This window comes from Marinicella meishanensis, assembly GCF_019931145.1.
GTDB classification, from domain to species: Bacteria; Pseudomonadota; Gammaproteobacteria; order Xanthomonadales; family Marinicellaceae; genus Marinicella; species Marinicella meishanensis.
In genome coordinates, this window is record NZ_JAIOUV010000002.1 from 57,672 (window position 1) to 288,357 (window position 230,686).

General features: G+C 52.2%; 214 protein-coding genes, 2 tRNA genes, 4 pseudogenes and 1 riboswitch (2 of these 221 only partly in view). Of the genes and pseudogenes, 106 read left to right on the plus strand and 114 right to left on the minus strand.

The annotated features are described in order from the left end of the window. The 28 genes from K7G70_RS02695 to K7G70_RS02830 form a co-directional block, all read right to left on the minus strand. A protein-coding gene (locus K7G70_RS02695; protein WP_223787059.1) for a glycosyltransferase family 2 protein crosses the window boundary here: on the minus strand, positions 1–154 show its start. 647 nt of this gene lie to the left of the window's left edge; the window shows 154 of its 801 coding nt (coding positions 1–154); the start codon lies at positions 152–154; its stop codon lies beyond the left edge, outside the window. 1 nt (position 155) lies between these two features. Then, the gene (locus K7G70_RS02700) at positions 156–1,316 is read right to left on the minus strand and encodes an ABC transporter ATP-binding protein (RefSeq protein ID WP_223787060.1); all 1,161 of its coding nucleotides are present in this window, start codon (positions 1,314–1,316) and stop codon (positions 156–158) included. A gap of 12 nt (positions 1,317–1,328) precedes the next feature. Then, positions 1,329–2,084 (minus strand): ABC transporter permease, encoded by a 756-nt coding sequence (locus K7G70_RS02705; RefSeq protein ID WP_223787061.1) that lies wholly within the window; start codon positions 2,082–2,084, stop codon positions 1,329–1,331. After that, positions 2,085–3,020: a peptidylprolyl isomerase gene (locus tag K7G70_RS02710; protein ID WP_223787062.1), complete on the minus strand. Its 936-nt coding sequence runs from the start codon at positions 3,018–3,020 to the stop codon at positions 2,085–2,087. 3 nt (positions 3,021–3,023) lie between these two features. Beyond that, positions 3,024–4,229 carry a hypothetical protein gene (locus K7G70_RS02715; RefSeq protein ID WP_223787063.1) on the minus strand — a complete coding sequence of 402 codons (1,206 nt, stop codon included), beginning with the start codon at positions 4,227–4,229 and terminating at the stop codon, positions 3,024–3,026. Positions 4,230–4,345: 116 nt separating this feature from the next. Beyond that, positions 4,346–5,764: a hypothetical protein gene (locus K7G70_RS02720; protein WP_223787064.1), complete on the minus strand. Its 1,419-nt coding sequence runs from the start codon at positions 5,762–5,764 to the stop codon at positions 4,346–4,348. A gap of 168 nt (positions 5,765–5,932) precedes the next feature. After that, a complete protein-coding gene (locus tag K7G70_RS02725) occupies positions 5,933–6,343 on the minus strand; it encodes a hypothetical protein (RefSeq protein ID WP_223787065.1) in 411 nt (136 codons plus the stop codon). Beyond that, a complete protein-coding gene (gene gspD / locus K7G70_RS02730; protein ID WP_223787066.1) occupies positions 6,333–8,486 on the minus strand; it encodes a type II secretion system secretin GspD in 2,154 nt (717 codons plus the stop codon). The genes K7G70_RS02725 and gspD overlap by 11 nt, the downstream gene beginning before the upstream one ends. A gap of 32 nt (positions 8,487–8,518) precedes the next feature. Continuing rightward, positions 8,519–9,232: a hypothetical protein gene (locus tag K7G70_RS02735; RefSeq protein ID WP_223787067.1), complete on the minus strand. Its 714-nt coding sequence runs from the start codon at positions 9,230–9,232 to the stop codon at positions 8,519–8,521. After that, positions 9,222–9,836 (minus strand): type II secretion system protein GspM, encoded by a 615-nt coding sequence (gene gspM / locus K7G70_RS02740; protein ID WP_223787068.1) that lies wholly within the window; start codon positions 9,834–9,836, stop codon positions 9,222–9,224. Before gspM ends, K7G70_RS02735 begins: the two co-directional genes overlap by 11 nt. Further along, on the minus strand, positions 9,826–10,977 hold the full coding sequence (locus tag K7G70_RS02745) for a PilN domain-containing protein (protein WP_223787069.1): 1,152 nt from the start codon (positions 10,975–10,977) through the stop codon (positions 9,826–9,828). The genes gspM and K7G70_RS02745 overlap by 11 nt, the downstream gene beginning before the upstream one ends. Next, positions 10,974–11,858, minus strand: a complete 885-nt coding sequence (locus K7G70_RS02750; protein WP_223787070.1) for a type II secretion system minor pseudopilin — start codon at positions 11,856–11,858, stop codon at positions 10,974–10,976. The genes K7G70_RS02745 and K7G70_RS02750 overlap by 4 nt, the downstream gene beginning before the upstream one ends. Beyond that, a complete protein-coding gene (locus K7G70_RS02755; protein ID WP_223787071.1) occupies positions 11,855–12,556 on the minus strand; it encodes a prepilin-type N-terminal cleavage/methylation domain-containing protein in 702 nt (233 codons plus the stop codon). The genes K7G70_RS02750 and K7G70_RS02755 overlap by 4 nt, the downstream gene beginning before the upstream one ends. Beyond that, complete coding sequence (locus K7G70_RS02760; RefSeq protein ID WP_223787072.1) at positions 12,553–12,990, minus strand: type IV pilus modification PilV family protein; 438 nt, start codon at positions 12,988–12,990, stop codon at positions 12,553–12,555. The genes K7G70_RS02755 and K7G70_RS02760 overlap by 4 nt, the downstream gene beginning before the upstream one ends. 11 nt (positions 12,991–13,001) lie before the next feature. Beyond that, complete coding sequence (locus K7G70_RS02765; RefSeq protein ID WP_223787073.1) at positions 13,002–13,448, minus strand: GspH/FimT family protein; 447 nt, start codon at positions 13,446–13,448, stop codon at positions 13,002–13,004. Positions 13,449–13,463: 15 nt separating this feature from the next. Further along, positions 13,464–13,877 (minus strand): type II secretion system major pseudopilin GspG, encoded by a 414-nt coding sequence (gspG, locus tag K7G70_RS02770; protein WP_223787074.1) that lies wholly within the window; start codon positions 13,875–13,877, stop codon positions 13,464–13,466. A 5-nt stretch (positions 13,878–13,882) separates the two neighbouring features. Beyond that, positions 13,883–15,094, minus strand: a complete 1,212-nt coding sequence (locus K7G70_RS02775; protein ID WP_223787075.1) for a type II secretion system F family protein — start codon at positions 15,092–15,094, stop codon at positions 13,883–13,885. Then, positions 15,094–16,836 carry a type II secretion system ATPase GspE gene (gspE, locus tag K7G70_RS02780; RefSeq protein ID WP_223787076.1) on the minus strand — a complete coding sequence of 581 codons (1,743 nt, stop codon included), beginning with the start codon at positions 16,834–16,836 and terminating at the stop codon, positions 15,094–15,096. The genes K7G70_RS02775 and gspE overlap by 1 nt, the downstream gene beginning before the upstream one ends. A gap of 87 nt (positions 16,837–16,923) precedes the next feature. Next, entirely contained in the window at positions 16,924–17,532 is a 609-nt protein-coding gene (locus K7G70_RS02785) for an exosortase H-associated membrane protein (protein ID WP_223787077.1), read from the minus strand. Positions 17,533–17,541: 9 nt separating this feature from the next. Further along, a complete protein-coding gene (purL, locus tag K7G70_RS02790) occupies positions 17,542–21,387 on the minus strand; it encodes a phosphoribosylformylglycinamidine synthase (protein WP_223787078.1) in 3,846 nt (1,281 codons plus the stop codon). Between the two features lie 155 nt (positions 21,388–21,542). Beyond that, positions 21,543–22,271 carry a thioredoxin fold domain-containing protein gene (locus tag K7G70_RS02795; RefSeq protein WP_223787079.1) on the minus strand — a complete coding sequence of 243 codons (729 nt, stop codon included), beginning with the start codon at positions 22,269–22,271 and terminating at the stop codon, positions 21,543–21,545. 133 nt (positions 22,272–22,404) lie between these two features. Beyond that, entirely contained in the window at positions 22,405–23,298 is an 894-nt protein-coding gene (xerD, locus tag K7G70_RS02800) for a site-specific tyrosine recombinase XerD (RefSeq protein ID WP_223787080.1), read from the minus strand. Continuing rightward, positions 23,298–24,560: a tetratricopeptide repeat protein gene (locus K7G70_RS02805; RefSeq protein WP_223787081.1), complete on the minus strand. Its 1,263-nt coding sequence runs from the start codon at positions 24,558–24,560 to the stop codon at positions 23,298–23,300. Before K7G70_RS02805 ends, xerD begins: the two co-directional genes overlap by 1 nt. Before the next feature lie 15 nt (positions 24,561–24,575). Then, positions 24,576–25,208 carry an energy transducer TonB gene (locus K7G70_RS02810; protein WP_223787082.1) on the minus strand — a complete coding sequence of 211 codons (633 nt, stop codon included), beginning with the start codon at positions 25,206–25,208 and terminating at the stop codon, positions 24,576–24,578. Between the two features lie 5 nt (positions 25,209–25,213). Continuing rightward, complete coding sequence (locus K7G70_RS02815; RefSeq protein ID WP_223787083.1) at positions 25,214–25,618, minus strand: ExbD/TolR family protein; 405 nt, start codon at positions 25,616–25,618, stop codon at positions 25,214–25,216. Between the two features lie 55 nt (positions 25,619–25,673). Continuing rightward, positions 25,674–26,198: a MotA/TolQ/ExbB proton channel family protein gene (locus K7G70_RS02820; RefSeq protein ID WP_223787084.1), complete on the minus strand. Its 525-nt coding sequence runs from the start codon at positions 26,196–26,198 to the stop codon at positions 25,674–25,676. 2 nt (positions 26,199–26,200) lie between these two features. Continuing rightward, positions 26,201–27,568, minus strand: coding sequence for a MotA/TolQ/ExbB proton channel family protein (locus K7G70_RS02825; RefSeq protein WP_223787085.1), 1,368 nt, complete (start codon positions 27,566–27,568; stop codon positions 26,201–26,203). A 3-nt stretch (positions 27,569–27,571) separates the two neighbouring features. Further along, positions 27,572–28,414, minus strand: a complete 843-nt coding sequence (locus tag K7G70_RS02830; RefSeq protein WP_348525068.1) for a DUF3450 domain-containing protein — start codon at positions 28,412–28,414, stop codon at positions 27,572–27,574. Positions 28,415–28,585: 171 nt separating this feature from the next. Between K7G70_RS02830 and K7G70_RS02835 the strand changes: the two genes are divergently transcribed. Then, positions 28,586–28,993, plus strand: coding sequence for an RDD family protein (locus K7G70_RS02835; RefSeq protein ID WP_223787087.1), 408 nt, complete (start codon positions 28,586–28,588; stop codon positions 28,991–28,993). 32 nt (positions 28,994–29,025) lie between these two features. Here the strand turns inward: K7G70_RS02835 and lptG are convergent, their stop codons facing one another. Continuing rightward, on the minus strand, positions 29,026–30,102 hold the full coding sequence (lptG, locus tag K7G70_RS02840) for an LPS export ABC transporter permease LptG (RefSeq protein ID WP_223787088.1): 1,077 nt from the start codon (positions 30,100–30,102) through the stop codon (positions 29,026–29,028). Beyond that, entirely contained in the window at positions 30,102–31,190 is a 1,089-nt protein-coding gene (lptF, locus tag K7G70_RS02845) for an LPS export ABC transporter permease LptF (protein ID WP_223787089.1), read from the minus strand. Before lptF ends, lptG begins: the two co-directional genes overlap by 1 nt. Before the next feature lie 237 nt (positions 31,191–31,427). On the opposite strand from lptF, the gene K7G70_RS02850 reads away from it, so the two are divergent. From K7G70_RS02850 to K7G70_RS02900, 11 genes are all read left to right on the plus strand, one after another. Beyond that, positions 31,428–32,894, plus strand: a complete 1,467-nt coding sequence (locus K7G70_RS02850; RefSeq protein ID WP_223787090.1) for a leucyl aminopeptidase — start codon at positions 31,428–31,430, stop codon at positions 32,892–32,894. A 38-nt stretch (positions 32,895–32,932) separates the two neighbouring features. Next, positions 32,933–35,704, plus strand: coding sequence for a valine--tRNA ligase (locus tag K7G70_RS02855; RefSeq protein WP_223787091.1), 2,772 nt, complete (start codon positions 32,933–32,935; stop codon positions 35,702–35,704). Positions 35,705–35,836: 132 nt separating this feature from the next. After that, the gene (locus K7G70_RS02860) at positions 35,837–36,436 is read left to right on the plus strand and encodes a peptidylprolyl isomerase (protein ID WP_223787092.1); all 600 of its coding nucleotides are present in this window, start codon (positions 35,837–35,839) and stop codon (positions 36,434–36,436) included. Next, entirely contained in the window at positions 36,433–36,741 is a 309-nt protein-coding gene (locus K7G70_RS02865) for an STAS domain-containing protein (RefSeq protein ID WP_223787093.1), read from the plus strand. The genes K7G70_RS02860 and K7G70_RS02865 overlap by 4 nt, the downstream gene beginning before the upstream one ends. Position 36,742: 1 nt before the next feature. Further along, positions 36,743–37,534, plus strand: coding sequence for an MlaE family ABC transporter permease (locus K7G70_RS02870; RefSeq protein WP_223787470.1), 792 nt, complete (start codon positions 36,743–36,745; stop codon positions 37,532–37,534). Between the two features lie 4 nt (positions 37,535–37,538). Then, positions 37,539–38,360, plus strand: coding sequence for an ABC transporter ATP-binding protein (locus tag K7G70_RS02875; RefSeq protein ID WP_223787094.1), 822 nt, complete (start codon positions 37,539–37,541; stop codon positions 38,358–38,360). Next, positions 38,357–39,301 (plus strand): MlaD family protein, encoded by a 945-nt coding sequence (locus K7G70_RS02880; RefSeq protein WP_223787095.1) that lies wholly within the window; start codon positions 38,357–38,359, stop codon positions 39,299–39,301. The genes K7G70_RS02875 and K7G70_RS02880 overlap by 4 nt, the downstream gene beginning before the upstream one ends. Beyond that, complete coding sequence (locus K7G70_RS02885) at positions 39,298–39,864, plus strand: ABC-type transport auxiliary lipoprotein family protein (protein ID WP_223787096.1); 567 nt, start codon at positions 39,298–39,300, stop codon at positions 39,862–39,864. The genes K7G70_RS02880 and K7G70_RS02885 overlap by 4 nt, the downstream gene beginning before the upstream one ends. Continuing rightward, positions 39,854–40,246 carry a hypothetical protein gene (locus tag K7G70_RS02890; RefSeq protein WP_223787097.1) on the plus strand — a complete coding sequence of 131 codons (393 nt, stop codon included), beginning with the start codon at positions 39,854–39,856 and terminating at the stop codon, positions 40,244–40,246. Before K7G70_RS02885 ends, K7G70_RS02890 begins: the two co-directional genes overlap by 11 nt. A gap of 48 nt (positions 40,247–40,294) precedes the next feature. Continuing rightward, positions 40,295–41,002 (plus strand): DUF1211 domain-containing protein, encoded by a 708-nt coding sequence (locus K7G70_RS02895; RefSeq protein WP_223787098.1) that lies wholly within the window; start codon positions 40,295–40,297, stop codon positions 41,000–41,002. A 58-nt stretch (positions 41,003–41,060) separates the two neighbouring features. Further along, positions 41,061–41,624, plus strand: coding sequence for an outer membrane beta-barrel protein (locus K7G70_RS02900; protein ID WP_223787099.1), 564 nt, complete (start codon positions 41,061–41,063; stop codon positions 41,622–41,624). A 7-nt stretch (positions 41,625–41,631) separates the two neighbouring features. Here the strand turns inward: K7G70_RS02900 and K7G70_RS02905 are convergent, their stop codons facing one another. Genes K7G70_RS02905 through K7G70_RS02915 form a run of 3 tightly spaced genes read right to left on the minus strand, consistent with a single transcriptional unit; the run spans position 41,632 to position 43,997 of the window. Next, complete coding sequence (locus K7G70_RS02905; RefSeq protein WP_223787100.1) at positions 41,632–42,327, minus strand: methyltransferase family protein; 696 nt, start codon at positions 42,325–42,327, stop codon at positions 41,632–41,634. Between the two features lie 18 nt (positions 42,328–42,345). After that, positions 42,346–43,455 carry an NADH:flavin oxidoreductase gene (locus K7G70_RS02910; protein ID WP_223787101.1) on the minus strand — a complete coding sequence of 370 codons (1,110 nt, stop codon included), beginning with the start codon at positions 43,453–43,455 and terminating at the stop codon, positions 42,346–42,348. Continuing rightward, on the minus strand, positions 43,452–43,997 hold the full coding sequence (locus K7G70_RS02915) for an NADPH-dependent FMN reductase (RefSeq protein ID WP_223787102.1): 546 nt from the start codon (positions 43,995–43,997) through the stop codon (positions 43,452–43,454). The genes K7G70_RS02910 and K7G70_RS02915 overlap by 4 nt, the downstream gene beginning before the upstream one ends. A 131-nt stretch (positions 43,998–44,128) precedes the next feature. Between K7G70_RS02915 and K7G70_RS02920 the strand changes: the two genes are divergently transcribed. From K7G70_RS02920 to K7G70_RS02935, 4 genes are read left to right on the plus strand one after another with little or no spacing between them, the layout of a single operon-like run. Further along, on the plus strand, positions 44,129–44,524 hold the full coding sequence (locus K7G70_RS02920; RefSeq protein WP_223787103.1) for a hypothetical protein: 396 nt from the start codon (positions 44,129–44,131) through the stop codon (positions 44,522–44,524). Then, entirely contained in the window at positions 44,484–45,152 is a 669-nt protein-coding gene (locus K7G70_RS02925) for a hypothetical protein (protein ID WP_223787104.1), read from the plus strand. Before K7G70_RS02920 ends, K7G70_RS02925 begins: the two co-directional genes overlap by 41 nt. A gap of 39 nt (positions 45,153–45,191) precedes the next feature. Continuing rightward, a complete protein-coding gene (locus K7G70_RS02930; protein WP_223787105.1) occupies positions 45,192–45,857 on the plus strand; it encodes a tetratricopeptide repeat protein in 666 nt (221 codons plus the stop codon). Then, positions 45,844–47,199: a purple acid phosphatase family protein gene (locus K7G70_RS02935; protein WP_223787106.1), complete on the plus strand. Its 1,356-nt coding sequence runs from the start codon at positions 45,844–45,846 to the stop codon at positions 47,197–47,199. Before K7G70_RS02930 ends, K7G70_RS02935 begins: the two co-directional genes overlap by 14 nt. Before the next feature lie 66 nt (positions 47,200–47,265). Here the strand turns inward: K7G70_RS02935 and K7G70_RS02940 are convergent, their stop codons facing one another. Beyond that, the gene (locus K7G70_RS02940; protein ID WP_223787107.1) at positions 47,266–47,748 is read right to left on the minus strand and encodes a hypothetical protein; all 483 of its coding nucleotides are present in this window, start codon (positions 47,746–47,748) and stop codon (positions 47,266–47,268) included. Positions 47,749–47,924: 176 nt separating this feature from the next. Between K7G70_RS02940 and K7G70_RS02945 the strand changes: the two genes are divergently transcribed. Genes K7G70_RS02945 through K7G70_RS02960 form a run of 4 tightly spaced genes read left to right on the plus strand, consistent with a single transcriptional unit; the run spans position 47,925 to position 49,611 of the window. Then, a complete protein-coding gene (locus K7G70_RS02945; RefSeq protein WP_223787108.1) occupies positions 47,925–48,527 on the plus strand; it encodes a sigma-70 family RNA polymerase sigma factor in 603 nt (200 codons plus the stop codon). Further along, positions 48,520–48,873, plus strand: a complete 354-nt coding sequence (locus K7G70_RS02950) for a hypothetical protein (RefSeq protein ID WP_223787109.1) — start codon at positions 48,520–48,522, stop codon at positions 48,871–48,873. The genes K7G70_RS02945 and K7G70_RS02950 overlap by 8 nt, the downstream gene beginning before the upstream one ends. Beyond that, positions 48,870–49,184: a hypothetical protein gene (locus tag K7G70_RS02955; protein WP_223787110.1), complete on the plus strand. Its 315-nt coding sequence runs from the start codon at positions 48,870–48,872 to the stop codon at positions 49,182–49,184. The genes K7G70_RS02950 and K7G70_RS02955 overlap by 4 nt, the downstream gene beginning before the upstream one ends. Continuing rightward, positions 49,159–49,611 carry a DUF3106 domain-containing protein gene (locus K7G70_RS02960; RefSeq protein ID WP_223787111.1) on the plus strand — a complete coding sequence of 151 codons (453 nt, stop codon included), beginning with the start codon at positions 49,159–49,161 and terminating at the stop codon, positions 49,609–49,611. The genes K7G70_RS02955 and K7G70_RS02960 overlap by 26 nt, the downstream gene beginning before the upstream one ends. Positions 49,612–49,618: 7 nt before the next feature. Here K7G70_RS02960 and K7G70_RS02965 read toward each other — a convergent pair whose 3' ends face one another. The 4 genes from K7G70_RS02965 to ylqF form a co-directional block, all read right to left on the minus strand. Beyond that, a complete protein-coding gene (locus tag K7G70_RS02965; protein WP_223787112.1) occupies positions 49,619–49,909 on the minus strand; it encodes a hypothetical protein in 291 nt (96 codons plus the stop codon). A gap of 16 nt (positions 49,910–49,925) precedes the next feature. After that, positions 49,926–50,144 carry a hypothetical protein gene (locus tag K7G70_RS02970; protein ID WP_223787113.1) on the minus strand — a complete coding sequence of 73 codons (219 nt, stop codon included), beginning with the start codon at positions 50,142–50,144 and terminating at the stop codon, positions 49,926–49,928. A 78-nt stretch (positions 50,145–50,222) separates the two neighbouring features. Next, positions 50,223–50,873, minus strand: a complete 651-nt coding sequence (locus tag K7G70_RS02975; RefSeq protein WP_223787114.1) for an RluA family pseudouridine synthase — start codon at positions 50,871–50,873, stop codon at positions 50,223–50,225. Between the two features lie 3 nt (positions 50,874–50,876). Then, positions 50,877–51,800: a ribosome biogenesis GTPase YlqF gene (ylqF, locus tag K7G70_RS02980; RefSeq protein WP_223787115.1), complete on the minus strand. Its 924-nt coding sequence runs from the start codon at positions 51,798–51,800 to the stop codon at positions 50,877–50,879. A 115-nt stretch (positions 51,801–51,915) separates the two neighbouring features. On the opposite strand from ylqF, the gene htpG reads away from it, so the two are divergent. Then, positions 51,916–53,802 (plus strand): molecular chaperone HtpG, encoded by a 1,887-nt coding sequence (htpG, locus tag K7G70_RS02985; protein WP_488801370.1) that lies wholly within the window; start codon positions 51,916–51,918, stop codon positions 53,800–53,802. Positions 53,803–53,887: 85 nt separating this feature from the next. Here the strand turns inward: htpG and K7G70_RS02990 are convergent, their stop codons facing one another. From K7G70_RS02990 to K7G70_RS03000, 3 genes are read right to left on the minus strand one after another with little or no spacing between them, the layout of a single operon-like run. Then, a complete protein-coding gene (locus K7G70_RS02990) occupies positions 53,888–54,088 on the minus strand; it encodes a DUF3185 family protein (RefSeq protein WP_223787117.1) in 201 nt (66 codons plus the stop codon). A gap of 59 nt (positions 54,089–54,147) precedes the next feature. Continuing rightward, on the minus strand, positions 54,148–54,630 hold the full coding sequence (locus K7G70_RS02995; RefSeq protein ID WP_223787118.1) for an MgtC/SapB family protein: 483 nt from the start codon (positions 54,628–54,630) through the stop codon (positions 54,148–54,150). Between the two features lie 55 nt (positions 54,631–54,685). Beyond that, on the minus strand, positions 54,686–55,126 hold the full coding sequence (locus tag K7G70_RS03000) for a hemerythrin domain-containing protein (RefSeq protein WP_223787119.1): 441 nt from the start codon (positions 55,124–55,126) through the stop codon (positions 54,686–54,688). 158 nt (positions 55,127–55,284) lie between these two features. Here K7G70_RS03000 and K7G70_RS03005 point away from each other — a divergent pair, with 158 nt between their 5' ends. After that, positions 55,285–56,070 (plus strand): delta-class carbonic anhydrase, encoded by a 786-nt coding sequence (locus K7G70_RS03005; RefSeq protein ID WP_223787120.1) that lies wholly within the window; start codon positions 55,285–55,287, stop codon positions 56,068–56,070. 70 nt (positions 56,071–56,140) lie between these two features. Here the strand turns inward: K7G70_RS03005 and K7G70_RS03010 are convergent, their stop codons facing one another. After that, complete coding sequence (locus K7G70_RS03010; RefSeq protein WP_223787121.1) at positions 56,141–56,551, minus strand: MAPEG family protein; 411 nt, start codon at positions 56,549–56,551, stop codon at positions 56,141–56,143. Between the two features lie 14 nt (positions 56,552–56,565). Beyond that, entirely contained in the window at positions 56,566–58,029 is a 1,464-nt protein-coding gene (cls, locus tag K7G70_RS03015) for a cardiolipin synthase (RefSeq protein WP_223787122.1), read from the minus strand. 113 nt (positions 58,030–58,142) lie between these two features. Between cls and K7G70_RS03020 the strand changes: the two genes are divergently transcribed. Then, on the plus strand, positions 58,143–59,120 hold the full coding sequence (locus tag K7G70_RS03020; RefSeq protein ID WP_223787123.1) for a serine/threonine protein kinase: 978 nt from the start codon (positions 58,143–58,145) through the stop codon (positions 59,118–59,120). On the opposite strand, the gene K7G70_RS03025 is transcribed toward K7G70_RS03020, so the two are convergent. Further along, a complete protein-coding gene (locus tag K7G70_RS03025; RefSeq protein ID WP_223787124.1) occupies positions 59,102–59,662 on the minus strand; it encodes a hypothetical protein in 561 nt (186 codons plus the stop codon). The two genes, K7G70_RS03020 and K7G70_RS03025, sit on opposite strands and share 19 nt — an antisense overlap. Before the next feature lie 146 nt (positions 59,663–59,808). On the opposite strand from K7G70_RS03025, the gene K7G70_RS03030 reads away from it, so the two are divergent. After that, the gene (locus K7G70_RS03030) at positions 59,809–60,420 is read left to right on the plus strand and encodes a DUF2306 domain-containing protein (RefSeq protein WP_223787125.1); all 612 of its coding nucleotides are present in this window, start codon (positions 59,809–59,811) and stop codon (positions 60,418–60,420) included. On the opposite strand, the gene K7G70_RS03035 is transcribed toward K7G70_RS03030, so the two are convergent. Both K7G70_RS03035 and K7G70_RS03040 read right to left on the minus strand, forming a co-directional pair. Continuing rightward, the gene (locus tag K7G70_RS03035) at positions 60,389–61,477 is read right to left on the minus strand and encodes a helix-turn-helix transcriptional regulator (RefSeq protein WP_223787471.1); all 1,089 of its coding nucleotides are present in this window, start codon (positions 61,475–61,477) and stop codon (positions 60,389–60,391) included. The genes K7G70_RS03030 and K7G70_RS03035 overlap by 32 nt on opposite strands. Before the next feature lie 15 nt (positions 61,478–61,492). After that, a complete protein-coding gene (locus tag K7G70_RS03040; RefSeq protein ID WP_223787126.1) occupies positions 61,493–62,110 on the minus strand; it encodes a 2OG-Fe(II) oxygenase in 618 nt (205 codons plus the stop codon). A gap of 270 nt (positions 62,111–62,380) precedes the next feature. Between K7G70_RS03040 and K7G70_RS03045 the strand changes: the two genes are divergently transcribed. Together K7G70_RS03045 and K7G70_RS03050 are read left to right on the plus strand one after the other, a co-directional pair. Further along, positions 62,381–62,659 (plus strand): hypothetical protein, encoded by a 279-nt coding sequence (locus K7G70_RS03045; RefSeq protein ID WP_223787127.1) that lies wholly within the window; start codon positions 62,381–62,383, stop codon positions 62,657–62,659. A gap of 70 nt (positions 62,660–62,729) precedes the next feature. Continuing rightward, a complete protein-coding gene (locus K7G70_RS03050) occupies positions 62,730–64,538 on the plus strand; it encodes a M61 family metallopeptidase (protein ID WP_223787128.1) in 1,809 nt (602 codons plus the stop codon). A 21-nt stretch (positions 64,539–64,559) separates the two neighbouring features. Here the strand turns inward: K7G70_RS03050 and K7G70_RS03055 are convergent, their stop codons facing one another. Then, entirely contained in the window at positions 64,560–65,138 is a 579-nt protein-coding gene (locus K7G70_RS03055; RefSeq protein WP_223787129.1) for an SRPBCC family protein, read from the minus strand. Between the two features lie 61 nt (positions 65,139–65,199). On the opposite strand from K7G70_RS03055, the gene K7G70_RS03060 reads away from it, so the two are divergent. From K7G70_RS03060 to sbcB, 3 genes are read left to right on the plus strand one after another with little or no spacing between them, the layout of a single operon-like run. After that, complete coding sequence (locus K7G70_RS03060; RefSeq protein WP_223787130.1) at positions 65,200–65,838, plus strand: deoxynucleoside kinase; 639 nt, start codon at positions 65,200–65,202, stop codon at positions 65,836–65,838. A gap of 4 nt (positions 65,839–65,842) precedes the next feature. Then, positions 65,843–66,697: a DUF368 domain-containing protein gene (locus K7G70_RS03065; RefSeq protein ID WP_223787131.1), complete on the plus strand. Its 855-nt coding sequence runs from the start codon at positions 65,843–65,845 to the stop codon at positions 66,695–66,697. Then, the gene (gene sbcB / locus K7G70_RS03070) at positions 66,694–68,121 is read left to right on the plus strand and encodes an exodeoxyribonuclease I (RefSeq protein WP_223787132.1); all 1,428 of its coding nucleotides are present in this window, start codon (positions 66,694–66,696) and stop codon (positions 68,119–68,121) included. Before K7G70_RS03065 ends, sbcB begins: the two co-directional genes overlap by 4 nt. Here the strand turns inward: sbcB and K7G70_RS03075 are convergent. Beyond that, complete coding sequence (locus tag K7G70_RS03075; RefSeq protein ID WP_223787133.1) at positions 68,107–68,481, minus strand: zinc ribbon domain-containing protein; 375 nt, start codon at positions 68,479–68,481, stop codon at positions 68,107–68,109. The two genes, sbcB and K7G70_RS03075, sit on opposite strands and share 15 nt — an antisense overlap. Before the next feature lie 114 nt (positions 68,482–68,595). On the opposite strand from K7G70_RS03075, the gene pyk reads away from it, so the two are divergent. The 6 genes from pyk to K7G70_RS03105 all read left to right on the plus strand — a co-directional run bounded on the left by pyk (position 68,596) and on the right by K7G70_RS03105 (position 74,927). Beyond that, entirely contained in the window at positions 68,596–70,017 is a 1,422-nt protein-coding gene (gene pyk, locus K7G70_RS03080; protein WP_223787134.1) for a pyruvate kinase, read from the plus strand. Positions 70,018–70,252: 235 nt separating this feature from the next. After that, entirely contained in the window at positions 70,253–71,209 is a 957-nt protein-coding gene (locus K7G70_RS03085; protein ID WP_223787135.1) for an AAA family ATPase, read from the plus strand. Next, on the plus strand, positions 71,190–72,137 hold the full coding sequence (locus K7G70_RS03090) for a DUF58 domain-containing protein (protein WP_223787136.1): 948 nt from the start codon (positions 71,190–71,192) through the stop codon (positions 72,135–72,137). The genes K7G70_RS03085 and K7G70_RS03090 overlap by 20 nt, the downstream gene beginning before the upstream one ends. Then, the gene (locus tag K7G70_RS03095; protein ID WP_223787137.1) at positions 72,137–74,125 is read left to right on the plus strand and encodes a transglutaminase TgpA family protein; all 1,989 of its coding nucleotides are present in this window, start codon (positions 72,137–72,139) and stop codon (positions 74,123–74,125) included. Before K7G70_RS03090 ends, K7G70_RS03095 begins: the two co-directional genes overlap by 1 nt. A 256-nt stretch (positions 74,126–74,381) precedes the next feature. Further along, the gene (locus tag K7G70_RS03100; RefSeq protein WP_223787138.1) at positions 74,382–74,570 is read left to right on the plus strand and encodes a hypothetical protein; all 189 of its coding nucleotides are present in this window, start codon (positions 74,382–74,384) and stop codon (positions 74,568–74,570) included. 6 nt (positions 74,571–74,576) lie between these two features. After that, on the plus strand, positions 74,577–74,927 hold the full coding sequence (locus K7G70_RS03105; protein ID WP_223787139.1) for a hypothetical protein: 351 nt from the start codon (positions 74,577–74,579) through the stop codon (positions 74,925–74,927). A 56-nt stretch (positions 74,928–74,983) separates the two neighbouring features. On the opposite strand, the gene K7G70_RS03110 is transcribed toward K7G70_RS03105, so the two are convergent. After that, entirely contained in the window at positions 74,984–75,949 is a 966-nt protein-coding gene (locus K7G70_RS03110; protein ID WP_223787140.1) for a carbon-nitrogen hydrolase family protein, read from the minus strand. Between the two features lie 153 nt (positions 75,950–76,102). On the opposite strand from K7G70_RS03110, the gene K7G70_RS03115 reads away from it, so the two are divergent. The 6 genes from K7G70_RS03115 (at position 76,103) to K7G70_RS03140 (ending at position 84,886) form a co-directional block, all read left to right on the plus strand. Next, complete coding sequence (locus tag K7G70_RS03115) at positions 76,103–76,675, plus strand: ECF-type sigma factor (protein WP_223787141.1); 573 nt, start codon at positions 76,103–76,105, stop codon at positions 76,673–76,675. Positions 76,676–76,705: 30 nt separating this feature from the next. Further along, positions 76,706–79,027 carry a serine/threonine protein kinase gene (locus tag K7G70_RS03120; protein WP_223787142.1) on the plus strand — a complete coding sequence of 774 codons (2,322 nt, stop codon included), beginning with the start codon at positions 76,706–76,708 and terminating at the stop codon, positions 79,025–79,027. Between the two features lie 78 nt (positions 79,028–79,105). Beyond that, on the plus strand, positions 79,106–80,689 hold the full coding sequence (locus K7G70_RS03125) for an integrin alpha (protein ID WP_223787143.1): 1,584 nt from the start codon (positions 79,106–79,108) through the stop codon (positions 80,687–80,689). A 303-nt stretch (positions 80,690–80,992) separates the two neighbouring features. Further along, positions 80,993–82,579 carry an integrin alpha gene (locus K7G70_RS03130; RefSeq protein WP_223787144.1) on the plus strand — a complete coding sequence of 529 codons (1,587 nt, stop codon included), beginning with the start codon at positions 80,993–80,995 and terminating at the stop codon, positions 82,577–82,579. Between the two features lie 74 nt (positions 82,580–82,653). Next, complete coding sequence (locus tag K7G70_RS03135; RefSeq protein WP_223787145.1) at positions 82,654–83,943, plus strand: metal-dependent hydrolase family protein; 1,290 nt, start codon at positions 82,654–82,656, stop codon at positions 83,941–83,943. Positions 83,944–84,124: 181 nt separating this feature from the next. Next, positions 84,125–84,886: a hypothetical protein gene (locus tag K7G70_RS03140; RefSeq protein WP_223787146.1), complete on the plus strand. Its 762-nt coding sequence runs from the start codon at positions 84,125–84,127 to the stop codon at positions 84,884–84,886. 11 nt (positions 84,887–84,897) lie between these two features. Here K7G70_RS03140 and K7G70_RS03145 read toward each other — a convergent pair whose 3' ends face one another. The 3 genes and pseudogenes from K7G70_RS03145 to K7G70_RS03155 all read right to left on the minus strand — a co-directional run. Next, the gene (locus K7G70_RS03145; protein ID WP_223787147.1) at positions 84,898–86,031 is read right to left on the minus strand and encodes a leucine-rich repeat domain-containing protein; all 1,134 of its coding nucleotides are present in this window, start codon (positions 86,029–86,031) and stop codon (positions 84,898–84,900) included. 59 nt (positions 86,032–86,090) lie between these two features. Beyond that, the gene (locus K7G70_RS03150; protein WP_223787148.1) at positions 86,091–86,975 is read right to left on the minus strand and encodes an NAD(P)-dependent oxidoreductase; all 885 of its coding nucleotides are present in this window, start codon (positions 86,973–86,975) and stop codon (positions 86,091–86,093) included. Between the two features lie 2 nt (positions 86,976–86,977). Beyond that, positions 86,978–87,445, minus strand: a pseudogene (locus tag K7G70_RS03155) (RNA pyrophosphohydrolase); the annotation flags it as partial. Between the two features lie 214 nt (positions 87,446–87,659). Here K7G70_RS03155 and K7G70_RS03160 point away from each other — a divergent pair. The 3 genes from K7G70_RS03160 to K7G70_RS03170 all read left to right on the plus strand — a co-directional run bounded on the left by K7G70_RS03160 (position 87,660) and on the right by K7G70_RS03170 (position 90,496). Then, positions 87,660–88,325 carry a hypothetical protein gene (locus tag K7G70_RS03160; protein ID WP_223787150.1) on the plus strand — a complete coding sequence of 222 codons (666 nt, stop codon included), beginning with the start codon at positions 87,660–87,662 and terminating at the stop codon, positions 88,323–88,325. Beyond that, complete coding sequence (locus K7G70_RS03165) at positions 88,322–89,215, plus strand: hypothetical protein (protein WP_223787151.1); 894 nt, start codon at positions 88,322–88,324, stop codon at positions 89,213–89,215. The genes K7G70_RS03160 and K7G70_RS03165 overlap by 4 nt, the downstream gene beginning before the upstream one ends. 141 nt (positions 89,216–89,356) lie before the next feature. Next, a complete protein-coding gene (locus K7G70_RS03170) occupies positions 89,357–90,496 on the plus strand; it encodes a GGDEF domain-containing protein (RefSeq protein WP_223787152.1) in 1,140 nt (379 codons plus the stop codon). 57 nt (positions 90,497–90,553) lie between these two features. Here K7G70_RS03170 and K7G70_RS03175 read toward each other — a convergent pair whose 3' ends face one another. From K7G70_RS03175 to gatC, 4 genes are read right to left on the minus strand one after another with little or no spacing between them, the layout of a single operon-like run. Further along, positions 90,554–91,489 carry a carbohydrate kinase family protein gene (locus tag K7G70_RS03175; RefSeq protein ID WP_223787153.1) on the minus strand — a complete coding sequence of 312 codons (936 nt, stop codon included), beginning with the start codon at positions 91,487–91,489 and terminating at the stop codon, positions 90,554–90,556. Next, positions 91,486–92,922, minus strand: coding sequence for an Asp-tRNA(Asn)/Glu-tRNA(Gln) amidotransferase subunit GatB (gatB, locus tag K7G70_RS03180; RefSeq protein WP_223787154.1), 1,437 nt, complete (start codon positions 92,920–92,922; stop codon positions 91,486–91,488). The genes K7G70_RS03175 and gatB overlap by 4 nt, the downstream gene beginning before the upstream one ends. Next, positions 92,919–94,367, minus strand: coding sequence for an Asp-tRNA(Asn)/Glu-tRNA(Gln) amidotransferase subunit GatA (gatA, locus tag K7G70_RS03185; RefSeq protein WP_223787155.1), 1,449 nt, complete (start codon positions 94,365–94,367; stop codon positions 92,919–92,921). The genes gatB and gatA overlap by 4 nt, the downstream gene beginning before the upstream one ends. Next, complete coding sequence (gene gatC, locus K7G70_RS03190) at positions 94,364–94,651, minus strand: Asp-tRNA(Asn)/Glu-tRNA(Gln) amidotransferase subunit GatC (RefSeq protein WP_223787156.1); 288 nt, start codon at positions 94,649–94,651, stop codon at positions 94,364–94,366. The genes gatA and gatC overlap by 4 nt, the downstream gene beginning before the upstream one ends. A 508-nt stretch (positions 94,652–95,159) precedes the next feature. On the opposite strand from gatC, the gene K7G70_RS03195 reads away from it, so the two are divergent. From K7G70_RS03195 to K7G70_RS03260, 14 genes and pseudogenes are all read left to right on the plus strand, one after another. After that, positions 95,160–96,209 (plus strand): rod shape-determining protein, encoded by a 1,050-nt coding sequence (locus K7G70_RS03195; protein ID WP_223787157.1) that lies wholly within the window; start codon positions 95,160–95,162, stop codon positions 96,207–96,209. An 81-nt stretch (positions 96,210–96,290) separates the two neighbouring features. Beyond that, on the plus strand, positions 96,291–97,079 hold the full coding sequence (gene mreC, locus K7G70_RS03200; RefSeq protein WP_223787158.1) for a rod shape-determining protein MreC: 789 nt from the start codon (positions 96,291–96,293) through the stop codon (positions 97,077–97,079). Next, positions 97,072–97,560 (plus strand): rod shape-determining protein MreD, encoded by a 489-nt coding sequence (mreD, locus tag K7G70_RS03205; protein WP_223787159.1) that lies wholly within the window; start codon positions 97,072–97,074, stop codon positions 97,558–97,560. Before mreC ends, mreD begins: the two co-directional genes overlap by 8 nt. A gap of 4 nt (positions 97,561–97,564) precedes the next feature. Beyond that, positions 97,565–99,385, plus strand: a complete 1,821-nt coding sequence (gene mrdA / locus K7G70_RS03210) for a penicillin-binding protein 2 (protein WP_223787160.1) — start codon at positions 97,565–97,567, stop codon at positions 99,383–99,385. Next, positions 99,382–100,458, plus strand: coding sequence for a rod shape-determining protein RodA (gene rodA, locus K7G70_RS03215; RefSeq protein WP_223787161.1), 1,077 nt, complete (start codon positions 99,382–99,384; stop codon positions 100,456–100,458). Before mrdA ends, rodA begins: the two co-directional genes overlap by 4 nt. Further along, positions 100,455–101,420, plus strand: coding sequence for a lytic murein transglycosylase B (gene mltB / locus K7G70_RS03220; protein WP_223787162.1), 966 nt, complete (start codon positions 100,455–100,457; stop codon positions 101,418–101,420). Before rodA ends, mltB begins: the two co-directional genes overlap by 4 nt. Next, a complete protein-coding gene (locus K7G70_RS03225; protein WP_223787163.1) occupies positions 101,417–102,172 on the plus strand; it encodes a septal ring lytic transglycosylase RlpA family protein in 756 nt (251 codons plus the stop codon). The genes mltB and K7G70_RS03225 overlap by 4 nt, the downstream gene beginning before the upstream one ends. A 5-nt stretch (positions 102,173–102,177) precedes the next feature. Beyond that, a complete protein-coding gene (locus tag K7G70_RS03230; RefSeq protein ID WP_223787164.1) occupies positions 102,178–103,347 on the plus strand; it encodes a D-alanyl-D-alanine carboxypeptidase family protein in 1,170 nt (389 codons plus the stop codon). Continuing rightward, the gene (locus K7G70_RS03235; RefSeq protein ID WP_223787165.1) at positions 103,347–103,625 is read left to right on the plus strand and encodes a YbeD family protein; all 279 of its coding nucleotides are present in this window, start codon (positions 103,347–103,349) and stop codon (positions 103,623–103,625) included. The genes K7G70_RS03230 and K7G70_RS03235 overlap by 1 nt, the downstream gene beginning before the upstream one ends. After that, on the plus strand, positions 103,622–104,260 hold the full coding sequence (gene lipB / locus K7G70_RS03240) for a lipoyl(octanoyl) transferase LipB (protein WP_223787166.1): 639 nt from the start codon (positions 103,622–103,624) through the stop codon (positions 104,258–104,260). The genes K7G70_RS03235 and lipB overlap by 4 nt, the downstream gene beginning before the upstream one ends. A 14-nt stretch (positions 104,261–104,274) precedes the next feature. Then, positions 104,275–105,267, plus strand: a complete 993-nt coding sequence (gene lipA, locus K7G70_RS03245; RefSeq protein ID WP_223787167.1) for a lipoyl synthase — start codon at positions 104,275–104,277, stop codon at positions 105,265–105,267. An 88-nt stretch (positions 105,268–105,355) separates the two neighbouring features. Continuing rightward, positions 105,356–105,754, plus strand: coding sequence for a hypothetical protein (locus K7G70_RS03250; protein ID WP_223787168.1), 399 nt, complete (start codon positions 105,356–105,358; stop codon positions 105,752–105,754). A 45-nt stretch (positions 105,755–105,799) separates the two neighbouring features. After that, positions 105,800–107,152: pseudogene (locus tag K7G70_RS03255) on the plus strand (IS3 family transposase). A 413-nt stretch (positions 107,153–107,565) separates the two neighbouring features. Further along, on the plus strand, positions 107,566–108,594 hold the full coding sequence (locus K7G70_RS03260; RefSeq protein WP_223787169.1) for a serine hydrolase domain-containing protein: 1,029 nt from the start codon (positions 107,566–107,568) through the stop codon (positions 108,592–108,594). Between the two features lie 397 nt (positions 108,595–108,991). On the opposite strand, the pseudogene K7G70_RS18090 reads toward K7G70_RS03260, so the two are convergent. After that, positions 108,992–109,144, minus strand: a pseudogene (locus K7G70_RS18090) (IS3 family transposase); the annotation flags it as partial. A 117-nt stretch (positions 109,145–109,261) separates the two neighbouring features. On the opposite strand from K7G70_RS18090, the gene K7G70_RS03265 reads away from it, so the two are divergent. After that, entirely contained in the window at positions 109,262–110,467 is a 1,206-nt protein-coding gene (locus K7G70_RS03265) for an IS256 family transposase (RefSeq protein WP_223787170.1), read from the plus strand. Between the two features lie 314 nt (positions 110,468–110,781). On the opposite strand, the gene K7G70_RS03270 is transcribed toward K7G70_RS03265, so the two are convergent. The 3 genes from K7G70_RS03270 to K7G70_RS03280 are packed head-to-tail and all read right to left on the minus strand — an operon-like array spanning position 110,782 to position 114,787. Next, positions 110,782–111,774 carry a serine hydrolase domain-containing protein gene (locus K7G70_RS03270; protein ID WP_223787171.1) on the minus strand — a complete coding sequence of 331 codons (993 nt, stop codon included), beginning with the start codon at positions 111,772–111,774 and terminating at the stop codon, positions 110,782–110,784. Beyond that, positions 111,771–113,039 (minus strand): serine hydrolase domain-containing protein, encoded by a 1,269-nt coding sequence (locus K7G70_RS03275; RefSeq protein ID WP_223787172.1) that lies wholly within the window; start codon positions 113,037–113,039, stop codon positions 111,771–111,773. The genes K7G70_RS03270 and K7G70_RS03275 overlap by 4 nt, the downstream gene beginning before the upstream one ends. Further along, positions 113,036–114,787 (minus strand): serine hydrolase domain-containing protein, encoded by a 1,752-nt coding sequence (locus tag K7G70_RS03280; RefSeq protein ID WP_223787173.1) that lies wholly within the window; start codon positions 114,785–114,787, stop codon positions 113,036–113,038. Before K7G70_RS03280 ends, K7G70_RS03275 begins: the two co-directional genes overlap by 4 nt. Before the next feature lie 111 nt (positions 114,788–114,898). Here K7G70_RS03280 and K7G70_RS03285 point away from each other — a divergent pair, with 111 nt between their 5' ends. Beyond that, complete coding sequence (locus tag K7G70_RS03285; RefSeq protein WP_223787174.1) at positions 114,899–115,384, plus strand: winged helix-turn-helix domain-containing protein; 486 nt, start codon at positions 114,899–114,901, stop codon at positions 115,382–115,384. A 24-nt stretch (positions 115,385–115,408) separates the two neighbouring features. Here the strand turns inward: K7G70_RS03285 and K7G70_RS03290 are convergent, their stop codons facing one another. Together K7G70_RS03290 and K7G70_RS03295 are read right to left on the minus strand one after the other, a co-directional pair. Beyond that, a complete protein-coding gene (locus K7G70_RS03290) occupies positions 115,409–115,822 on the minus strand; it encodes a hypothetical protein (RefSeq protein ID WP_223787175.1) in 414 nt (137 codons plus the stop codon). A gap of 696 nt (positions 115,823–116,518) precedes the next feature. Continuing rightward, positions 116,519–117,985 carry a hypothetical protein gene (locus K7G70_RS03295; protein WP_223787176.1) on the minus strand — a complete coding sequence of 489 codons (1,467 nt, stop codon included), beginning with the start codon at positions 117,983–117,985 and terminating at the stop codon, positions 116,519–116,521. Positions 117,986–118,542: 557 nt separating this feature from the next. Here K7G70_RS03295 and K7G70_RS03300 point away from each other — a divergent pair. Beyond that, entirely contained in the window at positions 118,543–120,564 is a 2,022-nt protein-coding gene (locus K7G70_RS03300) for a TIGR03032 family protein (protein WP_223787177.1), read from the plus strand. A gap of 76 nt (positions 120,565–120,640) precedes the next feature. On the opposite strand, the gene K7G70_RS17995 is transcribed toward K7G70_RS03300, so the two are convergent. The 6 genes from K7G70_RS17995 to K7G70_RS03335 form a co-directional block, all read right to left on the minus strand. After that, the gene (locus tag K7G70_RS17995) at positions 120,641–125,497 is read right to left on the minus strand and encodes a choice-of-anchor Q domain-containing protein (RefSeq protein ID WP_305067283.1); all 4,857 of its coding nucleotides are present in this window, start codon (positions 125,495–125,497) and stop codon (positions 120,641–120,643) included. A gap of 171 nt (positions 125,498–125,668) precedes the next feature. Continuing rightward, entirely contained in the window at positions 125,669–126,157 is a 489-nt protein-coding gene (gene rraA / locus K7G70_RS03315; protein WP_223787178.1) for a ribonuclease E activity regulator RraA, read from the minus strand. A gap of 67 nt (positions 126,158–126,224) precedes the next feature. After that, entirely contained in the window at positions 126,225–127,433 is a 1,209-nt protein-coding gene (locus K7G70_RS03320) for a DUF1501 domain-containing protein (protein ID WP_223787179.1), read from the minus strand. A gap of 34 nt (positions 127,434–127,467) precedes the next feature. Further along, positions 127,468–129,084, minus strand: a complete 1,617-nt coding sequence (locus K7G70_RS03325) for a DUF1800 domain-containing protein (RefSeq protein WP_223787180.1) — start codon at positions 129,082–129,084, stop codon at positions 127,468–127,470. After that, the gene (locus tag K7G70_RS03330) at positions 129,081–129,794 is read right to left on the minus strand and encodes a cupredoxin domain-containing protein (RefSeq protein ID WP_223787181.1); all 714 of its coding nucleotides are present in this window, start codon (positions 129,792–129,794) and stop codon (positions 129,081–129,083) included. The genes K7G70_RS03325 and K7G70_RS03330 overlap by 4 nt, the downstream gene beginning before the upstream one ends. A gap of 1 nt (position 129,795) precedes the next feature. Further along, positions 129,796–130,227: a hypothetical protein gene (locus tag K7G70_RS03335; RefSeq protein WP_223787182.1), complete on the minus strand. Its 432-nt coding sequence runs from the start codon at positions 130,225–130,227 to the stop codon at positions 129,796–129,798. A 282-nt stretch (positions 130,228–130,509) separates the two neighbouring features. Between K7G70_RS03335 and K7G70_RS03340 the strand changes: the two genes are divergently transcribed. From K7G70_RS03340 to K7G70_RS03385, 10 genes are all read left to right on the plus strand, one after another. Continuing rightward, positions 130,510–131,733: a urate hydroxylase PuuD gene (locus K7G70_RS03340; protein WP_223787183.1), complete on the plus strand. Its 1,224-nt coding sequence runs from the start codon at positions 130,510–130,512 to the stop codon at positions 131,731–131,733. Then, complete coding sequence (allB, locus tag K7G70_RS03345) at positions 131,685–133,070, plus strand: allantoinase AllB (RefSeq protein ID WP_223787184.1); 1,386 nt, start codon at positions 131,685–131,687, stop codon at positions 133,068–133,070. Before K7G70_RS03340 ends, allB begins: the two co-directional genes overlap by 49 nt. Then, positions 133,067–134,050 carry an allantoicase gene (alc, locus tag K7G70_RS03350; RefSeq protein ID WP_223787185.1) on the plus strand — a complete coding sequence of 328 codons (984 nt, stop codon included), beginning with the start codon at positions 133,067–133,069 and terminating at the stop codon, positions 134,048–134,050. The genes allB and alc overlap by 4 nt, the downstream gene beginning before the upstream one ends. Further along, on the plus strand, positions 134,047–134,577 hold the full coding sequence (gene uraD / locus K7G70_RS03355; RefSeq protein ID WP_223787186.1) for a 2-oxo-4-hydroxy-4-carboxy-5-ureidoimidazoline decarboxylase: 531 nt from the start codon (positions 134,047–134,049) through the stop codon (positions 134,575–134,577). Before alc ends, uraD begins: the two co-directional genes overlap by 4 nt. A 27-nt stretch (positions 134,578–134,604) precedes the next feature. Beyond that, complete coding sequence (uraH, locus tag K7G70_RS03360; RefSeq protein WP_223787187.1) at positions 134,605–134,943, plus strand: hydroxyisourate hydrolase; 339 nt, start codon at positions 134,605–134,607, stop codon at positions 134,941–134,943. Continuing rightward, complete coding sequence (locus K7G70_RS03365) at positions 134,943–136,253, plus strand: DUF6986 family protein (protein ID WP_223787188.1); 1,311 nt, start codon at positions 134,943–134,945, stop codon at positions 136,251–136,253. The genes uraH and K7G70_RS03365 overlap by 1 nt, the downstream gene beginning before the upstream one ends. A gap of 16 nt (positions 136,254–136,269) precedes the next feature. Then, the gene (locus K7G70_RS03370) at positions 136,270–137,760 is read left to right on the plus strand and encodes an FAD binding domain-containing protein (RefSeq protein WP_223787189.1); all 1,491 of its coding nucleotides are present in this window, start codon (positions 136,270–136,272) and stop codon (positions 137,758–137,760) included. After that, complete coding sequence (gene xdhB / locus K7G70_RS03375; RefSeq protein WP_223787190.1) at positions 137,750–140,080, plus strand: xanthine dehydrogenase molybdopterin binding subunit; 2,331 nt, start codon at positions 137,750–137,752, stop codon at positions 140,078–140,080. The genes K7G70_RS03370 and xdhB overlap by 11 nt, the downstream gene beginning before the upstream one ends. Further along, positions 140,077–140,871 (plus strand): xanthine dehydrogenase accessory protein XdhC, encoded by a 795-nt coding sequence (gene xdhC, locus K7G70_RS03380; protein WP_223787191.1) that lies wholly within the window; start codon positions 140,077–140,079, stop codon positions 140,869–140,871. The genes xdhB and xdhC overlap by 4 nt, the downstream gene beginning before the upstream one ends. A gap of 64 nt (positions 140,872–140,935) precedes the next feature. Then, entirely contained in the window at positions 140,936–142,054 is a 1,119-nt protein-coding gene (locus K7G70_RS03385; protein WP_223787192.1) for an acyltransferase family protein, read from the plus strand. Here the strand turns inward: K7G70_RS03385 and K7G70_RS03390 are convergent. From K7G70_RS03390 to K7G70_RS03400, 3 genes are all read right to left on the minus strand, one after another. Further along, positions 142,051–143,844 carry a hypothetical protein gene (locus K7G70_RS03390; protein WP_223787193.1) on the minus strand — a complete coding sequence of 598 codons (1,794 nt, stop codon included), beginning with the start codon at positions 143,842–143,844 and terminating at the stop codon, positions 142,051–142,053. The genes K7G70_RS03385 and K7G70_RS03390 overlap by 4 nt on opposite strands. A gap of 27 nt (positions 143,845–143,871) precedes the next feature. Further along, positions 143,872–145,539 carry a bicarbonate transporter BicA gene (bicA, locus tag K7G70_RS03395; RefSeq protein WP_223787194.1) on the minus strand — a complete coding sequence of 556 codons (1,668 nt, stop codon included), beginning with the start codon at positions 145,537–145,539 and terminating at the stop codon, positions 143,872–143,874. 133 nt (positions 145,540–145,672) lie between these two features. Next, positions 145,673–146,233, minus strand: coding sequence for a hypothetical protein (locus tag K7G70_RS03400; RefSeq protein WP_223787195.1), 561 nt, complete (start codon positions 146,231–146,233; stop codon positions 145,673–145,675). A gap of 81 nt (positions 146,234–146,314) precedes the next feature. Continuing rightward, positions 146,315–146,415, plus strand: a riboswitch (TPP riboswitch). A 47-nt stretch (positions 146,416–146,462) separates the two neighbouring features. Between K7G70_RS03400 and K7G70_RS03405 the strand changes: the two genes are divergently transcribed. The 5 genes from K7G70_RS03405 to K7G70_RS03425 all read left to right on the plus strand — a co-directional run bounded on the left by K7G70_RS03405 (position 146,463) and on the right by K7G70_RS03425 (position 150,337). Continuing rightward, the gene (locus K7G70_RS03405; RefSeq protein WP_223787196.1) at positions 146,463–148,565 is read left to right on the plus strand and encodes a TonB-dependent receptor; all 2,103 of its coding nucleotides are present in this window, start codon (positions 146,463–146,465) and stop codon (positions 148,563–148,565) included. A 10-nt stretch (positions 148,566–148,575) separates the two neighbouring features. Further along, positions 148,576–148,830, plus strand: coding sequence for a YkoF family thiamine/hydroxymethylpyrimidine-binding protein (locus K7G70_RS03410; protein ID WP_223787197.1), 255 nt, complete (start codon positions 148,576–148,578; stop codon positions 148,828–148,830). Beyond that, a complete protein-coding gene (gene pnuC / locus K7G70_RS03415; RefSeq protein ID WP_223787198.1) occupies positions 148,823–149,431 on the plus strand; it encodes a nicotinamide riboside transporter PnuC in 609 nt (202 codons plus the stop codon). The genes K7G70_RS03410 and pnuC overlap by 8 nt, the downstream gene beginning before the upstream one ends. Then, a complete protein-coding gene (locus K7G70_RS03420; RefSeq protein ID WP_223787199.1) occupies positions 149,406–150,155 on the plus strand; it encodes a choline/ethanolamine kinase family protein in 750 nt (249 codons plus the stop codon). Before pnuC ends, K7G70_RS03420 begins: the two co-directional genes overlap by 26 nt. A 95-nt stretch (positions 150,156–150,250) precedes the next feature. Further along, positions 150,251–150,337 (plus strand) — tRNA-Leu (locus K7G70_RS03425). 153 nt (positions 150,338–150,490) lie between these two features. On the opposite strand, the gene K7G70_RS03430 is transcribed toward K7G70_RS03425, so the two are convergent. After that, a complete protein-coding gene (locus K7G70_RS03430) occupies positions 150,491–150,697 on the minus strand; it encodes a hypothetical protein (RefSeq protein WP_223787200.1) in 207 nt (68 codons plus the stop codon). Between the two features lie 159 nt (positions 150,698–150,856). Here K7G70_RS03430 and K7G70_RS03435 point away from each other — a divergent pair, with 159 nt between their 5' ends. After that, on the plus strand, positions 150,857–151,780 hold the full coding sequence (locus tag K7G70_RS03435; RefSeq protein ID WP_223787201.1) for a peptidoglycan DD-metalloendopeptidase family protein: 924 nt from the start codon (positions 150,857–150,859) through the stop codon (positions 151,778–151,780). 9 nt (positions 151,781–151,789) lie between these two features. Here the strand turns inward: K7G70_RS03435 and K7G70_RS03440 are convergent, their stop codons facing one another. Next, the gene (locus K7G70_RS03440) at positions 151,790–152,734 is read right to left on the minus strand and encodes a hypothetical protein (protein WP_223787202.1); all 945 of its coding nucleotides are present in this window, start codon (positions 152,732–152,734) and stop codon (positions 151,790–151,792) included. Positions 152,735–153,065: 331 nt separating this feature from the next. Then, positions 153,066–153,524 carry an Lrp/AsnC family transcriptional regulator gene (locus K7G70_RS03445; protein ID WP_223787203.1) on the minus strand — a complete coding sequence of 153 codons (459 nt, stop codon included), beginning with the start codon at positions 153,522–153,524 and terminating at the stop codon, positions 153,066–153,068. Between the two features lie 134 nt (positions 153,525–153,658). On the opposite strand from K7G70_RS03445, the gene K7G70_RS03450 reads away from it, so the two are divergent. After that, complete coding sequence (locus K7G70_RS03450) at positions 153,659–155,770, plus strand: alpha-ketoacid dehydrogenase subunit alpha/beta (protein ID WP_223787204.1); 2,112 nt, start codon at positions 153,659–153,661, stop codon at positions 155,768–155,770. After that, positions 155,767–157,011, plus strand: coding sequence for a dihydrolipoamide acetyltransferase family protein (locus tag K7G70_RS03455; protein ID WP_223787205.1), 1,245 nt, complete (start codon positions 155,767–155,769; stop codon positions 157,009–157,011). Before K7G70_RS03450 ends, K7G70_RS03455 begins: the two co-directional genes overlap by 4 nt. Before the next feature lie 137 nt (positions 157,012–157,148). Here K7G70_RS03455 and K7G70_RS03460 read toward each other — a convergent pair whose 3' ends face one another. Next, positions 157,149–157,748, minus strand: coding sequence for a tetratricopeptide repeat protein (locus tag K7G70_RS03460; protein ID WP_223787206.1), 600 nt, complete (start codon positions 157,746–157,748; stop codon positions 157,149–157,151). 136 nt (positions 157,749–157,884) lie between these two features. Then, a complete protein-coding gene (locus tag K7G70_RS03465) occupies positions 157,885–158,316 on the minus strand; it encodes a hypothetical protein (protein ID WP_223787207.1) in 432 nt (143 codons plus the stop codon). A 208-nt stretch (positions 158,317–158,524) separates the two neighbouring features. Here K7G70_RS03465 and rph point away from each other — a divergent pair, with 208 nt between their 5' ends. The 6 genes from rph to K7G70_RS03495 all read left to right on the plus strand — a co-directional run bounded on the left by rph (position 158,525) and on the right by K7G70_RS03495 (position 164,196). Next, positions 158,525–159,244: a ribonuclease PH gene (gene rph, locus K7G70_RS03470; protein WP_223787208.1), complete on the plus strand. Its 720-nt coding sequence runs from the start codon at positions 158,525–158,527 to the stop codon at positions 159,242–159,244. Then, the gene (rdgB, locus tag K7G70_RS03475; RefSeq protein WP_223787209.1) at positions 159,241–159,846 is read left to right on the plus strand and encodes an RdgB/HAM1 family non-canonical purine NTP pyrophosphatase; all 606 of its coding nucleotides are present in this window, start codon (positions 159,241–159,243) and stop codon (positions 159,844–159,846) included. Before rph ends, rdgB begins: the two co-directional genes overlap by 4 nt. A 37-nt stretch (positions 159,847–159,883) precedes the next feature. Then, positions 159,884–161,032: a radical SAM family heme chaperone HemW gene (gene hemW / locus K7G70_RS03480; RefSeq protein WP_223787210.1), complete on the plus strand. Its 1,149-nt coding sequence runs from the start codon at positions 159,884–159,886 to the stop codon at positions 161,030–161,032. Positions 161,033–161,102: 70 nt separating this feature from the next. Beyond that, positions 161,103–162,290 carry an alkaline phosphatase PhoX gene (locus tag K7G70_RS03485; protein WP_223787211.1) on the plus strand — a complete coding sequence of 396 codons (1,188 nt, stop codon included), beginning with the start codon at positions 161,103–161,105 and terminating at the stop codon, positions 162,288–162,290. Positions 162,291–163,176: 886 nt separating this feature from the next. Then, entirely contained in the window at positions 163,177–163,515 is a 339-nt protein-coding gene (locus tag K7G70_RS03490; RefSeq protein WP_223787212.1) for a hypothetical protein, read from the plus strand. Between the two features lie 21 nt (positions 163,516–163,536). Further along, complete coding sequence (locus K7G70_RS03495) at positions 163,537–164,196, plus strand: hypothetical protein (RefSeq protein ID WP_223787213.1); 660 nt, start codon at positions 163,537–163,539, stop codon at positions 164,194–164,196. 27 nt (positions 164,197–164,223) lie between these two features. Here the strand turns inward: K7G70_RS03495 and K7G70_RS03500 are convergent, their stop codons facing one another. Further along, the gene (locus K7G70_RS03500) at positions 164,224–164,670 is read right to left on the minus strand and encodes a GNAT family N-acetyltransferase (RefSeq protein WP_223787214.1); all 447 of its coding nucleotides are present in this window, start codon (positions 164,668–164,670) and stop codon (positions 164,224–164,226) included. A 68-nt stretch (positions 164,671–164,738) separates the two neighbouring features. Between K7G70_RS03500 and K7G70_RS03505 the strand changes: the two genes are divergently transcribed. Both K7G70_RS03505 and K7G70_RS03510 read left to right on the plus strand, forming a co-directional pair. Further along, positions 164,739–165,674, plus strand: a complete 936-nt coding sequence (locus tag K7G70_RS03505) for an MBL fold metallo-hydrolase (protein WP_223787215.1) — start codon at positions 164,739–164,741, stop codon at positions 165,672–165,674. Between the two features lie 120 nt (positions 165,675–165,794). Continuing rightward, positions 165,795–166,589, plus strand: coding sequence for an ion transporter (locus tag K7G70_RS03510; RefSeq protein ID WP_223787216.1), 795 nt, complete (start codon positions 165,795–165,797; stop codon positions 166,587–166,589). Positions 166,590–166,614: 25 nt separating this feature from the next. Here the strand turns inward: K7G70_RS03510 and moaB are convergent, their stop codons facing one another. The 4 genes from moaB to K7G70_RS03530 all read right to left on the minus strand — a co-directional run bounded on the left by moaB (position 166,615) and on the right by K7G70_RS03530 (position 170,020). Then, on the minus strand, positions 166,615–167,124 hold the full coding sequence (gene moaB / locus K7G70_RS03515) for a molybdenum cofactor biosynthesis protein B (RefSeq protein WP_223787217.1): 510 nt from the start codon (positions 167,122–167,124) through the stop codon (positions 166,615–166,617). Positions 167,125–167,185: 61 nt separating this feature from the next. Then, positions 167,186–168,361 carry a vWA domain-containing protein gene (locus K7G70_RS03520; RefSeq protein ID WP_223787218.1) on the minus strand — a complete coding sequence of 392 codons (1,176 nt, stop codon included), beginning with the start codon at positions 168,359–168,361 and terminating at the stop codon, positions 167,186–167,188. Between the two features lie 15 nt (positions 168,362–168,376). Next, the gene (locus K7G70_RS03525) at positions 168,377–169,222 is read right to left on the minus strand and encodes an AAA family ATPase (RefSeq protein WP_223787219.1); all 846 of its coding nucleotides are present in this window, start codon (positions 169,220–169,222) and stop codon (positions 168,377–168,379) included. 75 nt (positions 169,223–169,297) lie between these two features. Next, entirely contained in the window at positions 169,298–170,020 is a 723-nt protein-coding gene (locus K7G70_RS03530) for a cupredoxin domain-containing protein (protein ID WP_223787220.1), read from the minus strand. A gap of 157 nt (positions 170,021–170,177) precedes the next feature. Between K7G70_RS03530 and K7G70_RS03535 the strand changes: the two genes are divergently transcribed. Together K7G70_RS03535 and K7G70_RS03540 are read left to right on the plus strand one after the other, a co-directional pair. Beyond that, complete coding sequence (locus K7G70_RS03535) at positions 170,178–171,977, plus strand: DUF1800 domain-containing protein (protein ID WP_223787221.1); 1,800 nt, start codon at positions 170,178–170,180, stop codon at positions 171,975–171,977. A gap of 10 nt (positions 171,978–171,987) precedes the next feature. Beyond that, the gene (locus K7G70_RS03540) at positions 171,988–173,313 is read left to right on the plus strand and encodes a DUF1501 domain-containing protein (protein WP_223787222.1); all 1,326 of its coding nucleotides are present in this window, start codon (positions 171,988–171,990) and stop codon (positions 173,311–173,313) included. A gap of 4 nt (positions 173,314–173,317) precedes the next feature. Here K7G70_RS03540 and K7G70_RS03545 read toward each other — a convergent pair whose 3' ends face one another. Together K7G70_RS03545 and K7G70_RS03550 are read right to left on the minus strand one after the other, a co-directional pair. After that, positions 173,318–174,184, minus strand: coding sequence for a hypothetical protein (locus tag K7G70_RS03545; RefSeq protein WP_223787223.1), 867 nt, complete (start codon positions 174,182–174,184; stop codon positions 173,318–173,320). A gap of 44 nt (positions 174,185–174,228) precedes the next feature. Further along, the gene (locus K7G70_RS03550) at positions 174,229–174,432 is read right to left on the minus strand and encodes a DUF465 domain-containing protein (protein ID WP_223787224.1); all 204 of its coding nucleotides are present in this window, start codon (positions 174,430–174,432) and stop codon (positions 174,229–174,231) included. A gap of 97 nt (positions 174,433–174,529) precedes the next feature. Here K7G70_RS03550 and ttcA point away from each other — a divergent pair, with 97 nt between their 5' ends. The 3 genes from ttcA to K7G70_RS03565 all read left to right on the plus strand — a co-directional run bounded on the left by ttcA (position 174,530) and on the right by K7G70_RS03565 (position 178,028). Next, positions 174,530–175,324, plus strand: a complete 795-nt coding sequence (gene ttcA, locus K7G70_RS03555; RefSeq protein WP_223787225.1) for a tRNA 2-thiocytidine(32) synthetase TtcA — start codon at positions 174,530–174,532, stop codon at positions 175,322–175,324. 115 nt (positions 175,325–175,439) lie between these two features. Then, positions 175,440–177,095, plus strand: a complete 1,656-nt coding sequence (locus K7G70_RS03560) for a M28 family metallopeptidase (protein ID WP_223787226.1) — start codon at positions 175,440–175,442, stop codon at positions 177,093–177,095. Between the two features lie 45 nt (positions 177,096–177,140). After that, a complete protein-coding gene (locus K7G70_RS03565) occupies positions 177,141–178,028 on the plus strand; it encodes a LytR/AlgR family response regulator transcription factor (RefSeq protein ID WP_223787227.1) in 888 nt (295 codons plus the stop codon). Positions 178,029–178,075: 47 nt separating this feature from the next. Here K7G70_RS03565 and K7G70_RS03570 read toward each other — a convergent pair whose 3' ends face one another. Next, complete coding sequence (locus K7G70_RS03570) at positions 178,076–179,386, minus strand: NHL repeat-containing protein (RefSeq protein ID WP_223787228.1); 1,311 nt, start codon at positions 179,384–179,386, stop codon at positions 178,076–178,078. A 373-nt stretch (positions 179,387–179,759) separates the two neighbouring features. Between K7G70_RS03570 and K7G70_RS03575 the strand changes: the two genes are divergently transcribed. After that, entirely contained in the window at positions 179,760–180,887 is a 1,128-nt protein-coding gene (locus K7G70_RS03575) for a prenyltransferase/squalene oxidase repeat-containing protein (RefSeq protein WP_223787229.1), read from the plus strand. Positions 180,888–180,972: 85 nt separating this feature from the next. Here K7G70_RS03575 and mtgA read toward each other — a convergent pair whose 3' ends face one another. After that, entirely contained in the window at positions 180,973–181,683 is a 711-nt protein-coding gene (gene mtgA, locus K7G70_RS03580) for a monofunctional biosynthetic peptidoglycan transglycosylase (RefSeq protein ID WP_223787230.1), read from the minus strand. Positions 181,684–181,724: 41 nt separating this feature from the next. Beyond that, on the minus strand, positions 181,725–182,540 hold the full coding sequence (locus tag K7G70_RS03585) for a M23 family metallopeptidase (RefSeq protein WP_223787231.1): 816 nt from the start codon (positions 182,538–182,540) through the stop codon (positions 181,725–181,727). A 56-nt stretch (positions 182,541–182,596) separates the two neighbouring features. On the opposite strand from K7G70_RS03585, the gene tsaB reads away from it, so the two are divergent. Continuing rightward, the gene (gene tsaB, locus K7G70_RS03590; RefSeq protein WP_223787232.1) at positions 182,597–183,247 is read left to right on the plus strand and encodes a tRNA (adenosine(37)-N6)-threonylcarbamoyltransferase complex dimerization subunit type 1 TsaB; all 651 of its coding nucleotides are present in this window, start codon (positions 182,597–182,599) and stop codon (positions 183,245–183,247) included. Positions 183,248–183,264: 17 nt separating this feature from the next. Here the strand turns inward: tsaB and mgtE are convergent, their stop codons facing one another. Next, positions 183,265–184,626, minus strand: a complete 1,362-nt coding sequence (gene mgtE / locus K7G70_RS03595; protein WP_223787233.1) for a magnesium transporter — start codon at positions 184,624–184,626, stop codon at positions 183,265–183,267. Between the two features lie 125 nt (positions 184,627–184,751). Here mgtE and rimI point away from each other — a divergent pair, with 125 nt between their 5' ends. After that, positions 184,752–185,261: a ribosomal protein S18-alanine N-acetyltransferase gene (rimI, locus tag K7G70_RS03600; RefSeq protein WP_223787234.1), complete on the plus strand. Its 510-nt coding sequence runs from the start codon at positions 184,752–184,754 to the stop codon at positions 185,259–185,261. Between the two features lie 67 nt (positions 185,262–185,328). On the opposite strand, the gene K7G70_RS03605 is transcribed toward rimI, so the two are convergent. The 5 genes from K7G70_RS03605 to rsmG form a co-directional block, all read right to left on the minus strand. Next, on the minus strand, positions 185,329–188,397 hold the full coding sequence (locus K7G70_RS03605) for an Ig-like domain-containing protein (RefSeq protein WP_223787473.1): 3,069 nt from the start codon (positions 188,395–188,397) through the stop codon (positions 185,329–185,331). Positions 188,398–188,692: 295 nt separating this feature from the next. Next, positions 188,693–190,441: a phosphoenolpyruvate carboxykinase (GTP) gene (locus tag K7G70_RS03610; RefSeq protein ID WP_223787235.1), complete on the minus strand. Its 1,749-nt coding sequence runs from the start codon at positions 190,439–190,441 to the stop codon at positions 188,693–188,695. Positions 190,442–190,550: 109 nt separating this feature from the next. Next, a complete protein-coding gene (locus tag K7G70_RS03615; RefSeq protein ID WP_223787236.1) occupies positions 190,551–191,450 on the minus strand; it encodes a ParB/RepB/Spo0J family partition protein in 900 nt (299 codons plus the stop codon). Next, a complete protein-coding gene (locus K7G70_RS03620; RefSeq protein WP_223787237.1) occupies positions 191,443–192,216 on the minus strand; it encodes a ParA family protein in 774 nt (257 codons plus the stop codon). Before K7G70_RS03620 ends, K7G70_RS03615 begins: the two co-directional genes overlap by 8 nt. A 24-nt stretch (positions 192,217–192,240) precedes the next feature. Next, complete coding sequence (gene rsmG, locus K7G70_RS03625) at positions 192,241–192,822, minus strand: 16S rRNA (guanine(527)-N(7))-methyltransferase RsmG (protein WP_223787238.1); 582 nt, start codon at positions 192,820–192,822, stop codon at positions 192,241–192,243. A gap of 187 nt (positions 192,823–193,009) precedes the next feature. Here rsmG and K7G70_RS03630 point away from each other — a divergent pair, with 187 nt between their 5' ends. Together K7G70_RS03630 and K7G70_RS03635 are read left to right on the plus strand one after the other, a co-directional pair. Next, positions 193,010–193,648 (plus strand): protein-L-isoaspartate O-methyltransferase family protein, encoded by a 639-nt coding sequence (locus K7G70_RS03630; RefSeq protein WP_223787239.1) that lies wholly within the window; start codon positions 193,010–193,012, stop codon positions 193,646–193,648. A 7-nt stretch (positions 193,649–193,655) separates the two neighbouring features. Next, positions 193,656–195,008: a TolC family outer membrane protein gene (locus K7G70_RS03635; RefSeq protein ID WP_223787240.1), complete on the plus strand. Its 1,353-nt coding sequence runs from the start codon at positions 193,656–193,658 to the stop codon at positions 195,006–195,008. On the opposite strand, the gene K7G70_RS03640 is transcribed toward K7G70_RS03635, so the two are convergent. From K7G70_RS03640 to K7G70_RS03655, 4 genes are all read right to left on the minus strand, one after another. Then, positions 194,983–195,315, minus strand: a complete 333-nt coding sequence (locus K7G70_RS03640) for a PilZ domain-containing protein (RefSeq protein ID WP_223787241.1) — start codon at positions 195,313–195,315, stop codon at positions 194,983–194,985. The two genes, K7G70_RS03635 and K7G70_RS03640, sit on opposite strands and share 26 nt — an antisense overlap. A 17-nt stretch (positions 195,316–195,332) precedes the next feature. After that, on the minus strand, positions 195,333–197,609 hold the full coding sequence (locus K7G70_RS03645) for a DUF1631 family protein (RefSeq protein ID WP_223787242.1): 2,277 nt from the start codon (positions 197,607–197,609) through the stop codon (positions 195,333–195,335). A 197-nt stretch (positions 197,610–197,806) separates the two neighbouring features. After that, positions 197,807–198,406, minus strand: coding sequence for a DUF937 domain-containing protein (locus tag K7G70_RS03650; RefSeq protein ID WP_223787243.1), 600 nt, complete (start codon positions 198,404–198,406; stop codon positions 197,807–197,809). A 230-nt stretch (positions 198,407–198,636) separates the two neighbouring features. Beyond that, positions 198,637–200,109, minus strand: coding sequence for a glyceraldehyde-3-phosphate dehydrogenase (locus K7G70_RS03655; RefSeq protein ID WP_223787244.1), 1,473 nt, complete (start codon positions 200,107–200,109; stop codon positions 198,637–198,639). 304 nt (positions 200,110–200,413) lie between these two features. Between K7G70_RS03655 and K7G70_RS03660 the strand changes: the two genes are divergently transcribed. The 7 genes from K7G70_RS03660 to K7G70_RS03690 all read left to right on the plus strand — a co-directional run bounded on the left by K7G70_RS03660 (position 200,414) and on the right by K7G70_RS03690 (position 207,253). Beyond that, a tRNA-Asp gene (locus K7G70_RS03660) sits at positions 200,414–200,490 on the plus strand. Positions 200,491–200,586: 96 nt separating this feature from the next. Further along, entirely contained in the window at positions 200,587–202,488 is a 1,902-nt protein-coding gene (locus tag K7G70_RS03665) for a M1 family metallopeptidase (RefSeq protein WP_223787245.1), read from the plus strand. A gap of 74 nt (positions 202,489–202,562) precedes the next feature. After that, the gene (locus K7G70_RS03670) at positions 202,563–202,847 is read left to right on the plus strand and encodes a flavin reductase (protein ID WP_223787246.1); all 285 of its coding nucleotides are present in this window, start codon (positions 202,563–202,565) and stop codon (positions 202,845–202,847) included. A gap of 314 nt (positions 202,848–203,161) precedes the next feature. Then, positions 203,162–203,440, plus strand: coding sequence for a hypothetical protein (locus K7G70_RS03675; RefSeq protein ID WP_223787247.1), 279 nt, complete (start codon positions 203,162–203,164; stop codon positions 203,438–203,440). Between the two features lie 133 nt (positions 203,441–203,573). Then, entirely contained in the window at positions 203,574–204,542 is a 969-nt protein-coding gene (locus K7G70_RS03680; protein ID WP_223787248.1) for an XdhC family protein, read from the plus strand. Next, positions 204,539–205,105, plus strand: a complete 567-nt coding sequence (locus tag K7G70_RS03685) for a nucleotidyltransferase family protein (RefSeq protein ID WP_223787249.1) — start codon at positions 204,539–204,541, stop codon at positions 205,103–205,105. The genes K7G70_RS03680 and K7G70_RS03685 overlap by 4 nt, the downstream gene beginning before the upstream one ends. Positions 205,106–205,216: 111 nt before the next feature. After that, complete coding sequence (locus K7G70_RS03690) at positions 205,217–207,253, plus strand: putative bifunctional diguanylate cyclase/phosphodiesterase (protein ID WP_223787250.1); 2,037 nt, start codon at positions 205,217–205,219, stop codon at positions 207,251–207,253. 2 nt (positions 207,254–207,255) lie between these two features. Here the strand turns inward: K7G70_RS03690 and K7G70_RS03695 are convergent, their stop codons facing one another. The 10 genes from K7G70_RS03695 to K7G70_RS03740 all read right to left on the minus strand — a co-directional run bounded on the left by K7G70_RS03695 (position 207,256) and on the right by K7G70_RS03740 (position 219,838). Further along, positions 207,256–208,470, minus strand: coding sequence for a multidrug effflux MFS transporter (locus K7G70_RS03695; protein WP_223787251.1), 1,215 nt, complete (start codon positions 208,468–208,470; stop codon positions 207,256–207,258). A gap of 14 nt (positions 208,471–208,484) precedes the next feature. Further along, on the minus strand, positions 208,485–210,251 hold the full coding sequence (locus K7G70_RS03700; RefSeq protein ID WP_223787252.1) for a tetratricopeptide repeat-containing diguanylate cyclase: 1,767 nt from the start codon (positions 210,249–210,251) through the stop codon (positions 208,485–208,487). Between the two features lie 123 nt (positions 210,252–210,374). Beyond that, positions 210,375–210,860, minus strand: a complete 486-nt coding sequence (locus K7G70_RS03705; protein WP_223787253.1) for a YybH family protein — start codon at positions 210,858–210,860, stop codon at positions 210,375–210,377. Positions 210,861–210,888: 28 nt separating this feature from the next. Then, positions 210,889–211,950 (minus strand): SO_0444 family Cu/Zn efflux transporter, encoded by a 1,062-nt coding sequence (locus K7G70_RS03710; protein WP_223787254.1) that lies wholly within the window; start codon positions 211,948–211,950, stop codon positions 210,889–210,891. A 7-nt stretch (positions 211,951–211,957) separates the two neighbouring features. Continuing rightward, a complete protein-coding gene (locus K7G70_RS03715) occupies positions 211,958–212,476 on the minus strand; it encodes a Pycsar system effector family protein (RefSeq protein ID WP_223787255.1) in 519 nt (172 codons plus the stop codon). Positions 212,477–212,612: 136 nt separating this feature from the next. After that, positions 212,613–215,036, minus strand: coding sequence for a TonB-dependent receptor plug domain-containing protein (locus K7G70_RS03720; RefSeq protein WP_223787256.1), 2,424 nt, complete (start codon positions 215,034–215,036; stop codon positions 212,613–212,615). A 264-nt stretch (positions 215,037–215,300) separates the two neighbouring features. Then, positions 215,301–215,678, minus strand: a complete 378-nt coding sequence (locus K7G70_RS03725) for a hypothetical protein (RefSeq protein ID WP_223787257.1) — start codon at positions 215,676–215,678, stop codon at positions 215,301–215,303. A gap of 79 nt (positions 215,679–215,757) precedes the next feature. Then, the gene (locus K7G70_RS03730) at positions 215,758–216,189 is read right to left on the minus strand and encodes a hypothetical protein (protein ID WP_223787258.1); all 432 of its coding nucleotides are present in this window, start codon (positions 216,187–216,189) and stop codon (positions 215,758–215,760) included. Between the two features lie 11 nt (positions 216,190–216,200). Then, positions 216,201–217,634, minus strand: coding sequence for an aldehyde dehydrogenase family protein (locus K7G70_RS03735; protein ID WP_223787259.1), 1,434 nt, complete (start codon positions 217,632–217,634; stop codon positions 216,201–216,203). Further along, positions 217,631–219,838, minus strand: a complete 2,208-nt coding sequence (locus K7G70_RS03740) for a S9 family peptidase (protein WP_223787260.1) — start codon at positions 219,836–219,838, stop codon at positions 217,631–217,633. Before K7G70_RS03740 ends, K7G70_RS03735 begins: the two co-directional genes overlap by 4 nt. Before the next feature lie 97 nt (positions 219,839–219,935). On the opposite strand from K7G70_RS03740, the gene K7G70_RS03745 reads away from it, so the two are divergent. Next, positions 219,936–220,712 (plus strand): fructosamine kinase family protein, encoded by a 777-nt coding sequence (locus K7G70_RS03745; protein WP_223787474.1) that lies wholly within the window; start codon positions 219,936–219,938, stop codon positions 220,710–220,712. A 175-nt stretch (positions 220,713–220,887) separates the two neighbouring features. Here K7G70_RS03745 and K7G70_RS03750 read toward each other — a convergent pair whose 3' ends face one another. Both K7G70_RS03750 and mnmG read right to left on the minus strand, forming a co-directional pair. Next, positions 220,888–221,220: a cupin domain-containing protein gene (locus K7G70_RS03750; protein ID WP_223787261.1), complete on the minus strand. Its 333-nt coding sequence runs from the start codon at positions 221,218–221,220 to the stop codon at positions 220,888–220,890. A 277-nt stretch (positions 221,221–221,497) separates the two neighbouring features. Next, the gene (gene mnmG / locus K7G70_RS03755) at positions 221,498–223,369 is read right to left on the minus strand and encodes a tRNA uridine-5-carboxymethylaminomethyl(34) synthesis enzyme MnmG (protein ID WP_223787262.1); all 1,872 of its coding nucleotides are present in this window, start codon (positions 223,367–223,369) and stop codon (positions 221,498–221,500) included. A gap of 195 nt (positions 223,370–223,564) precedes the next feature. On the opposite strand from mnmG, the gene K7G70_RS03760 reads away from it, so the two are divergent. Further along, complete coding sequence (locus K7G70_RS03760) at positions 223,565–225,754, plus strand: amidohydrolase family protein (protein ID WP_223787263.1); 2,190 nt, start codon at positions 223,565–223,567, stop codon at positions 225,752–225,754. 170 nt (positions 225,755–225,924) lie between these two features. On the opposite strand, the gene K7G70_RS03765 is transcribed toward K7G70_RS03760, so the two are convergent. The 6 genes and pseudogenes from K7G70_RS03765 to K7G70_RS03790 all read right to left on the minus strand — a co-directional run. Then, positions 225,925–228,690, minus strand: coding sequence for a TonB-dependent receptor plug domain-containing protein (locus K7G70_RS03765; protein WP_223787264.1), 2,766 nt, complete (start codon positions 228,688–228,690; stop codon positions 225,925–225,927). Positions 228,691–229,107: 417 nt separating this feature from the next. Then, positions 229,108–229,731 (minus strand): hypothetical protein, encoded by a 624-nt coding sequence (locus K7G70_RS03770; protein ID WP_223787265.1) that lies wholly within the window; start codon positions 229,729–229,731, stop codon positions 229,108–229,110. After that, entirely contained in the window at positions 229,652–229,942 is a 291-nt protein-coding gene (locus tag K7G70_RS03775) for a hypothetical protein (RefSeq protein ID WP_223787266.1), read from the minus strand. Before K7G70_RS03775 ends, K7G70_RS03770 begins: the two co-directional genes overlap by 80 nt. Before the next feature lie 36 nt (positions 229,943–229,978). Next, a complete protein-coding gene (locus tag K7G70_RS03780; protein WP_223787267.1) occupies positions 229,979–230,377 on the minus strand; it encodes a DoxX family protein in 399 nt (132 codons plus the stop codon). A gap of 23 nt (positions 230,378–230,400) precedes the next feature. Next, positions 230,401–230,523 (minus strand): annotated as a pseudogene (locus tag K7G70_RS03785) (diguanylate cyclase domain-containing protein); the annotation flags it as partial. Positions 230,524–230,624: 101 nt separating this feature from the next. Then, positions 230,625–230,686, minus strand: partial view of a GNAT family N-acetyltransferase gene (locus K7G70_RS03790; RefSeq protein WP_223787268.1) — the final stretch only. The gene runs 475 nt beyond the window's last position; the window shows 62 of its 537 coding nt (coding positions 476–537); the start codon falls outside the window, past its right edge; it ends in the stop codon at positions 230,625–230,627.

Genomic DNA, 230,686 nt, shown 5'->3' on the forward strand with positions numbered 1-230,686 from the left:
GGACCTGGCGCAACAAATCGGCAATTCTGGGGTCGGTGGAGGCGTCATTGATCAACAGCACCCGATCATTCTGGTTATGCTGCTGCAAGGCCTGCAGTGCCCGACGGGTCACGTCATGCGCGTTGTAAATGGGAACCACGATTTCGATGTTCAATTCAACGCCACTCGGTTGTGATTTGATAGGTGCCCATTTCGCGGGATTGGCCGGTGATTTTCAAGGGTTGTTCAAACGTATCGATCATTTGGATGTTTTCCGGTGTCATGGTGTGAAAACGGAATTGATAGGATCCTGGCAGCAATTTCAAACCTGGCAAGCCGATTTCATACACCACAAAGCCCTGTTCATCACGAACTGGCTGACAATCATGCAACTCGGAATAGGTACCATACACCGGCACCCCTTGGTTGGTCACGATGCCAATGCAGATCCCTGGCACCTGTTGATCCGGGGTGAACACCTGTACACGCAGCAGCAGATCACTGTTGAATGCCACGGCTTCGCAGGTTTCACCTTGGTGCATGATCTGCGCGTCATGGATGTGGTAAGTCGAGCGGTTGACTTGCTCACCCGAAGGCATGGCATGCGGATCGGCAATGGCGTCTTGATAGGCTTGGGTGACGCTGAACACGTCGCCATAAGCCCGCACCGCCCCTTGCTCCAACCAAACGGCTTTTTGGCACAGTTTTTGAACATGGTAGGTGCTGTGAGACACCAACAACAAGGTGCCGCCTTGTTGCATGTATTCATCGATCCAGCGCAGGCATTTGAGTTGAAAACTCTCATCCCCCACGGCCAGCACTTCATCGGTGATTAACAAGTCAGGCTTGGTTTGGGTGATCACCGCAAAACCCAGTCGCACCACCATGCCTGATGAATAATTTTTCACCGGCTCGTGGATGTAATCACCAATGGCCGCAAATTCAATCATGCGGGCTATTTTCTGCTCCACATCATCGCCATCCAATCCGGCCATGGCCGCTGCCATGTGCAAATTATCAATGCCCGAATACTCCGGATCAAAACCGGAGCCCAGTTCCAACAACGCCCCGATCGTGCCGTTGACTTGAAACTGGCCTGAAGTGGGTTGAATCACCCCAGACAGGATTTTCAGCAAGGTGCTTTTACCGGCGCCGTTTTTACCGATGATGGCCAATGATTCACCGGCTTCGACGGTTAGACTGATGTCTTTGAGGACATGCGCGCCGTCACTGTGTTGCCGATTGAACAGGATGTTCAACATGCCCTTGATGCGTTGCTTGTTGTTCACCACATGCGGATAAAATTTGTTCAATTGGTTGATTTCTATCAGACTCATGACAGGCAACGATCAGGCAAAATCATCGAACCGTGGGGCCAACTTTTGGAAGAAACGGTTGCTGAGAAACAACAAGACCAAACTGGCAATCAGCACATACATCAAGGACACCCAATTCAATGGATTCAAGTCAAATACCGCATCATGAATGAAATTGATCACTGGCAACAAGGGATTCAACATCAAATAGGGTTTGGCAAATTCAGGAATGATGCTCCAAGAATAGATGATTGGGGTACAGAAAAACAACAAGGGCAACAGGGCCGAGATGATTTGTTTTAAATCACGGTAAAACACATAGAAAGCAGCAAACAACAAACTCAAAGCGGATGCCAAAATGAACAGCAACAACAAGGGCACCAGCAACAGCAATAAATTCCAGGAGGGATCCAAACGACCCAACACCATTAACAAGATAATGATGGCGACAAAGCCCAAACCATGCAGTAAGAAATTGGCGGTGGTGCCGGCCATCACCACCTGGCGTAAATCCAGTTTCACTTTACCCAACAAATCTTTGCGGTTGATCACCGCGGTGATGGATTGCAACACCGACTCAGAAAACGCCATCCAGGGCCACAAACCCATGGCCAAATAAGTCACAAAGGCGTTATCAGGTAAGTTGGGGACCCTGGCTTTGAAGATCATGCCAAACACAAAGGCATAAATCAGTAAAGAAATCAGCGGATGAACAATGATCCACAACAGCGCCGATGAATTGCCAAGATACCTGTCTTTGATCTCTTTCTGCAAAAAGAATCTAAACATTTATTCTTCAATGAATACTTTGTATCTCTCAAAGATGTGGGCTGTGGACTCTGGGTTGATTTCGATTTCGTAACGTGCTTGGGTGTTGATGATGCTTTGAATTTTGCGTTTGATGGTGTTGTCTTTCAATTCACGATAGATTTGATCTTTGGCTTGTTCAAAAGACATCGGCTGGGCTGCATTGATGGCATTCACCCGGACAATGAGGTATTCACCGTTGTGGAAATACACATCATCCATCACGCCCACTGGGGCATTGAACACATGATTAACAAAGTGGTAACGAAAATCAGATTCTCTGAAATCACCCCAATTGCCTGCATTCAACTCCACGCTGGGATCGGTGGAATGTGTTTTGGCCATGGCATGAAATTGCGCCAAGTCTTGTCCTTTTAATTGGGCTTGTAAGGCTTTGGCTTGATCCTTGTCCACCACTGAGATCACCGACAAATCGCGTGATTCGGGATCTACATATTTGGCTTTGTGCACCAGATAGTATTCATTGATCAAATCTGCCATGCTCTCGGGGGTGACACTTTCTTTGACGTGCTGCAACATGGCCCTGAAGTATTCTTTTTTGATCATGAATTGTTTGATCGAAGCCAATGTGGCATCTTTCTGTAAATCCAGTTTAGCAAAAAACTCATCATCGATGGTGAGCTCCACCGCTGCCACTTGAGCTGGAATCTGACTGAATGGTTCAGTGTCCATCAGCTCAGAATCCATCAAATACCGGTGGACGATGTTCATGTTCAAAATGGTGTAGATGTTTTTTTCAATTTGTGCCGTTTGTTCAGCGAATCCGCCACGCGATTCACTGGGCAACAAATATACATAGGCATCGACATCACTGATCTTCACTTCTGTGCTGCCTTGCTTGATCACAAAGGAACTGTGATCAAGCAAGGAAGTGATCAACAAAAATATGAACTTCATTGTTTAGAACGACGTTTCGGTATAGAAGATCGCGCAAACTTCATGTACCGGGTTGTTACACTCGGGCGTCACATTGTAGGGGTCGTTAGACAACACAATGTTGAAGTAGTAAACAGTGTCTTTGTCCATCAAACAATACAAGGCAGGGTTGTCTGCTGGATTGGTTGAGAAGAACATGTTACTGAAGTTGTTCACGGCTTTCACACATTGTGCGGTTTCACTGAAATCACCCGGACATTCAGCCACCGAAATGGTCGCATTTTCCATCAAGCGGTGATTGGTCGGGGCTTGCTCAAACACGATGCGTCGTCTGAAATTGGTCTGGTTCAATGAGAAGCCAGAGACCGACAGGAATTGACCGATACCAATGTCTTCCAACACATCGGTGTTGGTAGACACCCCGAACGGCTGGCCGTCATTGATTTCTGTGTAAACTTTTTCAACCCGCTCCAAGCCTGCTGGATAAACCGTTGGGCTACAACTTGAGTTGGCGTTGAAAGTCACGTTAACATTAGCCACCTGACTGCCACAAGTTAAGGTGATGGTGCCCGATTGGGTGAAATTCACGCTTTGATTACCGGTCAAGGCTTTGCTGCCGGCCCATCCAGCCACTGCTGGACTGGCACTGGCTGTACAACTTGAAACGTTGCTTGCAGCCCAACTGACCGAAGCGGTGCCATTGACCGTGGCATTGGGAGATTGTGAGTTAACCCGGAAAAAAGTGATTGCTGGGTTACCACCGCCACCACCTCCGCCAGTTTGCTCGGTGATGGTGAATTGTTTGACGGTTGAGGTGCCCGCCGCATTTTGACAATCTAAAGTCAAAATGGCTGGCAGCGCCGAGACCGTGATGCCTGATTGCGACCAACTGCCGTTGTTGGCATTTTTCACACCATTCCAGGTGGAAGTGCCGGCCGTGGTGCTCGCCGCACAACTGGTGGCATAGGCCACACTCCAGTTGACTGTGATGCTGCTGCCCAAAGTGATGTCATAATCACTGGGATAGAAACCCAAAATAACGGGGGTGTCATCATTGCTGTCGACGATCAGATGTTCACCAACAGTGGTCACAGAAATGTCGCCGGTTTCGAAGTCAATTTGAGCTTCACCAGTGATTTCCACTTCTTCGTTGTTGTTGTTGAAAATCAATTTTTCAGCGTGGGTGGACTGAAAAAACATGACCAAAGTTAATAAAAGAACGTTGCGCATTGGTACTCTCATTTCACGTATAAAATTGGATTATACAAGATATTGTGTTAATTTTTTATTCATAAAAAAAGGACAAGATAAAATCTTGTCCTTTTCTCGTATACCGACAAAAAGTCTTACAGTGAAACCACTCGACCTTTGTGTACGAACAGACCAGCGTATTGTGCCAACAAGCCAGGACCGGCTGCACCGTTGGTGAACTGTTGAGCAGCGAAACCAGCAACTGGCAAACCAGCGTAGTCAGCACCCAACAGAGCGTTGGTCACGTAAGGGATACCTGAGTCTTCGATGAAGGCCATGTCAGCCCAACCGTTTTGAGTAACCGCAGTAGTCGGAGTGGTTACAGTAACCAGGTTGTCAGAACCCATGATTGAAGATTCAGCACCAGCTACACCACCAGGCAGGATGAACTCAACAACGTTAACCTCTTTACACAGAGCTGGGTTGGTACCAACTGGAGGACGTGGAGAGATCGAACCGTTGTTAACAACTTGGCTTTGCTCTTCACGGTCAAACATGATCAAAGTGAAGTCATGACAAGAGTTAACACCGTCCCATGGGTTTACGAAAGGAGCCACAACAGGAACTTGGTTCACGTGGAAACGTTTGGTTGGGAAAGTAACAACCCACTCAGACTTACCAGCAATGAACTCGTCCAAAGCGTACTCATTGTAAACGTTTTGACGGGTGAACAAACCAGATACGGCTTCAGCACCAGTACCGAAAGTAGAAGGAGCAGCGAAGCCTTCGTTGAAGACCACGATGTCAATGTCACCTTCGTTCAAAGAAGGCAGCAAAGAACCTGGCTCTGTGTGAGAACCAGCAGCGTTTCTCCAGAAACGATCGATGGCGATCGCGTCATAAGTCATGGCCAAACCTTCGCTTACGTTAACGATAGAAGCAGAACCAAACAGACCACCAGTTACCACGTCTTCGTCAGCGGTGTTGTAGATGGTGTTGTCGTCCCAATCAGCTTCGATGGCAGCACAGTTACCTGGTGTGCCAGTGTTACCGTGGTCAGCCCAACCGATGGTAGGACCATTGAAGGTAGCCATTTCTAAAATCTCAAAGTGACCGTCAGTCGCACGACGCATGCTGGTGTTACCGGCGATTACCGCAGGAACGTCAGCATCGATGGTGAATGACAAGAACTCTTGACCGGCTTTGTTCAAGAAAGGAGCACAAGAAGTGTCACCAGTAGAGTGAGACGCAGAAGGCTCACCAACGTGACCAGCCAAAGTAGAAGTGGTCGGGGTCAAAGCACCTACCCATACGTCGTATGCAGACAGGTAAACGTTAAAGTCAAGTACCTCTAAGGTGTTTTCACCTTCCAAGAAACGAACTTTAACCGCTTTGGTCTCGGCAGTGGTGTTAACCACTGAGTACAAGGTGTTCAGATCGTTATTAACAGAATAATAAGGATAGATCAACACTTGACCAGTACCTTCCGGGTTGATGTACTGTTGCGCATTTGCCATGCCCGCGACACCCGCGATACCAGCAGCAACAGCCATAGTTAGTTTATTTTTTTTCATTTCTAACTCCAAATTTAATAAAAATATCAGGGCTATTTTAAAATATCCCCGCTCATATGAACGAAGCTATACAAGATAGCAAAGTGAATGATAATTTATCTGTGCGGCAGAAACAAGCACTTTTTCTGATTTTTTGGTCATTCAAAGCCCCAGTTTTCGGGCCTCAAATCATTGGCTCTTGGGCACAAAACGCCAACCGTCGTCCTGCTTAATCCAATTTTCCAAAACTTCGGTTTGCACCTCCATTCCACCCAATGATCGTTGCGTGAAATTGTAGCTGTAATCGATTTTCACCTTGACCTCACAAACGTTTTCATCGGCACATTCTGAGCCGATGAATGCGGCCTGGGTCCAGCGCAAATTGATTTTGGCGGTCAAGATTCTGAGTTTGAACGCCTCGATGCTTTCGGTTTCTTGGTAACCGGGTGAAAAATAGGCATAAGCCGTGTCAAAATCGTCTTCGATGATGGCGGCCCAACGCTTGTTGACACTGGTGGCCAAATCTTCGCTTTGCTGACAGCCGGTCAAGGCCAAGAAAGCCACCGCAGACAGCAGGGCTAGACGGAATTTATTCTTCATGGTCTGTGTTTTCCTTGTTATTGGTTTGTTCTGATGCGTCATCGCGGTCCTCTTGGTTGATCCGAATGGGTTGTAGGCCACGGAATTTCTTGGCGTATTCTTTGGTCACCCGTCTGGCTTGTTCTGGGTTTTCCACCACTGTGGGGGTGATCAACAACATCAACTCGGTGCGTTTGGACAGTTTGCTTTTGGAGCCAAAAGCATTGCCAATCACCGGGATGCGGCTCAACAAAGGAAAACCGGAACGGGAATAGGTGTCTGTTTCACTGATCAATCCGCCCATGACAATGGTGTTGCCACTTTGGACCGCAATTTCTGTGACCAAAGCACGGGTTGAAATGGGTGGTGTACCCCCTTCTGTACTGGGATCACCGGGTGCACTGACGTCTTGACTGACTTCCATATAAACCAGCCCGCCCGGATTAACCCGTGGGGTGATGTCTACCTGCACACCGGTTTGGATGAAGCGGGTGCTGGAAATGGTGCCGTTGTTGACGGTGCCACCGTTGTTGATGGAGCCCACATTGGTGATGGGGATCTGATCGCCCACATTGATGGTGGCGTTTTTGTTGTTCAGCACCAGCATGGATGGGCTGGACAACAAGGCCACCCGGCCTTCTTTCTCCAAAGCCGTCAACCGGGCTTGGGCATTGGTCCCCAAAAAACTGTAGGCGATGCCACCGCTGTTGATGCGCGCACCTTCGGTTTGAAAATTGTATGGGACGCTGCTTTTCGGTTCAGGCAACACCGTGCTGCCGTCTCCATCAATGGGGTCCGAACCATCACCGAACAACAGATCCATGCCATACGAGATGGAGTCATCCAGAGTCACTTCAATGATTTTGAGTTCCACCAACACTTGCAGGGGCTCAATGTCCAGACGCTGGATGGCCGACAGAATTTTTTCATAATCCACCACCCCGGCTTTGATCAACAGTTGGTTGGATTCTTCAATCGCCGAAATGAAAATGTCATTGATGCCAGAACCAGAACTGTTGTTGGTGGTGCGGCGCCGATTGGTGTTGGCGTTGTTCGCCCCGCTGGAACTGACTTCTTTGCCTTGGGCGCCGGGAGCCACGTTGCCGGCACTGGCTTTGCGCGAAGAGGCGCTGCCGCCACTGCCGCCAAACACGTCATTCAAATAGGCCGCCAAATCATCGGCCTTGATGTTTTTCACACTGTAAACATACAGGTTAGAGGCGCCATCGGCATCGGCCCGATCCAAACGTTCGATCCAAGTCTTGGCTTGGCGCAAATATTCTTGTTGAGGGGTGATGACCATCACGGCATTCAACCGCTCCAAAGGCAAAAATCGAAACATGCCGGCCAATGGATTATCTGCCCCTTCACCAAACAAGGCTTCCAGCTCAGCCAGAATGTCGGTGGATTCAACCTGCTTCAGGTAAAAAATACCGGTGGACATACCGGACAACCAATCCACGTCAAAAATTTCGATGGTCTCCAGGTAATTACTCAACTCGCTGTTATTACCCGACAAAAAGAGGATGTTGCGCGCGTTATCGGCTTTAACCACGGCCCCGTCTTTGGCATAGGGTTCCAGGATTTTCTCCATTTCAGTCGGCGACACATAGGTCAATGGCACCGCCAACACCTGATAGCCACCCCCTTGCTTGACCCGGTTTAACTTGGGCGTTAACAAACCCTTGATCGCCTGATTCTCTGGCAACACATGGTAGCGGTCTTCCACCATCACCAAGGCGGCGTTGTTCCAACTCAACATCATTTCCAGAATCGGAATGATTTGTTGTTTGGACACCGGTTTGGCGGTGGCAAAGGTCACTTTGCCGCTGACACCGGGCGCTATCACGTAGTTTTCTTTCAGCACTTCACCCAAAATGAAATGCACCACGGCCTGTAATGACTCCCCTTCAAAATTGAAAGTCACCTCACCTTGGGCCGAAACCACCGCGCGGTCTCGAGAAGCGGCCTCATAATTGATGAATTCGCCGGTGCCGGGATACAGGTCCTCAGTCAATCTGCTGCGATCCACGTCTTCGCCGGTTTTGAACACCTCACCTGAATAGACGGTAGACTCCACCCCCCGCAGGTAATCTGAATTGTCCAATTCCTGACTCAGGTCTTTGGGCTGCGTCACACAACCGTTCAACAGTAAGGCAAACACGCCTGCAATTCCTGTGATATTAATTATTCTCTTCATTCTTTCTTTCCTTTGGCAGCATTGGCCCTCATTTGCGCCCGACGTTCAGCAATTTTTCGTCGGATTTCTTCGGCACTGTTTTTCTGTGCTTCTTTGTCATCGGCACCATCTTTGTTTTTGTTTCTGTTGTTCTTATTGCGGTTGTTTCGTTTCCGATCACGGGTGATGGCTTTGTTGCCACCTCCGGCCAATTGACCACTGAACACTTCCAACTCCAACTCGACCGGCTCTTCGCCATCGGCCACAAAAGTCACAGCCCGCGGTTTGATCTGATTAACCACCCACAAACCCTGGTCACCAGGCAAAGGCATGCCTTGTTTCAGGGTCACCCGTTCGCGACTGAGTTCATCGTAGACCATGGCATAACTGTTTTCATCGGTGATGATGATGCTGGTCACTTTGGCTTTCAGGGGTTCAGCTTCGACCGGATCAGTGGTTGGGTCTACAACCGGATCTTCAGGTGGTGGTACAAAAGGGGTTCGGTCATCACTGAACAAAGGGGCATCGGTGATTTGCACCACCATTTTGTCACTGACTTTGACCAGATTGTCTTCCTCAGCCACCTCCAATTGGGTCAAGGTAGACGGATCAAACGGTTCCGGCTCCATCGAATCGGTGCCACGGCCCCAGCCGAACAGCTGCAGTGCCGCCAACAACATCAGCACACCTATGAAGACCAGCAGGCCATTGGCAAACACGTTATTTTTCATCGTCTTTTTCGATCGGATTCTTTAAAAACGCAAACAAATCAAAGCGGATTTCCAGGTTTTCCGGCGCTGAGGGTTGATTGGCATTTTTTCTGTAGCGGTTCACATTACGTGACTCAACACGCAAATCAGTGACAAACAATGAAGGGGTGTTTTCTTCAATCAATTCAAGTATTTTGACAAAGATTTCGTATTGGCAGCGCATTCTAACACGCAATATTATTTTTTCAAATTGCTCGGGTTCGCGGTCCTGAGTGGGCGACTGGCTGATGATTTGACAGGCAGCGGTTTCATCGGTTTGTTGATTGACGATGTTTTTAAAGATCGAAGTGATCTCGGCATTGCCCAGGTTTTTTGAATCGGCCTGTAGAAATTCATTGTTGGAACCCACCGCCGCTTTAACGTCTTGCAACAATTTTCGCAATTCCGGCGTTTTGGCCGCTTCATTGATGTACTGCTGTCGGGAATCATTGAGCATCACAATTTCTTCGTTTTTTTCCGCATGGGCCACAAAGAACCAGTGGAAAAACAAAAAGTAAATGGTGGTCAACATCAGCAACAGCACCAGCAGGGCCGCCCAGCGACTGACGCGTGGATCAAGATTCATTGCCAGCCTCCTCGGCATCGGCCGGTTTGAAGTCCGAACGGATGGTGAATTTTTCTTTGCCGGTGCGGGGGTTTTGCGTCACATTACCTATGATCGCCGGCTCATACCACAGCGCCGATTGGTTCAAAATGGGGATCAAGGCATTGGCATTGACCGACTCACCGACCACTTCCAATCGTTCGTTGTCAATCATCACCCGGGTCAAAAAGGTATTCATCGGGACTTTTTGGGTCAACTCACTGAACATCAACAACCGGGATGGGGTGTTCTTTTTCAGGTTGCCCAGAAAGTTGGCCGCCTGGATGGATTCATTCAGTTGGTTCTCAATCAGCTTGGCGCGGCGGGCATCTTTGCGCAACTCTGTCACTTGGGCTTCCAAAGATTCGATTTTGGCTTGTTTGTTTTCCAGTGATGAAAACATCACAAACCACAACAAAGCAATGGCCACAGCCGACAAGCCAGCATTCCATTTGATCTGGGTCCAGTCTTTTTTCTTGCGCACTTCTTTGGGCAACAAGTTTACACCCATGGCTTGGGGTTGCTGGGCATCACCGCAGTTGACATCGATGCCAGACAATTGCACGCCTTTGGCTTCAAACAAGGACACCAAAGTATTCAGCTCGTCTTGTTTGATGGCGGTTAAGGTCACGGGGAATTTTTCACTGCCCTCAACCACTTCGCCTTTGTCGCAAGAAAACACCACTTCATCGGCTTTGAATGGGATGTACTTATCCAATTCGAATTGCAGCACCGACTCCACCTCGTTGTACACCGCCACGGGCAAGGCCACTTCCCGAATCAGCACTTTGGCTTCGGGCAACAAACAGGTGACTTCTGTGGTTTGCTCGGCGGTGCCCAAATAGTGATTCAACTGATGCCACCATTCTTTGTCGGCCACCGTGTCGTCGCAGGTCAAGGTCGACATTTCATGGCCTTCTTGTTGCCACAGTTGGACCGCGTCATCACCGGCCTCGGCATCGGTCACAAACACCGACAAAGAACGGGGAAACAACTTGGCTTGATACTGGCTGGGTACCATGGCTTTCATTTCGGTGGTCCACCATACCATGAAGGCATGGATGCTGGACTGTTGGTACCACTGCGATAAGGGTTCGGTTATTTTTTCAATGTATGTTGTCATTTGTGTTCGTTATCTCTCCAACGCACCACCCGAAACGGGCGTCCTTGTAAATTACCACCCATCCTGATGGTGGCATCGATTTCAGCATATTGTTTGTTGGGCAAGGTGGCCTTACTGATGATGCTGAAAGTGGTTCCGCCGCCGCGAAACTGCCCATTATAGCCTTCGGCCAGGATCGGCAGCTGTCCATTGACATCTTCGATGCCATGACGTTCGGCAATGAACGCATCGGCCATTTCACCGGTGATGCCATCGATTGACATCAGCACTTCTTTGGGGGCAAAAGCCAAATTGATGTTTTTGCGGCCTGAATAGACCGTCAATGCCGGTTGGATTTTTTGGTAGACCTCATAATCAATACCCATCACCTGGATCAGTTCTGGCACCGTGTCAAACGGAGCGTCTTTGGCCCCATGGGGGTATCCGGCAGCGAAATAATCCGCGTCTTCGGCACCGGCCAGTCTGATTTCTTCATCGGCATCTTTCCAATCCATGATTTTGTCCACCAGTCCAATGGCTTCATCGTATTCAATGCCCACTGAGGCAAACAATCCCACCAAAAGTTCCTCGCCGGCCTGATTCAAATCAATTTTGCCTGATTCATCGGTGATCTTGATTTCAATGGAGGCACCGTCCAATTGAAACCGATGCACCCGACCATCGGCAATCCAACGGGTTTCGGGGTCGGGGTTGCGCAATTCATAGACCGCTCGATTGAGACCAGCCTCGGCCAAAAACCGGGCTTGCGCCTCATTGAACAGGATGCGCGATTGCAAACTTTCGGTGCGCGCTGACAAGGCAAAGCTGCCAGCAATGACGCTCATCAACAGCGTCACCCAAAGCACCAAGACCAAGGCAATTCCTTGTTGCCGCTTCATCATTTGGTCTCACCGTTGTTGTCGCGGTTTTGCAACATGTTCAAGGTGCTGTTGCGCCTGCGCATGTTGGCACTGGAGCCATCCACTTGGATCGCCACTTGTAACAAGGGCCAGTCTTCTTTGGCTTCGGCCTGCATTTCCAGGTCCAACTGCACCAGCAGGGGCATGGCCACCGGGTTTTCCAATTCATTGACCCAATCGGTGGGCAAGCCTTCTTCATCCACTTCAATGAAGGCAAAGGCGCCATCCCGGATGTTTTCCAGCAGCACAATGGGTTCGGCTGAATCAAAGGCCGATTGCTCATCCTCGTCGTCGTAATTGCTCATCAATCCATGGGTGAATTGCAACAGCATGCCACCATCGGCGTTGACCAATTCCAGTTTTTGGATGTGGGGACCACCCGAGCCGAGGTAGCCAGGCATTTGTCCTACATAGGTGATCGAACTGGCATCGCCCATGAATTTCAGAATTTGCCCATCATTTGATTCGGCCACCCCAATGCCCATGGCTCGGGACACCTGGTGTCGGATGATGCCTTGGATCACCCTCATTTCATTGATGGCGGTGATGCGTTTTTCACCTTTTTCAGCCGTGCGACGCCCGGCATCGATGCCCGAAAAAATCATCGCCATGATCATCGCCAACAAGGTGAACACCACGATGACCTCGATCAAGGTAAAACCCTGCTGTTGCCGCCTCATCGGCCCACCTCTCTGGACTGGCTGTAATCCGCGGTCATCGCCCGCAAGGTCACAAAATCGGCACTGCGCCGTTGTCCGCGACCATCCAACCAACTCAAGGTCAGATTGACTTTGTACAGGTCAACCGGGGCAAAATCCATTTGCACATTGCCATCATAAGGCACCTCATAAGGCACTATCGACACGTTCCAATCAACCTCATCATCAAAGCTGCCTGACTCAGAACCTTCTTCAATGGGGATGATCAGGCCGACTTCATCCATTTTGCTCTGTGCCAACAGCGCAATCTTCGACCGCTCAGAAGATTTGATGGTGTTGGTGCTGGAATTCGACAAGACTTCCAAAATCACCATAAAGGTCATGGCCAAAATGGTGAAGGACGCAATCACTTCAATCAGGGTGAAACCCTGGTGACGCCTGCGGTTGTTTGGCATCGAGCGCCGGCTCATACCTCGGTGTCCTTGAACAGCCTGATTTCGCCGGTCAGCCAAGCCACATTGATGCGCCAAAAGCGTTCATCGTAAATCAAGGTCACCCGACCACCGGTGGAGGAGCCGTCTGAAAAGAACCGAAAACCGGCCTGCTCTTCACTCGGCACTTCAGAAGCCGCGGCATACACCTTCAACTCCATGCCCTCGGGCAACACCACTTTGGGTCGGCCTGGGGCCTGGTATGATTTTTCCCGCACGTTGATGATCAAGCGTTGTTCTTGGTGTTTCACCACCGCTTGTGACCGGGTGTAGCGCAATGCCGCCACCAAGTCTTTACTGGCACCCCGGATCTTGCTGGCTTTCAGGGAACCAGACATGTTGAAGGCCACGGTGCCTGCCAGCACGGCCAGCATCACCAGCACCACCAGCACTTCGATCAATGTGAAACCAGAACGGCGCATCAAACAAGGGTTGGCTTATTGCCAGTTACCAATGTCGGCCGACAACTTGTCACCACCGGGGCTTTTGTCTTTGGCATACGAATAAATGTCAAAAGACTGGCCATGTTGGCTGTTGGCGGAAAACAGATAGGGTTCACCCCAGGGGTCTTTGAGTTCTTTCTCACTGGCATACGGTCCCATCCACATGGAGTCGCCGTTGTCGCTGGCCAGTTCACTCAAACTGTCAGGCAAATTGCCGGTATCGAGGTAAAACTCACTGACGGCTTGGGTCAGTTTTTTCACTTCAATTTGGGCTTGTTTGTATTTGGCTTTGTCCTGGCCACCAGTGACATTGGTCACCACCAAGCCAAAGATCACGGCCAAAATGGTCATCACCACCAGCACCTCAATCAAACTGAAGCCTTGTTGTTTTCTTTTGTTGTTCTTCATCAATTTCATCCTACAAATTCGCTCATGTTCATCATCGGCATCAGGATGGCAAACACAATGGTAAAAATAAAACCTGCCAGAATCAGCACCAACACAGGTACCAACACCGACAGCATTCGCTCGATGGTGTTTTTCACTTCACCATCATAAGTGTCTGATGCCCGCACGAGCATCTCGTCTAAATTGCCGGTTTCCTCACCGACACTCAACAGCTGCTGAGCCAGTTTTGGAAAGGCCTCTTCTTTGGCCAGCGCCTCTGACAACGGCGCCCCGTGTTTGACCTTTTCTGAGGCCTCACTGATGGCCTTGAGGATCACCGTGTTGTTGATCACTTTTTTGGCCACCGACAAACCGGTCAGCAGGGGCACCCCGCTGTCTGCCAGGGTCCCCAGGGTGCGGGTGAATTTGGCGGTTTCCACCCGGGTGATCAATTCACCAAACAAGGGTAAGCGCAACATCCGCTGATCCCAGTTGTAGCGGAACTCGGGTTCTTTGAGTTTTTGCTTGAACAGCAACACCAGCACCACGATCAGAATCAAAAACACCCACCACAGGCTTTGCACCAAAGCCGCTGCCGCGAACACCACTTGGGTGATCAAGGGCAGCTCGATGTTGGCCTCCTCAAACAGGGGCTTGAATTTGGGCACCACTTTGGCCAACAGAATGAACAAAGAGCCCACTGCCAGCACCATCAAGATGGCCGGGTAGATCATGGCGGAAACCACCGAGTCCTTCAGCTCTTTCGAGCTTTTTAAATAATCACTGAGGCGTTGCAGTGAAGTCTCCAAGGTGCCGCCCATTTCACCGGCGCGGACCATGTTGGTGTACATGGTGGAAAACACCCCGTGTTGTTCTTCCAGGGCATCGGACAAAGAGCCCCCTCCGCGCACTTTGTCGCGGACCTGTTCGACCATGGTGCGGATGCGTTCGTCTTCAGACAAGTCGATCATCACCGACAGTGAGCGATCCAGTGGCATGCCTGAGTTCAGCAAGGTCGCTAACTGTTCGGTGAAAAAACCCACTTGCTTGGCGGTGACTTTGTTGCGCTTGGCCAACAGGTTTTCCAACGAAAACCCAGGCTTGAGTTCTTTGGCCGACACCGGCATGTTACCGGCCTCTTGGATTTTGGCAATCACTTCGGCTTGCGAAGCGGCTTCCAAATGCCCTTCCAGTTGCTCCCCAGTGGGGGTGATTGCTTTGTAGATAAACTGTGCCATTATTCGTGTGATACCCTGATGACTTCTTCAAAACTGGTGTCGCCAGCCAAACATTTCAACAAGCCATCTTCATACATGGTGAGCATGCCTTCGGTCTGGGCTTGTCGTTGCAGATCACCGGCAGTGGCCCCTTGCATCACCATGCGGCGCAATTCTTCGGTCATGCTCAAACATTCCAGAATCGACATCCGACCGGCATAGCCGGTGGGATTCTCTTCTGAGGGCCTGGGCCGATAAAAATGCCACTCCGTGTCATTGGTGAGGCGACTCAAGTTCAATTCTTTGGCCATTTCCGGCATCACCCGGTAACGCTCCATGCTGCTTTTGTCCAAGCGCCGCACCAGCCGCTGGGCCAACAAGCCATTAACGGTTGAGGTCAACAGGTAATCTTCCACCCCCATGTCAATCATCCGGGTGATGCCACCGGCGGCTGAGTTGGTATGGATGGTGGACAACACCAAGTGACCGGTGAGGGCCGACTGGATGGCGATTTTGGCGGTTTCTAAATCCCGCATCTCACCGATCATGATGATGTCCGGATCTTGCCGCACGATGGCGCGCAAGGCGGTGGAAAAATCCAGGCCAATGGAGGCCTTGGCTTGAATTTGGTTGATGCCGGTCAGTTGGTACTCCACCGGATCTTCAACCGTGATGATTTTGCGGTCTTCGGTGTTCAACCGTTGCAAAGCGGTGTACAAGGTGGTGGTTTTACCACTACCGGTGGGACCAGTCACCAACAGAATGCCGTGAGGCATTTCCAGCACTTTGAGGAATGGCTTTAAGGTGTGATCACGGAAACCCAACTGATTGAAGTCAAACACAATGCTTTCGCGGTCCAATATCCGCATCACCACACTTTCACCATAGGACGTGGGCACGGTGGATACCCGCAAATCCAATTCTTTGCCTTGAACCCGCAGCATGATGCGGCCGTCTTGCGGCAAGCGCCGCTCGGCGATGTTCAGTTTGGCCATGATTTTGATCCGCGAGATCACCGCAGCGGTGGAGCGGGCAGGTGGCGATTCCACTTCATGCAACACCCCATCCAGGCGGTAACGCACTTTCAAACGGTTTTCAAACGGTTCGATGTGGATGTCCGAGGCCCGGGATTCAACCGCCCGTTGCATGATCATGTTAACCAAACGGATCACCGGCGCTTCACTGGCCAAATCTTTCAGGTGTTCAACGTCTTCAACCTCGCCGCCTTCATTGGACAAGCCTTCGACCAATTGGCCCATGGCAGATTTGCCACCGCCATAATAACGTTCTATGGCATTTTCCACATCGGAAGGCAGGCCGATTTTGATTTCCAGTTCTTTGTCGGCCACCATTTTGATGGCTTTGGTCAGGTATTTTTCGTAAGGATAAACCATGACCACTGTTAATGTGTCTTCGGTTTCAGCCAAAGGCACAAACTGGTTTTCACGCATGTAGCGGATGGGGAATTCGACATCAACTGAAGTGGTTTCAGGCAAATCTTTGTCGCTGATGATGGGCAGTTCCATCAGTTCGTTGATGGAAGCGGCCACATCCCGCTCAGAGGCCAACCCCAGGCGCACCAACAGTGGCACCAGAGACACCCCAAAACTCTCCTTGTTCAAACGCAAACCCCGTTGCAAATCCTCTTCTTTCAGCCGCCCTTGCTCAACCAAATATTGGCTCAGCTTGGCTTCGAAGCTCAGCGGCGCAGGGGCTTCAGTTGCTTGTTCTTCTGTCACTTGTTCAGTCACTTTATCAGTCATGTTTTGACCCATTCACTCTCTGTTGCTTGAAGGGCTTTTCAAGCATGTTTCTCTCTGACAGTCCCGATGCATCAAAGTTTCTCAGGATTACGCATTGCCCTGTTCTCCATTGTACTGAGTTATGGCCTCAATAAAACGTCTATTCAATAAAACCCACAGCAAGATGGGCACCACCGCCGGCACAATCAAGTACGACAGTTGATACATGGCCGCCACCAGGTTGTGGCTGATGCCGGTGGCATCAATCGCCGCGAAGGCCTCGCCGCCACCAGAAAACAGCAACGACTTGCAGGTGTCCCAAAACACCCCGTTGGCTTGCACCAAACACATCACCACATACCCCAGCAACAGTTGCAGCGCCCGATGCTTGGTACCAATGTCAGGGACCGACAAGACCAAGCCAGCAAACAATGGCAGCCCATACCCATACTTCATGGGATTGGCCGTGACTTCCAACACCGCCAGTTGTTGACTTGCGTTAGCCAGATTTTCAGGAAACACCAAAGTTTGTACCTGAAACATAAACTGCTGCTGGATGATGCCATTGAACAAGTCCGGTTGCCACCATTGCATGACGCCAGCAGCCAGCCATTTGACCGGCAACACCAGCACCGATGCGGCAAAAAACCACAAAAAAAAGCACAGCGGTAAAAACAAAACCGCACTGATGAACAAGTTTTTGATTGGTGATTTCATGTCCGGGTATTAACCAACAAACAACCTGGCATTATAAAACATTCGCATCCACGGTGAGTTTTCACCCCAGCTGGCAGGCGCACAGGACATCTGCACCGTGCGGAACACCCGCTCTGGATGGGGCATCATGGCCAGCACCCGACCGCCGGCGCCACTGACCGCCGCCACTGCCTGATCCGAGCCATTGGGATTGAATGGATACTGTTGGGTCAATTGGCCGTGGTTGTCCACATATTGGGCAGCCATTTGGGCCGGATCGGCCGTGGCAGAACCGTAGCTGGCCCGACCTTCACCATGGGCGATGGCCACCGGAATTTGCGCCCCGGCCATGCCAGCAAAAAACACATTGTCGGTGTCATTGATCAGCAATTGCGAGAACCGGGCTTCAAATTGTTCGCTGTCATTGCGCAAGAAATCAGGCCAGTGGTCGGTGTCTGGAATGATGGCGCGCAAACCTGACAGCATTTGGCAACCGTTACAAACACCCAAAGTAAATTTGCTTTCATCGGCAAAGAACGCGCTGAATTGCGCCCGCAGCATGGGGTTGAACAAAATGGTCTTGGCCCAACCCAGGCCGGCACCCAACACGTCACCATAAGAAAAACCACCACAGGCGACCAGACCGGTAAAATCGCCCAACTGCACGGTTTGATCGATCAAATCCTGCATGTGCACATCGACACAATCAAAACCCGCACGCATGAAAGCCGCAGCCATTTCATTATGGCCATTGACCCCCTGCTCGCGCAGCACCGCCAACTTGGGTCGTGGCTGGTCCACCAAATGGGCGATCAAATCGGCTTCAAATTCAAAGTTCACCAGCGGTTGGATGCCCGGGTTATCGGCTTGGATGAGGTCATGTTCTTGTTGAGCAGCCTCAGGGTTGTCACGGTGAGCGGCCATGCGATGGCTGACTTGAGACCAAATCGCCTCCAATTCGGACAAAGCCCAGCGGCTTTCGCCTTGTTGATGATGCACCACAAAGTCAGGGTCTTGTTGTACCTGACCAACGCGGTGGGCCATGCCTGCCAAGTCATGCTGTGCCAGCAAATCCTGCCACTGTTGTTGTTGGTCAGTTGGCACCTCAACCACCACCCCGGGCTCTTCAGCAAACAACCAGCCCAAGTCATCACCGGGCAGCGACGCCACATCCAACTGCACCCCACAATGCCCGGCAAAGGCCATTTCCGCCAACGCGGCCAACAAGCCACCATCTGAGCGGTCATGGCAAGCCACAATGTGCCGTTGCTGCACCGCGGTGTTCATCAAAGCAAACAAGCGGGCCAAGGCTTGGGGGTCATCCAGGTCTGGGGCTTCTTGGCCCATCTGACCCAGGGTTTGGTACAGCACCGAGCCACCCAGACGATGCTTGCCAGCAGACAAATCCAGCAACCACAACTCATGACCGGCGGTACCGGACAATTGTGGGGTGAGGTGACGGCTCACATCAGTCACCGGGGCAAACGCCGAAACCACTAATGACATGGGGGCGGTGACGGTTTTCTTAAAGTCACCGTCTTGCCAACTGGTTTGCATGGACATCGAGTCCTTACCCACTGGGATGCCGATGTCCAAGGCCGGGCATAATTCCATGCCGACGGCTTTGACCGCTTCGAACAAGGCCTGGAATTCACCGGGCGCGGCGCTGGCCGCCATCCAATTGGCGGACAATTTGATGTCAGACAACCGCTCAATGCCCACGCCCAGGAGGTTGGTGATGGCTTCACTCACGGCCATGCGTGCCGAAGCGGCAGGATTGATCAAAGCCAAGGGGGTGCGTTCGCCCACGGCCATGGCTTCTCCGGCCAGAGACTCATAATCTCTGAGGGTGATGCCACAATCGGCCACCGGCACTTGCCAAGGCCCCACCATCTGGTCACGGTGGATCAAACCAGAAACGGTGCGGTCACCGATGGTGATGAGGTACTTTTTACTGGCCACGGTGGGGAAGGACAGCACCGCCTGCACCTGCTGCTCAAGACTTTGGGTGCCCAAATCCACGGCTTTGGTTGGGGGTGTTTGGCGCTCGATATTGATCTGTGTTTTGGGGGTGTTACCAAACAGCAATGACATGGGAATGTCCACCGGGCTGTTGTTAAAATGGGCGTCATTGACTTGCAGTGTTTGTCTGGCCGTCGCTTGACCCATGACGGCATAAGGACAACGTTCCCGCTGACACAAGGCTTCAAATTCAGCCAATTTTTCTGGTTTGATGGACAACACATAACGCTCTTGTGACTCATTACACCAGACCTCCATGGGCGACATGGACACGTGATCAATTTGCAGTCGGCGCAATTCAATTTCACCACCCAAAGCGGCATCGTCCAAGATTTCCGGGATGGCATTCGACAAGCCACCGGCCCCCACATCATGGATGGAACGTATGGGGCTGTCAGTCTGTTGATACCAACAGCGATCAATCACTTCCTGACAGCGGCGTTGCATTTCTGGGTTGCCGCGTTGGACCGAAGCAAAATCCAAAGCTTCCTGGCCATCGGCGCTGGAAATGGAACTGGCCGCGCCACCACCGAGCCCGATGAGCATGGCCGGTCCACCCAAGACCACGATGTGATCACCGGCCTGGGTGTCTTGTTTGAGGCCATGGATGCGATTGACATTACCCAAACCACCGGCCAACATGATGGGTTTGTGGTATCCCCGCCAACTGTGGTCGGTGCCACCGGCCACCGTGAAGTTCCTGAAATAACCACAAATGTTCGGGCGGCCAAACTCATTGTTGAATGCCGCCGCACCAATCGGGCCCTTCTGCATGATTTCAAAGGCCGTGGCCATGCGGCTTGGGGTGCCTGGGGCCCCTTGTTCCCAAGCTTCGGGGTGGCCGGGGATGTGCAAGTGGCTGACCGAAAAACCACACAGGCCGGCTTTGGGTCTGGCCCCTTGACCGGTGGCCGCTTCATCGCGGATCTCACCACCGGAACCGGTGGCCGCTCCTGCAAAGGGCTCGATACCAGTCGGGTGGTTGTGGGTCTCTACTTTGATCAACACATCGATGTCCTGTGGCACCTGACGGTACTGGTGGTCGGCATCGGTGGTCATGCGCAAGCCTTGGCCGCCGGCAAACACCGCCGCGTTGTCCTTGTAAGCCGAGGTGGCGGGAGCCGAAGTTTTGGCTTCGGTGTTTTTGATCATTTTGAACAAAGACAGCGGCTGGTCCTCACCATTGATTTGCCAATCGGCGTTGAAAATTTTGTGCCGACAATGCTCCGAATTGGCCTGGGCAAACATCATCAGTTCAACGTCGGTGGGCATTTTGCCCGCCGCCATGTAACTGTCATACAAATAGTCGATCTCTTCGGCAGACAAGGCCAGTCCCAAAGACTGGTTCAATTCCACCAGGGCTGCTTTACCGCCACTGTGCAGGTCAATTTGTTGCACGGGTTTGGGCGCGTGGTGATCAAACAAGCCACGCAACTCGGACCGCTGTGCATACAAACCTTCGGTCATGCGGTCATGCATCAAGCGGTCGACCCGTTCACTGCGCGCACTGACGGTCATCAAACGACCGGCTTCAACCCGAGTAACGGCATCCAAACCGCAATGTTTGAAGATGTCGGTGGCTTTGGTGGACCAGGGAGAAATGGTACCGGGTCGCGGCATCACCAACACCTGGTTGGGTGCCACTTCGGCGGTGCTCAATTGGGCCGTCAGCAATTGACCCACTTGTTCAATGGCCGCTTCATCCAAGGTGCCATCGACTTCCACCACGTAGTAGTGTTGAGCCTGTTCCAAGGCCTGCTGGCTGGACTGGTCTTGCAATTCTTGATTGATTTTTTTCAGCCGAAATGGCGAATACACATCGGCACCAACAAAGGTCAGCAATTGGTAGGTCATGGTGGCGGTCAATAAAAAAACGTGTATTTTACATGATCAGGTCAAGTGATGCGCTTGACAAGTTCAGAAAAACCCTGACCAAACACAAAAAAAGCCGATGGCATGGTCAGACCATGACACCGGCTGTTCGATCGGGACCGTTAACGGCCCAGCAATCAGGGTTTGTTGATGGCATCCAAACGTTGTTTGAGCTGTGCTGGTGGCAAGTAGCCCGGCATCATCATGCCATTGTCCAACACCAATGCTGGGGTGCCAGAAACACCGGCTGACAAACCGGCATTGTAATGATCGGCGATGGGGTTGTCACATTGTTTTGGGTCCACCGGCTCACCGGCTTTGGCCATGGTCATGGCCTGTTGTTGGTCAGCGGCACACCACACATTGACGGCCTTATCAAAGGAGCCGGATTGTAAGCCAGCACGGGGGAAAAACAAGTATGAAATACCAATACCCATGGCATTGTATTGCTCCATTTCTGCGTGCAGCTTGCGGCAATAGCCGCAGTCAATGTCGGTGAATACCGTGACGTGGTAATCCATTTTTTCCGGATAAAAATTGATCCGTTGCGAATCGCCCATTTTGCCCATCAAATCTTTGCGCAACAAAGATTTCTTTTGGTCGGTCAAATCAACCCGATTCTCAATATCAAACAAACTGCCATTGACAATGTATTTACCATCGGCGCTGAGGTACAAAATTTCACTGCCTCGGCCACCATCAATCATCACTTCTTTGATGCCGGCAATGGGGGTGTCATCCACCGCCACGACTTTGACATTGCCTTTGGTGACTTTGTTCAATGCGGCTTGGTATGTCTCCAGATCATTGTCAGCGAAAGCCACGCCAGCCAACAGGATCAGGATCAGGGTAATGATGTTATTCATGTGTTTTCCTTCATAAGTTTGATCAGGTATGACAACAATCTGTGGCGATTGTTCATCAAAAGATGACCCATTCTATCCAACTGCCGTGAAAAATCCATTGATATTTGTGCTATTCACCCGAATCACCCACGGGTCAACCCCGCGGATGATGACTGGCATGCAATTGCTTGAGCTTTTCTTTGGCCACCAAAGTGTAGATTTGGGTGGTTGATAAATCGCTGTGACCCAGCAGCATTTGCACCACCCGCAAATCAGCCGAATGGTTCAACAAATGGGTGGCGAATGAATGGCGCAACACATGGGGTGATGGCGCCGGTTGAATCATGGCTGTTTGGGCATGCTTCTTGACCCGATACCAAAAAGCCTGACGGCTCATCACCGTGCCTTTTTGATTGAAAAACAGATACCCTCGGTTGTGTTGTATTTGTTGTTTTTGGGTCTTGATGTACCGTTCCAGCCAGGCCATGCAGTCTTCACCAAATGGAATCAACCGTTCTTTGCCACCTTTGCCTTGAATCCGCACCACACCTTGATTCAAATTCACTTGGTTGATTTGTAAGGTCACCAACTCCGACACCCGCATGCCGGTGGCATACATCAGCTCCAGCATGGCCCGGTCACGCAAGCCCAACCAAGTTTGGGTGTCTGGCACCTCAAGCAACTGCTCCACTTGCTGCTCGGTCATTGGCTTGGGCACCGAGCGATGCAATTTGGGTTGCACCACTTCGGCAAAGGGGTTATCGGTGACTTGTCCGGTGCGCTGTAGATACAGATAGAATTGTCTGAGGGCAGAAATCTTGCGCGCAATGGTGCGGCCATTCAGTTGCTGCAGATTGAGTTGTTTGATGTGTGTTAAGGCCTCAGTGGGAGTGGCCGACAACACCACATCGGCTTGGTCATTGAGGTGCTTGAAGAATTGTTGAACGTCGGTCCGGTAACTGTTCAAAGAATGCCTGGAAAATCCTTTTTCCAGTTGTAGGTGACTCAAAAATTGATCCATCAAAGAATCAATTTTGGCATCAGGCATCAGCCGCTTTCGCTTTCTCGGGCGGCTTTTTCTTCCAGGGTGGTTAAGTGCGACAACCACTGTTGGGCATTGTCCCTGGCTTTGTCATATTTAACGGCATTGTTGAATGCGGTGCGCGCTCTTGAATAGTTCTTCAAGCTGGCTTGGCTCATGCCCAACATCAACCAGGCGTTGCCGGTTTTGTTGTCGTCCAATCCGCCTTTTTGCAACGCTGAAGTGATGGACTCAACGGCTTTCGACCAGTCTTCCAAATCCAGATACAAATAGGATCGGGTCAGGTCCATGTCGCCATCGGAGGCAAACTCACTGGCGTTTTCATAGGCCACCAGAGCTTTCTCCAATTCACGGGCTTCATACCAGACGGCACCACACTGCTTCCAATTTTTGAAGTTGGACTCCACGTTGCCCCCATCCAGAGCGGCTTGCAAGGTTTGCGCGGCTTTGAACGGAATGTCGTTATAAGAGTACATTTTGAACAACTGCAGATAATCGCTTTCTTTGTCCAACAAATTCTTGGTTTTGGCCAATTCCAGTACCGCCAGTGATTTCTTGTCTTCTTTCAGGGTGAAATACACCGAAGACAATTGCATCCAATAAGTTTTCTTATCGGGTGCCATGGCAATCAGAATTTGCAGCACGTCGGCCATTTCGCGGTACTCTGACAAGGACGAGTGGAACGCCAACAACAATTGGTACCAAGATTCTTTGGGTTTGTCAGCCAACTGAATCGCTTGTTTGATCGCGGCTTTGCCTTCTCTGAATTCTTCCAATTGTGCGTGGGCATTGGCTTTGATGGCAAACGCCGAGTCGGGAATCTCATCCACCACGGCGAAGTACTTGTCCAGCATGGCCAAGCCACCGCGGTGATCGCCTTCCAGCATCTTGAACTGCGCAATTTGCAGCATCATCTGAAAATGCGTGGTGTTGGGCATGGCGTCAATGTCCACTGATTTTTGGAAGTTTCTGGCCGCCGAATCATAGTTGCCCTGTGAGGCGTCGATGTGACCCAACAATTGATAAATCACGGCTTGAACGTATTCACTGACACCGGACTTCTGTAACATCACAGTCAAACCACCTTTGGCTTCCTCGTATTTCTCATCAGCCAAAAACTCACTGAAGCGGGTGATTTTCTTCGATTGCGCTTCGGTCATTACACCCACTTGACCAGAAGGTTTGCGGATGGGGTTATCGGTTTTCAACGAACCGGCGCTGGCAACAAAGGCAGCCAAACAAAGTAATAAAGCACTCAGTTTTTTCATCGGTAAGCTCCTCTTTTATTCGTCAGGCAAATCAAATTCGATGGTTTGGGTGGCCACTTGTTCCACACCGACGCCATCCACAATCTTGGGCTTGAACTTGAATTTCAAAATGGCCCTAATGGCTTCGCGATCAAAGATTCGACGCGGTTTGGCGTCCACCACTTCAGGGTTGGCCACCGTACCGGTTGGGGTGATGGTGAATTTCACTTTCACCCAGCCTTCGATTTTTGCCATCAATGCTTTGCGAGGGTACTGTGGCGCAATCCGCACAATCGGAATCACCCCACCCTCTTCACTCATGTTGACCTGGCCCACCGCACCCAAGTATGGCCCAGCACCGCCGACACCCAAGTCCAAATTCGGGATGTTGGGGGTGGGCATGTTATTCACCACCTGCTGATTTTGCTGCACATTCATTTTCGGCGGCGGTGGTGGCTCTTTCGGTGGTGGCGGCTTCTTAGGAATCCGTCTTGAACGCTCCCTGACTTCTTCATCCAATTTAACTTTGGTGAAGTCAATGGGTGGCAGTTCATCATCCAAGCGGTTGTTGTTGGCTGACTGACTGACCAGCGTGTGCATGATCAGGTACAGCACCACAGTGATCACTGCAGCAACAAAAGCAACCATCAAGTAACGTGGCAAACTCATACTAATTACCCCTGACCTTTTTCAGCAGCGATCGAAATACTCTCAACACCTGCTGATTTGATTTGGTCCATCACTTCAACCAAATCCCCGGTTCTGGAACCACGGTCGGCGATGATCACCGCACTGGCTTCAGGGTTTTCAGCATGCATCTTTTCCACACGAGAACGAACGGCCCGCAGGTCAACTTCTTGTTTGTTGATCCAAATAACGCCATCTTCTTTGATGGCAACCAAAATGTTACCTTTCTTCACTTGTTTGGCTTGAGAACTGCTGGGACGCGAAATGTCGACACCAGTCTCTTTCACAAACGAAGTGGTCACAATGAAGAAAATCAACATGATGAATACCACGTCCAACATGGGCGTGATGTTGATTTCTGCTTCGTCTTCATGAAAATGTCTTTTTTTCATAGTTATTCTCTTCTGTTGACTCTGACTCTAATTCAATTCAATTAGTTCAAAATCTTTAATGGGATTGCATGCGGTCTTCGAGTTTCTCAGATTCCACGATGGCTTTGTGCTTGAAATAAGTGGTGAAAAACACCCCTGATAAGGCCGCCACCATACCCGCCATGGTGGGGATGGTCGCTTTGGACACACCGCCGGCCATGGCCCTGGCGTTACTGGTACCCGCAATCGCCATGATGTCGAACACCTGCAACATACCATACACCGTACCAAACAGACCAAACAAAGGACTGATGGCCACCAGCGCTTCAAGGAAACCGAGGCCTGAACGCAACTCAATGGATGCTTCAGACACTTTGGCTTGCTTGATTCTCTTGGCATACCAAGTGGTGGTGTCATCCCGTTGATCCCACTCTCGGATGATGCGGTTTCTCAGTTTGGGGTAGGTGACAAAATAAAACCAGGAGCGCTCAAGAATCATCAACCACATGACAAACAGCAAGACCATGATGGCCCAGAGGACTGGGCCACCCATCTCGACAAAACTCAGTATGTCATACCATCGCTCTTTGAGCCAAAACATGCTTATTTCTCCGCCATCTTGGCCACGATACCAGCACTTTGCTCTTCAAGCACTTGTGTCTGTTTACGCGCCATGGATTGCAAGATTGAGTGCAGTACGGTCAACGGAATGGCCACGACCAGACCCAATACGGTGGTCACCAGGGCCATCGAGATACCGCCAGCCATTGATTTTGGATCGCCGGTACCCATCAGGGTGATCATCTGGAAGGTTTGAATCATACCCACAACGGTACCCAACAGACCCATCAACGGGGCAATCACATACAGCACTTTGATGAAGGACAGACCCGACTCCAATGGCGCAGTTTCACGCAAAATGGCTTCGTCGAGTTTCAACTCCATGGTCTCAATGTCAGAATCTGGGTTCTCGGTGTAGACCGACATGATGCGACCCAGGGCGTTGTTTTGGTTGGGTTGCTTCTTCTTCAGCTGGCTCTTGATCTTGCTGCCAGAAGACAACAACATGAAGAACTTGATCAAAGCAATGATCAAACCAAAAGCACCCAATGACAAGATCACGTAACCCACCGGGCCACCTTGCTTGATTTTGTCTTGCACACTGGGGGTTTGTACCACCAGCTGCAGAATCGTACCGCGGGTGTAATCAACCGGCACCTGGGACAGTTCACCTTGGGCGGTGCCAACAAAAGATTTCGCCATGTTGGCGTATTGGGCAGAAGGTTGTTTTTGCAAGCGTTGCAATTCGCCGCGACCGGTACCGGTACCGGCATCAGCCGCTGAACGCCAAACCAGGAAGTTACCGTTTGAATCAAACGCGTTGAAGGTACCCAGGCGCGTCACTTGTACATTTTCCTCAATCTCACCACGCTCATCACGGATGTTGGCGGTGAAGCGAGAAATTTTACCTTCTTCAATGATTTCACGTTGCATTTCAACCCACAGTTGACGCAACTCTTGGATGTTTGGCAATTTGGCTTGTGAAGCCAATTGGGTCAAGAACTCAACCCGGCCATCAATCTCGGCCGAAGTCATGGATTCTTCAATCGCACTGCGCAAGTCGCCAGCCAACACTTTAACGGTACCTTGCATTTCGCCCAAGTTACCAGAACGTTCAGCCAAGGTGGTTTCCAAATCGGCCAAGGTCAGCTCATTTTCATCAAAGGCGGTTTTCAGCTCTTCGGTGCGTCGCTCCAATGCGGCCAACTGGGCCCGCGCTTCAGACAACAAACGCGACTGTTGATCACGTTGGCGTTTGAATTCCGCTTCTCGTTGTTGGTTGGCTTGTGAGCTCTCAGTGGCAGCCCGTTGCACCACATTCAGCAGTTGGTCCAATGACATGTCCTGCGCTTGTGTGGCACCTGTGGTCAACAACCCAAGAGCCAATAATTTAATGATTTGCTTTCTCATGTCTTATTCTCCTGAAGTTTTGAATAGAATGGGCAAGCCAACCAGGTTAGGCGCAGCTTGTTTGGCGGCAATGCGAATGCCCTCTTTGATCGATGAGTTGAAACGATCAGGCAATTCTTCAAAACGTTTGGTTTGGGTGTTGTACCAACCAGATTTTTTCTCATCCAAAGTTTGGTACAGCAACGCGGTGCGTCCAATTTGCAAGAAATTGACATTCACGCCACCATCGATGTTGGCTTGGTAAGTCGATACCGATCGACCATAATCCAATTCGATTTGATAGGCTTCTGTCACTTTGCGGTATTTTTCTGAAGTGGTCACATTGGAAGCATTCAACATGTTTTCCAATTGGGTGACGCGGTTGATTCTTTCGTCCAGTCTGAAAGGCACATCAGCCTCAACGATTTTTCTCAACATATCAACCATTTCAATCACCATGGGTACCACGGCGCGGTTGGTTGATTCCAATTCAGTCATTTGTGCGTTCATCGACTGAATTTGCGAATTCTGGTCATTCACCACAGCTTCGAGCTGTTGGTTGTAAACGGTCAAACTTTCGATTTCAGAGAGAACGGTCCGGTATTGAACCAATAATTCTTCAGTTTGATCACTCATGCGATCAATGTTTCGTTGTGAACTTTCTGCGGCATTGTTGGTGTTGGTCACCACTTGCACAGCCGTTTGTAACTGGGCAAAACCTGCCATTGAAGTTACCATTAAAACCAAAACCACCAAAGACTTGGTGAACTTGGCCTTAGAAATTTGAGATATCAACATACCTTCCCTTCCAATTTTGTGTTTAAGAAAATGTGAGAACCCGGTAATTTTGCCAATTATTTCATGCATGAAGAGGCCAAAATTAAGTCCACACTCGACTTAGTGGTGAACAAGAATAACTGCCTTTTTTGAAAAATTAAAGTAATAATTACACAAAATTAAGATTTTTTTTGTTACCAATCAGAGGGCATTTTCTTTAAAATCCATGCACCACAAGGCTTTAGGGATCAATTGGCAAAAATGAAACAAAGTAAACTTTGGAAACATGTGGCAGCACTGCTCTACGACATTTTTCCTATTTTGGGCATTTTCCTCATCACGTCACTGTTTTTGGTTTTGCTCAGAGGGGGTGACGAAGTACAACCCGGTACCATCTGGTTGCAGCTGTTGTTGTTGATTGAAGTGTACTTATATTTCACTTACTCTTGGCTCAAAGGCGGACAAACTTTGGGCATGCGCGCCTGGAAACTGGGCATCCAAAATCACCACACCATGACTTGGGCCCAAGGCACCGCCCGTTTTTTGGTTGGCTTGTTATCCACCGCCTTGCTGGGAGCCGGCTTGTGGGCCCGGCGTTTTGATGTCGCTGGCCTGACTTGGATGGATCGGGTCTGTCAACGTCCGGTGATCAGTCTAGAGACCGAATGAATCCTGCGGAGATGGCTGGCGGTCACCACGCGTCAGCGACGCCAGCGACCCGATAAGCTGAACAGCAAGACGCTGATCAAGATCAAGGCCGGCACAGTGGTAATCAAGATCGGATTGACGTGGTACACCTCACCGAAGTTGAGCAGGGTTTTGTTGATCAGATAGACCACGATGCCAATCACCATGCCCACCACCAAGCGCTGAGCAAAGCCGCCAGACCTGATTTGCCCGAACAACACCATCACCCCACACAAGGCCGTGGCCATGACCAACAAGGGAAAGGCCATCTTTGACCAGCGGGCAATTTGATAGGAAGACTGCAACTGACCGGTACTGGCATTGAACTGTTCGAACTTTTTGATGTCTCTGATACTGAGGTACTTAGGCCGGGTGGTGCTGATGTTCAGTATTTCTGGCTGAATGCGGGAATCCCATCGTTGCTGCTCAATTTGTTGGGTGGTGACCCCGTGTTCGGCAAACACCGAAACCTGGAGACCACTGAGTGTCCATTGCTGATCGGCGAACACCGCCGTTTCGGCCTCAGACACCTGCACCAGTTTTTTGTCCTGCAACTCAAACACAGTGACATCAATCAATTCATAAGCACCGCTGGCTGAGCGGCGCATTTGGTTGGTGCGGAAGATCACGTCACCATCGCGCAACCAAATGGCATTGGCAGCCGAAGTGGCTTTGCCCTGCGAAATCTGCTCGTTGCGAAATTGTTGGGCCATTTGATCGCCCGCAGGACTGACATACTCCCCCATCAACACCACCAACACCAACCAGCAAGCCACGCTGAGCAGCACCGTACCGGCAATTCTCAATTTACTGACCCCCGTGGTCATCATCACCACCAGCTCAGAACCATTGGCCAGGGCTCCCAGTGAAACCACCACCGCCACCACCACACTGACTGGAAACAATTCATACACTTTGCTGGGAATGGTCAGCATCACATAAAAGAACACATCGCCCAAGGTATACACCGCAGTGATGTCGTTGAGCTCTTTGATCAAGTTGAACAACACATCGATGGCCAGCAACAACAACACCGCTAACAGCAGGCCGGCAGAAAAGGTTTTGAATATGTAACGGGACAGGATCGACATCAGGCTTTGGACCCCACCGTTTTGAGGGACAATTTGGGTCCATCATTTTTCAGCAAACGCCACAAACCATAACCGCCCAAGATCCCATATACCCACCACAAGCCCAATGACATGGGCAACTCGCCTTGCTCCAACAAGGAATGGCCAATGGTCAACAAATTGACCATGAAGGCGTAAGCCAAGATGCCAACCACTAAATTGATGAATTTGGCTTCGCGGTGAGAGGTTTTCGACAAGCCCACCGCCAACACAAACAAGGCCAACAACGAAAAGGCCGGACTCAAGCGCCAATGCAACTGCGCCTGATCAGTCACTGCATCGGATTGCAACAACTCAACGGTGGGCTTGGATTTTTCATCCAAGGCGGCAATTTGTTGATCCAGGTCGGGCAACTTGATGTCGTTGCGCTCAAACTGCATCATTTGATAGGCGTTGGTTCCCGGCACCCCTTCGTTGCGGTAGCCATTGAATAAGGCCACATATTTTTGGTCATTCTCTTCAAACTGATATCCGTATTCTGCGGTCAAGGTATCGATGCGGTCAGGGTGGTGGATGTTGGCAAAGACATTTTCCACCCGCTGTTGTTCGACATCCACTTTTTCGACAAAGATCACCCCTTCATCAGAAAAGAATTTCTGGAACTTGCCTTCGGTCAGACCCATCAATGAAATCTTTTCATTGGCTTGGGTGGTCAACTCTTTGGACAACCTGGCGGCTTCGGGCGCGATCACCAAGGACACCACCAGCATCAAACCAAACACCAACCACATCAGCGGTTGCAAGGCACGAAACAAATCTTTGCTGGACCAACCAACCGCATGCATCATCACCGCTTCTTGGTTGCGGTAGAGCTGACTCAGTGATACCAACACCCCCAGGTAAAACGACAAAGGAATCAAGATGGTCAACACATCCACCGAACGCAAACTCAATTCAATGAACAACAGCTCTGGTGGCAAGATGCCGCGGGCAATGGCCCGCAAGGTGGAGGTGAACAAAGTACCAATCATCAACAAGAACAACAACGACAACACCACCAGCGAAGTTCTGATGGTTTGTTTTCGTAAATAATTGGCCAGGATTTTCATGCAAGTTCCCAAAACAGTCGGCGCGTATTTTAACAGACTGCGGTGACACTTATCTGGGCATTTTTTCTTGTCCTTATATATAAGGTGTCTTTACCCCCATTCACAGACTTGACCAGCATGGCCCATGACCGCTGATTTTTCTCGGGTTTTTTTATGCCCACCGATGCCTTGCGGGCATTGTGTCTGCATCTGATAATGATTAAAATGGCCAGTTCGTCTAATTCTGGAGTTTCCTCAATGAAAATCAAAGCCACCCACCAAGCGATCCATGAATCAAAAGCCGACCATTTGCTCATCGGTCACTTTGAAAAAGCACCCACCAATGCCTTGATTGATCAATTGGGTGGCAACGCAGCGACTGATTTTGCAGCCAGAATCAAACAACAGGACTTCACCGGCAAGAGCGGCCAGTCCATCACATTGTATGTCGACAATGGCCCAGTGGTGGTGGTCGTGGGCTTGGGTAAAGCCGACAAACTCAGCCCCACCGGTTTGTATGAAGCGACCCACAAAGCCGTGGCCGCCTTGGCCAAATCACGGGCCGAAAAAGTCGGCAACTACCTGGCCTGTGTCGAATACGCACAAATTGATGCGGCCCAAGCAGTGAAGCTGGTGACCCTGGCTGCCGCTCATGCCGAATACCGATATGAAGACACCAAGGCCTTCAAAAAAGGCAACAAACACCACCTGAAAACCATGGAAGTCGCCATTGCAGAAAACCAGACTGAGTACTTGCAGCAAGCCGCTGCCATGGCTTCAGGCATCCAAGCCGCCAGACATTTGGGCAACAACCCGCCCAATATCTGCAACCCCAAATACATTGCCAAGTATGCCACCCGCATTGCCGAAGGCCACAAAAAATGCGAGATCAATGTGTTGAATCACAAACAAATGGAAAAAATGGGCATGGGCGCCTTGTTGGCTGTGGGCCAAGGCAGTCACAACAAATCCAAACTGGTGGTGTTGAAATACAATGGGGCTGATGCTGATCAAGCTCCCATCGCTTTGGTCGGCAAAGGCATCACCTTTGACACCGGCGGCATCTCTTTGAAACCGGGTCCCAACATGGATGAGATGAAGTATGACATGTGTGGTGCGGCCACCGTCATCGGCGCTTTTGTGGCGGCGGTTGAGTTGGGCTTGCCGATCAACTTGATGACCTTTGTACCGGCCGTTGAAAACATGCCAGACGGCAAATCCTACCGCCCCGGTGATGTCATCACTTCGTATTCCGGCAAAACCATTGAGGTATTGAACACCGATGCCGAAGGTCGCATGATTTTGTGTGACACCTTAACTTATGCCCAAGAATTCAAACCTTCGGTGTTGTTGGATTTCGCCACCCTGACCGGCGCTTGCGTGGTGGCTTTGGGTCACCAAGCCTCGGCGGTGATGACCAAAACCGACGGCTTGTTTGAAGACTTGAAAACCGCTGGTCTGCAAACCCATGACCGCGTGTGGGAGTTGCCGTTGTGGGATGAATACCAGAAACAACTGGACACCACCTTTGCCGACATGCAAAACATCGGTGGCTTCCCAGCCGGTACCATCACCGCAGGTTGTTTCCTGTCGCGCTTCACTGAAGGCCAAAACTGGGCCCATGTGGACATCGCCGGAACGGCCTGGAACAGCAAAAAAACAGGTGCCACCGGCCGACCGGTGGCGATGTTGGTGCAATACCTGATCAACGAAAGCAAAAAATAACCCGCCCGGCACACAGGGCCCGCATTGCAGAGAGTGAAATGATTGAGAAGTACGATCCGTCGCTGATTGAGTCCAAGTGGTATCAGCATTGGGAACAACAAGGATATTTCAAAGCCAACCAACAAGGAACTGGATCCTATTGCATCATGATCCCGCCACCCAATGTGACCGGTACTCTGCACATGGGTCACGCCTTTCAGGACACCATCATGGACACCCTGATTCGCTATCACCGCATGCAAGGCAAAAACACCTTGTGGCAACCCGGCACCGACCACGCCGGCATCGCCACCCAAATGGTGGTCGAACGCCAGCTGAATGCCCAAGGCACCTCGCGGGTTGAATTGGGTCGCGAAGCCTTTGTCGACAAAGTCTGGGAATGGAAAGAACAGTCTGGCAACACCATCACCCAACAGCTGCGGCGCATGGGCGCATCCCCAGATTGGTCACGCCAACGCTTCACCATGGACGACGGCTTGTCGGCCGCCGTGCTCAAAGTGTTTGTTGACTTGTACGAAGAAGGTCTGATTTACCGCGGCCAACGTCTGGTCAACTGGGACCCGACCTTGAACACCGCTTTGAGTGACCTGGAAGTCGAGTCAATTGAAGAAAATGGCTCCATGTGGCATTTCAAATACCCGGTGGCAGATGCCCAGGGACAAGCCACCAATGAACACCTCATCATCGCCACCACCCGTCCTGAAACCCTGTTGGGTGACACCGCCGTGGCGGTCAACCCAGCCGATGAGCGTTTCCAACACCTGATCGGTCAACAGGTGCTGTTGCCCTTGTGTGACCGTTTGATTCCCATCGTCGGTGATGAACACGCCGATCCGGAAAAAGGCACGGGTTGTGTGAAAATCACCCCGGCCCATGATTTCAATGACTACGAAGTGGGCCAACGACATGACTTGCCCATGATCAACGTCATGAACTTTGATGCCACCATCAACCACAACGCTCCTGAGCCATTCTGGGACATGCCCCGTTATGAGGCCCGCCAAGCCGTGGTCAAGGCCATGGAAGATCTGGGCCTGTTGGATGAGATCAAACCCCATGTATTGATGGTGCCGCGCGGCGATCGGTCGGGTGATGTGATCGAACCGATGTTGACCAACCAGTGGTACGTGGACGCCAAAACCCTGGCCGGCCCCGCCATCAAAGCGGTGGACAACGGTGACATCAAATTTGTCCCGGACAATTGGAAAAACACCTATTACGCCTGGATGAATGACATCCAGGATTGGTGCATCTCTCGCCAATTGTGGTGGGGGCACCGCATCCCGGCCTGGTATGACGAACAAGACAATTATTACGTGGGCCTGTCAGAAGCCGACGTGCGACACAAACACGGTTTGGATGAGACCGTCAAGCTGCGCCAGGACAACGATGTGTTGGACACCTGGTTCTCATCGGCCCTGTGGCCATTTGCCACCTTGGACTGGCCCGAGAACACTCAGGAGCTGCAAACTTATTACCCCACCAATGTGTTGGTAACCGGCTTTGACATCATCTTTTTCTGGGTGGCACGCATGATCATGATGGGTCTGAAATTCATGGGTGACGTGCCCTTCAAGGAGGTCTTCATCACTGGCTTGGTGCGTGATTCACATGGCCAGAAGATGTCCAAGTCCAAAGGCAATGTGTTGGATCCCATTGATCTGATCGATGGCATCACCCTGGAAGACTTGTTGGCCAAACGCACCCAAGGTTTGATGCAAGACCACACCAAAAAAGTGGATCACATCATCCAACTCACCAAAGAAGACTATCCCGATGGCATCAAAGCCTACGGTTGTGACGCCATGCGCTTCACCTTTGCCTCATTGGCCAGCACCGGCCGGGACATCAACTTCGACATGGGTCGGGTGGAAGGCTACCGCAATTTCTGTAACAAGATCTTCAATGCTTCGCGCTTCGTGTTCATGAACACCGAAGACCACCCGGCCCAAGCGTGGACCATGGACCAAGCCTCAACGGTGGAACAATGGATCGTTTCTCGCCTGCAACACACCATCGTCGAGTACCGCAAGCACATGGACCGCTATCGCCTGGATTTGGCCAGCCAAACGATTTATGACTTTTTCTGGAATGAGTACTGTGATTGGTTTTTGGAGCTGTCCAAGCCCTTGTTAAAAACCGCCATGAAGGCGCAAGTCCAAGGCACCTTGTTGTATGTGTTGGATCAGGCTTTGCGTTTGTTGCACCCGATCATGCCTTATGTGACCGAAGAAATCTGGCAAGCCGTCAAACCGCGTTTGAACTTGTCCGCTGAATCGATCATGATCAGCGAATTTCCAACGGCTGATGAGGCCTTGCGCAACCCATCAGCAGAAGCGGCCATTGAATGGATCAAAGGCTTCACTTTGGGGGTGCGACAAATCCGCGGTGAAATGAACATCCCACCCGCCAAAGCCCTGCCCGTGGTGGTGTCTCAAGTCAATCAGCAGGATCAAGACATGCTGGCTGCGCATGGTGAGTTGATTCAGAACATGGCCCGCCTGGAAGCGGTCACGGTGCTGTCTGCTGGGGCCGAAGAGCCAGCGGCAGCCACGGCTTTGTTGGGCGAAATGAAAATCTTGATTCCGTTGGCTGGTTTGATCGATGTGAACGAAGAAACCCAGCGCATTGAAAAACAGATGGGTAAAATTGAGCAAGAAATCAAACGCGCTCAAGGCAAGCTCAACAACGATAAATTCGTCAGCAAAGCACCGCCCCATTTGGTCGATGCCGAACGCGACAAATTACAGACCAACCAACAAGCTTTGTCCGAACTGCAAGAGCAGCTGGAAAAACTGCAGTCACTTTGAGGCCCATGCGGCCATGTATACCGGCCGGCCATGCTGGCCCAACGAACCCATGACCAGGCCCTCTGCGTGGAGGGCCTGTTAAAAAGCCATCACCTTGAGTACAATGTTTGACAGCGTACATTGGCGAACACCATGAAATTCATCTGCACAATCCTGTGGTCAGCAGCACTGACCCTCAGCACTTGGCAGGCCCGGGCGGCTTGTGCCGATGAGGTGCCCTATCCCCATGCCTCCTACCCAGAATTGACCATCAAAACCAGCCTGGGAGAGGTGGTGATAGAACTGGATCGCCAGCGGGCGCCACTGACTGTCAATCAATTCCTACACCATGTGCAAGACCAACGCTATGATGACAACCTGGTGCACCGGGTGGTCAAGGAGTATGTGGTGCAAACCGGTGCGTTCAACAGCGATTTGACCGCGGTGACCGGTTGCGGTCAACTGTTCAATGAGTCGGGCAACGGTTTGCCCAATGACCGCGGCACCCTGGCCATGGCCCGCTATGACGATCCCCATTCGGCCAACAGCAGTTTCTTCATCAACCTCAAAGACAACGCCAATCTGAACCCCAACCGCAAGACTTGGGGTTACACCGTTTTCGGTTATGTGGTCTCTGGCATGGATGTGGTCGATCAAATGGCGCAGCAAGCCACGGCTTATCACCCAGAGCTGGATGCCCCGGATGTACCCGTTAACCCCATTAAAATCATCAGTGTGAGGCTCAACCCATGACCCCTGATTTCATTCAATTTGATAAATCCGATCAACAAACCACCTTGTTCATTAGCGGTGAAGTGGACCTGTCCAACTCGGCTGAATTACGCAAAACCATCTTGGGCGCCTTGAAGACCACCGATTCAGTGAAAGTGAATTTATCGGGCGTTGATTACATCGATTCATCTGGCATTGCGGCCATGGTGGAAGGCTTGCAGTTTGCCAACAGCAACGGCAAAAAATTCAGCCTCACGGCACCCAGCCAGCAGGTCAACAGCATCTTGCGATTGGCCCGCCTCGACCAGGTGTTTGACATTGAGTAAGGTGCTGATTGAAAAAATCGAGCTGATCGGCATGTGGTCCTATCAGGCCATTGAGCGGGTGGGTTTTGCCATTCGCTTGTTCTGGGACAGTTTTTATTGGCTGATCATCGGCCGCCGCTACCAACAAAAAATCCGACTGCGGCAAGTGGTCGAACAAGTGCGGGTCAATGGCTTTGACGCCTTACCGATTGTTATGACTTTGGCCTTTGTGGTGGGCATGATGTTGTCAATCCAACTGCTCTATGCGCTGTCCGATTTTGGCGCCGAATCTCAAGTACTGCTGGCCATTGCCAAATCGGTGACCCGCGAATTTTCACCCTTGATCACCGGGGTGATCGTGGCCGGCCGATCGGGGGCCGCCATTGCCGCGCGCATTGGCTCACAAGTGGTGTCACAAGAAGTCGATGCCTTGAAAGTGATCGGCATCGTGCCGGTCCGCTACCTGGTGCTGCCGCCCTTATTGGGATTAATGATTTCGATGCCCCTGCTGGTGGTCAGCGCCGATGTGATGGCCATCTTTGGTGGCGCCATCTTCAGTGTCAGCAAATTGGACATGAGCATCAGCGCCTACATGGTTGAATCATTCAATGTGCTGATCGTCGGTGATGTGATGCAAGGCCTGATCAAAAGCGTGGTGTTTGGGGTCATCATTGTGTTGGTTGGGGCCACCACCGGATTTCACGTCACCGGCGGCGCCGAAGGGGTGGGTAAAGCCACCACCAGCGCCGTGGTGATATCCATCTCATTCATTGTACTGGCCGACATGATCGCCAGTTACTTCCTCACCCAGTGATGTCATGACCACAGATAACCACACCCCAGAAACCGTCATCTCAGTCAAACAACTGGTGACCCACTATGGCATGCGAAAAATCCTTGATGGCGTTGATATGGATGTCAAACGCGGTGAGATCCGGGTCATCATGGGCGGCAGTGGTTCGGGCAAGTCCACCCTGTTGTGGCACATCCTGGGATTGTATGAACCGACCAAGGGTGAAATCGAATTGTTGGGCCAGAACATCCACCAAATCAATTTCAACGACAATTTGAAACTGAAACAAAACATCGGGGTTTCATTCCAAAGCGGCGCGCTGTTTTCGTCCATGACGGTGGGGGAAAACGTGGCCTTGCCATTGCGTGAATTCACCGACTTGGATGAGAACACCATCCGCATCATTTCCCGCATGAAACTGGAAGTGGTCAACCTCGGCGGTTTCCACAAACTGATGCCGGCACAATTGTCTGGCGGCATGATCAAACGAGCAGCCCTGGCCCGGGCCATCGTGATGGATCCCAAGCTGCTGTTTTTCGATGAACCTTCTGCAGGACTGGACCCGGTGGTGGCCTCGGAAATTGATGACTTGATCCTGTCTTTGCGTGATACCATGGGCATGAGCATGGTGGTGGTGACCCATGAACTTGACAGTGCCTTTAAGATTGCGGATAAAATAACCGTCTTGGACAATGGCAAAAACCTGATCACGGGAACCGTCGAGGAAATACAACAGTCCGACAACAAACGGGTCATGGACTTACTGCAACGACGATCCCGGCATGATAAATTGAACCCGTCCGAATACCTCAAACGACTCACACAGGAAAATTACACGCTCTCATGAAAAGACACATCAGCAATTACTTTTGGGTCGGTTTATTCACTTTGGTGATATCCATATTCACCTTGTGGATCCTGGTCAAAATGACCGGCAAAGAAGCCGATGCCGTGGACTACCACAGCTACTATGCCAATGTGACCGGTTTGGGCTATGGCACCCCGGTGTATTTTGAGGGTTACCGCATTGGCCAGATTGAAGCCATCACCCCGGAATACAAACAAAGCAAGCTGGATTTTAAAGTGACTTACTCGGTGTTGAAAGAATGGAAAATCCCCAACGATTCCAGCGCCCAAATCAATTCCGCTGGGTTGTTGGCTGACATGTCAATCAACATCAAAGGCGGTGAATCAACCACCCATTTCAAACCCGGTGACACGGTGCCTGGACTGCCACCGGCGGATCTGTTCGCCCAGCTGGCCGGGGTTTCCGACAACATCACCGAAATTTCTGAAGAACAAGTCAAACCCATGTTGGAAATGTTGCATGAACGGCTGGACAGCATCACCGCACAAATTGATGATGGCCTGCCTGGCATCATGGACAACATCAACACCTCTACCACCGAGTTGAATCAACTGATGCAGTCTGCCAACAAGATTTTGAGCAATGAGAACACCGACAACATCGATGAATTCATTGCCAACCTGGCCAAGCTCACCGAACAAATGCAACTGTCGATTCAAACGCTTGATGAAGGCCTGACCAACATCAACAGCCTGGTCTCGGATGCCCGCGGCTTGATCTCGGCCGATGACTCGGAAATGGCTGACATCCTCAAAACCGCATCGCGCAGTATGTTGGCTTTGTCCAACAAATTGGACAGCATCACCAATGAAATCGAATCTGCCAGCATGAACCTCAATGAAGCCACCAACCTCATCAGGAAAAACCCCTCCAGTTTGATTTTTTCCAAGGAGCCTGACGTGGAGGACGATGACTTATGAACCGCCTGATCCTGACCTTGTTGGTGTGTTGTTTGACCCTGGCAGCCTGCAGCAATCAAAAAGCCCAAAGCAAAAAATACTTCCGACTGCCGGCAACGGCCCAGGCAGCCACTGCCGAGCCCAAGCCATTGACCTTGGTGATCAAGCGCCCCAAAGCACTGAGTGTGCTGGGTGGACGTCCCATGGTGGCCACCCAAGCGGATGGCTCACTGGTTCAACTCAGCCACCATTTCTGGTTGGAATCACCCAAAGTGTTGCTCCAAGACCACCTCAAACAATGGGCCACCGGGCGTTGGCAATCGGTCTCCACCCAAGTGCCGGCTCAAGCCGAACACCAAATCTTGGATGCCCGCATCCTGGCTTTCGAAAAAAACCAACAATTGGCTCAGGTCAGTTTGGAGTTCATGCTGTACGATGCGGACAATCGAATGCTGTTCAGTCGCCAATATGTGGTGCAGCACAACATCGACGGTGAAGGTTACCGGGCATTCAGTCGCGCCATGGGCCTGGCCGTCGATCAAATCCTTTCGCAGCTGGCCATGGACTTGATCGATGTTCAGTGAACGGCTGATCAACGAGCTGGGCTTGATCTCGCTGCGCTTGAAACAGCCGGTGCCGCACAATGCCCATGATTTGTTGGACCGCTTGAGTGATGAGACCCCAACAGCATCCGAGACAGCCACCGAAACAGCTCCCAAGTTGGATAAAAATGAATTCAGACTGTTGGTGAAAATGCTGCAAGCCATCGGCCATGATTGCCAATACGACGCCATGACTTATGACGGGTCGGTGGTGACTTATCAACACCCCAAGAAAACCTTGGTGTTTGACGACATCAAACGGGCAGACGATGCCCAAATCATGAACCTCACTCGTTTGGCCGACTTGTTGCTGGATGACTCATTGAAACGCCCAGTTTGGGAAAAACTCAAGTCCTTGCGGTAGTCCCTCATGATGCGCGACCACCTGTTTCATAAACAACTGGGAGCCGACATGAATTTCCGCTGGCGGGGCGGCGACGTGTCTCGGATTGAAGCCTTTGCCGACGGCATTTTTGCCATCACCATCACGCTGTTGATTGTGGCAAGCGCCTCCACTTACGGGTTTTATGACATGTGGTTGATGGTCCGTGATTTGCCGGCCTTCTTGCTCAGCTTTGCGTTCATCATGTATGCCTGGCTGGAGCATTACTTGTTTTTCCGCCGTTATGGCATGGCCGATGGACTGACCTTGTTGTTCAACGCCCTGTTTTTGTTTTTGGTCATGTTCCTGGCTTATCCATTGAAACTGCTCAGCACCTTTTTGTGGTACCTGATCATCGGCGAACCGGTGGCGCCCTTGTTTGCCATTCCCGACCACATCGACTGGACAATGAGCAATTTGGATCAGCGCATGTACATGATGTATTTCTATGGCGCGGCCATCATTGGCGTGTTCGGCACCTTGTTGTGCATGCACTTGAATGCCCACCGCCAACGGGCACCTCTGGAGCTGGATGCCATTGAATTGACCAGCACCAAACAATCCATCACGCACCATTTGGTTTCGACCTTAATCGCAGTGGCCTCAGTCACCACTTTGGCATTGACCCAAAATCCCGGCATCTCTGGTGTGATTTATTTCCTGATGCCCACTTTGCACCCTTTGGTCAGTTATTTTTTCATCAAGCGGATCAATCATTTGAAGGATGCCCAAAGATGAAGCCAAGCCGTGCTGCACGGGTTACTGCAGCCAATCACAACATGATAGAATGCCAGCCATGAAATTCATATCTTTGTGCGCGGCTTGCTGCCTGCTTACCCTGCCGGTTTGGGCCAATGAGGACGCCGATGAACACCTGTATGATGGCATCGATTACCGCTGGTACTGGAATGCCAACCTCGGCATCGTGGTGCCAGATGATGACATCCGCTTGAATGAAGCCCAGGTGATCGATTTCCGGGTGGGTAAGCACTTCACTGAAAATTGGGCCATGGAATTTGAGGTGATGCGTGATGAGTACGATTTCGACATTGATTTTGACCTGAAACACTATGCCGCAGGATTCAATTTCATTTACACCAACCACGACCCCTTGTGGAAGCCCTATTTTCTGGTCGGTGTGGGTGGCATCTATTCGGATTCTCGTTTTCCAGACACCCAGGATGCCGACTTAATCGTCAATTTGGCGGTCGGCGGTTCCTGGTATTTCACCGGTCACGGGGTGCGCATTCGGGCCGAAGCCCGGTCTCGACTGGACACCAATGATTCAGATTTACCCGGTCAAGATGGCTTTGGTGATGGCCAGTTCACCATCGGCATCATCGTGCCCATCGGCGATTAGCCCGCCCTCACAAGAACGGCAACAACCAACCACTGCGTTTTTTGTAATCTGCCCAACCGGGATGGCGGGACAAGCTCTGCTCTTTGGCCACCATGTTCGGCACGAACACCAACAACCAGACGGCGCCCAAAATCAAAGCCGCCGCCCAATGCCAGACCAGCAAGCCAAAGGCCCCATAGATCATGATTTCACCCAAATAATTGGGGTGACGGATGTATTTGTGGATGCCATCTGCAATCAATCCGGCTTGTAAGCGCAGGGTGTGGTATTTTTGCGCATCGGCGGCAATCATAATCACACAACCCAACAAACACAAAGTGATGCAAATGGCCAACCAGATCGGCTCAGCCAAGGGGTAGGCTGGCGTTTGTGGCTGGCTGATCAACAGCCAGGCCAGCACCCAATACCAAAACAACACCCCAATAAAGGCCATCAGTCCACCACCTATGGTCACCCGCCGCTGCCAACTGGCATCCGGAAAGGCCAGGTCTTTGAGCAACCAAACCAAGCCATAACCACCATGCAACGCCAAATAAACATAAGCGACGGTGCTGTGGTTTTGGAAATAAAACATCAGGGCCAGCACCACCCACAAGGTACCGGCTTTTTGGAAGTTGATCACCCAGGCCAATTTCCAGGGTTTGGGACCACCGAGGAAATCAGTGGTCAAGTGGTCTGCCAAGCGCTTCAAAAACATCAACATGACCTTGAGTTTACCCGGTCAAAACAGAGATTTCAAAGCTGCGGCCGCATAAGGTTGCATGGTGTCGTATTGCCGTGCTTGCAGCTTTAACACCCATGCGGGGTCTTGCAACAAGCTGCGACCCACCGCCACCAGGTCAATGTGTCCATCGGCCAGCCATTGTTCCAGCAATGCGAAATGACTGGCATCCGCATTCGACTGCGCGGCCATGCCGCGTTGTTCCTCATCGACAAAACCACCGGCCAAGCCGACACTGCCGACCGTGATGGTCGGTTTACCGGTCAAGCGTTTGGTCCAGCCAGCCAGATTCAGCGCTGAACCTTCGAACTCAGGTTCCCAAAACCGCCGGGTTGAACAATGGAACACATCCACCCCGGCGTCCACCAAAGGTGCCAGAAAGCGCTCCAATTCTGCCGGGTTGGTGGCCAAACGGGCGTGGTAGTCTTGCAGCTTCCACTGTGAAAAACGCAGCACGATGGGAAAATCAGCGCCCACCGCATGGCGCATGGCTGCAATCAACTCAACGGCAAAGCGGGTGCGCCCGACCAAGTCACCACCATAATGATCGGTGCGCAGATTGGTTTTGTGCCAAAAGAATTGATCCAATAAATAACCATGTGCACCATGAATTTCAACCCCATCAAAGCCCAGAATCTGGGCCTGACGTGCACTGTCGACAAAGGCCTCAATCACCTGTTCGATGTCCTGATGGGTCATGGCCACACCATTGGGCCGATTGGGTGACAACAGGCCCGAAGGGCTGTAGGCTGGCACCGACTCATCGGGTTGCAAACAATCTTTGCGCACCCCACCCACATGCCACAATTGCGGGATGATTTTACCGCCTTCGGCGTGCACCGCTTCGACCACTTGTTGCCAGCCGGCCAAGGCCTTTTCGCCATGAAAAAAAGGCACATTGGGATAGCCATTGGCACCCGGGTGTCCGACACAGGTGCCTTCAGTGATGATCAAACCCACGGCGTTTGCTGCCCGCCTACGATAATAAGCCACGTTGCTGGCATTGGGCACATGGCCCGGTGAAAAACTGCGCGTCATGGGCGCCATCACCAAACGATTTTCGGTGGACAAAGACCCCAGTTGCCAGGGTTGGAACAAAGCCGAGCTCATTTGGCCAATTGCTGACACAACTTGATCAGCGCATCCAGGGCTTTGGCGATGTGGGCCTTGGTTATGTCATCGGTCAAATCACCCTGCTCATTGAATTTACTGCTGGCCTGGCCAATCATCACTTCGGGTTTGTTGACGATCACCGAATTCATGAACACCAAAATTTGGCGCAAATGGTATTGGCTGCGGGCTGTGCCCAGGCCAGGACTGGCCCCCATGATGGACAGGGCTTTGCCGTTGAACGCCTGGTTTTCAACCCGAGAGAACCAATCGATGGCGTTTTTCAGCACCCCGGATACGGAATAATTGTATTCAGGCGAAGCCAGCACCAAAGCATCGGCTTGGGCCAGTTGCTCGTGTGCAGTCTGTACCGCAGCGGGTATGCCTTGGTCGTTCAAATCTTGGTCATACAAGGGGAAGCCGCTGATGTCCACTTCACAAAATGTGATGTCCTTTGCCGCCAATACGGTGTTCACATGGCGTAAGATGCCGCGGTGGGTTGAGTTTTTTCTGAGACTGCCTGAGATGCCAGCAATGATCATGTGGGTTCCTGTTTGAAATGCAGCCATTATAGCTGGCCACAGTGAAAATCCCGTCACGGAAATCTGTGGTTTTGATTCAACCCGGCGCCCGTGGCTGGTAAGATAATGGTGAGTGTGTTGAGGAAAAGAACATGAACAATGGTGTGATGAATAGATGCATGGGCCTGTGGTTCATCTGCATGGTGCCGCTGGGCAGCCTGGCACAAGAATACAGTTATGTTTGGGCCAACCAATACCCGGCTTTGGCCGATCCCGAAATGGTGTGTTGCTATGATTTCGATGGCGACCAGCAGCTGGATGATTTCAACGGCGGTGTGATGCTGTCTTTACAAAGCCTGGTGTCTGAAGATTTTCAAGCCCTGGCTGATCAGCGAATCATCGACAACGCCCATGTGCGGGTGTGGCGCTGGGACCAATTGCCCGCCAGTGACGGGTCGGTGTCGTTGAGTATTCTGTTGGGGGATGTGAGCCAACCCAGGCCTGTCTTTGGCCGACCGCAGAGGTGGCCTGACCCAAGTGTTCATTGACCCGGCAGCAACCAGCCAATTCACCGGCACCATGACGGCCGGCGCCATCGATTTGTATGCTGAATCCTCGGTGTCGTTGTTTTTTGTGCCTTTGTTGGCCGCACAAATCAACACCCGCCTGCCGCAAGGCACCGTAGGCGCGGCCTTCAATGTGCCGCTGAATGAAGCCCGCATCAGGGGACAATTGGAACAAAACGAACCGGGTTGCCAAGGGGTGTGCAGTGACACTTTGATGGGCACCGATCCGGCCATTTTGGGGGCCCTGGAAATCAGTGGCTTGATCCATCATGCCGATGAGATGGATGCCTTGAACGAGGTTGCCGCCCAGTGCACCTGTGCCGGCATGGATCCCCAATTGCCGTTGATTGATTATGTGGAGGACAACCAAGGTCTGACTTTTTCCTGTAATTACACCGAGTTGGATGAAACCCTTTGTGATGACACCATTCCATTTTGTCAAACGATCGAAAGCCCCTGTGATTTCGCCGCCTTACTGGGCAGCTTTTATGATCAAGACACCAATGACAATGCCGTGACTGACAGCAAGTCGGTGGGCGGTTTGTTGGGCATTGCTGGGGCCACGGTCACGGGTGTGGAAGATTTGATATTTGCCGATGATTTCGATTGATTGCTTTGATCTATGAAGGGCTTGTTGACATGTGTTGCCTTGATTTGGACACCCACTTTGACCGCCCATCTGGATGCCGATCATCACCTCGATTATTTGAATGAGCGGATTGAGCAGCATCCCAATGATCCGAGCTTGTTTTTACAGCGCGCACAAATTCTTGCGGTGCATGGCGCCTGGCAACAAGCAGCCAGCGATTTGCACACCGCCAGCAGGGGCTTTGCCTTTGCTCCAGACATCCATTTGCACATGGGCTTGTTGTATGCCGAACAACAGCACGCGGTCTTGGCCACCCAATATTTGACCCAGTTTCTCAGCAGCGAAGGGGTGGCGCAGTTTCCCAATAAACAAGCATTGGCAGCGGTCACCTTGGCAGAATTGGCCAGCCAACAACAGCGACCTGCGGTGGCCGCTCAACATTATTTGCAGGTGTTGCAATGGCAGCGAAAGGCACCGGCTCACCTGTACTTGATCACCGCACAAACCCTGCAACAAAGCCGCGATCGCGAATCGGCCATGGCGGTGATCACGCAGGGTTTAGCAAGCTACCCAGCGCACCTGGGCTTGTTGGAATTGAACATCAAGCTGGCCCAGCAAAGTGGTAACCAGGCCCAGGCCCAAGCAGCGCTTGATCGCCTGTTGCACCGTTTTCCCAACCACCCCAAGTGGCAAACCACACCGGACGCCCCCCATGCAGCACAATAAGCACAAGCAAAGCCGGGTGTTGGCCTGGTCTTTGCTGGGCTGGCTGCTGAGCAACTGGGCACAAGCCAGTGAACTGATCAGGGGCCCGTACATCCAAAACCAATCCCCCACCAGCGTCACCTTGCGCTGGCGCACCCATGGTTTGACCGACTCGGTGGTGATGTGGGGACTGGCACCAGGCCAACTCAATGAGTCGATCACCCAAGCCACCCCCACCACCGAACATGAGGTGACCATCACCGGATTAACCCCCAACCAGCGCTACCACTATGCCGTGGGCAGCAGTGCGGAAATACTGGCCGGCAATGATGCCAACCACGCCCTGACCATGCCACCGACACACGGCACCGCTCAACCACTTCGAATTTGGGTGTTGGGTGATTCGGGCACCGCCAACGCCAACGCCGCAGCGGTGCGAGATGCTTACTTGAATTTCAATGGCAACCAGCACACCCACCTGTGGCTGATGTTGGGTGACAACGCCTACTCCTCGGGCACTGAAGAACAGTATCAAGCCGCTGTGTTCGACATGTATCCCAGCCTGCTCAGGCAGTCCAGCTTGTGGCCGGTGATCGGCAACCACGATGTCCACAACGCCAATTCACTGACCGGCACGGGGGTCTATTACGACATCTTCACCTTACCCAAGCAAGCCCGCACCACCGGTCACAGCACCGGCGTGGACTCGGGCAGTGAAGCTTATTATTCCTTCGATTATGGCAACGTGCATTTTGTGATGTTGGATTCGGTGTTTATTTCGGTGCCATTTCGCGCAGCCATGATCGATTGGTTGCAGGCCGATTTGATGATGAGCCAGGCGGATTGGACCATCGCCATGTGGCACCACCCACCCTACACCAAAGGGTCACACGATTCGGACCTTGAGTCCAGACACATTTGGACCCGGGAGACGGTGTTACCCATCTTGGAACAACATGGCGTGGACTTGATCCTGGGTGGACACAGCCACTCGTATGAACGGTCATGGCTGATCGATGGGCATTACGGCTTGTCGCAGAGTTTTGATCCCCAACAGCATGTGTTGGATGGGACCAACGGCAATCCCTTTGCCGGTGAAACCTACTTTAAGCCCACGCTGGGTGCCGCACCGCACGAAGGGTCGGTTTATGTGGTCGCTGGCAGCTCCGGCAAAGTGGGTAACATCGAACCCAACCCGCACCCGGCGATGCGCCATTTATTGGCCCTGCAAGAATTGGGCTCCTTGGTGATTGATGTCAGTGGTCATCACTTGTTGGTGCAGTTTTTGTTGGACAATGGACAAGTCCAAGATGTGTTCCGCCTGACCAAACAAGACTTGATTTTTGCGACCACATTCAATTAGGACCAGACAACACCCATCAAGGGTGCTCTGGGCACCCTTGATGGGTCTGGCATGTGTGACTTCACATCAACGGCGGGTCAACCAAAACACCCGTCGCAGCACGGCGGCCACGCCATCGGGCAACTCGGCCGCATCATAGGTGGTGTCATTGACCGTCACCGCCCCTTTCAATTCAACGCCTTGGTCATCCGCCATGATGTTCAATCCGGTGAAACTGACGTCCATGCTGCCACTGATCGACGCCAACACAAACGCCCCATCGGCGGTGGTGGAGATTTGCCCATTGCCGCGACTGGTTTGCTTGGACACCACGCCAGTCAAGCTGGCTTCTTGGTCACCATCACCTGGATGAAAATCATTGAACTCGGTCAATGAGGTGCCGGTGAATTGTCCGGCTTCCAGGCGACCACTTTTGGTCACCGTGTATGAGCCCGATTGGTCATCCACCACTGTGGTCATGCGGGTGATGTCAAATCCCGCCCATGCGCTGGATGCGAGGAACAGGCCCGATAAAATAACCAAAGTGAATTTGCTGGTCAGTATTTTCATGTTGATCTCCTGAATGGTAGTTTATAAATCAATTAACGTAGGTCTGCGGCTTGTTGCCTCAGATACCCATTCAACGCCTGCAGTGACATAGGGTTGACAGGCGAAAAAAAAGTTTTTGGGCTGTCAACCACTGCACCTCCCATCCGTTGTATGATTATCAGACTCGCCATGAAACCATGATTGCAGTAAGCACCACATACCACCAACATGAACACCCACAACGGGCCACAAATCGACTGGAACAGGGCATGTCAGAACAGGCATTGAACCGGTCGTTGGACGACTTTTTGCGGCGGCATCAAAACGAAGCCTACGCCATCGCCCTGGTCAGCGTGAAGCAACCGGCCGATGCCCTGGATGTGGTCCAAGAAGCGATGCTGTCTTTCATCAAAAGTTACCGCCTCAAGCCCAGCAGTGATTGGCGTCCGCTGTTTTTTCGCGTGCTGCAAAACAAAGTCAATGACCACCACCGCCGTCAAAAAAGTTGGCTTCGGCATTTTTTCAGTGGTCATGACCAAACCGATGTGGCGGCCGAACAAGCCAGTGAGGCGCCTTCTCCTTTGTCTGCGCTGAACATCCAGGACCAAGGCAATGAGGTGATCGCCGCCATTCAGGACTTGCCCAGCCAACAACAGCAAGTCATTTTGTACCGCCATTGGCAAGAACTGTCGGTCCAAGAAACCGCCGACGTCATGCAAATCAGCCCGGGCAGCGTCAAAACGCACCTGTTTCGGGCCACCCAAAAAATCAAATCTTTGCTCGGAAAATCCCATGCCTAAAGAACCCACCCATGACCCGATCAAACAAGCACTGGATGCCTTCAGGGACCAAGTTGATGTGGCCACTCAGGTCAAACTCAATGAGGCCCGCCATACGGCTCTGGCCCAAGCCGATCGGACGCCCAGACGACGGTGGCTGCTGCCAGCGGCCGGCGTGGCCACCATGGCAGCCGTCACCTTCACTTGGGCGCTGCTCAAACACAGCCCCAGCGAATGGCCCGAACAAGATCCTTCGATTTTTGCCGACTTGGAGTTGTTGGCCGAGGAAGCCGACACCGATTTCTATCAGGATCTTGAGTTCCTGACCTGGTTGGATGACAACGACTTGATGGAATCGGATATATGAAACGCGGCTGGCTCAACAACTTGGTGGGCATGCTGATGGTGCACTCGGCGATGGGCGGCACCGCAGCAGACAACCAACCGGCCACCCGAAGTGAGGCCCTGACTGAGCAAACGGCCGAACAAGAGGCCGATGACATCCAACCCGACAAAGCCTTGTTGCTGTTTTTGGCTGAATGGGATGAAACCCAAGACGGCCAGTGGTTGCAACCCACAGACTTTGCCGCGGATTCTTCATTCACCCAACAATTGGAATCGCCCCAACCACCTGACAACACACTGAACAACCATGAATACAATCCTGATCATCATTAATCTGCTGCTGGCCTCGGCCGTTTGGTCCCAAGACTGGGACGAGTTGAATGCCGCCCAACAACAAACCCTGGCGCCCTTTGCTGCCGAATGGTCCACCTTACCTGAGGCACAACGGCAACAATTGGTCAAAGGTGCCGACCGCTGGCATGGTTTGAACAAAGAACAAAAAAGAACGGCCCTGACACGCCTGAACAAATGGCAAGCCATGAGCCCGGAAGAGCGGCGCAAAATTCGCCAACGTTACCAAAAATTCAAGCAGTTGCCCCCGGCCCAACGGGCCCGCTTGTGGCGCTTACACCAAAAATACAAGCAATTGACCCCCAAACAACGCCAAAAGCTGCGCCAAAAATTTGAACAATTGACCCCAGAACAACGGCAAAAATTGCTCAAGCGGCAACAAAACAAAGCCAAAAAACGGCGCCAGTGAAGCGTGGCTAAGGCGCCATCTGCGGCTCAAATGAGTCGGCAAAAATCAAATCAGTGGCCCCGCCTCCCACGCCCAAGCCAATGTTGCCGGCGCCATAATCCGCGTCAATCAAGATGCCGTAGGTGCCTGCAGAATAGGCATATTGGCCATTGGCATGACCGGGGAAGTTGACATCACCGGTTTGCTCGGCGGCATCATAAGCCCCGGTCAGCACCCAGTTGGCGCCACCGGTGATGCTGAAGTTATGGTGATGACCACAGCCACCAATCCGCACTTGCCCACCGCTGTGGGTGATCACCAAGGGGTTGCTCGAATCACGCAGCGGTCAGTTGGCCAATGCGATAAAAACTGTAATGTCCAGCGGGGATGTATAAACGGTCAAGGGTGCTGAAATTCACCTGTGGGAAACTGGCCTGAATGTCAATGAAGTAAGCGCCTTCACAAGTGTCCCGCGGGGGTAAGGTGAACATGCTCAAGCCGCCAGCCAACAACGACAGTGGCCACCACAACAAAACACCCAAGCCAATTTTCATGCCAGACTCCACAGTGCAAAGAACCATCTTAACCAAAATTGACCGCCTGTTTTTCAAGCAATGCCCTCTTATTGCCGCTCAGAAAGGCAGCGGCGCCTCAAACTGCATTGGCTGCTTGGTGGCGGGGTGGCTGAAGCCCAACTGGTGGCTGTGCAAATGCAAGCGCTCGGCCCAAGCCAAGGCCGCACCGGTGGCATACAGTTGATCGCCCACAATGGGCAAGCCCAAAGCCAACATGTGCACCCGCAGCTGGTGTGAACGGCCGGTGATGGGCTTGAGCTCCAACACCGTGGTTTCAGGCTCAGTGATCAATACCCGCCAATGGGTGGTCGCCGCTTTGCCGTGGGTCTGATCCACCTTTTGTTTGGGCCGGTTGGGCCAATCACAAATCAGCGGCAACTCAACCACGCCAGCTGCCTCAGCGGGGTGCCCGTAAACCCGTGCCACGTATGATTTTTGGGTTTGTCGCTGAGCGAACTGTTGGCTTAAATGGGCCTGTGCCGGCTTGTTCATGGCCATCACCACCAGGCCAGAGGTTTCCATGTCCAAGCGGTGCACGGTTAAACTGCCAGGCAGCTGCTGTTGGGCCCGGCTTTGTAAACTGTCCTGGTATTCTGGTCGTCGGCCCGGCACCGACAACAAGCCCGATGGTTTGTTCAACACCAACACATCAGCGTCTTGGTGAACGATGTCCAGCAACGGTTCGGTGGGTGGACAATAGGGCAACATGGCTCAACGCTTGTGGTTTTTGAAACCGGCCTTTCTGGTCGCCTTTTTTTCTGTCCGCAGGCGCAGTTGTTCAGCCACTGCCAACAACTCTTGGTGCATCATGGCCGGCGTTTCCAAGGTGATCGGGCCGATTTGCCCCAAGCGCAATTCATTCAGAAACAGGTTGGCAATGCGGGTCAAGTCAACCCGACCACCGGCTTTCAGTGCACCCCGTTTTTGCCCGATGGCCAGCAACAGGTCATAGGCATCGTGGGGTAAGTTCGCTAAGGCATAACGTTGTTGCAATTGCTCTGGGTAACTGGCTAATAGGTATTCTGCCGCAAAAAAAGCTTTGTCTTCGGCTTCCACCACATGGTCTTTGATGGCGCCGGTGACGGCCAACCGGAAGGCGCTGTTTTGGTTGTCAAAACGCGGCCACAGCACGCCTGGGGTGTCATGCAAGATCACATTACCGGGTAACTTGATGCGTTGTTGGCGTTTGGTCACCGCCGCTTCATTGCCGGTTTTGGCAATGGTGCGCTCTGCCATCAGGTTGATCAGGGTGGACTTGCCCACATTGGGGATGCCCATGATCATCACCTGGATGGGCTTTTTGTTCACCGCCCGTTCGGGGAACCAGGCTTGGCACCAGCTGGGAATTTGTTTGATCAAGGCCGCATCTGCGGTGTTCACTGCATAGGCTTTGACGGTTGGGTCACTTTGCAACTCGCTGATCCAGGCTCGGGTCAGTTCGGCATCGGCCAAATCCGACTTGTTCAACAATTTGATGCAGGGGGTGTTGCCTCGCAATTTTTGCAACAAGGGATTTTGCGAACTGTAGGGCAAACGTGCATCCAGCACTTCAATCACCAAATCCACTTCAGGCAGCAGTTGTCTGATTTCTTTTTGGGCTTTGTGCATGTGCCCGGGGAACCAATTGATGTTCATGGTGCGGAAAACTTTATGATCTGCGCCATTTTAACTGAGAAATGACAGTTGCAACTTGAAATCTGGGCTGAACACCCTATTTTGCTGTCATCTTATAATCACAACCATGACAACCATGACCAATACTGCTGAAAAATTTGAATTTCAAGCGGAAGTGAATCAGGTGCTCGACCTGGTGATTCACTCGCTGTATTCCAACAAAGAAATCTTTTTGCGAGAATTGATCTCCAACGCCTCAGACGCCTGTGACAAATTGCGTTTTGAAGCGATCAAAAACCCAGAACTGTTGGGTGACGAACTGGCCATTCAGGTGGAATTTGATGCCGAGGCCAAAACCATCACCATCACCGACAACGGCATCGGCATGACCCGCGACGAGGTGATCAGCAACATCGGCACCATCGCCAATTCCGGTACCAAAAAATACCTCCAGTCGATCGCCAAAAAAGACCGCGATGAGGCCAACTTGATTGGTCAATTCGGGGTCGGTTTTTATGCCTCATTCATCGTGGCTGAACAAGTTGAATTACGCACCCGCAAAGCCGGCGAAAAAGAAGCCGTTAGCTGGAAATCAGATGGCAAAAATGACTTCACCTTGGAACCCATTGACAAGGCAGGACATGGCACCGAGATCATCTTGCACTTGCGGGAAGAAGAGGCTGAGTTCGCCGACAATTACCGCCTGCGTTCTTTGATCAAAAAGTATTCCGAGCACGTGGCCTTCCCGATCAAAATGCTGGAAGTCACCTACCCTGAAAAAGACGATGAGGGCAATGAGATCCCGGCCAAAACCCCAGAATATGAAGTGGTCAATGACGCCACTGCCTTATGGAAGAAAGCCCCTGCCGATGTCTCTGAGGATGACTACCAGGCGTTTTATAAACAAATCTCCAATGATTTCAATGAGGCCGCTTTCTGGTCACACAACCACATCGAAGGCACCCAAAGCTACAGCAATTTGTTGTATGTTCCAAGCAAGTCGCCCTTCAACATGTTCCAAAATCCCGAAGACCGCGAGGGCCTGAAATTGTTCATCAAACGGGTGTTCATCATGGATGCGGCCAAAGAGCTGTTGCCCAACTACCTGCGCTTTGTCAAAGGGGTGGTGGATTCCAATGACCTGCCATTGAACGTGTCGCGTGAACTGTTGCAAGACAACCCCTTGTTGCAAAAAATCAAGTCCGGTCTGGTCAAACGTGTGTTGGGCATGCTGAAGAAAAAATCCCTGGACAACGACGTCTATGGCAATTTTTGGCAAGAGTTTGGCGATACCTTGAAAGAAGGTGTGGTGGAAGATTTTGGCAACCGCGATGCGGTGCTGAAACTGTTGCGCTTTGCCTCAACCCAGAATGAGGACGCCACCGAAAACGTGTCGTTGGATGACTACATCAGCCGCATGCAGGACCCACAAGACAAGATATATTACATCACTGGTGAGTCCTATTCGGCGGTGAAAAACTCACCGCATTTGGAACTGTTCAAGAAAAAAGGCGTGGAAGTGCTGTTGATGCACAGCCGCATCGATGAATGGATGATGGGTCATGTGCAAGAGTATGACGGCAAAAAATTCCAGTCTGTGGCCAAAGGCAAGCTGGACCTGGGCCAAGACGAGGAAAGTGAAAAAGAACCTTCTGAAGCCGACAAATCATTCTTGGAAAAGGTTCAAAAACACCTCAAGGACCACGTCAGTGAAGTCACGGCTTCCACCCGATTGGTTGATTCTGCCAGTTGCTTGGTGATGGACGAACATGCCATGGCCATCCACATGCAAAAACTGATGGAACAAGCCGGTCAGGCCATGCCAGGTCAACTGCCCGCATTGGAACTGAATCTGGATCATCCATTGGTGCAGCACATTGAGCACATTGACAACGAAGACCAATTCAAACAGTGGTCAGAATTGCTGTTCGAACAAGCCTTGTTGGCTGAAGGCGGTCAGTTGAAAAATCCCGCCGATCATGTCAGCAAAATGAACCGCTTGATGCTGGACATCCTGAAGTAAAGCAATTCATGGATGGGATCAAAAAGGCCGGTCAACAAGACCGGCCTTTTTTGTTGGCATGCCAATTAGGGCAAATGGTGGTGGGTTACTTTTTCAACAACAACACCAAACCCAGAACCGCTGACACCCCTCCGCCAATCAAATACCACATCGTTTGGTCGCTGTAGCGGCCGGTCACGGCTTCGGTCACGGCTTCCAAAGGTGCCTCCGTGGCATTCAAGCCAAAATAGGCCAGAATGGCACCGGCAATTAATAAGATCAGTCCTAACAGTTTGTTGGTTTTCATGGTTCCTCCTGTAAAAAGTGATTGATGTAGTAATGGAACAAGTTGATGACGCAGGGTCATCAACGGTTTAAATCTTCTTCGTCTTCGCAAACCGCCTTTTTGGCTTCGAATCCCACCCGCAGAATCAAGAAATTCAAGGTGGCTATTAAGATGGCAATCTCAAACCGCTGCCAAGCCACCGCCATGCCGATGGCGCCGGTGTTCCAGATGCTGGCAGCATTGGCCAAACCCGTGACCTTCGAGTCGTCTTTGACTTTCAAAATGGCACCACCACCGATGAAACCGATGCCGGTGACAATCCCGGCCATGAATTTACCCATGCCTTCAGCGCCACCCAACACTTCCAAGGCCAGCAAGGTGCAAGAACAGGTGGCCACGGCAACCAGTGGATAGGTGCGCATGCCCGCGCCTTGAGATTTTTTTTCGCGGTTGTAAGCGATGGGCAAAGTCAGCACCATGGCCACCAAGATCAAGCCAAAATGTTTGAGGATCAATGACACATTGATGTAGTCATTGAGGTCGAATGCAGTGGCTTCAGTCATGGGTGGTTTGTCTCTGATTCAGTGTTGGTGAGGCTGTGATACGCAGTCAGGCGTCTCATTCTGTTCTGGCTTGTTGCATGGCCGCCAGATATTCATGCCCCAATTGTTTGGCGCGGTCATCACTGAGTTGATCTTTGGCCACCGGAAAACAGTCTTTTTCCTCTTCCGCCAAATGGTGTTTCACCTTGTCAGCCAGTTTCTTGGCATGATGCAACCATGCGGGAGAATCGTATTCAGTGTCATCCAGTGTCGCCACCAATTCATCGATTTCCTGGTGTTCAGCAATGCCGTGCCGGGCCGCTTTTTGTGTACTGTCCAGCTTGATCAATGGCACATAGAAATACCGCTCTTCGGCATCGGCGTGGGCCGCCAATTCTTGTTTGAGGGCGGTAAAGGCCTGACGCCGCTCGCGCGAATCACCCGAGGTTTGGACCATCTGATCGGCCAGTTTCCGCTGGATGTGATGATCATGTTCGATGGATTGATAGACTTTCATGGATACTCCTGTTGTTCATGTTAATTGGCCCTCAATCCTAAACAAGCCGCCATCAATCTGACGTGAAAAAGAAGTGAAAGGCCCGGAGCTGGGCGCTCACATTCTGTTGACCTGGTTTGAATATGATAATTATTCCTATCAGCAATTCGAAGAGAGACATGAAAAAGTTATTCCTTATTTCTGCCATGACCATCGCCACCACCACGGCCTCCGCTGCCGAAGTCTGTCAGGGCTTTGGTCCTCAGACACCACGTGACATTGACAGTCACCTGGGCACCAATGACCGCATTTTTGCCTTGGCCGATGATTACCAGAACATGAACTTGTGCAACATCCATTTTCATGTCAACGCCGAACACAAGGCCAAAGACTTTGCCATTTTGGCCAAAACCGATGACGGTCAAGCCAACGGCTATCAATGTGCCATCAGCCAAAACCTGACCAAAGCCGAATTGAAAGCGCCCGAGAAAAACATGTGTCAGGGCGTGGCACCCGGTGATACCATCGAAATGCATTGGGTCCACACTTCGTGTGACGTCGCTCCCGGCCCTGGTTTGGGTTCTTGCTTGTCAGACGCCTGTGCCAACCCCACTTTGCGCGTAGAAACCCAGGTGTTCACTTTGGTTAATGACCCCAATGCCTTGAGCTTTGATGAACTGCGATATGCCGGCGCTTTGCAAAGTGATGATTACCACCAAGCCAAAAACATCCCCAACAACACCGGCACGCCGGTGGTGTTCGCCGGGTCCACCACCGGACCTTCATTCACCGAGCAAACCTGTTCACCATTGCAAGTCACCTGGAGTGTGCGCCCACAATGCGCCAAGTTGGACATCAACAGCCTGAGCCAATGGTGTGAAAACAACCCATTTGATGAAAACAAAGCCCATGGCGTGCGTGAATTGGTGACCAATCCAGCCTTGTTGTCGGAAATCACCCCTTAATTTCTTTTCTTTTTAACCCCCAAGAAACTTGGGCCTGATTTTTCAGGCCCTTTTTTTTGGGTGCAAGCAATCAAGAAAAATAAGCCAGCATGCCAACCACCAACAACCCCAGCAGGCTGACGATGCTCAAGCTGAACATGACGGCGCGGGCGGTGGACCAAGCCAGGTAGTAACAAACCATGTGCAACACCCGGGTAACCAAATAAGCCAGCATCAAGCGGTTGACCCACAGCGGATCGGCGGCACTGAGCACCGCGAACAAAAACAGCAGGATCATCACCCCCATGGTTTCATTGGTGTTGGCATGGGCCCGTGATAAACGGAATAACAGGTTTTTATGACTGCTTTCAATCGGATAGCCCGGTGGGTGCTTGAGTTTGATGGCCATGGCATCGAACAACAGCAATTGAAACAATGACAAAGCAGCCGTCATACCCAAGACCAGCACAGCTGTCGGGTAACTCAATAAAATTTCAGACATCAACATCTCCTAGATCACAATATGGGTGAAATCAAACGGGCCAGTTTTTCGATGAACACCTTGACCACCGAGCGCTGTTCCCAGGCATCGACACTGAGCTGTTTGGCCCCATCCAGATCATGTTCAAAGGTGTCGCTCAACTTGGTCGCCATCGCCTCGTCATAGATCATCACATTCACTTCGAAGTTCAATTCAAAACTGCGTTCATCAAAATTGGCGGTACCCAAAACACTCAAGAAATCATCCACCACCATGGTTTTGGCATGCAAGAAGCCTTTGGTGTACTTATACACCGACACCCCAACCAGCATCAATTCATAATAAAAAGACTGGGCCGCGGCGTTGACCACTTTGCTGTCCGAGTGGTTGGGCACCAAAACCCTCACCGCAACACCACGCAACACCGCCATTTTCAGGGCTTTGATCAGTGCCGGGTTGGGAATGAAATAAGGGGTGGTGATCAAGATGGTCCGTTCAGCAGTGTGGATGGCGTGCAAGATCGAAAACAGAATCGATGGTTGGGGTGAATCCGGGCCACTGGCCACCACCTGCATCATGGTGTATTCGTCTTCGGATAAATTTTCAATGCCTTTGGGCAACAGCTCGTCTTCGATTTCCAGGTTTTGTCCGGCACAAAAGTTCCAATCATTCAAAAAGATGTTCTGTAAATAGGCCGCTCCTTGGCCCTCAATCCGCAAATGGGTGTCTCGCCAGTATAGAGGATCAATGCCACCGGTGTTGTTGTATTCATCACCGACGTTGATGCCACCCACATAAGCCACACAGCCATCGATCACCACGATTTTGCGGTGGTTGCGGTAATTCAAGCGCTCGGTGAAAGCAAACCATTTGATTTCCGCAAAAGGATGGGCTTCGATGCCGGCGGCCCGCATGCGTTTGAGCACCTGTCCGGGCAAACTCAAACTGCCGTAATCGTCATAGATGAACCGCACCTGGACCCCTGACTTGGCTTTCTTGATCAGCCGTTGAATCAATTCACTGCCAATGTCGTCGGCTTTGAAAATGTAGTACTCCAGATGAATGGTGCGTTCGGCTCGCTCAATGTCCTGAAACAGCTGCGGGAATTTTTCCTCACCATTTTGCAGCAAAGTCAGTTTGTTTTTGACCGTCAACCGACTGCAACCGTCGTGGTAGATCATCTGGGTCAGGCCATGAAACTGCTTCAGCTGCTGCTGGTGTTGTTGCATGACCCGCAAGGATTCGGCGCTGAAACGGGCTTGATAGGCTTCCAAAAACTTTTGGTTCTCGGTCAGCTTCACGGCATACATTTTGCGTTTGCGGCGCTTCACCCCAAAAATGAAATACAGCACCAAACCCACCACCGGAAACACGTAGACGGTGAACAGCCAGGCCGACGCCCGCGAGGAAATGGTGTATTGATGGATGATTTGTAAGGTGACGTATATCAACAGCAGCCAATAGGCATAATAGGTCAGGGTCAGCCAACTGAAATTCATGGTTGTTTGTGTGTCGGGTTAATGGTTGGGTTGTGGATAGGTTACCACAATGGCCCTGATGGCTTGGTGACAATAGCCAGTGCAAGTCGCTCGGTATTTGTTACAATGCGCCCATGCCAGCTACCGACCCACACCCGTTTGACGACCTGAACCCAGAATTGATCTTGGACGCCATCCAAAACCGGGGCTTGGCGGTGGATGGCCGGGTCAATGCCCTGAACAGTTATGAAAATCGGGTGTATCAAATCGGCATTCAGGATCAACCTCCGGTGATCGCCAAGTTTTATCGCCCCCAGCGCTGGAGCCAAGCACAGATCCAAGAAGAGCATGACTTTTGTCAGGCAATCAAACGCCACGACATCCCAGTGGTCACGCCCATGCAAGATGCGCAAGGCAGCAGCCTGTATACCCACGCCGGTTTCTGCTTCAGCCTGTTCCGGCAACAAGGTGGCCATGCGCTGGAACTGGACCAGCCACAACACCTGGCCATCATGGGCCGGACCCTGGCTCGCTTACACCGGATTGGTGCAGTCGAACCCTTCGCCCACCGCCCGCCATTGAATGCCCAGACTTTTGGCCATGACTGCATGCAATTTGTGGCAGACCAGTTCATTCCCATGGAACATCAAAAAACCTACCAACAATTGGCCACGCAGATCCTGCCACTGATCGAAACCGCCTTGAGTGGCGCCCAAACCATTCGGGTGCATGGTGATTTGCATGTAGGCAACATCTTGCTGCGTGATGAGGTGCCGCACCTGGTCGACTTTGATGACGCCCGCCAAGCGCCGGCCATCCAAGACATATGGATGTTGTTATCCGGCGAGCCCGATGAGCAGCAAGCGCAATTGGACACCATCATCGCCGCTTATCAAGAATTTCGTGATTTCCCATTCCATGAGTTACCCATGATCGAATCGCTGCGCACTTTGCGCTTGATTCATCACACCGCCTGGCTGGCCCGTCGCTGGGATGATCCGGCGTTCCCACCGGCTTTTCCTTGGTTTGACACCCCCAGTTATTGGCACCAACACCTGCAAGACCTGAACCACCAATTGGCCGCCCTGCAAAATCAATCAAAGTTGCTGTAAAACACCGTGTCCGGCAACACGAAGACGTCATCCCACAAGCCAAAAGGCACATCTGGATTGCCCGTTTCTGCGGTTTGCAAATAAATCCGCAATTCACCGGTGGCGGCATTGGCCGGGGCTTGACTCAAACCAGCCATGTCATGCCACTGATCTTTGGGGGCGCCGAACACCCCTGAGACCATGTCTGACCGGCCCACTTCAAGCTCACCGGCGTCATACCAAAAGATCTGATACCAGGCCCAAGGCACAGGGCTGGCCGCTGGAACTTTGTAACTGGCCCCAGTCAGGTACCAATGACCAGGCGTCACCACAAAGGGATCGGAGATGGCGGGAAAACTGCTGTTGTTGTTGAACACCCCGGTGTTGAGCAGACTGCCCTGACCGGAAATCGGCGCCCCTTCATCACTGGCATGGGTGATGGTGGTGAAGGCGAACCAGCCGCTCACGTCGGTGTCAAATGTGCCGTTGGCCAATAAATTTTGGGCGCTGGCCGGCGTCATCAGACCCAGCCACATCAGCCCCACATACCTCATCAGTTTCATGCTTTCACTCCTGGTGTTTATGGCAGTAATTCGAAAAATCCCATCAATTCATGACACGCAGCCCAAAAAACGTTCGGTTCGGCCGAATCAGACGATTCCAGACCCATTTCCGCGCATCCTCATGGTTTTGAGAACAGGAACTGTTGATGCGAATGATGTTGAAATCCCTGATGTGGCTGATCCTGCTGCTGTTGTGTTTGGGCGTGACTTATTATGCTTTTGCTTATTTGTTGGGTCCGGTCAACCCCAACAACGACTTCAAAATGAAAATGGCCAGCAGTGGCTGGGTGGTGCCCATGCACTTTTATGCCTCGGGTTTGGCCCTGTTGTTGGTGCCATGGCAACTCAGCTCTTGGCTGCGCCAGCGGGCGGTGCGCATGCATCGTTTGCTGGGCTTGTTGTATGTGGTGGCGGTGTTGCTTGGTGGGATAGCCGGCTTGTTGATGGCGTTGCAGGCCGATGGCGGCTGGGTGGCTCAGTTGGGCTTTTTCAGTTTGGCGGTGTTGTGGTTGTACTGCACTGGTATGGCCTATGTGTCGATCCTCAAAGGCCAGGTGTTGGCGCATCAGCAGTGGATGTACCGCAGCATGGCCCTGACCTGTGCCGGCATCACTTTGCGCCTGTTTCTGGGCCTGGGTTTGGGGGTCATGCAGTGGCCGTTTTTGACCGTTTACGTACCCACGGCCTGGCTCTGTTGGACCTTGAACCTGGCGGTTTGTGAATGGCTCATTCGGCGCCGGCGGCCGGCGGCTTGGTAGCCAGCTTTGACTTGAATTGACTGGGGGTCATGTGCAACTGTTGCTTGAAGGCGCTGTTGAAGGTGGATTTGGCGGTGAAGCCACAGGCATAAGCAATCTCCAGGATGTTCATGGCATTATTGGGATCGCGCATCATCTGTTGGGCCGTCTGGATGCGGTGGTGGTTGATGTACTCCCGAAAGGTCTGTTGCTGGGTTTGGTTGATCACTTGTGAAACCAAATAGATGGGATAGCCGGATTTCTTGGCCACTTGTGCGATGCTCAACCCCGGTTCCAGATACAACTGCTGTTGTTGCATCAATTCGGCCAATTTGGCGGTGACCGCAGGGACCCTGGGGTCTGACTCAAGCTTGGCATCCGCCGTTTCATCCGAAGGTGGTTCGATCGGCAACCACTCACTGAGGTGTCGCTGGGCCAGGGCCAAATAGCCCATGACACTGATCCAAGTGGCCACCGCCAAATAAATCATCGCCACATTCAAACCGGTCCAAGGCGCCAACCACTGCAGCACCGCGATCAACCAAATGACCACTTGAAAATAGGCCATCACCGTCAACCACAACAAATCCAAGCCTTCGGTGTTGGCCAGTTGTTGGGCCAGGCGCCGGCGATAATTCCGAATCACCCACAAGCCGGCCAGCACATAACTGACGCTGTAGGTGAACAAGGTGAGTTCAAAATAGGCAAAGCCGCGCGGGCCTTGGCGCCATGGGTCCAGAATCCAGGGGATGTTGACCCCAGCCATGTACAGGAACCCCAGCAGGTGAACCCCATCGGTCCAACGAATGGCTTGTTGCCGGCACAAGGTCCTGACATACAAATAAAAGAAACTGCCATGTAAAAACGGAAAGAACTGCACCAAGGTATGCAGCGGTAACCAGGGGGTCAGTGGGTCGTGAAATTGCACCACCCGCATGGCCAAATCCAACATCAACAACAACATCCACACCGCCAGCACGCGGTTGCTGGGACCATTGGCTGATTTGCGCCACAAGGCAAAAGCCAAGACCAGGGCCTGGGCCGCGCCAATGGCAAACAGGTGCGACAACCATGGCATCACAGCGGCTTCATGTCAGGCTTTGGTGCGGAACCAACCGGTCAGGCTGCGCCTGGCTTGGGTACTGGGCAACACTTCATGCGGAAAATCTTCACTGAGAAACACCACCAAAGTGCCCCATTCAGGCAACACCGTGGCACAAGGAGCTGCGGCATCGGGCCGATACAATTGCAGCTCACCACCGGCGGTGGCCGGCCATTGTTCATTCAGGTAAAGCAAGGTGCTGATGCGGCGGTTGTTCACTGCTTGTCCGCCCTGGCGAAAAGCGTCCAGGTGCTTTTGGTAACGCGTGCCTGCAGGATAGCGGGCAAACATGGCCTCGTATTCGAATAAGCCCAAGTAAAAGTGCCGATTCAAAGCCAAGCGCAATTGTTCACACCAGGCAAAATATTGGGCCAAACCATTGGTTTGCTCATGCACCCAGACCAGCTGATCACCGCGGATGCTGTGATCGTGGTGCTGGCTGTGCTGCCGACCCATTCCCGCGGGTTTGAAGGCCTCATCAGGCAGGGCCGCAAAGCCAGCGGCGATGGGTTGCATAAACGCCTGGTCGAAAGCGTTTTCCAACACCACATAGCCGTGTTGGCTGATGCCGGCACAAATGGCCTCGATGTTGTGAGTGGGTTCTGGCATGCGGCAACAGATGATCACAAGAAGTCCAATTTTAGCCGAATTTTACAGCCCCATGTGCAGCCCTTTGTCACAGGCCCAGTCTGGGGCCTGTTAACACCCACTGAAAGGCGACTGCTGGATCGTATTTTTCAGCCATCAAGGCATCCGTCGTGAGGTGTGGTCACTCCAATCGAGCGGAGAGCAACGCAGGGTGTGGCATTTGCAGCTTAAACAGTGGTATTTCAGTGGGTGTTAACAGGCCCTAAGGTGGCTTTGTGCTAAAATTGGGCCATGAAACCACCCCTCAGTTGTGGCGCCCAGGACTTGCTGGAAGCCGCCATCATACAACGTCGACGCCTGAACATCATTTGCCACCTGGATGGGGGTGAACAGGCATTGTATGATCGGGTGCTGCCAGTGGACATCAACACCCATGCCGGGCAAGAAATTTTGACTTTCCTGACCACCGACAACCAGGGGGGCATCCTCAAGCTGGAGATCAACACCGCTGACATTGCCTCGTTTGAAGCCAAAGATTATATGGATCCGCGCATCCATTACCGGCGTTGATCCTGGGTGAGTCAGTGTTTCACCTGGTATTGAGTACAATTGATCATCTATTTGACCGAGGCCCATGCACATGAAAACAATTTGGCTGATCATCGGGCTGCTGACTTTTGGCAGCCACGCAACAGCATCCTCCACAGCAACACCCATCAACTACCAATTCACCGTCACCGATGCCCGACAGCATTTGGGGCAGGTACAAATCACCTTCCCGCAGGTGGGCACCAAAACCCTGCTGGTGCAATTACCGGTCTGGCGTTCGGGCCGTTACGAAATTTTGAATCTGAGTAAACACATCAGCCAATTGACTGCCGAGGATGCCCACGGCCAAGCCATCGAGTGGGACAAAACCGACAAAAACAGCTGGAAACTGTGGCTCAAGCACCCAGGCGCCGTGACCATCAAGTACCAGGTCTATGCCAACATGCTGCGGCACCGGGTGGCCCACATCGATGACACCCACGCCTTTTTGGATGCCAGCGGGGTGTTCATGTTCGCCCCAAGTTTGCGGGACCAACCTTTGACCGTGCAAATGCATGTCCCCGACGGCTGGGTCAGCCGCAGCGGCATGGCAACACACGGCGATGCCCACACCTTTTATGCCCACAATTATGATCAGCTGGTGGATTCCCCGATCGAGAGTGGCCACCACCAATTCAAAGCCTTCACCGTCGGTGAACAAAACTATGAAATCGTCATTTGGGGTGAAGGCAACCACGACATCGATGATTTACAACAGCAAGTGACCCGCCTGCACCATGCCGGCGCCGCCCTTTGGGGTGACTTTCCTTACCAACGTTATGTCTACATGTATCACGTGGGTGATGGTCTCAGGGGGGCCACCGAACATGTGAACTCGACCATCATCCAACAAGACCGGTTCAACTTTCAGCCGCGGGACAAATACCTGCGGGTGTTGGCCACCACAGCGCATGAATTCGTCCACACCTGGAACGTCAAAGCCTACCGCCCAGCGGGCATTGCTCCGTATGATTACTCGCAAGAAAATTACTCCGATCTGTTTTGGATGGCCGAAGGCATCACCAGCTACTACGACGATTTGTTGTTGTTGCGTGCCGGCATCAGTGAACCCAAAGAGTACCTGAAAAAATTGGCCGAGGACGTGCACAAGCATTTGAACAACCCAGGCCGATCTTTGGAATCGGTGGCGGCCACCAGTTTCGACACCTGGCTGAAAGAAGACGGCCAACACAACCACAATGCATCGGTCAGCATTTACTTGGAAGGGGCCATGGCGGCTTGGCACCTGGACCATGAAATCCGCCGCTTGACTGACAATACATACGGCATGGATGAGTTGCAAAAAAGACTCTACCAACAACACCGCAACATCGACCAAGGCTATGACAAAAACGACGTGTTGGGCTTGTTGCAAGACATCACTGGGACCGACATGTCGGCCCACTGGCAACGCTTCATTGAAGGCACCGAAGCCATCGACTTTGACGCATTGCTGGCGTTTTATGGCTTACAACGTCTGGTTGATGAGGAAGACCAGGCAAGCCAAGGGGCCTGGTTGGGGGCGACTTTTGACACCAGCCATGACCAACCACGAATCAAAACTGTGGATCGTGACAGCCCAGCCTGGCAGGCTGGCTTGACCGCTGGTGACACGTTGTTGTCCATCAATGGCATCCAAGTCACCAGTGCCAATCTGGAACAACACCTGGCCCACCTGCAAACCGAGCAGCCACATGAGATCCATTACTTCACCGCCGGTCGCTTGCAACACCAATCAATCCGGCCGATCCAGGCGCCCCACCCCCCATTCAGCATCCAAGCCGTGGACCGGCCCAGTCGCCAACAGCGGGCCCACTTCAAGGCTTGGACGGGGCATGAATTGGCCGACTTGGCCGATTGAGTGATTGCCCACAAGTTGGGCTCAACGGTTCGGGTCTGTCAGGCGCTCGCGCATCTGTTTGAGGGTCAAGAACATCGCATCCCGGTTATATTTATTGACGCCGGATTTGAAGCCAATTTCCGGATCCATATACAGTTCATACACCACCTGCACCTGGTCCGGGCTGATTTGCCGCAACTGCCAGGAGGCGGCCATGTTTTGCATGCGCAACTGTTGTTTGCCGGGGTGCTGATGGGGCTGGTTCACCACCTCAATCAACCAGCCAGGTGGGGCGGTCAATTCAGTGGTGCGGTGGCTGAACACCACATCGCGGTCTTTGAACCACAAGGGCCCTTCGAACACCATGTGTATCAAACCACCGGCCAAGTTTTCGGCCGCTTCACAGCCATGAACCCAGCTGGGAAAATGTTCGGTTTGTCTGAGTAAATCCAACACCACTTCTCGGTCGCCAGGTACCAGCACGACGCCTCGGGTGTGCCACTGTTTGAATTGCGGGTGTTGGTGTCGTTGCCAGATGCGGATGTCGTCCTGATCAATTTTTTTTTGCCAAGCTGGTTCGGCCGCCACCGTCCAAGCCAGCACGCAACCGAAAAGCACCATTGTGTTAAAAATGCCGGGCATCACCATTCATCTTAACCTGTTTTGCGCCTACAATACCGCCATGGGCGAACAAAAAATCATCGGCATCGCCGGCAACATCGGCGCCGGCAAAACTTCCTTGGTGGAGTTCTTGACCAGCACCTACCACATCACCCCGTTTTACGAACCCAACGACAACAACCCCTACCTGGATGATTTTTACCGCGACATGAAGCGCTGGGCCTTTCATTCACAATTGTATTTTTTGAGTTCAAAGTTCAAGATCCACCAACAACTGGAACAAACGCCGGGGGTGGTGATTCAGGACCGCACCCTGTTCGAAGACGTTGAAATCTTCGCCACCGCCTTGCACCAAATGCGCAAAATCAACCAACGTGACTGGGACACGTACTACAATTTTTACCGCAGCATCCAACGCGCGATCAAGCCACCGGATTTGATGATTTATTTGCAGTGCTCGATGCGCACCACCCGCAAGCGAATCAAGCTGCGGGGTCGAAAAATGGAACAAGACATGCCCTTAAGCTACTTGAAACGGTTAGAATCCCTGTATCAAAACTGGATCGCCAACTACGACAAAAGCCGCTTGTTGGTGATCGAAACCGATCGACTGGATTACGTCAACGACCTGATTGATCAAATTGAATTGATGCAAAGCATCGAAGCGTTGCTGCCCCAAGACTTGGCCAGAAACCAATAACAACATGACTTACATATTCATTTTCCTCAAAGGCATGCTGATGGGCATCGCCGACCTGGTACCCGGGGTTTCCGGCGGCACCATGGCTTTAATCACCGGCATTTATGAGCGCCTGATTGGGGCCATCGCCGCGATCAATATCAAGGCGGCTCAACAGGTTTTCAAAGGCCAGATCAAAGCCACCTGGCAACAAATCGACGGCTGGTTTTTGCTGTCTTTGTTCAGTGGCCTGTTGACCGCGGTATTTTTGTTCGCCAGTTTGATCAAATCCCTGTTGCTCAACCAGCCGCTGCTGACCTGGTCTTTTTTCTTTGGTTTGATCGTGGCATCGGCCCTGTTGCTGTTGCACCAGCACCGTTCGAAAAACCCCATTCATTGGCTGTTTTTATTGGGCGGAGCGGCCTTGGGCTATGTACTCAGCACGCAAAGCCTGGCGCTGATTCCAGCCGGCCATGTGGGGGTGCTGTTGGCCGGCATGATTGCCGTCAGCGCGATGATTTTGCCAGGCATTTCAGGTTCACTGATATTGATCCTGTTGGGTTTTTATGAAACCATTTTGGCCGCGGTGGAACAGCGTGATTGGCTGATCCTGGCCCTGTTTGCCGCCGGCTGCGCCATCGGGCTGATGTTGTTTTCCCGCTTGCTGCGGTGGCTGTTGGCCCGTTACCACCTGGCCACTTTGTACGCCTTGGCCGGTTTGATGTTGGGTACCTTGTTCCGGGTTTGGCCTTGGAAAGCAGACAGCCATAACATATTACCCACCGCACACCCAGAGCCGAACTGGCTGCCGGCTTTGATGTTGATGGCCTTGGCCAGTGCCTTTGTTTGGACCCTGTTTCAATTGGACCGCCGCCGATGAACACCTTTTACTGGTATGACCTGGAAACTTTTGGCATCAACCCCCGCTATGACCGCATCGCCCAATTTGCCGGCATCCGCACCGATGAAGATTTGAATCCCATCGGCGATGCCGACATGTTTTATTGCCAACCGACTCCTGACTACCTGCCCGATCCCGGCAGTTGTTTGGTCACCGGAATCACCCCCCAACATTGCCAGGAACATGGCTTGCCCGAACACGCCTTTGCCGACCGGGTGCACGGCATCCTGAGTGAACCGGACACCTGTGGGGTGGGCTACAACAGCATCCGCTTTGACGACGAATGCGTGCGTTCATTGTTCTACCGTAACTTGATGGACCCGTACCAACGGGAATACATGAATGGCAATTCTCGGTGGGACTTGATTGATCTGGTACGGGCCACCTACGCCTTGCGGCCTGAGGGCATCGAATGGCCCATGCATGAACCGGGTAAACCCAGTTTTAAATTGGAAGACCTGGCCGCCGCCAATGGCTTGAGTCACCAAAGTGCCCATGATGCCTTATCTGATGTTGAGGCCACCATCCAATTGGCCCGCTTGATTCGTCAACAACAACCGCGCTTGTTTGACTATGGCCTGAAACAACGCAACAAAGACCACGTGCGCAGTCTGCTCAATTGGCAATTGCTGCAACCGGTGGTGCATGTGTCCAACAAAATCCCCGCCGAACGGGGCTGTTTGGCGGTGATGATGCCTTTGGCCATGCACCCCACCAACAAAAATGGCATCATCTGTTTTGACCTGCACCATGACCCAAGCGATTTGTTGGACCTGTCTGTGTCAGACATTCAGGACCGTTTGTACACCCCCGTGGCTGATCTGCCCGATGGGGTCGAGCGGGTGCCATTGAAAACCATTCATTTGAACAAAGCCCCGTTTGTCGCCCCACTGTCGGTGCTCAAGGGCGTGGATCTGGAGCGCATCGGTTTGGATTATGCCCGTTGTCAGCAACACTTGGCCCAGATCAAACCCATGCCAGGCATCGAAAAGAAGGTGGCCGCGGTCTTTGATCAGCCCTTTGAGGGCACCAGCGACGACGTCGATGAAATGATATATGCCGGCTTTTTCAGCTTCAAAGAACGCGCCCGCTTGGGCTCCATCCGGCAGCTGCCGGTGGAACAAATACCCTGGCAAGCCGATGACTTCGAAGACCACCGCGCCGCCACTTTGATCCAACGCTTCAAAGCCCGCAATTTCCCCGAAAGCCTGACCCCTGAGCAAACCAGCGCCTGGCAAGCCGATGTGCACCAACGCCTGAGTCAACGCTTTGGCGAAGATTTCCAATTGTGGTTTGAACACCTGCAAAACCTGCGGGAACAACACCCAGAGGCCAAAGACCAACAACTGTTGGATCAAGTGGAACAGTTTGTGATGGCACAGGGGGCGTTATTCTTTGGGTAGACTCGCCCGGTAATTGCGGCGCACCCAAATCATGCCGGCGCGGATGCCCAGATACATCAAGAAACCCAGGGCCACGGCAAACACGCCCCAATGACTCATCAACTCAATCGGCTGGGCGTTTTCCACCCCTTTGATGTAATCCCACAACATGGGAATGGCGCCAATCATGGCGATGGTCATGGCCACATAGGAAAACATCCGCAATTGATACATGCGTTGTCTGAACTGCCGTTTTTGGAACAGCTTGACTTGTTCCGGGTCGATGGTGGCCTCTTTGTCAAAACTGAAACCACAAGCTGGGCACACTTTGGCCAGGGAGGACATGCGGTTGCGACAGGCGGGACATTTGACTAGAGCCATGGTGTTTGATCGTGGGTTAAATGAATCATTATAACCATTCTGACATGAATATTTCAGCAAAAAAGTCTATCATACCCGGTGTCAATCAACATTATTCTTGGGTGTCTTTACCGCATGAAAAGAAAAACCAAAATCGTCGCCACCTTGGGTCCTGCCAGCCAATCGCCGGCGCAAATTGAGGCTTTGATCCGCGCCGGGGTCAATGTCTTTCGCCTGAACTTTTCCCACGGCACCGCCGCCGATCACCAACGCCATGTGGACAACATCCGCACCGTGGCCGCCGAGTTGGGCGTGTTGGTGGGCATTTTACAAGACCTGCAAGGACCCAAAATCCGGGTCGGCACTTTTGCCGATGGGCCGATTGATCTGCAGGAAGGCGAGGCCTTTTTGTTGCACCCGGACCCCAACCACCCGGGCGACCAATCCGGGGTGGGCATCAGTTATGCCGACTTACATGCCGACGTGGCAGTCGGTCATGACCTGCTGTTGGATGACGGCCGCCTGATTTTACAGGTGCAAGCGATCAAGGATCGGGTGATCCACACCCGCGTCAGCCGAGGTGGTCTGTTGAGCAACAACAAAGGCATCAATGTGCCAGACGCCGATTTGAGCATCGCGGCGGTGACTGACAAAGACATCGCCGACATCGCCACCGGCGCACAACTGGATGTGGATTGGGTGGCCTTGAGTTTTGTGCGCAGCCAAGAAGACCTGTTGTTGGCTCGTCAACACCTGGAAAAGAATCAATCATCGGCCAAACTGATGGCCAAAATTGAAAAACCCGGCGCCATCCGCAATTACAAAGAAATCTTGCGCACCGCCGATGGCATCATGGTGGCCCGGGGTGATTTGGGCGTGGAATTGTCCCCTGAAAAAGTACCGATGCTGCAAAAACGCCTGATTCGCAAAGCCCGGGAAAAAGGCAAGCCGGTGATCACCGCCACCCAGATGCTGGAAACCATGACAGAAAACCCCATTCCCACCCGTGCCGAGGCCAATGACGTGGCCAACGCCATCTTTGATGGCACCGATGCGGTGATGCTGTCGGCCGAGACGGCCACCGGCAAACACCCGATCAAAGCGGTGCAAACCATGGACCGCATCGCCATGACGGTGGAAGCCGACAACGACTACCGCAAACGCATGCGCGACCGCAAATTCAAAGCCGAGAAGAACACCCCCGATGCGGTGTCCTTTGCCGCCTGTCACATCGCCACCACCTTGGCGGCCGAAGTGATGTGTTGTTTCTCCAGTTCCGGTGCCACCGCCCTGCGGGTCGCCCGCAACCGCATCCACACCGATGTGATTGCCATCTCACCGTCATTCAAATCATGCAACCAGCTGACGGTGTCCTGGGGCATCAATCCGGTGTTGAACAACGACGCCACCAGCACCGATGAAATGGTGGAGATTGCCAACCAGGTCATCAAACAACAAAACATGGCCCAAGCCGGCGATCAATTCGTGATCACCGCTGGGGTGCCGTTTGGTCATTCTGGCACCACCAACCTGATCCGGGTGGAAACCTTGGATTGAGTATTTGACAGTCAAACACAGTTGATTTCGTAGGGTTGGGCAATTCAATCCAAAGGAAATCACATCCTCAAACCATATTTTGAGGCTGTCTCTGCAGCTGATCAAACAAGGATTTGGCTTGTTGCCACAGTGCTTTGTCCATAACCAACTTTCACAAGAATATGACTCATTTCAATGGTACTATATACTTAACGATGAAGTTCGTCATTCACTGTCAGCAAACTTGAGTTCACGCATGCCAAACAAACCAGTTCAGCCGGCCTCGCAGGTCGCCACCCAGCATGAAGCACACACTTTGGAATCGATCATTGCCGCAGTCGGCCAAAAAATACTGGACAAAGAAGGGGCCATCAAAACCGTCATTGCTTCCTTGATCGCCGGCGGTCATGTGTTGTTGGAAGATTTGCCCGGACTGGGCAAAACCACTTTGGCCACCGCCGTCTCGCAAGTATTTGGCATGGACTTCAAGCGCATTCAACTGACCTCAGACATGATGCCCAGTGACGTCTTGGGGGTCAGCATTTATGACGCCAAAAGCCAGACATTCAGCTACCACAAAGGGCCCATTTTCACCCAGTTTTTGCTGGCCGATGAATTGAATCGGGCCACGCCCAAAACCCAAAGTGCGTTGTTGGAGGCCATGGCTGAAAGTCAAGTCAGCATGGACGGCCAAACCCACCGCTTGGATCCGGTGTTTTTTGTGATGGCCACCCAAAACCCCATAGATGAGGCCGGCACCTATGCCCTGCCACAATCGCAACTGGATCGCTTTTTGGTCAGCCTGTCTTTGGGTTACCCCGATCAAAACAACGAACGCCAACTGTATTCGGCCGACTACCTCAGCCGCTTTGATGAGCCCATCGCAGCCTTGAGCTCACCAACCCAATTGTTGCAATGGCGCGAACAATGCCGGCAAGTCCATGCCAGTGATGAAGTGCTGGATTATTTGCAATTGTTGATTCACAAAACCCGCAACCACAGTGAAATCCACCAGGGCTTGTCGCCGCGGGCCGGATTGTCTTTGTTTCGTCTGGCACAAAGTTTTGCCTTCATGGACCGCCGTGACTTCATCACCCCAGCCGATTTGCAACAAGCCTTTTTCCCCGTGTGCCGCCACCGATTGGTCACCCACGATGGGCGGCTGGCTGCCGAGCTGATTCATAACATCCTCGATGACACCCCGGTTATTTAAAGACCGCCTGCAACGATTTTTTAACCGCCGGGGTAAAGAGCGGCTGCCGGTGGTGTTTGATTGGCGGCGCATCTACGTGCTGCCCAGCAAACCCGGACTGTTTTTTGCCTCCATTTGGTTTTTGATGATGTTGGCAGGCCTCAACTTCAACAACAACATGAGTTTGATGCTGGTGTTTTTGTTGTTTGGCCTGGCCCAAGTGGTGCTGCACAAAACTTTTTTCAACCTCAGAAACTTGCGTTTGGAGCAAGTCAAAGCCGATCCGGTGTTTTTGGGTGATGCCATCACTTTGTTTTTACAAGTCAGTGCCGATGACAAAAAATGGCAAATACGCACCGAGAATGACCTCACTGATGACACCACCAACATCACCGAGCAAAGTTCACAATTGACCACTTTAATGCCCAGTCTGCACCGCGGTTGGCAGGCCGTGGACCGCATCAAGCTGATGACCCGCTTCCCTTTGGGTTTGTTCACTTGTTGGGTGTACTGCACCCCACAAGATGCGGTGTTGGTCTACCCCAAACCAGAAGACCCCTGCCCACCTTTCCCCCACCATGGCGGTCGAGAAGGCGAACAAACCACCTGGGTCAAAGGTGAAGAAATCAGCAGCATCAGACCTTATCGACATGGCGATCCCATCCGCGACATTGCCTGGAAAAAATCAGCCCAAACGGAACAAACTTGGGTCAAAGAGTTCAAACAAACCCAAGGTCAGTATTTGAGTTTTGATTATGCCCAGATGAACCTGTCAAACACCGAACTCAAACTGTCGCGCATCACCGCTTGGGTGTTGGCCGCTGAACTCCAGCAAGCCGAATACCAAGTGTTGTTGCCGGGTTTTGACTCGGGCATGTCGGTCGGTGAAAAACACCTGCACCGTTGTCTCAAAGCCTTGGCTTTGTATCAATCCGGAGGGGCCAGCTGATGGCCAGAATCCAATCGCAATTGAGCATGAAACAGTTGTTTTGGATCACTTTTGCGGTGGTCTTGGCGGTGTTGCCACAACTGTATCGTTTGCCCATTTGGTTCTTACCCATGGCGTTGATGGTTATCAGCTATCGCTTTTATGCCCAAATCAACCACATCAAGAAAGCTTGGAACACCCTGTTGATGTTCCTGGCTCTGCTGGTCTTGGTGTTGATCATTTTCAGCCAAGGCCTGACCCTATCCAGGGAAATCAGTGTCACCATTTTGATCTCTATGGCGGTGTTGAAGTTGTTGGAAACATACACCATGCGCGACGCCTTGTTGGTGGTCATGCTGTGTTATTTCGTGACCATGACGCGTTTTTTGTATTCGCAGGATTTGTTGTTGATTTTTTACCTGCTGGGCTCGGCATTCATCACCACCCATGCCTTGTCGGTGCTGAACTATGAAAAGTCGGCGCGCTGGTTTGACCGCCAACAAATTAAATCCACTGCCGCCTCCTTGTCATTGGCGGTCCCATTTGCCATCTTGTTTTTCCTGGTGTTTCCCCGTTTGGGGTCACCGATCTGGGGCTCGCCAGACTTTTTTGGGGAAGGCAAAACCGGCATCAGCGACACCATGAGTCCGGGATCGATCATTGAGTTGTTCATGGATGACTCACCAGCTTTCCGGGTGACCTTTGATGATGGCGTGGTGCCACCCAATGCCCAGTTGTATTGGCGCGGCCCGGTGTTGTGGCATTTCGATGGCCGCACCTGGAGTCGCCAAAAGCACAATTCACTGCGCCAGACCATGCGGCAATACGGCGATGCCGAAACCATTGCTTATCAAATTGAACAGGAAAACACCGGGCAAAACTACATGTTCAGTTTGGATTATGTGACCGATTCAGCGGGTAAGGGGTTTTTGTTACCGGATTCAACTCTGTATTCAATGACCACCATCAATCAACTGCGCCACTATGAGCTGAAATCGGTGCTGCTGGAACGCTTTTATCAGGACCTCAGCGACCACAACCGGCGCCTGTTACTGACCTATCCAGCCAACCAGAATCAACGCACCTTGGCATTAATTCGTCAATGGCAAGCGGAAGACCCGAATCCTTTGGCGGTGGTCAATCGCGCCTTACAAAAATTCAATCAAGAAGACTTTTATTATTCATTCACCCCGCCCCCACTGGAAGGTGAAGTGATTGATGAGTTCTTGTTCGAGAGTCGCCGAGGCTTTTGTGAACACTACGCCTCAACTTTCACCATCATGATGCGCATGGCCGGAATCCCTGCTCGCGTGGTCACCGGCTACCAAGGTGGCATCGACAACGGTGAGTACCTGTTGGTCAAACAGTCCGATGCCCACGCCTGGTCAGAAGTCTACATTGAACCGGCACAAGGATCTGGTTATTGGATGCGCATCGATCCCACCTCCATGGTGGCACCCGAACGGGTCGAATCCGGTTCGCAAAACATCATGACCGAGAAACGCCATTGGATTGATTTTGAATGGCTGCGGGATACCAAGGAATCCCTGGACAAATACCGCTACCAATGGAACCAATGGGTGCGTGATTTCAATGTCAGCAAACAAGAAGCCTTGTTCAAGGCCATTGGCTTTGAATACCGCGACGGCAAAACCCTGGCCTTGTTGATGATGGCCATTTTGCTGTTCACTGCCTTGTTGACTTTGATTCCGATGTGGTGGCTGAAACGCCAACGACACCACACTTTGCAGCGTTTGTATCTGCAACTGGTGCGCACCATCAAACACAACCCGGCCCTGTACGATCAACACCGCAAAGGCATCGAACACTTGACCGCAGAGATCATCAAAACATATCCGGAAAGTGAACCGCGCATGCAACACTTTTTGGCCTTATACCTACAAGCCCGATACAGCAAACAAGCACCCAAAAAACAACAGCTGTTGCAACACTTGCAAAAAACCTTGAACCAAATTAAGCCCATCCTGCAGGCCAGCAAAGCCCCTTGAGCCAGTCCCAAAAAAGCAAAACTTTAACGTTGAATTAAGCCTGCATTAACAGAAGACGGGTTAATTTATGGGCCGCTGGCGATGCCCCAAAAAGACAGCCATTCAATAACAATTGATTCATCTGATGTTCATTTTTGGATTCCTATAATCGCCACCGCGGTTGCATGCAAACCGCCTTAAATCAAAACCGGGTTTTGATCCGGTTTCTTTATCTGAGGTCTGTCCACAGGCCCTTCAATTTATGGAGTAAAAAGAAATGAGAAAATGGTTACTGACGGCCTTGTTGGCCACTCAAGTCATCGCCCAAGCCAATGAAGACATCAATTACAATTACTTAGAGCTGGGGTATGGCTACTTGGACCTGTCCGGCAATGAACATGCCGATGGCCTGTACCTGGAAGGGGCGTTTGATTTGAACGAGCACTTCTATCTGGGCGGCTCATAAAATAACTTGGGCGCCAACGGTGCTGACCTCGACCGCTACGGCATCTTCGGAGGATGGCACAATGGTCTGTCAGACAGTACCGACTTTTATGCCCAACTGGAAGTGGGTCATCTTGACAGCCGCTTCAGAGACAGCACCACTTATGGGGCAGATTTTGGCACCCGCACCGCTTTCAATGAACACTTTGAGTTGATCACCCAAGTGGGTTACACCCATGTGGACAAAGCCAGCGACGGTTATTTCAATGTGGGCCTGAAAGGGTTGTTTAAGGTCACAGACAACCACGCCATCACCGCCGGTGTGGAATCATTGGATGGTGAAACAGGTGCCAGCGTCGGCTTCCGTTTTTCATTCTGATTTAAGGGGGTGGGCGCCCCAATCGAGCGGCACCCACCCACCTTACTGTCCTGGTTTTAATCCTTTTGCCTTGATACTTTTTTTAGGTTGCTTAAGCGGCTGGTATTGACCTGCAGCTGCAACACATCGGGCCGTGAATAATGGCCCACCGGATCGAAATTCTGCCGTTCTTCAAACACCCGCGCATGGTCAATGGTGGCGGTGTAAATGCCTTCTTCGCCCACCTGTGGCTCAATCACAAACGAACCGTCCGGCGCACACAAACAAGATCCACCATCGGTCAAGAAATCAGCCGGACAATCTTGCATCAAAGCCGCATAATGCGGGCTGTGTTTGGGAAAGTCTTGTGGCCGCATCAAACCACTGACCGAGATCACGAAGGACCGACCTTCTTTGGCCATCATCGGCGTGATGTCATGCGTGTTGCGGATGCTGCCCGGCCAATTGGCCACGTGTAAATCTTCACCTTGGGCATACAAGGCGGTGCGGGCCAAAGGCATCCAATTTTCCCAACAGTTCAAGCCACCCACGGTGAACGCACCCAAGCGGTGAGTTTGTAAGCCATGCCCATCGCCCGGCGACCAGGTCAACCGCTCTTCATAAGTGGGTTGCAATTTGCGGTGTACCGATTGGATGACTCCCTGTTCATCAATATAAACAATCGAACAATACAAGCTGTGCCCACCTCTGTCCACAGGACGCTCGATGATGCCCAAATAACAAGCCATCTGGTGATGGCGCAACACCGCGCAGATGTCATCCAAATCACCGCGCTCGATTTGTACCGCCTGCTGACAATAGTGGGCGTGGAATTCTTTTTGGTCCTGGGCATTGAAACGCGCCCCATGGGTCAATTCAATCCAAAATGGATACCCCGGCAACAAGCCTTCTCCCAAAGCCACCAACTGGCACCCTTGAGCCCCGGCTTGTTGCAGGTAATCGATGATTTTTTCGGTGGTTTTTGCCCGGTCCAACCAGACCGGTGCGATTTGTATCAACCCTACTTTTAACTGATTCGACACGATAAGGCTCCTGTTCAGACTGTATGGGAAATCGATATTATCACCAGTTACTCATTAATCACCAACACAAAGACCGATTTAGTTTGGATTAATGGCTTGTGTGGTTCACAATAACAACACCTTCGTTGGCACAAGGAGAACAGAACAACCAGCATGGAACAAACAGACACAACACACATCAACGCAATGATTCAAAAATGGACAGCAGGCGATCAAGAGGTTGAGCAACCTTTGTTTCAATTGCTATACCCCCTATTGCGTCGGATCACGCAAAAAGAACATCGCAAGTTAAACATTAAAGCCATGAACACAACTTTACTGGTCAATGAGATGTACCTCGAAATGAAGCAGAGCAAACAACTGATCATCAAAAACAAACAACATCTGTTGTCGCTTTCCGCCAGGATGGTGCGCTTTATTTTGATCGACTATTTAGCAAGGCAATCAACTTTGAAAAGAGGTGGCGATTTAAAACAAATCACCTGGTCAGATCATCCCCATGAGGACCCAACCTTGGACGTGGACTTTCTTCATTTGCATCAACAACTGACGGCCTTAGACAAAGTTGACCCGATGGCAGTTAAAATCATCGAATTGCGATTTTTTGCCGGCTTGAACCTCGAAGAAACTGCACAAACCTTGAACCGCAGCATCAGTCATGTATCCAGAGAATGGCGATTTGCCAAAACATGGTTGCAAGACCGTTTGGCCGATGTTAAAAATTAAAGCCAATGGAGTAACGAGGACAGTACCAACATGGATTCGAACCGCTATAAGCAACTGAAAAGCCTGTTTCATCAGGCAGCAGAGTTACCGGAAGCGCAAGTCATGAATTTCCTACAAGCACATTGTGCTGATCAGGCCATGTTCGATCAAATCATTCGCATGCTTAAGACTGAACATGAATCCATGCAAGCCACGGAACAAGTTGTGCAAGAAGCCTCAGACACGGTGATCAAAAGCGCGGTGTTTTTCCCTGATGACCGCTACATACTCATCAAGTCTTTAGGACATGGCGGTATGGGACAAGTGTTCCTGGCCAAGCGCAATGTAGACCACATTGAGCATTTGGTGGCTTTGAAAATATTGCAACTAACAGATCCGGCTGCGCAACGACGCTTCTTACGGGAAAGTGAAATATTGTCCCGAATGAGTCACCCCAACATCAGTCAATTCATAGATTCAGACATTTTGCCTGATGGCAGACCTTATGTGGTGATGGAGTACATTGAAGGACTGTCTATCACAGCATTCAGTGAAACCAGAGATTTGCGTTCCAAACTGGATTTGTTTCTGCAACTGTGTGAAGCGGTCAAACATGCCCACCGCAACTTGATCATTCATCAAGACCTCAAGCCAGACAATATTTTGGTGACCAAACAAGGGCAAGTGAAATTACTGGATTTTGGCATTGCCAAAATTTTGCAACAAAACAACCAACACACCCAAACCTTGTTGCGCGCCTTAACCCCTGGTTATGCCAGCCCTGAACAACTGTTGGGCCAACCCATCGACGTCACTTCAGACGTGTATTCACTGGGCATGGTCTTGTATCAACTGTTAAGTGGCACACTGCCTTATTCACTGGACGGATTAAAACCACTGGAGATTCATCAACTGCTACAAGATCAAATCATCGACCCACCCAGCAAGGCAAAAACAGCCTCACACACCAAAATCAAAGTGAATGCCGACTTAGACGCCATCACTTTAAAGGCATTGGCGTTTGATCCCGATGACCGTTACGGCAGTGTAGATGACTTGACCCACGACCTCCATCTGTATCAAAAAAAGGCGCCAATCTCAGCCAGAAAAATCGGTGCCTTGTACCGCAGTCAAAAATACATCCAACGACATAAGATAGACCTGTCAATTGTGGCTGCATTTTTGTTTTTTGCCTGGCTCTATTTCAACACCTTGATCAACAAAAACCAGGCCATCGAGTCGCAACTGGCCACCATTGTTCAGCAACGAGATGACTTGTTACTGGAACAAAAAAGGGCTGAATACATTGCGGATAGCTTTGCAGTTGAGCGTCATGCAGACACCAAAAATAATGGCAATCAGGCCACAGTGGTTAATGAAATGATCAATGCCGTCAATGGCAATATGTTTTATGCCTATGAATTGGATTTATTGGACAATCCGATCAAATTTGTGTTGTATTACAACACCAAAAGTGCCCAACAGACCCGAGGCTTAATACCATTGAATCAAGTTGGAAAAGGTTGGACTCACAGCTACATAAGACAATTAACTGTCCGCCGATATGCCAGCAGAGATGATTTTCATTTAATCACGGCTGACAGGCCCGATGGTGAGGCCATTGCTTTTGAAAAAATTGAAAGCCAATGGACCAATTCCAAAGGCTATGACATCGAAATCACAAAACAAAATGACCAGTGGACTTTAATCAACCAACAAAATGAGCAGGAACATTATGGATGGTTTGGTGAGCTGCTTGGCACAGCAACATCCAATCAGTACCTGACCATCGAATGGGAACACATATACCCAGAAGTTGATAAATCAGTGGGCCGCTATCAAAATGACAAGAGGATAAAATCCATCCTCGCTGATACAGGCCATGCCATCAACTTTCATTATCAACATGACAAAACCATGGTGGTTGACTTCATCAGTGATGAGAAAGGTCGCATTTGGCAGTTTGAATATGACCTGCATTACAACCTCGTTGCTGTGACCAACCCTGATGGCACTGGAAAAACTTTTCGCTATGAAGATGAATTTCGGCCTTACAACATGACCGCAGTTGGCACCCAACTGTATGATGGATTTTCTGTGATCCACAAAAGTTTTGATTACCATGACATCAGTGACAATGTGAAACAAATCGGTTACCACTCCCAAGCCTGTGAAAATGACTGGATCAATGTTGATTATTGTTGCGGTGCCACCACCCTATCCAATCAACAGGGGCAATCCAATGTATACAAAATAAACAAGCAGACCATGCCTTGGTCAATCACCACTGCTGAACTTGAGTTTGAATTCCCTCAATGTAACTTTGATTTATTTCAAACTTGGCGCAATGAATTACTGGAATTAACCCGATAAAATTTAATTCTTTTGACCAGTTTTGAGTCGAGATCCAGATACATCGATTAAGCAAACACAATTGATTAACGACTTAACATGAAAACACCAACATTCAAAACTTGTATGGCTTTGTTCTTTATGCTTCTGAATCAAGCTGGTTGGGCGCAATTCCCTTCACTGATTAAATTATCTGAGATGAACAGCCAGCAAGGCCTGGTTATCAGCAATTCCGGTGATTCGATCGGTAACCGAGTCACCGGTATTGGCGATGTCAACAACGATGGCATCGATGATTTGATCATCACACGCGGTGATGCCATCATCAATGGACAAAATGTCTCAGGCAGTTTTGTTTTGTATGGATCAGCTGCGGGTTTTCTCAGTCCATTTGAACTCAATGACATCAATGGTAACAATGGTTTTGCCATCAATTTTGACCTCCCGAACGGCGGAAACGCTTTCACAGTCAACGGCAAAGGCGACATCAACAACGATGGCATTGATGATTTGATCATTGGCGCACCCTCGGCATCCCTTACAAATACATTTGCAGGTGCCGCTTATGTGGTGTTTGGTCAATCTCAAAATTTTCCTGACATTGTCAACCTGTCAGCATTGGACGGTACCAATGGATTTGTGCTGACCGGAGTCAATACTCATGACAACAGTGGTGTAGAAATAAAGATCATGGCAGACTTCAATAACGATCAAATTGATGACCTCGTTATCGGGACACCCGGTGCCGAAGCTGATGTGTCTGAGTTTGATACCGGTGCAGTGCATGTGGTATTTGGCAGCAATCAGGTCTTTCCATCACAGTTGAATCTGGGCACCCTCAATGGGAACAATGGATTCACCATTTTTGGCGAAGAAAACTTCGATTTTCTGGGCGAAAATTTCAGTGCAGCAGACATCAACCATGACGGATTGTCTGATCTGTTGTTGTCTTCAGACAGAATCAATGACTTTTCTGAGGTGCATGGTCAAGCCTATGTGGTCTTTGGCAGCACAACTGGTTTTTCAAGCATTTTTGACTTATCGACACTGGATGGATCCAATGGATTTTCGATCAGCTCTGTGGATGTTACCTTTCCCAATACAACAATCCTTAACATTATCAACACATCAGATGCAGGTGACATCAATGGCGACGGCATGGCTGACATGCTCATTACGTACCCAACTGCCAGACATGACATGGTTGATTATGCAGGGGCGGTTTATGTCATCTATGGCAGCCAACAACCATTTCCTGCAGCATTTGATTTGAATGGCATCAATGGCACCAATGGCTTTAAAATGTTTGGGCTTTTTGAATTTGATTATCTGGGGCTTGCTGCCAATTCTGTTAAGGACATCAACAATGATGGTGTTGATGACATCACTTTGATTTCAAGGAGAAGGGTTTCACCGAATATTTGGGATCCATTCATTACTGCATTTGTGGTGTTTGGAAACAGTGCCGGCTTCCCAGCGATCTATGATCCCTCCGTTGTTGATGGCAACAATGGTTTTGCCATCGAAAGTTTTGATGGAACAGCCTCGGATCTATTATCCAACGTGTCTTCTGCAGGTGACATCAACCATGATGGTATCGGCGATTTGGTAACCAATGGTATCAATAACGGCTATGTCATTTATGGTAAAGGTGATTTGATCTATCAAAACGGCTTTGAATAAACCGGTGCAATCATTCCGTCGGACATTTAGAGTTTTGTTTGGCTGCCACCAACTCTAATGACCAGGTCAATAAACACCAAGTAGAGTTATCAGGTCGACTATGCTCCTTGACCGGAAAAACGAGCAGTATCAATGCCCAGAATGTGACAGTCAGTTACAAGGTAAGTGGCGGAAAGAGTTACTCAAACTACAGAATTCGATAAATAATGATTAATTTTGACAAGGTTTTGGGTTCAGTTTCGATATTTATTATGTGAGGCAAATTATTTTGCGATTAAATGTAAAAACCAACCAGGCAATACAATGAAAAAGAATCACTCACTTATATACTTATTTCTGATTATAAACACAAGACTGGTCTGTGCACAGTTTAACCAAGTTGTCGACTTATCACACATCAATGGTGAAAATGGCTTCATCATTAATGGGGAACAAGCTTATGATTTTGCCAAAGGGAAGTCTGCTGGTGACATCAACAATGACGGCATCGATGATTTGATCATAGGAGCATCAGGCTCTGATGTTTCTTTTACAAATGCCGGTGCAGCTTATGTGGTTTATGGCAGTCAATCCGGCTTTCCCACCAACTATAGTTTATCTGACATCAACGGAAACAATGGGTTCATCATGTATGGCAACAACCCGGGTGAATGTTTTGGCAATTCTGTATCAGGAGGAATCGATGTCAATAATGATGGTATTGATGACATGATTGTCAGTGCGTTTGAATGTGCATTTGATGGTAACAATTTTGTCGGCAGCAGTTATGTGATTTTTGGGCGTGATGGCAATTTTCCTGCTGAAGTAGATGTAAGCGCATTGAATGGCACCAATGGGTTTGTCATTCGAGGCATATCTTTTACTGATCGTGCAGGTTTTGCCGTCAAATTAATTGATGATTTCAACGGCGATGGCATCGGTGAAATTATGGTCACGACCCCTGATACTGACATCAATGGATTCAATTCTGGATCCGTTTACATGTTATTCGGTAACGACACTGGATTTCCTGCAATCTTAAATCTAGCATCATTGAATGGTACCAATGGCTTTGCTGTCCACGGTAAGTTGGTTGATGATAATTTGGGTGAATATGTCAGTGCAGGAGACATCAATAATGACGGTCTTTCAGACCTGATTATCAGTGGCAAAGAACCATACAATTTTTTAACCAACACTTTTGGAACCACATACGTCATCTATGGCAACGATCAAAACACTGCTGGCGTTTTTGACTTAAACAGCATTGACGGGCTTAACGGGTTTAGCATCATCGGAATCAATGATATCGGCAGCACTGATCGATTAGACTGGCGAATTTCCAGCGATGCAATTGACATGAATGCAGATGGTATTGACGATCTGATCATCTCTTATCCACAGGCCAGCGAGATTGAATCTAAAGCTGGTGTCACATATGTGGTATATGGATCGACACAAACCATTCCAACAGAATTTGATTTAAACAGCATAGATGGTACCAATGGATTTGTGATCAAGGGTTCTCGAGAATTCGAAAGGTTGGGTTTTCACCAAAGTCCAGCTGGTGATATTAATCATGACGGATTCGGCGACTTGTTACTAAGCAGCTATCAATTCACAGGATCAAATGAATCAATAATTACCAGTTATGTTATTTTTGCTGATCCAAGTGGATTCGCTGTGAATTTTGATCCAGAAACTCTTGATGGAAACAATGGCTTCAAAATTAAAAGCATCGATGGGTCTTTTGATTATACGATACCGGTCAACCTCAGCAATGCTGGGGACATCAATGCCGATGGAGTTGATGACTTGATGACAGCCAATTACCAAGGTGTGGCTGGCACCAGTGTTAATTATATAGTTTATGGACGTGGCGATTTGATCTATCAAAACGGCTTTGAATAAATCGGTGCAATAATTCAGTCGGACTTTCCCCATTTTGTTATGATAATCAATCCGCATTCCAAGAGGTTTGATTCATGTCCATAAAGTTACTGTTACTTACCAGTTTATTGTTGATGCTGCAAAACGCTTTAGCTGCCACCACGCTCATTCATGCCGGTGAATTATTGGCAGTGCCAGGAGAAAAAACACTGAAAGATCAAACCATCACCGTGGTGGATGGCAAAATCACCGCGGTAACCGCTGGTTTTTTACAACCTGAAGTGGGTGATGGCAGCCTAGTGATCGACTTGCGTGACTCGTTTGTGATGCCTGGGCTGATGGATATGCACGTGCACCTGCAAGGCGAGTTGGGGCCGAATAATGACCGCGATGCCTTGAAGATGTCCAATCAATTGGTCGGCATGCGCACCGTGCACCATGGCACCAAAACTTTGATGGCCGGTTTCACCACAGTGCGGGATGTGGGATCCAACTCACAATACATGTACGCCTATCGCGATGCGGTGAATCGCGGTTGGGTGGCCGGGCCTCGAGTCATTGCGGCGGGTGGTGTGGGCATCACCGGTGGGCATGCCGATGTCAGTGGCATGAAGCCTGAGTTGATGGAGTTTTACACCGACCGTTCCATTTGTGACGGACCGTATGACTGTCGTCGGGCCGCGCGTGATGCGATCAAATACGGTGCTGACCTGATCAAAATCACCTCCACCGGTGGGGTGATGACCGACCGCGCCACCGGCACCGGCCAACAAATGGAAATGGACGAACTCAAAGAAGTGGTGTTGGCGGCCAAGCGCATGGGCAAGAAAGTGGCATCCCATGCCCACCAGGAAGACGGCATCATCGCCGCCTTGCAAGCCGGGGTCCACAGCATCGAACACGGCACCTACACCGGCCCCGAAGCGATCAAATGGTTCAAAAAAACCGGCGCTTACTTGGTGCCGACTTTGTTGGCCGGAGACACGGTTTCAAAGTTGGCCAAAAACACCGACATCCTGCCGCCAGCGGTGGCCGCCAAAGCGATCAAAGTGGGTCAAGACATGCAAGGCAACTTCATCAAATCCTATGAGGCTGGGGTCAACATCGCCTTTGGCACCGACAGCGGCATTTCACCGCATGGCACCAACGCCCAAGAGGCCGTACTGATGAGTCAGGCCGGCATGCCGCATGACCAAATCCTGCTCAGTGCCACCTTGCATGCGGCGGCTTTGATTAACATGCAAGACCAACTGGGCTCCATAGAGGTTGGCAAACTGGCTGACATCATTGCCACCAAAGATTCCCCATTGGCTGACATTGAGGCCTTGTTGGCGGTACACTTTGTGATGAAAGAAGGTGCAGTACACAAGCACGAAGCACCCTGATGGCTGGTGTTGACTCTTGACTGTCTGCCAGCTGAATGGTGACCGCTTGGTTTTGTGAACAAGGAGTCAAATTCCACAATCACCGGCTTTGCCGCTTGATTTGATCTGTACTTTTCGTTCAAAACTGATACAGTTCATGGTCATGAAACACACTCGATTGCTGACAATCTGCTGGTCGTTGATGTGGCTGGTACTGACGGGCTGCCAACCCAAAGGCACCACCCTGTACCAACATGACCAACCCGAAAACCACCCAATTGAACACACCATGGTGGTGATTGATTATTTGAATCTGCGCGATGACTTGGGTCGCTATTGGGATTTTGACAGTTATTATCATGAAGACATGTTGAACCGCTTGTTGGCGGCGGTGGACATGTCCCTGCAAAAGGCCGGTTATCCAGCAGCTTCTGGATACTTGTTGACCAGTGGCTTGTTGGTTGATGAAGGTTTCGCAGTGGAACATTACATTCAGGAGACGTTACAACCTGAGCTGTTGTACGCGCCTTTCATCATGGCCAGTGACCAAATTCCCGACGATCACATCGACCAACACCGCGACGTGATGCGACTGATGATCAAATACCTGGCACCCAAGCGCCACCATGCATCGGACCCCAATTCACATCGGGGCATGCAAATGGGATATCACTTCAGCGACATTGACTTACCACCCAATACCGGCATTTTGTACCTGCATGTGGATTTGTCGGCCACCGGGGCGATCAAACAACTGGGCACCCTCATCCTCAGTGGGGCGGTGGCCAGCCAGTCTGATTATGCGTCGATGCACCTGGACCTGGGATACCGCCGACATGCCAGTGCCTTTTGGGTCCACACCGGCAGCGGTCAAATTTTGTGGAAAAACCACAGCAACCAATGGACACCGGCCCAACCCATCGGTGAATTGTTGTTGCAATTTCCGCCGAACACGGCGGATTGATACCACACCCATCAGGGCAGACAGCTGCCATCGAAATCGGCATAAAACACATCGTCGCTGAAGCCTTGTGGCACAATCTCCCGAAAGGGGATTTGTTGATACCAGCCCGCTATGGCCGGAGGAATCACCGGGTCAGACAGGTCGTTGCCATTGAGGTAGAACTCATTGATTTGGGTCATGTTGCCAAAACCTTCTGGCACCAGGCCAGTCAAGCGGTTGTTGTTCAAATACAGACCCACGATCAGGGTCATTTGCGACCACGAGTCAGGAATGAAACCACGCAGTTGGTTGTCATTGAGGCTCAAAAAATCAAAATCAGACAACCAGCCCAAGGACTCAGGTAAATTGCCATACAGCCGATTGTGGCTCAAATCCAATTGTCTCAAAGCCGACATCTGGCCAATGCATGCAGGGATCTTACCGGTCAACTCATTGCCCGGCAGAAACAAGAACTCCAATTGACTCAAAGTGGTCAGGTTGGCTGGCAAAGGGCCTAAGAAACCAACCTCATGGGCAGAAAAATATTCCAAAGCAGCCAGGCCGCTCACATCGGCGGGCAAGGCTTCGTTGAAACTGTTGTGATCCAGCCACAAATCAGTCAATGAGCCCAAATTTTGTACGGCGGTCATCACCGATCCAGTCAATTGGTTGTTTTGTAATTGCAATATTTGTAAGTCATGGAGGCTGGACAATTGACTGGGCACATCACCGCTCAAGTCATTGTTACCCAACAACAACCACTGCAAATTGGACAATGAACCCAAGCTTGTTGGCATGGGTCCGAACAGTTGATTGTCGCTCAAATTCAGGGTTCTCAAGGCGGTGAGGTCGCTGATGGTAGACGGGATGAGGCCAACCAGATTGTTGTTGCTGAGTTCCAAAAACCAGACATTTAAGGTGCCGGCACCAAAGGCCGAAACCCCAAACCAACTGTTGACATCGGCCTGTCCCCAGTTGCTGTTATTGACCCAGTTATCGCCGTCGGTGATGTTGTAAAAGTTGACCAAGGCATTGCATTCCAGGATCGGCACATTCATGCCCGGCTGAAAACAAACGGTGTTGAAATCCAAGTCAGCACGGACTGGCAGGACCCAAAAGAGCAGCACCAACAAGGTAACTTTCAATTGATTGCATGGCTCACACATGATTTCATTATCCCCCAAAAACGGCCACTCAGACAATCTTTGACTGCCAGAATAAAGCGTCAAACTGCCACCAGGCGCTGATAGAGGGCGGCAATTTCTGTCGCGGTTTGGGCCACATCTGAGCGCGAAGAGCTGTGTGGGGTCAAGGTGACTCGGGGGTGTTGCCAAAAGGGGTGGCCAGCTGGCAAAGGTTCTTCGGCAAACACGTCCAGCACCGCCCGCTTGAGGCGCCCGGCGTCCAAGGCCCGCAGCAAGGCCAACTCATCCACATGTCCCCCGCGACCGACGTTGATCAGGGTGGTCTCGGGCTGGCACCAGGCCAAAGATTGCTCGTTGATCACATGTCGGGTGTGTTCATTCAAGGGCAACAGAATCACCAGGTAGCGGCAGTTGGCACAAACCGTTTGCAAACCCTCAGGGCCATGGTGGCAAGGGTGTTGGGGATGCTGTTGGCTGGCGGTCCAAGCCAGGGTGCGAAAGCCCAGGTCAAGGCAACGATCAGCCACAAACCCGCCCAATTGTCCCAAGCCCAAAAAACCAACCACCGGCATCGGCTCGTTGCTTTCCAACACCCGCCAATCTTCGGCTTGTTGCTGCTGTAGATAAGCTTTGGCATGGCGCTGCTCTGCCAACACATGTTGCAACACATATTGGGCCATGTTTTGTTGCAACACGGGGGTCACCACCCGCCATTTGTTCACCGCCTCGGGGATGGCGGCATCGGCCTCAATGTGGTCCATGCCTGCCCCCATGGAAACCACCGCTTCAAGCTGGGGAAAATGTTGGGTGATGCCCGCAGGATGCTGCCACAGCACCGCCAACCGGACACTGTCTGGGTCTTCGATGTCAGGCCATTGTTGGATGAGAATATCGGGTAAACATTGCCGCAGATGACGGCACAATTGATCGGTGTTGCGGTCGGTGATAATGACCGCTACACTCATGCTTTGGCCAGGAATTCGAGGTGTTTCAGAGCCCTTTTGTAAACCCCTTTTTTGAAGTGTATGACGTTTTCTGCCGGGTACCAGAAATTGACCCAACGAAAATCTTCAAACTCGGGATTGGCGGTCTTGTTGAAGTCCACTTTGGATTCGTCTTCCAACAGCCTCAACAAGTAATACACTTGCTTTTGCCCCACAAATGACGGGTCAGAATCGCGTTTGTGGAATTTCTTGGGCAACTGATACTTCAACCAGCCGGGCGTTGAGCCCAACACATCCACATGGTGGGGTTTCAACCCCACTTCTTCATACAATTCCCTGAACATGGCCTCTTCCGCGGTTTCATGCTTGTTAATCCCGCCTTGTGGAAATTGCCAACCATTGCCTCTGGTTCGCTTGGCCCAAAATACCTGACCTTCATTGTCGAGCAAGATGATGCCCACATTGGGCCTGAAACCATCTTGATCAATCATGATGACATTAAATTTTTAAACTGGCTCTATTGTTTCAAAAAAATGAAATTTGGGCAAGCAATTTAAGCCCAAGGCCGCCGCATCCATAACGGATTTGTCGCCCGGATTTGACCAACTCAACCTGCCATCAGCGCGGTAAAACATGAACCACTTAATAAAATCTTTATCCAAGCCCCCCTATAATGAAACCACGAAAACCCAGTTGGTGTCATACATGATGCCGCCAACCGCTGAAATGAGAGAGACCATGGCCCAATTCAATGCCAACACCAAAACCCCTGGCAAGACCCACCCTGCCACCTCAGCCCGTGCCACTTCAGTGCCACGGCACCGCCACACCCTGAGCTGGATGTGGCTGCTGTTAACCTGTCCCTTCATGGCCATGAGTCAATGGCAATTTGATGTGCTCAACAATGACTTGATTGAACGCAGCAGTGAGTTGATCTTTCCCATCGAATACAAACATTTTGATTGCCGCTTTCGGTTTCAAGCCATCAACAATGGCATCACCGACAACATCCAAATCATCAACGGCGGTGGTTGCAATGCCAACAACCACCAATTGGTCATCGACGGATATCAGTACACCTTGCCGCAGTCTTTTGAAATGAACCTGTACAGCGATCAATGGCTGATCACCGGGGCCGTGCCATTGGGCAATTGCAGCACCGTTTCCGGCAACCCCATCAACACCGCCGCCCCGCAACTGCAGCTGAATGGCACCCAAATTCAAATCAGTGACGGCAACCACCCTGAAATTTATGTCAAAGATCAGGTGACTTACTTTGTGTTTGTCAGCACCAATGGCGACATTGTGTGCAACTTGGGCACGCCATTCACCCAGCCGCTCAACTTGATTTTTAAATGGGGGTTCCAATGAAGACCGTTGCCTTATTGATGCTGATGGTGGGTTCGGCCCAGGCGGCCAACCTGGCTTATGAATTGAATGAGGGCAAGGTCCTCAAAGCCAATCCCAACAACGCCACTTACACCTTGAACACTTCTCCGGCACTGGGCTTGATCACGGCCTTCGTTGGCCCTTGTGGCGGCTCTGAATGCACCGTACCCAAACTGAACCCTTTCACCATTTCCTACACGGTGTCAGGCGCCACTTTTTGCAGTGGCAGTGGCGGCATCGATGCTTGGCTTGGCATCAAACCCTCGGCCGATGGGACCTATGAAATTGAGGTGCCGTTCCTGGCCGCTGACACCAGTTTTGTGTTGAGTTGCAGCGCCGGTGCCCTGGAACACAGCTTGGTCATTAACATCCTGGTGGATGAGCAAAACAGCAATTGTTCAGATGTGGTATTCCCACCGGGTTTGACGGCAGTGGCCAACACCTATCGCCAAATCAACGAAGGCTTTGATTTTGGCCAGTCGACCAACTCAACCGTTGAATTGACCCTCAGCAACAATGAATTCGCCGCCATTTCAGGGTTTTTTCTGGACCAAACCAATTTTCGCCGCCGCATCGTCTTTGAACAAGCCCCCACCAATTACAACCTGATCGAAAGTGCCACCATCACTGTCAGTGAATGCCCGGGCGACTTCACCGACAATGCGGTGTGTAAAAGGACGGTGAACAACTTCTCCAACATGTTCTTTTCCACCAACCCGGCGGACAATCCAGTCTTGTATTGCATCATGGATCCGACCAAGACGTATTACATCAATTACGTCACCACCCCCGATCCCTACAATGAGGCCCCCTACTGCCAAAACGGTGGTGACACCGAGTGCACCATCTTTTATTCGGAAACCTCGTTCTGATTTGACAGCAGTCCCGCATTGGGGTCAATTGGCCGCCCTGACATGGGCGGCGCATCCCTTCAGGCTTGGGGGCTGATGAGGGTCTGATGCAGGCACCACCCTTCCTGTGCTATGATGTCAACAGTGTAGAGTGTGTGTCTTATGTTAAAAAGCGGATTTGGTTTCAAACACCATGCCCGTCAAATTCGGGAAATTCAAAAATGGGCGTTAACCTTGGCGGCCATTTATTTGACTTTGTTCATTGCCGTTGATTGTTACCGATACTCTGGGCAATCGCTGCAACAAACCTTGTTGGTGCGAAGCTTATTCATGGGCCTGCCCATTTTGTTACTGCTGCTGGTCTTCCACCACAAAAAACGTTGGGGGGTGAGCAGCCAAGTATTCGACTTGATGAGTTTGGTGGCCATCATCTGCGTGGGCATTGGTCACACCAAGATCATTGAAATTGGGGCCGCCAACGCCAACATTTATCCGCGCATCGGCTTGACCATCATTTTGTTGTATGCGGGCTTGTTACTGGCTTCACCCATCAAACACTCCATCATCGCCTCAGCCACCATCATTTTGGCAGCCATCCTGACCTATCAAAAACTGGGCACACCATCCACAGAGATCACCTCCCTGACATTTTTCTATGTGATCTTGTCCAGCTGTTGTATTTTCATGAATTACGTGTTCAATGAGGTGCTCAAAGCCAACAACAAACTGTTGCAGTTGATAGAGCAACAAGCCAACTCAGATTATTTGACCAAACTGTTCAACCGGCGGTTCTTTTATCAACAATCACAATTGCTGTATAAACAGGCCATGCGCGATCAAACCAACCTGTCGGTGCTGCTGATTGACTTGGATCACTTCAAGCACATCAACGACCAATTGGGTCACAAAGTCGGTGACTCGGTCCTGATCAAAGTCGGTAAAGTGCTCAAAGCCCAAGGCCGTCGCCCGATGGATCTGGCAGCCCGCTTGGGTGGGGATGAATTTGTGATGCTGTTGAACAACACCGATTTGGACCACGTTCACACCATTTGCCAAATTGTGTTGGACGCCATGGCGCAAATCAAACCCGATGAGCATTCAGATCACTCATTCACCCTGACAGCCTCCATCGGTGTGGCCCATCACCAACCCGGCGATCCATTGAACATCAAACAGTTGTTGGATTTGGCCGACAAAGCCTTGTATCAAGCCAAGCAAAAAGGCAAGAACCAATACCATTTGGGCGACATTCACACACTGACCGCGGCCGGCAGCACCAGCGAACAACTGCGGGCTTTGTGATGCCAAAGAGACCAACGGCTTGACCGTTGGCCCAATCAATGACGATCAAAAACCGCATCAAAAGGCGTAACCAAACTCCGCCAAGAACTTGGCCCGAAAGTTTTGCTTCGAAATGTAATGGTTTTGGGTGCCGGCGGTGGCGATTTTGATGCTGCCTAAGAGCGAGGCGATGCGACCGGTGGTTTGGTAGTCCAAACCCTGGGTCAAACCATACAACAAACCAGCCCGATAAGCATCGCCGCAACCGGTGGGATCCACCACTTTTTCGGCATCCACCACTGGAATGTGGTACATGGTGCCGTCGGCATATATTTCTGAGCCCTTTTCGCCGCGGGTGACAATCAAGGCATCCAAATGCTGTGCGATTGCTCTGGCATCCATGCCGGTGCGGTCGTGCACCAGCTCGTACTCGTAGTCATTGACCGCCATCCAGGTGGCTTGTTCGATGAATTGTTTGAGGTCATCGCCATCAAACAAAGGCATGGCCTGACCTGGATCAAAAATAAAAGGAATGCCCGAATCACAAAACTCATTGGCGTGTTGAATCATGCCATCGCGGCCATCTGGGCCGACGATGCCGATGTCAATGTCGTCGTAATCCTTGACGTGGTTTTCGTGTGAACAGTTCATGGCCCCAGGATGGAAGGCCGTGATCTGATTGTTTTTCATGTCGGTGGTGATGTAGGCCTGTGGGGTGAAGAATTCATCTTTGACTTTGATTGCCTCCAACGAGATGCCCAGCGAGCGAAGCCGTTGCGCATAGATGTCAAAGTCACCACCAACCACCCCCATGGGCACCGGATTGCCACCAATCATTTTCAGGTTGTAAGCGATGTTGCCGGCCACTCCGCCAAACACCCGGCTCAAAGTGGGCACCATGAACGAAATGTTCAGCTTGTGGATTTGATCGGCCAATATGTGGTTGGCAAATTCATCTTCAAATACCATGATGTTATCGAAGGCCAGTGACCCACAGATTAACGCTCTACTCATTTTAAATATTCCTCTAACAATTGTTTGGTTTGGACAGGATTGGCCTGGCCCTTGGTTTGTTTCATGATTTGGCCGACAAAGTAATTGAACATCTTGTCATTACCGCCGCGGTAGCTGGACACTTGATCGGGGTTGTCGGCAATCACTTGCTGGACCAACTCGGTCAAAGCCGACGCGTCTGATATTTGACCCAAGCCCTGTTCTTTGATGATGTCTGCAGCCGCTTGGCCCGTGTCCCACATGTCATCCAACACCCCTTTGGCCACCTTGCGCGAGACGCTGCCATTGGCCATTTGATCCAACAAACCGGCATAGGCTGTGGCATCAATCTGACTGGCAGCCAAAGCCACCCCTTGCGCATTGAGCAAGGCACTGAATTCACCCAACAAAAATTTGGCATTCAAATCGGCCGCTGCTTGGCTGTGTTGGTTGCTTTGTTCAAAAAATTCAGCCATCCTCAGGTCATGGGCGATGATCGCCGCATCATCTGGCTTCAAGCCCAGTTCACCCACATAGCGTTCGATTTTGGCCGCTGGAAATTCAGGCAACAACGCCCGTTGGGCGGCAATCATCTCCGGGGTGATTTGAATTGGCAGCTGATCGGGATCGGGAAAATAGCGGTAATCATTGGCATTTTCTTTGCTGCGCATGGACCGCGTTTGATCCTGCTCGGCATCGTATAAGCGGGTTTCTTGGGTGATCTGGCCACCGGCCTCCAGGATCTTGATTTGTCGTTTGGCCTCGTGATTGATGGCTTTTTCGATGAAGCGGAAAGAATTCAAGTTTTTGATTTCGGTGCGCGTGCCCAATGTTTGTTGGCCCACCGGTCGCACCGACACGTTGGCATCACAGCGGAACGAGCCTTCTTGCAAATTGCCGTCACAAATGCCCAAGTGGGTCACGCGGGTGTAAATTTCTCGCATGTAAGCCACGGCCTCTTTGGCATTCGACATTTGTGGCTCTGAAACCACCTCAATCAGGGGCGTGCCGGCGCGGTTCAAATCGATCGCTGAATATTGGTCGTATTTGTCGTGGATCGATTTACCGGCGTCCTCTTCCAGATGCGCGCGGGTGATCTCGATGGTCTTTGCCCCCGCTTCGGTTTCAATCACCACCTGCCCAGGCCCCACAATCGGGTCATCCATTTGGCTGATTTGATAGCCTTTGGGTAAATCTGGGTAGAAATAATTTTTGCGGGCGAACACCGTGAACGGTGGTATGTCGGCATCCACAGACAAGCCAAAGCGGATGGCATAGTCCAAAGCTTTTTGATTGATGACCGGCAAGGTGCCGGGCAAACCGGCATCCAGAAAACTGACCTGGCTGTTGGGGGATGCGCCATAGCTGGCCTTCATTCCTGAAAACAATTTGCTGTCGGTATCCAACCGCACATGAATTTCCAGGCCGATGACCATTTCCCATTGTTGACTCATGCGAAGGCCTCCGGTGTTTGTTGGTGGTGGTTGGTTTGTTGCTGGTACTGATCAGCCACCGCCAGGATGGTTTGCTCATCGAAATAGCGACCGATCAATTGCAAGCCCACGGGCAACCCTTGGGTGTGGCCAATCGGCATGGACAAACAAGGCAAGCCAGCCAATGACGCCGGGATGGTGAACTGATCGGCTTGGTACATGCTCACCCCGGTGGATTTTTCCCCGTGCTTGAACGCCACCTCTGGTGAGACGGGACCGGCAATCAGGTCCACTTGCTCAAAAGCCGCTTTGAAATCATCGCTGATCAAGCGGCGGACTTTTTGGGCTTTCAGGTAATAGGCGTCATAGTATCCAGAAGACAAGGCCCAAGCCCCCACCATGATGCGCTTTTGCACCTCTTCACCAAACCCCTCGGAACGGCTGCGACAGTACAACTCTTGCAGGTTACTGGCCTGGGCGGTTTGGTGCCCAAATCGCACCCCATCAAAGCGGGACAAGTTGGAAGAGCACTCCGCCGGTGCCAAAATGTAATAGGCCGACACCGCCAAATCGGCATGGGGCAAGCTCACGTCAAGCAGTTCGGCCCCTTGGGCTTGACACTGTTCGATGGCTGCCCAGGTCAATTGTTTGATGCCGTCATCAGCCAGGCCATCAATCCAGTCCCTGACCACCCCCACTTTCAAGCCGCGCATGTCAGGCGAGTCGGGTTTTTGCCACTGCCAGGGTGGCTGTTGCGCTGAAGTGGAATCCAGGGCGTCGTGACCAGACATGGCCGACAACACCAAACCACAATCATCGGCACTGGCGGCCATCACCCCGGCCTGATCCAGGGAAGAAGCAAACGCGATCATGCCGTGGCGCGAAACCCGACCATAACTGGGCTTGATGCCGGTGATGCCACACAAGGCGGCTGGTTGACGAATCGAACCACCGGTGTCGGTACCGGTGGCCACCGGCACCATGCGAGCCGCCACCGCCGCGGCTGATCCGCCTGAGGAACCTCCAGGGACCCGTTGTTCATCCCAGGGATTGGCCACGGGTCCGAAGGCCGAATGCTCATTGGAAGAGCCCATGGCAAACTCATCCATGTTGGCTTTGCCCAAAGTGACCATGCCGGCCTGTTGCAGCCGACTGACCACAGTGGCATCATAAGGTGGCACGAAATCGGCCAACATGTTGGAGGCACAAGTGGTTTTGATGCCATGGGTACAAAACAGGTCTTTGTGGACCAAAGGAATGCCGGCCAATGGCTGCTGTCCTTGATCCAGTAAGGCTTGGGCTTGTAACAATTCCTTGGGATTGAATTCTGTCAAGGTGGTGATCAAAGCCCCGGTGGTTTCATTGAATGCTTGGCAGCGGTCCCAGTAAACCCCGCACAATTCTTGGATGCTGCACTCTTTGGCGGCCAGCATGCCGGCCATCTGCCGGATGGATAAGCCAATCATTCGATCACCTTGGGCACCAGATAGTGGTCATCATCGGCATGGGCTGCCAACGCCAGCAGTGCGGCTTTGTGTGAGGTGTCAGTGACTTCATCGGCACGCACCAACTGCCAGGCATCATTGGGGTGGGCCATGGGCGCCACCGCTTCGGTGTTGGCGTCATTGATGTGCTCGATCATGGCCATCAACTGGTTCAACGATTCGGTGATGTGGCCAACCTGCTGGTCCGGTATGTTCAGCTGCGCCAAGGCAGCAATTTCTTCCAATTCTGTGCGATTGATTGACATGTTCAAGTGCTCAACATGACCAGCCCTTGGTCATTGTGGGGCCAGCCATCATCATTAACAATGTGGAGAATCATGTGTGCCCTCGGTTCCAGGCCCACCCGCCGTTGCTGGTAAGGGCGGCCCTCGCCGTGCACACAAGACAGCGTGGGGCCATTTTAAGTGGCTCATCATCACATTGCAACGATCCAGACCGTTTCCAGTTGGGCTTTTCGGCTCCTGAGGAGCAGCTGACTCTGGCCCCGTTGATCAGACCGAGAAAATCAGGCGGTCAAGCAAGTGGCCACAGTGCTTCCTTCGGCTTGCTGATTCATATATAATCCGCAGATTGGCCCAAAGGCCAGATCACGACACCCTAGACCCCATTGAGCAATCAAATGTTAAGACCATTTAACATGATGTTAATGTCCCATCCTCTAACATGGCTGGGTTCGATGATCAGCTTAATAACGACCTCGCCCATTGGCGATGTCACGATGAATGACCAACCACAAGATACCTCAAAAATCACATGTTAAAAAAATTCAGAAGCCTGTTCTCCAATGACTTGTCCATTGATCTGGGAACAGCCAACACCCTCATCTACATGCGCGATCATGGCATCGTCTTGAATGAGCCATCGGTGGTTGCGGTGCGGATGGATCAAAACCAAGGGCGACAAATCAACATCGCCTCGGTCGGTGCCGATGCCAAAATGATGTTGGGCAGAACGCCGGGCAACATCCAAACCATCCGGCCGCTGAAAGACGGGGTGATTGCTGATTTCGACATGACCTCGGCCATGCTGCAACACTTCATCCGCAAAGTGCATTCCAATCGCTGGTTGAAGCCGTCCTGTCGGGTGTTGATTTGTGTGCCTTGCGGTTCCACCCAAGTGGAACGACGGGCCATTGAAGAGTCGGCTTCTGGCGCTGGCGCGGCGGAAGTGTTTTTGATTGAAGAGCCGATGGCCGCTGCCATTGGTGCCGGCATTCCGATCCATGAAGCCCGCGGCTCCATGGTCTTGGACATCGGTGGTGGCACCTCTGAAGTGGCGGTGTTGTCGCTGAATGGCATCGTTTATTCGGCCTCGGTGAAAATCGGTGGTGACAAATTTGATGACTCCATAATTTCATATGTGCGTCGCAGTTATGGCACCTTGATTGGTGAATCCACCGCTGAACGGATCAAGCATGAAATCGGCTGCGCTTATCCAGCGGCCGAAGAAATTTCTTTGGAAGTCTCCGGTCGCAACCTGGCCGAAGGCGTGCCAAGGAAATTCACCATGACCAACAACGAAGCGCTGGAAGCACTGCATGAACCTTTGTCTGGCATCGTCGCGGCGGTGAAGACCGCCTTGGAACAAACCCCGCCTGAGTTGTGTGCCGACGTGGCTGAACAAGGCATCGTATTGACCGGTGGTGGGGCGCTGTTGAAAGACTTGGACAAGTTGCTGATGGAAGAAACGGGACTGCCGGTGTTCGTTGCCGAAGACCCGCTGACCTGTGTTGCCAGGGGTGGTGGTAAAGCTTTGGAGATCATTGATCAGGAAGGGTCTGATTTCTTCGCCCCGTTCCGGTGAGTTGAAATGGTTTGAAAGCGGTCCATGGACAACCTGAAAAGCAATCAGAGACTGACCCAATCTCCCCTGTTTAAATTTCTGATGCTGGAATTCATTTGCATCGTGCTGATGATTTCAGATAAGAACAACCAGCTGGCCCAACCCATCCGCAACACCTTGTCATTGGCCGCGGTGCCCTTGCTGAAATTGGTGGAATGGCCACAAGACTTGTATCAGGTGGCACAATTGGCCATTTCCCGCCAAGCGCAGTTGATCCAGGAAAACAACGAGCTCAAAGAACAGTTGTTGGATGCCCGCCTCAAAGCCCAACAAAACATTTCGTTGGTGGCTGAAAATGATCGCCTGCGTGACATGCTCAAGGCCACCCAAACCTCACCGCTGACCACCAGTGTGGCGTTTGTCTCCAACATCAACCAAACCCAAAAATCCCAGCATGTGGTGATTGACCAAGGCAGTGCCGATGGTCTGTTTGAAGGCCAAGCGGTGCTCAACCTCGACGGGGTCATTGGCCAAGTTGATGTGTTGGGCCAGCATTATGCCCATGTGATTTTGATCACCGATCGCTCCCACGCCATCCCCATCGAAATCTTGCGCACCGGCATGCGCACCTTGGCCTATGGCAATGGCTCAGAGGTTTTACTGTCTGAAATCCCCACCAGTGCCGACATCAGAAGCGGCGATGTATTGGTCACCTCAGGTTTTGGCAACCGCTTCCCCCGGGGGCTGCAGTTGGCTGCAATCAACGCCATTTCAGTCAGTGCCGACCGCACCTTCATCAACGCCACCGCCACCCCCTATGCCCAGTTGGACCGCTTGACCGAAGTGTTTTTGATTTGGCCCAATGAGGACGAAGCATTGGTCGATGAATAAAAACCCACAACAAACCACCCTGCTGATGCATTTGTCGCTGTTGTGCGCCTTGCTGTTGACCTTGTTACCCTGGCCCAGCCAGCTGACCATTTGGCAGCCCCATTGGCTGGCCTTGTTGATCGCTTATTGGTCCTTATACACCGACGACAGCCGGGTGATGTATGTGGCGTTTGCCTATGGCTTGTTGTTGGACGTGCTGATGGGCAGTTTGTTGGGCAAACACGGCATGTCACTGGTGGCCTTGTCTTTTTTGGTCACCAAATCGGCCAAACAATTGCGCATGACTTCGTTTTGGCAATTGTTGATCATGGTGTTGGTGTGGCTGTTCAATGACATCGTGATTCGGGCCGCCATTGACTGGATCTCGTTTCGCTACCAACCCGAGTTGTTGGACTTGTTACCACTGCTCACCGCCGCGGTGATCTGGCCCTGGCTGAAATACTTGATGGACCGTTGCCAAACCTCCTTGCGCACCAGTTGAGATGATGGGTCGAGAACTCAAGCAGCCTTTCAAAGAGCGGCGCATTTTCACCGAACGAATCGTGGTGGCGGTGGGGCTGGTGACCTTGATCTTTTTGTTGTTGCTGAGCCGCTATTTTTACCTGCAAGTGATCAAGCATGATGCTTACACCCTACAAGCCGAACAAAACCGCATCAAATACAGCCGCATCAGGCCAACCCGCGGCTTGATTTTCGATCGCAATGGGTCATTGCTGGCCGAAAACATCACCACCTATCGGTTGGTGGTGACCCCGGAAAAAACCAAAGACTTGATGACCAAGCTGCAAAGCATGCGCTCCATCATCGGTGTGGATGATGAGCAAGTAGCGCAGCTGGAAGAGCAATTGAAATTCAATCCGGTGTTCAAACCACTGGTGATCAAAGCCAAGTTGTCTGAGGTGGAAGTGGCCCAGTTTGCCGTGCAGCAACACCGTTATCCTGGGTTCAAGATGGAACCGTATTTGAATCGCAAATACCTGTACCCCATTGAGTTTTCTCATCTGCTGGGCTATGTCGGCCGCATCAGCCAAGCCGAATACAACAGACAAGACCCCGAAGTCTATGCAGCGGACGATTATTTCGGAAAATCAGGCATCGAAAAGTATTACGAACACACCCTGCACGGGACCCCAGGCAGCCTGGTGACTGAAATCAACGCCCAGGGCAAACAACTGTCACAAACCATCCATACGCCACCGAGCAATGGACAAAACCTGACTTTGACCATCGATTTGTCGCTGCAATTGGCGGCTTACCAAGCCTTTGGTGAAGAAACCGGGGCGGCCATCGCAGTCAACCCACAAAGCGGTGAGATACTGGCCATGGTCTCCAAGCCGGGATACGACACCAACCAATTCATCAACGGCATCAGCCAAAGCAATTTTAACTTGTTGGCCAACTCAGCCGACAAACCCCTGTTCGATCGCAGCATCAAGGGCGGCTATGAACCGGGCTCGACCATCAAGCCCTACATCGCCTTGGCCGGCCTGTACCACCGCTTGATCACCCCACAAACCACCATGGTTTCCAATGGCTATTACCAACTGCCCAAACAAGAGCGGCGCTATCATGACTGGAAACAAGGCGGCCACGGACAAGTGGATGTGGTTGAATCATTGGCCGAATCGGTCAATGTGTTTTTTTATGATTTGGCTTACCGCTTGGGCATCGACAAAATTCACGACTTTTTGGCCCCATTTAAGTTTGGCCACCTCACCGGCATCGACATCGCCGGAGAAAAGCGCGGCATTTTGCCATCGCGGGCCTGGAAACGCGCCAATCGCGACATGATCTGGTTTCCCGGCGAAACCGTGATCACCGGCATTGGCCAAGGTTATTTTGTGATCACCCCGGTGCAAATGGCACAAGCCGTTTCGGTTTTGGCTTCCAAAGGCCAAATCACCCCCTTACATTTGGTGCAACATGAGGTGACTTCAAACACCCTGCCATTTGCCATCAGTGACGCCCACTGGGACACCGTGCATCAAGGCATGACGAATGTGGTCAATGCCATCAATGGCACCGCCCGTTCGATCCGCTCAGAGGACTACCTGATTGCCGGCAAAAGCGGCACCTCACAGGTGTTCGGTAAAAGCGAAGAAGACATCTACAAAAAGGACGAAGAATTGCCCAAGCACCTGCGCAATCATGCCCTGTTCATCGCTTTCGCGCCGGCGGAAAACCCCCAAATCGCGGTGGTGGTGGTGGCCGAGCATGGCGCCAGTGGCACCCGCGCTGCCGCCCCGATTGCCCGCCAAATCATTGATGCGTTCATGCAAAAAAACCGCCAGGAAGGGACCTCATGAGGCGGCGATTTTTCACCCACATGCCTGACCCCTTGTTGTTGACTTTGTTGTTGATGGTGTTGGCTTATGGCCTGGTGGTGTTGTACAGTGCCGGCGGTCAGGTGTTGGTGGAACGCCAGGCAGTGCGCATTGCCCTGGGCTTGTTTGGCTTGTATTTCATCACCCAAATCAGACCCGAACGGTTTGAACAGTTCACCCCCTTGGTGTATGCCGGTACCGTGTTCTTGCTGGTGGCGGTGTTTTTCTTTGGTGTCACCATCAAAGGGGCGCAACGCTGGTTGGATCTGGGCATCAGCATCCAACCATCAGAGCTGTGCAAAATTTCTTTGCCCATGATGGTGGCTTGGATTTTTCGCCATGCCGCCCTGCCTCCCCGGTTCAAACACCTGTTCGCCGCCGCCATGGTGATTGGTTTGTGTACTGGCCTGATCTACAAACAACCCGACTTGGGCACCTCCATTCTGGTCGCCGCCAGCGGCTTGTTTGTGATTTTTCTGGCAGGCATTTCCTGGAAATTCATTTTCGGCGCCGGGCTGTTGACCGCCTTGTCCTTGCCGGTGTTGTGGCAGTTTTTGCATGACTACCAAAAACAGCGGGTGTTGATGTTCCTCAATCCCGAGGCCGACCCGCTGAACCATGGCTGGAACATCATCCAGTCCAAAATTGCCATTGGTTCCGGCGGCTTCTGGGGCAAGGGTTGGACCGCCGGCAGCCAAACCCAATTGGACTTTTTGCCCGAGCATTCCACCGACTTCATCCTCTCGGTGTTGTCAGAAGAATTTGGCTTCATCGGGGTGCTGGCCTTGTTCCTGTTGTACTTTTTGATCATCATGCGTTGTTTCTACATCGCCCAACAGGCCAAAAACACCTACAATCGACTGCTTTGTGGGGCACTAACACTGATTTTCTTTGTCTACATCACCATCAATGCCGGCATGATATCAGGTGTGTTACCGGTGGTGGGTGTGCCCCTGCCGCTGGTCAGTTACGGCGGCACTTCGGTGCTTACTTTGCTGGCCTCATTTGGTATCATAACTTCCGTTCACTCACATAAAAAATTGATTCAACAATGAAAACGACCGCTTCCTTTTGTTTGACCCTTTGCCTGGCTGTGTTGACAGCCACCCCCAGCCAAGCCGCTGTAGACCTGAAACAAGTGGATGACTTCATCCGCAACACCGCTGCAGAACACAGCCTCGACCCCCAATGGGTGCGTGGCATTCTGGCCCAAGCCAACCACCAACAAGGCATCATCGATGCGATGAACCGACCGGCCGAAAAAACCCTGCAATGGCATGAATACCGCAAAATTTTCATGACCGACAAACGCACCCGCGAAGGGGTGGCATTTTGGCAACAACACCAAGCCGTGCTGGATCAGGTATCTGCCGCCACTGGGGTGCCACCTGAAATCATTGTGGCCATCATCGGGGTGGAAACCTTTTACGGCCGCATCAAAGGCAACCACAAAGTGTTGGACGCTTTGTACACTTTGGCCTTTGACTACCCCAAACGGTCCAAATTTTTCACCAGTGAACTCAAGCACTTTTTGTTGCTGGCCCAGGAAAACCACGTGGATCCACTGGCAGCCAAAGGCTCCTATGCCGGGGCCATGGGCTATGGCCAGTTCATGCCATCCAGCTACCGCCATTATGCGGTTGACTTTGAAGCCGATGCCAAAATTGACTTGCTGAACAACCCCCAAGACGCCATCGCCAGTGTGGCCAACTACTTAGAAAAGCACAAATGGCAGCCTGGTGGCGCGGTTCTCAAAGCCATCGAACAACCCAACTTGAACATCAAGTACAACCAATTGAAACCGCATTTGGAAGACCACCAAACCAAGCAAAAATTCACCGTCTTGCAATTGGACTTGGCCGATGGCAGCCAAGCCTATTGGCAAGGATTCCATAACTTTTATGTGATTTCCAGGTACAACCATTCACACATGTATGTGAATGCGGTGTACCAGTTGTCTCAAGCCATCAAGGCCATGCGAGACGGCACCGAATTGGCCGCGGAGTTGAGCCAATGAAGACACCCATTGGGATGGCCTTGATCTTGAGCCTGCTGCTGAGCGCCTGTGGCGGCAAAGACCGTTACAAAGACATCGACGTCAACAAAATCAAGCCATGGGTGCCCAAATCTGAACCCCTGAGCAAATACGGCAACCACAGCCCCTACCGGGTGCATGGCAAGGTCTATCAGGTGAACAACAGCCCAGAGGGTTATTCGGCCACCGGCAAAGCCTCATGGTATGGCAAAAAATTCCATGGCAAACCAACCTCCAACCAAGAGGTGTTTGACATGTATAAGTTGACCGCCGCCCACAAAACCTTGCCCCTGCCCAGTTATGTTGAAGTCACCAATTTGAAAAACAACCGCAAGGTGGTGGTGCGGGTCAATGACCGCGGGCCGTTTGTCGGCGACCGCATCATCGACCTGTCTTATGCCGCAGCCAAGGCCCTGGATTTCGTCAATGACGGCATCGCCGATGTCCACATCCAGGTGGTCAAGTCACCCAAAGACCTCAAGACCAACCCCATCAAGCAAGGTTTGACCTATTTGCAATTGGGCGCTTTTTCAGACAAAAACGCCGCCTATAACCTGGCAAAAAAAGCCAGCGAACTACTTGGAATTGAAACCTTTGTCACCATATTATCAACCCAGTCCGGTGCCCTGCATCGGGTCAGGATTGGACCCATACAGTCTGAATCCACGGTCAATCAATTGATCAACAAAATTACGACCAACGGCATCCCCGATGCCAAAGTGATTACCGAGTGAAACCCATGCATAAAAAAACCACACCCCAGATTTACATGTTGTTGCTGTGTGCGCTGCTGTTCAGCGGCCAAGCCATGGCCCAAACCAACACCACCCCCCAGCCACCTCAGGTCAATGCCTCCAGTTACCTGTTGATGGACTTTCACAGCGGCCGCATTTTGGCTGCAGACAATCCAGACTTGCCAGTGGAACCGGCCAGCATCACCAAAATGATGACCGCTTATGTGGTGTTTTCTGAAATCAAGTCTGGCAATTTGGCGTTGACAGACATGATCACCGTCAGTGAAAAAGCCTGGCGCACCGGCGGCTCCAAGATGTTCATCGAAGTGGACAAACAGGTGCAGGTGGAAGACCTGATCCGCGGCATGATCATTCAGTCCGGCAACGACGCCTGTGTGGCCCTGGCCGAACACATCGCCGGCAGCGAAGAGGTGTTTGCCAACATGATGAATCAACACGCCAAACGCCTGGGCATGAACGACTCCCAGTTCAAGAACGCCACCGGCTTACCGGCCGAAGGCCATATGGTCACGGCCCGTGACGTGGCGCAGTTGGGTCGGGCCCTGATCACCGACTTTCCGGACCTGTATCATTACTACTCGGAAAAAGAATTCACTTTCAACAAGATCAAACAACACAACCGCAACACCTTGCTGTATCGGGACCCCACTGTTGATGGCTTCAAAACTGGCCACACCGAAGCCGCTGGGTATTGTTTGGCCACCTCCGCCATGCGCAACGGCATGCGCCTGATCAACGTGATCATGGGCACCGAGTCCGAAAAAGCGCGGGCCGATGAAACCCAAAAGTTGATCAATTACGGTTTCCGCTTTTTTGAAACCCACAAGTTGTACCGCGCTGGCGAACAACGGGTGACCCAGGAAATCTGGAAGGGTGAAGACGAGGACATCCCCTTGGGCCTGGCCGAAGATTTGTACATCACCATTCCCAAGGGCAGTTACGGCCAATTGTCCGCCAATGCCGACATCCCTGGCATCCTCACCGCCCCCATTCAACAGGGCACACAATTGGGCACATTGAACGTCACCCTCAATGGAGAAGCGCTGATCAACCGACCATTGGTGGCCTTGAAAACCGCCGAACAAGCTGGTTGGTGGTCGCGCAGCATGGATGGTATCGGCTTGTGGTTCAAATCTTTTGGAGACGACGACTGATGCAAAATTTGGACGAATTGGAAGGCAAAGGCTTTGAGTTTCCCTGTGAATACCCAGTCAAAGCAATGGGCCCCAACACCGAAGAATTTGTTGAAGAGATTGTGGCGACGGTGCGTGAACACGCGCCGGAGGTTTCCAGCAATTCGGTGCACTGCAAAACCAGCTCCACCGGAAAATACAAATCCGTCACGGTGCTGGTCTACGCCCAATCCAAAGACCACCTGATCAGCATCTACACCGACATCAGAAAACATGAGGATGTGCTGTGGACGTTGTGACCCAGCCCATCATTGTCAAACACCTGGGGCGTCAAGCCTACGAACCGGTGTGGCGGGCCATGCAACAATTCACCGATGAACGGGATGCCAACACCGCGGATGAACTGTGGCTGGTGGAACACCCACCGGTGTTCACCCAAGGCCTGGCTGGCAAAGCCGAACATGTGTTGGCCGCCGGGGACATCCCGGTGATCCAAGTCGATCGCGGTGGCCAAGTGACTTACCATGGCCCCGGACAAATCGTGGCCTACCCATTGATCAACCTGCGGCGCCATGGCATCGGGGTCAAATCACTGGTGCATGGCATTGAACAAGCCATCATCGACACCGTGGCGCTGTACGGTGTGCAAGCGGCGCGCAAAGACAACGCCCCCGGGGTTTATGTCGATGGCGCCAAAATCGCCTCCTTGGGCTTGCGCATCCGCAAAGCCTGCTCGTTCCATGGCCTGGCCTTCAACATCGACATGGACCTGGAACCGTTCCAAAGGATCAATCCTTGTGGCTTTTCCGGCTTGGAAGTCATACAATTGGCGGACTTGGCACAGCAGGTCGATATCAACACCGTCGAACAGCAGTTGATTGCGGCTTTTTGCCAACAATTGAACTTCACCGCAAACACACAAGACGCCGCTTGAGGCGTCCAACGACCATGACCAACAAGATTCCATTGCACATCGAAACCCCCAACAACGCCGGCTCCAAAGTGGCTGGCGCCAAAGAATTGGGGGCCAACAAAACCGGGCGCAATCGGGCCACTTTTGACACCGATGCCCCGCGTTTGCGCAAACCCGATTGGATTCGGGTGCGCATCCCCACCGGCAACGCCGTGCAAAAATTGAAAAGCAAGTTGCGCAGCAGCTCCTTGGTCACGGTCTGTGAAGAAGCGTCTTGTCCCAACATCCACGAATGTTTTGGCAAAGGCACCGCCACCTTCATGATCTTGGGCGAAGTGTGTACCCGCCGTTGTTCGTTTTGTGATGTGGCCCATGGCCGCCCCTTGCCACCGGATCCCAACGAAGCCGAAAACCTGGCCCAAACCATTGCCGACATGGGCTTGAAATACGTGGTCATCACTTCGGTGGATCGCGATGATTTGAAAGACGGTGGTGCACAACATTTCGTCGATTGCATCAGCGCCGTGCGGGAAAAAAACCCCGGCATCCAGATCGAAATTCTGACCCCTGATTTCCGCGGTAAAGGCCGCATGGACAAGGCCTTGGAGATCCTCGCGCAAAGCCCACCGGATGTGTTCAACCACAACCTGGAAACCGCCTACGCGCTGTACAAAGCGGTGCGGCCGGGCGCCGATTACCAATGGTCGCTGGATTTGCTCAAAAAATTCAAAGCCCAACACCCTGACATCCCCACCAAATCAGGCATCATGGTGGGCCTGGGAGAAACCTTTGAACAGGTGCAAGAAACCCTGCAACACCTGGCCGACCATGACGTCGAAATGATCACCATCGGCCAATACCTGCAACCCACCCAGGGCCACCACCCGGTGCTGAATTACTGGACTCCGGATGAGTTCAAAGCGATTGAAGAATATGGCTACACCCTGGGCTTCAAACACATCGCCGCCGGCCCCCTGGTGCGCTCCAGCTACCACGCCGACGTGCAAGCACACGAAGCGGGTGTGTGAGTGTCAATTCCAATGATCATTTGGACTGAACAATGCTAATTTGTACTGTACAACGCTATCCTGTACTGTACAACGTTATCTTGGACTGATGAGCGCCGAGCTGCTCAAACTCTCCTATTTCCCAGATGATGGTCGAATATGGAGGGTTGAGTGGGTTTATGACATTAGATACAACCTGGCTGTCCCTTCAGAATCAGTTTTTGTTGCTGCAATTGCTCCCCTGACCAAAGAAGCTCAACAACTATATGAGTCCGGAATTCAGGAAAATATCAAACAATTCTACAGGGCCAACCTGGTTGAAAAAGATGCTCTTAAGGAAATAGAGGTTGGGGTTGGCCAGTCTGCTCTGATTGACATCGGTTCACTATGGAAGAATGGAGTTCTTATAAATTCAAATGTAGGTGTAAAAGATACATTTGACATAGTGGTTGATGATGCACATTGTATCCCGTCAGCATCATGTGGACCAAATGGGCTAATTAACTAAGAGACACTTTCGGTTCATTGTAAACTCTAGAAACAGGAGCAAACAATGACAAAAAGTAAAGCAGAAAAAACAGTAAGAGACATCCGTCGTCGTACCCGCAAACATTATTCAGCAGAAGACAAAATCCGCATTGTGATCGAAGGCTTGCGTGGCGAGACAAGCGTTGCGGCCTTGTGCCGCCGTGAAGGCATCAATTCCAACTTTTATTACCGTTGGTCCAAAGACTTCCTTGAAGCAGGCAAGAAGCGCTTGGCTGGTGACACGGTGCGTGAAGCCAACACCGGGGAAGTCAAAGCCCTTCGCTGTGAGGCCCAATCATTGAAAGAAGCCCTGGCTGAAAGTGTGCTGGAAAATCGCCTGCTTAAAAAAAGCTTGATTGGCGATTGTGGAGACGATACGTGAGATACTCAGCGTCTGAGAAGTATGAGTTGATCCAATTGGTCCAGGATTCTGATCTTTCTGTTCGCCAAACATTGAAGCGACTGTCCATCAATCGGTCCACGTTCTATGGCTGGCTTGAGCGTTATGAGAAAGATGGTTTAGCGGGCTTGTCTGACAAGCCCGCTAAACCGGGCCATGTATGGAACAAAATCAGCGAGGAACACCAACAAGCCATGGTCCAGATGGCCCTGGATGAAACCGACCTTTCTCCCAGAGAACTGGCGGTCAAGTACACCGAAACCATGAGCTATTATGTATCAGAATCAAGCATGTACAGGCTTTTGAAGTCTTACGACCTGATCACATCCCCTGCTTACATCCTGATGCAGGCAGGTGACAAATTTGACCAACCCAGTGCCCGGGTTAATGAACTGTGGCAGACTGACTTTACGTACTTCAAAATCATTGGCTGGGGCTGGTATTACCTGTCTACCATTCTGGATGATTACTCCAGGTTCATCGTTGCCTGGCGATTGTGTACCACCATGGCTGCATCTGATGTGACCGATACACTGGACGATGCTTTGGCCTTCACAGGCTAGATCAAGTTCATGTGGACCACAAGCCTCGATTGCTCAGCGACAATGGTCCATGTTACATATCTGGACAACTGGCTGATTACCTCAAAGACCAAGGCATGAGCCACACCCGTGGCAGACCCTATCACCCACAAACCCAGGGTAAAATCGAACGCTGGCACCGATCTATGAAAACCAGATACTGCTTGATCATTATTATTTGCCCAGCGAACTGAAAAACCAAATGCAGCGATTTGTGCAGTATTACAACCATGAACGGTATCATGAATCCCTGGATAATTTAACACCGGCTGATGTCTATTACGGCAGAGGTCAGGAGGTATTGAAACAAAGAAAACTGATCAAACAAAACACCATCGCCTTGAGGCGACAATTACACCATGATAACTTAAACAAAGTGAACCAATCTGTCTCTTAAATTAACTGACTACTGGTCCAAAATGATTTGACGACGTACAATCTCTGTAGAAATGGCAGCTAGTCCAAAATAACTTTAGAATTGACACTGATGACCGCTGAACAGCTCAAACTAACCTACTTTTCAGGCGATGAACGGATTTGGCGGGTTGAATGGACTTACATCATCGGTTACAACACCACCGTTCCTTCTTAATCCCTATTTGGGTCAGTATTGCACCATTCAGTCAAGAAATTCAGCAAGAAAACGAGTCTGGCATATTTGAAAAAAATCGACATTTTTATGGCTTAAACGAGGTTGAAAAAAATAGGCTATTAGAAATTGAGACTGGTGTCGGCCAAAGCCGTTTAATTGACATTGGTTCGCTTTGGCAAAATTAAAAATTAATTAACTTAATAACGATGACTGAATTTATGAAGAAAATATTGCCCCAAATCCTAATTATTTCATTTGTTGGGTGTGCGAAACATGACAATATTGACACTTACCTGAACGCACTTCACCACCATGGAGAAATCAACGGAAATGTATTGGTAATTAAAGACGGAAAAATAATTTATGAAAATTCCTTCGGTTATGTAGACGGCTCTAAAAGCACAATGCTGACTAAAAATCATCGATTCAATATCGGTTCAATTTATAAAGAATTTCCAGCGGTTTTAATCATGCAGCTCTTTGAAAAAGGGCACCTAAAATTAGAGGATAATATCTCAAAGTATATTACTGATTTACCAGATTGGTCAGAAAAAATAACCATTGATAATCTTCTGAAATACTCCAGCGGTTTACCAACGTTTGACTGGGATTCATACTTCAGCAGGGGTATAACCATGAATGACAACGATGTTATTGAGGAAATTAAAGCTGTTAAAAACCTCGAGTTTGAGCCAGGTTCGGATTACCTATATTCAAATATGAATCCTGTTTTACTGATCAAAATTGTTGAAAACATAACTAAGACTGATTTCAGAGAGTATCTACAAGCCAATATTTTTCGGCCTCATAGAATGCACAACACCCTGTTAAAAAAACAAATTCCATACGAAGATAAACTATTGATGGCAATACCTTTCGATGGCGATTTTAAAGAAGATGACAACAGTATATCAGTAGATACTTTCTTAATGAGTTCCACAACAAATGATTTGGCGAAATGGTTTGAGGAACTGGGCGACTTTAAAGTCATCAATAAACAGTCCCTCAAAACACTCTCAGAAACAGCCATGAGAAGGGCAAACATTCAATCAGCACTTGGTTATACCGAATGGGAAAACGACAAGTTAATTGAACATTCACACCATGGCTCAATGTCAAATTATGAATCTCTGGTTCGAAGATTTAAACAAGACCGCATCACCATTGTCATTACAACAAACCAAAAACGCCAAAACTTATATGAAATAACGAATGAAATATTAGGCATTCTAAATAGAATGAAATGAAATAACCAACATTCATTTTGGTTAAATATCACCAATATCTCTTTGCCTGTGTATATCAGCGAAACGTCACCACGTAGCAATACTCTGGGACATATATGAACGCCCCATTTGATTCAAGGTAATTTGTGCGTTTTTTTTGTGTTTGGTTAATTCATGTTAGTTCCATCAACCAATTGAGTCATTGGGCAGATCAACACTGGTTTCGGACATATATCCGGCCTGTTGGTGAGGGCTTTGATGCCTCCGGCCTCGATGAGATCCGAACCTGACTTTCTTATCAGGCACTCGGCCTTGATGGCTTTGCCCCAGAACAGTTTAAAGTCAGGTCGGGTTACCTGTTGTTCATCATGCGCATCTAACTTGGTCGGTTGGTTTGATGGGTGGTTTATTTCATGGTTTGAGTTGTGGTTGTACTAGGCTTGTCACCTTGGTCGATTTCAAGTCGATCAACCCAGCTTCTCAAGGTCTCTGGTATACAGCCGATTTTGGCTGCGATTGATTTGATGGTGGCCCATCTGGAATGATGCTCATGTTCGGTTTGTAAAACCAACCGAACAGCTTGTTCTTAATAACGTAAAATATTTTTCGCACATTTGAGAAGCGGTGGTTCTCAGGTTGTAAGATTGATTTTGAAGAATTAATCAAAAACCTATAGGAGAACCACACGATGAAAGATGATACCAAAAAACTGAACAATGTGGTTAGCATTGATGAAACTCGGATCCAAGATCACCTGGGTGAGCTGGTTCGAGGTACGGTGGAAGAAACCCTCAATTCAATGCTGGATGCCGAGGCTGATCAGCTGTGTGGCGCCGGGCGCTATGAAAGGAGCGCCAGGCGCACAGACACCCGAGCAGGCCACTATGAACGCAAGCTTCACACCCGCGCGGGTGCAGTGAACATCAAGATGCCTAAACTGCGCAAACAAACTTTTGAGACGGCCATCATAGAGCGCTATCGTCGCCGGGAGAGTTCGATAGAAGAATCGTTGATTGAGATGTATTTGGCTGGTGTATCAGTGAGGCGTGTTGAGGACATCACTGAGGCCCTGTGGGGAACGCGTGTTTCATCTGGCACAGTCAGTAACCTGAACAAAAAGATTTATAAGAAGCTTGAACGATGGCGCAACCAACCAATAGAAGGTGATTTTCCGTATGTTTACCTAGATGGCATCGTTCTTAAGCGGTCATGGGCTGGGGAAATCAAAAATGTATCGGTGTTGGTGGCCATTGGTGTGCATGAATCAGGTTTCCGCCAAATCCTGGGCGTTAGTGAAGGCCACAAAGAGGATAAAAGTGGTTGGGGTGGTTTCCTATCTCATTTGAAGCAGCGTGGCCTGAAGGGCGTTAAACTGATCATATCTGATGCCTGTTTGGGCTTGTATGAATCAGCGGCAGAATACTATCCTGAAGCCGCCTGGCAGCGTTGTATGGTCCATTTCCATCGCAATGTGGCCAGTAAAGTACCATCCTCCAAGGTGAAGCAAGTGGCCAGGATGCTCAAAGCTATATATGCATCAGAATCTGCTGAAGCTGCCTGGCAAAAAGCGATCAGTGTGATCGAAGATTTAAGGACTATGAAGCTGACAACTGCTGCTGATCTACTTGAACAAAAGATTGATGAGACATTGACCTATTACCAGTTTCCACCGAGTCATTGGATCAGAATCAGGACCAACAACCCGTTGGAGAGAATCATGAAGGAAATCAGACGACGTACGCGCGTGGTGGGCGCGTTCCCTGATGGTCACTCAGCATTGATGCTCACAGCAGCCAGGCTCAGGCACATTGCAGGGACTAAGTGGGGCACCAGAAAATACTTGTGTATGGAGAAATTACAACAACTGAAAATTGACAATCAACTCACTGCTTGAGACCACCGTGAGAAAAATGTGCGAAAGATTTTTGACACTACCGACCATTGATTCACCTCAAATGATTAAGTTACTATTTTTACCATAAAAAAGTGTCTACAATTCTCAGGCCTTACCAAACATTAGAACTAACAGCATGATGTGTAACTTCGTTAATTCAGATGGCAAATTGGCATACCATTTAACGATCACTGGTTATCAGCTGATCCGATCTCTCTCAATGTCGCAATCAAGAATAGTTTTTTCAAGATGTTTTGTCCGCATCTTGATGATACTCGCCAACTTCACGAGAATCATTACAGAATTAAGCAATATTAATTTGCTTCAAACCTATTCATTAACAGTCGATTCACCCAAGTTGACCTCACTTCTTCGATTAATGCGTCATCACCATCATTGGTCAAAACAGAAATTCCAGAACCTGTATTGGGTTCATACCCAACAAATGCACGAAATGAACCATTAGAACCTGATTGCCAACTGATTAATATTTGATGCCATTCATTTGTTGTCAGAATTTTGGCCCTGCCTCCATATGCATAAAGGTTTGAACCTTGCTCAATTGTTTCCGAGTTAAATAAAACATGGGGATAGTTCTTGACTATGAACTGACTGAACCGTAATAAATCTCTAGATGAAGATATGACGCCTCCAGCGCAAGTCACGAAGTCTGGGATAGGCCTGGTAGAACCCATCGGGGAAATATAATTTTGATGGTCAACCAGACCTGAAAAAACTGTAGTCTCTTTCAGTTTTGCTGGCTTGAACAATGTATTCTCGAGGATGCTCGTAATATTATCCTTAAATTGATGCTCTAAGATCGCTTGTACCAATACCCAATTGGTTAAGTTGTAATCAAAACGAGTGCCTGGAGCAAATAATAGATCTTCATTCAGAAATCTCCCAGCCGCTTCACTCGAGCTCAGTGACATGTTTTGAAGCTCTGCGTTCTTTTTACTTTGAATAACCAATTCATCGCTGAGTCCGGAGGTATTTTGCAAGACATGCTTTAGCTTCACCACATCAAAAGCTGGAGTGACAATGTGAGGGAGCAGTTGAGACAAACTTGATTCCAATGTGATACTCTCTTCTCTTTCAAACAATTCGAAAATAGCCACAGTACACATTAATTTCGCAATTGATCCGACTTGAAATTGACTGTCTGACCTGACACCATTGGAATACTCAGCCTTTTCAATTTCATCTTTTTCCATCCATGTTATGGAAAACTCTGCGCTCACCTCTGCCTGACAACACTCCGTGTTAATCATTGAAACCAAAATCAAAAAAATCAATCTCTTCTTCATTTTTGACACCTTCTGTTACTGATTTCCGCAGACAGTTCTATCGCTGTCGGATTCACGCTGTTTTGTTTATACCAAATGACAAGAAAATCGTTAGCCAACTCATCCAGAAGACATGACTTTTGCTGAGTCAGTAACCAGATTATGGGAAGGTCGACAGTGGTATGATCGAAGGCTAAAAAAAACATCAGCAACTCTTTTTCTGATACACCTTGTTTTAAACTATCACCCATTCGTTGTTGCCTAATGTATTCATTCACTCTGACTTCTGTTTTGAAGCGCTCAACTTCTACACCTTTGATCAGGCTGTTAACAATGAATGGCCCCAGTTGTCTTCTGAATAGATTTCCAGAACCAGATATTGAGGCATCTGATAATGCTTGAGAATTTGAAGCGATGGCAATGCTCAACCCCTCCTCTGGCACCCTAACCAACAATGCTGATTCTGCCAGTCCAAATCCATATTGCCAGTACACATCAAGATCTGAAATGTGATCTACAAACTGACCCAACCCATATGGTGATGAATGACCATCATTCAACACCACCGACTCATGTAGGCGCTGACATTGCTCCTGGTCCAGGCCAGTACAGGTATTCATGTGCTGACCTAAATGTGCCAATTGCATCATCGAAATCATGACATTGGTTGCCGGATATGCTTGTTTCCATAAAGCATCTGGTTGTTCCTTGTTTCGACCGATTCCTTTATCCCATGTATAGGGGGTCACTCGCTTATCTTCTGGAACATCTTTCAATCTTGTGTAAGCTTCCACCCCTAATGCAGCAAACAGCTTTGACTGCAAAGCATCTCCAAATGGCTCAACACCACCCCAAACCGAGACTAACTCGTTGAACCGATTGCCATAGTGAAAATATTGGCCTGGCCGCTCTCCTTCTGAAGTTTGTGTCAAAAGGTGATATAGGGTAATGTCGTCGCGAAAGCCCTTTGGTAATTGATGAACAAATGAAGAAAGCAACTTGTGTAAATCAACTTGTGAAAGCAGCATCATATAAGCCGTCATTGGTTTGGTCACTGAGGCGACCCAAAACACATGATCACTGGTCATCAGCTCTTTGCGTTCTAAGTTGGCATAACCATGAGAAACATCACACCACAAAAGATTATTTTTCAGAACCACAACACTGATTCCAGGTAAATTCAATGACTGATAGGTATCGAATATCTGTTGTTCAAATTCAACAGGACAGGATTTGCTATATTCACTGAACAAGCTGATGATCAAGAACTTAATAATTAATTTCATGGTTCACACCGATTAAATTGGACACCACTGACTCTGAAGTCACCCACAGTTAACTGCTCAGAAGGCTGATCAGTGCTCCAGTCAAATTCAAACATTCCATAACCCACCCAAACAATGGAGCGACTGTTCCAATTGATCCTTGAATCTTTTGGAGATGGATAAATTTCTGTGGGTAGCCCCTTGTCATGGCGATAGAAAATTCGACCATCTTGTTGTGATATTTCTATCCAGCTTTCAAGCTCTTTACTGCAATAACGCCCAATTAAATGGTTCAAGTCCTCACTGCTTTGTGGCAGCGAATCATCATATTGATACGCCGTGTATGATTCATTATCTGCTTTGAAATTGAATTCATAGCGACCATTGACTTTGCTTATTGTGATGATTTGATCTCCTGGTGAAGCCAACCATTTATGATGATTCACCTTGATGAGATCAGCCATAAATTGATCAGAACCGTCATGTAATGCCAATTGACCGTTTTCTCGTTTACGTAAGTATTGCCTGTTGTTTTTTTCTCTTAAGAAGTAAGCACCCTGAATGCCGGGATAATCATCAGCCTGGACATAAGTGAAGTTCAGTTCATTTTCATCTTTAGGGAGTTCTTCTGTGACCTCAACGGGCGTTGTCTGTGTAAACAATGGTATGACTTGTCTGATAAAGTGCCAACCTTGAAAAGCTTTGTCATCATTCCTGTTGGCAAATACCACCACAGATATGTCGAGGTCAGGAACCCTAAAGAAGTCTGATACATAACCACCCATTCCTCCGCCATGCCACTGAACCAACTGCTTATTGATTGTGGTGTATTGAATGGCGCCCGCATAATTGACCTCTGTTCCATCAATCAAGCTTCCCTTTTGATACATTTGGTTTTTCCATTGCTCACCAAAATGCTGAGGGTCTCTCAATTCAGCATCCCATTTGGCCATATCACTGATGGTGGTAAACACACCTCCGTCACCAACCACATCAAAATGTTTTAACCACCTCCTCCAAGAAGAGGATGACTCACCGCCAGGTTGATATGAAATCACCCTGTTCTCAATCACATCACCATGATCATCATCGACGTGTGACTCTTCCATTCTCAGTGGGCCAAAAATCCGTTTTTCAACAACGGATCTGAATGATTGGTTTTCTATGGTTTCTATCATCCTGGCCAATAACACATAGCCTGAACTTGAATATCGAAATTGACTGCCTGGTTCGAAATCCAAGGTATTTTGCTGACTGATTAATTGCAGGGCATGTTGGCCACTCATTCTGTTTTGCAGTCTGGAGTCATCGCCCCTGAACAACATCAATGAAGTGTATTCTCTGACACCTGATGTATGATAAAGCAACTGGCTGATTGTGATGGACTCATAGGCTTGAGGTAGATTTGGCACATATTTTGTGATCCTGTCACTGAGTTGAACGCGACCCTCATTAACCAATTGAAAAACAATACCTGCTGTAAATTGTTTAGAAATTGATGCAATGTAAAAAAGGTCATCAGGTTTAAACTCACTTTGTTCCTCAAGATTCTTGTACCCATATGAAGCTTTGAACAGGATACGGCCTTGATGAAAGACTCCGATTGCAAATCCTGGTCCATCATCTACTAACGGCATAAAAAGCTCATCTGCAATTTGAGAAAGTTGGGTAGATAATTTATTATGTTCAGCCCCTCTCACTTCGAGGGTTAATATGAGAGCGATCAACAGAAAGCACAAGGCAATGCTGCGAAATGGGTTAATTTGCATATCTCTTAAACTCAATTGATAAAGAACTGGCATTGTTGATGATCAACACTGATTCAGGCCAGTGAAGAATCAAGAAGAAGTAAGAAGATTGAGAACGCGACGGTCAAATAAATGAAGTACAACATCAAAGACATAGAAATTGACACCACATTAAAAGTGGTTAAACACAAGCACCTGGATACAGAGCTGAAAGGATTAAACCTGAAATTTTTTCTGACCCTGGTCAAACATTACCCGAAAGCTGTTCGTGCTGACACACTGGAAAACGAAGTTTGGAAAGGCAAAGTGGTCAGCTCCGAAACAATCAATAAACGATATTCTCTACTCAGCAAAGCTTTGATTGAAGAAATGGGGCAAGCTGAATTGATAAAATCTCTTGGTGACAGAGAATACCAATTACTGGCACAACCCATAGAGATAAAAGCAGTTAATGAATTTCCACCTTTGTCGATCTTCAAAAATCGAAAAATTTTATTGTTTACTCTTGTATTAACCGCTCTATTGATTGGAGCCTACTTAATGTTTCAGCAAAAAGATGAACGTCCTGTTTTGATTGATCCGATTTCCGGTAAAAAACTCATCGCTCCGGAAGATTAAACATCCAATAGGGTGAATAAGTGTTTAAGTAGCGTGTCTTGTTTTGCGGTACAAACCGATGTCTTGATTTTTCATGAGCATGGTCTTAATGAATATATTTCTCTCTAACCATATGACTTCCAAATCATAAACGCAGAAAGAATACCGGTTAGGATCCGTTGCCCATTCGCCCTTTTCCTGAACATGCACTTGTGTGAACAGTTCATTATCATTGCCCCACCTACAGAAAATTAAATATAGATATGTAGCTCCTTCATGGAAAATGGCAAAAGAAGCTGTTGTACTCCAATCTATAGGTGTCTTTGAAATAATTCGGTTTAATTGATTTGAAAAAAGATCTTTTCGAACTTCACTCTCTGTTGCTGAAATCGTGTAAATTTTTACAACTGAATTATTAAGCCATTCTTCTTTTGATTTGATATGCCGTTGTTCAAACATAGCTCACTCATATAAATGAAAACGGATACGATAAAAAGTGAACTGAATATTTGGCCAGTGAAGAATATGGAAATTCATAGAAATTACTCATTCAATAGAGCTGTCATTTCCAATAATTTTTTCTTCAATTCATATAGGTAATGCCTGAAAATAGTAGATATTACATTCCGTACAATCTATCTCTATAAAAATAGCTGCCAGTCCAAAATAGCTTTAGAATTGACATGTGAGCTGAAACCCATCGGTCCACCGGACTGACCCATTTCCCAAAGTGTTACCTGAATATGCATGGCCAGGGCCTGTTAACACCATCTGAAAGGCGACTGCTGGATCATATTTTTCAGCCATCAAGGCATCAGTCGTGAGGTGTGGTCACACCACGTGAACGAGTGAATAACGCTGAGGGGTGGAAAATAAGACCCAGCCCTTTGGGTTCAGCCTGCAAAGACCACACCCTGCGTTGCTCAACGCTCGACTGGAATAACCAAACCACGCGATTCGCGCCTTGATTGTGACCTTTGTAGCCTGCACAGTGGTGTTTCAGATGGTGTTAACAGGCACCAGTCATGTGACGGGCGGTGTTGGTGTGGCTGAACCAGGCCCCTTCCCCCGAAGTTGGCCTTGGTATCAGCCGATGAAAAAAGCACAACAGCCCGGTCAAAATCAGACCAGGCCATTGCTCAGACCCATCAATGCTCAGGCATCGCCAGGCCAAGTGGCGGCGGCCGCCAGGACATTGGCGCGTTTTTGCGAGTCAGGAACGGTGAATTGATCGCCGTCTGGTTCGATGGTTACGGTGAAACCACTGCCGCTGGCTGCTTGCTCCACTTTGGCTTTGTAGTAGCTTTGTGAACCCTTGGCAATCGTGAACAGACCGAATAATTTTACCGACCAACTGGACTGTTGTTTGAAAATGCTTTCATAGACACTCGAATCACCACCTTGGTAGGTGATTTTGATGGTGGGTTGATCAGAAATCACAATGGTGTTCAAGTAACCAAAGTTACCATCAGCGCTCAAATCCATGGCTCCAGGTAAAGCCGGCGAAAACACATAACCCGATTGCGGTGGGGGCAATTGGTTGCCATTGGCCCTGGCTTGGGTCAGGACCGTTTGATCCATCCAGCCTTCAGCACCAGAACCGGCCAACTGCGCTGGCATCGGTTTGACCGTCACGGTGGAGACCCCGGGATAGGAGATTTCGACGGTGGCAGAAGCTTCACTGGAATTGGCGGTGTAGACGTTGTAAGACGCCGAACCACCGACCCCAAATGTCAACCAATCCAGACCAAACTCGGCACCGGCCGAACCATTGATGCTCAGTTTGGTGGTGGTGCTGTTGGATTCGCTGGCCGCAATTGACAAGGTGACTTTCTTGTTCTTGTTTTGCAATGAATTCAACAGGGCATTGGAGTTTTCGTTCACCGTCCATCTGGGTTTAACCACGGGAGTGGCTGATGGGTTGGTTGGATCCAGGGTGCTGATGCCAGTGGCCTTGTTGGGAGATTTCACCGCGCTTTTCAGGTAATTGATGTACGCATTACCAAATGACACGGCGTTTTGTAATGACAAGGTGCTGGAAGCCGCATTCAGCCATTTGGTCAATGCCGGCAGCACGGCAGAACCGCCAGCCGGCATGTTGGGCAGCTCGTTACTCAAATCAAAACTGTTCTTCAAATCTTCGAGTGTTAACTGCTCCCCTTTTTTACCCCAAGTCAGAATCTGACCGGTGACGTAATTCAGGTTACTGGTTTCGGTGGCTGGGATGGGACCGACATTTTGCGTGTATTGGGCCACCAAATTGTTCCCTTCTGCGACCGTGGCTGTTTGGGTGTTGGTCAATTTTTGGTTGTCTGACGCATTCAACGCATAGGACAGCTTGGGATATACCACCGTGGCCAACTGACCAACCATGGTGTTTGACGTGTTGGCATAGGCATCGTGGTTTTCAAGGTATTTCACCACTTGGTCGATCCAGTTATAGGTCAAGTCATTGAAACTGTTTTGCGGGCCCGTGGTGAGCCAATACGGAAAATCACCTTGCCCATCCTGGTTATAGCTTTTCAGCGAGGTGACCCCAGCCAATTTTGAATAAACTTGCTTCACTTGAGAGTTGATCGAATCATTCAACTCTGAAATCAATTGATCGTAATTTGCAGACATAAGATTTGCTCCTAATAGAGTATGAAAAATATGCGGGTAAAAAGAATTGAGCACATCAATGCTTTCCAACCCCTGACATCATCCAACAAGCAAACCGAAATCAGTCACCACCCTCAAAGGATGATGCCGGCCTCAGCGGATTTCACAACCCTGGCCTCGGATGACATGTACCCAGCATATTTTTTTCAATCCATGGATACCTTACAGAAAAATCATGTTTTCTGACCGAAACCTGACGAGGCCAAAATCACATTTAATTTCATATGCTTATGAACTCCAAAGAAAAACAAATAATGAACTACAGATCATGCCCGATGGGCCGATCAGACCAAGCACTTGCCTGGTCTGATCTTTGAATTTAAACTGAAATTTTGGCCAATTCCTTTGCTGTTAGCTGTCCCTGGTAATTCTTGCAGTCTGATTTCCTGCCCGCGGCTTGCCAGACCCAACGGATCACCCTGTCATGTCCAAACACCCATGAGCTTTTACCCAATCAAGGTTTGAAATCTTTGACCATCATTGCATAGAATGTTCTTCAGACTTCTGGAGTGAACACCGTGCGACTCACCAAACCATTCATCCAATTGCCTGTGCAGTTTGATCAGCAGGCATTACAAGCCGAAATCGACGCCTTACCACCGACATCTTGGCGGCCGCATCCGCAAGGGTTTGAGGGCAATTCTGCGGTCTTGTTGGTGACCCAGAATGGCTCTGATAATGATTGGACCCACGGGCCCATGCAAGCCACCCAGTGGTTGGCTCAATTACCCTATTTGAGTGCCGTGATGGCGTCATTTAATGCCCCAATTGGTCGCACCCGATTGATGCGCATTGAGGGTGACGCTGCGGTCCCCAAACACACCGACCTGGATTATTATTGGATTCATCGACTGCGCATTCACGTGCCCATCATCACCAATGATTTGGTGTGCTTTGAATGCGGCGGTGCGTCGGTGAACATGGCAGCGGGTGAAGCCTGGGTGTTTGACACCACCGAACAACACCGCGTGACCAACCCCCAAGGCGGGGTTCGGATTCATCTGGTGATGGATACCGTCGGCAGTGACCACATCCATCAATTGATGTCACAAGATGTGCACACCACCCAATGCACCACCACTCTTGAAGATTTGAAAGCGGGTTCCAAACGGATGGTGTTTGAACAACACAACCGACCTCCGGTGATGAGCCCGGCAGAACAGCAAGCAATACACCACCAATTTTTGGAGATCATGGCCACCGAACATGACCCGACAGCAGTGAAAACTGTTGCGGGTGTGCTGCAGCCCATCATGCGCGATTGGGCGGCGGTTTGGGCTGAACATGCCGCCCATTCCAGTGGACAGCCTGCCTACATTCAACTGCAAAAGAGACTGCAACAGGCAGTCAAATCTCTGGCCCATTATCAACTTCGAGGCTCTGGAGTCGATGAGTGGATTCGACATTGGCTGATAGACCCGGCCCTTGGCGACGCCGATCTTAATCCAACATCATCAGACGCCGACGGCCAAAATAAGGCTCAGGACAACACCAACCAAGCCGGCTTTTCCAGTCAATACACTGAAAGCTTTCCTGCCTTGTTGGCTCATTTGAATGGTTCCCTCGCAGTCACCACTTATGCCAGCAATCGCGTGGTGCTGTTGCGGGCCAATGGCACTGACATGAATACCCATTTCAAAGATTTTCATGGTCCCATGGGCTTGGCTTGTGATGGCCAGCAATTGGCTTTGGGTGTACAAAATGCCATTTGGCTGTTTCGCTCACAACCTGACTTACAAGCTGTTGTGGGAGCACCATGTGATGTGGTTTACCGCCCCACAAAACAGCACATCACTGGTGATGTCAGGGTGCATGAATTGGCTTGGTCTGGGCATGATTTGTGGTGGGTGAACACCCGGTTTTCATGTTTATCGACCCTCGATGATGAGCACAGTTTCGTGCCCCAATGGCACCCAAAATTCATCAACAATCTGAGCGCTGAAGATGCTTGTCATTTGAACGGTCTGGCCATGCGAGATGGTCGACCCTCATGGGTCACCGCCCTGGGAGTCAGCGACCAACCCAGTGGTTGGCGGGACAACAAGCTCAACGGCGGCGTGGTGTTGGATGTCGCCAGCCAAGAAACGGTCACCCACGGCTTGTGCATGCCACACTCACCCAGGTGGCACGGCAACGCGCTGTGGGTATTGGACTCTGGCCTGGGTCGATTGTGCCAAGTGGACCTGAGCACAGGAGCACGAGAAACGGTGACTGAGATTCCTGGCTTTGCGCGGGGATTGGCCATGGTTGATCGCTACGCCTTTATTGGTGGTTCTCGGGTTCGTGAAGCGGCATGGTTCAGTGGCTTACCCATTTTGGCCCAAGAACAAAAACCTGAGTGTGGCATTTGGGCCGTTGATTTGGTCTCGGGTCAACTGATTGGGTGGCTCAAGTTTGCTGATGGGATAGATGAAATATTTGATGTGCAATGGCTGCCAAACGTGCTCTGGCCTGAGATTTTGGAGCCCGATGAGGACACCACAAGAAATGGGTTCACCTTACCCGCTGAACAACTGAACCAATTCACTGGAGCATCATAAACCAAGCACCCCAACTGGCTGACAGCCAGCCCCCGCTTGCTTAACGCGGGGGCTGGATAATCACCTCATTCGGGCTTCAGTTGATGCCTTCAAAACCGTCTTCAAAGATCAAGTCAGACTCGGTTGTGGACGAGAAGGTGTCAGACACATCACCGATGGTCAGCTCAGTATCCACCGTGGTTTCATAATCAGCCGAAGCGGTGTGACGCACGGCCACCACGTTGCCAGCTTCAACCGTTCCGGGGGTGGTGACAAATGGCCCACCATTGATCGAATAGCTGCCACCGGTTACCGCAATGGGCGTCGGTAAGTTGATGTCATTTACGGTGATCATGTTGGAAGTCTGTTCACTGCTTAATGGCACGCCGAATTGGTCCACAAAGGTGAAACTGGCCGGCGTGGTGTCTTCTGCAAAGGTGGTTGAGGAGAAGGTGTCGCTGACCCCACCGATGGTTAACTCGGTGTCCACCGTGTCGTTGAAAGAGGATGAAGACGTGTGCTGCACCCGCACCTCATCACCATCCACCACGGTGCCTGGGGTACTGACAAATGCCCCGCCATTGATCGAATAACTGCCACCCGTGACGGTGATCGCCGCCGTGGAATTGATTCCCATGACCGTGATGGTGTCTGAGGTGCGCAAATCATTCAGTGGCACATCCACTTGATCGGTGAAAGCAAAGACTTCTGGCACCGTGTCTTCGACCACAGTGGTCGATGTGAACGTGTCGCTGACGCCGCCAATGGTCAGTTCAGTATCCACCGAATCACTGAAAGAGGACGAAGACGTGTGCTGCACCCGCACCTCATCACCATCCACCACGGTGCCTGGGGTACTGACAAATGCCCCGCCATTGATCGAATAACTGCCACCCGTGACGGTGATCGCCGCCGTGGAATTGATTCCCATGACCGTGATGGTGTCTGAGGTGCGCACATCATTCAGTGGCACATCCACTTGATCGGTGAAAGCAAAGACCTCTGGCACCGTGTCTTCGGCTTCGGTGGTCGAGGAAAAGGTGTCACTCACCCCACCAATGGTCAGCTCCGTATCCACGGTGTCGCTGAAAGATGCTGATGAGGTGTGTTGGACAGCCACCTGATCACCATCGACCACCATGTCTGCTCCAGTCACAAAAGGTCCACCATTGATCGAATAACTGCCGCCGGTAACCGCAATGGGGGTCGGTGAATTGATCCCCGTGACATCAATGAGATTGGACGTTTGTGCAGTGCTGACAGGCACATCAATGACATCGGTGAAGGAAAAGCCATCTGGTGTGGTGTCAATGTTGTTGATCGCCAAGTGGTCTTCCACTTCGCCGCCGGTTGCCAGTCCCGTGGCATTGGCTGCAGCTGCATCCGAACTCAAACGCAAGCGCGCCACGGTCAAAGGAGCTGCCCCTACTGGAGGCACTGGGAATGTCAAATCCACATCGCCGGCATTGGTGCCATCAGCCACCGCGGTCATGGCCCGCTCTGTGGCATTGTCAAACACCCCATCACCGTCATAATCGATCCAACCGTATAAAGTGGCTGCGGCGCCAGATGTGTTGGTCACATTCACTGTGACCACCGGCGCGGTGGCGGTGAATTCAATGACCCCGGCAATGCCGTCTTCGTCATCCAGATTGTTCAGGTCGTCACCGTCGGCATCCACTGAAGGCAAACCATTCGGATCATTGTCGGTCAAGGCCCCGATGGCCATGCCAGCCACCCTGATGTGTGCCGGTCCATCATCGGCGCCCCGTGTTTGGTAGTCAACCAACAACGTATCGGTTACGATTTGGCCGAACACTTCGGTTTCACCGTCAACCAAGGGTGGCGTGTTGTCATCGCCATGGAACACCACCAGCATGTCACTGTTGGCACCATTGTAAGCAAGGTCGGCATTGAACACCCCAAAGTTGGTCGCCCCATCGGGGCCGACTTGGGTTAATCTGACTTCATTGGTATCAATTGCCGCACCGGCAGCATCCACCCTTCTGGCCCAAATTTCATTCTCATTGTCCGCCGCTTCATCACCATGAAACACCACAGTGTAATTGGCGGTGATTGGGTTATAAGCCACGCCTGGGGTGAATCCTGCAAAGCTGGTGGAACCAGGTAATCCCACGTCACTGATCAGGAAATAACTGCCATTGGGCGCGCCAGTGCTGGCCGTCACACGTTGGCCAAAAATTTCATTTTCTCCATCACTGACCAATTCATCATCACCCCTGAACACCACCATGAATTGGTTGTCATCGGGGTTGTAGGCCACGGCTGGATTCGAGGTGCGTGATAAGATGCTGCCCACCCCACCCAAAGTGGTCAAACGGGTTTGCGTGGCTCCCAAAGGTCCGCCACCACCGGCCACCCGGCGACCGAACACTTCGAATTCATTGTCAACCGTGCCATTGGCGTTGTCGTCAGAATTCCACACCACGAAATACTCATCAGTGGCCGCATTCCAAGTCAATTGGGGATCGTCCGCCCGGTAATTGATGCTGGCACCGTTGGCACCACCCATGCGGCTGATTTGCATGCGACCTCCCAGCGGACTGAAGGTGTCGGCATCAAATCTTTGCCCAAAAATTTCGTTTTCATTGTCCAACAAACCATCATCACCGGTGTTCACATCGCCAGCCCATACCACCAAAAACTCGTTGCTGGTGGTGCTGTAATCGACTTCGGGATTGGCTGCTCGAGAACCGGTATCCGCATCTGTACCCATGGTACTGACTCGAATTTGGCTGCCCAATAAAGCACCGGAGTTGGAAACAAATCGGGCATAAATTTCAAATTTGTTGTCCAGTCCAGCGATGTTGTCACCTTGCCAGACCACCATGTATTGATTGGTCACTGAGGACCACGCCACATCTGGGGCAAAGGCATCTCTGTTGCCATCCGCATCCATGGCACTGATGCGGAATTGACCACCGATCAATTGTCTGGTGTCACCATCCACACGCCGACCCCACACTTCGAATTCGTTGTCTGTGGCGTCGTTATCTGCCACCCAAACGATCAAATATTCATTGTTGGTGGCATTGTAAGCCACCCTTGAGTTGTTGGCAGCACGGGCCGTGTCGCCGTTGGTCCCAGCCGCACTGATTCTGAAATCATCATTGCCATTTTGTAACAACACTTCGGCATCACCGGTGCCAGGAATGAAGTCCGGGGCATCGGCATAATCAATTTGAATCAACTCATAGGCCCCGATGTCAACCACCAATGAGCCGTTCAGATCACCATCGGCAATCCGATCAAAAATTCCACCCCGTTGATCGGTGGACAAGCCACCAATTTCTGCTGGATTGCCGGCATCGATGGCCGGACTGCTGTCGTTCAAGGCATGGGTTGGGGTGGGGCCTCGATTATCGGCCAATCCTGCCAAGTTGGGATCGCTGCTGACATCAATTGTGCCGGTAAAACCGGCATGCGATTCAATCAAGTTGCCTTGACCATTGGCAGTGGCAGTGCCGCCGCCTATGGTGTTGACTTGAACGTCATTACCGCCGGTGGTATTGGCCACAATGGTGTTGTTGATGCTGGCCACAGAGTTGCCACCGTTACCCAACACATACACCGCTCCTTGCCCAGTTCCTGGAGTGAGGTTGCTGACCCCACCAGCCACCGAACTGTCGGCAATGGTCACATGGCGCAAGCTCACTGACGCATCGGTCGCCCCATTGTTCATGCTGAAAATGGCTGCACCGAAGCCATCGCCACCGCCGCCATCAGCCACCGGACCACCGGGTCCACCATAAGGGGTCAAACCACCACTGCCACCACCGGTTGCGGTGCTGCCAGAGATGGTTGAATTTCTGACCGATAAATCCCCACCGTAATTAAAGATGGCACCGCCAAAACCGGCCCCACCACCGCCATCACCGCTGGGTTGAAAAGAATTGCGATCGGCCCGTCCGTTGGTACCGGCACCACCACCGAAACCGCCGCCACCACCGATACCGACATTGCGGGTGTAGTTGAAGGAGACCACACTGCCACCGCCACCACCACCGCCACCAAAGCCACCCAAGCCACCGTTACCACCGGTACATACGCCAGAGCCACCGCCGGTACACAGAGAACCGCCGCCACCACCAGCGCCGCCAAACAATCCGCCAGCACCGCCGGCTTGACCGCTGCCGCTGCCAGCACCTGAACGGCCTCGGCCACCACCGCCGCCGCCGCCATCACCACCGGCACCACCGTTGACACCGCCGCCATTGGGTCCGCCACCAACACCACCGGTGTTGCTGGACGATTGACCACCTGAGCCACCGGCACCACCACCACCGGCTCCGCCGTCACTGGCCGCACCACCATTGCCACCGGCACCACCGGTGGCACTGTGTCCAAACATCGTCACCCCATCCAAAACCACAGTGCCTTGATTGAGGATGCCACCACCCAAACCAGCACCACCACCAGCACCGGCTGTGCGGCTGCCTGTATTGCCACCCACCGCAGCACCGTTGCCAAAAGCCAAGTTGCTGACATCCAGACTGGAACCTGGCTGCACATGAAACAGTCTGAATCGATTGTTGGAAGTGGCCGTTCGTTCAACGGTGACCCCATTGTCTCCAGTTGGACCATTGATCGTGATGTCGGTGTTGTTGCCAATGATGAATGCCGTGGCACCCAACTCTCCACCATCCAGTCCCGTGTCAAACAATGACAGGGTGATGGTCAGGTCACCATTGGCCACCAAGGCCGAATCAAAATTGATGATGTGGCTGCCGCCCAACGCCACCGCTTCTTCAATCGCTGAGCGCAATGAAGTTCTGCCCGCACCATCGGCGGCTATGCCATCACCTGGATTGATGTCTGGCGTATCCACCACCGTATCCACAGCAAACGTGGCTGCCTGCGCACTGCCTCCACACAAGCCAACCAACAGGCCCATGTACAAGCGGTTTAATCTGAAATTTTTCGAATCAGTCATGTGTCCCCCGGGAAATATTGAATTAAATACGAAAAGATTCTAACACAACAATTTCTGATCAAATACGGGTTTTTATCAAGCAGCGCAAAATGATCAAATTGGCGCAGATTTTTTTAGATTTTCAGTCCACCACCAAGCTGGGGTGACACGTTTTGACGGATTGTTTTGAATTCAGTCAGGATCACCAAGGGACAACTTTTTATCCGCCACCAACACCCCATCGGCATCGGCGTAGACCCAATCGCCAGGATTGAATTTGACCCCGCCAAACTGAATCGGGATGCCCACCGAGCCGGCGCCTGATTTGGCGCTTTTCTTGGGTGAGGTGCCCAGGCAATAGACCGCCACATCCATTTCATCGACTTCGGCACTGTCCCGGATCGCGCCGTTGATGATGATGCCGGCCCAGTCGTTGTCCTGCAGGATGCCGGCGATGATGTCGCCGAGGATCGCCAGGCGGGTGGAACCGCCGCCATCCACCACCAGCACCCGACCATTACCGGGTTGGCTCAATTCGGCTTTGAGCAGCACGTTGTCTTCGAATGACTGGACCGTTTGAATCGGTCCGTGGAAGGCTTTGACGCGGCCAAATTTCAAGAAGGGCAGGTGACAAAACTCAACGTCGTCATTGTGGTCGTCGACCAGATCAGCGGTTTTCATGGGGTTCATACGGGCTCTGGGTGTGGGCCCATGTTAACGACAATCAGCGGCGCTGTAAACCCGCCAGTCAGATCGATTGGAACACCCCGGCACCCGATGGGCCCACGAAGTCTGGGAATACCGATTGCAAATCAGCGGCGCCCAGGCGATTGATCAGGGCATCAGACAACACCGTGCGGTAGTCGGTGGTGATGGCCAAATCCCCTTGATTCAGATCACCACTGGACAAGCCCGGCCATTGGGTGATGACCTGACCGCCATTGACCCCACCGCCGAGGGCGAACATCACCGAGCCATGACCATGGTCGGTACCCAATGACGCATTTTCTTTGACCCGGCGACCGAATTCGGTCATGGTCACCACCGTGACCGAGGCCATGCGGTCACCCAGGTCTTGGTAGAAAGCGGCCAAAGTGGCGGCAAAATCACTGGCCAAGGGCGTCATGGCCGCCTCCAATTGGTCGTGGTGGTCCCAGCCGCCGACATCGACGCAGGCCACTTGCAGGCCGATGCCTGATTTGATCAATTGCGCCACCTGTTGCATGTCGGTGCCAAATGGCGAGGCTGGATATTCAGCGCCATGGTCCACGGCGATGCTGCCTGGATCGGCGGCTTTCAATTCGTCGACCGAGGCCAGGATGCCACTGGCGGCCACGTCCATCGGCGCCGCTTGGTTGAACAATCCGGCAATGGCCGCACGCAATGGGTCTTCGTCTTCGGGGTGGGTGTTGAGGTTGTAGCCTTCGATCGAGTTCATGCCCACCACCGGATAAGCCCCTTGCAAAGCCAATTGCACTTGCCCAAAGCCGACGCCTTGGAAGGTGGAGGCCGGTCCTGACAAGGTGGCCAGGTAACGATTGAGCCAGCCATCGGTGGTGGTGTTGACCCCTGGGGTGCCATATTCCATGAAATCCTGGGCTTCAAAATGTGAGCGCGATGGGTCCGGCGAACCGGTGGCATGCACCACCGCCAAATCACCGGCGTCATACAAGGATTTCAGCGGTGACAAATTCGGATTCAAGCCAAAAAACCCATCCAGATCGATGGCGCCACCCGTTTGGCCGGGTTGCGGGACGGCGATGTTGGGCCGGTTTTGGTAATAGGCCGACTCACCATGGGGCACCACCATATTCAGCCCATCGGCCCCACCCCGTTGGTAGACACAAACCAACACATCGGCGCTGCCGGTCTGACCCGTTTGGCCAAACACCAAGCGGGGGGTGATCAAGGGCACGGCGGCCAGACCTGATGCTTTCAAAAATGTTCTTCGTTTCATGCCAGACTCCTGTTCATGGGTGATTCACCGGTGCTCATCGTTGTTGAAAATGGCGCGACGCCAACAAGGCCGCCAACACTGCCCGGGCACTGGCCAAGGCTTGATCCAGCGGCAAAGGCACGGTGCTGGGCTGCCCACCGGCCGCCAATTGGATCAAAGCATCGCGGTCATTTTGGCCGATGTTGTGGTGCAGCACCTGTTCAATCATGCGGTCGGTGATGGCTGCCGCGCTGCGGGCTGATCCCAACATGGTCAACACGGGTATCGGCAAAAAATCAGCGGCCACCGCGCTGGGTTCATTGTCGCCATCCACATTGCGGCCCAGATCCAAATCACCGAAGGCCACGGCAAAGGCCAAGTTCCAACGATCCAACAAGGCATTGGTGTTGAGCCACGAGGCGGCTTGGTCGCTGTAGCCGGTGGGGGCTGGGTAGGCAAATGGGGTCTGTTTCATGTTGCGCGTTTGGCGGTAAATGAACTCAAACGCCCGGTTGTTGCTGACCGGGGTGAAGGTGCGCACCAAAGACAACACATACTCAACGGGTCGTTTGAACTTCTGGCCGCTGGAGGCGGCGAATTCATCACTCAAAAACAAGGTGCGCAAACAGTCTTTGATGTCACCGTCGGTTTGCGTGAAAGTGGTGGCCACCGCATCCACCGCCGCTTGCGGTGGCTCATCACTGATGAAGCGTTGGCACAGTTTTTTGGCGATGAACGCTGCGGTCGATGGGTGACTGGCCAACAAATCCAACACCTGTTCACCGTCTTCGATGCCGCCGCCGGCTGGGATGGTTTGACCCAACACGGTCTTGGCCCCGGTGTCGTGATTGGGCGCAAAGAAAAAGAACAACCCATCGGCTTGTTCGGTGATGGTCCAACCGGTGAAACAACGGGCCACTTCTTTGACATCGTCTTCGGTGTAGCCTCCATTGACGCCCAAAGTGTGTAACTCCATCAATTCCCGGGCGTAGTTTTCATTGGGCCCATCAGCGGTGTTGGAAAACCCGTCCAGGTACAACAACATCACCGGACTTTTGGCATTGGCATGCAACAAGTCCCGAAAGCGCCCCAGCGCGTGGGGCCGGATGTTGTCGCGGTCATCGATGCCCTTGAACACCTGAATGGCCCCATCAAACAAGTTGACGTTGAAATGGTTGGACCAAAACTCCACCATCATTTCATACAACTGATTGGGCTGATAAGCCGCCCGAATCAAGGTCGCCGCCACGATCTCAAAGGCCGGGTTGAATTGGTTGTCGGAACGGGCCCGATGGATCACTTCGGCGTAATCCATGGACAGTGAATCAAACACCTGGTGCAGTAAATTCTCAATCACGCCGATGTCAAAGGCTTCCCAAGCCAATTGGTACTCCAGATATTCGGCCAAACCCAAATCCCTTGCCAAGTCCAATTCTTCGGCACTGTAGCCATAGGAGCTGCGGTTCAAAAAGTGGGCCAGCAAATCCGGTTGTTGATCCATTGGGGCCGCAGCCAGGGTTTTGCCATCGGCCGCTGACTTGTCCGCGGCCATGGCCGGTAACTGGCCCATGCCGCTGTCGACCAGCAGCCGGGTAATGGCTTGGATTTGAGCTTGATTGGCTTTCAAGGTGTTGGCTGTCATGGGACTGCTTTGCAGGGTGAGGACGTTCATGGTGTGGCCTCCTGTTCACAAGGTGCCGCCAGATACAGGCGTTCAAACGGAAATTCCCCTGAGTGTTGTTCGCCGGCGGCATTGTAATAAGCCCGACCCCGGTAACAACTGTCAAACACCACCGTCAGTTCACCCCATTGGGGTTGTTCAATGGCACTGGCGGTGTTGAACTGGCCGCCTTGGGGTTCCAACACCGTCAAGGTGGCTTGGTGGCCATTGACCGGGCCGGTGGCGATGAACCACTGTTGCGCATCACCGGCTTGGTTGAAGGTGAACCAATAGGCAATCAAAACGCCACTGTCCGGCACGTACTCAAACAACAGGCCTTGGCCCGATGTGGCTGGGTTGTGGTAACCGGCATTGATGCGTTGGTCAATCACAAACGGATTGCTGGGGGCTGCCACCACCAAGGCCCCTTGCATGTTGGGGTCGAGGGAGCTGGCGTAATACACCTCACCGCCACTGCCGGTGATGGTGGCGGTGTATTGATCACCCGGGGACAAAAACGGGCTGGTGATGGACACTTGCTGGGCATTGTCCAAGGTACTGATTTGGTGCGTGCCGGCAGTCACTTGCCATTGCACGGTGTCGCCGGATTGGACGTTCACCACCGCCGGTTCAAAGCGGTTGGCATGCACCGTGATCACATGTTGTTCAGCCGCCAGGGCCAGCGACAACAACAGACCAGCACAAAAGGTCAGGCAGCGCATGTCACACCTCACTGCAGTTGATGGGCGCGGTGACGCGGGTCAGATCCATGGTGCCGGACAGGCCATTAGGTCCGCTGTAACTGAAGTCAGCCGACAAACAATCATTGAAGGTTAATTGGCCCGTGCCCCAGGGGTTGTTGGTGGGCAGCTGATCGGGGTTGTTGAGCTGGCCATCGGTGGCTTGATAAATGGTCAACTCGATGGTGTCACTGCCCAAGGCACCGTGCGCGGTGAGCCACATCTGTTCACCGCCACTGGGTTGATAAGTGAACCAGGCCAAGAACACCTGGTTGCTGTCTGGAATGACGTGGATCACCAAGCCTTGACCCGAACGGTCGGCTTGGTGCCAGGGACCATTCAAGCCTGGGTGGGCGTCTATGGCCAGGACCTGCCATGACCCAAACAAGGCGATTAACAACACAATTTTTCGCATACCTTTCTCCATCTGTTGGCAACAACAACGCCGACCTCTCCTGGTCGGTTGACAACACTGCCATTAAATTCTCATTGTTCATTAGAGCATGGGCCGCCCCCGTTTGGATGCATCATTCGCCAAAAATCACCACGAAAACGGCTGATGACTGCCCATTTTAATGAAAACTTAAGGTCTGGTATGGCGGCAAGGCCTGAGCCAGCGGGCGGCCGAGTCGTTGTATACAAAAACCCACAGCCTCCATTATAATGAATGATCCTTATTGGCTTGGAATGTCATCGTTTGGAAGCACACATCACAGAATGGTTGAATTTATCGGTCCGGTGGATCCACATCATCACCGGCATCGCTTGGATTGGCGCGTCTTTTTATTTTATTTTTTTGGAAAACAACCTGAACCGCACCGTCAACGTGCGGGAGGAATTGGCTGGCAACCTGTGGGCCATCCACGGCGGTGGTTTTTACTACCTGGAAAAATACCAGGTGGCGCCACAACAAGTGCCAGATGATTTGCATTGGTTCAAGTGGGAAGCCTATTTCACTTGGCTGTCAGGCATGGCCTTGCTGGTGATTATGTACTATTACAATGCCCAGGTGTACATGATCGACCCCAGTGTCGCGGCGCTGACATCCAGCAAAGCGGTGCTGTTGGGTTTGGGCACCTTGGCCCTGGGTTGGCTGGTTTATGACGGTTTGTGCCGATCCCCGCTGGTGCGCCATCAACGGTGGTTTGCCTTGTTGGGCCTGGTGCTGGTGTTGGCCCTGACTTATGCGCTGACCCAATGGCTCAGTGCCCGGGCGGCCTACATCCATGTCGGCGCCATGCTCGGCACCCTGATGGTGGCCAATGTGTTTTTTGTCATCATCCCCGCGCAAAAGGCCATGGTCCAAGCCGCGGTTGATGGTCAGGCGGTGAACCCCCAACTGGGTAAAAATGCGCTGCGCCGTTCCATTCACAACAACTACCTGACCTTGCCGGTGTTGTTCATCATGATCAGTCACCACTTTCCCAGCACCTTTGGCCACCACCACAGTTGGTTGATCCTGGGCGTTTTGATGGTGGTGGGTGTGTTGGTCAGGCATTGGTTCAACCTCAAAGGCCAGGGTCGAAGCAATTATTGGCTGTTACCAACCGCCTTGCTGCTCATGGTGGCCCTGGTGATCTACACCAAACCGGCGGCCATCACCGCGCCTGCAACCACCTCAACCGGCTCGCAGTCCACCCCCATCAGTGATGCGCAAGCCATGCACATCATCCACACCCACTGCAGCAATTGCCATGCGGTCAACCCCAGCAGTGAGTTGTTCACCACGCCCCCCAAAAATCTGGTGTTGGAATCGGTGGAACAAGTGCTGAACAACCAGTTGTTGATCAAAGCCCAAGTGATCAACAGCCGCATCATGCCGCTGGGTAACCTGACCCAAATGACCGACACCGAACGGGCCCAATTGGGTCAATGGCTGGCCAGTCAGGCGGCCCAATCAAACGCCACTCCAAAACCATGATCGCTTTGTCATCCAAACAGGTATTGATCGATGGTCGCACCCAGGCAGCCACCTTGTTGCTCGAACAAGGGCGCATTCAGGCCGTGAATCCATGGGGCGATGTGCCTGCTGGATATGCCCACCATGACTGTGGCGAGTGGCTGGTAATGGCTGGCTTGGTTGATTCACATGTGCACATCAATGAGCCTGGGCGCACCGATTGGGAAGGCTTCAACACCGCCACCCAAGCCGCTGCTGCCGGTGGCATCACCACGGTGATTGACATGCCACTGAACTGCATCCCGGTGACCACCGACATGGACAGTTTACAAGCCAAAATGGCCTGTCTGGCGGACCAGTTGTGGGTTGATGTGGGCTTTCATGGGGGTGTGATTCCAGGCAACGCCCCACACTTACCGGCCATGATCGATGCCGGCATCAACAGTTTCAAAGCCTTCATGATTGATTCTGGGGTGGCTGAATTTCCGGCCAGTGACATGGCCACTTTGGATGAGGCCATGCCGATTCTGGCGGCGGGTGGCGCCACCTTGTTGGTGCATGCCGAACTGCCGCCGAGCAACAGCCACAGCGAAACTCCGGCCGATTTGGCCAGTTATCAGGCGTTTTTACAGTCCCGCCCGGATGCCTGGGAATTGGACGCCATTGCCGCCCTCATTGAATTGTCCAACAAGCACCGCTGTGCGGTGCATGTGGTGCATTTGTCATCGGCCGCAGCCATTGACTTGATCGCTGCGGCCAAAGCCGCTGGCACCCCCATCACTTGTGAAACCTGCCCACATTACTTGACCCTGGCCGCTGAACACATCCCGGATGGCGATGCCCGTTTCAAGTGTTGTCCCCCAATCCGCAACCAAGCCAATCAGGACCGGCTGTGGCAGGGTCTGGAACAAGGGGTGATTGATTTCATTGTGTCTGATCATTCGCCCTGCACCCCCAACCTCAAGTTGTTGGAATCGCACAACCTGTGGGAAGCCTGGGGTGGCATCTCATCTTTGCAGTTCGGCTTGAGCTTGATCTGGACCGCCCTGCAACAACGGGGACTGGGCCTGGATGTGTTGGCCAAATGGATGTGTGAAAACCCCGCCAAACTGGTCTCTTTGCAACACCGCAAAGGTCGAATCGCCCCGGGTTTTGATGCCGATTTGGTGGTCTGGGATCCCCAGGCACAACAAACCATCGACGCCAACAACACCTATCACAAACACAAGCCTTCGGCCTATGAACAAGTGACCGTTCAAGGTCAGGTGCACCAAACCTGGTTGCGCGGTCAATTGATTTACCAAGCCAGCGACAACCAGCATTTTACCCAACAACCCAAGGGGGTGGCCTTGCTATGAAACCATTTGAGCATTTAATTGACTTGGCCGCCGAGCGCGTGGGCGGCCTGGTGTTGGCTTGCAGTGACGACTTTTTCGCGGAAAAAGAAAACCTGATCAAACCCGGTCGGGGGGTGTTCATTGAGGGCAAATACACCGATCGGGGCAAGTGGATGGATGGCTGGGAAAGCCGCCGCAAGCGTGAACCCGGCCATGATTGGTGTACCTTGAAATTGGGTTTGCGCGGGGTGATCCACGGCGTGGACATCGACACCAACCATTTTTTGGGTAACCACCCACCCCACGCCTCATTGGAAGCGGCCTGTGTCGAGACCGAGCCCAGTGCCGAGGATTGGGCCGAGATCCTGCCCAAATCCCCCCTGGAACCCGGCTCACACAACCCCTATGCCATCGACAGCGAGGCCGAATGGACCCATTTGAAACTGCACATTTACCCCGATGGTGGGGTGGCCCGCCTGAAAGTGTATGGCGAGGTAAAACCGGATTGGACAGCGCTGGCCGACGATCAAATCATTGATTTGGTGGCGGTGGAAAACGGCGGCCGGGTGCTGTGTTGTAACGACATGTTTTTTGGCGCCAAGGACAACCTCATCATGCCGGGTCGGGGCATCAACATGGGCGATGGCTGGGAGACCAAGCGGCGGCGGGGGCCGGGTCATGATTGGGCCATCCTGCAATTGGGCCACCCTGGGGTGATCGAGCAAATCGAAGTCGACACCCACCATTTCAAAGGCAATTACCCAGACCGCTGTGCATTGGAATCCATTCATGCCCCAGGCGCCAGTGACGTGGCCTTGACCGATATGGCTTGGCGGCCGTTGTTATCCGCCAGTCAATTGACGGCCCACCAACAACATTATTTCGACCAAACCCTGTTGCACCACGATCCCATCAGCCACGTGCGTTTCAACATCTATCCAGATGGTGGGGTGTCCAGACTGCGGCTCAATGGCCGCATCCACCGAGGCACCAAGCCATGAGTCTGGCGGCCTTCAACCAAATGCATGGGGCCGCCTTGGCCACCGCCTTAGAGCGGTGTTGTGGTGCCAGTCGCTGGGTGGCAGCGATGGTGGCTGCACACCCCTTTGCCAGCGTCGCCGCCGTGCACCAAAGCAGTGATGAAATTTGGTCGGCTATGGGCGAGCCCGATTACCGCGAAGCCTTCAGCCACCACCCGATGATCGGCGATTTGGCGGCGCTGCGCGAACGGTTTGCCGACACCGCGGCATGGGCTGGGCAAGAACAAAGCGGCAGCCAACAAGCAGATGAAGCCACTTTATTGGCCTTACAACAAGGCAACCACGATTACCTGGCCAAGTTTGGCCACATATTCATCGTTTGTGCCACCGGCAAAAGCGCCGCCGAAATGCTGGCTTTGTTGCAGCAACGCTTGCCCAATGATGCGGCCACAGAATTGGCCACAGCGGCCGCCGAACAAAACAAAATCACCCATTTGCGGCTGGATAAAATGCTGGGTCTGGCATCCGGCCCTGAATCATCGTTATAATGAAATCACCATAAAACGAGGCAAAGCATGAGCCCCATCACCACACACGTATTGGACACCGCCCTGGGCCAACCCGCCGCTGGCATCGCGGTCAGACTGGAACGACAATCCGCCCAAGGCCCGGTGTTGATTGCCCAAGGCACCACCGATGTAGACGGCCGCATCATGGATTGGTCAGAGGACCATTTTTCAACGGCCATGCAAGCCGGTGAATTCATCATCACCTTTGCGGTGGACGACTACCACCAGGGCCAGGGATTTTTCCCTGTGGTCAGCATCCCATTTCGGGTCACCGATGCACAAGCGCATTACCACGTGCCGTTGTTGCTCAGCCCATTCAGTTTTTCAACCTACCGAGGCAGTTGATGTCGACCAGCACAGACCCGCAACAGTTACAGCAGATTTTTGCCGATTTGTCGGTCGCCAACCGGCGTTACCAGCAAGCCTATCCCGGCGACCGCGAAGCCTTGCAGCCGATTCACACCTTGTACGGCGGCGCGCAGTTGTTCAAAGCGGGATCGACCCAAAAAATCGGCCAGTTGGCCCTGCAGTTTTGGCAGCAACATGCGCCCGATGGCGGGCATTTGGCCGCGGTGTTGCAGCCTGGCGGTGATCCGGCTTTGTGGCAACAAATCCATCAACGGGTGACCGAACGCCTGCAAAAGCGCGCGGTGGAAGATTTTCGCATCGATTTTGAAGACGGTTATGGCAACCGCCCGGATGCCGAGGAAGACGCCACCGCCGTCTATGCGGCGGAACAATTGGCCCTGGCTTACCAACAAGGCAGTGCTGCTCCTTTCATGGGCATTCGCATCAAACCGTTCAACGAAGAACTGCGCGGGCGCAGTGCCCGCACCTTGGACCTGTTTCTCAGCACCCTGGTACACCACCACGGCGACCAACTGCCCGAAAATTTCGTGGTGACCCTGCCCAAAGTGCTGATTCCGGAGCAAGTCACGGCCTTGGTGCGGTTGTTGGACCACCTGGAAGAGCGGCTGGGGCTGGCCGCCGGCAGCACCACGATTGAAATCATGGTGGAAAACACCCAAGCGCTGCTGTCACAAGACGGCGTGTGTCACCTGCCGTTAATTCACCAGGCAACCGCTGGCCGATGTCGCGGGGCGCATTTTGGCACCTATGATTACACCGCCAGTTTTGACATCACCGCGGCCTTACAGACCATGGATCACCCCAGTTGTGATTTCGCCCTACAAATGATGAAACTGGCTTTTGCCGGCACCGGGGTGTGGTTGTCCGATGGCGCCACCAGCATCATGCCGATTGGCGATGCGGCCACGGTGCAAGAAGCCTGGCGCTTGAGCTTCGCCCACATCACCCGCTCTTTGAACATGGCCTATTACCAGGGTTGGGATTTGCATCCCGGACAAATTCCGATCCGCTATGCCGCCAATTACGCCTTCTTCCTCTCCAGCCTGGAAGCTGCCTCGGTGCGATTGAAGAATTTCATCGACAAGGCCGCCCAAGCCACCTTGGTCGGCGATGTGTTCGACGATGCCGCCACCGGCCAAGGTTTGTTGAATTATTTTCTGCGGGCCTTGAATTGTGGCGCCATCAGCGAACAAGAGATCGAACAAACCGGTTTGACCCTGGCTGAACTGCGCGGCAAATCATTCCTCAAGATCGTGCAAAACCGCACCGCCCAGATGAAAGCATGATTGGGGCTGGCATGACATGACCGCATCGCGTGATCACATCCTGATCTACCTCAACGGCCAACGCCGTGAGTTGCGGGGGGCCGAGGTGTTCATGACCTTGTCCGATTACCTGCGGTATGAACGCCACCTGACTGGCACCAAAGTGGTCTGTGCCGAAGGCGATTGTGGCGCTTGCAGTGTGCTGGTCGGGGCCGTCAAACCCGAGACCAAAGCCGATGCCGTTGAGTACCGGGTGATCAATGCATGCATTCAGTTCATGCACGGCTTGGACTGCTGCCACATCATCACCATTGAGGGCCTGCCCAGCGAGGGTGACTTACACCCGGTGCAAAGCGCCATGATCAAAGCCCAGGCCACCCAATGCGGTTTTTGTACCCCGGGCTTTGTGATGGCCGCCGCTGGCATGATTGAACACCGCGGGCCGGGCTGTCAGATCAGCACCCAACAAGCGAAAAATTACCTCACCGGCAACCTCTGTCGCTGCACCGGTTACCTGTCAATCATTCAGGCCATGGGCCAAACCGACACCCAGGCTTGCCTGTCGATCAAAGACCATTACCACCCGGCCAGCGTGCATCAAGACCTGTTGCAACACACCACCCAAGCGGTGCACCTCGAGCAGGCGCCGCACCGCTTTGTCAGCCCCACCACGGCGACCGCTGCCGCAGCCGCCTTAAGCGACGGCGGACAGGTGTTCGCCGCCGCCACCGATTTGGGGGTGCAACACAACAAAGGCCATTGGTCTGAACAACGGGCCATCAGTTTGAATTTGATCCCGGCCATGCACCGCATCGACATCAATGACCAACACACCCGGGTTGGCGCGCGGGTGACCTTGCATGCCCTGGAAGAGGCCTTGGCTGAAGTCCAGCCGGAGTGGGCCCAGTTCATGCACATTTTTGCCTCACCACAGATCAAGAACAATGCCACCTTGGTGGGCAACGTGGCCAACGGCTCACCCATCGGCGACAACCTGCCTTGGTTGTTGGCCCTGGATGCGACGCTGACCCTCCAAGGTCCAACCCAATCCCGTCAGGTCAAACTCAATGACTATTACCAGGGCTACAAGCAGTTCAATCGCCAAGAAGACGAATTGATCACCCACATCGACATCCCCCACCGTCCCGCTGAGGGCTTTTTGCGCTTGTATAAAGTGTCACAACGCCGTGATTTGGACATCAGTTGTGTCTCCACCGCCATGCTGCTGACCTTGGATGCCGAACAGCGGGTCGAACACGCCGCCATCGCCCTGGGCGGGGTGGCCGCCACCGCCTTGCGGTTGCCAGAATTTGAACAACTGTTGATCGGCCGCTCGGTCACCGAACTGACCAGCGACGACAGCCAACAAGCATTGGGCCAACAATTGGCCGCCCAGGTCAAACCTTTGTCGGATGTGCGGGGCAGTGCCGCATTTCGCTCTCAGTTGGTCAGTAACTTGTGGCGCAAATTCATGTTGGAACTGGGTGATGCCAGGGCCCCAACCCCGGAGGCGAAGCATGGCGTTTAAAGACCCACCGCATGATTCGGCCCTTGGCCACGTCACCGGCACCTCTGAATTCATTGATGACCGCCCCCGTCAAGCCGGCGAACTGCAGGTGCTGGTGGTTTACTCAACCGTGGCCCATGGCCACATCACCCAAATTGATGTGGCTGCAGCCAGCCAAGTAGACGGCGTACACGGCATTTACAGCCACCGCGATCTGGCGCACAACCGCTGGGGCTCCATCGTGCAAGACCAGCCATTGTTGGCCGCTGACGAGGTCAATTACGTCGGTGAACCGATCCTGGTGATTGCCGCAGAGTCGATGCCAGCGGCCAAAGCGGCCCAAGCCTTGATTGTCATGGAGATCAAACCGGCACCGGCGGTGCTGGACATCCACGCCGCCAAGCAACAGCAACACCTGATGGGTCAAACTTACCGCCTCAACAAAGGCCAGGTCGATGCCCAGTGGCCACTGGCCCCACACCAACTGCAAGGTGAATTCATCAACGGTGGCCAGGAACAGTTTTACCTGGAGTCACAAGCAGCCATCGTTTATCCAGAGGAAAATGGCTGCTTACACGTGCATGTGTCGGCCCAACACCCCACCGAAGTGCAACATGTGGTGGCCCACGCCTTGGGTTTGCAACAACACCAGGTGGTGGCCACCGTGAAACGCATGGGCGGTGGTTTCGGCGGCAAAGAATCACAATCGGCTCACTATGCCACCCTGGCCGCCTTGGTGACCCAACAGACCGGCCGTCCGGCCCGCTTGGTGTTGAACAAAGACGATGACATGATCGCCACCGGCAAACGCCACCCCTTTGCCAGTGACTACCGGGTGGCCTTCGATGAGGCCGGACGCATCCAGGCCCTGCAAGTCGATTTTTTCACCGATGGCGGCGCCTATCTGGACCTGACCCCGGCCATTTTGCAGCGGGCCATGTTCCACGTCGACAACGCCTATGACCTGCCACATGCCCTGATCACTGGCACCATCGGCCGCACCCACACCCACCCGCACACCGCCTTTCGGGGCTTTGGTGGCCCGCAAGGGGCGGCGGTGATTGAGCACATCATGGAAGAAATCGCCGCCCATTTGCAGCTGGATGCCTTGGATGTGCGGCTGGCCAATTGTTACCGCGGCGAACACAGCACCACCCCCTATGGCCAAACCGTGGCCCACAATGTGTTGCCTGAATTGTTTGATCAATTGGTGGCATCGTCGGCATACCGCCAACGCCGCACCGAGTTACAGCAGTTTAACCAGACCTCCCGACACCTCGTCAAAGGCCTGGCCTTGACCGCCGTGAAGTTTGGCATCTCCTTCACCACGCGGTTTTTGAATCAAGGCAACGCCCTGGTCAATGTGCACCTGGATGGCACCGTGCAAGTGTCCACCGGCGCTACCGAAATGGGCCAAGGGGTGAACAGCAAAATCCGCCAAATCGTCAGCGAGGCGCTGGGGATTGATCCCCATGATGTGAGGATGATGCCAACCTCCACCGAAAAGAACGCCAACACCTCAGCCACGGCCGCCTCCAGTGGCAGTGACATCAACGGTTCGGCGGCGCACATCGCCTGCCAGAAGATCACCAGACGTCTGGCCAACATCGCGCTGCAACTGTGGCATGGCTTCGTGCCCAGTCCCAGCCAAGAGTTGAGCATCCAACCGGGCATCGACACCTCAGCAGTTGAATTCAGGGACGGCTTATTGATCAACCCGCTGGAACCCGACCAAACCATGCCCTTCAAAGAAGTGGTCAAGGTGGCGTATTTGAATCGCATCAGCCTCAGCGATTATGGCCATTACCGCACCCCGGACATTCATTTTGACCCTGCCACCGGGCAAGGTCGGCCGTTCTTATATTTCACCAATGGGGTGGCGGCTTCGGAAGTCAGCCTCGACCTGTTCACCGGGGAGGTCAAGGTGTTGCGCAGCGACATTTTGATGGATTTGGGTCGCTTAATCTGTGACGGCATTGACCATGGCCAAACCGCCGGCGGCTTTGTCCAGGGCATGGGCTGGGTCACCAGCGAACAGCTGTATTATGACGCCAACGGTCAACTGTTGTCGCATTCACCGACCACCTATAAAATTCCCAGCATCCATGACATGCCGCGTGAATTCAACATTGATTTCATCGAAAACCACCGCAACGAAATGAACATCCGCGGCAGCAAAGCGGTGGGTGAGCCGCCCCTGCTGTTGGGCTTGAGTGTGTGGTGCGCGATCAAAGACGCCTTGCGCGAAGCTGGCTGGTCCGACACCTCCAAACTGGCCATTCCAGCCACCCACGAAGCCATCCTCTCCCTGCTGTCTGGGGGCTTGACCGACCAGCCATGAGCCGCCATCTGCTGCACCACCGCCATGTGCAATCGCTGATAGAACAACGCATCGACTTCGTCTCGGTGGTGGTGATCAACATGCAAGGCAGCGCGCCACAGGAACCGGGGGCCAAAATGCTGGTCACCGCGGACTGCCAGGACAGCCCCCTGGAAGGCACCATCGGCGGCGGTAAATTGGAACGCTTTGCCATTCAACACGCCCAGCGCATGTTGCAAGATGGCGGCAACAAATGCACCGACACCCTGACCTTGAATTTACAGCAGGACATCGGCATGTCCTGCGGCGGTGTGGTGCAGTTGTTTTTTGAATGCGTGGTCCACGACCACTGGCACATCGTGGTGTTTGGTGCCGGGCATGTGGCCCAAGCCTTGATTCCCTTGTTGTTGACCCTGCCGTGTCGGGTGCACTGCATCGATGCCCGCCGCGACTGGTTGGACCGCCTGCCTGACTCCCCGGCTTTGGTCAAAATCAACCAACGCGTCACCGCCGAGTTGGTGGCCGAGCTGCCGCCAGAAGCCTACCTCATCGCCGTCACCCAAGGCCATTGTGAAGATGCCGAAATCCTGGCCCAGGCCATGCACCACCACTGCCCACCCTACATCGGCGTGATTGGCAGTGACTCCAAAGCCGCCATCTTGAAAAAAGACCTGCGCCAACGCGGCATTCGACCCGAATGGATTGAGCGGATTCATTGTCCCATCGGTTTGCCCCTGGGCGATGACGTGCCGGCGGAAATCGCCATCAGCATCACCGCCCAATTGTTGGCCGTCAGGGACACCACCCCATGACGGCTGTCTATCAATCCACCGCCATTGGTAGTAAACTGCCCCTTTCGAGCAGAACTTGAGCCCCGTGCAGCAGTACATCAACATCCAATTTTTGCGTGCCATGGCGGCCACTTTGGTGGCGGTGTTTCACCTGATCCCGCACTTCAACCGACAACAATGGCAATGGCCTGAATTGTTTGCTTGGTTCTCCGAGTTTGCTTATGCCGGGGTCGATGTGTTCTTTGTGATCAGTGGCTATGTGATCTGGATCTCGACCCAAAGCAAAGCCCAGCCACCGACCACCGGGCACTTCATTTACAACCGGGCGACCCGCATTTATTTCGGCTACTGGCCTTATTTCTTGTTGATCCTGGGCCTGGTCTTCTGGTTGGCGCCAGCGCGGCTGGACAGTGTGGATTTGACCGGCTCCTTCTTCTTGACCCAAATTGGCATCCACAAATTGTTGCTGCCGATAGCCTGGACGTTGACTTATGAGCTGTATTTCTACCTGTGGTTTGCGGCTTTGTTGCTGCTGCCCAGGGCTTGGTTGAAACCGACCATTGGGCTGTTGATGGGCATGTTGGTCTTGATTCAGGGCTACCACATTTGGGCTCATGACATCTATGCCATCGACAATTTTCCCTACATCCCTTTTTACCTGACCTTCATGACTTCGCCCTTTTGTCTGGAGTTCCTCAGTGGCTGTTTGATTGGCATGTATTTTCAACAGCGCCGCATCCCCTGGGTCAAAACCGGTTTGTTGCTGGCCCTGGTTTGGTTTGTCTTGGGTCTGTGGTATCAAAAAACCCACATCATGCCCACCGGCTCCTTGACCCAAGGTTATTTTTTACCGCAACGGGTGTTGGTGTTTGGGGTGGTGTCGGTGTTGCTGGTGGCCTGCATGGTGGAGCTGGAACACCGCGGCACCCAACTGACCCCACGCCTGTCAAAATGGCTGGGCGGGGCTTCTTACAGCATTTACTTGGCCCACATTCCGTTGATATTCATGGCCAAAGAACTGGGCTTCATTGGCTGGCTGACCGGCACCCTGCCCTGGCAAGAACTGGCCTTTGTGGTGATGCTGTCGTTGATCCTGCTGTACAGCGTGCTGCACTACCGGATCATCGAACAACCGTTGATGAAACTGGCCAAAGCCGGCTGGCAAAAATGGGCCCGCAGGGGCCAACAACAAACCCCGGCTTAAGGCCGATCCAGCACCGTCACATCCATGTTCGGCACGCCGCGACCGCGCAGGGTGACCACCAGCTCAAAAGGGTTGGCAGCCTCGGACTCACAGCCATAGACCCGGGTATTGGCATTGAAGGCCAGTGGCGCAACAGCAATTTGATCTTGCTGCACCACCACCTCCGGCATCGGTGCCAAAAAATGAAAGGCGTGGTGCACCACCAACAGCTGCTGACAAGTCAGGGACACCGCCAGGCTGTGTTCACTGCTCTGGTCAAGCCAGTCATTGCGCGGCAGATAGGTCTGAAAATCGGTGCCGATGGCAATCGGTTCGGGTGGGTACAGCGGCTGGCTGGGTTGGTATTGAATGCCACCGATGCGGGTGCCGGCTGTCAAGCCCAAAGTTGTGGCCATGGCCACCGGTAAGAAGGTCAGGTGCCGACTGCCTTGGGTACCGGCCAAGCGCGGTTTTTGTGCGGGACAATGCAACCGTTCACCGCCTTGGTAATCGAACACCAAATTATTCAACAAAGCCCCGTGAATCACCGGCTGATCAGCCGCACAATTCAACCGGGCGATGGCATCGCGATCCCCCGCTGAAATCATGTACACCGGCGTGGCGCTGCGGTTGTCCTGCGAGAACCCATACATGCGGGCGAAGTCAAAATGGGTGCTGCCCTGGTGCTGGTGGTGCACCAACAACAAGGCCAACAACAGCCAATGCAACACGCTGAAACCCATGATAAAGCACACCGTTGGCTTGAAGCGGGCCTGGCTCAACACCGAGGCCAACAACACCACCAACACCGTGGACGCGGCCCAGATCATGTAGAAGGTGACTTGCTCGCGGATCACAAAGACAAAGGCCACCATCACCAACCAAGTCAGCAGCAGGTGTTTTTGTCGTTGCCACACCACCGTGCCGTGCCGCAGCACCATGTAACCCAGCAGCAAGATGGCCAACACCAACAACCACCGCAGTGCATCAAACACCCAAACATCAGCGGTCGGATTGACTTTGGTGAGGTAGCCAAATTCACCCCAGAATATCTCTTGGAACACCAACGGCACTTTTTGCAGCAACTGCCACACCTCTAAGCCGCTGAGGTAGGCCATGAAGGTGCTGGGGGTGTAGGTCACTTCACCGGATTGGGACAAAAACAAGATCGGTGTCACCACCAGCAAAGCCGCCAGGGCAAAGCCCAGCAGCCGTTGCAGGTACGGCCCCCAGGACAAATTGTGTTGATGCAAGGACCAAAACACCAACACGCCCATCGGCAAGATGGTCGGATGGGCATGAAAACACAGACCGAAGAAGGCCCCGGCCAAGGTCATTTTCCATCGCGTCATTTGTTCGGCCAAATGCGTAAAGACGAGCAACAACGCCAACGCCGCAGCCGGCGCCATCACGGTGTGGGTGGGGACCAACCACTGGTGCTGCACCCAACCCAGCCAAAACAACAAACAGCAAGCGATCAAGCCAGCCCGGGGGTTGCCCTGGCGGTTGAAGTAATGGTAAGCCAAAGGAAATTTCAGACCGGCCAACACCGCAATCCACAACAGGCCTGCCAGCCAACCCAGGCCAAAAATCAACGGTAAGGCAACCGCATAAAACCAATAAGGGGCCAAATAAAACAAGCCACCGATGATCGGACCGCGGCCAATGAATTGACCTTGGGCGATGGCATTGGCATGCACCAGGTCGCGGGCGATGTCCAAATGGGTGGTCGACCAAAACCAAGGCAGCACTGACAAAGCCCACAGGGCCAGCACCACCCAACGGTGTTGTGGCGTGGAGGTGTTATACATGGTTTTGAGGCGCCTGCACGTTGGCCATCACGCCGAATCGTTGGCGCTTGACGGTGACAGGTGTTGCAAGGCCATTTGCAGCGCCCCTTGTCGATCCTGGTGCACATGCGCCAACGGCATCATTTCAAACACGCCCAATTTTTCCAGGGTTTCAAACGCCTGCTTACCCGGCTTCACCATGTACACCTGACGCTCCAGTTCAACCGCTTCCTTGATCACGTTCTCAATCGCCAAAGACACCGTGGTGTCCATGTGCGGCACATCGCTGAGGTCCAGCAACACACAGGGGTATTTGCTGATCGCCCGGTGTTCGCGGGCAATGGCCTTGGACACACCAAAAATCATCGGTCCACTCAAGTACATCAACAACACCTGGTCCTTGGCCGCTTTGAGCAGGGCCTTTTCCTCGGCGTTCAGCGAAATGCGGTCATCTGAGTCGGTGATGGATTTGACGTTCTGCGACTGCAAGCGACTGAGTTGTTCGATGGTGATGATGTTGGCAATGAACACGCCAATGCCGACCGCCACAATCAAGTCGACAAAAATGGTCAACAACATCACCCCGTACATGATGCCGGCGGCCTGCCAGTTGACCCGGTGCGCGCGTTTCACAAAACTCCAATCCAGGATGTTGACCCCGACTTTCATGGCAATCCCCGCCAACACCGCCAACGGAATGCTTTCGGTCAGTTTCGCCGCGCCCATGATCACCACCAACAACACCAGCGCCCGAAACACCCCGGACAAAGCCGAGCGGGCCCCGGTCTGGATGTTGACCACCGTGCCCATGGTGGCCCCAGCGCCCGGCAAACCACCGAACAAGCCAGACACCAGATTGCCCACGCCTTGACCGACCAACTCCTTGTCGGACTTGTGTTCCTGGCGGGTCAAACTGTCAGAGATCACCGCGGTCAATAAGGCATCGATGCAACCCAAGGTGCCCAAGACGATGCCATCGAGGATCATGGAAGTGATTTGCTCGGCGGTGAAGGTGGGCACCACCAGTTCCGGCAAGCCCAAGGGGATCACGCCGATGCGGCGGATGTCCACATCGGCAAAAAACCACAATGAAATCACGGTGCCAATGATCAATGCCAACAACGGCGGTGGCATGAAATGGGCCCAACGTTTGGGCACCAAAAACAACACCACCAGGGTGATCACCCCCAGGATGGTTTCAGCCGGCTGGATGTTGGCCCACAAATCCGGCAAGGCAAACAAAGTGGCACTGACCCCACCAGGCGGTGTGGCTTGGCCCAAAAACGGAGCCAGTTGTAGCAGGATCAAAATCACCCCGATGCCTGACATGAACCCCGACACCACGCTGTAAGGCATCAGAGTGATGTATTTGCCCAGTTTCAAAGCCCCCAGGGTGATCTGAAACAGGCCCGCAATCATCACCACGGTGAAGGCCATGGCCAACCCTTGATCGGGGTTGTTGGCAATCAAAGAGGTCAACACCGCGGTCATCACCACGGTCATCGGCCCAGTGGGTTCTGAAATCAACGTCGGCGTACCGCCAAACAAAGCCGCAAACAAACCGACAAACACCGCCCCATACAAGCCAGCCACCGGCCCAGCCCCCGAGGCCACACCGAAAGCCAGGGCCAAAGGCAATGACACAATGGCCGCGGTCAAACCGCCAAACAGGTCCCCTTTGAGGTTGTCGAAGCGAATGTCGTTGAAAATTTGCATGAATGATCAGATGGTGAGTGCACTGTGCATTCTACAAATTAATGCCATCCATGACCAGTTTAAGTTGAATGCCAAAAGGGAGAAGTGCTCGTTGTGTCAAATCAAAAGGGGGTTGTATATTGAAATAACAGAATCATAATTCAATGACTGCTTTTGAACCAAACATCATGCCCCTGACCGTTCGCTCTTGAAAGCATAGATTGAATTCGATCACGTGTTCTTTGACTTCTGATGCGCGATGAAATCTTGCCATGTTGCAAAAATAATTTTGAAAAAGATCAAAACGTAATTTGATTTGGGCCATCCACGGCAGTTCATGCCAAGAGTTGTAGCGACTGACGTGATACAAAACTTGCGCTTCCACTGGAGTTAAGAATTTGGATCCTTTACTGTGATATTTGATGCAGCGTTTGCCTTCCAACGGATGTTCATATAAATCCCACCAAAACAAGGTCCTGGAGTAGACAGTTGATGCCCCATACCTGAATACCAACCCCTGATCAATGTTTGAACAGTCATGATGGAAGTTGTTGGGTAGATTTCTTAAATAAGGGGAAAATGTCTCGACTAATTGTGCCAAATCAATTGACTTTTGATGCATGTTTTCTGGGAACTTTACTTGCGTTCTCAAAACTGCCAAAGCATCTGTCTCTGCATATAAGATTAAGGTTAATATCCATATCAATTTCTTCATGTTGCTTAGAATTTTGGTCCAACGAAAAGTTCAAAATCACCACGCTGTGGTTCCACATACCACCCATATTTGCTACAATGCCCGCCATCCAAGGGGTGGCCAAGCGGGCCTGAGATGTCTTTGACAAACCCTTAGAACCTGATCCGGTTAATGCCGGCGTAGGAATGGAAACTCAATTCGACACGCCCCAACCGGGTCTCTGATTAAACCTTTTGATAAGAGATCCTTGATGAAAACACCACTGAAATCCACCGCCCTGCTGCTGAGTCTGGCTGGCATCGCCACCACCGCCTGGGGCCAAAGCACATATCCTGACGAACCCACTCAATTGGATGATTTGACCGTCACCGCTGACTGGCGCGCCGACACCACCGTGCGTGAGGTGGCCACTTCGGTCACGGTGCTGGACGATGCCACCCTGCAACAAGCCGGCACCCAGCACTTCCAGGACGTGATGGGCCTGGTTCCCAACCTCAACTGGGCCGGCTCCACCAGCCGCCCGCGATATTTTCAAATTCGCGGCATCGGTGAACGCTCGCAATACGAAGGGGCACCCAACCCATCGGTGGGTTTCATCATCGATGACATCGATTTCACCGGCATTGGCGGTGCTGCCACCTTGTTTGATTTGGCCCAAATCGAGGTGTTGCGCGGTCCCCAAGGCACCCGCTATGGCGCCAATGCCCTGGCGGGATTGATTTATGTGCGCAGCCAGGACCCCAGTTTCGCCGAAGCCTATCAGCTGGAAACCACGGTGGGTGATCACGGCACTTGGGGGGCTGGCTTCAGTGCCACTGGCGCGGTGGGGGATTCCGAACGGGCCGCCTATCGCTTCGCCTTGCACCAATACAACAGCGACGGCTTTCGCCGCAATGATTTTTACAACCGCGATGACACCGACCGGTTGGACGAATTCATGCTGCGCGGCAAGCTGCACATCACCGCCACCGCCAACTGGCAGTCAGACCTGACCCTGCTGCTGGTCGACATCAACAACGGTTTCGACAAATGGAACCCAGAGAACACCTTCACCACCCACGCCGATGACCTGGGCATTGACGACCAACGCTCGGTCGGTTTCAGCTGGCGCAACACGGTGACCACCGACCGCGGCTTTGACGTCATCGGCATCAGCAGTTACACCGATGCCGACATCCAGTATTTCTTCGATGGTGATTGGGGCAACGACGCCTACTGGGGCGAGTTTGCACCCTATGATTTCACTTCCAACAACGACCGCGAACGCCGCCATTGGACCCAAGAATTCCGCTTGGTTTCCCAACCCGGTGCCGAAATTTTCAACGGTTCCACCGCTTGGTTGACCGGTTTGTACTGGGCCCGTTGGTCTGAGGACAATGTGATTGATGACTTTTTCAATGGCGAGGTGTACCGCGATTTCGACAGCCAATTCGAAGCCGATACTGTGGCCCTATTTGCCCAACTCGATACCCAGTTGACCGCGCAAACGGTGTTGACCACTGGTTTGCGCTATGAAACCCGCGAAGCCGATTACCAAGACAATGGCGGCCTGGACCTGGCGCCCAATGAAGACATGGTTGGCGGCCAAATTTCCATCAACCACCAACTCAATGACCGACAAAATTTGTATGCCACGGTGTCTCGCGGTTACAAAGCCGGCGGCTTCAACTTGAGTCCGTCACTGCCAGCCAGCCGCCGGGCCTACGATCCTGAATACTTGTTGAATGTGGAAGTGGGGATGAAGGCCTTGCTGCTGGAGCACCGCTTGAGCCTCAACCTCAGCGCTTTTTATTCCAAACGCCAAGACATGCAAGTCAGCACCTCGGTGCAAGAGGACCCCACCGACCCCCTGACCTTCGTGTTCTTCACCGGCAATGCCGCCGCAGGCAAAAACCAAGGCCTGGAAGTCGACTGGCATCACCAAATCAACCGCAACTGGGCCTGGCATGGCTCGCTGGGTTTGCTCGATGCCTCATTTTCTGATTACGTCACGGTGGACGATGATTTCACAGGCCGTGCCCAGGCCCATGCCCCGGATTACACCTTTAACCTGGGCCTCAGCTATGCCGGTGACAGCGGTTGGTTTGCCCGGGCTGACCTCAATGGCGCCGATGGTTTTTACTTCTCTGACTCGCACGACCAACGCGCCGACAGCCGCGAAATCCTGAACCTCAAAGTGGGCTACCAGGCCAACACCTGGTCAGTCTTCGCCTGGGGCCGCAACGTGCTGGATGAAACTTATGCCGTGCGTGGCTTCTTCTTCGGTTTGGAACCACCCGATTATGCTGATAAACTGTATCAACACCTGGGCGACCCGCGGCATTTTGGGGTGACCGCCCGTTTTGAATTTTGAGGAGTCATGCATGCAAGTTTCCATTGAAATATCGATGTACCCTTTGGCCACCGATTTCATCCCGCCCATCAAAGCCTTCATTGAGCGCTTACAAGCCTACGAAGAATTGCAAGTCATCGGCAACACCATGAGCACTCAGGTGTTTGGTGACTATTCCCGGGTGTTCGACATCCTGCATGACGAAATGCAACGGGCCCACCGCGACACCCCCAAAGCGGCCTTCATGTTGAAAGTATTGAACGGAGATTTGTCACCCGATGCATGAAATCTGGAGCCAAATCCTGACCGCCTGGCAGGCCCAATCCAACTTCGAAGCGGTGGCCGTGCTGGCGGCCATCATGTATTTGGTACTGGCCATCAAGGAAAACATCTGGTGCTGGCTGTTTGCCTTCATCAGCACCGCCATTTACATATACCTGTTCCACCGCGTGTCGCTGCTGTCTGAATCTTTGTTGAATGTATATTATTTGCTGATGGCGGTTTACGGCTGGTACCAATGGCGTCAAGGCCAACAACAGCAACCCCGCGAAATCGTGCGTTGGCCACTGCGCAAACACCTGGCCCTGATCGCCGGCACCGCCATGGCCGTGCCCATCCTCGGTTATACCACCAGTCAATGGGGGGCGGCCATGCCTTATCTGGATGCCTTCACCACCTGCTTTGCGGTGTTGGCCACGGTTATGGTGGCCCACAAGGTGTTGGAAAACTGGCACTATTGGTTGGTGATCAATGTGTTGTCGGTGTACTTGTTTGCCAGCAAAGATTTGTATTTGACCGCGGCTTTGTTTGCTTTGTACGTGATCCTCACCATCATCGGCTACGTCAATTGGAACCGCCATTATGTCAACCAGCGATCAGTGGCATAAACGCATTCAACAGATCCCGGCCATCCAACGGGCCGGCCTGCGTCAGTGGCAACCGATCCAATCCGGCTCCAGCAACCACATCTTCAAAGTCACCACCGATGCCGGGGTGTGGCTGTTGCGGATCAACCGCGCCGCCTTGGGCATCGATCGCCAGCAAGAAAAGAAAATCCTGCAACAAGTGGCCGACATGGGCATCGGCCCTACGGTGATTGACAATGACCCGGCGGCCGGATATTTGATCACCGAATACATCGATCAACCCGCTTGGACCCAAGCCGATCTGCAATCGCCCAAGCACCTCAACCCACTCAAAACCCAACTGCAACAGGTGCACCAAGTGCCTTATGAATATCTGCCCAGCCGCCTGGATCACCGCCTGCGGCTGTATTTAAAACACCTGAAAAACACCCCAGAACAAACCGCTCTGGTGTTGTTGGATACCATTGAGAAATTGGACTTTTTGGGTTTTTGGCGGGCCAACAACACGCTGTATCACTCCGATCTGAACCCCGGGAATTTATTGGGCCACCACCCCAACACCACCATCATTGACTGGGAATTCGCCGGCCAAGGCCATCCTTTGTTGGACTGGTTGATTCTGGAACACGAAGCACAGCTTGATTTGTCGGCACACTACCCGGCAGACATCCTGTCGGTCTGGCTGGAACCGGCACGCCGCATGATCGCGGCGATGATGGCTTTGTGGCCGCATGAAAGCCCCTGAGGCGGTATGGCACAAACTGTGCTTTTAAGGCTTTTTTTCTGCCAAACAATCAAGTAGAATACCCGCCTCTGACGATTGTTTCATGCAATCATTGGGCCCAGGTGGTGAAATTGGTAGACACGCCAGCTTCAGGTGCTGGTGGGGGCAACCCCGTGGAGGTTCAAGTCCTCTCCTGGGCACCATTTACTTTTCTGTTATTTCCTTGGTTTGAGCAATCGCTTGCATACGGGTGTTGGCGCGCCTTACCGTGATACAGGCACAAAAGCCGGTCATGACTGGCTCCCCCTCCAGCCATGACCGACTCTTATGGATGAGCGGTGCGGCTCAGCGTGTGCTCAGGCGTTTTTGGCCAGTTGTCGCAGGCGATTGATTTCGCCCACAATCAGATTGATGTCGTCCTTGCGATTCTTTTGGAATGACAGTTTGACCATTTCACGTTGCAGCAGTTTGATGCGTTCGGTCAATTCGGTGTTGGGGTTGAGGTGCAGCTTTTTGCTGCGGATGCTGTTGATGGACTGCTTGGCAATGGAATCATCTAACATGGTATGGGTGCCTCATATTTTTATTGAATCATCAATCAGTGAAGCCCAGCTTCACCGCCATAACGCACACATTAAGTACATAATATGACAAACATTTGAAGCAGACAAGGAAAAAATTCCAACCTTGCCAAAAGCGGCTGATTTTGCTAAATTTTTGTGATGCAGCTAACACTTTTACCCCGCATCACCTTGATTTTTGGCTTGTTTTTTGGTCTCAATACCGAGGCCAAAAAGTATTATAAACACGTCGATGAAGATGGCATCATCCATTATTCTGACCAACCACCCGCCGCCGATGTGGCGTACGAAAGTTGGCAAGTCAGGCCAGAGGACACCCAATACGAAGTCAAAATCATCAACCGCGGTCCGGAAAAAGCCCCGGCCTACTACGGCGTGAATCCTTACCACGGTCCGGTGGCCGTGCGCATGGAATTCACCCTGCAAGAAAACGCGGTGGCCGATCCACCCCTGCCGGCCACCTTTGTGATACCCGGTAACAGCGATGAGTTGTTGACCACCGTCACCGGCCAGGATCAATACCAAGCCTGGTCATTTCAATTCAGCTACACTTCGGTGATGGGTGACCCCAATGCCAAGCACCAAGACGGTCATGTCTACCAACGCCCCTTTCAGGCCGATCAACAGCACTTCATCAGCCAGGCCTTTTTTGGTGAGTTCACCCACCAAGGCGAACAAAACCGCCATGCCATCGACATCGTGATGCCCGAGGGCACGCCGGTGTTGGCCGCGCGGGGTGGTGTGGTGATGGACATTGCCGATGACTTCTATGACGGCGGCACCGATGCCAGCCAAATACAACGCGGCAACTACATCCGCATTTTGCATGACGACGGTTCCATGGGGGTCTACGCCCACCTGCAACTGGAGTCGGTGCGGGTGGCGCCCGGACAACGCATTGACACCGGGCATCAAATCGCCTTGTCAGGCAACACCGGTTTCACCAGTGGCCCGCACCTGCATTTCGCGGTGCAGGTCAATGACAACCTGCGCTTGGTCTCAGTGCCCTTCCTGTTACAGCACCGCAACGGTGAGGTCAAGTTTCCGACCGTTGGACCTCTGTGAAGCGAGGATTCAGTCAAAGCCGTTACGGAAAATCAAATCACTGGGTTCACAGCTCACCAGCACATTGGTGATGTCCTGATTATTGGCTGTGCCCTGGCCCTGACTCACCATGCATGGCTGGGTTGGGTCACCGGTTTGGGTCAGCACGGACACCTCGTAATCATCACCCACATTAAGTGCTTCGCTGAAGACAAAAGCACCATCTGAATTGACCAGCAAATCATCTCCCCCATTGTTTTGTAACACCAGGGCATTGCCCAGCTCCAGGCCAGATACCATACCTCCCACCATGGGCGTGGCCTGAAATGCCATGGCATGGTAGGCGTTGATTGTGGTGCCGGTGTTACTGAAGACCTCGGTGACTGGATTGAACGAGTATAAGGTACCAAAAAAAGCCATCCAACCCAAGGTCGGTGTGAGGATAATCATGGCTTGGGTTTCACCAGGAGAGCCCACTGGCGAACCAAGGGTTTCTACAAAAGTACCTGGATCAATGAATGATGTGCCGTTGTTATTTTGGTAGTAAATTTCACCGGTGTGGGGGTTGAAGGCCATGCCACCACCATAGGTTTGTATGGCGTGGTCAAAAATAAGAGTCTGGAATGCTGTCGCAGTGTCAATGAAGACAAATGAATAGTTAGTGGACTGGGTCCCGGTGGTTCCATACAGGTTGCCATCAGATGCAAAAGCGATGTCAATGATGTTACCGCAGTTGCCTATGTCGGTGATGGCAGCAGTGGTTTGATCCATGATGCCCAGGCGCCGGCCACTGGCCCCACCAGGATTGGGCTGATACACCACGTACATCTCCTGCGTGATCGGATGTAATGACATACCAAAGATACCTTTTATGTCTCCAAAGTCTGAAGTGGCGGTCATCGAATCAACCACTGTGAAAGTCAAATTACTGGCATCAACCACATCGACATTGGTCGAATTATTTTCACCAGTCATGATCAAACGGTCTGCAGCCATTGCGGTGTTAATAGGGCCGAATGAAACCCAAACAATGACAGCCAATAAAGCGGAGAATACAGTGTTGTATTTTTTCATGCAAAAACCCTTAAACAGATTGAACCTTCACCCATCTCCAACAGCAAAACGCTGCCTTGGGACCAGATCTTAACTTGTAGCAGATGCATGTTTTAAGTCAAGGGTGACCAGACACAGGTGTATTTCAAAAGTGCAACTTCCTCGAAGTCAGTTTCGCATATACAACCACTTTTCCCATGCATAAAATATACCACAATACCTCAACAATACACAATTCAGCGAACTGGTCGGCTTATTCGTGAATGGGCAGTTGAGAAGTGCGTTTTTTCTGCTGCATTGAAAAACTGGTGTTGATTGAACGAATAGATGGCAGGCGCAGGATTTTTTCGTAAATCAGTTGGTTATAAGAATTCATGTCTTGGGTGACGATTTTTAACAGGTAATCGTATTCACCACTGGTGGCATGACATTCGAGGATTTCTGGCCATTGCTGAATGCCTTGATCGAACTGTTCAACCGTTTCTGGATGGTGGTTGTCCAAGGAGATCTGGGCAAAGGCCGTCAGGTTCAGGCCCAGTTTTTGCTGATCCACAATCGCTGTGTAACCGGTGATCAAACCGCTCTTTTCCAAGGCATCCACCCGTCGCCAGCAAGGGGCCTGAGACAAGGAAACCTGCTCGGCCAGTTGTTTGTTGGTGATGCGCCCATCCAACTGCAAGGCCTGTAAAATCTTTCTGTCATAATTGTCCATATTGAACAATTTAAATGCTTGTTAGCTGTATTTCAAGAAATATCTTTTCTTCTCAGGCTGGTTTAATGAAAATATCGAAAACACATTCCCCGCCTTTTCGAAGATAATGGTTGTCCCCCAATTCTGAGATCCGCATGCAATTATTCAAAAAGGCAGACGCCAACACCGAGCACGATGACCTCGGCGCTTTGTTCGATTGGCCCTTGGTGGCCAAGTACCTGTTGATCTCCAGGGCCTTGGATGATTTGGAAGAATTTGACTTGGTCAAACAAAAGAAAGTTCTGTATCAGTTTTCTGCCCGCGGTCATGACTTGGCCCAAATCATGCTGGGACAAATCCTCAACCGCAAAAAAGACGCGGTTTCTGGTTATTACCGTTCACGGCCCTTGCTGTTGTCGCTGGGCATTCCGGTGGAACAATTTCTCCAAGCGACCATGATGAAGCAAGGGGGCTTCTCCAATGGCCGCGACATCGGTGTGGTGTTCAACGAACCCAAGCACGATGGCGCTTGTGTGTTGCCCATGTCTGGCGGTGTCGGCGCTCAATACACTCCGGTGGCCGGTTGGGCCCAGGCCATTGAATACCACAGCCAAACCCTGAAAAACGCCGCCTGGGACGACGCCATGGGCTTGGTGTTGGGCGGTGACGGTTCGGTGGCCACCAACGGCTTTTGGTCGGCTTTGACGCTGGCCACCACCTTGGAACTGCCGATGTTGTTTTACATTGAAGACAATGGCTACGGCATTTCGGTACCATCCCACTTTCAAACGCCGGGAGGCAACATTGTTAAGAACCTGGCCTCTTTCAAAGGCATCAAACTGCTGTCCGGGGACGGCACCCAGCCGCAAGAAGCCGCGGCCTTGATGGCCGAAGCCCATGAACACATCCGCCAACAGCGCAAGCCGGTGTTGTTGCGCCTGACGGTGCCGCGCTTGAACGGCCATTCGGCCCAAGACACGCAAAGTTACAAGTCCGATGAACGCATCGCCTTTGAACAACAGCATGACCCATTGCCCAAGCTGAAAAAATTCCTGTTCAGTGAGGGATTGATGGATCAGGCCAGCTGGCAAGCCTTGGAACAAGAGGCCCAAGACATCACCCAAACCGCCTACCAGGCCGTCGACCAACAAGACTTTGCCGACCCCGCCGGGGTCGAGCGCCATGCCTTTGCTGAGACCGATGCCGATGGCCAGCCCATTTTGCAACAACAAGGCGGCATTCATTTGGATCACCCTGAATTCCCCCCCTCATCCACCACGGTGGCCGCAGAACCCGGGCGCATCAACATGGTGACCGCCATCCGCAAAACCTTGGATTATGAATTGACCCACAACAAAAAAATGCTGGTCTTTGGCGAAGACGTCGGGGCCAAAGGCGGGGTCCATGCGGTGACTTTGGGCTTGCAAGAGAAACACGGCGAAGCCCAGGTGTTTGACACCAGCTTGTCCGAAGAAGGCATCATCGGTCGGTCCATTGGTTTGTCGTTGGCCGGTTTGTTGCCGGTGCCCGAAATTCAATTCCGCAAATACGCCGACCCGGCCGAAGAACAACTGAATGAAACCGGCTCCATGCGCTGGCGCACCAACAACCGCTTTGCCGCCCCGATGGTGGTGCGCATGGCCGGTGGTTATTTTGGTTGCGGCGATCCCTGGCATTCCCAATGCGCCGAGGTCAAATGGGTGCACGCCATTGGCTGGCAAGTGGCCATGCCTTCCAATGCCGAAGACGCCGTGGGGCTGCTGCGATATGCTTTGCGCAACAACAACCCCAGCATCTTTTTTGAACACCGCAAGATGTTGGACCACATTTGGGCCCGCCGCCCTTATCCCGGCGACCAATACATCATCCCCTTTGGTCAAGCCAACAAAATCCTCAGTGGTGAGCGCCTGACGGTGGTCAGCTGGGGCGGCATGGTGCACATGTGTCAAACCGCCATCGAAAACACCGGCATCGATGCCGAGCTGATTGACTTGCGCACCTTGCGCCCCTGGGATAAGGACATGGTGCTGGAGTCGGTCAAACGCACCGGCCGTTGTTTGATCGTGCATGAAGACAACCTGTCGGCTGGCTTTGGCGCCGAAATTGCCGCGGTGTTGGCCAAAGAAGCGTTCTTTTATCTGGACGCGCCAATTGAACGACTGGCCACCGCCGACATCGGCAACCCCCACGATCCGCGCTTGATGGAACACGCCCTGCCCAACCCCGAAAGCATCGCAGAGCGCATGCTGGAGCTGGATCAAGTATGAGTGAGCAAAAAAAACAGTTGGTCGAAATCAAACTGAGCCCGGACCAAACCGAAGGCACCAAAGCCACCGTCGCCCAGTGGTTGAAACGCACCGGTGATGCGGTGACCCAAGACGAACCAATCATTGAGTTGGAAACCGACAAAGTGATGATGGAAGTGGTGGCACCAGTCAGCGGCATCCTGCAAGAAAAATGGGTGCTGGAGGGCGAACCGGCCGAAGAAAATAAAATACTGGGAACTATCCTGGAAACCGGTGTGTCAAAGCCTGCAAATGAACGAGAAAAACAGGCAGAAGAAACTCCAAATTTAGGCACCAACCCTTTACCTCGTAAAAACCCGACTGCTGGGTTACCCGATCCTCCTTCTACCTTCATAAGCCCAGCAGTTCGGCGTTTACGCCAAATCCACCAACTCGACCTCAGCCAAATCGCTGGCACCGGCCGCAACAACCGCATCACCAGCCGTGATGTCAAAGCCCATTTGGCGGCTGGAGACGTGGCTTTGTCCCCCTCGCCAAGCCAAGCTGACGTGGTGCCACAGACCGATCCAGGCAGTGAGTTGATCCCCCACACCCCGATGCGTCAAAGCATCGCTGAGCACATGCAACACAGTGTGCAAACCGCACCCCACGTGACTTCGGTGTTTGAGCTGGACATGACCGCCATCATCAAGCACCGCCAACAGCACAAACAAGCCATGGCCGATGCCGGGGTCAAACTGACCTTCACCGCTTATTTTGTCGCCGCTGCGGTGCAGGCCATTCGACACCAACCGCAAGTCAACAGCCAGTTTCATGAGCACGGTTTGGAAGTATTCCGCCACGTCAATCTGGGCTTTGGCACCGCGTTGGGCGATGACGGCTTGATCGTGCCGGTGATTCAACAGTGTCAAAACCTCAATTTACAACAGATTGCGGCGCAATTGACCGAACTGACCGCCAAGGCCCGCGACAACCGCCTCAGCCCCAAAGACGTGCAAGGCGGCACTTTCACCATTTCCAACCACGGCGTGTCCGGCTCATTGGTGGCCACCCCCATCATCATCAACCAACCACAAACCGCGATTCTGGGTTTGGGCAAGATGGAAAAACGGGTGGTGGTGGAAACCCACAACGGCCAGGACATGATGGTCATCAAGCCGATGTGTTACGTGTCTCTGACCATTGATCACCGGGCCTTGGATGCCCACCAGTGCAATGACTTTTTGACGCACTTCAAGCAGGTGATTGAAACCTGGTCCTGACGGCCTTTGACTGACCCATAAAAAACCGCCAGCCGGCGGTTTTTTTTCGTTCAGAGTTCGAGGATCGGTTCCAGTTGGATCAGGTGCTGACGCCGCTCAGCGGCAATCGCATCGCGCCGCAAGGCCCCATAACGCAATTAATTTTTGAAGGCTTCATCGCGCAAAAAGGCGTTGTCATTGCGGTGCTGCAACAAACCCAACAGGTAATACAAATCGGCCACAATGTCATTCGGTGGTTTGACCAATTGGCTGCGCTCGGCCAATTGATACTGCAAGGCTTTGATGGTCTTGTCCAAATCTTGGGTCGCCGGATCAATGACCGAATGGGTCTGTAACCAATTGGCATTGGCGGCCACTTGGTCCTTGGCGTGGAGGATTTCGTAGTGCAGCCATTCGGTGCCGTCGTGGGCCTCAGGGTTGAGTTCGATGCCGCGCCTGATCCAGTGCAGCGCTTCGGCGAGCTGCCCATTCAACTCATACGCGGCGCCGAGGTTGGTGGCGGTTTCATAGCGGCCTGGGCGTTCTTGTTCAATGGCTTGTAACAACTTGATGGCCTTGACTGACTCTCCCTGAAAAATCCAATCCACCGCTTGGTTGATTTGCATGATGAATTTTTCCTCCACAGCCCTGATGTCAGCCCGCAAGCCAGACAAATCTCGCAAGGGAATTCTGTTGGCGCAAGCCATCACAGCTCCATGGGTGAACAAGCATAAAAACATCAATGTCAGTGATTTCATAAGCATAACTCCTTGTTGCAGAGCCTCCATCCTACCAGACCCACACCGCGATGGGCAATCTTCGGTAGTTGTTAAAACTGGGGCCACAAAAAAACCCGCACTGTGGCGGGTTTTTGTGCTGATTTCTGGATCAGGATCAAATGGTTTTGCCCAAAAAGACCAAGGCCAGGATCAAAGCCACCATGCCCAAAACCTCTCTTTTGGGTTCCAAAAAACCCCAGGCTTTGTTCAAAAAGCCGGTGATGGCTTCGTTGGATTTGGTCCATTCTTGTAATTGCGGTTTGGCAAACACCAGACCCAGGCCCAACATCACCAACACACCCAGCACCGAAATGATCCAACTCAACAGCGCGTGTTGCAGCATGATGCCGATGTAACGCAGCACCACAAAGATCAACCAATACAAGGCCAGAAAAATACCCACCAGACCGATCCAGCCCTCAGACTGTTTCAAGGTGTCGGTCAAACCTTTGCTGGCTGGAATCAACTCGCCAATTTTTTGTGCGGCGGCGATCAGACCCAAAACGATCAATGTGATCAGAAAAATCCATGGCATGATTGAAGACATGACGTACCCTCTAATGAAAAGAAAGTAATGATTTTAGCAAACCCATTTGTAATTTGCATGAACTGTCACAGCAAACATGAGAATATCGGCGCAACATCACAAAATCAGCCCGGAGTTGATTCAGCTTTGCGGCGGTTTTTTCGTGGGCTGAACGGATTCATGACCCCGGTCAATGTTAAAATGGCGGCTTTGATCACAAACCACATCCATGAGACCTTCACAACGAGCCAATGACCAGCTGCGCGACGTCAGCATCCAACGCCATTTCACCATGCACGCCGAAGGTTCGGTGATGATCAGTTGTGGCAACACCCAGGTGTTGTGCACCGCCAGTGTGGAAGACCGCATTCCGGGTTGGCTGCGGGGCAAAGGCCAAGGTTGGGTCACCGCCGAATATGGCATGCTGCCACGCTCCACCCACTCTCGCATGGGCCGGGAAGCCGCCCATGGCAAACAAGGCGGTCGCACCCTGGAGATCCAACGCCTGATCGCCCGTTCGTTGCGCGCGGTGGTGGATCTGCACGCCTTGGGCGAGCGGGTCATCACCCTGGATTGTGACGTCATTCAAGCCGATGGCGGCACCCGCACGGCCTCAATCACCGGCGCCTATGTGGCCATGTGTGATGCGGTCAATCACCTGCTGCAAACCGGTGAACTGAAAAAAAACCCGATCCATGGTGCGGTGGCCGCAGTGTCGGTGGGCATCTACAACAACCAGCCGGTGCTGGATCTCGACTACCCAGAAGATTCCAATGCCGAAACCGACATGAACGTGGTGATGAATGACGGTGGGCATTTCATCGAAGTACAAGGCACCGCTGAAGGCCATGCCTTCCGTCGGGAAGAAATGGATCAACTGTTGGATCTGGCTGAAAGTGGCATCCAGCAGTTGCTGAGCGCCCAACAACAAGCCCTGGCCAAAGCATGAGCCAAACCCGCCAACGCGTCATGCTGGCCAGTGGCAATGTCGGTAAGTTGCGCGAATTTGAGGCGGCCTTCGATGCCTTGCCCATTGACCTGGTGCCACAACCCAAAACAGCCGAATACGAAGTGGCGGAAACCGGCACCACCTTTGTCGAAAACGCCATCATCAAAGCCCGCCATGCCAGCCGGCTCAGTGGTTTGCCGGCCTTGGCCGATGATTCCGGCCTGATTGTACCGGCTTTGCAAGGCGAACCCGGGGTTTATTCGGCCCGCTATGCCGGCGCAGGGGCCAGTGATGCCGACAACGTGCAGAAGTTGTTGCAACAAATGGCCGCCTTGAAAACCCGCCGCGCGCATTTTTATTGTTGCCTGGTGTTCATGCGCCACCATCAAGACCCCGATCCCATGATTGCCAAAGGCCTGTGGCCGGGTGAAATCAGCACCCAAGCGGCCGGTGATGGCGGCTTTGGCTATGACCCGGTGTTTTATGTGCCGACCCACGGCTGCACCGCGGCCGAATTGGCCCCTGAGATCAAACGCAGCCTGTCGCACCGCGCCCGTGCCATTGAATTGCTGACCGCCCAACTCAAAGACGGCTTCGCCTGATGGTTTGTTGCCGGCCCAATGCCGATCAGGGGCGGTCATGTTGATCCCACCCAAACTCAGCCTCTACATCCATTTCCCCTGGTGTGTGCGCAAATGCCCGTATTGCGATTTCAATTCCCATGCCTTGAAACAATCCCTGGATGAAGCCGCCTATCTGGCGGCCTTGCAACATGACCTGGAACAGGATGTGGCCGACGTCTGGGGCCGACCGGTGAACACCATTTTCATGGGTGGCGGTACGCCCAGTTTGTTTTCCGCCGAGGCCATGCAGTCACTGTTGCAACACGTCCGGGCGGTGCTGCCCTTGCGCCCTGATGCCGAAGTGACCATGGAAGTGAACCCCGGCAGCCAGGAGTTTGATCAATTCGGTGGCTACTTGGAGGCCGGAATCAACCGCTTGTCATTTGGCATCCAGTCATTGGATGACCAACAATTAAAGAAACTGGGGCGCATCCATGACCGCCAACAAGCCCAACAGGCGGTGCAACTGGCCCGACAAGCCGGATTTGACAACTTCAATTTAGACCTGATGTTTGGCTTGCCTGGGCAATCCTTGCAGGCCGCCAAAGAAGACTTGTTGCGCTTGTTGGATTGGGCGCCCACCCACGTGTCTTATTACCAGTTGACCATCGAGCCCAACACCTTGTTCGCGGTGAAAACACCCGAGGGCCTGCCCGATGTGGATTTGCAACACGACATGTATTTACAAGGCCGCGAAATCCTCGCCGCCCATGGCTTTGAACAATACGAGGTGTCCGCCTATGCCCAAGCCGATCGCCAGTGCGAGCACAACCTCAATTACTGGCAATTTGGCGATTACCTCGGCATCGGGGCCGGCGCCCACAGCAAAATCACCCTGGGCCACAGCGGCCAGATCCGCCGCCAAGCCAAACAAAAACACCCAGCCACCTACCAACAGCAAGTGGGCCACCCCAAACGGATCGTTGAACAACGCTTTTTGGATGCCAGCAACCTGCCGTTTGAGTTTTTGTTGAATCACCTGCGCCTCAAAGCCCCGTTCACCTGGGAAAAATACCATGCCGTCACCGGTCTGGACAGCCAGTCCTTGCGAGACGCCTTTGAACAGCAGGTCCCCGCAGACTGGTATGTGATGGATGAAACGCAACTGCAGTTGACCGAAACCGGCTTCTTGATGAGTGATGCCATCCTGCAAAATTTCATTTAGGGCTTTTTTTCATCTGCTATTTACAATTCAGCGGTACAATAACCCACCCCTTTAACCACCGCACAGACCCATGCCCAATCGCCGAGAATTTGTTGGCCATGCCTTAAAAATTTCAGCCCTGACCCTGGCTTTCCCGGGTTTGTCAGCGGCCAAGACCAGTCCAGCCACCATGCACTTGATGCCCGCCGATGCCAATGGCGTGCGTTTGCCTTATGGCTTCAAATCAAGAATCGTGGCGGTGGAAGGCGTCGCCCCCAGTCCCCATTCCGAATACCGCTGGCACGAGCGCCCCGATGGCGGTGCGGTGTTCCAAGACCACAACCGCGACAACCGCGGCGGTTGGATCTACGCCTGCAATGAAGAAAGCAAAACCGGTGGTGTTGGTGCCTTGAAATTCAATGCCCAGGGCGAAGTCATTGATGCCTACCGCATCCTCGATCACACCCTGTACAACTGCGCCGGTGGCAAAACCCCATGGCACACTTGGTTGTCCGCCGAAGAAGTGCCCTATGGCCGGGTGTGGGAATGCGACCCCTATGGCAACAACCTGGCCCAACCGATCAATTGCTTGGGGTCTTTTGAGCATGAAGCCTGTGCCGTGGACCCAGTGGGCCGTGCCATTTACCTCACCGAAGACGAAAAAGACGGCCGCTTTTACCGCACCGTGTTACCCCAATACCCCAGTTACGAAGGCGGTCAACTGCAAGTGGCCGAAGTGCAAGGCGATGTGTTCGCCGGTGACGCCAAATTGATTTGGCACAACGTGCCCCGGCCCAATCCAGTGAAACCGGAACAAGAAACCCGTCACCAAGTGCCCCACTCCACGGTGTTCAATGGCGGCGAGGGTTTGTGGTACTTCGCCGGCTTTGTGTATTTTTCCACCAAAGGCGATGACCGCATTTGGGCGGTGGATTTGGCCCAGCAAAAAATTCGCGTGATCTACGACCGCCAAACCTCAAAGAACCCGGTGCTCTCTGGCGTGGACAACATCACCGTCGACAACAACGGCATTTTATATGTCTGTGAAGACGGCGGCGACATGCAAATCGTGTTGCTCAATGAAACCGGCCAAGCCACGCCCTTGTTGCAAATCGAGAACCAACGCAAGTCCGAAATCACCGGCGTGGCCTTCACCGATGACGGCAGCCGCATGTATTTCAACTCGCAGCGCGGTCCTTCCCGCAACGGCAACCTGGGCATCACCTACGAAATCACCGGCCCCTTCGAGCACGTACAGCAATTGTTCAAGTCGTTGTGAATCCAACTGACTTGATTGGACACTTCGACAGGCTCAGTGAGCTTGAATGATTGAACAAAATTGAACGGACACATCGTCAAGCTTAACCAGTAAGATCAGCACAGTGGACCGACCTTCAAATGATTGGCTGTTAGATCAATTTGAAGAACAGAGCAAAACGCAGTGAGCTTAAAAAATTAAAGCTGGCTGAGCCTGTCGAAGCCCAAGCCTGCACAACACATCCCCAGGAGCGTCGACTTCAGTCGACGTGGGTTTGCAGGTTCAGATCAGTAATCATGTTAACACCGTCAGCTTGCTTCAATCAGCGCAGCACTGTTCAATAAACTGCTTTGGATCACAAGTCCATTTCCTGCGGCTGCTGATGCCGGACTGCAGACCGACATGTCATCGACTGAAGTCGATGCTCCATCAGCTCCCTGGAGCGTCGACTTCAGTCGACGTTGGTATGTGCATTCAGGTCAGCAACAACTTCACCACAACCGGCTTTCTTCAGCCAGCTCTGATCAATGTCATGAGTTGAATTAGAAATTGATGGCCAAGTCAGCAGCTGGGGATGCCGGATTGAAATCCTCCATGTCATTGACTGAAGTCGATGCTCCTTAAGCCCCTTGGAGCGTCGACTTCAGTCGACGTTGGTTGGCTCAATCAGCTTTGATTGAGCCGCACAACTGATGGAGGCTATCCTGCTTTTTTGGCTTCATGGATCACCAACAGGATTGGCGTAATAATTAATACCCTCTAGGCAGTAAAAAATCCAGTATGATCAATTCAACTCAAAACCATCAACCGACTGGAACATACATGAAACAAAACGGATGAATCAGGTGTCAAAACCGTGATGGGAAACACTTGCAAAATCACCCCATCAACAGCCAAAGCAAGTCACATGTCTGATTTAAAAAAACATGTCCTCATCTTCCCCATGGTGATCTTTTTCAGCTTGGTTTTTGCTTTGAGTTTCAGTGAATACTGGTCCATTGCCATCGTGTCAGACCCAAACACGATTGAGTCATATCATTTTGGTTCTGAGCCTATGGTGGCACATGGTGGTGCCAAGTACAGATCGGCCGAGGCTTATGCCAGATCGAGCCTCATATTCACTGTCATGTCGCTGCTGGGCATTGTTTTGCCATGGTTTATATTACGTAGGTTCAAATCCAATCAAGTATTGATGTCTTTTTGCACAGGTCTGCTGCTATTGATGTTGATGTTTATGGCTGGTTGAGCACATTTCAGGATTGTTCACATGAAAAACACACTCAAATTGGCCTTGCTTGCCAGCCCTTACATTGCAGCAACGATGCCTTTCACTTCGCCAAACACCATCACCGATTCAGTCAGGGATTTCTCCGGAACGCAGGGTCAGAATGGCTGGTATTATGGTTATTGGGATCAAAGCCTGGATGTTGATGGCAGCTACGATCCACAGGACGATTTTCGCTTATTCAGCCATTTTGGAGCTGATCCGATCAACGGGCTGAGCCAGCACACTGACTTTTCAACGGGCCAGTTATGGTTCCTTGAGGACGGTCGATATTACACTTCCTTGTGGGCCGCAGGCGGACACCCCCATGGCACCATGGATCTTGGCTCATATGCCAAGGCAAATCACTGGGTGGTTCGCAGGTGGGTCAGCACCGTTAAGGGGCAAATCGGCATCAGCGGCCACGCAGGCAAGACCATGCCCTGGGGCGAAAACTGGGGTGGCGATATTAAATTTTTGATCATGGCTGGCGACCATGTGATTCATGAAGCCTCTGCGGATGACGGGGGTCAAGGGTTCACCATCAACACCGTGGTCCAAATCGGTACTCCAATCGATTTTATGATTGGTCCTGGCTCGGCAATCGGGGTCACTCAATTCACCGCATCGGTAAAAGCGGCTGACGGGTTCCCACTCAAATAGTCAATCGAGCTCTCAAGATCAGAACGGTTACCCAGCCCCCCCAATGGGCAAAAAATAGTGGTAGGTGCTGTCTTGTTTTTGGTAGCCCAGTTTGTCGTATAGTTTTTGGGCTTTGACGTTGTCCCAGTCGGTTTCCAGGATGATGCCCTTGGTGTCAGCGGCCAACTCCTTGGCGTGGTTCATCAAGGCTGCGGCCACCCCGGCACCGCGTGCGGGTTCGGCCACGAACAGGTCGTTCAAAATCCACAGGCGTTGCATGCTGACCGAAGAGAAGCTCGGAAACAATTGGGTGAAGCCCAGCAACTGGTCCTGGTCTTCGGCCACCAGGACCACCGATTCCTGTTGCGTCAGCCGTTCCCTGATGAAGGCCTCGGCCCCGGGCAAATCACCGGGCTGTTGGTAAAACCGCCGATAGCCATCAAACAACTGGCTGAGTTGGGGCAGGTCTTGAATGTCAGCTTTTCGGATGATCATATTGCACTTCTCGGAATTAAGACATATGATGATTATAGTCTCTCAAACCAACAACAGAGGAATCACCCATGAAAAAAATTCACACCTTTGGGGCCATGCTCGCCCTGACCTTGACCACCAGCTTGGCCAGTGCCAAAGACGAACCCAAAATCACATTCAAAGCCACTGAAGTCGGCCCTGGCATACACATGTTGGCTGGCCAAGGCGGTTTCACCGGCGGCAACCTGGGTTTGTTGGTCGGCGAAGATGGCGTGGTGTTGATCGATGATTCCATGCCGCCATTCCTGGACATCCTGAACCAGGCCATTGCCAGCATCACCGATCAGCCAGTGGACTTTTTGATCAACACCCACGTGCACGGTGACCACATTGGCAACAATTCGGCCATGGCCGACGGTGGCACCCACATCGTGGCCCATGACAACTTGCGCGAACACATGGTGAGCAAAGGTGTGCAAGGTCCTGATGGCATGGTCGAAGCCCCCAAATCGGCCCTGCCGGTACTGACTTTTGCCCAACAAATGACCTTCCATTTCAATGGCCAACCCGCCGTCGCCATCCATGTACCCAAAGCCCACACCGACGGTGATGCCTTGATCCATTTCCCGGAAGCCAACGTGATCCACGCCGGCGACACCTTTTTCAATGGCATGTTTCCCTTCATTGATTTGGACTCAGGGGGATCGGTTGATGGTTTCATCCATGCCCAAATGACCATGATCAGCATGGCCAATGACCAGACCAAAATCATCCCAGGCCATGGCCCCTTGTCCAACAAAGCCGAATTGCAGGCAGCCGTGGACATGTTGGTTGATGCGAAGAACATCATTGCCCAACACATCGCTGATGGCAAGACTGAGGCCGAAGTGCTGGCTGCCAATCCCCTGGCCAAGTACCACGATGACTGGAATTGGGGTTTCATCACCACCGAGCGCATGACCAAACAACTGTATAAAGGTTTGTCTCATGACCATCAACACGGCGAGCACGGGCACGAACACTGATTCGCGCCACAGCAGCAGCCAGCAAAGCCAACCACTCAGGTTGGCTTTTTTTGTTTCTGTCGTTGACTTCACCACAATAAACCTTATAAAGGGGGGTGGATAACTTCACGAGCAAACGGCATGCAAGACACCCTCAAACGCATACACGAAAATAAAATTTTCGAGTGGACTGTGGTCTCAGTCATCATTTTATCGGCCTTGTTGATTGGCGCCAAAACCTATCATTTACCGCGACCTTTTGTGATCTTTTTGACCTATGCCGACATCGGTATCACCCTGTTTTTCTTGGTCGAAATCACCATCCGTTTCATCGCCAGCGATGACAAGCGCAATTTCTTCAAAAGTGGCTGGAATGTCTTCGACACCTTGATTGTGGTGGTCAGCTTGATCCCTATCGAAGACTCAGAAATGGCCCTGGTGGGTCGCTTGGTGCGGGTGTTTAGGGTGTTGCGGATGGTCTCCATCGTGCCCGAACTGCGGGTGCTGATTAACTCCCTGATCAAAGCCATGCCACAACTGTCCTATGTGATGCTGTTGTTGTTCATCATTTTTTACATTTACGGCGCGGTCGGCAGTTTCTTCTTCAACGAAATCAACCCGGTGTTGTGGGGCGACATCGCCACCAGCATGTTGACTTTGTTCCGGGTGATGACCTTTGAAGATTGGACCGACGTGATGTATGAAACCATGGGCACCTACCCCTTGAGTTGGGCCTTTTACCTGTCGTTCATTTTCTTCACCGCCTTTGCCTTCTTGAACATGGTCATTGGCATCGTGGTCAATGTCTTGGAAAAAGAAAACGCCGCCCATGAACGCGAACGCCTGTTGGAAAACAGCGAAAACAAACTGACCCAGCTGGATCAAATTCAAATTGAACTGAAAGAAATTCGGGCCTTGCTCAAAGCTCGGCAGTGATGGGCTGTCGGGTCAAATGCTGCGCTCAGGCATCGCGCAGCTGGGCCACGAAATTACAGGGCTTGTGGCGGTTGTCCAATTGCGCCTTCAAGATTTGATCCCAAGCGGTGCGGCAGGCCCCGGTGGAGCCCGGTATACCGGCGATGAAGGTGCAGTTGGCGATCCCGGCCAGGGCCCTGGATTGCACCGTCGATGAGCCCACCTCGGCGTGGGACAGTTGGCGAAACAACTCACCAAAACCTGGGATGTGTTGCACCAACAAGGGCGCTATGGCATCGGGGGTCACGTCACGGGCAGCGAAACCGGTGCCGCCGGTGACCAACACCACATCGATGTCGGCCTGATGAATCCAGCCCGACACCACCGCCCGGATATGAAACAAATCGTCAGGAATCAATTCTCGCGCCACCACCACATGCCCGGCCACCTCAGCCCCTTGCTGCAAAGTCATGCCCGAAGTGTCGGTTTCCAGGGTGCGGGTGTCACTGACGGTGAGGATGGCGACATTCAAGGCGATCGCAGGGGCGTCATTCATGGCTGGTAAGCGTTGTTAATGAGGGCATGATTATAACCCAGGGTTTGTTGACTCCAAGCCATCATTTGGCCAAGGCATCGATGGCATCCTGCAAGCCGTTCAAGGTCAAAGGGAACATCTGTTGATTGACCAACTTGTGCAACATCTGGGTGGAGTGGGTGTAAGACCAATATTCCTCGGGAACCGGATTGAGCCACACCAGCTTGGACCATTGGGCGGTCAGCCGTCGCATCCAGGTGACCCCAGACTCTTCATTCATGTGTTCCACACTGCCGAACGGTTCGGTGATCTCATACGGCGACATGGCCGCATCGCCAACGATCATCACGTGGTAATCATGCGGATAGGTATGCAACACGTCCCAGGTGCTGATGTTTTCCTGCCAACGGCGGTCATTGTCCTGCCAGAGTTTTTCGTAAATGCAGTTGTGAAAATAGAAATACTCCAGGTGCTTGAATTCAGCCCGCACCGCCGAGAACAGTTCTTCACAGCGCTGCACGTGGTAATCCATCGAACCACCGACATCAAAGAACACCAACAATTTGACTGCATTGTGCCGTTCTGGGCGCATTTTCAAATCCAGCAAGCCAGCGTTGTCGGCGGTGGACTTGATGGTGCCGGGCAAATCCAATTCGTCGGCGGCCCCGGTGCGGGCGAATTTGCGCAGCTTGCGCAAGGCCATTTTCATGGCGCGGGTGTTCATTTCCGCCCCACCATCGAGGTTCTTGAATGCCCTCTTTTCCCACACTTTGGTGGCCCGGTTGTGGCGCCCTTCGCCGCCAATGCGGATGCCCTCTGGGTTGTAACCGCCATGACCAAAAGGCGACGTGCCGCCGGTGCCGATCCACTTGTTGCCGCCTTGGTGTTTCTTTTGTTGTTCTTCGAGGCGCTTTTTCAAGGTTTCCATCAGCTTTTCAAAGCCACCCAGGGCCTCGATCTGGGCCTTTTCTTCATCGCTCAGGTGCTTGATCCAATCCGGCTTCAACCAGTCATGCGGAATCAGAAACGAATCAAAGTCTTCGATCATTTCCAGGTCATGGAAATAGTGACCAAAGGCCACATCAAAGCGGTCGTAGTGCTTTTCGTCTTTGACCATGGTCATGCGGGCCAATTGGTAAAATCCATCGATGGAGCCAAACACCACTTGCTTTTCCAGCGCTTCCAGCAGCACCAACAGCTCCTTGACTGTGACCGGCAAGTGGGCTTTTTTCAGGGTGTAAAAAAAATCGATCAGCATGCCAACACGCCACCATCAACCATGACGGCGCATCATGAAAGCCAGTTTTTGCAGCATTTCCACATCCTGCTCGTTTTTCAGCAAAGCCCCATACAAGGGCGGTATGGCTTCTTTGATGCTTTTGTTTTGCAGGGCATCCAAAGGAATGTCATCGGCCACCAACAATTTGATCCAATCGATCAATTCAGAGGTCGAGGGTTTTTTCTTCAAACCCGGCACTTCGCGCACTTCGAAAAACACCTCCAGGGCGGCATTGAGCATGCTTTTTTTCAAATCCGGGTGGTGCACCTTGATGATCGCTTGCATGGTGGCTTTGTCGGGAAAGGTGATGTAATGGAAAAAGCAGCGACGCAAAAACGCATCAGGGAGTTCTTTTTCGTTGTTGCTGGTGATGATGATCAAGGGCCGCTGTTTGGCCCGCACGGTTTCACCGGTTTCATACACCGAGAATTCCATTTTATCCAACTCCACCAACAAGTCATTGGGAAACTCAATGTCGGCTTTGTCAATTTCATCGATCAACAACACCACTTGCTCATTGGCGGTGAAGGCTTCCCAGAGTTTACCTTGTTTGATGTAGTTTTTGATGTCATGCACCTTGGCATCACCCAATTGTGAATCACGTAAGCGCGAGACCGCGTCGTATTCATACAAGCCCTGTTGCGCTTTGGTGGTGGATTTGATGTGCCAACTGATCAGTTTTTTACCCATGGCCGCGGCCACTTCTTCGGCCAGCATGGTTTTGCCGGTGCCCGGTTCCCCTTTGATCAGCAAAGGGCGTTCCAGGGTCATGGCGGCATTGACCGCCAACTGCAGGTCATCGGTGGCTACGTATTGGTCAGTTCCGGTGAATCGAGTCATGGGTGTTGCTTGGTTTTGTGGGGCTTGTTATTTTACCCAAAGCCCAGTGAAGAAACCACCAATGTGGCGTCTGGGTCACTCGAAATCGCTGGCGAACAACACGTCACTGAGGACCCTGAGGATGCCGGTTTGGCTGGTGTGGGCTGGATTGGCGCAATGGTATGGGTACTCACCCGGCTCATAGAAACGCACATAGTTTTCCCATTGAAAACCGGTGGGATCGGTGTCAACCAATTGGCCATCACCTTCACAGCCGTCGGCGCAGACCAGCGAATCATCCAGGGTTCTGAAATTGTGCTCACCACCCTGATTTTGTAACAACACCACATCACCGGCCAAAACCGTCAAATCATCAGGCACAAAGCTGTTGTCCGGCTGGGCATTGATTTCATGCGTGGTCCCGCTGCTCGGCGTTTGCACCACCACGGTCCCCACCATGCCGAACTGGACATGGGGTTGGCATTCATAGGCCACGGTTTCGGGCACCCGAAAAGTCACTTCAGCGACCCAATTGTTGGCCGCGGCATTGCCGTCACCACCCTCGGCATCGCAGCCATTGGCACAACGGAATTTCCCCACGGCGTAGACGTTGTGCGCGCCGGGGCCTTGGTTGATCCAACGCACCGTATCGCCGGCCTCAATCACGATGTTGGCCGGACTGAATGAGTTGTCTTGCACCGTCACCACATGTGTGCGGGCCAACAACGGCGCGGCGGTGGCCAACAGCAGGCCCAGCAATGTGGGCGCCAGTAAGCGGTTTTTGGCCAAAGGTGACGTGTTTTGTTGGGTGGTGTTCATGCCCGCTCAATTGTAAGCAAAATGCCGGTTGAAAAGTTAAATTTGTGCTAATAGACAGGCTTTGACAAGCGCTTTTGGTTGGTTGTGTGAACTGTTTCTCACAACCACGGCAGCACAAGACCTAAATTGGTAGCAGCTAAAAAATTGCAGGGGCCACATGAATATATTCGCCAAAAAGTACCACAAATCCGCCGCCTTGAACAAGGCGCCCAAATCTGAATCACCCGTCAAAGCCACCAAATCAAGCACATTGACCACCAAGTCTACGCCCAGTTTGTCAATCAAACCGGGGGACTTGGATGGCAGCATCGCCACGCCCAACCTCACCCACCGGGTGCTGAGCAAAATGGCCTTTGGCCCCAGGGCCGCAGACATTGACCACATCAACAGCCTGCCAGGCGCCACCGAGATGGACCGAATTTTGGCTTACATTGATGAGCAACTGGACCCAGCCACCATTGACGACAGCGCGGTGGACCTGATGCTGAACCAAGGATTTTCCACCTTGAACAAAACCCAACAACAATTCTTCCAGGAACACGTTCACATCCCCGGTGGTGAAGACATTCCCTGGGACGTGCACATCCGCCCAGGTCGCGAAACAATTTATGCCGCCTTCATCCGCGGCATCAACAGCAACCGACAGCTGTTTGAAATGATGGCCGACTTTTGGCACAACCACTTCAATGTGTACATCGAAGGGGACAACATCCAACCGATGTTTGTGCACTATGACCGCGACGTCATCCGACCCAATGCCTTGGGTAATTTTCGCGACATGTTATACGAGGTGACCCGCTCCAATGCCATGTTGTCTTACCTTGGTAATGGCGTCAATGAACAATCGGCCCCGAATGAAAACTATGCCCGAGAACTGCTGGAACTGCACACCATCAGCGCCAAAAATTATTTTGGCCACATGCCTTGGGATGATGTGCCGGTTGATGGCCAAGGTCGACGCACCGGCTACGTCGAAGCCGATGTGCTGGAGTTGTCCCGGGCTTTGACCGGGTGGTCTTTCTCCGGCGCCTCCTGGCAAGACTACCAATACCTGTATGACCCACCACCGATCAACCTCAACCTGGCCCCCACTGGCTTGTTCATGTTCCGCTCTGACTGGCATGACCAAGGTGTGAAACGGGTCATGGGAGTGGACTTCTTTTATGATTCCAATGACCCGGAAAAAGACGTCAATGACATCCTTGACATGTTGGCCGAGCACCCCGCCACTGCCGAGTTCCTGGCCACCAAATTGTGTCGCCGTTTCATCGCCGATGAACCGCCGGCTGGGGTGGTGAGCCAAGTGGCCGATGCCCTGCAGCAAAATTGGCAAGCCAGCGATCAAATCAAAATCGCCATGGAAGTGTTGCTCAAATCGACTGAGTTTTTGAACACCTGGGGCGAAAAAATCAAACGGCCCTTTGAACGCACCATGGCCGCCTTGCGCCAGATTGAATACAACTTCAGTTTCGACCCCACCAATGAATATGCCAGCTGGCACCACTGGGGTTTTCAGGACTCTGGCCAACCGCCCTTTGGTTGGACTTCGCCCAACGGCTACCCCGATGTCAAAGCCCATTGGCTGGGCGCCTCCAGCAACATGTCAACCTGGAAATTCATCCAATGGACCAGCCGCTTTCGCGATGGCAACAACGGTGATGTGCCGTTCAACAACATCCTGAACATCACCGCCAACGGCATCCCCAATGCCAGTGACCGCACCGCCAACAACCTGGTGAATTTCTGGTATGAACGGGCTTGTGGCTTTCCACCCGATCCGGGCGTGCAAAGCAAGCTGGCCGAGTTCATGTCATACGATGACAACACCAACCCGGTCGTGGGTGACTTGAATGCGCCGATTGACATCTACAGCAATGACTGGCCAGGCTACAACAGCGAACGGTTGTTTGCGGTGGTGTCCACCATTTTTCTGACCGCAGAATTCAGTTACCGATAAGGAGCAGACCATGAAAAAAGTGAATCGAAGAAATTTCCTCAAAGGCAGCGGCCTGATCAGCGTGGCCGGCATGGGTGGCTTACAACTGGGTTTTGCCAACACCTTATTGCGTGGCGGCTCCAATGGCGGTGGCCGCGACTTGTTGGTCTATGTGTTCCTCAATGGCGGCATGGATGGCTTGAACATGGTGCCTCCGAGGTCTGGCCCTGACTACATCCAATACCGCGATGTGTTGCGTCCCAATTTACACATTCCCAATTCCATGTCCTTGGCCCTGAATGGTCAAACGGCCTTCGGCATGCACCCTTCAGCCAGTGGTTTGGCCACCTTATTCAACCAAGACAAGATGGCCATCATCCATGCCACGGGCCTGTTGGAGGCCAACCGCTCTCATTTTGAAGCCACCAAATACATGGAACTGGGCACCCAAGGCATCTCCGGCCTGGACACCGGCTGGTTAACCCGCTATTTCAACTCGTCATTGCACACCCCGGATGATGCGGTGATGCCTTCCATCGTGCCTTCTTACAACAACACCGACGCGGTGTTGGGTGACCCCACGGCGCTGGTCATGGCCAACCCCCAGGAATTCGCCTTGTCCGACGGGCATTGGGCCTGGGAAGAGTCGATGCAAAACATCCTGACCCAACTCAGCGCCAACCCCACCACCTTGGAACAACTGGTGGCCCACCAAACCCTGAATGCGTCGGCCATCATCCAAGCCATCGATTGGGACAACTATGTGCCCGGCAATGGCGCGGTGTATCCAGAAAGCTTTTTGGGCGATCAATTGCGCACCGTGGCGCAGTTGTACAAGAACGACGTCAACCTGGAAGTGGCCTATGTGCCCACCGGCGGCTGGGACACCCACGTGGGTCAAGGCACCGGCACCCAGGGTCAATTTGCCGATTTGACGGCCAATTTATCCGCTGGCTTGTATGCCCTGTACCAGGATTTGACCGCCACCCACAATGGCCGTTTCACCATCGTGGTGCACACCGAATTCGGTCGTCGGGCCTACCAAAACAGTGACAACAGCACCGACCATGGCTATGGCAACCCGATGTTTGTGATTGGGGATGAGGTCAATGGTGGCTTCTATGGCCAATTCCCCGGCTTGGCCCCCAACCAATTGTTCGAGGGTGGTGACGTCGATGTGACGGTGGATTACCGCGATGTGGTCAGTGAGGTGTTGATCAAACGCCAACAAAATCGGTTCCTGGGTTACATCTTCCCGGACTACACCGATTACACCCCATTGGGCCTGATCAATGGCAGCGACTTACCGCCGATCTATGATTTGGATTACGATCCGATCTTTGCCAGCGGCTTTTGATCCATCATTTTAATTGCCAGGCATCAACCCAACGGGTAGAGACCGGCACCATGTCAAAGTCGCTGACCAAGCGCTGGTGAAAATCGGACAAATGGGCGGCCCCATAAAAGATGGCGAAAGACTGGGCGTTTTTCGCCATTTCTCGTTGCAGCACTTGCAGCGCTTTTTTGTTGCGTTCGGCGACAATGGTCGACCCTTCTGAACCCTCCAGGGCTTGCATCAGGTCAGTGGAATTGGCCAATTCTTTGGCCATCACTGTTTTCAAAGCGTTTTGCCGGTCGGAGGAAACCAGGGCCATCAACAGCTCCAGATCACTGGCGGTGGATTGACCACTGAGTTGTTGGGACAAACTGGCCCGCCACATGTTGAACATCATGCTGAAAATCGATTCGCCTTTGTCATCCATGCTTTTTTGGAATTCTTCGGGGGTGAAATCGGCATGCACAAAATGTTGGCTGGTGTAATCGACTTCTTCCATCTGGTAAGACAAGCCCAACAGGTCTTTCAAACCGACTTGAATCTTGGACAAGGTGCCAGTGGTGGCCACCCCGCCTTTGGGAATCACGGTGCCTTCGGGGGCCACCAATTCATACAACACCACGTCATATTGTTTGAACAAGTCATTCAATTCCTGGTAGTAGCGCTGGTCACCAACATGCACGGCACCAACCAAATCAACGGTTTGCTCACCGCCGGTGCGTGGTTGGTAACGCACAATGGACACCTGTAAAGCTTTGTTGCCAGGTTCATCAACAAACTGAATGAATTCGGGGGTTTGGTCTGGGGTTTGGTAGGCTTGGGCTGCTGGCAAGAGCGCCATCAACAGGCAGCTGCTGAACCAAATAACCGCGTTGTGCTTGAGTGACTTCATGGTGTTATCGCTGTGTGTATAGGTCAAGATGTGGGGACAAACCGTCAGGCGTCAATGTCTGGAATCAACATATTTTCATAACAGATCAGCATGTCTTTGATCAGCAACTTGCGTTTTTTTAAGCGTTTGATCTTCAACTCATCGACTTCCCCGGAGTTGATCAGCACCTTGATGATTTCATCCAGTTCACGGTGTTCGTTTTGTAATTCGGACATCCGTTGTACGATTTCACTTTGACTCAATGTCATGCCGATTTTGAAATATTGTTTGACTGAGATAAAATTCTACCGCATCATTCAACACTTTTCCCCATTTATCATCAATATGCATCACGACCACGGCCCCATGATCCAGCTGGAACATAAACTCAGGCGCCAAATGGCCAAAGCCTCGGGGGATTTTGGTCTGCTGGAAGCCGGCGATCGCATCATGGTCTGTTTGTCCGGTGGCAAAGATTCCTATGCCATGTTGTCACTGCTGCAGTTGATCCAGCGCAAAGCCCCTTTCTCCTTCGAAATGATCGCGGTCAATTTGGACCAAAAGCAACCGGGCATTCCCGCGCATGTGTTGCCGAACTATTTGACCGAATTGGGGGTGCCCTTCCACATCATCGAAGAAGACACCTACTCGATCGTCAAAGAGATCATCCCTGAAGGCAAAACCACCTGCGGCTTGTGCTCGCGTTTGCGGCGCGGCATTTTGTACCGCGTGGCCGACGAATTGAACTGCAACAAGATTGCCTTGGGTCACCATCAGGATGACAGCGTGGAAACTTTGTTTTTGAACCTGTTCTTTGGCGCCAAACTCAAAGCCATGCCGCCCAAATTGCGCAGTGACGATGGCCAGCATGTGGTGATTCGTCCCATGGCTTACATCCGCGAACGCGACTTGATTCAATACGCCGAATACAAAGCCTACCCGATCATCCCCTGCAACCTCTGTGGCTCCCAAGAAAACCTGCAACGCCAGGCGATCAAACTCATGCTGCAACAATGGGACCAAATCAACCCAGGTCGGGTCGACAACATCGCCAAAGCCATGAGCCATGTGGTGCCCTCGCACCTGGCAGACCCTGAGCTGTATGATTTCAAATCATTGCAGCGATCAGATTGGTTGCAATTGGTCAAACAGCAAAACTGAATCCGACCCAATCTTTTTATGAATTTGGCTGCATGAAGACGCCCATTGACTGCAGCAAGCATGACTGGCTTGGGTTTGTGGCTTAAGGTGTTTGCATCAAACACCTGATCAAATCATGAAAAAACTCACCCTCATCGGGCTGCTGTTGACAGGCATCAGCCAAGCCAACATCCCCATCAATCCTGGTTTGGCCGGCACTTGGCACAACAACGCGGTGCCGGGGCAAGGCCTGTTCATCGATGTGATTCCTGAAGGCCAGGTGTTGTTTGCGGGCTGGTTCACTTATGTGCCCGATGGCGCGGACCCCCACGCCCCTTACTGGCTGACCTTACAAGGCGTGTATCAGGATTCGGTGGCTGAACTGTCCATTTTTCGCACCGACAACGGCTTGTTCAATACCGCCACCGCCGTCAACAATGTTCAAGTGGGCCTGGGCACCCTGTCCTTCACCAGTTGCACCAGCGCTGAGCTGACCTTTCAACTGGACGAATTCAACCTCAGTGACACCATCCCGTTGAACCGGGTGACCCCCGATGTGTCCTGTGCCGATTACGTGGAGAACAGCCCACCCCAGCTGAGTCAATTGAATTACCCACCTTCGGTGACCAATGTCCTCGTCACCGAAGGTGAAGGCGGTGTTCGCATCGAATTTGATCTGGCCGATGCCGAGCAAGATTTCCTGGACCTGTCATTCCAAGCCCTGGGCCCCAACAACCAGGTTTATGAGATTCCAGCGGCCCACCTCAGCGGTCATGTCAGCTATCCCGTGCTGACCGGAGAGCGCAAGTCCGTGGTGTGGCACCACACCCAAGACTTGGGCTTTCAAGCGTTGGGGTTGGCTGAGGTTCAAATCAAAGTGGTGGCAGATGACCGCCAATACAGCACCCTCCAAGCCATCGTTGATGCGGTCAGCGAGCAGCGCCTGATGGCCGACATCGCCGCCCTGGAAGGCGTGCGACACCACCAATTTGGCCCCCAAGGCTTGGCCACAGCACGCAATTACATCCGCCAACAAATGGCCACCGGGCCCATTGTGATGACCGAACAACCGTTCAATCAGATTGGAGCCACTGGCATCAATTTGATCGGCACCTTACCGGCGCAAACGGACACCAATGCGGTGTACATCATCGACGGCCATTACGACACTGTGGGCGGCACCCCAGGGGCCGATGACAACGCCACCGGCACTGCGGGCATGTTGGAGGCGCTGCGGGTGTTGTCGCAATTCAACAGCCAAGCCCACCTCAAATTCATTGGCTTTGACCAAGAAGAACTGGGCTTGCTCGGCGCCCGTTTCTATGCCAACAACAAAGACCCGAATGAGGACATCCGGGGTTTGCTCAATTTTGAGATGATCGGTTACACCTGTCGGGGTCAGGCTGAATGCGTGAATTTTCCCAATGCCGACACCTCCATTTACAACATCAAGAGCCACTTTGCCAACACCCTCAGTGACACCTTCATGCAAGTCGGTGCCACCCACGTGCCCGAATTGAAAATCACTGCCGTCACCGATGACGGTGATTTCAATTTTCGCCGCAGTGACCACGCCCCATTCTGGGATTTGGGGGTCGACGCCTTGTTTTTGACCGATGGGGCCAATTTCCGCACGCCGCATTACCACCAAAGCACCGATCGCCTGGCGACCCTGGACACCGCCTTCATGACCCAGGTGGTGAAAACGGCGGTGGGTACGGTGGCCACTTTGGCCGGCGTCAATCACCAAGGTGCTGCAACCAGCCCAAGCATCACCCTCAGCAACGACTGAATCACCCATGGACAAGCCATTCACAATCGAACATAATCTTTGATCATGCAAACCATCAAACGCCACCCCAGTAACACCTTCATCATCGTTTTTGCGGCCATCACCTGTGCCTCAATGATGGTGTTTGAAGCCGCCCAGCAATTGTTTTACGTGCGCCTGTACGAAATCAGCCTCACCGCCACCTTTCTCGATTTGTTCACCTCACAAATTCGCAAGTGGCTGTTGTTTTTGCTGTTTGCCATCCCTTTGTGGTGGCACATCAAAAAACTGGCAGACTTGGATGAACTGCATGTCACAGACATTTTAAAGACCATTGGTTTGATCTTTGTGTTGTTGTTCGCGGTCATACTCAGTATGTCAGTGGTTGAAATTGCCATCGTTGGAGATGCCTTTACTGCACACCGCATTTGGGCTGAATATTTCACCTTTTACACCTTCCAAAAAGTGCCCACCTATGTGTTTGGCTACACTTTTTTGTCCATGGTGTTTTATTTACACAGCAAGAACAACCAATTGACGGTGCAGGTGCTGAAACTCAGTGAATTAACGCAAAAAGACCTGAACATGTACTACCAGCACAAGGCCGCACAAGACCAAAACACTTCGGTGCTGAAAATCAAAGTGGGCAACACCTATAAAATCGTTTCCATCGAAGACATTGATTGGATCGAGGCCGATGATTACTGCGTCAACATCCATTGTCAAGAGCAAGACATGGTGTATTCCATGCGTGCCACCCTAAAGTCGCTGGAAGCCATGTTACCGCCCAATTTCCTGCGGGTGCACCGCAGTGCCATAGTCAACATGGATGGGGTGGAGGCTTATCAAACCAAAGGTTCGGGACTGATCACCCTCAAGTCAGGCGATGAAATCGCGGTGGCCCAAAGTAAGATCAAAGCGATCAAAGAATTCTTTGCGGTGGAACAAGGCTGACCGGTGGCAGCGCCACCGGCCAGGCCAATGTCATGATCTGGCCATATTCATTCGGCCAACAGCGACTCACACCAAATATCCGGCGTGATGCGTTGCAAGTCCATGCCACCGGATGGCGCCCCTGGGGCATCAAATTCATAATCCAATCGGGCCTCGAAACAGCTGAAAAACTCCAACCGCAAGCTACCCACCGCTTCGGTGGTCACCGGCACATCGAGGTTGAACTGGCCACCAGATGACCTGAAGATCGGCATCTCCAACACCGCACCGTTGGCCGAACCGGAGGCCGTGAACCAGCGGTTTTGTCTGGAACCAAAACCATCCAGTTCGGTGTCTGGATCGGCCGCTTGATCGTTATGAGTGAACCAAAACAACACCGCATCTGGCTGACCATCGGTCAGGATGATATCCAGCACCACCCCCTGGGCACTGGCGGCCGGATCCACCCAGGATCCTGCCAATCCGGCATTGATCAGAAAGTCATTGCTGGGGACGCTGGTGTCCGGGGCAATTTTGCGGATTGGGATCGGCACAAAAGTCTGTAAAGAGGTGCCGGTGACATACAATTCACCCGTCGGTCGGTGCACGCCAATGCCATTGGGTCTGGAAAAAGTGGCTTCCAACAAGGGCCCATCGCCTTGACCATCGATGCCGGTGCCGGCATAGGTGGTGACGTTGCCAGCGAAATCGACCCGATAGACTTTGTGCGCGGTGCGCCCCAACACGTAGTAGTGATCACCTGACAACTCCAAATGCCCACCACCGCCCGGGATGGTCGCAAACAAAGACACATTACCCGACAAATCCATGCGGAAAATGTTGCCCGTTTGCCAAGCCAACACATACAGGGCTTGATCATGCCCCCAAACCAAACCATTGGCACAACCGCCTTGGATGAAGCCCACGGTTTGGGCACTGCCACCGACCAAGCGGCTGATGCGGTTGGCGGAGCATTCGGCCACATACAGGTTGTTGTTGTCATCCACCGCCAGTCCCACCGGGCCGGCCAAACCACTGTTGACCACGGTTGGGCTGCCATTGGCACTGATGCGGTACACATCACCCCCATTGAAGGTCGCGGCGTAGAGGTCACCACTGGCATCCATGACGATGCCTGATGGGGCAAAACTCAGGCCGGAGGCAAACACCGATGCCTGCCCGTCTGGGGTGATTTTCACCATGGTGGTGCCATTGCCCGCTGAGGGGATGCCAAAGTCGTTGATGAACACATCACCATTGTCGGCCACAAAAATATCACCATTGGCACGGGCTTCAGAAAATGTGGTAACCACCCAATCATCTTCTTGCGCCAGTCCCACCCCACAGACCATAACCAGGTACAGTGCCCATCGTTTCATTGCTGCCATTGTTTACCTCAAAACTGTTAAGAACCAACAAGATAGCAAATAGCCTGGGACATAGGGACCCCATTGCAGCGACCCTCCAAGGCCATGCAGTGACTGGTGTGAGCTTGCAAGCAATTGGGGCGTTTTTGCAGGGAATGACACTGACGATCTTGGGCACTTGGCTTGGCCAGAGGCTGCCAAGCCCACCGGCTTGGGCCCAATTGCCCCAAAATGGGCTGTTTTTCTGCGCTTTGGCGACATTTCAGTCCAATCGGTTGTGGTCAAGCGGTGACAGCCGGTATGATGAAGTTACATTAATTGACAGACACCACCGGGGAAAACGATGAAAACTGTGACAATGACCGTGTTGAGCCTGTGCTGTTTCATGGTTCAAGCAAAACAAAAGATTCATCCCATCGTGACCACTCAAGGCTCGTATGTGGTTGCAGTCGATGTGGCCAATGAACCAGCCAACGGGCACCACACCCGCACCAGCCAGCAGGCCATCGAAGCCGGCGCCATCCACATTGCGGCTCAACAGTGTCCCAATGGTGGTTTTGGCTGGCCACACAATGACTGCGACAACACCTATAACAACATCACCCCACCCATCATCGACGGGGTGCGCCAAGCCTACCTCATGGACAGTAATTTGGGTTATTTGGGGGTGATGACGGCCGCTGGAGATTATGATTTGACCCACCAGTACGGCAATGCCGAGGCCCGATTTGGCGCCTTCACAGCCTATCAAATGTGGCATTTGAGCCGCGATACCGGTGATGACACATACCATGACTTCACTGAAATGGAGTTTTTTGCGGCCTTGGAAGCCGGGACCTACAGTGACGCCGATTGGGACACCGCCGGTTGGATTGCGGCGGTTGAAACGGCCCGTACCGGGACTTGGGTTAACCTCAGGCCGTGGGAATTTTCCAGTTTGGTGCTGATTGCTCAGAGACATTGTCGCCCCATCCAGTCCGGCTCGTTTGAACAAGCCATTTGGGCCGGCTTGGGCACTTTGGACCGGACCGATCCTGACAACGTTTACAGCGATGTCATCGGCGTTGCCGGCGGGTTGTTGGGCTTGGCCAGGATCAATCGGCTGAATTTTCCAGCGATCAACGCGCCCCTGCATGATGGGGTCAATGGCATTGACAACCTGGCAGACCTGGCTGACTATCTGGTCAGTTTACAAAACCCCAATGGTTCGTTTTACTGGCACTCCAATTTGGCTGCACCCGATGCAAGCGACCAAGACACCCAGTCGACCGCTTATGCGACTCTGGCCTTGATTGCCGCCAATGAACGGATGCCGATGCCAATTTATTCACCGGCCATTGCCGCTGCCAAAGCCTATTTGCTGACCATGCAAGACAATGATGGCGGTTTTGCCAGCTACCCGGGTGACACCGAACACAATACCGAAGTGGAAGGTGAGGTGTTGTCGGCATTGGGCACCATTGGTGTCTATGACCGCCTTTACCGCAGTGGCATGGAGTGTTATTTGTATTGAATCAATTGGGATGTGTTGAGAAGCCTTAGGTACAAGCGCAAGAGGTGCTGGTGCGTGACCGGTCGCAGGTGACATCCAGTGAGCGCTACAACTGGTCCAGGTAGGCTTCACTGCCCAGTTGTTTGATTTGTTGTTGGATCCAGCGTGCCCGCTGTTGCATGTATGCAGAGGGTGGGTTGATCGCGTAGGTTTTCGGTGCCGGCAAGCGGGCGGCCAGCAAAGCCGATTGTTGCGCAGTGAGCGCGGTCGCTGAAACACCAAAGATGGATTGCGCGGCGGCTTCGGCGCCATAAATGCCATCACCAAATTCCACCAGATTCAAATACAACTCCAATATCCGCCGTTTGGGCAGCAGGGATTCGATGGCTGCGGTGAAATAGACTTCCAAGCCCTTGCGCAGCCAACTGCGTCCGGGCCACAGGAATAAATTTTTTGACAACTGTTGGCTGATGGTACTGGCACCACGCATACTTTTGCCCGCTTGGCGGTCTTCCAACACCTGCTGAATGGCCGCCACATCAAAGCCCCAATGATCGGCAAACTTTTGATCTTCTGCGGCAATCACCGACATGGCCAAAGCTGGGTTAATGGCCGCCAAGTCACGCCATTGATGGCGCAACTCCGTTGCTGGGTGAGCATCACCATAAGCGCGTTGCAACATGAATGCCGTGGTGGGGGGATTGAACCAGCGCAGCGACAACACCCCCATCAGGGTCACCACCAACCACAGCAGTGTCAACCTGATCAGCCAGCGCCTGAGTCGGCGGAAAAAGCCAATTTGTTTGGTCTTTGCCATGGGTTTAAAATTCTGAAGCTGGCTTCAGCGGTTGACGGCAATCACTCTGCGGGCGCAGCCGGAATGATCAACTGCGGATCCAAACGCAAACCGGTGCCGATGTTGATGCGCCAGTCTAAATGCGGTCCGGTGGCCCGGCCAGTGGCCCCAATCTCACCAATTTTTTGCCCTTGTTCCAGGATTTGACCTTCATGGACATTGACCTGTGACAGGTGCAGGTAGGTGCTGTTCAAGCCATAACCATGATCAAGGATGATGGTGCCACCGGTGTAGTAATGATCCTCGACGGCCATGGTCACCACGCCACCGGCTGGGGCCACCACCGGAGTGCCGGTGAGGTTGGCAATGTCCATGCCATAGTGCGGTCGTTTCGGCTCACCATTGAGGATGCGGCGTGAACCATAGACCCCACTGACCCGACCGGTCGAGGGCCAAATGAAGGATTCCAGAAAATGACGCTGCTCTGACCACACCGCCCGGGCGGCTTTGACTTGGGCCTGCTCGCGACCAATTCGGGCCAAAGTCTCAGCCGGTGGATTGACTTTCGATGGGGGCAAGCCGTCGATGCGTTCGGTGGGAAAAGAGCGGGTTTGCACCGGCACAGTGGTCGAGTAGCTGTGGCCCTGATGCACGATTTGCACCGTTTTGCTGGCTTCATCGAAGCGACCAAAACCAAACATGAAGTAACCGTCATCGGTCACCGCCGTGGCCGAGCCATCTATTTCCACAGTGGCACCTGGATTGGTTTGGGCGATGATCAGCGCCCCCTGCACCGGCTCACCTTTGAGGCTTAAAAAGTAATCTTCAGCCCAAGCCGTTGGCCACCACAACAAACCCAGAATCATCACAAATTTCATGGCATTCAATTATAATAAAACGATCATTCTAACACCGTTAAACCGGCACACAAGCCATGAACCTGATTGCCATCGAAACCGCCACCGAAAATTGTTCCGTGGCCCTGCTCCACCAGCAACAAATCACCCACCGCACCCAAGTGGCGCCCCAACAACATGCCGAATTGGTGTTGGGACACCTGGATGAGTTGTTGGCAGATGCGGCACTGTGCAAAAGCCAGATTGATGGCATCGTGTTTGGCCAAGGCCCAGGCGCTTTCACCGGCGTGCGCATCGCCATGTCCATCGTGCAAGGTCTGGCACTGGCGCTGGAGGTACCGGTGTTGCCCATTTCCACCCTGGCCAACATGGCCCACCTGGTGGTGCATGAACAAGCACTGGATGGCGGCCGCCTGTTGATCGCCAATGACGCGCGCATGGGTGAGATTTATTGGGCCAGTTTTGTGCTTGAGGGGGATCGCTTAAAACGCCTCAGCGAGGATGCCTTGTCGGCACCCGAAGCGGTCATCACCGCCGGTCATGAGGTCTGTGCCGGCAGTGCTTTCAAAAGCATGCTGTCCCGACCCAACCAAGCGCTGGTGTTGCCTGAGGCCTTGCCGGATGCCAGCACTTTGTTGCGCATGGCCCAAGACTCCTTCCAAGAGCAGGCCACCCACATCAACCAAGTCAGTCCCAGTTACGTGCGCGAAAAAGTGGTGTTCAGCTGATTCGACGGTGGCTTGTTTCAGGACAACAACAGCCAGGTACCGAAAGCCAGGAATGACACGTAACCCACCAAATCAGTGACCGTGGTCAGCACCACCCCACCGGCAATCGCCGGATCGATGCTCATGCGCCGCAAGATCACGGGAATCACCACCCCTGCCAAGGCCCCGGCAACCAGGTTGACGCCCAAAGCCATGGCCATGACCAAACTCAAATCCCAATTCTTGAACCACAAGGCGGTCAAGCCGGCCAAGACCATGGCCCAAACCAAACTGTTGATCACCCCAATCATGAATTCGCGGGACAGCAAGTCCCTGATGTTGCCACTGCCCACCTGACCGGTGGCCATACCACGGATCATCAGGGTCAAGGTCTGCGAGCCGGCAATGCCGCCCATGGAGGCCACCACCGGCATCAAAATCGCCAAGGCCGTGACTTGTTGTAAGGTGGCTTCAAAAAAACCGATGGCATAGGCCGCCAACAGCACCGTCAGTAAGTTGATTCCCAACCAAATGGCCCGCCGTTTGGAGGACACCATGATGGGGGCGAACATGTCACTTTCCTCGTTCAAACCCGCCATGCGCATCACCGAACGTTCGGCTTCTTCGCGCATCACGTCAACCACGTCATCAATGGTGATGCGGCCAATCAGGATGTTCTTTTCATCCACCACCGGCGCTGAAATCCAATCATTGTGCTCGAAATCTTGGGCCACTTCACTGGCCGGGGTTTTGTCTAAAATGGCCGGCGCGTCTTCATCAATGATGTCTTTGATTGGGGTTTTGGGGTCACAGGTCAACAAGGCAGCCAACGGCACGCGGCCTTTATAATGACCTTTGCGGCCAACCGCGAACAGGTCGCCCACCGGGGTGGGTAAATCACCGCGAAACTGAAAATACCGTTTGACCACCTCCACTGTGACATCGGTGCGCACCGTCACCACATCCGGGTTCATCAAACCACCGGCCGAATCCTCGTCATACGACAGCACCCGGTTCAGCAGCTCCCGCGATGACTTGTCCATCGACAAGATCAACTGGTTGGACACCTCTTCAGGCAGGTCGACGATGATGTCGGCCATGTCATCCAGATCCAGATCCCGGGTCGCCTCCACCAGACGCTCGGTGTCCATGCTTTCAATCAGGTTGTCCCTGACCTCATCATGCAGCGACACCAACACCTCGCCTTGGGCATTGTCTTCCACCAGCTCCCACACGGCTTGCCTTTTTTCCACCGGCAAGGATTCCAAAAACAAGGCCACTTCGGCCCCTGGTATGCCGTTGATGATCCGCGAAACCGCCTGCATGCGCTCATCATTCAAGGCATCATTCAGCGCGGAGATGTCTTTTTCGGTGGCTTCATTGGGTACGGATTCAACCATGGGGCGTCCTGTTTGATTGGGAATTGATCGTCTTGGGGTGCATTGTCTGCCACCCAGGTTTCAATGGTATGATAAACCATGCTCTTAACAATGTACAATGCAGCGAATTGACGGCCGCCTGCAACATGACCTTGAAACAAACCTTGAAAACACCATCAGACACCACCCTGACATTCAGCCGCATCGAAACCACCGATTTGGATGCAGTCATGGCCATTGAACAACGCATCTACCCCAATCCCTGGACGCAGAAACTGATGGCCGATTGCCTGGCAGCAGGCTACCAATGTCACAAAGGGGTGTTGGCCTGTGCCCCTGAGCAAGTGGCCTGTTATGCCTTCATGATGATGGGTTATGAAGAATCCAACTTACTCAACCTCGGGGTCAACCCCGCATTTCAGCGGCAATCCTTGGCCTCACAAATGCTGACACACCTGTTGTTGATCAGCCGCATCAACCACGCCAAGCAGATGTGGCTGGAGGTGCGTGAAAGCAATCAGGCCGCGATCAAGTTGTATGAGAAATTTGCTTTCAAAAACATCGGCCAACGCAAGAATTACTACCGTTACACCACCGCCGATGGCGTCAAAGTCAAAGAACATGCCTGGCTGATGAGCCGACCAGTGGTGTTGTGAAATATACTCCTCAAAAAAAACAGCCCACAAAAGTGGGCTGTTGTCGTTTCGATGGGCGCTTATGCGGTCATTCGAAGCTGTTTTTGAATATCAGATCAGTATCAAAGTACACAAACAACACAAAACCGTCGTGGTCGGTTGAACGCAACGAGGTGCTGTCGTCGTCTTCGTTGTTGAGGTTGGCGTCAGCCTGTCCACGCACGTATTGCATTTCAACCAAATTCATCAAGCCCACGTCATTCATGATCGCGTTGTCCAACACCTGCGCCGAACCGCGGAACACAAAGGAATATTGCTGATCAGCAGTCAGGGTTTGCACCGCTTGGGTCAGTGGATCGGCGGCAAACAACGGCGCTTCCCACACCAGGTTGTCGTCTTCGACCGCTTCACCGGTGATTTGACCCACCACATCCACATAGCCGTCGGTGAATTCAAAGGCATTGAAATCACCAATCACATACAAGGATTTGTCGGGGTCTTCGGTGATGATGTCATTGATCATGACAGCCACCGAATTGGCTTGCTGCAAGCGCTTGCTGCGCACCCGCTCACCATCGGTTGGATCATCGATGCCGCCGCGTGAGCGCAGGTGTACCACCAACACATTCAAGGACAACGAATCCTGACTCAAGGCCACATCGCCCTCCAAACGCAAGGGCGGTCGGTCATGCAACAAGGAACCATCAAAGCTGTTGATTTCAGCCGCACCCAACTGGGTGATGGTGACGTTGCTCAACAAAGCGGTTTGATACAGGTAGGCCACATCAATGCCGCCTTGGTCATTGCCTTCCACCAGGGCCGCGGTGTAAGCGGGCCCGCCGGCGGTGGTGATGGCGGTGATCAAATCATTCAGCACATCGGTGTTTTCAATTTCTTGCAAACCGATGATCACAGGCGACTTCATGTCATTGACAAAATAGTTACCCAATTTTTGCAAGCGGGCGGCATAGACGGCCGGGTCTTCGACTTGGCCATCGTCCTCTGGACCCGGGTCATCGACGTCGTTGAACAAGCGGAACAAATTGGCCGAAGCAATGGTCACTTCATCGGTCACCGCATCACGCACCGCTGCCGGGATCACGTTTTCGGTCAACACCGTGACGCTGGAGGGCCAAATCTCATATTCGCCAAAGTCAAAACCAAAAACTCCAGTCACAGCAATTTCAGAACCCGCAGGGTAGCTGTTGGCGGCCAAATCCAAGCCCAAGGCATCCACGTCCATTTCCAGCAACTCGGGGTTGCCATCAAACACCGGCAAACCGGGTAAGCCAGGGAATTCAATGCCAGGCTCACGGAAGGCGCGGGCGCTGCCGGCACGCACCCATTGGTCATCGCGGTTGGCGCCAAAGAAAGCCACCGAGGCGGCACTGACATAGCCTTGGGGCATGTCAAAATGCATGCCTTCAAAACACTCATAGGCCAAGGCTTCAGCCACACACGGGAACACCGTGGGATCACCTGAAGGGAAACTGTCATCCAACACAATGGCAGTTGGCAATGGGTTGCCTGAACTGTCGATGTTCAGCACATAGGTGCCTGGGTTGGTGAATTCAGTAAGTTCAAAAAATTCAATGACATCACCAGTCAGGTCCACCTGATCACCCACCAACACCGGAACCGGAGAACCGGTGAAGACAAAGATGCCATTGGAAGTCTGCGCATCGGCATCGTCGCGGTTGTCCGGGGTTTGCATGTAAAATCCGTTGGTGTCCACCGCAGTGACGATGTTGTCCAAGGTGGTCACCCGCTGACCATCAAAAGGAGAAACCAAACCAGCCCCTTGAATCTCATAAATTTCCACTACCGGGAAACCCACGGTGAAAGACACGTTGACGTTGGCCGCCATGTTATCTGGCGTGCCGTCGTTGTCGGTGACTTCAGCTGCCACCACGGTCAAATCACAAGTTTCACTGTCCACCAAATCGCTGTCTGGGTTGATCGTCACCACCGTTTGGTCGTTGACCGGCAGTCCGGTGAACGTGACCGCACCTGAGTCAGAACACAGCAAGGTAATGGCACTGGCTGTGGCATCGATTGCTTCGGAAAAATTGATCACCAAGTCATTTGAATTGACAAAACCGACCGAACCATCGGCCGGATCGGTCGAAGTCACCGTGGGTGCCAGATCATCAATCACCGTGAAACTGAACACGTAGTCAGCCGCCATCGGATCGATGGTGCCGTCCAAGTCGGTGACACTGGCATCATCCACCGTCACCGTACAGGTTTCGGCGTTGTCAAAATCGGCCGCATCGATGTCCAGGTTGGTGACGTTGCTGGTTAAAGATGCCGGGAAGTTTTGCATGCCACTGCTGGTGCAATCGATGTTGACCGCATTGGCAGCGATGTCGACAGCCTCACTGAAGTTGATCAACACATTGCTGGTGCGTGCCACATCCACCGCCGCATCGACAGGGGTGGTTGAGGTCACTTCCGGGGCGTTGTCCACGCCGGTGAGGTCACCGGTAAGAGTCAGATCATCAAAGGCGAATTCCTCGCTGCCAGCATCTACACTGACCGAGATCAATAAATCCAAAGTGCTGCCGGTTCCGGGAATACTGAACCCATAGGAAGCCATGGCAGGCACCACTTGGGTCAAGGGAACATCGGCTTCACCGTCGCAGTCGGCGTCCAAGCCAAATGGCTCGTTAAAATCATCGTTGTTGGCATTGAAATACCCAAAACAAACACCTGTAGTGTAAGGATCGGCGCCTGCTCCGTCGATGCGGTATTCCACCCGCACAAAGTCAGCAGCATCATAGTTGCTGGCTCCAGGACCCAATGCATTTCCAGCACCGAACAACCCAGTGAAGGCCAAGTTCTCATAACCACTGATGTCGATGTCAATGAATTCCAAGGTTTGGGGAGTCAAACCATTGCCGCCATTGTCGTTGACATCTTCAGCCGCCCAAAAGAAGCTGCCATCAAAGCCACTGTAAGCAGCCGTCACATTGGATATGTCAGAACCATCGGTGCGGTTCCAGTGGTCACTGGTGCCGTCGTTAAAAGGCTGTGATGCGGTGTAGCGCCCATCTCCAGTACCGACATTACCATCGGTTTCAAAACTTTCCACCAGGATATCAACCGCTTGTGCCGATCCTGCCATGCCCGTTGCCATCAACGCAGCACTAATCATTGTCTTCAATTTCATATGCTTTTTGTCTATACCTCAATTTTAATTCGTGCAGACGCCCAGTCACGCATCAAACAACCTAGACCAAGAGCGGTCATGGCAGCTGTAGAAGGGGTTGGGGTCTGTGGTCGCAACGCTTTGCGATGCATCATTCTAGCACCCGAATGTGACAGAATGGTTGAATTTGTCACATTTATCAAACGCTTGTTTCAATGCGTTTCGGGCCCCATTTTGCGGTCAAAAAAAAGGCCTTGAACAATCAAGGCCTTCGGCGGTTTTGCTGATGCTGACTATGAAGTCAAGCCAATTTGGCTTGCAGGGTCTGCAGCTGGTCATACAGGGCTTGCGGCACCCGATCTCCGAATTCGGCGAGGAATTCTGTCACCGATTCAGCTTCTTTTTGCCAACCGGCGGCATCCACCGTCAGCAGTTGGTCCAGCACACCCAAGTCCATGTCCAGGTCATCGGTGTTCAGGTCAGCCACTTGCGGCAAATGACCAATGGCCGTCTCTTGCGCACCCACTTGGTCTTGGCAGCGGGCAATGATCCACTCCAACACCCGCATGTTCTCACCAAAGCCTGGCCACATGAAGCGACCATCGGCGTCTTTGCGGAACCAATTCACGGTGAATACCTTGGGCAAATGATCGGCTTTTTCTTGCATGCCCAACCAGTGACCCCAGTAATCACCAAAGTGATAACCACAGAAGGGTTTCATGGCCATCGGATCTCGGCGCACCACGCCCACAGCCCCGGTGGCTGCAGCGGTGGTTTCAGAAGCCACGGTGGCGCCCATCAACACGCCATGTTCCCAATCGCGGGCTTCGGTCACCAACGGCACCAAGCTGGCCCGTCGACCTCCAAATACGATGGCATCAATCGGCACACCGCTGGCTGATTCAGATTCTGGCGAATAACTGGGACAGCGCTTGGCCGAAACGGTGAAGCGTGAATTGGGGTGCGCCGCCGGGCCATTGGCCGGATCGAATGGGCGACCTTGCCAATCGGTTTTCGGGGTGCGGTCATCCAAGCCTTCCCACCAAGGTTGGCCGTCTTCGGTTTCGGCCACATTGGTGAAAATGGTGTCTTGGTACAGCATTTTCAGGGCATTGGGGTTGGTGTCTTCGGCGGTGCCTGGGGCCACACCAAAGAAACCGGCTTCGGGGTTGATCGCCCACAAGCGACCGTCCTCACCTGGGCGCATCCAACAAATGTCATCACCCACGGTGCTGATTTCCCAGCCATCTTTGACGTAACCTGCCGGTGGGATCAACATCGCCAGATTGGTTTTACCACAAGCCGACGGGAACGCCGCGGCCACATAATGTTGTTTGCCGGCTGGGGTTTTGATGCCCAAAATCAGCATGTGCTCAGCCAACCAGCCTTCGGTTTTGGCTTGGTAGGAAGCAATCCGCAAGGCATGACATTTTTTGCCCAACAAGGCATTGCCACCATAACCCGAGCCATAGCTTTTGATGCTCAACTCTTCGGGGAAATGCATGATGAATCGGCGGTTGGGGTCCAACTCACCGGTTGAATGCAGGCCTTTGACAAAGCCGCCTTCCCGCTCAATGCGGGCCAAGGCCGCTTGACCCATGCGGGTCATCAAACGCATGTTTTGCACCACATAGGCACTGTCGGTGATTTCCACCCCACAACGAGAAATCGGTGAATCGATCGGGCCCATGCAGTAAGGAATCACATACATGGTGCGCCCTTGCATGCAGCCTTGGAACAAATCGTCCATTTTGGCGTGGGCTGTAGCCGGCGCCATCCAGTGGTTGTTGGGGCCGGCATCAATTTCGTTTTCGGTACAAATGAAGGTCAAATGCTCCACCCGGGCCACGTCTTGTGGGTCGGACAGGTGTAAAAAGCAATTGGGGTGGGTTTGTTCGTTGAGTTTTTTGTAGGTGCCGTCGGCCAACAGCATGTCATTGAATTGTTGTTCTTCGGCAGCCGTGCCATCACACCAATGAATGTGGTCGGGTTGAGTCAATTCAGCCACTTGTTTGACCCAATCGGCCAAGGCTTGGTTTGTTGTGGTCATGTCAACTTTATCTTACAGAAAAATTGGTGGCAAACCTTAACCTTTCAAGCCCTGAAAATCAAGCAAAAGCGATCAAGATCCAGTAAAATCAAGGCTTTTTTGGTTGCGTTCACTTGATCCGATTCAAGATGCCGTCCAACTCATCTGAGCCGTGGTAATGAATGACCAATTTGCCGTTGCCTTTGGGGCTGTGATGGATGTCAACTTTGGCACACAGTTGTTCGGACAATTTCTGTTCCAGGTGTTTGATGTCTGCTGACTTTGCGACCGCTTTCGGTGCGGCTTTGACCGCCGGATTTTTCAAAGATTTGACCAAGGCTTCGGCTTGCCTGACCGACATCTTTTTGCTGCTGATTTGCTGTGCTGCCGGCCATTGTTGCGCCTCATCCAAGGCCAACAAACAGCGGGCATGACCCATTTCCAACAGACCATCATTGAGCATGTCTTTGACTTTGGGGGTCAGCTCCAACAACCGCAATAGATTGCTCACCGCCACCCGTGAACGCCCAACCGCTTCCGCCGCTTGGGCATGGGTGATGGTGAATTCCTCGATCAGCCGTTGCAAGGCCAAGGCTTCTTCCAAGGGATTGAGGTCTTCACGCTGGATGTTCTCAATCAAGGCCATGGCGATGGTTTGTTGGTCATCCACTTGTTTGACCAACACCGGCACTTCGGTCAATTGGGCCAGTTGCGCCGCACGCCAGCGCCGTTCACCGGCGATGATTTCATAGCGGTTTCCGGCTATGTGCCTGACCACGATTGGTTGCACGATGCCCTGGGCCTCAATCGAGTCGGCCAATTCTTGCAATTTGCCTTGATCCATGATGCTGCGAGGTTGGTATTGGCCCGGCTGCAGTTGATCGGTTTGTAGGGTTTGCAGCTCACTGGTGGTTTCTGGACTGCTTTTGGCTTCGGTGCGACTGCCCAACAAGGCATCCAAACCCCGTCCCAAGCCGCTTTTGCGGGCCGGTTTTTTGCTCGCTTTCTTCTTGGTCAATTTTTTAGGCATGGTTCCTCCTCAACAGTTCACTGGCCAAGCCCTTGTAGGCCACCGCCCCGCGAGACAAGTGGTCATACTCAATGGCAGATTGCCCATAACTGGGAGCCTCGGCCACTTTCACATTGCGTGGCACCACCGTCATGAACACTTTGGAGCCAAAATGTTCGCTGATTTGGGCGGCCACGTCATTGGCCAGGTTGTTGCGGCCATCAAACATGGTGCGCAACAAGCCTTCAATTTCGAGTTTGGGATTGACACTTTGCCGAACCCGCTCAATGGTGTCCATCAAAGAGGTCAAACCTTCCAAGGCATAGTACTCGCATTGCATCGGGATCAGCACACTGTGGGCGGCTGCCAGGGCATTGACGGTCAAGATACTCAAGGATGGCGGACAATCAATCAACACAAAATCATAATTGGCCACCACCGGCTGTAATTGTTGTTGCAGTATGGTTTGTGGCTCTTCGTATTCCATCAACTGCAGTTCAGCCGCAGTCAAGTCGGTGTTGGCCCCGATCAAATCCAAGGCTGGAAAACTCATGATGGCGTCGGCGGCCTGACATTCATCCATCAACAATTCACAGGCGGATAGATTCAAGGCCCGCGAATCGGCACCACAGGCCATGGTGGCATTGCCTTGTGGGTCCAAATCAATCAATAAGACTTGCTTGCCCAGTTGCGACAGGCCCACCGCCAAGTTAACGGTGGTGGTGGTCTTGCCGACCCCACCCTTTTGGTTGGCCACGGCGATGATTTTGTGTTTGTATTGACTCATGTCACTGCCCATTGCTTGTGTGCTTCATTGTTTGCAGAACTCATACAGTTTGCGTGCTTCAGCCAGAAACGGCACCTGTATGTCCCACACCTGGGTCTGATGGAACCCACCATCGGCTGCCAATGGTTCAGGTTTGGGTCCTTTCATGGCCAAAAACCGGGTCTGGTTGTGGCCCAAATGGGCCGTCATGGCCAAAAATTGATTGGTTGCCGAAAAAGCCCGTGATGTTACCACATCAAATTTTTTATCAGGAAAATAATTTTCCACCCGCTCGTGGACCACCGTGACATTTGACAATCCCAATTCGCGCTTCACTTGGCGCATGAAACGGGCTTTTTTGCCCACCGCATCCAACAACACCAATGCCTTATCGGGGTACATGATGGCCAAAATAAACCCAGGGATGCCGGCTCCGGTGCCCACATCGATGATGCGATCACCCTGATAATGCGGCACCACGGCCAAAGCATCCAAGGCATGGTGGGTGACCATCTGCGCCAAATCGTCAATCGCTGTGAGGTTGTAGGCCTGGTTCCATTTGCGCAACATCAGCAAGTAGTCCATGATCACCGTTGCCTGGTCGGTTGACAAGCCCAACTGCGCCATTCCCTGGACCAGTTGTTTTGTTTGTAACTTTATTAAATTGGCTTCGTTCATTGGTGAAAGTATCATAAAATGTGACTTTTAACCCATGATATGGCACTGATAATCAGTAAAGTAATATGACACAGCACTGCGACCGAGCGCACAGGGATCAGACAGCCACATCATAACAAAAAAGGCGAATCAATACATGAATTTTGACACAGCAAGACAGAACATGGTCACCCAACAGGTCCGCTCTTGGGATGTCATCAACAAAGACATTTTGCACGCCATGTTGCACATCCAAAGGGAAGAATTTGTGCAGGTGCCACAGCGCAAGTTGGCATTTGCTGATCTGGCGTTGCCCATTGGCCACGACCAAAGCATGATGAAGCCAGTGATTGAGGGCCGCATGCTGCAAGCCATCGATTTACAGGCCGACCAGCTGGTGTTGGAAATTGGCACCGGCAGTGCTTATGTCACCGCCCTGATCAGCCAACTGGTCAGCCACGTCCACAGCATCGATGTGCACGAGGACTTCACCACCGCAGCCAAACAAAAACTGAAAGAAAACCACATTGACAACGTCACCTGTGAAACCGAAGACTTTTATACTTTCCAGCCGGTGCAAAAATACGACCGGGTGGTGCTCACCGGTTCGGTCGACGCTTTGCCGCCACAGGTCTTTGACTGGATCAAAAAAGGCGGTCAAATTTTCGTGGTGGTCGGTCAAGACCCCATCATGGAAGCCCGGGTTTACACAGCCCCTGACCAATATTCATCGCATTTTGACACGGTTGTTGCCAAACTGGAACAGCCCAACGAACAACACACATTCAAACTCTGACAATCCTATGAAGAAAATTGTATTAATCGGCGCCTTGATGACGGGTACCGCACAAGCCGAAGATTTGGTTGACATCCTGCAAGTGGCCTTACAAGAGGACCCACAACTCAGTGCCGCTAAATTCAATCAAGAAGCCACCTTGGAAAATAAGAAACAAGCCTGGGCCAATTTCCTGCCGCAGGTGGATGGCTCATGGTCCAAATCCGAATCCAATTCCAGAACTGAGTTCGATGGCGGCCAAGTCAATGACCCACCCAAGTCTGAAAGTGATGGCTGGAACCTCAGCCTCAACCAAAGCATTTACAACCACACCAACGTGATTGGCCTGCAACAAGCCGATCTGGAAATCGCCAAAGGCCATGCCAATTACGATGCCGCGGTGCAGGATTTTCTGGTGCGGGTGTCCGAAAGCTATTTCGACGTGTTGACCAACATCGATGCGGTCAAATTCGCCGAGGCCGAAGAAAAAGCCATCCAACGCCAGCTGGAGCAAGCCGAACAACGCTATGAAGTGGGTTTGGCTGCGATCACCGATGTGCATGAAGCCCGCGCCCAATACGACGGCGCCCGGGCCAGTGTCATCAGCGCCAAAAACCTGTTGGATGACACCAAAGAGGCATTGTATGAAATCACCTTGAACTATTACCCCAGCCTGAACTCTTTGCCCGATGAATTCAACCAACAAACCTTGGCCAACGATGACATCAAATACTGGGAAGATTTGGCACTGAACAACAACCCCGAATTGGTGGTCGCCAAAATCGATGCCGACTTGGCGGAGAAAACCATGCAAGTGCAACAAGCCGGCCATTACCCCACGGTGGGTTTGTCGGCCAGTCGCGGCAAATCAAACGCCGCCGGTAGGTCCTTCCAGGATTTTGACGAGAATGGCAACTTGGTGGATCGGGTCACCCCAGACAGCAGCGCCACTTCTTCATCCATTTCGTTGAATGTGAGCGTGCCCATCTTCTCTGGTGGCCGCACCTCGTCATTGACCCGCCAAGCCAAACTGCGTTACCGCGCGGCGATGGAAAACTACGACCGCACCACCTTCTCCACCGTGCGCAGCACCCGCAATGCTTATCACAACGTGGAAGCCGGCTGGAGTTCGGTCCAAGCCCGACAACTGGCGGTGGTTTCGGCCAAAAGTGCTGAACAAGCCACTGCGGCTGGTTTTGAAGTGGGCACCCGCAACATCGTTGAGGTGCTGAATTCACAACGGACTTTGTATCAAGCCCAACGTGATTACTCGCGAGCCAAACATGATTATTTGTTGAATATTTTGCGCCTGAAACGCGCCGCCGGCATCCTGGAACAGGCCGACATCGAAAGTGTTAATGCACTGCTAACTGTTCAATGAATTCATTCAAGGTGGTTTGATCGGCATCTGAAATATCGATGATTTGAAAACCACCGAATGTCAAACCACTGGTTTGTAAGTCTGACCATATGCATTCCGCGCCGACCTTGATATATACTTCAGGGTCGCCGGTCAGCACCAGCTCCAATTGAAAGATCATCCCCGGGTTCATGCCCACGCGACCGGCCAGCAAAAATCCACTGGCAGAAATGTCAATCAAGCGACCGATGCGGTCTTGACTCAATTGATTGACAGCCAATGATCCCTCAGGGGGATTCACGCGGGTATTCTCTCTTTTCTCAAACATGATCATTTCCTGTGCGGTCAGGCCGCCATTTTCTTCAATCGGTTCATGATTTTATTCAGTGCTTTTCTGAAATAGCCCCCTTCGGGTATGTCCACCTTGATGATGTTTTTGCGCACCATGTCGATGGCCAATCGGGGCAATTTCATTTTGTGTGGATGGCGCCCCACCAAATCCACAAACAGCACCGTTTCACTCATGGTGCTGACCCAGCTGAGCTTGCGCCGCAAGGTTTCTTTTTGTTGGTTGATGATGAAATCAAACAAGGAGCCATATGGCATGTTGATGACCTTCTCCATGATCAGTTTTTCTTCGTCATTCAACTCCCTGATTTCTTCAATTTTCTTGTTGGCCGTTTCCACTTCCTGGCTTTTGACGGCCTCATCAATGGACAACACTTTTTTCAAAGTCGGCGGCTTGGCTTCCTCGGGTGACTCTTTTTCTTTTTCTTGCCAGCCCAGGCAGGTATGGATGTTGTCTTTGGTGGAAATGCGGTCTCGCTTGGAGAATCCCAGTTCATCCATGGTCTGATCCAGGTGATGCATGGCGGCCAATTTATCGGGGCCGCTGAGATTCATGAATTCTTTTTTGTTGCCTATTTGTGAGATGATCTGTGCCGACTGGGTTTTCTTCTGCCACTGTTCTGAATCCTTGCCTTCGCGTAACAGGGTCAGCGTCAACGAGTCTTTCCAGACATGCTGAATGATGTCCCTGATGAACTTCACATCACAGCCGTCCAGAATTTGATCCAAGTGTTTTTCCACCTCGGCTTTGGTGACTTCCATCTTTTCCTTGCCTTGGGCAGCACTGATCCACTTTTGTTCGGCTTTTTGTGCCCGATTCTCAGTGACTTCCAAATACTGTGTCAGGTCTTTAAGGGCGTCGACAAAGGATGCGGTCGAACCATCGAATGATTTGGCCGCTGAATCGCTGTATTGGTGGATCTGCTTGATGACATTGGTGCCGTGCCACTTTTGCGAGGATTCAACCAACAGTTCCATGAATTTTCTGGCTGGGTGAGCGGCATCGGCAAAAAAGTTTTCGTCATTGACTGCCATGCGCAACAAGGGCACATTGATGGCATTGAACGATGAGCGGATGTGCGAATCGATGGTCTCGTCATTCTCGATTTCATCATACACCATGCCCATCAGATCAAGGGTTTTGTGTTGTTTGGGCGACAGCTCAGGGTAGTAATTGCCGGTGTTGTTTTTGACCTGGTCAGCCAACATCTCTTTCAAGTTGTTGATGTTCTTGCTGGTCGCAACTACCCCGGATTCTTGGGCGATCTGGGCCAATGCCTGGTCAAAATCGGTGTCGGCAATGCTCTGGCCACTGCCGTCACTGACAGGTTGCTTGACTGCCGAACCGCGGGCCGGCGACAACAAGTCAAAGATGTTTTCCACCAACTGTTTGGTTTGTGGATCAAACTGCCGGGTCGGGGGTTGGTAATCACCAGCGGCGATGCCCGGTGATCCGGCTTGACCGCCCGGGTGGCTGCCACCGAGATAACCACCACCGGGCTGACCTGAGGCACCCATTGGACCGCCGCCCATGGGCCCACTGCTTGGAGCGCCACCGTGGGCTCCCATGTCTGCGGCAGCGGCTTGCTCAGCAGCGGCTTGTTCAGATTCGGGGTGATCACCAGCTGAGCGCCTCCCAGCGGCACGTTTCGGTTTGGCCACTTCAGGCTGAATGTTGGGTAAGATCCCGGCATCAATGAACACCTGATTGATTTCGTGGTAAGCCTGGTTGATGTTGCTGCTGAATTCTTTGGTGATCAATTCAATGATCATGGTTTTAACCTGCACTGCAAACTCAATGGATTTGAAGGCATGGCTGAACAGCCAAACGATAGATGCGGGTGAAAACGGCATGTTGGTTTTGTCGATCTGTTCATTGCCATAGATCACATTCATGCGCTTTTCCAAGGTGTACAATTCACCGTGACTCACCACTTCCAAGGTGGAGTCCATTTGTGTCAGCGACAAGGAGATGGACAGCTCTTCGTCTTCCACCAGGGACAGGGACATTTTTTTGTCGGATTTGTTGACTTCTGCTGAAATGAATTCAGGCATGGATTTGATTTTGGTGCGCATCAATTGCGAAAATTGTTTGGCCCCAGATTTCAACTGCCGATACTGATTGAACAACTCCTGCTCTGCTTGATTCGAAGTGGCATTCTCGGCCAAGTTGAACAGTTTTTTCAAGGTCAGGCTCATGGCCGCCTTCAGGTTCACCTGTAAGTGCTTATCAAAAATAACAATGCATTCGCTTAATATTTTGTTTTTATTCATGGTCCCAGCTTTTTTTGATGCGGTCTGGCAAACTGATTCAAGCCCGACGGCTTGGAGGCGTGATGCGCAAGTCCAGACCACATACGTACACACAACACATGATAAATAAATTACAAGATAGTACAGATATTTGCAAGAATTATCACAACCCGACAGGACGTCGGGTTGTTAACCTTGGATGAGATGGATTTGTGGATTCAGCGCTTGAAAAATCCGCTGAGTAAGCCCGAACCTTGTTTCAGCACATCGGACAAGTCAACATCACCGTCACCATCACTGTCCAAGGCACGCTCCAAAAACCCCAGGTTGGGCTGGCGTTGTTGCACGGCTTGGCGCTCTTGTCGCAACAGGTCTTGCAAACCAGACACACCCAGGTTGTTTTGTTGTTTGGCTTTGCCCACTGCACCCAAAACCACCGGTGCCAAATTGGCCAAAATTTTCCCCACATCGCCGCCGCTCAAGCCAGTGGCTTTGCCCAGTTGATTGGCCACATTGTTTTGCCGTTGGCCCAATACGTGGCCCAGGATCTTTTCACCCGCAGATTGATGGCTGGACTGGCCCAGCAATGCACCCACATGATCCAAGATGCCGCCCTGGTGGTCACGTTCCAAGGCCCGGGACAAGGACTCGGCACCGGCCTGTGACTGGCTGTTTTTTTGCAACGCCGACAACAGCATGGGGATGGCAGCGGCCACCGCCCGTTGGGTGGCGTCCTGATTACCGCCCACCTGCCGACTGACCTGTTCAATGGCTTGTTGACCCAAGCTGTCTTTGATGAGATCGAAAATTCCTGACATAACGAATTCCTGTATTGTAAAAGAGCATTACAAAATAGACCAAAGCAACCGCAGAAGCAAGCACCCAAGTGTCAACAATCATTAAATCCGCCACCCCAGCACCGACATCTGGCTGGCTGCAACCGATCGCTCAGCCCAGGCCGCATTCGCCCAATTGCCAATTTACGTCACCTCACAACGCAACAAGGCAGCGCGCGGCTGCCTTGTTGAATGAATGCACTGAACGGCGCTTACTGATTGGGGTAAGTCGGCCACTGCACACCGGCCAACTGCTCCAAACACCGCACCACTTGGCAAGAATAACCAAATTCGTTGTCATACCAGCAGTACAACACCACGCTGTTGCCTTCCACGATGGTGGCTTTGGAATCAATCACACAAGCCTGTCTGGAACCCACAAAATCGGTCGACACCGCTTCAGTGGAAATGGTGTAGCCAATTTGTTGTTGCAAGCGTGAATGCAAAGATTTGCGACGCAGGAACTCATTCAACTCATCCAAAGTGGTGCGTTGACCCAGTTGGATGTTCAAAATTGCCATCGACACATTCGGCGTGGGCACGCGTATCGCGTTGCCGGTTAATTTACCGGCCAACTCCGGCAGCACTTTGGCCACGGCTTTGGCGGCACCGGTGGAGGTCAACACCATGTTCAAGGCGGCACTGCGTCCGCGGCGGTCTTTGTTGTGGTAGTTATCAATCAAGTTTTGATCGTTGGTGTAAGCATGCACGGTTTCTATGTGACCATTCTTGACACCGTATTCATCATTCAAACACTTGAGCACCGGCACAATGGCATTGGTGGTACACGATGCAGCACAAATCACGTCTTGGTCCGGGGTGATCAAGTGGTGGTTGATGCCATACACGATGTTGGGGATGTCACCTTTGGCTGGTGCCGTTAACAACACTTTGGCCGCACCTGGACGCAGGTGACCGCGCAGCCCGGCTTCATCTTTCCACACCCCGGTGTTATCTACGATCAAGGCGTTGTTGATGCCGTACTCGGTGTAGTCAATGTCGGCCGGTGAATTGGCGTAAATGATTTGCACTTCATTGCCGTTGATGACCAATTTATTTTGCTCATGCAACACCCGGATGGTGCCGTTGAACTTGCCGTGTACCGAATCCTTACGCAACAGAGCCGCACGCTTCTCCAGGTCATTGTCGGCATTGCTTTTGCGCACCACAATGGCTTTCAATACCAACACGTCGCCACCACCGGTTTTGTCGACCAACAAGCGCGCCACCAAGCGGCCAATGCGACCGAAACCATACAGCACCACGTCTTGTGACTCTTCCAATGGCTTGGCATCCGAATCGATCAAGTGCGCCAATTCCTGTTTCACATAGGCGTCCACATCGGCTTGACCAATGTCTTCATAGCTGTTGGTTTTGAAATAGCGGTAAACCATCTTACCCACGTCGATGTGGGCAGGACCCAAAGGCAATTCAGCGATGGCTTTGATGAAAGGGAACGTTTCGTATTCACTCAACTCACTGGCTTCCACCTGGCGGACAAAGCGGTGGGCCTTCATCAGGTCAGTCACCGATTGGTTGATCATGCGTTTACCATACATATACAAGGACACATTGCGGCGGCGATACAAGCGACCAATCAAAGGGATCATGCCCTCGGCCAGGGCTTCTCGTTCTTTCCAATCGGCAAAAAATTCAGTTGGTAACGGTCTGTTTTCTTCTGTCATCACATCTCCAGCACGAAGCGGTCGGTAGTTCCAAAGTAGTCACCTTGGCCAGCCATGCCTTGTGCCATGACCCAACCAGGCAGATTATGCGAGTCACACCTCGATCCGGCTTGATCAGCCAGGCTGGCATGTCCAGTCGCAGGAGGTCTCGAAACACCCCCGATAAATTGGGCGCCTATTCTACCACCGAAAGCGGATTCTGCACAGCCGCGCGCGGCTTAAATTGATCACAAAGTCCTTCCCAAATATTTTTTTTTGTAATAGAATGCGCGCTCGCACAATTTCTGTGCTGAACCACCCCTGCGGAGCGGTAGTTCAGTTGGTTAGAATACCGGCCTGTCACGCCGGGGGTCGCGGGTTCGAGTCCCGTCCGCTCCGCCATCATCATCGACGCTTTGAACCACCACACCGCACCGGTCTTGGCTTGTATTTCATGAGCGATCAGGTAATATATCGTTTTCACTTGATACCCATGCCATGAGAATTTTGATCCTGTGTTGTGCGCTGCTAACCGGCTGTGCCAAACCACCCCAAACCACCCCATCCGAACCGGCTCAAACCAAGCCAGTCACCACCACTGTGAAGCCTGACCCCCACTCTTTTGCCAACACCCATCAGGTGAAAAGTCGGCATTTGGAATTGGACCTGGCGGTTAACTTCGAAGAACAAATCCTCGAAGGTCATGCCATCATTCATTATGATGTGGTGGACCCGGACAGTCGGCATTTGGTGTTGGACACCCGCGATTTGAAAATCAAACGCGTTGAAGCCGTCAATCACAGCAAGCAACGCAAGCTGTCGTGGCGCAAAGGACAAAGCATCACCGGTTTGGGCACCGAATTGATCATCGACCTTCCGGTTGATCAGGCCCCGATCAAAGTCGTCTATGAAAGCATGCCGCAGGCTTCTGGTCTGCAATGGTTGAATCCAGATCAAACCAGCGGCAAACAACACCCATTCATGTTCTCGCAATCCCAGGCAATCCATGCAAGAAGTTGGATTCCCTTGCAAGACACCCCCGCTGTGCGGCTGACCTATGCCGCGACCATCCGCACCGATCCGGCCCTGCGTGCGGTGCTCAGTGCCGACAACAACGACCAAAACAGTGTCGACGGGGTGCATCAATTCACCATGGAACAAGCCATTCCTGGTTATTTGATTGCCATCGCAGTGGGCGATTTGACCTTCCAAAAGATCAGTGAACACGTCACCGTTTATGCCGAACAGGAAGTCTTGGCAGCCGCCGCCCATGAATTCGCCGCCACCGAAGACATGATCACCGCCACCGAAGCTTTGTACGGGCCCTATCGCTGGGGGCAATATGACTTGTTGGTGTTGCCGCCGAGCTTTCCTTTTGGCGGCATGGAAAATCCCAAACTGTCACACATCACCCCCACCATCATTGCCGGTGACCGCTCGCTGGATTCCTTGATTGCCCACGAGCTGGCCCATTCCTGGTCCGGCAACTTGGTCACCAATGCCGTGTGGCATGATGCCTGGTTGAATGAAGGCTTCACCACCTACCTGGAATCACGCATCACAGAAGCGGTGCATGGCACCGACCGCATGCAAATGGAAGGGGCTTTGTCCTATCAGGCGCTGTTGCGGGCAATGCAAACCATGGATGACGAACAACAGAAACTGGTCAGCCAGGCGCCCTTTGCCGATCCCGATGATCATTTCACCGCCGTGACTTATGACAAAGGCCGGTTTTTCTTGGAGTGGCTGGAGCAACAAGTGGGCCGCGAGGTGTTTGATCGGTTTTTGAATGGATATTTTGATCAGTTTGCTTTTCAAAGCATTCAAACCGCGGACTTTTTGGCATATTTGCAAACCAACCTGCTGACACCACATGCCGACCAGGTCAACATGACGCAGATTAAAGACTGGATTTATGCACCCGGGATACCGGACTATTTCACCCCGCCGATGACCAACAAGTTCACGCAAATCGACCGCACCGTTGCAGCTTGGCTGGCGGGTGAATTGTCAGCCAATGACATTGAAACGCAAGCCTGGAGCACCCAAGAATGGCTGCATTTTCTGCGTGCCTTGCCGGCAGAATTGTCGCCGGCACAGCTGCAGAACCTGGATCAGACCTTTGCCTTCACCCAACGTCAGAACAGTGAAATCGCTCACGATTGGCTGCTGATCTGCATCCGCAACCAATACCAACAAGCCTATCCACGCTTGATTGAATATTTGACCCACATCGGACGGGTGAAACTGATCAAACCCCTGTATGAAGCGATGATGGCACAAACCGCGACCCACCAACTGGCGCGGCAGATCTACCATCAAGCCCGCAGCGGCTACCACAACATCGCCACCCGTCAGATCGACTTGATTGTGGGTCGTGAGGCGGACAAGCCAGACTGATTTGATTGGGCATTGACGCCGCAGCGAAGGCTAACTAGATAGCATGGGGATTTGTTTAAAACCGCCCCATCCCCATGCTGATCAATGCCGACCAGATCCAACAAATGGATCGCATCAAACGCCTCAACTTCATCAACGCCATCACCGGCATCAAGCCAGCGAATTTAATCGGCTCCAACAGCCCCAAGCACGGCAGCAACCTGGCCATCTTCAGTTCGGTTGTGCATTTGGGCAGCAACCCGGCGTTGTTGGGTTTCATTACCCGACCCACCGGTGAGGTGCCCAGAAACACCCTGGAAAACATTGAAGCCACAGGGTACTACACCATCAACCACGTGCCCAACCACAGGGGCTGTTAACACCCACTGAAAGACCACTGTTCAGGCTGCAAAGGTCACAATCAAGGCGCGAAAAGCGTGGTTTGGTCATTCCAATCGAGCGATGAGCAACGCAGGGTGTGGCCTTTGCTGTCTGAACCCATGGGGCTGGGTCGTATTTTTCATCCCTCAGCGTTATTCACTCGTTCATGTGGAGTGACCACACCTCACGACTGATGCCTTGATGGCTGAAAAATACGATCCAGCAGTCGCCTTTCAGTGGGTGTTAACAGGCCCTAGCAGCCCAAGCCCACCAAACCTCGGCCAAATACCCCAAAGGTCAATCGGAGTTTGCTTTGTGTGGTTTCACCGAATCCTATTTGGCTGATTTTCCAGCCCCTTTTGTGGCCGAAGCTGGCATCAAAATCGGCCTCAAATTGGCCCAGCAAATTCCCATTGAATTGAATCAAACCCGCTTGGTCATCGGTGCGGTTGAATTGATAGAACTGGACGAACGGTGGCTCAGCCCCGAGGGATACATCGACCTGCAAGCCGCGCAAACCGCAGGCATCAGTGGCCTGAACAGCTATTACCGCTTGATCAAGCAAGAAGCGCACCCATACGCCCGCCCATGACAACCAACGAGCCGGAGTTCCTGCAGAATGAGTGCCACTTTCAGACGGGTCCGTTTATAATGTTCTGATGACCATGATGCCGACCCGAGACCCGATGCTTGCTGCCCCAACAACCACCTTGATTCGTTAAACCATGCTGGAACAAATCGCCCCCTTATGGCCCACATTCGACGCCCTCCGGAAACAAGGTGAGCCTTTGGTGTTGGCCACTTTGGTCTCAGCCAGTGGCTCCAGTTACAAACGCCCCGGTGCCATGTTATTGATCGAAGCCAATGGCCGCACCCATGGTTTGATCAGTGGCGGCTGTTTGGAAGCCGATGTCGCAGACCATGCTGAACAAGTCTTTGCTGACCAACAAAGCCGCACCTTGACCTATGACATGAGTGATGATTCGATTTTTGGTTTGGGGGCCGGCTGTGACGGCACCCTGACCTTGGTGTTGCAATGGCTGCATGGAGACTACCTGCCATTGGCGGCCTTGAACCCATTGCCCGGGCAAGCACAAACCAGCCAATTGAAGATCAATGATGGGAGCCAGGCAGACTGTCCGATTGGCGCCTATGTGCTGCAACAGGGTGAACAACGACTGGAGTCACATCCGGGCCAACTGTCATTGGCAGCCAATGACCCCACGGTGTTGACCTTTCGCCCACCACCACACATCGTCATTTGTGGGGCCGGCATAGACGTGTATCCATTGGTCGCCATGTTGCGCCTGTTGCATTGGCACATCGAAGTGTTGGATCACCGACCCGCCCGCCTGGCGGCCGCTGAATTGGCCGATGTCACCACCACCCAGGTGTCGTTGAATGATTTGGGCAGCAGACCGCAACAAGCCGATTCTGCGGTGCTCATCATGACCCACAACTTGTCTCACGATGCCCGCTACCTGAGTCATTTCACGGTCCAAGATGTCAACTGGATCGGTTTGTTGGGCCCACAGCAAAGGCGCGACAAGGTGCTGTCGCTGGCCCAGCTTAAGCCAGCGCAAACCCAAGGCCGCCTGCATGCGCCGGTGGGGCTGGACATCGGTGGGCACATGCCAGAAACCATTGCGGTGTCGATCGTGGCCCAGCTGCAACATGATTTGGTCCATTCATGACAACCCATGGCTTGATCCTGGCCGCCGGCCAATCCCAACGGCTGGGACAAAGCAAGCAACTGCTCCCGTTCCAGGGCCGCAGTTTGTTGCGACATGTCGAACACCTGCTGGCGCCCTTGGTGGATCAGTTGTTTGTGGTGCTGGGCCACAACCACCAACGGCTGCAAGGCGAGTTACAACAGGCTCAAGTGATCATCAATGAGCGGTGGTCTGAGGGCTTGGGCAGTTCTTTGCAGTGTGGTTTATTGACCGCTCAAAGCGGCGCCGATGCCTTGCTGGTGGCCTTGTGCGACCAGCCGAAGATCCCCGCCAGCCACTATCGGTCGTTGTTGCGGCAAGCCCAGGCCCATCCGGGTTACATGGTGGCCACGGCGTATGCCGATGCACCCGGTGTGCCGGCGGTGTTTCAACGTCCGCATTTTACCGCCTTGCAGCAAAATCAGGGCCAACAAGGGGCCCAAAAGTTGTTGCAAAACAAGGCTTTCCCTTTGATCAGCCTGGCCTGTGAAGCAGCGGCCTTCGATGTCGACTGTCCGGCTGACATTGACTTGATGAATTCCTGAATGCATGCCAAGGTGAATGGATGATTGATCTCTGCACCCGTACCAAAAGCCAGGTTGACAGCAGGTGAGTTGACCGCTTAAAGTAAGTGATCTGACTTTCCGAGAATTGATGTGAATGTGACTTTTTTCGCCACTTTATTGGTGCAGTCCATAAGCGCATTGCTGATTGGCTGGTTGTTGCATTACTACGCCCGCATCTACCAGCGCAAATACCTGTTTTACTGGGCCTACAGTTTTTATGGCTTGGCGGTGTTTCTCTCCGGCTCATTTTTGGGTTTGGCCTCGGTACAACTGGGAATGTCCCCCACCTCACCATGGCGCATGCTCAATTTGTTTTTGTTCACCACTGCCGGCTATTTACAGATTGCCTTCCTGGTGATTGGTACCACTTCCTTGGTCAAAGACACCGACATCAAAAAGCGCACCATGTGGCGCATATGGGTGATCTGCATGGTGATCGCCCTGACCGTGACCCTGTTTAAAAACTGGGACCCTGATGGCGCCGGTTTGCGCTACATCACCCGCATTGGATTGCGTTATTTCACCGCTGGCCTGGCCTGCTTGGGCACCGCCATTTACATCTTGCGCAATGATCCCAACCCCATCATCGGTAAAAAACTGGTGACCATTGGCTTTTTCATCTATGGCTTTGAAATGTCCTTTTTGGGGTGGTTAACTTTCGAAAGACAATTCATGGGAGGCAGTGAGCTGCTGGGTTATCTGGTGCCATACCATGGTTTGTTTGAATTGATTCTGTACCCCATGATCGGTATCGGCTTGATCGTGTGGTTGCTGGAAGTGGAACGCAACCGCAGCCAAAAAGTGGTGGAGCAGTTACAACACCTGAATTTATCCGATGGCTTGACCGGCTTGCCCAACCAAGCCGCGTTGAACCAATACCTGCAACAATGGACCCAAGTGGCTGAGCCCAAGGACACCATGACCCTGGCTTTGTTCGGGGTGGATAAAATGTCTCGCTTCAATGTCGGCGAAGGCTTCAAAAAAGGTGATCAATTGCTCATTGCCCTGGGCAAGCGCATTGAGATGCTGTGCACCGGCCAACCCTTCTACGGGCGCATGTATGGTGATGTCTTTGTGTTGTTGATCAGCGGCTCTGGCAACAACCAAACCAACAAAGTCAATAACCTTCGGAAGCAATTGTCACGACCGTTCAAACTGGCCGGCAAAACCTACCATTTGGAAGTCAGTTCCGGTGCGGTTTCATTCACCGCCGAGCAGGATTTCGAGGTGGCTTACAATCAGGCCAACCAAGCTTTGCAATCGGCCAAATTCTTGGGTGGCAAACAAAGTTTGAGTTACCGCAAGAACATGACTTTGCCGGACAAAACCGACCTGTCTTTTGAAAATGAGTTGCGCACCGCCTTGAAAAACAAGCAGTTCATTTTGCATTACCAACCCATTTGGCTGAACAAAAGCAGCATCATCTGTTTTGAAGCCTTGATCCGCTGGCAACACCCGACCCAAGGCTTGTTGCAACCGGCAGCCTTTTTGTCCCTGGTGCAGCAACTGGGTCTGATGGTGGAGTTGGATTATTGGGTCACAGAAGAAGCCATCAAGCAGGTCAAAAAATGGCGCAAGATCAATCCCGATGCGGCGAAAGTCACGGTCAACCTGTCGGCCGACACCATTCAGCACGGCGGCATTGTTGAGCACATCAAACAATGCTCTTTGAAGCATCAGGTCACCACCGGCCACATCACCGCTGAAATCACCGAAAACACGGTGATGCACAACCTCGAAAGTGGCACCAACACGCTGAATGAATTGCGTCAGTTGGGATTGAACATCGCCATCGATGATTTTGGCACGGGGTATTCTTCACTCAACTACCTGCGCACCTTCCCGTCTGATGTGATCAAGTTTGACCGCTCTTTTGTGGGTGATTCTCAGAACCACAACATCAACCAGGAAATCCTCAAGGCCTTGATCCCGTTGTGCCATCAGCTGCAGAAAAAAGTGGTGGTTGAAGGGATTGAAAACCAAGCCCAATTTCAACAACTGGAACACCTACAAGTGGATGGTTTTCAAGGCTACTACTTGTGCTATCCGGTGGCTGTTGAAGAAGCCACCAAGATGTTGACCATGAGCAAAAAATCCATGCTCAAAGCCATGCTCCAAGGCCGATAGGCTCATTCACTGGCTGCCTTGGGCACATGTCGGCGGCTGAGTTGCAACATGATGAACGCCAACAACGAGGTGCTGAAAAAACCAATCATCACCGGCATCACCGTGGCCGACAGTTGCAAGGAGATGCCAATGCCCAACGACGCGGCAATCAAGGCCGACACCACCCCGATGACTGAAGCCCCCATGCCCGCATCGTCACCCAAGGGCCACATGGCAATGGCAATCAAATTGCCATAAGCCAAACCAATGCTGATGTTGATGCTGCCCAACAACAACATCAACACCCACAGCGGGGGAATGCCGGCATACAGCCAACACAAAATCAGCCCCAAGGTGTTGCAAATCAGCATCAGGGTCAATGCCACTTGGGTGACTCGGAACGCGCCAAAATGCATCACCACTTTGGCATTGGCATAGGCCGCCAAGCCAAAAAACAAGGCAATGCCACCAAAGATCATGGGGAAATACTCAGCCACGCCATAGACTTGATCAAACAGTTGTTGGGCACTGTTCAAATAGGCCATGAACCCACTGAAAATGATGCCACTGATGACAGCAAATGTCATGGACAAGGGTTGTTTAATGACCCGCACGAAGGCCGCCCAATGGGTCGCCATTTTCAATGGCTTGCGCCGTTCAGCGGGCAGTGACTCAGGCAAGCGAAAACCCGACCACAACACAATCAAGCAACCAAACAACAAATAAGCATACAAAATCCACTGCCAGGGCCCCACCAACAGCAACAAGCTGCCCAGGGTCGGGGCAAACACCGGCACCATGATGAACATCATCATCACCAGTGACGTCACCCGCGCCATTTCGTTGCCCGCAAAGTGGTCCCGGGTGATGGCGTTGACCATGATTCTGGCAGCCGCCGCCCCCGCGCCTTGTAAGGCCCGGGCCAACAGAAACAGTGTGTAATTGTCGGCAAACAAACACAAAATCGAAGCCAACACATACAAGCCCACACCAAACATCAACACCGGCTTGCGGCCAATGCTGTCAGACACCGGACCATAAAACAACTGGGCCGCGGCGAAACCCAGCATGTAAGCGGTGATGATCCATTGTTGGTGGTTGGCCACCTGTAAGCCGTAGTATTCAGCAATCAACGGCATCGCCGGCAATTGCAGATCAATCGTCAGGGCGCCCAAAGAGGTCATCATGGCCAATAAGGTGATCAGCTCACCCAGGCCGATGTGTGGTTGCTTTGGCATGGCGTTGGTGGAATTCAGTTGCCGGTGGCCATGACCACGCAGTTGCTGCCCCGGTGTTTGGCGGTGGCCAAGGCTTTATCGGCTTGATACATGGCCATGTTCCAGGCCGAAGGTGATTGCCCCCCAACCCGGCTGAGTCCCACGGCGGCACTCAATTTCACTTCTGCCCCATTGAGGTGGGTGGGGGTGTTGGCGATCACCCGTAACAATTCGGTGGAAAAATCGTCTTTTTCTGCAGCCGTGATGTCATCGGTGATCAACATGAACTCTTCACCGCCCCATCGCCCCAAAAAGCGTTGGGCGTTGGTCAGTTGTTGTAACGCAGCGGCCACTTGTTGCAGCACAAAATCACCGTAATCGTGGTTGTGTTCATCATTGATGGTTCTGAAGTCATCCAAATCAACCAACCACAACAAGCGCTGTCCCTGGACCGACGGCTTGCGCGTCAAGACCCAGTCCCGGATGGCCCGGCGATTGCCCACTTGGGTCAAACTGTCGGTCATGGCCATTTGGGTCAGCTTCTTCTTGGTCAATTGTTGCCACCACAAAAACACCAACAACATCAGCGCCAAAGCCGAGGCGATGACCAACATGATTTTGCGGTTGTGCTCAGCGGCCTGGATCTGGATCTGGTCATTGACCCGTTGGCTCTTCAAGGCGGCCAATTCTTGGCGGTTTTGTGAATCATCCAGCCGCACCTGCATTTGTGCCATGATTTGTTGATTGAAATTTTCTTGCACCTCACGATCAATCTCAATGGCCAAGCGATACATCTCGATCGCTGTTTCTTGATGCCCCAATCGGGCATAGGTGCTGGCCAGGTTGTGGACCGGATTGGTGCTGCCAGTTACGGCTTGTTTGTTGGCCGGATCGGTGAAATAGGCTTTGACTCGGTCGGCATGGTCCAAGGCCGCTAGTTGCTCACCTTGCATCGACAGGATTGAGGCCACCGTGCTCATCACGTTGTGATAGTCGACATTGAAACTGCCGGTTTCTTGATAAATGGCCATGGATTGCTCGGCATAATCCAGGGCCTCGGTCAGTTGATCCAGGCCGGTGTACGAAGCGGCCAAGCCTGAATACACTTGTGCCACCCGGCTTTTCGGCCAATGTTCATTGATCATCGCCGCCACTTGTTGGAACAGTTTCAAGGCTTCGGTGAAGCGCTGCTGGCCATTCAAGGTGGCTGCCAGGTTGAACAGCACCGGCGGTTGATAGCGAAAGTCCTCATGGGTTTCCATCAAATTCAGTGCTTCATAATAGGTCTCGATGGCTTGTTCATGCTCACGCATTTCTGAATTCAACACGCCCAAGTTGACCAACAACGGAATTTGTTCTTCGACCAAGGACAAGCGACTGGCCTCGACCATTGCCGCATCATAATTTTCAGCGGCACTGATGCGGTCACCGATGCGGTGAAAAACACTGCCGGCCCGTCGCTGCAGTTTCACCCCTTGTAAGGAATCGGGCAAGTTCAAAGCCAGGTTTTCCAAAGCATAAGCACTGGCCCTGGCGGCCTCGGTCAGATCAGAACTGGCTTGGGCCCAACCCAGGCAGCCCAATGCCTGGCCATATTGGATGGGTTGGGTTTCGGCTTGAATCATGGACATGACCTGCTGTGCCAGGTCCATGGCAGCGGTCGGATCATTGTCTTCTTGAGCCTGGCATTGTTCAATCAACGCAGCCGGCGTGGTGGGGTCGGCAGCCGTTGCTTGAGTCCAGCCGCTGTCAGCCAACAGCAAGAACCAGACAGTGATTTGAATTCGGCCAAATAAATTCATGCGCCAATTGCCTCCGGGTAAGCCAATGTTTTCATGCCCACATGCTAACTGATAATGTCGGCCGACGCCAGACTGAAACCACCTGCAATCACACAAAAACCATGGCCAACCCCTCTGGGCGCCTCAATCGGTGGATTTTTTCACCGAACTGGCGTGGTCTTTGACCACATACCACTGCCCGGCCAAACGCTGCAGGTCATAACTGACGATCATGCGGTTGAAATAAGGCTGGCCATCGCGTTCGGGTTCGCGGTAAATGATTTGCACCACCGCATAGGCCAACTCAGTGCCCACCGTCAGTTGCAAAATTTCAGTTTCAAAGGTCCAGTTGGGCTGGGCAAACCAATTTTCATGAAAGGCCATAAAGCCATCGACTCCATGGATGATTTCTTGCCCAGGCAGTATCAACTGCATGCCGCCTGCGGTTGACAGGGTGGCGGCCAAAGTGTCCAAGTCTTTGTTTGAGACGGCGTTCAGGTGGGTGGTCAATACCCGCCGTGCGGCTTCCTCGACCACCCCTGCAGGGGCCGGTTTGTGGGGTTGGCAACCGGCCAACCAGCCGCTCACCAACAACCACAGCCAAGGCCAGATGGATCTGTTTGTTTTCATGTGATCTCCTTTTTGCTTAAGTGGCGCTTCAGCCACAACAGGCATCATCTGATGCCGGTGGTTTTTTACCCGGCAGCCAGGGCCACAGGGCCAACAGCAACAACACCAGGGCACTGCACCATTGCAACACCACCGGCACCATCTCGTGGTGCATGGGGTGACCCATGGTGAAATTGATGTGCTCGGTCATGCTGTTGACCAGCACCCCCAACAACAAGGCACTGCTGATGATGCCCAACAAATACAGCCACATGGTGCGCTGACCCATTTGTTGTTGCACCACCCCCAAGGTGGCCATGTTGGTGGCTGGCCCAGCCAACAAGTAAATCAACACCGCGCCGGGTGAAATGCCGGCCAGCAAAAACCCAGCTGCAATGGGGGTGGACCCGGTGGCACAAACATACATGGGAATGCCCACCAACAGCATCACCAGCATCGCCAACCAGCTGTCACCCCACTGCAACAGCCAATTGGCCGGCACAAAGGCTTGCACCCCCGCGGCGAACAGCAAGCCAATGACCAACCAAAACAAGATGCTTTGGTACAAATCGGTCAAGGCATAAACCACCCCATCCAAGGCCTGTTTGAACCAGCCAGGTGCGGTCACCGGCGCAGGCTCTTGGCTTTGGCTGCCACAACAAGCGGAGCCGGACGCGGTCATCTTAGGGGGTGATTCCGGCGCAAAAAAATACACCAACAAACCGGTGACCATGGCAGAAAACAACGCCGCCAACGGCCTGATGACGGCCATCACCGGGCCCATCATGGCATAGGTGATGCTGATCGAATCCACCCCCGTTTCGGGGGTTGAAACCAGAAATGAAGTGGTGGCCGGTTTCGATGCCCCTGCCTGGCGCAAACCCAAGGCGGCTGGAATCACCCCGCAGGAACACAGGGGCAAGGGCACCCCCAACAAAGCGGCTTTGAAAATGGCTCCCAAACCCGGTTGGGTCAAATGGCGCTGCAGCAAGGCTTGCGGCATCAATGACTTGAACAAGCCACCAATCAACAAGCCCAACAACAACCAGGGCGCCGCTTCCAAGGTCAGGGCCAACAAGGCGTTCAAGTATGAATTCAAGTAACTCATCATCCCGAACTCAAAGTAGGGTGATCAACCACAGCACCACGGCCACCAAAATGCCCAACAAAGCGAACAAATAGGCCCAGCGCAACAGTCTATATTTGCGGCGCAGGATTTGGCCAATTTGATAAATGTCATTGATCAACAGGGTGCGGGCAGCCTCGTTGTCCACCAGCTGTTGTTGCAAGTATTGTTGATAGCTGGCTTGGCTGTGGCGGGTAAAAAAACCAAAAAACAGTGGATTCTTGATTTCTTCGATCGGGGTGTTTTGCTTGCCGGTGATGTTTTTGGGAATCAACACCATCACGGTCAACACCATGGGCACCAACTCCAGCAACATGAACACCAACATGATTTTCAGCAAAGCCGGATCCAACTGCGCCTGGCTGAGGATGCGGGTCAACACCACAGTGAACATCAAAGCCAGGGTACCGATCAGGATGTTGGCTTTTTGATCGGCCATCAGGTTCAGCTGCGTTTGGTTTTGGTGGGCCGTGCGCAGGGTCTGGATCACGTCATTGTCGGCAGGATTCATGGCAGACAGCTTGGTTGCAACCCATGCAGTATAACATGGACTTTGGCAGGCGGAGCGGCGCCTGGATGGCAGGCTCAAAGCCCGGTTTAAGCGGGCCTAGACCCCTGGCCAGGACCAGGGATCAGGCTGCAGTATATCAGAAGTCGACGTTCAGCTTGGCGAAGTAAAACCCACCATTGATGCCGAATGGCAAGGTTTCCCAGCCGTAGACAAAACCCAGTTGGGGGAATGGAAAGCCATCCACTTCATCCCATTTGTCCGGGTACTCATCAAAGATGTTGGTGCCGCCCACGGTCAGTTTGACTTGGTCGGTGAACGCATAACTGACCGACAAATCGGTCAACCATTTGCCGCTCCACTTTTGCTTGATGCCGGTGAAACCCTGACCCGACACGCTGCCAAAGTAATTAAAACGCAGGTTGGTTGACCACTGGTTGTGATCGTGGGTGAAACTGAGTAAAGCATGTTCACCGGGTTGACCTTCTTCAATCAACACCCGCTGGGTTTCATCAAAGATCTGTTCGGGTGACAACACATCTGAAGCCGATCGCACGGTGGTCACATCGGTGTCATTGAAGTGCAAAGCACCGACCACACTGAGCAAGGAACCGTTGTCAAATTCGGTGTTGAAGGTGCCCACGATGTCCAAGCCCACCGTTTCGGTGTCAATGGCATTGGTGAAGAATTGGGCTTGGCCCACATTCAATGGCCTGAGCAACACCGCAATGGGACACACCGATGCATCGGTGCAATTTTCACTGTCGGGCTCTGGGTTGATGCTGGTGGAGAACACGATGCGATCATCGATGTCGATGCGGTACAAATCCGCCGTCAAGGTGAAGCGATCGTTCATTTCATAAACAAAACCCAAACTGGCATTCACCGACGTTTCCTCTTGCAAATCGGGCACCCCGAAGGCCAGAGCCACTTCACTGCCTTGGCGGGCGGTGATGGTTTCAGTCAGCACCCCGGCGGCGTTCAAATTGGTCGATACCTGTGAATAGAAGGCTTGCTGCACACTGGGCGCCCGAAAACCGGTGGACACGGTGCCGCGGATGGCAAAGGCATCGGTGACATTCAACAAGCCAGAAATCTTACCGGTGAAGCTGGAGCCAAAATCTGAATAGTCTTCAGCCCGCACCGCCAAACCCAACATGAAATCATCGGTCAGGTTACTCTCAAAATCGGCATACACACCGATCGAATCACGGCCATCGTCCACTTCGGTTGCTGGCGTGAAGCCGGGGAAACCCTGGATACCGGCTGCGGCGATGCCGCCATTTTGGTTGAGGATGATGATGCTGGGGTCGTTGTTGGGGCCGTAGGCATAAGACACCAAGTCGCCCCGCACGATTTGGTAATTTTCATCGCGGTATTCCAAACCATAAGAAGCATAAATGGGCGAGTCCCACGATGAATCGTAACGACCTTGGAGGTCGAAGTTCAAGGTGCGTTGGTCGTATTTCAAGGTGCCGTCTTGGGCACCGGTGGGTGAACCGGGACCAAAACTGACGTTCCACGAATTGGCGGTGCGGAAGGTGAAGCGGCTGTGACCCAATCCGGCATTCAAATCCCAGCGCCAACGGTCATTGAAATCACCCCTGAAACCGGCATTCAAGGAACGGTCATTGACGGTGGTGATCAAAGTCGGTAAAAAGCCATTGGGATACAAATCCGGTGACGTGCGGTCATCTCCAGCCGAACGGAAAAAGCCCGAGGAATTGCCCTCACGATCAGAACCACCCCCGAAGAAATAAAATTCCGACTCACCAAAGGGCACTTCAGCGTTGAACCAAAAAGACAAGTTTTCGGAATCGGCATCACCGATGCGTTGGGTCACCCGTGGCGGATCCACCCGCAAGGAATCGACCCCGGCACGGTTGGTTTCACCGCGGTCGCGGTATTCCAAAGACAGGTTCAAAAAGCCGTCATCACCCAAACCAAAACCGGTGTTGATGCCGGTCATCAGCACTTCTCCATCCCCTTCGTAATGCTGTCCGGCTTGTACGGTCAGTTGGGTGCCCTCGGCGCGATTTTTGAGGATGATGTTGATCACCCCGGAGATGGCATCCGAACCGTATTGGGCCGCCGCACCATCGCGCAGAATTTCAATGCGATCAATGGCAGACACTGGAATGGCATTGATGTCGGTGCCGGCTGAACCCCGGGCAATGGTTTGTTGCACATTGACCAAAGCTTGTTGATGGCGGCGTTTGCCGTTGACCAGGACCAGCACTTGATCGGGGCCCAAGCCACGCAAGGTGGCGGGTCTGATGATGTCGGTGCCATCACTGATGGTGGTGGATGAAAAGTTGAAAGATGGTGCCAACAATTGCAGAATCTTGCCCACTTCAGTGGCCCCGCTGTTGGTGATCTCTTCACTGGTGATGATGTCCACCGGCGCCGCGGTCTCGGTGATGGTGCGGCCCGCCACGCGGGTCCCGACCGAGACGATGTTGCCCAGGTCTTCGACCTGGTCGTCGGTTTGTGCCAGCGCCATGGGTGCGCAGTGGAATGCAGTCAGCGCCGCGATGGCGCCAATCAATGGATGCTTTTTCATAAACCCTCTTGTTGCTTGATTGTTGTTATTTGGCCGTCTAAATACAGCCTTGTACAGAAAGTATAGGCAGAGTTTTAAGAAAAAACAAGGTGATTTTTGTCAGGGCCTGTTAACACCCACTGAATGGCGGCGGCTGGATCGTATTTTTCAGCCATCAAGGCATCTGTCGTGACCTGTGGTCACTCCACATGAACAACTGAATAACGCCGAGGGATGGAAAACACGACCCAGCCCAGTGGGTGTTAACTGGCCCAAGGCCCCGGATCACTGCCAGGTTTGGATCATGATCACGGCACTGGCGGCCAGCACCACGAGTAAGGCCAACATCACCGGCCAACGCAGTGCTTTGAATCGACGCTTGGGCAGTGAGACCAGCACGTCCTCATTGGCCACCACATGAATTTCTACAAAGGTGTCCCAAAAACTGGCTTTCACTTCGTTGTGGCGTTGCAAATCTTTGGTTTTGGTGGCACCTTGGCCGATGCTGCGGCGGATGCGGGTTTCGACCTGTCCTTGGGGCTCCCCACCAATGACCGACTCGGCTTGAAACACATAAGTCATGGGTACGCTGCTGAAGCTGCGACTGAAAATTTGTGCTTGTTCTCCAGCAGGAATTTTGATGGTTTGCTTGGATCGGTTCATGGGCTTGGACTCCAGGTCTTGGTGATGGCATCGAGCCTGCCATTATGCCATGAACCAGCAACACCGCAGCCAACCATCGTTATTCCACCTCTTGCACCACCACCACGGTTTCGTGGAAAGCGATGCCGTGTTGCGCACACAAAGCCTTGAGTTGCTCGATCGAGACGCCAGGTAATTTGACCGGTTCACCGCTTTTCATGATCAACACCCCAAAGGTTTTGCCGGCTTCATTCCAGACCTCCACTTGGTCGACGTCATGCCAGGGGTAATTGACCACACTTTGGTTGGCTTGCGAATATTGGGCAAAACCAAATGGCGTGACAAAAGTCTTCGGCGTTTTGCTGGGGAAAAAGCGCATTTTGATCAGGTTGAAGATCAGCACCAAAGGCAACAAAATGACCAACACAATCAAAATCGGGATCATCACCAACAAGATCAATATGAACACCACCCAGCTCAATGGGCTGCGGCCGTTTGGCATGTTGCTGAGGATGACTTGAGATAACTTCATGAGTGTTCCTGTCAGTGGGCCCCCAAAACGGCCTTGGTTTCCAAAAATTCGGCGAAGCCCTGCGGCCCACGTTCACGGCCATTGCCTGAGTGTTTATAGCCACCAAATGGCGCGGTGCGATCCATTTGCGCCCCGTTGAGGTGAATCATGCCGGCCCGCAGTTGCTGAGCCACCTGTTTGACCCGTTCGGGATCGGCCCCGGACACATAACCGGACAGGCCGTAATCATTGGCGTTGGCCAATTCGATCGCCTGCTGTTCAGATTCATATGGAATCAAACACAGCACCGGGCCAAAGATTTCCTGTTGCGCAATGGCCATGTCATTGCGAACCTGGGTGAAGGCGGTGGGTTTGACGTAAAACCCGGTGTCCAGGCCGGCCGGTTTGCCGGGGCCACCCACCAACAACTGGGCCCCTTCATCGATGCCTTGTTGAATCAGGTGTTGAATGCGGTCCCATTGCACCTGGGAAACCACCGGTCCACAAAAGCTGTTGCGGTCTGTCGGGTTGCCCACGGTGATGTTTTCCAAGGTCATTTTGACCACCGCTTCGGCTTCGGCCAAGCGGGCTTGGGGCACCAACATTCGCGATGGGGCATTGCAGTTTTGTCCGGAGTTGACGCACATGGTTTTGCTGCCTCCGGCCACCGCTTTGCCAAAGGCCTCCGCTGACAGATCGTCCAAAATGATGTTGGCCGATTTGCCACCCAATTCCTGGGTCACCCGCTTGATCGAGGGTGCGGCGTCCTGGGCCACGGCGATGCCGGCCCGGGTCGAGCCGGTGAACGACACCATTTGAATATCGGGATGGGCTGAAATGGCGGCGCCCACCGTGGGGCCATCCCCATTGACCATGTTCACCACCCCTTGCGGCACGCCCGCTTGGTGCAACACTTCCATCAACAAGTAGGCCGAGAATGGCGCCACTTCAGAGGGTTTCCACACCACGGTACAACCGGTGGCCAAGGCAGGGGCCAACTTGCACCCTATTTGGTTCACCGGCCAATTCCAGGGCGTGATGAAACCACACACCCCGATCGGTTCTTCGCGGATCCAGGCGGTGTCTTGCTGGTATTCGAATGCATAATCACGCAACACATCAATGGCCGATTTGAAGTGCAGGTAGCCGGCAGCCGCTTGGTTGGAACCACTGAGCCAGGCTGGCGCACCCATTTCTTCGGTGATGGCCGCGGCGATGTCATCCGAGCGCTTTTTGTATTCGCTGGCCACCGCTTGCAACAGCTCCAGGCGCTGGTCTCGGGTGGTTTGAGCGAAATCAACGAATGCCGCCTGGGCCGCTTGTACCGCGGCATCGACATCGGCCGACGTGCCCAGGGAGATTTGTCCGGCCACTTGTTCGGTGGCAGGGTTGATCACCGCCAATCGTTCGCGGTTTTCGGGCACCACCCATTGGCCATTCAAATAAAAATTCAGGTAATCTCTCATGGGGCCTCCGGTGACTTGGGTTTGAGGTGTTTGATGAAATAGTCGGCGATGGTGCTGTACACGTGGAATTGTGGTTTGGCGCCACTGATGCCGTGTTTGCCACCCGGATAGATCATGGTGTCAAACAAAATCCCCTCATCCTGCAACACTTTAATCATTTTGGTCGAATTCAAGAACAACACGTTGTCATCGGCCATGCCATGAATCAACAACAGCGGTTTGCGGATGTTTTTGGCATGCTCAAATGTCGCTGTTTGGCGGTAACCATCCGGGTTCAGTTGTGGGGTGGACATGTACCGTTCGGTGTAATGCGTGTCATACAAGGCAAAGTCGGTCACCGGTGCCACCGAGACACCCAGTGCGTAATCATCCGGGGCGTTGGTCAAGGCCTTGAGGGTCATGAAACCACCGTAACTCCAACCAAAAATGCCCACTTTGTCGGCTGCCACAAACGGCAAAGATTTGACAAAGTTCGTGCCCACCAGTTGATCGGCCAATTCCACCGTGCCCATTTGTTGATACAAGGCCGATTCGAACTTCATGCCGCGGCGGTCACTGCCGCGGTTGTCAATCACGAACACCACAAAACCCTGCTGGGCCATGTATTGTTCAATCCACCGACCCCAGGATTTGGTCACGTATTGCACATGCGGACCCCCATAGACGTATTGGAACACTGGGTATTGTTGTTGGGGATCAAAATCCTTGGGTTTGATCATGCGGTAATGCAAGGTGTGCCCATCGGCGGCCTTGAGGGTGCCGAACTCATTGTCCAGATGATTATCCACATAAGGGTAATAGGGGTGCCCCTCAACCACTTTGTTTTCATTCAGCCACACCACGCGAGACCCAGCAGCCTGGTGCAAGGACGTTTGTGGTGGGTGGTTGCGGTCTGACCATTGATCGATGTAATGGCTGGCGCTGGCATCCATGGTGATGTCATGGAACCCTTCGCGCTGGGTGATTTTCTCAGGCTCACCCGGCTGGGTGTAATTGACCCGATACAAATGGCGTTCCAAAGGCGATGTCAAGCTGCCGGTGAAATACACCCAACTGGCCGCTTCATCGACGCCCTCGACGGCGTCCACCACCCACTCACCATCGGTGAGCTGGCGGATCAGGGTGCCGTCATTGGCATACAGATACAGGTGTTTGAAGCCATTGCGTTCAGAGGCCCAAATGAAATGACCGTCTGGCAGGAATTTCAAATCATGGTGTAAGTTGATCCAGGTATCACTGCTTTCGGTGACCACCGTTTGGCTTTGGCCTTTCAGGTCAGCAAACCGCAGTTGTAAGGTTTGTTGGTTGCGGCTTTGCCATTGGTAACTGAGCCGTTGGCTGTCAGGCAGCCACCCGACCCGGGCGATGTAAATGTCTTGTTCCTCGCCCAGATCCACCCATTGGGTTTGGCCATTTGCCAGGTCAACGATGCCCAGTTTGATGGTGACGTTGGCCTCGCCGGTATAAGGGTATCGCTGTTCAATCACTTCGATGTCATCGGCATTGATCTCATAGCGCTTGGTCACTGCCACGGGTGACTCGTCCACTTGCAGATAAGCAATGTACCGCTCATCCGGTGACCACCAATAACCGGTGTCGCGGTCCATTTCTTCCTGCGCCACAAATTCGGCCATGCCATTTTTGATCAGGCCTGCACCATCGGTGGTTAGCTGTTTTTCCTCACCGGTTTCGGTGTTGACCACGAACACGTCTTGATCTCGAATGAATGACACGTATTGGGCTTTGGGTGAGAATTTGGCATCGGTCTCGAACGCCGCCGAGGCCGTCAGTTGTTGGGTCTTTTTGCTGGCCAACTGATAGACATACAAATCGCCATTCAGAGGAAACAACAAGGCATCCCCGGCTTCGGACCACGCGTAATCAATGATGCCCGACACATTGGCCAGGCGTTGTCGTTCGCGACGGGCTTTTTCCTCGTCTGACAGCACCTCTTCCCCGTCCAGCAAATCATTTGAATCCACCAGCAATCGTTTGGCTTGATCGGCAATGTGGTATTCCCACAGGTCATATTGGTCTTTGTTGTCGGCCTTGCCTTGCAGATAAGTCACCCGCGAGCCATCGGGCGACATTTTCAAAGCCCGCAAGCTGGGGCCAGACAAATCCGGGCTGGCAAAGATGCGTTCCAAGGTCAGGGTTTCGGCATTGCTAAGATCGGTTTGGAAAGTCATAATGAGTGTGAGCAACAAACAAATGGGTTTCATGAGGAATGATGATTTCAAAGGCCAACAGTTATACCAGAATGACCAGCATAAATCATGTGAAGGATGACCTGATTGCAGAATTCTTCAGCAGTCAAATGGCATGACTTTCCACAAAAGCAATCACAGCAGCCACCCCGAAGCCTTGTGCCAGGAAGCCGCTGGCCTTGAAGCAATCAGACAAGTGCTGACCGAGCATCAGATCCCCATCCAAATTCCACAGGTCCATGCCGTCAACGACCACAGCCTGAAACTGCAACGCATTGATCACAGGGCTGGTTCCGCACACCAATGGACCGCCTTCGGCCAAGCCCTGGCCCAGCTGCACCAAATCCCTCAAGCACAACTCGGCTGGCTCCAGGACAATTTCATTGGGCTGAACCCCCAACGCAATGGCTGGAGCGATGACTGGGGTCAATTCTTTTGCCAGCACCGCCTGGGCTTTCAACTGACGCTGCTGCGCGATGTTCAGCAACGCCGCACCTGGCAGCAGCTGCTGGATCGAATCAAACGACCGTTGACCCAATGGCTCAACCAGCACCTTGACCACCCCAGTTTGTTGCATGGTGATTTGTGGTCAGGCAATGTGTTGTTTGACGCCACCGGTGTGTGGCTGATTGATCCGGCGGTGTACTGCGGTGACGCTGAAGCCGATTTGGCCATGACCCAGCTGTTCGGCGGCTTTCCCGCCGTGTTTTACCGCGGCTATGAATCGGCGCGACCGTTGTCAGCCGCCTACCCGGTGAAGAAAATCATTTATAACCTCTACCACCAATTGAACCACTTGAATTTATTTGGCTCGGGGTATTTGGGTGGCTGTGAGCGGGCTTTTGCGGTTTTGTTGCAACGCTTTGGCTGATGAGGCAGAACAGTGGTCTTTCAGTGGGTGTTAACAGGCCCCGGCCTTAACACCCAATGAAAGGCGACGGCAGGATCGTATTTTTCACCCATCAAGGCATCAGTCGTGAGGTGTGGTCACTCCACATGAACGAGTGAATAACGCTGAGGGGTGGAAAATACGATCCAGCAAAGGGTCACTTCAACTCGGTTTCGATCAAAACCACGGTGGATTGACCGACATTTTTGATGTTGTGCGCTTGCGCCGGCAGCATCAAGGCACTGCCCGTTTCGATGATGATGGTGCGTTCCGGTTGCTCCGAGTTCAGCGGCTGCAACAACAACTCACCGCCCGCAACCACATAAACCGTGCGGACCGGATAGGCATGTTGATGCGGCCCTGATTCGGTGCCTGGCGGGAAGGTGTTGCGCACCATCAACACCCGCTCATTGTCCATCAACACTTCTTGTTGCCAGACCGATTCAACACCGTTGGCTGACAACAACAAAAAGCTCAAAATTATGATCATGGTTTTTCCCTCATCTTAACGGACACATGGTAAACGCCAATAACAATCAACAATGAATCAACACAGCCACCCCTTCGTCATCCTTGGGTTTGGTCGTTTCCGCATCCTGCTCACACGACACACCGCCATCCATGTAGGCGACCCGGGGATCTTCTATTCAAGAAGAATCCTGGGTTGGAAAGGGATTTGGATATATCGGTAAAACCTATCCCAAAAGCCGTCATCCTCGGGCTTGACCCGGGGATGACGGTGGCTGGGGTTGTATCGGTGTTGAAGATCAACCCGCCTTTTTCAAATACACCAACAGCAAGGACACCGCGGCAGGGGTCATGCCCTGGATGCGGCTGGCTTGGCCGATGGTGGCCGGTTTGATGCGGTTGAGTTTTTCGGTCAACTCGCCACTCAATCCTTTGATTTGGCCGTAGTCGAAGTCGGCCGGTAAGGCTTTGTGCTCATGCGCTTTGGCTTTGTCGATCTCTTGTTGTTGGCGATCCAGGTAACCGGCGTATTGGGTTTGGATTTCGACCTGTTCCAGCACCTTCTCAGCCCGTGAAGGCAGGCTGATTTCATCCAGCTCCAGCAACATGCTGATGTTGACTTCAGGCCGGCGCAACAAATCATAGGCGCTGGTTTCTTTGCTCAAGTCAATGCCGGTTTGGGTGATGAATTTTTTGCCCAAGGCATTGTTGGGACCCAGCCACAGCGACTTGAGGTGCTCCAGGGAGCCTTCAACATGCTGTTTCTTCTCACTGAATGCCGCCCAGCGCCGGTCATCGACCAAGCCCAATTCGCGGCCTTTTTCGGTCAGGCGGAAATCGGCGTTGTCTTCACGCAGCATCAAGCGGTATTCAGCCCGCGAGGTGAACATGCGGTAGGGCTCGTTGGTGCCTTGGGTGATCAAGTCATCAATCAACACCCCCATGTACGCTTCATTGCGGGCCGGGGTCCAGGCCGGTTTGCCCGCCACTTTCAAAGCCGCATTCATGCCCGCGATCAAGCCTTGGGCACCAGCCTCTTCATAGCCGGTGGTGCCATTGATTTGACCAGCGAAATACAGGTTTTCGACGTATTTGGTTTCCAATGACGCCTGCAAGCCACGCGGATCAAAGAAGTCGTATTCAATGGCATAACCCGGGCGGGTGATGTGGGCGTTTTCAAAGCCTTTGATGGAGCGCACCAACTGCAATTGCACATCAAACGGCAACGAGGTCGAAATGCCATTGGGGTATAACTCATGGGTGCCCAAGCCCTCGGGTTCAACGAAAATCTGGTGTGAGTCCTTGTCGGCAAAGCGCATGATTTTGTCCTCAATGGAGGGACAATAGCGCGGACCACGACCTTCAATTTCACCCGAATACATCGGTGAACGGTCCAAACCAGCACGGATATGATCATGGGTCTGTGTGTTGGTGTGGGTGATGTAACAACTGACTTGCTCGGGATGTTGGTCCAAGGAGCCCAGGTAAGAAAACACCGGTCTGGGACTGTCACCGGGCTGTTCTTCCATCACCGAAAAATCGACGGTTTTGCCATCGATGCGTGGTGGGGTTCCAGTTTTTAAGCGGTCCACTTCGAACGGCAGGGCCCGCAGTTTTTGCGCCAACACCGTGGCCGGCGGATCACCGGCGCGGCCACCCGCAAAATTTGACAGGCCGATGTGGATTTTACCGGCCAAGAAAGTGCCCACCGTCAGCACCACAGTCTTGGCCATGAACACCAAGCCCATTTGCGTGACACAGCCTTTGACTTGGTCGTGCTCAATGATCAGGTCTTCCACCCCTTGTTGGAAGATGTGCAGGTTTGGCTGATTTTCCACCACGGATCTGATGTGGGCCCGATACAGGTTGCGATCGCATTGTGCCCGGGTGGCCCGGACTGCCGCGCCTTTGCGTGAATTCAAGGTGCGCCATTGGATGCCGGCATGATCGGTGGCGGTGGCCATGACCCCGCCCAAAGCGTCAATCTCTTTGACCAGATGGCCTTTACCGATGCCGCCGATGGCTGGGTTGCAAGACATTTGGCCGATGGTTTCGATGTTGTGGGTCAACAGCAGGGTTTTGGCCCCCACCCGCGCAGCCGCCAACGCCGCCTCGGTACCGGCATGGCCGCCACCCACCACAATCACATCAAAAACGGTGTCGTATTTCATGGTCAGATCAAAAAATCAAAATCAACCCGTTATTTTACCTTGAGATCACCCAGAAACAAGCCAAAAGCCCGCGGCAGCGTCATTTTATGGGCAGAATCATCGATTATTCCTGCCCAACCTCAACTTTCTTTAGTAGGATGCTGGGACTTGTCACGGATTTATACAATGAAAACCTTGCGGTATGTGGTGTGGATAATGGGTTGCTTGATCAGCCTCCACTCGGTCGCGCGGATACCTGCCACCGGGTTGTGGGTGCCGCCCAAACACAACGGCCATGGCATCGATTTACAAAAGGCCGGACCGAACTACGTGGTGTTGTTTTACACCTACGATGATCAACAACAACCGATCTGGTACTTGGGGGTGGCCAGTTGGCAAGCCAATGCCGAGATCCTGGTCGGTGGACTGGATGAATACCGTTATGAACATGGGGCCGCAGAGCCCACTCAGCGAGTGGGGCAAGTCGGCGAATTTACATTGACTTTTGACCAACCTGACCCGGCTTGTGAGGGTGTGGATGCGGCGCACCACGCCACCTTCAATTGGCAGCTAGGCGCACAGCAAGGCAGTTGGTGTTTGGTCAGCACTTTGGCGCAAAGTGATGTCAGACAAGTTGACTTCACCGGCCAATACTTCAGTGGCAGCGAAGATTCTGGTTGGGGATATTCATTGGATTACCAAGGCACCGGACCCGAACGCACCGTGGCTGCCTTGGTTTACTATTACGGCCTCGATGGGTCGCCTTTGTGGGCTTTGGGCAGTGGTGCCAGCCGCAATGGCCAAAGCACCTTGGACATGAATCACGTCATCGGGTATTGCCGCACCTGCCCGCCGGTTGCTTTGTCATTCACCCCCATTGGCCATGTAACCCTGCAATTGAATTTGCAACACAACCAGCGGGTCGGCCTCAACCAAATCGAGTTGCGCCACTACCAAAGTGAGGCGCAGGTTTGGCAGCGAACCGACGCCCCCCTGATTCCATTGAGTGAACCCGAACCCGGCATGAATCCATTGCCCGCTCAACTCGGGGCTGAGCAAAGCACCGCCGTGGTCGATGTCAAGCTGGTGCCCATGACCACTGGTCTGCCGGTGCTCGAACATCAAAACGTGGTGTTTGAACAAGGCCAAATCATCGACATCAATCAAGACCCCTCTTTTGCCAGTCGCTTCACCGGCACCCAGATCGAAGGTCGGGGCCTGTACTTGGCCCCCGGCCTGTCCGAAATGCATTTACACATCAACACCGGCGGCCTCCAGGCGGCTGAACAAGCCGGCTTGTTGTTGATTGCCAACGGCGTCACCACCGCGTTGAACACCGGCAATGACTTTGCCATTGACGTGCCCCAATTGGGGGAGCGCTTCGAACAAGGGGAATTGATTGGGCCCACACTGTATGCCGGCCAAGTGGCCTATGGCGTGGCGGACAACAGCAACCCCAGTTTGACGGTGTCTTCGCCGGCTGAGGCCACTGCCTATGCCGAACGGTTGGACCTGGAAGCATACGACTTCATCAAGTTTTATTGGCAACTGACCGGCCCCACCATCACCCAGTTCTTTCTGGAAAGTGAACGCCTGTCATTGCCGGTCATAGGCCACATTCCACAAACCCAAGCCATGTTTCGTTCCCTGTTTCAAGGGCAAAAATTGGCGGTTCACATCCAAGAACCACACGTCACCCATTTGAATTTTCAACGCGATGACAGCCGCTTGCCTGAAGTGGCTGAGATCTTTCTGGAACATGGCACATACATGTCACCGACCTTGGCAGTGTTTGAGTCCTATGTCAACATTTCAGGCAATGAAACCGAAGCCTACCAAGCACTGATCACCCGAGAAGGGCATCAATTCACCCCCCAAGCGGTGAAAAACATTTGGCGCAATTACTTCAATCAACCCTTCATTCAAAACGGCGACCAGGAAGATTTACAGGATTTGATGGCCTTTTACATGCGCATGACCTGGGTGCTGTTCGAGGCCGGGGTGCCGCTGCTCAGCGGCACCGATGCCACTGGTTTTCCAGGGGTGATGGCTGGCTATGGGGTGCATGAAGAATTGCGCTTGTTACATGAAGCGGGCATCCCAGTGCCCGAGGTGTTGGCCATCAGCACCCGCAACGCCGGTCAATTCATCCAGCAAACCCTGCCAAACGAGACACCATTTGGTACCATTGAAACGGGCCACCGGGCTGATTTCATCTTGACTGAGGCCAATCCCTTGGACTCCTTAGAAACCCTCAAAACCCCTTCGGGGGTGATGGCCCGGGGCCGCTTTTGGTCGCAAGACCACCTGCAGTCTTTGTTGCTGAGCTTGGACCTGAAACAGGCCTCTACAGAGCCTGCACACAATAAGGCCTTGCCCCATTGCAACCACCAACACATCCACTGAGCCAGTGTCACCAACCGGTCGCTGCATCACCGCTCCCCCAGACACCAAAAAAGGCCGTCACTGGCCTTTTTGGGGGTGTTGAATCACACCCATTCCCTCGATATAGATGCAATTTTATTTGGAGGGCACTGATGGGCCGGAGTCGTCCTTGCGGCCCATGCTTCAGTTCATCAGAAGGTCTGGGTGTATCGGGCGTACACCACCGCGCCTCTGGGGTCATCGGTACTCTTGAAGTAACCCGCTTCTTCATTGGTGTTGGGATCAAACACCGGATCCTTGTCGGTGCAGTTGATGCATCCCAGTTGCAACTTTTTGTCCTCACCAATGAACATCGTATAGGCCACATCAAACGTGGTGTGCGATGGCGTATCGGCGGTGCCCGTCAAACTGTTGACTTGGCTGGTGCGCAAACCGCTGCGGTAATTGGCGGTGGCTTGGATGGTGTGGGCACCCCACGCATAGTTGACCGAGAAGTTGTTGCGCAATTGGGGGAAGTCTCCCAAAATCACATTGCCGGTGCCATCAATCGGTGCCCCCGTGGTGGGGTTGTTGTTGGCATCGAGCACAATCGGCGCGAAATCAAACTGATCGTAATAGGTCGCGGTGTTTTTGAAACCCAAGCGACCGTTGCCCAAGTTCATGTGATAGGCCATGGTCAAATCAAAGCCGTTGACTGTTTGAAAGGCCCCATTGTTGAACGAACGGTTGACCCGAGCGATGGGGGTGCCTGGACCACCTGGACGCACCACTTGATTGGGGTCATTCAAGGCCAGAATGGTGTTCAAAGGCAGTTGCACGATGATGTTCTCGTGGTCAAAGTTGAAGTAATCAAACGACACCACAAAGTTCTCAAAAAACTCAGGCTCCCAGACCACACCGATGTTGTAAGACTCCGACTCCTCGGGTTGCAACAACGGATTTCCGGCATTGTCGACCCGGGTTTGACCGTTGCCGCAATCAGCCGGGGTCAAGTCAGTCGCGTTGCCATTTTGCCCCGGAACGGCGCCCGTGGGGTCAGGGCAACGCACCGGATCGATCAATGATGGGAAGCTGGAGACCACGCCGCCGAACAGTTCAGGCAATGAAGGGGCGCGGAACGATTCGCCGTAGGAAGCCCGCACCACCAATTCTGGCAGTGGTCGCCATTTGATGCCGACCTTGGGTTTGGTGGTGGTACCAAAATCAGAGTAGTCCTCGTAACGGGCAGCGATTTGCATTTCCACCGTTTCATGCAGTGGAATCACCGCTTCGGCATACAGCGAAGTCACATCGCGCTCACCAAAGGTGTCGTTGGCCCGACCGGTGCCGACCAAGCCACCTGAATTGCGCAAAGGGTCGGATTCATTGGCAAAATACTGCTCACGAAATTCAACACCCACAGCCAAATTCAAATCACCGGCTGGCAATTCCCACAACGGTCCTGAAAAATTGGCCACCGTGCTTTTTTCCCAGCTGACGTTGCGGTTTTCAAAAGTCACTTTGGCAATGTCGAGGATGCGTTGTTCATTGGGGGCGAAGGGGTTGTAATACAACACTTCGCCACTGCCACTGGGGTCATTCAAGCCCAAGAACAATTGTTGCAGGGCGACGCCGTTGATGGCGTTGCGGTTTTCCACCAACACATTGCTGCGGGTGTAGCCCACGCCGATGTCATAATCCCAGGAAGATGAACCAATGAAACCTTGCAGACCGGCATTGAAGCGGTAACCTTGCGAGTTGATTTCACCGGTTCTTGGGCCAAAATCAACCGGCCGGTACAACAGCCCCAGGTCTTCGCCTGAGGTGTTGTACGGGTTTTCCGCAGGGAAGTAAATCAACAGGTTGGAAAACGGCAACTGGGCTCGGGTGGCCTGCTGCTCTGGCGTCAATATGCTCACGGTGCTGGATCCAGCCACATTGTAGACACTGGTCCACGGTGCCGGTGCCGCGATGTTGACACTGCGGTTGTTGTTGTACGCCGCATCGACATACAGCTCCATGGTGGGGCTGATTTCATGGGTCAAGAACAGGGAGGTGGCAAAGCGCTCACTGTCCGGAAAGAAGTTGATGAAATCGTTGTAGTTGAATGAACAAGCGGTGCCACCCAAGGCGTTGATCACGGAGGTGCAGTTATCGGCCGCATTGACCGTGAAGTTGTCAAATGAAATCAAAGTCGGTGGTGATCCAAACAAGGACCGTTGGTCCACCCCGCCCCGCGCCCGTTGATCGGCGGTGGCGGAAAAGTCTCGATCTCTGTAGAACAAAGCTTCGCGATCCAGGTAGTTGAAGGTGGTGGTGAAGTGGGTGCGGTCATTGCCACCACCAAAAATGGTGTTGAAGCTGGTTTGTGGGGTGTCGCCCTCAACGTCGGTTTGGTACCCCATGGTTAATTCGGTGCCCTCGTAATCCTTACGCAGCACAATGTTCATCACCCCAGCCACCGCGTCGGCACCATAAATGGCCGACGCCCCGTCTTTCAACAATTCAATGCGCTCGATGGCGGCCATTGGAATGGAATTCAAATCAACGAATGACGAGGTGATGTTTTGCGCTTGGCCATAACCCGCCACCCGACGACCGTTGATCAACACCAAAGTGGCATTCAAACCCAGACCACGCAAGTTCAGGCTGCTGGTGCCATTGGCAAATGAGTTGTTGTTGTCATCGCCGATGTTGGCCGAAGAAATGGTCAAAGTGCGGACAAAGTCCTGGATGGTGTTGTGGCCTGACAATTCCAATTCATCACGTCCGATCACTGTCACCGGTGACACCCCCTCCAAATCGGTGGTGCGGATGCGTGAACCAACGACCTTGATGGTGCCTTGCTCAGCCACGTCATCTTCGGTGTCATTGTCACTGTTGGCTTGTTGGGCCTGCACTTGGCTGGCCAGCAACACACTGAACCCAACCCCCTTCAATAATCGGGCGATGTCTTCAGACAGTTTGGTTTTTTTCATGCTCAATCTCCAATGTTTTAGTTATTATCGTACTATATCTTTCGTAAGTACATTAAACATAGTACTAAAGATTTAGTATTTGTCAATGTTCAAACACGTATTAATTAAAAAAAAGTTAAATCAACCGAAAGAAAAACTATAGAGAATCAAAAAAAATGGGGAGGCTGTATCCAATATATTGGATATTCGAAATATCGAACGACAAGCTAAAGTACCGCCAGTATCCAAGAAAAAATCCACTGGCTTTCCTGCTTGATGGTGTTGGCAAATATCATCAAAAGCGGTCCAACAATGCACCTGGGTTCATGCCTGACACCGATTATCAATTGGTTACTTGTTGTCTTCACACAACGCAAAAGTGGTTTTCTAAAAAAATCACGTCATTACCCGGCTTGACCGGGTAATCCAACTTTGAATTCAAAGCTTTTTCAACTCCTCATCAGTTAGCTTCACTTTTACATGCTCAAAAATTGACGGCGAATGTGAGCCCACAACCCACTCCAACTCGATGGTATTACTTTGAACAGGCCAATTCGATACTCTTATGAATGGTATTGAGCTAAAAAGCAAATAATTTAATTTATACACAGGCTCTGGATGCAACAACCCCACAAACCTCATGTCAGTGCCAGTTAGATCAGCTAGAATAATTGCAGAAATGCTCTTCCTACATGCTTTTACCTCTCCCATCTTTTCTTTGAAGAAAGCAGAATTTTCAAGACTCGCTTTGAGCTTCACATTTCCAGATGTGTCAATGAAAGGCACTGAGTATTTCGATCCGCCAATCAAAAATTCTTTAGCCGCATATGAACCGAAAACAAATGGATTAGAAATGTGATCAGACACAATAAATAAGATCCGAGGACCGTGATGACCTGAAAGCTGCTTTGCCTTATCTGAAGCTTTGGTCCTTAATACATTGGTAATTTGTCTGAACCAATGAGGTGAATTTTCAAGCGTTTCATCTATGCCAGTTTGGCAGTTTATGGCAGAATGATTTAAAGAAGTTACTTCTGCAAAAAAATTTAATCTCGTTTGCATCTACAATGAAATCAACGCCTCCATTAGATATATCTTCACCGACAATCACTTCATTGAAGTGAAATCTTAAATACGAAAAAATCAATGCTTCGGTTTTTGCTGACAATTCATCGTCTTTAAGTCGATTTTCGATTTTTTTATAATGGTCAGGGTACTTAACAAGTAAAAAATCTTTAAAGCTTTCTACGACCTCAGAAACAGATGTTTCCATAAACATGTTTCAAAATGTTGTCTGATTCATCACAACTTAATGCGATTTCCTGGGGGCATGCTGGTAGGCCAAGCCCAACAAACAAACGATCAGCAACACGCTGTATTCCATGCCATTGCGGCCCAATCCGACCACGAACCAACCCACCGGGGCATGCACCAAAATGATGCCCATCAGGTAAATGCCCGCATACAGCAAACACCAGTAAAAGGTCAAAAAGCCGGCCGCCAACAACGGTGTGCCAAGGATTTCTACGGCGGTGATGCCCCAGGCGATGGCCAACCCAAAGGGCCAACCCAAACCATCCAACCAGGCCCCAAAGGGTGCCACGGCATCGTGCAACCAACGGGCCCAACCATGGGCCGCGATCAAACCGCTGATCAATAACCGTTGCAGCAACAGCACCCGCTGCGCCCGATGAGGGGATTCATTCATGGTGTGACTCCTGTTTGTTGCCTTCATGTGGTGTGCCAAACCACCTGATTGCGGCCCTGGTGTTTGGCCTGATACAAGGCTTGGTCGGCTTGGGCCAAGTCGCGCTCAATGGACTCATCGCCAGACAACTGATGCACACCAATGCTGACGTTGAAAGTGGGGAGGTTGAGAACATGTCAATGATTATATGACGAATCATACTGGCCGGCCGAGAAAAATGCGCTGGGGTGTCCCTGCCGGAATGCCATCAACGGCTGGCTGGGCCCAACCACTGGTACATGACCAAGGCATCCACCAAACCCTGGGCGG

What these genes read in the sequence shown, in the direction of transcription:
- K7G70_RS02700 (WP_223787060.1), bottom strand. Translation starts at nt 1,316, where the DNA reads ATGAGTCTGATAGAAATCAACCAATTGAACAAATTTTATCCGCATGTG.
- K7G70_RS02705 (WP_223787061.1), bottom strand. Translation starts at nt 2,084, where the DNA reads ATGTTTAGATTCTTTTTGCAGAAAGAGATCAAAGACAGGTATCTTGGC.
- K7G70_RS02710 (WP_223787062.1), bottom strand. Translation starts at nt 3,020, where the DNA reads ATGAAGTTCATATTTTTGTTGATCACTTCCTTGCTTGATCACAGTTCC.
- K7G70_RS02715 (WP_223787063.1), bottom strand. Translation starts at nt 4,229, where the DNA reads ATGCGCAACGTTCTTTTATTAACTTTGGTCATGTTTTTTCAGTCCACC.
- K7G70_RS02720 (WP_223787064.1), bottom strand. Translation starts at nt 5,764, where the DNA reads ATGAAAAAAAATAAACTAACTATGGCTGTTGCTGCTGGTATCGCGGGT.
- K7G70_RS02725 (WP_223787065.1), bottom strand. Translation starts at nt 6,343, where the DNA reads ATGAAGAATAAATTCCGTCTAGCCCTGCTGTCTGCGGTGGCTTTCTTG.
- K7G70_RS02735 (WP_223787067.1), bottom strand. Translation starts at nt 9,232, where the DNA reads ATGAAAAATAACGTGTTTGCCAATGGCCTGCTGGTCTTCATAGGTGTG.
- gspM (WP_223787068.1), bottom strand. Translation starts at nt 9,836, where the DNA reads ATGAATCTTGATCCACGCGTCAGTCGCTGGGCGGCCCTGCTGGTGCTG.
- K7G70_RS02745 (WP_223787069.1), bottom strand. Translation starts at nt 10,977, where the DNA reads ATGACAACATACATTGAAAAAATAACCGAACCCTTATCGCAGTGGTAC.
- K7G70_RS02750 (WP_223787070.1), bottom strand. Translation starts at nt 11,858, where the DNA reads ATGATGAAGCGGCAACAAGGAATTGCCTTGGTCTTGGTGCTTTGGGTG.
- K7G70_RS02755 (WP_223787071.1), bottom strand. Translation starts at nt 12,556, where the DNA reads ATGAGGCGGCAACAGCAGGGTTTTACCTTGATCGAGGTCATCGTGGTG.
- K7G70_RS02760 (WP_223787072.1), bottom strand. Translation starts at nt 12,990, where the DNA reads ATGCCAAACAACCGCAGGCGTCACCAGGGTTTCACCCTGATTGAAGTG.
- K7G70_RS02765 (WP_223787073.1), bottom strand. Translation starts at nt 13,448, where the DNA reads ATGCGCCGTTCTGGTTTCACATTGATCGAAGTGCTGGTGGTGCTGGTG.
- gspG (WP_223787074.1), bottom strand. Translation starts at nt 13,877, where the DNA reads ATGAAGAACAACAAAAGAAAACAACAAGGCTTCAGTTTGATTGAGGTG.
- K7G70_RS02775 (WP_223787075.1), bottom strand. Translation starts at nt 15,094, where the DNA reads ATGGCACAGTTTATCTACAAAGCAATCACCCCCACTGGGGAGCAACTG.
- gspE (WP_223787076.1), bottom strand. Translation starts at nt 16,836, where the DNA reads ATGACTGATAAAGTGACTGAACAAGTGACAGAAGAACAAGCAACTGAA.
- K7G70_RS02785 (WP_223787077.1), bottom strand. Translation starts at nt 17,532, where the DNA reads ATGAAATCACCAATCAAAAACTTGTTCATCAGTGCGGTTTTGTTTTTA.
- purL (WP_223787078.1), bottom strand. Translation starts at nt 21,387, where the DNA reads ATGACCTACCAATTGCTGACCTTTGTTGGTGCCGATGTGTATTCGCCA.
- K7G70_RS02795 (WP_223787079.1), bottom strand. Translation starts at nt 22,271, where the DNA reads ATGAATAACATCATTACCCTGATCCTGATCCTGTTGGCTGGCGTGGCT.
- xerD (WP_223787080.1), bottom strand. Translation starts at nt 23,298, where the DNA reads ATGCCTGATGCCAAAATTGATTCTTTGATGGATCAATTTTTGAGTCAC.
- K7G70_RS02805 (WP_223787081.1), bottom strand. Translation starts at nt 24,560, where the DNA reads ATGAAAAAACTGAGTGCTTTATTACTTTGTTTGGCTGCCTTTGTTGCC.
- K7G70_RS02810 (WP_223787082.1), bottom strand. Translation starts at nt 25,208, where the DNA reads ATGAGTTTGCCACGTTACTTGATGGTTGCTTTTGTTGCTGCAGTGATC.
- K7G70_RS02815 (WP_223787083.1), bottom strand. Translation starts at nt 25,618, where the DNA reads ATGAAAAAAAGACATTTTCATGAAGACGAAGCAGAAATCAACATCACG.
- K7G70_RS02820 (WP_223787084.1), bottom strand. Translation starts at nt 26,198, where the DNA reads ATGTTTTGGCTCAAAGAGCGATGGTATGACATACTGAGTTTTGTCGAG.
- K7G70_RS02825 (WP_223787085.1), bottom strand. Translation starts at nt 27,568, where the DNA reads ATGAGAAAGCAAATCATTAAATTATTGGCTCTTGGGTTGTTGACCACA.
- K7G70_RS02830 (WP_348525068.1), bottom strand. Translation starts at nt 28,414, where the DNA reads ATGCATGAAATAATTGGCAAAATTACCGGGTTCTCACATTTTCTTAAA.
- K7G70_RS02835 (WP_223787087.1), top strand. Translation starts at nt 28,586, where the DNA reads ATGAAACAAAGTAAACTTTGGAAACATGTGGCAGCACTGCTCTACGAC.
- lptG (WP_223787088.1), bottom strand. Translation starts at nt 30,102, where the DNA reads ATGTCGATCCTGTCCCGTTACATATTCAAAACCTTTTCTGCCGGCCTG.
- lptF (WP_223787089.1), bottom strand. Translation starts at nt 31,190, where the DNA reads ATGAAAATCCTGGCCAATTATTTACGAAAACAAACCATCAGAACTTCG.
- K7G70_RS02850 (WP_223787090.1), top strand. Translation starts at nt 31,428, where the DNA reads ATGAAAATCAAAGCCACCCACCAAGCGATCCATGAATCAAAAGCCGAC.
- K7G70_RS02855 (WP_223787091.1), top strand. Translation starts at nt 32,933, where the DNA reads ATGATTGAGAAGTACGATCCGTCGCTGATTGAGTCCAAGTGGTATCAG.
- K7G70_RS02860 (WP_223787092.1), top strand. Translation starts at nt 35,837, where the DNA reads ATGAAATTCATCTGCACAATCCTGTGGTCAGCAGCACTGACCCTCAGC.
- K7G70_RS02865 (WP_223787093.1), top strand. Translation starts at nt 36,433, where the DNA reads ATGACCCCTGATTTCATTCAATTTGATAAATCCGATCAACAAACCACC.
- K7G70_RS02875 (WP_223787094.1), top strand. Translation starts at nt 37,539, where the DNA reads ATGACCACAGATAACCACACCCCAGAAACCGTCATCTCAGTCAAACAA.
- K7G70_RS02880 (WP_223787095.1), top strand. Translation starts at nt 38,357, where the DNA reads ATGAAAAGACACATCAGCAATTACTTTTGGGTCGGTTTATTCACTTTG.
- K7G70_RS02885 (WP_223787096.1), top strand. Translation starts at nt 39,298, where the DNA reads ATGAACCGCCTGATCCTGACCTTGTTGGTGTGTTGTTTGACCCTGGCA.
- K7G70_RS02890 (WP_223787097.1), top strand. Translation starts at nt 39,854, where the DNA reads ATGTTCAGTGAACGGCTGATCAACGAGCTGGGCTTGATCTCGCTGCGC.
- K7G70_RS02895 (WP_223787098.1), top strand. Translation starts at nt 40,295, where the DNA reads ATGAATTTCCGCTGGCGGGGCGGCGACGTGTCTCGGATTGAAGCCTTT.
- K7G70_RS02900 (WP_223787099.1), top strand. Translation starts at nt 41,061, where the DNA reads ATGAAATTCATATCTTTGTGCGCGGCTTGCTGCCTGCTTACCCTGCCG.
- K7G70_RS02905 (WP_223787100.1), bottom strand. Translation starts at nt 42,327, where the DNA reads ATGTTGATGTTTTTGAAGCGCTTGGCAGACCACTTGACCACTGATTTC.
- K7G70_RS02910 (WP_223787101.1), bottom strand. Translation starts at nt 43,455, where the DNA reads ATGAGCTCGGCTTTGTTCCAACCCTGGCAACTGGGGTCTTTGTCCACC.
- K7G70_RS02915 (WP_223787102.1), bottom strand. Translation starts at nt 43,997, where the DNA reads ATGATCATTGCTGGCATCTCAGGCAGTCTCAGAAAAAACTCAACCCAC.
- K7G70_RS02920 (WP_223787103.1), top strand. Translation starts at nt 44,129, where the DNA reads ATGAACAATGGTGTGATGAATAGATGCATGGGCCTGTGGTTCATCTGC.
- K7G70_RS02935 (WP_223787106.1), top strand. Translation starts at nt 45,844, where the DNA reads ATGCAGCACAATAAGCACAAGCAAAGCCGGGTGTTGGCCTGGTCTTTG.
- K7G70_RS02940 (WP_223787107.1), bottom strand. Translation starts at nt 47,748, where the DNA reads ATGAAAATACTGACCAGCAAATTCACTTTGGTTATTTTATCGGGCCTG.
- K7G70_RS02945 (WP_223787108.1), top strand. Translation starts at nt 47,925, where the DNA reads ATGATTGCAGTAAGCACCACATACCACCAACATGAACACCCACAACGG.
- K7G70_RS02950 (WP_223787109.1), top strand. Translation starts at nt 48,520, where the DNA reads ATGCCTAAAGAACCCACCCATGACCCGATCAAACAAGCACTGGATGCC.
- K7G70_RS02955 (WP_223787110.1), top strand. Translation starts at nt 48,870, where the DNA reads ATGAAACGCGGCTGGCTCAACAACTTGGTGGGCATGCTGATGGTGCAC.
- K7G70_RS02960 (WP_223787111.1), top strand. Translation starts at nt 49,159, where the DNA reads ATGAATACAATCCTGATCATCATTAATCTGCTGCTGGCCTCGGCCGTT.
- K7G70_RS02970 (WP_223787113.1), bottom strand. Translation starts at nt 50,144, where the DNA reads ATGAAAATTGGCTTGGGTGTTTTGTTGTGGTGGCCACTGTCGTTGTTG.
- K7G70_RS02975 (WP_223787114.1), bottom strand. Translation starts at nt 50,873, where the DNA reads ATGTTGCCCTATTGTCCACCCACCGAACCGTTGCTGGACATCGTTCAC.
- ylqF (WP_223787115.1), bottom strand. Translation starts at nt 51,800, where the DNA reads ATGAACATCAATTGGTTCCCCGGGCACATGCACAAAGCCCAAAAAGAA.
- htpG (WP_488801370.1), top strand. Translation starts at nt 51,916, where the DNA reads ATGACCAATACTGCTGAAAAATTTGAATTTCAAGCGGAAGTGAATCAG.
- K7G70_RS02990 (WP_223787117.1), bottom strand. Translation starts at nt 54,088, where the DNA reads ATGAAAACCAACAAACTGTTAGGACTGATCTTATTAATTGCCGGTGCC.
- K7G70_RS02995 (WP_223787118.1), bottom strand. Translation starts at nt 54,630, where the DNA reads ATGACTGAAGCCACTGCATTCGACCTCAATGACTACATCAATGTGTCA.
- K7G70_RS03000 (WP_223787119.1), bottom strand. Translation starts at nt 55,126, where the DNA reads ATGAAAGTCTATCAATCCATCGAACATGATCATCACATCCAGCGGAAA.
- K7G70_RS03005 (WP_223787120.1), top strand. Translation starts at nt 55,285, where the DNA reads ATGAAAAAGTTATTCCTTATTTCTGCCATGACCATCGCCACCACCACG.
- K7G70_RS03010 (WP_223787121.1), bottom strand. Translation starts at nt 56,551, where the DNA reads ATGTCTGAAATTTTATTGAGTTACCCGACAGCTGTGCTGGTCTTGGGT.
- cls (WP_223787122.1), bottom strand. Translation starts at nt 58,029, where the DNA reads ATGAATTTCAGTTGGCTGACCCTGACCTATTATGCCTATTGGCTGCTG.
- K7G70_RS03020 (WP_223787123.1), top strand. Translation starts at nt 58,143, where the DNA reads ATGCCAGCTACCGACCCACACCCGTTTGACGACCTGAACCCAGAATTG.
- K7G70_RS03025 (WP_223787124.1), bottom strand. Translation starts at nt 59,662, where the DNA reads ATGAAACTGATGAGGTATGTGGGGCTGATGTGGCTGGGTCTGATGACG.
- K7G70_RS03030 (WP_223787125.1), top strand. Translation starts at nt 59,809, where the DNA reads ATGCGAATGATGTTGAAATCCCTGATGTGGCTGATCCTGCTGCTGTTG.
- K7G70_RS03035 (WP_223787471.1), bottom strand. Translation starts at nt 61,477, where the DNA reads ATGCCATGGTTGTCGCACCTGTTTGCCATTGGCGCGGCCCAGGCCCTG.
- K7G70_RS03040 (WP_223787126.1), bottom strand. Translation starts at nt 62,110, where the DNA reads ATGCCAGAACCCACTCACAACATCGAGGCCATTTGTGCCGGCATCAGC.
- K7G70_RS03045 (WP_223787127.1), top strand. Translation starts at nt 62,381, where the DNA reads ATGAAACCACCCCTCAGTTGTGGCGCCCAGGACTTGCTGGAAGCCGCC.
- K7G70_RS03050 (WP_223787128.1), top strand. Translation starts at nt 62,730, where the DNA reads ATGAAAACAATTTGGCTGATCATCGGGCTGCTGACTTTTGGCAGCCAC.
- K7G70_RS03055 (WP_223787129.1), bottom strand. Translation starts at nt 65,138, where the DNA reads ATGGTGCTTTTCGGTTGCGTGCTGGCTTGGACGGTGGCGGCCGAACCA.
- K7G70_RS03060 (WP_223787130.1), top strand. Translation starts at nt 65,200, where the DNA reads ATGGGCGAACAAAAAATCATCGGCATCGCCGGCAACATCGGCGCCGGC.
- K7G70_RS03065 (WP_223787131.1), top strand. Translation starts at nt 65,843, where the DNA reads ATGACTTACATATTCATTTTCCTCAAAGGCATGCTGATGGGCATCGCC.
- sbcB (WP_223787132.1), top strand. Translation starts at nt 66,694, where the DNA reads ATGAACACCTTTTACTGGTATGACCTGGAAACTTTTGGCATCAACCCC.
- K7G70_RS03075 (WP_223787133.1), bottom strand. Translation starts at nt 68,481, where the DNA reads ATGGCTCTAGTCAAATGTCCCGCCTGTCGCAACCGCATGTCCTCCCTG.
- pyk (WP_223787134.1), top strand. Translation starts at nt 68,596, where the DNA reads ATGAAAAGAAAAACCAAAATCGTCGCCACCTTGGGTCCTGCCAGCCAA.
- K7G70_RS03085 (WP_223787135.1), top strand. Translation starts at nt 70,253, where the DNA reads ATGCCAAACAAACCAGTTCAGCCGGCCTCGCAGGTCGCCACCCAGCAT.
- K7G70_RS03090 (WP_223787136.1), top strand. Translation starts at nt 71,190, where the DNA reads ATGACACCCCGGTTATTTAAAGACCGCCTGCAACGATTTTTTAACCGC.
- K7G70_RS03095 (WP_223787137.1), top strand. Translation starts at nt 72,137, where the DNA reads ATGGCCAGAATCCAATCGCAATTGAGCATGAAACAGTTGTTTTGGATC.
- K7G70_RS03100 (WP_223787138.1), top strand. Translation starts at nt 74,382, where the DNA reads ATGAGAAAATGGTTACTGACGGCCTTGTTGGCCACTCAAGTCATCGCC.
- K7G70_RS03115 (WP_223787141.1), top strand. Translation starts at nt 76,103, where the DNA reads ATGGAACAAACAGACACAACACACATCAACGCAATGATTCAAAAATGG.
- K7G70_RS03120 (WP_223787142.1), top strand. Translation starts at nt 76,706, where the DNA reads ATGGATTCGAACCGCTATAAGCAACTGAAAAGCCTGTTTCATCAGGCA.
- K7G70_RS03125 (WP_223787143.1), top strand. Translation starts at nt 79,106, where the DNA reads ATGAAAACACCAACATTCAAAACTTGTATGGCTTTGTTCTTTATGCTT.
- K7G70_RS03130 (WP_223787144.1), top strand. Translation starts at nt 80,993, where the DNA reads ATGAAAAAGAATCACTCACTTATATACTTATTTCTGATTATAAACACA.
- K7G70_RS03135 (WP_223787145.1), top strand. Translation starts at nt 82,654, where the DNA reads ATGTCCATAAAGTTACTGTTACTTACCAGTTTATTGTTGATGCTGCAA.
- K7G70_RS03140 (WP_223787146.1), top strand. Translation starts at nt 84,125, where the DNA reads ATGTGGCTGGTACTGACGGGCTGCCAACCCAAAGGCACCACCCTGTAC.
- K7G70_RS03145 (WP_223787147.1), bottom strand. Translation starts at nt 86,031, where the DNA reads ATGTGTGAGCCATGCAATCAATTGAAAGTTACCTTGTTGGTGCTGCTC.
- K7G70_RS03150 (WP_223787148.1), bottom strand. Translation starts at nt 86,975, where the DNA reads ATGAGTGTAGCGGTCATTATCACCGACCGCAACACCGATCAATTGTGC.
- K7G70_RS03160 (WP_223787150.1), top strand. Translation starts at nt 87,660, where the DNA reads ATGATGCCGCCAACCGCTGAAATGAGAGAGACCATGGCCCAATTCAAT.
- K7G70_RS03165 (WP_223787151.1), top strand. Translation starts at nt 88,322, where the DNA reads ATGAAGACCGTTGCCTTATTGATGCTGATGGTGGGTTCGGCCCAGGCG.
- K7G70_RS03170 (WP_223787152.1), top strand. Translation starts at nt 89,357, where the DNA reads ATGTTAAAAAGCGGATTTGGTTTCAAACACCATGCCCGTCAAATTCGG.
- K7G70_RS03175 (WP_223787153.1), bottom strand. Translation starts at nt 91,489, where the DNA reads ATGAGTAGAGCGTTAATCTGTGGGTCACTGGCCTTCGATAACATCATG.
- gatB (WP_223787154.1), bottom strand. Translation starts at nt 92,922, where the DNA reads ATGAGTCAACAATGGGAAATGGTCATCGGCCTGGAAATTCATGTGCGG.
- gatA (WP_223787155.1), bottom strand. Translation starts at nt 94,367, where the DNA reads ATGATTGGCTTATCCATCCGGCAGATGGCCGGCATGCTGGCCGCCAAA.
- gatC (WP_223787156.1), bottom strand. Translation starts at nt 94,651, where the DNA reads ATGTCAATCAATCGCACAGAATTGGAAGAAATTGCTGCCTTGGCGCAG.
- K7G70_RS03195 (WP_223787157.1), top strand. Translation starts at nt 95,160, where the DNA reads ATGTTAAAAAAATTCAGAAGCCTGTTCTCCAATGACTTGTCCATTGAT.
- mreC (WP_223787158.1), top strand. Translation starts at nt 96,291, where the DNA reads ATGCTGGAATTCATTTGCATCGTGCTGATGATTTCAGATAAGAACAAC.
- mreD (WP_223787159.1), top strand. Translation starts at nt 97,072, where the DNA reads ATGAATAAAAACCCACAACAAACCACCCTGCTGATGCATTTGTCGCTG.
- mrdA (WP_223787160.1), top strand. Translation starts at nt 97,565, where the DNA reads ATGGGTCGAGAACTCAAGCAGCCTTTCAAAGAGCGGCGCATTTTCACC.
- rodA (WP_223787161.1), top strand. Translation starts at nt 99,382, where the DNA reads ATGAGGCGGCGATTTTTCACCCACATGCCTGACCCCTTGTTGTTGACT.
- mltB (WP_223787162.1), top strand. Translation starts at nt 100,455, where the DNA reads ATGAAAACGACCGCTTCCTTTTGTTTGACCCTTTGCCTGGCTGTGTTG.
- K7G70_RS03225 (WP_223787163.1), top strand. Translation starts at nt 101,417, where the DNA reads ATGAAGACACCCATTGGGATGGCCTTGATCTTGAGCCTGCTGCTGAGC.
- K7G70_RS03230 (WP_223787164.1), top strand. Translation starts at nt 102,178, where the DNA reads ATGCATAAAAAAACCACACCCCAGATTTACATGTTGTTGCTGTGTGCG.
- K7G70_RS03235 (WP_223787165.1), top strand. Translation starts at nt 103,347, where the DNA reads ATGCAAAATTTGGACGAATTGGAAGGCAAAGGCTTTGAGTTTCCCTGT.
- lipA (WP_223787167.1), top strand. Translation starts at nt 104,275, where the DNA reads ATGACCAACAAGATTCCATTGCACATCGAAACCCCCAACAACGCCGGC.
- K7G70_RS03250 (WP_223787168.1), top strand. Translation starts at nt 105,356, where the DNA reads ATGAGCGCCGAGCTGCTCAAACTCTCCTATTTCCCAGATGATGGTCGA.
- K7G70_RS03260 (WP_223787169.1), top strand. Translation starts at nt 107,566, where the DNA reads ATGAAGAAAATATTGCCCCAAATCCTAATTATTTCATTTGTTGGGTGT.
- K7G70_RS03265 (WP_223787170.1), top strand. Translation starts at nt 109,262, where the DNA reads ATGAAAGATGATACCAAAAAACTGAACAATGTGGTTAGCATTGATGAA.
- K7G70_RS03270 (WP_223787171.1), bottom strand. Translation starts at nt 111,774, where the DNA reads ATGAAGAAGAGATTGATTTTTTTGATTTTGGTTTCAATGATTAACACG.
- K7G70_RS03275 (WP_223787172.1), bottom strand. Translation starts at nt 113,039, where the DNA reads ATGAAATTAATTATTAAGTTCTTGATCATCAGCTTGTTCAGTGAATAT.
- K7G70_RS03280 (WP_223787173.1), bottom strand. Translation starts at nt 114,787, where the DNA reads ATGCAAATTAACCCATTTCGCAGCATTGCCTTGTGCTTTCTGTTGATC.
- K7G70_RS03285 (WP_223787174.1), top strand. Translation starts at nt 114,899, where the DNA reads ATGAAGTACAACATCAAAGACATAGAAATTGACACCACATTAAAAGTG.
- K7G70_RS03290 (WP_223787175.1), bottom strand. Translation starts at nt 115,822, where the DNA reads ATGTTTGAACAACGGCATATCAAATCAAAAGAAGAATGGCTTAATAAT.
- K7G70_RS03295 (WP_223787176.1), bottom strand. Translation starts at nt 117,985, where the DNA reads ATGTCTGCAAATTACGATCAATTGATTTCAGAGTTGAATGATTCGATC.
- K7G70_RS17995 (WP_305067283.1), bottom strand. Translation starts at nt 125,497, where the DNA reads ATGACTGATTCGAAAAATTTCAGATTAAACCGCTTGTACATGGGCCTG.
- rraA (WP_223787178.1), bottom strand. Translation starts at nt 126,157, where the DNA reads ATGAAAACCGCTGATCTGGTCGACGACCACAATGACGACGTTGAGTTT.
- K7G70_RS03320 (WP_223787179.1), bottom strand. Translation starts at nt 127,433, where the DNA reads ATGAAACGAAGAACATTTTTGAAAGCATCAGGTCTGGCCGCCGTGCCC.
- K7G70_RS03325 (WP_223787180.1), bottom strand. Translation starts at nt 129,084, where the DNA reads ATGAACGTCCTCACCCTGCAAAGCAGTCCCATGACAGCCAACACCTTG.
- K7G70_RS03330 (WP_223787181.1), bottom strand. Translation starts at nt 129,794, where the DNA reads ATGCGCTGCCTGACCTTTTGTGCTGGTCTGTTGTTGTCGCTGGCCCTG.
- K7G70_RS03335 (WP_223787182.1), bottom strand. Translation starts at nt 130,227, where the DNA reads ATGCGAAAAATTGTGTTGTTAATCGCCTTGTTTGGGTCATGGCAGGTC.
- allB (WP_223787184.1), top strand. Translation starts at nt 131,685, where the DNA reads ATGGCTGGCCAGTCAGGCGGCCCAATCAAACGCCACTCCAAAACCATG.
- alc (WP_223787185.1), top strand. Translation starts at nt 133,067, where the DNA reads ATGAAACCATTTGAGCATTTAATTGACTTGGCCGCCGAGCGCGTGGGC.
- uraD (WP_223787186.1), top strand. Translation starts at nt 134,047, where the DNA reads ATGAGTCTGGCGGCCTTCAACCAAATGCATGGGGCCGCCTTGGCCACC.
- uraH (WP_223787187.1), top strand. Translation starts at nt 134,605, where the DNA reads ATGAGCCCCATCACCACACACGTATTGGACACCGCCCTGGGCCAACCC.
- K7G70_RS03365 (WP_223787188.1), top strand. Translation starts at nt 134,943, where the DNA reads ATGTCGACCAGCACAGACCCGCAACAGTTACAGCAGATTTTTGCCGAT.
- K7G70_RS03370 (WP_223787189.1), top strand. Translation starts at nt 136,270, where the DNA reads ATGACCGCATCGCGTGATCACATCCTGATCTACCTCAACGGCCAACGC.
- xdhB (WP_223787190.1), top strand. Translation starts at nt 137,750, where the DNA reads ATGGCGTTTAAAGACCCACCGCATGATTCGGCCCTTGGCCACGTCACC.
- xdhC (WP_223787191.1), top strand. Translation starts at nt 140,077, where the DNA reads ATGAGCCGCCATCTGCTGCACCACCGCCATGTGCAATCGCTGATAGAA.
- K7G70_RS03390 (WP_223787193.1), bottom strand. Translation starts at nt 143,844, where the DNA reads ATGTATAACACCTCCACGCCACAACACCGTTGGGTGGTGCTGGCCCTG.
- bicA (WP_223787194.1), bottom strand. Translation starts at nt 145,539, where the DNA reads ATGCAAATTTTCAACGACATTCGCTTCGACAACCTCAAAGGGGACCTG.
- K7G70_RS03400 (WP_223787195.1), bottom strand. Translation starts at nt 146,233, where the DNA reads ATGAAGAAATTGATATGGATATTAACCTTAATCTTATATGCAGAGACA.
- K7G70_RS03405 (WP_223787196.1), top strand. Translation starts at nt 146,463, where the DNA reads ATGAAAACACCACTGAAATCCACCGCCCTGCTGCTGAGTCTGGCTGGC.
- K7G70_RS03410 (WP_223787197.1), top strand. Translation starts at nt 148,576, where the DNA reads ATGCAAGTTTCCATTGAAATATCGATGTACCCTTTGGCCACCGATTTC.
- pnuC (WP_223787198.1), top strand. Translation starts at nt 148,823, where the DNA reads ATGCATGAAATCTGGAGCCAAATCCTGACCGCCTGGCAGGCCCAATCC.
- K7G70_RS03420 (WP_223787199.1), top strand. Translation starts at nt 149,406, where the DNA reads ATGTCAACCAGCGATCAGTGGCATAAACGCATTCAACAGATCCCGGCC.
- K7G70_RS03430 (WP_223787200.1), bottom strand. Translation starts at nt 150,697, where the DNA reads ATGTTAGATGATTCCATTGCCAAGCAGTCCATCAACAGCATCCGCAGC.
- K7G70_RS03435 (WP_223787201.1), top strand. Translation starts at nt 150,857, where the DNA reads ATGCAGCTAACACTTTTACCCCGCATCACCTTGATTTTTGGCTTGTTT.
- K7G70_RS03440 (WP_223787202.1), bottom strand. Translation starts at nt 152,734, where the DNA reads ATGACTGGTGAAAATAATTCGACCAATGTCGATGTGGTTGATGCCAGT.
- K7G70_RS03445 (WP_223787203.1), bottom strand. Translation starts at nt 153,524, where the DNA reads ATGGACAATTATGACAGAAAGATTTTACAGGCCTTGCAGTTGGATGGG.
- K7G70_RS03450 (WP_223787204.1), top strand. Translation starts at nt 153,659, where the DNA reads ATGCAATTATTCAAAAAGGCAGACGCCAACACCGAGCACGATGACCTC.
- K7G70_RS03455 (WP_223787205.1), top strand. Translation starts at nt 155,767, where the DNA reads ATGAGTGAGCAAAAAAAACAGTTGGTCGAAATCAAACTGAGCCCGGAC.
- K7G70_RS03460 (WP_223787206.1), bottom strand. Translation starts at nt 157,748, where the DNA reads ATGAAATCACTGACATTGATGTTTTTATGCTTGTTCACCCATGGAGCT.
- K7G70_RS03465 (WP_223787207.1), bottom strand. Translation starts at nt 158,316, where the DNA reads ATGTCTTCAATCATGCCATGGATTTTTCTGATCACATTGATCGTTTTG.
- rph (WP_223787208.1), top strand. Translation starts at nt 158,525, where the DNA reads ATGAGACCTTCACAACGAGCCAATGACCAGCTGCGCGACGTCAGCATC.
- rdgB (WP_223787209.1), top strand. Translation starts at nt 159,241, where the DNA reads ATGAGCCAAACCCGCCAACGCGTCATGCTGGCCAGTGGCAATGTCGGT.
- hemW (WP_223787210.1), top strand. Translation starts at nt 159,884, where the DNA reads ATGTTGATCCCACCCAAACTCAGCCTCTACATCCATTTCCCCTGGTGT.
- K7G70_RS03485 (WP_223787211.1), top strand. Translation starts at nt 161,103, where the DNA reads ATGCCCAATCGCCGAGAATTTGTTGGCCATGCCTTAAAAATTTCAGCC.
- K7G70_RS03490 (WP_223787212.1), top strand. Translation starts at nt 163,177, where the DNA reads ATGTCTGATTTAAAAAAACATGTCCTCATCTTCCCCATGGTGATCTTT.
- K7G70_RS03495 (WP_223787213.1), top strand. Translation starts at nt 163,537, where the DNA reads ATGAAAAACACACTCAAATTGGCCTTGCTTGCCAGCCCTTACATTGCA.
- K7G70_RS03500 (WP_223787214.1), bottom strand. Translation starts at nt 164,670, where the DNA reads ATGATCATCCGAAAAGCTGACATTCAAGACCTGCCCCAACTCAGCCAG.
- K7G70_RS03505 (WP_223787215.1), top strand. Translation starts at nt 164,739, where the DNA reads ATGAAAAAAATTCACACCTTTGGGGCCATGCTCGCCCTGACCTTGACC.
- K7G70_RS03510 (WP_223787216.1), top strand. Translation starts at nt 165,795, where the DNA reads ATGCAAGACACCCTCAAACGCATACACGAAAATAAAATTTTCGAGTGG.
- moaB (WP_223787217.1), bottom strand. Translation starts at nt 167,124, where the DNA reads ATGAATGACGCCCCTGCGATCGCCTTGAATGTCGCCATCCTCACCGTC.
- K7G70_RS03520 (WP_223787218.1), bottom strand. Translation starts at nt 168,361, where the DNA reads ATGCTGATCGATTTTTTTTACACCCTGAAAAAAGCCCACTTGCCGGTC.
- K7G70_RS03525 (WP_223787219.1), bottom strand. Translation starts at nt 169,222, where the DNA reads ATGACTCGATTCACCGGAACTGACCAATACGTAGCCACCGATGACCTG.
- K7G70_RS03530 (WP_223787220.1), bottom strand. Translation starts at nt 170,020, where the DNA reads ATGAACACCACCCAACAAAACACGTCACCTTTGGCCAAAAACCGCTTA.
- K7G70_RS03535 (WP_223787221.1), top strand. Translation starts at nt 170,178, where the DNA reads ATGAATATATTCGCCAAAAAGTACCACAAATCCGCCGCCTTGAACAAG.
- K7G70_RS03540 (WP_223787222.1), top strand. Translation starts at nt 171,988, where the DNA reads ATGAAAAAAGTGAATCGAAGAAATTTCCTCAAAGGCAGCGGCCTGATC.
- K7G70_RS03545 (WP_223787223.1), bottom strand. Translation starts at nt 174,184, where the DNA reads ATGAAGTCACTCAAGCACAACGCGGTTATTTGGTTCAGCAGCTGCCTG.
- K7G70_RS03550 (WP_223787224.1), bottom strand. Translation starts at nt 174,432, where the DNA reads ATGACATTGAGTCAAAGTGAAATCGTACAACGGATGTCCGAATTACAA.
- ttcA (WP_223787225.1), top strand. Translation starts at nt 174,530, where the DNA reads ATGATCCAGCTGGAACATAAACTCAGGCGCCAAATGGCCAAAGCCTCG.
- K7G70_RS03560 (WP_223787226.1), top strand. Translation starts at nt 175,440, where the DNA reads ATGAAAAAACTCACCCTCATCGGGCTGCTGTTGACAGGCATCAGCCAA.
- K7G70_RS03565 (WP_223787227.1), top strand. Translation starts at nt 177,141, where the DNA reads ATGCAAACCATCAAACGCCACCCCAGTAACACCTTCATCATCGTTTTT.
- K7G70_RS03570 (WP_223787228.1), bottom strand. Translation starts at nt 179,386, where the DNA reads ATGAAACGATGGGCACTGTACCTGGTTATGGTCTGTGGGGTGGGACTG.
- K7G70_RS03575 (WP_223787229.1), top strand. Translation starts at nt 179,760, where the DNA reads ATGGTTCAAGCAAAACAAAAGATTCATCCCATCGTGACCACTCAAGGC.
- mtgA (WP_223787230.1), bottom strand. Translation starts at nt 181,683, where the DNA reads ATGGCAAAGACCAAACAAATTGGCTTTTTCCGCCGACTCAGGCGCTGG.
- K7G70_RS03585 (WP_223787231.1), bottom strand. Translation starts at nt 182,540, where the DNA reads ATGAAATTTGTGATGATTCTGGGTTTGTTGTGGTGGCCAACGGCTTGG.
- tsaB (WP_223787232.1), top strand. Translation starts at nt 182,597, where the DNA reads ATGAACCTGATTGCCATCGAAACCGCCACCGAAAATTGTTCCGTGGCC.
- mgtE (WP_223787233.1), bottom strand. Translation starts at nt 184,626, where the DNA reads ATGGTTGAATCCGTACCCAATGAAGCCACCGAAAAAGACATCTCCGCG.
- rimI (WP_223787234.1), top strand. Translation starts at nt 184,752, where the DNA reads ATGACCTTGAAACAAACCTTGAAAACACCATCAGACACCACCCTGACA.
- K7G70_RS03605 (WP_223787473.1), bottom strand. Translation starts at nt 188,397, where the DNA reads ATGATTAGTGCTGCGTTGATGGCAACGGGCATGGCAGGATCGGCACAA.
- K7G70_RS03610 (WP_223787235.1), bottom strand. Translation starts at nt 190,441, where the DNA reads ATGACCACAACAAACCAAGCCTTGGCCGATTGGGTCAAACAAGTGGCT.
- K7G70_RS03615 (WP_223787236.1), bottom strand. Translation starts at nt 191,450, where the DNA reads ATGCCTAAAAAATTGACCAAGAAGAAAGCGAGCAAAAAACCGGCCCGC.
- K7G70_RS03620 (WP_223787237.1), bottom strand. Translation starts at nt 192,216, where the DNA reads ATGAGTCAATACAAACACAAAATCATCGCCGTGGCCAACCAAAAGGGT.
- rsmG (WP_223787238.1), bottom strand. Translation starts at nt 192,822, where the DNA reads ATGGCGCAGTTGGGCTTGTCAACCGACCAGGCAACGGTGATCATGGAC.
- K7G70_RS03630 (WP_223787239.1), top strand. Translation starts at nt 193,010, where the DNA reads ATGAATTTTGACACAGCAAGACAGAACATGGTCACCCAACAGGTCCGC.
- K7G70_RS03635 (WP_223787240.1), top strand. Translation starts at nt 193,656, where the DNA reads ATGAAGAAAATTGTATTAATCGGCGCCTTGATGACGGGTACCGCACAA.
- K7G70_RS03640 (WP_223787241.1), bottom strand. Translation starts at nt 195,315, where the DNA reads ATGTTTGAGAAAAGAGAGAATACCCGCGTGAATCCCCCTGAGGGATCA.
- K7G70_RS03645 (WP_223787242.1), bottom strand. Translation starts at nt 197,609, where the DNA reads ATGAATAAAAACAAAATATTAAGCGAATGCATTGTTATTTTTGATAAG.
- K7G70_RS03650 (WP_223787243.1), bottom strand. Translation starts at nt 198,406, where the DNA reads ATGTCAGGAATTTTCGATCTCATCAAAGACAGCTTGGGTCAACAAGCC.
- K7G70_RS03655 (WP_223787244.1), bottom strand. Translation starts at nt 200,109, where the DNA reads ATGACAGAAGAAAACAGACCGTTACCAACTGAATTTTTTGCCGATTGG.
- K7G70_RS03665 (WP_223787245.1), top strand. Translation starts at nt 200,587, where the DNA reads ATGAGAATTTTGATCCTGTGTTGTGCGCTGCTAACCGGCTGTGCCAAA.
- K7G70_RS03670 (WP_223787246.1), top strand. Translation starts at nt 202,563, where the DNA reads ATGCTGATCAATGCCGACCAGATCCAACAAATGGATCGCATCAAACGC.
- K7G70_RS03680 (WP_223787248.1), top strand. Translation starts at nt 203,574, where the DNA reads ATGCTGGAACAAATCGCCCCCTTATGGCCCACATTCGACGCCCTCCGG.
- K7G70_RS03685 (WP_223787249.1), top strand. Translation starts at nt 204,539, where the DNA reads ATGACAACCCATGGCTTGATCCTGGCCGCCGGCCAATCCCAACGGCTG.
- K7G70_RS03695 (WP_223787251.1), bottom strand. Translation starts at nt 208,470, where the DNA reads ATGCCAAAGCAACCACACATCGGCCTGGGTGAGCTGATCACCTTATTG.
- K7G70_RS03700 (WP_223787252.1), bottom strand. Translation starts at nt 210,251, where the DNA reads ATGAATTTATTTGGCCGAATTCAAATCACTGTCTGGTTCTTGCTGTTG.
- K7G70_RS03705 (WP_223787253.1), bottom strand. Translation starts at nt 210,860, where the DNA reads ATGAAAACAAACAGATCCATCTGGCCTTGGCTGTGGTTGTTGGTGAGC.
- K7G70_RS03710 (WP_223787254.1), bottom strand. Translation starts at nt 211,950, where the DNA reads ATGATGAGTTACTTGAATTCATACTTGAACGCCTTGTTGGCCCTGACC.
- K7G70_RS03715 (WP_223787255.1), bottom strand. Translation starts at nt 212,476, where the DNA reads ATGAATCCTGCCGACAATGACGTGATCCAGACCCTGCGCACGGCCCAC.
- K7G70_RS03720 (WP_223787256.1), bottom strand. Translation starts at nt 215,036, where the DNA reads ATGAAAAAGCATCCATTGATTGGCGCCATCGCGGCGCTGACTGCATTC.
- K7G70_RS03725 (WP_223787257.1), bottom strand. Translation starts at nt 215,678, where the DNA reads ATGAACCGATCCAAGCAAACCATCAAAATTCCTGCTGGAGAACAAGCA.
- K7G70_RS03730 (WP_223787258.1), bottom strand. Translation starts at nt 216,189, where the DNA reads ATGAAGTTATCTCAAGTCATCCTCAGCAACATGCCAAACGGCCGCAGC.
- K7G70_RS03735 (WP_223787259.1), bottom strand. Translation starts at nt 217,634, where the DNA reads ATGAGAGATTACCTGAATTTTTATTTGAATGGCCAATGGGTGGTGCCC.
- K7G70_RS03750 (WP_223787261.1), bottom strand. Translation starts at nt 221,220, where the DNA reads ATGATCATAATTTTGAGCTTTTTGTTGTTGTCAGCCAACGGTGTTGAA.
- mnmG (WP_223787262.1), bottom strand. Translation starts at nt 223,369, where the DNA reads ATGAAATACGACACCGTTTTTGATGTGATTGTGGTGGGTGGCGGCCAT.
- K7G70_RS03760 (WP_223787263.1), top strand. Translation starts at nt 223,565, where the DNA reads ATGGGTTGCTTGATCAGCCTCCACTCGGTCGCGCGGATACCTGCCACC.
- K7G70_RS03765 (WP_223787264.1), bottom strand. Translation starts at nt 228,690, where the DNA reads ATGAAAAAAACCAAACTGTCTGAAGACATCGCCCGATTATTGAAGGGG.
- K7G70_RS03770 (WP_223787265.1), bottom strand. Translation starts at nt 229,731, where the DNA reads ATGCAAACGAGATTAAATTTTTTTGCAGAAGTAACTTCTTTAAATCAT.
- K7G70_RS03775 (WP_223787266.1), bottom strand. Translation starts at nt 229,942, where the DNA reads ATGGAAACATCTGTTTCTGAGGTCGTAGAAAGCTTTAAAGATTTTTTA.
- K7G70_RS03780 (WP_223787267.1), bottom strand. Translation starts at nt 230,377, where the DNA reads ATGAATGAATCCCCTCATCGGGCGCAGCGGGTGCTGTTGCTGCAACGG.